The 230686-nt window shown below is 29.5% G+C and carries 176 protein-coding genes, 5 tRNA genes, 1 other RNA gene and 1 pseudogene (1 of these 183 cut by a window edge); 112 read left to right on the forward strand and 71 right to left on the reverse strand.

Annotated features, from left to right (window positions below; all coding sequences use genetic code 11):
• The 4 genes from SHK09_RS08885 to SHK09_RS08900 all read left to right on the forward strand — a co-directional run.
• Positions 1–5739: gliding motility-associated C-terminal domain-containing protein (locus tag SHK09_RS08885; RefSeq protein ID WP_319810425.1), on the forward strand; the 5739-nt coding region annotated here is incomplete at its 5' end.
• A gap of 85 nt (positions 5740–5824) precedes the next feature.
• Positions 5825–6730, forward strand: coding sequence for a type IX secretion system membrane protein PorP/SprF (locus SHK09_RS08890; protein WP_319810426.1), 906 nt, complete (start codon positions 5825–5827; stop codon positions 6728–6730).
• Positions 6731–6744: 14 nt separating this feature from the next.
• A complete protein-coding gene (locus tag SHK09_RS08895; RefSeq protein ID WP_319810427.1) occupies positions 6745–8331 on the forward strand; it encodes an OmpA family protein in 1587 nt (528 codons plus the stop codon).
• 171 nt (positions 8332–8502) lie between these two features.
• Positions 8503–9105, forward strand: coding sequence for an alpha-ketoglutarate-dependent dioxygenase AlkB family protein (locus SHK09_RS08900; protein WP_319810428.1), 603 nt, complete (start codon positions 8503–8505; stop codon positions 9103–9105).
• A gap of 2 nt (positions 9106–9107) precedes the next feature.
• Here the strand turns inward: SHK09_RS08900 and SHK09_RS08905 are convergent, their stop codons facing one another.
• From SHK09_RS08905 to SHK09_RS08915, 3 genes are all read right to left on the reverse strand, one after another.
• A complete protein-coding gene (locus tag SHK09_RS08905; protein ID WP_319810429.1) occupies positions 9108–9815 on the reverse strand; it encodes a LytTR family DNA-binding domain-containing protein in 708 nt (235 codons plus the stop codon).
• Positions 9816–9818: 3 nt separating this feature from the next.
• Positions 9819–10862: a sensor histidine kinase gene (locus SHK09_RS08910; protein WP_319810430.1), complete on the reverse strand. Its 1044-nt coding sequence runs from the start codon at positions 10860–10862 to the stop codon at positions 9819–9821.
• A 158-nt stretch (positions 10863–11020) separates the two neighbouring features.
• Positions 11021–12028: a galactose oxidase gene (locus SHK09_RS08915; RefSeq protein WP_319810431.1), complete on the reverse strand. Its 1008-nt coding sequence runs from the start codon at positions 12026–12028 to the stop codon at positions 11021–11023.
• A 248-nt stretch (positions 12029–12276) separates the two neighbouring features.
• Between SHK09_RS08915 and SHK09_RS08920 the strand changes: the two genes are divergently transcribed.
• The 8 genes from SHK09_RS08920 to SHK09_RS08955 all read left to right on the forward strand — a co-directional run bounded on the left by SHK09_RS08920 (position 12277) and on the right by SHK09_RS08955 (position 20914).
• Positions 12277–13602: a DUF4270 family protein gene (locus SHK09_RS08920; protein ID WP_319810432.1), complete on the forward strand. Its 1326-nt coding sequence runs from the start codon at positions 12277–12279 to the stop codon at positions 13600–13602.
• 1 nt (position 13603) lies between these two features.
• Positions 13604–14848 (forward strand): hypothetical protein, encoded by a 1245-nt coding sequence (locus SHK09_RS08925; RefSeq protein WP_319810433.1) that lies wholly within the window; start codon positions 13604–13606, stop codon positions 14846–14848.
• 45 nt (positions 14849–14893) lie between these two features.
• The gene (gene rluF / locus SHK09_RS08930; protein ID WP_319810434.1) at positions 14894–15784 is read left to right on the forward strand and encodes a 23S rRNA pseudouridine(2604) synthase RluF; all 891 of its coding nucleotides are present in this window, start codon (positions 14894–14896) and stop codon (positions 15782–15784) included.
• Between the two features lie 186 nt (positions 15785–15970).
• Positions 15971–17101 carry a tRNA guanosine(34) transglycosylase Tgt gene (tgt, locus tag SHK09_RS08935; RefSeq protein WP_319810435.1) on the forward strand — a complete coding sequence of 377 codons (1131 nt, stop codon included), beginning with the start codon at positions 15971–15973 and terminating at the stop codon, positions 17099–17101.
• Positions 17102–17168: 67 nt separating this feature from the next.
• Entirely contained in the window at positions 17169–18260 is a 1092-nt protein-coding gene (locus SHK09_RS08940) for an LptF/LptG family permease (protein WP_319810436.1), read from the forward strand.
• Positions 18247–19161, forward strand: a complete 915-nt coding sequence (locus SHK09_RS08945; RefSeq protein ID WP_319810437.1) for a DMT family transporter — start codon at positions 18247–18249, stop codon at positions 19159–19161. The genes SHK09_RS08940 and SHK09_RS08945 overlap by 14 nt, the downstream gene beginning before the upstream one ends.
• 74 nt (positions 19162–19235) lie before the next feature.
• Complete coding sequence (locus tag SHK09_RS08950) at positions 19236–20189, forward strand: acetyl-CoA carboxylase carboxyltransferase subunit alpha (protein ID WP_319810438.1); 954 nt, start codon at positions 19236–19238, stop codon at positions 20187–20189.
• 8 nt (positions 20190–20197) lie between these two features.
• Entirely contained in the window at positions 20198–20914 is a 717-nt protein-coding gene (locus SHK09_RS08955) for a DUF3667 domain-containing protein (protein ID WP_319810439.1), read from the forward strand.
• Positions 20915–20970: 56 nt separating this feature from the next.
• Here the strand turns inward: SHK09_RS08955 and SHK09_RS08960 are convergent, their stop codons facing one another.
• The 5 genes from SHK09_RS08960 to SHK09_RS08980 all read right to left on the reverse strand — a co-directional run bounded on the left by SHK09_RS08960 (position 20971) and on the right by SHK09_RS08980 (position 28158).
• Positions 20971–22026 carry a TlpA disulfide reductase family protein gene (locus SHK09_RS08960; protein ID WP_319810440.1) on the reverse strand — a complete coding sequence of 352 codons (1056 nt, stop codon included), beginning with the start codon at positions 22024–22026 and terminating at the stop codon, positions 20971–20973.
• 200 nt (positions 22027–22226) lie between these two features.
• Entirely contained in the window at positions 22227–23255 is a 1029-nt protein-coding gene (locus SHK09_RS08965; protein WP_319810441.1) for a TlpA disulfide reductase family protein, read from the reverse strand.
• 114 nt (positions 23256–23369) lie between these two features.
• Positions 23370–24092 (reverse strand): NYN domain-containing protein, encoded by a 723-nt coding sequence (locus tag SHK09_RS08970; RefSeq protein ID WP_319810442.1) that lies wholly within the window; start codon positions 24090–24092, stop codon positions 23370–23372.
• Positions 24093–24278: 186 nt separating this feature from the next.
• Positions 24279–25448: a DUF3095 family protein gene (locus tag SHK09_RS08975; RefSeq protein ID WP_319810443.1), complete on the reverse strand. Its 1170-nt coding sequence runs from the start codon at positions 25446–25448 to the stop codon at positions 24279–24281.
• A gap of 133 nt (positions 25449–25581) precedes the next feature.
• The gene (locus SHK09_RS08980; protein WP_319810444.1) at positions 25582–28158 is read right to left on the reverse strand and encodes an ATP-dependent Clp protease ATP-binding subunit; all 2577 of its coding nucleotides are present in this window, start codon (positions 28156–28158) and stop codon (positions 25582–25584) included.
• A gap of 263 nt (positions 28159–28421) precedes the next feature.
• Here SHK09_RS08980 and gyrA point away from each other — a divergent pair, with 263 nt between their 5' ends.
• Together gyrA and SHK09_RS08990 are read left to right on the forward strand one after the other, a co-directional pair.
• Complete coding sequence (gyrA, locus tag SHK09_RS08985) at positions 28422–30944, forward strand: DNA gyrase subunit A (RefSeq protein ID WP_319810445.1); 2523 nt, start codon at positions 28422–28424, stop codon at positions 30942–30944.
• 22 nt (positions 30945–30966) lie between these two features.
• Positions 30967–32211, forward strand: a complete 1245-nt coding sequence (locus SHK09_RS08990) for a tetratricopeptide repeat protein (protein WP_319810446.1) — start codon at positions 30967–30969, stop codon at positions 32209–32211.
• Positions 32212–32263: 52 nt separating this feature from the next.
• On the opposite strand, the gene SHK09_RS08995 is transcribed toward SHK09_RS08990, so the two are convergent.
• Positions 32264–33034 carry a C40 family peptidase gene (locus SHK09_RS08995; RefSeq protein WP_319810447.1) on the reverse strand — a complete coding sequence of 257 codons (771 nt, stop codon included), beginning with the start codon at positions 33032–33034 and terminating at the stop codon, positions 32264–32266.
• Between the two features lie 23 nt (positions 33035–33057).
• Positions 33058–34233: an acetyl-CoA C-acyltransferase gene (locus SHK09_RS09000; RefSeq protein ID WP_319810448.1), complete on the reverse strand. Its 1176-nt coding sequence runs from the start codon at positions 34231–34233 to the stop codon at positions 33058–33060.
• 137 nt (positions 34234–34370) lie between these two features.
• On the opposite strand from SHK09_RS09000, the gene SHK09_RS09005 reads away from it, so the two are divergent.
• From SHK09_RS09005 to SHK09_RS09020, 4 genes are all read left to right on the forward strand, one after another.
• Positions 34371–36434, forward strand: coding sequence for an HDIG domain-containing metalloprotein (locus tag SHK09_RS09005; protein ID WP_319810449.1), 2064 nt, complete (start codon positions 34371–34373; stop codon positions 36432–36434).
• 99 nt (positions 36435–36533) lie between these two features.
• Positions 36534–36617: transfer RNA gene (locus SHK09_RS09010), tRNA-Ser, on the forward strand.
• Between the two features lie 14 nt (positions 36618–36631).
• Positions 36632–36706, forward strand: a tRNA-Pro gene (locus tag SHK09_RS09015).
• A gap of 30 nt (positions 36707–36736) precedes the next feature.
• Positions 36737–36810, forward strand: a tRNA-Arg gene (locus SHK09_RS09020).
• Between the two features lie 338 nt (positions 36811–37148).
• Here the strand turns inward: SHK09_RS09020 and galE are convergent.
• Complete coding sequence (gene galE, locus SHK09_RS09025) at positions 37149–38180, reverse strand: UDP-glucose 4-epimerase GalE (RefSeq protein ID WP_319810450.1); 1032 nt, start codon at positions 38178–38180, stop codon at positions 37149–37151.
• Between the two features lie 101 nt (positions 38181–38281).
• On the opposite strand from galE, the gene SHK09_RS09030 reads away from it, so the two are divergent.
• The 29 genes from SHK09_RS09030 (at position 38282) to SHK09_RS09170 (ending at position 88083) form a co-directional block, all read left to right on the forward strand.
• On the forward strand, positions 38282–39280 hold the full coding sequence (locus SHK09_RS09030; RefSeq protein ID WP_319810451.1) for a GntR family transcriptional regulator: 999 nt from the start codon (positions 38282–38284) through the stop codon (positions 39278–39280).
• Position 39281: 1 nt separating this feature from the next.
• The gene (locus SHK09_RS09035) at positions 39282–40178 is read left to right on the forward strand and encodes an aldose 1-epimerase (protein ID WP_319810452.1); all 897 of its coding nucleotides are present in this window, start codon (positions 39282–39284) and stop codon (positions 40176–40178) included.
• 10 nt (positions 40179–40188) lie between these two features.
• Positions 40189–41337 carry a galactokinase gene (gene galK, locus SHK09_RS09040; RefSeq protein WP_319810453.1) on the forward strand — a complete coding sequence of 383 codons (1149 nt, stop codon included), beginning with the start codon at positions 40189–40191 and terminating at the stop codon, positions 41335–41337.
• Between the two features lie 18 nt (positions 41338–41355).
• Entirely contained in the window at positions 41356–42384 is a 1029-nt protein-coding gene (locus SHK09_RS09045) for a UDP-glucose--hexose-1-phosphate uridylyltransferase (protein WP_319810454.1), read from the forward strand.
• A 76-nt stretch (positions 42385–42460) separates the two neighbouring features.
• On the forward strand, positions 42461–46585 hold the full coding sequence (locus SHK09_RS09050) for a two-component regulator propeller domain-containing protein (protein ID WP_319810455.1): 4125 nt from the start codon (positions 42461–42463) through the stop codon (positions 46583–46585).
• Between the two features lie 112 nt (positions 46586–46697).
• On the forward strand, positions 46698–47441 hold the full coding sequence (locus tag SHK09_RS09055) for a T9SS type A sorting domain-containing protein (protein WP_319810456.1): 744 nt from the start codon (positions 46698–46700) through the stop codon (positions 47439–47441).
• 19 nt (positions 47442–47460) lie between these two features.
• Positions 47461–49503, forward strand: a complete 2043-nt coding sequence (locus tag SHK09_RS09060; protein WP_319810457.1) for a T9SS type A sorting domain-containing protein — start codon at positions 47461–47463, stop codon at positions 49501–49503.
• A 28-nt stretch (positions 49504–49531) separates the two neighbouring features.
• Positions 49532–49711, forward strand: a complete 180-nt coding sequence (locus tag SHK09_RS09065; protein ID WP_319810458.1) for a hypothetical protein — start codon at positions 49532–49534, stop codon at positions 49709–49711.
• A gap of 188 nt (positions 49712–49899) precedes the next feature.
• The gene (locus tag SHK09_RS09070) at positions 49900–50259 is read left to right on the forward strand and encodes a hypothetical protein (protein ID WP_319810459.1); all 360 of its coding nucleotides are present in this window, start codon (positions 49900–49902) and stop codon (positions 50257–50259) included.
• A 12-nt stretch (positions 50260–50271) separates the two neighbouring features.
• Positions 50272–51747, forward strand: a complete 1476-nt coding sequence (locus SHK09_RS09075; RefSeq protein WP_319810460.1) for a sulfatase — start codon at positions 50272–50274, stop codon at positions 51745–51747.
• A gap of 7 nt (positions 51748–51754) precedes the next feature.
• Positions 51755–53569, forward strand: coding sequence for a right-handed parallel beta-helix repeat-containing protein (locus tag SHK09_RS09080; protein WP_319810461.1), 1815 nt, complete (start codon positions 51755–51757; stop codon positions 53567–53569).
• A gap of 14 nt (positions 53570–53583) precedes the next feature.
• The gene (locus tag SHK09_RS09085) at positions 53584–55110 is read left to right on the forward strand and encodes a sulfatase (protein WP_319810462.1); all 1527 of its coding nucleotides are present in this window, start codon (positions 53584–53586) and stop codon (positions 55108–55110) included.
• Positions 55111–55188: 78 nt separating this feature from the next.
• Positions 55189–56748, forward strand: a complete 1560-nt coding sequence (locus tag SHK09_RS09090; protein ID WP_319810463.1) for a T9SS type A sorting domain-containing protein — start codon at positions 55189–55191, stop codon at positions 56746–56748.
• Between the two features lie 8 nt (positions 56749–56756).
• Positions 56757–58136 (forward strand): sulfatase, encoded by a 1380-nt coding sequence (locus SHK09_RS09095; protein ID WP_319810464.1) that lies wholly within the window; start codon positions 56757–56759, stop codon positions 58134–58136.
• Positions 58137–58335: 199 nt separating this feature from the next.
• Positions 58336–59856 carry a sulfatase-like hydrolase/transferase gene (locus SHK09_RS09100; RefSeq protein ID WP_319810465.1) on the forward strand — a complete coding sequence of 507 codons (1521 nt, stop codon included), beginning with the start codon at positions 58336–58338 and terminating at the stop codon, positions 59854–59856.
• 44 nt (positions 59857–59900) lie between these two features.
• Positions 59901–62252, forward strand: a complete 2352-nt coding sequence (locus SHK09_RS09105) for a glycoside hydrolase family 2 TIM barrel-domain containing protein (protein ID WP_319810466.1) — start codon at positions 59901–59903, stop codon at positions 62250–62252.
• Between the two features lie 41 nt (positions 62253–62293).
• Entirely contained in the window at positions 62294–65053 is a 2760-nt protein-coding gene (locus SHK09_RS09110; RefSeq protein WP_319810467.1) for an outer membrane beta-barrel protein, read from the forward strand.
• A 187-nt stretch (positions 65054–65240) separates the two neighbouring features.
• Positions 65241–67079: a right-handed parallel beta-helix repeat-containing protein gene (locus SHK09_RS09115; RefSeq protein ID WP_319810468.1), complete on the forward strand. Its 1839-nt coding sequence runs from the start codon at positions 65241–65243 to the stop codon at positions 67077–67079.
• Positions 67080–67114: 35 nt separating this feature from the next.
• Positions 67115–70180: a TonB-dependent receptor gene (locus SHK09_RS09120; protein WP_319810469.1), complete on the forward strand. Its 3066-nt coding sequence runs from the start codon at positions 67115–67117 to the stop codon at positions 70178–70180.
• A 12-nt stretch (positions 70181–70192) separates the two neighbouring features.
• Entirely contained in the window at positions 70193–71971 is a 1779-nt protein-coding gene (locus SHK09_RS09125) for a RagB/SusD family nutrient uptake outer membrane protein (protein WP_319810470.1), read from the forward strand.
• Positions 71972–71992: 21 nt separating this feature from the next.
• On the forward strand, positions 71993–73648 hold the full coding sequence (locus SHK09_RS09130) for a SwmB domain-containing protein (RefSeq protein ID WP_319810471.1): 1656 nt from the start codon (positions 71993–71995) through the stop codon (positions 73646–73648).
• Between the two features lie 87 nt (positions 73649–73735).
• Positions 73736–75307, forward strand: coding sequence for an arylsulfatase (locus SHK09_RS09135; protein WP_319810472.1), 1572 nt, complete (start codon positions 73736–73738; stop codon positions 75305–75307).
• A gap of 53 nt (positions 75308–75360) precedes the next feature.
• On the forward strand, positions 75361–76983 hold the full coding sequence (locus SHK09_RS09140; RefSeq protein WP_319810473.1) for a solute:sodium symporter family transporter: 1623 nt from the start codon (positions 75361–75363) through the stop codon (positions 76981–76983).
• A 39-nt stretch (positions 76984–77022) separates the two neighbouring features.
• Positions 77023–79863: a hypothetical protein gene (locus SHK09_RS09145; RefSeq protein ID WP_319810474.1), complete on the forward strand. Its 2841-nt coding sequence runs from the start codon at positions 77023–77025 to the stop codon at positions 79861–79863.
• A gap of 1 nt (position 79864) precedes the next feature.
• Positions 79865–80755, forward strand: coding sequence for a sialate O-acetylesterase (locus SHK09_RS09150; RefSeq protein ID WP_319810475.1), 891 nt, complete (start codon positions 79865–79867; stop codon positions 80753–80755).
• Position 80756: 1 nt separating this feature from the next.
• Positions 80757–81599 carry a sialate O-acetylesterase gene (locus SHK09_RS09155; RefSeq protein ID WP_319810476.1) on the forward strand — a complete coding sequence of 281 codons (843 nt, stop codon included), beginning with the start codon at positions 80757–80759 and terminating at the stop codon, positions 81597–81599.
• Between the two features lie 125 nt (positions 81600–81724).
• The gene (locus SHK09_RS09160) at positions 81725–83143 is read left to right on the forward strand and encodes a sulfatase (protein WP_319810477.1); all 1419 of its coding nucleotides are present in this window, start codon (positions 81725–81727) and stop codon (positions 83141–83143) included.
• A 6-nt stretch (positions 83144–83149) separates the two neighbouring features.
• Positions 83150–84658, forward strand: coding sequence for a sulfatase (locus SHK09_RS09165; RefSeq protein WP_319810478.1), 1509 nt, complete (start codon positions 83150–83152; stop codon positions 84656–84658).
• Positions 84659–85098: 440 nt separating this feature from the next.
• Complete coding sequence (locus SHK09_RS09170) at positions 85099–88083, forward strand: DEAD/DEAH box helicase (protein WP_319810479.1); 2985 nt, start codon at positions 85099–85101, stop codon at positions 88081–88083.
• A gap of 139 nt (positions 88084–88222) precedes the next feature.
• Here SHK09_RS09170 and SHK09_RS09175 read toward each other — a convergent pair whose 3' ends face one another.
• The 12 genes from SHK09_RS09175 to dnaN form a co-directional block, all read right to left on the reverse strand.
• Complete coding sequence (locus tag SHK09_RS09175; RefSeq protein WP_319810480.1) at positions 88223–88486, reverse strand: hypothetical protein; 264 nt, start codon at positions 88484–88486, stop codon at positions 88223–88225.
• A 250-nt stretch (positions 88487–88736) separates the two neighbouring features.
• Complete coding sequence (locus SHK09_RS09180; RefSeq protein ID WP_319810481.1) at positions 88737–90275, reverse strand: hypothetical protein; 1539 nt, start codon at positions 90273–90275, stop codon at positions 88737–88739.
• Between the two features lie 34 nt (positions 90276–90309).
• Positions 90310–92601, reverse strand: a complete 2292-nt coding sequence (locus tag SHK09_RS09185; RefSeq protein WP_319810482.1) for an FdhF/YdeP family oxidoreductase — start codon at positions 92599–92601, stop codon at positions 90310–90312.
• A 3-nt stretch (positions 92602–92604) separates the two neighbouring features.
• On the reverse strand, positions 92605–93402 hold the full coding sequence (fdhD, locus tag SHK09_RS09190) for a formate dehydrogenase accessory sulfurtransferase FdhD (RefSeq protein WP_319810483.1): 798 nt from the start codon (positions 93400–93402) through the stop codon (positions 92605–92607).
• A 70-nt stretch (positions 93403–93472) separates the two neighbouring features.
• Complete coding sequence (locus tag SHK09_RS09195) at positions 93473–94648, reverse strand: class I SAM-dependent methyltransferase (RefSeq protein ID WP_319810484.1); 1176 nt, start codon at positions 94646–94648, stop codon at positions 93473–93475.
• Positions 94649–94654: 6 nt separating this feature from the next.
• Positions 94655–95737: an AI-2E family transporter gene (locus SHK09_RS09200; RefSeq protein WP_319810485.1), complete on the reverse strand. Its 1083-nt coding sequence runs from the start codon at positions 95735–95737 to the stop codon at positions 94655–94657.
• A complete protein-coding gene (locus SHK09_RS09205) occupies positions 95737–97014 on the reverse strand; it encodes a hypothetical protein (protein ID WP_319810486.1) in 1278 nt (425 codons plus the stop codon). Before SHK09_RS09205 ends, SHK09_RS09200 begins: the two co-directional genes overlap by 1 nt.
• A gap of 107 nt (positions 97015–97121) precedes the next feature.
• The gene (locus SHK09_RS09210) at positions 97122–97985 is read right to left on the reverse strand and encodes an RluA family pseudouridine synthase (protein WP_319810487.1); all 864 of its coding nucleotides are present in this window, start codon (positions 97983–97985) and stop codon (positions 97122–97124) included.
• The gene (locus SHK09_RS09215) at positions 97985–98407 is read right to left on the reverse strand and encodes a VOC family protein (protein WP_319810488.1); all 423 of its coding nucleotides are present in this window, start codon (positions 98405–98407) and stop codon (positions 97985–97987) included. The genes SHK09_RS09210 and SHK09_RS09215 overlap by 1 nt, the downstream gene beginning before the upstream one ends.
• A 67-nt stretch (positions 98408–98474) precedes the next feature.
• Complete coding sequence (gene ggt, locus SHK09_RS09220; RefSeq protein WP_319810489.1) at positions 98475–100166, reverse strand: gamma-glutamyltransferase; 1692 nt, start codon at positions 100164–100166, stop codon at positions 98475–98477.
• Positions 100163–100711 carry an acyl carrier protein phosphodiesterase gene (locus SHK09_RS09225; RefSeq protein ID WP_319810875.1) on the reverse strand — a complete coding sequence of 183 codons (549 nt, stop codon included), beginning with the start codon at positions 100709–100711 and terminating at the stop codon, positions 100163–100165. Before SHK09_RS09225 ends, ggt begins: the two co-directional genes overlap by 4 nt.
• Positions 100712–100857: 146 nt before the next feature.
• On the reverse strand, positions 100858–101976 hold the full coding sequence (gene dnaN, locus SHK09_RS09230) for a DNA polymerase III subunit beta (protein ID WP_319810490.1): 1119 nt from the start codon (positions 101974–101976) through the stop codon (positions 100858–100860).
• Positions 101977–102154: 178 nt separating this feature from the next.
• Here dnaN and SHK09_RS09235 point away from each other — a divergent pair, with 178 nt between their 5' ends.
• From SHK09_RS09235 to SHK09_RS09255, 5 genes are all read left to right on the forward strand, one after another.
• Positions 102155–104653: a PIG-L family deacetylase gene (locus SHK09_RS09235; RefSeq protein WP_319810491.1), complete on the forward strand. Its 2499-nt coding sequence runs from the start codon at positions 102155–102157 to the stop codon at positions 104651–104653.
• A gap of 245 nt (positions 104654–104898) precedes the next feature.
• Positions 104899–106626: a sodium:solute symporter family transporter gene (locus tag SHK09_RS09240; protein WP_319810492.1), complete on the forward strand. Its 1728-nt coding sequence runs from the start codon at positions 104899–104901 to the stop codon at positions 106624–106626.
• Between the two features lie 3 nt (positions 106627–106629).
• Positions 106630–107607 (forward strand): Gfo/Idh/MocA family oxidoreductase, encoded by a 978-nt coding sequence (locus tag SHK09_RS09245; protein ID WP_319810493.1) that lies wholly within the window; start codon positions 106630–106632, stop codon positions 107605–107607.
• Between the two features lie 180 nt (positions 107608–107787).
• Positions 107788–110241, forward strand: coding sequence for an endopeptidase La (lon, locus tag SHK09_RS09250; RefSeq protein ID WP_319810494.1), 2454 nt, complete (start codon positions 107788–107790; stop codon positions 110239–110241).
• A gap of 349 nt (positions 110242–110590) precedes the next feature.
• Complete coding sequence (locus SHK09_RS09255; RefSeq protein ID WP_319810495.1) at positions 110591–111385, forward strand: phosphocholine cytidylyltransferase family protein; 795 nt, start codon at positions 110591–110593, stop codon at positions 111383–111385.
• Between the two features lie 419 nt (positions 111386–111804).
• On the opposite strand, the gene SHK09_RS09260 is transcribed toward SHK09_RS09255, so the two are convergent.
• Positions 111805–111882 (reverse strand) — tRNA-Leu (locus SHK09_RS09260).
• Positions 111883–112028: 146 nt separating this feature from the next.
• Here SHK09_RS09260 and SHK09_RS09265 point away from each other — a divergent pair.
• The 11 genes and pseudogenes from SHK09_RS09265 to SHK09_RS09315 all read left to right on the forward strand — a co-directional run.
• Positions 112029–112148: pseudogene (locus SHK09_RS09265) on the forward strand (DUF1810 domain-containing protein); the annotation flags it as partial.
• Between the two features lie 252 nt (positions 112149–112400).
• Positions 112401–113474, forward strand: coding sequence for a hypothetical protein (locus tag SHK09_RS09270; RefSeq protein ID WP_319810496.1), 1074 nt, complete (start codon positions 112401–112403; stop codon positions 113472–113474).
• Positions 113475–113483: 9 nt separating this feature from the next.
• On the forward strand, positions 113484–114623 hold the full coding sequence (locus tag SHK09_RS09275; protein ID WP_319810497.1) for a hypothetical protein: 1140 nt from the start codon (positions 113484–113486) through the stop codon (positions 114621–114623).
• A complete protein-coding gene (locus tag SHK09_RS09280) occupies positions 114616–116379 on the forward strand; it encodes a hypothetical protein (protein WP_249989318.1) in 1764 nt (587 codons plus the stop codon). Before SHK09_RS09275 ends, SHK09_RS09280 begins: the two co-directional genes overlap by 8 nt.
• A 9-nt stretch (positions 116380–116388) precedes the next feature.
• Positions 116389–117735 (forward strand): SH3 domain-containing protein, encoded by a 1347-nt coding sequence (locus SHK09_RS09285; RefSeq protein ID WP_249989319.1) that lies wholly within the window; start codon positions 116389–116391, stop codon positions 117733–117735.
• Between the two features lie 19 nt (positions 117736–117754).
• Complete coding sequence (locus SHK09_RS09290; protein ID WP_249989320.1) at positions 117755–120727, forward strand: virulence factor SrfB; 2973 nt, start codon at positions 117755–117757, stop codon at positions 120725–120727.
• Positions 120720–121463 (forward strand): hypothetical protein, encoded by a 744-nt coding sequence (locus SHK09_RS09295; RefSeq protein WP_249989321.1) that lies wholly within the window; start codon positions 120720–120722, stop codon positions 121461–121463. Before SHK09_RS09290 ends, SHK09_RS09295 begins: the two co-directional genes overlap by 8 nt.
• Positions 121464–121465: 2 nt before the next feature.
• Positions 121466–124315, forward strand: coding sequence for a virulence factor SrfC family protein (locus SHK09_RS09300; RefSeq protein ID WP_319810498.1), 2850 nt, complete (start codon positions 121466–121468; stop codon positions 124313–124315).
• 12 nt (positions 124316–124327) lie between these two features.
• A complete protein-coding gene (locus tag SHK09_RS09305; RefSeq protein WP_319810499.1) occupies positions 124328–125749 on the forward strand; it encodes a S8 family peptidase in 1422 nt (473 codons plus the stop codon).
• Positions 125746–127665 (forward strand): hypothetical protein, encoded by a 1920-nt coding sequence (locus SHK09_RS09310; protein WP_319810500.1) that lies wholly within the window; start codon positions 125746–125748, stop codon positions 127663–127665. Before SHK09_RS09305 ends, SHK09_RS09310 begins: the two co-directional genes overlap by 4 nt.
• A 229-nt stretch (positions 127666–127894) precedes the next feature.
• Positions 127895–128827 (forward strand): endonuclease/exonuclease/phosphatase family protein, encoded by a 933-nt coding sequence (locus SHK09_RS09315; protein WP_319810501.1) that lies wholly within the window; start codon positions 127895–127897, stop codon positions 128825–128827.
• A 909-nt stretch (positions 128828–129736) separates the two neighbouring features.
• On the opposite strand, the gene SHK09_RS09320 is transcribed toward SHK09_RS09315, so the two are convergent.
• The 7 genes from SHK09_RS09320 to SHK09_RS09350 form a co-directional block, all read right to left on the reverse strand.
• Positions 129737–130438, reverse strand: a complete 702-nt coding sequence (locus tag SHK09_RS09320) for a DUF6371 domain-containing protein (protein ID WP_319810502.1) — start codon at positions 130436–130438, stop codon at positions 129737–129739.
• A gap of 59 nt (positions 130439–130497) precedes the next feature.
• Positions 130498–130686 carry a hypothetical protein gene (locus SHK09_RS09325; RefSeq protein ID WP_319810503.1) on the reverse strand — a complete coding sequence of 63 codons (189 nt, stop codon included), beginning with the start codon at positions 130684–130686 and terminating at the stop codon, positions 130498–130500.
• Between the two features lie 5 nt (positions 130687–130691).
• Positions 130692–131726 (reverse strand): AAA family ATPase, encoded by a 1035-nt coding sequence (locus tag SHK09_RS09330; RefSeq protein ID WP_319810504.1) that lies wholly within the window; start codon positions 131724–131726, stop codon positions 130692–130694.
• A gap of 11 nt (positions 131727–131737) precedes the next feature.
• A complete protein-coding gene (locus SHK09_RS09335; protein WP_319810505.1) occupies positions 131738–131977 on the reverse strand; it encodes a hypothetical protein in 240 nt (79 codons plus the stop codon).
• A 207-nt stretch (positions 131978–132184) separates the two neighbouring features.
• A complete protein-coding gene (locus tag SHK09_RS09340) occupies positions 132185–133147 on the reverse strand; it encodes a hypothetical protein (RefSeq protein WP_319810506.1) in 963 nt (320 codons plus the stop codon).
• On the reverse strand, positions 133147–134502 hold the full coding sequence (locus SHK09_RS09345) for a tyrosine-type recombinase/integrase (RefSeq protein WP_319810507.1): 1356 nt from the start codon (positions 134500–134502) through the stop codon (positions 133147–133149). Before SHK09_RS09345 ends, SHK09_RS09340 begins: the two co-directional genes overlap by 1 nt.
• A gap of 52 nt (positions 134503–134554) precedes the next feature.
• Positions 134555–134628 (reverse strand) — tRNA-Met (locus tag SHK09_RS09350).
• Between the two features lie 109 nt (positions 134629–134737).
• On the opposite strand from SHK09_RS09350, the gene SHK09_RS09355 reads away from it, so the two are divergent.
• The gene (locus SHK09_RS09355) at positions 134738–135121 is read left to right on the forward strand and encodes an START-like domain-containing protein (RefSeq protein WP_319810508.1); all 384 of its coding nucleotides are present in this window, start codon (positions 134738–134740) and stop codon (positions 135119–135121) included.
• Between the two features lie 100 nt (positions 135122–135221).
• Positions 135222–136055, forward strand: a complete 834-nt coding sequence (locus SHK09_RS09360) for an aminotransferase class IV (RefSeq protein ID WP_319810509.1) — start codon at positions 135222–135224, stop codon at positions 136053–136055.
• On the opposite strand, the gene SHK09_RS09365 is transcribed toward SHK09_RS09360, so the two are convergent.
• The 5 genes from SHK09_RS09365 to SHK09_RS09385 all read right to left on the reverse strand — a co-directional run bounded on the left by SHK09_RS09365 (position 136052) and on the right by SHK09_RS09385 (position 140542).
• Positions 136052–136609: a YqgE/AlgH family protein gene (locus SHK09_RS09365; protein WP_319810510.1), complete on the reverse strand. Its 558-nt coding sequence runs from the start codon at positions 136607–136609 to the stop codon at positions 136052–136054. The genes SHK09_RS09360 and SHK09_RS09365 overlap by 4 nt on opposite strands.
• Before the next feature lie 88 nt (positions 136610–136697).
• Positions 136698–136973: an HU family DNA-binding protein gene (locus tag SHK09_RS09370; RefSeq protein WP_319810511.1), complete on the reverse strand. Its 276-nt coding sequence runs from the start codon at positions 136971–136973 to the stop codon at positions 136698–136700.
• Between the two features lie 190 nt (positions 136974–137163).
• A complete protein-coding gene (gene fmt, locus SHK09_RS09375; protein WP_319810512.1) occupies positions 137164–138108 on the reverse strand; it encodes a methionyl-tRNA formyltransferase in 945 nt (314 codons plus the stop codon).
• 2 nt (positions 138109–138110) lie between these two features.
• Complete coding sequence (locus SHK09_RS09380; RefSeq protein ID WP_319810513.1) at positions 138111–140006, reverse strand: ATP-dependent DNA helicase RecQ; 1896 nt, start codon at positions 140004–140006, stop codon at positions 138111–138113.
• Complete coding sequence (locus tag SHK09_RS09385; protein ID WP_319810514.1) at positions 140003–140542, reverse strand: ATP-binding protein; 540 nt, start codon at positions 140540–140542, stop codon at positions 140003–140005. Before SHK09_RS09385 ends, SHK09_RS09380 begins: the two co-directional genes overlap by 4 nt.
• A 97-nt stretch (positions 140543–140639) precedes the next feature.
• Here SHK09_RS09385 and SHK09_RS09390 point away from each other — a divergent pair, with 97 nt between their 5' ends.
• Genes SHK09_RS09390 through SHK09_RS09410 form a run of 5 tightly spaced genes read left to right on the forward strand, consistent with a single transcriptional unit; the run spans position 140640 to position 145711 of the window.
• Positions 140640–140921, forward strand: a complete 282-nt coding sequence (locus SHK09_RS09390; RefSeq protein ID WP_319810515.1) for a DUF493 family protein — start codon at positions 140640–140642, stop codon at positions 140919–140921.
• A 9-nt stretch (positions 140922–140930) separates the two neighbouring features.
• Positions 140931–142565, forward strand: a complete 1635-nt coding sequence (locus SHK09_RS09395; RefSeq protein ID WP_319810516.1) for a peptidylprolyl isomerase — start codon at positions 140931–140933, stop codon at positions 142563–142565.
• Positions 142565–143410 (forward strand): hypothetical protein, encoded by an 846-nt coding sequence (locus tag SHK09_RS09400; protein ID WP_319810517.1) that lies wholly within the window; start codon positions 142565–142567, stop codon positions 143408–143410. Before SHK09_RS09395 ends, SHK09_RS09400 begins: the two co-directional genes overlap by 1 nt.
• Positions 143376–144758 carry a peptidylprolyl isomerase gene (locus tag SHK09_RS09405; protein ID WP_319810518.1) on the forward strand — a complete coding sequence of 461 codons (1383 nt, stop codon included), beginning with the start codon at positions 143376–143378 and terminating at the stop codon, positions 144756–144758. Before SHK09_RS09400 ends, SHK09_RS09405 begins: the two co-directional genes overlap by 35 nt.
• Positions 144758–145711 (forward strand): MoxR family ATPase, encoded by a 954-nt coding sequence (locus SHK09_RS09410; RefSeq protein WP_319810519.1) that lies wholly within the window; start codon positions 144758–144760, stop codon positions 145709–145711. The genes SHK09_RS09405 and SHK09_RS09410 overlap by 1 nt, the downstream gene beginning before the upstream one ends.
• 118 nt (positions 145712–145829) lie before the next feature.
• On the opposite strand, the gene SHK09_RS09415 is transcribed toward SHK09_RS09410, so the two are convergent.
• From SHK09_RS09415 to SHK09_RS09425, 3 genes are read right to left on the reverse strand one after another with little or no spacing between them, the layout of a single operon-like run.
• A complete protein-coding gene (locus SHK09_RS09415) occupies positions 145830–146396 on the reverse strand; it encodes an RsmD family RNA methyltransferase (protein ID WP_319810520.1) in 567 nt (188 codons plus the stop codon).
• On the reverse strand, positions 146393–147226 hold the full coding sequence (locus SHK09_RS09420; protein WP_319810521.1) for a DUF3822 family protein: 834 nt from the start codon (positions 147224–147226) through the stop codon (positions 146393–146395). Before SHK09_RS09420 ends, SHK09_RS09415 begins: the two co-directional genes overlap by 4 nt.
• Positions 147198–147929 (reverse strand): hypothetical protein, encoded by a 732-nt coding sequence (locus SHK09_RS09425; protein WP_319810522.1) that lies wholly within the window; start codon positions 147927–147929, stop codon positions 147198–147200. The genes SHK09_RS09420 and SHK09_RS09425 overlap by 29 nt, the downstream gene beginning before the upstream one ends.
• A gap of 105 nt (positions 147930–148034) precedes the next feature.
• On the opposite strand from SHK09_RS09425, the gene SHK09_RS09430 reads away from it, so the two are divergent.
• Positions 148035–149459 (forward strand): ATP-dependent RecD-like DNA helicase, encoded by a 1425-nt coding sequence (locus SHK09_RS09430; protein ID WP_319810523.1) that lies wholly within the window; start codon positions 148035–148037, stop codon positions 149457–149459.
• A 32-nt stretch (positions 149460–149491) separates the two neighbouring features.
• On the opposite strand, the gene SHK09_RS09435 is transcribed toward SHK09_RS09430, so the two are convergent.
• Entirely contained in the window at positions 149492–150442 is a 951-nt protein-coding gene (locus tag SHK09_RS09435; protein ID WP_319810524.1) for a lipid A deacylase LpxR family protein, read from the reverse strand.
• Between the two features lie 93 nt (positions 150443–150535).
• Between SHK09_RS09435 and ppk2 (SHK09_RS09440) the strand changes: the two genes are divergently transcribed.
• Entirely contained in the window at positions 150536–151393 is an 858-nt protein-coding gene (ppk2, locus tag SHK09_RS09440) for a polyphosphate kinase 2 (RefSeq protein ID WP_319810525.1), read from the forward strand.
• Between the two features lie 4 nt (positions 151394–151397).
• Positions 151398–152183: a polyphosphate kinase 2 gene (gene ppk2, locus SHK09_RS09445; RefSeq protein ID WP_319810526.1), complete on the forward strand. Its 786-nt coding sequence runs from the start codon at positions 151398–151400 to the stop codon at positions 152181–152183.
• On the opposite strand, the gene SHK09_RS09450 is transcribed toward ppk2 (SHK09_RS09445), so the two are convergent.
• Positions 152180–152812, reverse strand: a complete 633-nt coding sequence (locus tag SHK09_RS09450) for a hypothetical protein (RefSeq protein WP_319810527.1) — start codon at positions 152810–152812, stop codon at positions 152180–152182. The genes ppk2 (SHK09_RS09445) and SHK09_RS09450 overlap by 4 nt on opposite strands.
• A 54-nt stretch (positions 152813–152866) precedes the next feature.
• Between SHK09_RS09450 and SHK09_RS09455 the strand changes: the two genes are divergently transcribed.
• Entirely contained in the window at positions 152867–153424 is a 558-nt protein-coding gene (locus SHK09_RS09455; protein WP_319810528.1) for a Smr/MutS family protein, read from the forward strand.
• Positions 153425–153444: 20 nt separating this feature from the next.
• A complete protein-coding gene (locus SHK09_RS09460; protein ID WP_319810529.1) occupies positions 153445–154578 on the forward strand; it encodes a cysteine desulfurase family protein in 1134 nt (377 codons plus the stop codon).
• 45 nt (positions 154579–154623) lie between these two features.
• Here the strand turns inward: SHK09_RS09460 and SHK09_RS09465 are convergent, their stop codons facing one another.
• The 3 genes from SHK09_RS09465 to SHK09_RS09475 form a co-directional block, all read right to left on the reverse strand.
• Positions 154624–159474 (reverse strand): MBG domain-containing protein, encoded by a 4851-nt coding sequence (locus tag SHK09_RS09465; protein WP_319810530.1) that lies wholly within the window; start codon positions 159472–159474, stop codon positions 154624–154626.
• Positions 159475–159614: 140 nt separating this feature from the next.
• Positions 159615–161501: a membrane protein insertase YidC gene (yidC, locus tag SHK09_RS09470; protein ID WP_319810531.1), complete on the reverse strand. Its 1887-nt coding sequence runs from the start codon at positions 161499–161501 to the stop codon at positions 159615–159617.
• 238 nt (positions 161502–161739) lie between these two features.
• Entirely contained in the window at positions 161740–163353 is a 1614-nt protein-coding gene (locus SHK09_RS09475; RefSeq protein WP_319810532.1) for a CTP synthase, read from the reverse strand.
• 231 nt (positions 163354–163584) lie between these two features.
• Between SHK09_RS09475 and rpmH the strand changes: the two genes are divergently transcribed.
• Entirely contained in the window at positions 163585–163746 is a 162-nt protein-coding gene (gene rpmH, locus SHK09_RS09480) for a 50S ribosomal protein L34 (protein WP_077809647.1), read from the forward strand.
• 114 nt (positions 163747–163860) lie between these two features.
• Complete coding sequence (gene carB, locus SHK09_RS09485) at positions 163861–166716, forward strand: carbamoyl-phosphate synthase large subunit (protein WP_319810533.1); 2856 nt, start codon at positions 163861–163863, stop codon at positions 166714–166716.
• 101 nt (positions 166717–166817) lie between these two features.
• Here the strand turns inward: carB and SHK09_RS09490 are convergent, their stop codons facing one another.
• The 10 genes from SHK09_RS09490 to ruvX all read right to left on the reverse strand — a co-directional run bounded on the left by SHK09_RS09490 (position 166818) and on the right by ruvX (position 173211).
• The gene (locus SHK09_RS09490; RefSeq protein WP_319810534.1) at positions 166818–167504 is read right to left on the reverse strand and encodes a haloacid dehalogenase type II; all 687 of its coding nucleotides are present in this window, start codon (positions 167502–167504) and stop codon (positions 166818–166820) included.
• A gap of 14 nt (positions 167505–167518) precedes the next feature.
• A complete protein-coding gene (locus tag SHK09_RS09495; RefSeq protein ID WP_319810535.1) occupies positions 167519–168181 on the reverse strand; it encodes a peroxiredoxin-like family protein in 663 nt (220 codons plus the stop codon).
• Positions 168182–168323: 142 nt separating this feature from the next.
• Positions 168324–168968, reverse strand: coding sequence for a DsbA family oxidoreductase (locus SHK09_RS09500; RefSeq protein ID WP_319810536.1), 645 nt, complete (start codon positions 168966–168968; stop codon positions 168324–168326).
• 3 nt (positions 168969–168971) lie between these two features.
• A complete protein-coding gene (locus tag SHK09_RS09505; protein WP_319810537.1) occupies positions 168972–169286 on the reverse strand; it encodes an EthD family reductase in 315 nt (104 codons plus the stop codon).
• A gap of 90 nt (positions 169287–169376) precedes the next feature.
• Positions 169377–169925 carry a carboxymuconolactone decarboxylase family protein gene (locus tag SHK09_RS09510; protein ID WP_319810538.1) on the reverse strand — a complete coding sequence of 183 codons (549 nt, stop codon included), beginning with the start codon at positions 169923–169925 and terminating at the stop codon, positions 169377–169379.
• 76 nt (positions 169926–170001) lie between these two features.
• Entirely contained in the window at positions 170002–170565 is a 564-nt protein-coding gene (locus SHK09_RS09515; RefSeq protein ID WP_319810539.1) for a TetR/AcrR family transcriptional regulator, read from the reverse strand.
• A gap of 213 nt (positions 170566–170778) precedes the next feature.
• The gene (gene mazG, locus SHK09_RS09520) at positions 170779–171558 is read right to left on the reverse strand and encodes a nucleoside triphosphate pyrophosphohydrolase (RefSeq protein ID WP_319810540.1); all 780 of its coding nucleotides are present in this window, start codon (positions 171556–171558) and stop codon (positions 170779–170781) included.
• A 70-nt stretch (positions 171559–171628) separates the two neighbouring features.
• Positions 171629–172048, reverse strand: coding sequence for a DUF5606 domain-containing protein (locus tag SHK09_RS09525; RefSeq protein ID WP_319810541.1), 420 nt, complete (start codon positions 172046–172048; stop codon positions 171629–171631).
• Between the two features lie 26 nt (positions 172049–172074).
• Positions 172075–172665 (reverse strand): peptide deformylase, encoded by a 591-nt coding sequence (gene def, locus SHK09_RS09530; protein ID WP_319810542.1) that lies wholly within the window; start codon positions 172663–172665, stop codon positions 172075–172077.
• Between the two features lie 132 nt (positions 172666–172797).
• Positions 172798–173211: a Holliday junction resolvase RuvX gene (gene ruvX / locus SHK09_RS09535; RefSeq protein WP_319810543.1), complete on the reverse strand. Its 414-nt coding sequence runs from the start codon at positions 173209–173211 to the stop codon at positions 172798–172800.
• Positions 173212–173331: 120 nt separating this feature from the next.
• Between ruvX and SHK09_RS09540 the strand changes: the two genes are divergently transcribed.
• Together SHK09_RS09540 and SHK09_RS09545 are read left to right on the forward strand one after the other, a co-directional pair.
• Positions 173332–174147, forward strand: a complete 816-nt coding sequence (locus tag SHK09_RS09540) for a 2,3,4,5-tetrahydropyridine-2,6-dicarboxylate N-succinyltransferase (protein WP_319810544.1) — start codon at positions 173332–173334, stop codon at positions 174145–174147.
• Positions 174148–174161: 14 nt separating this feature from the next.
• A complete protein-coding gene (locus SHK09_RS09545; protein WP_319810545.1) occupies positions 174162–174911 on the forward strand; it encodes a glycosyltransferase family 2 protein in 750 nt (249 codons plus the stop codon).
• A gap of 3 nt (positions 174912–174914) precedes the next feature.
• Here SHK09_RS09545 and SHK09_RS09550 read toward each other — a convergent pair whose 3' ends face one another.
• Both SHK09_RS09550 and SHK09_RS09555 read right to left on the reverse strand, forming a co-directional pair.
• The gene (locus tag SHK09_RS09550) at positions 174915–175661 is read right to left on the reverse strand and encodes a glycosyltransferase family 25 protein (RefSeq protein ID WP_319810546.1); all 747 of its coding nucleotides are present in this window, start codon (positions 175659–175661) and stop codon (positions 174915–174917) included.
• Positions 175658–176461 carry an alpha-1,2-fucosyltransferase gene (locus tag SHK09_RS09555; protein WP_319810547.1) on the reverse strand — a complete coding sequence of 268 codons (804 nt, stop codon included), beginning with the start codon at positions 176459–176461 and terminating at the stop codon, positions 175658–175660. The genes SHK09_RS09550 and SHK09_RS09555 overlap by 4 nt, the downstream gene beginning before the upstream one ends.
• 133 nt (positions 176462–176594) lie before the next feature.
• Here SHK09_RS09555 and SHK09_RS09560 point away from each other — a divergent pair, with 133 nt between their 5' ends.
• Positions 176595–178010: a CCA tRNA nucleotidyltransferase gene (locus tag SHK09_RS09560; RefSeq protein ID WP_319810548.1), complete on the forward strand. Its 1416-nt coding sequence runs from the start codon at positions 176595–176597 to the stop codon at positions 178008–178010.
• A gap of 6 nt (positions 178011–178016) precedes the next feature.
• Positions 178017–178784, forward strand: a complete 768-nt coding sequence (locus SHK09_RS09565) for a DUF1647 domain-containing protein (protein ID WP_319810549.1) — start codon at positions 178017–178019, stop codon at positions 178782–178784.
• A gap of 2 nt (positions 178785–178786) precedes the next feature.
• Here SHK09_RS09565 and SHK09_RS09570 read toward each other — a convergent pair whose 3' ends face one another.
• From SHK09_RS09570 to SHK09_RS09585, 4 genes are all read right to left on the reverse strand, one after another.
• Positions 178787–180616, reverse strand: a complete 1830-nt coding sequence (locus SHK09_RS09570; RefSeq protein WP_319810550.1) for an ABC transporter ATP-binding protein — start codon at positions 180614–180616, stop codon at positions 178787–178789.
• Entirely contained in the window at positions 180616–182331 is a 1716-nt protein-coding gene (locus tag SHK09_RS09575) for a phospho-sugar mutase (RefSeq protein ID WP_319810551.1), read from the reverse strand. The genes SHK09_RS09570 and SHK09_RS09575 overlap by 1 nt, the downstream gene beginning before the upstream one ends.
• A 39-nt stretch (positions 182332–182370) precedes the next feature.
• Positions 182371–183327, reverse strand: a complete 957-nt coding sequence (locus SHK09_RS09580) for a glycosyltransferase family 2 protein (RefSeq protein ID WP_319810552.1) — start codon at positions 183325–183327, stop codon at positions 182371–182373.
• 67 nt (positions 183328–183394) lie between these two features.
• Positions 183395–183916 carry a DUF4199 domain-containing protein gene (locus SHK09_RS09585; RefSeq protein ID WP_319810553.1) on the reverse strand — a complete coding sequence of 174 codons (522 nt, stop codon included), beginning with the start codon at positions 183914–183916 and terminating at the stop codon, positions 183395–183397.
• A gap of 175 nt (positions 183917–184091) precedes the next feature.
• Between SHK09_RS09585 and ffs the strand changes: the two genes are divergently transcribed.
• From ffs to SHK09_RS09610, 5 genes are all read left to right on the forward strand, one after another.
• Positions 184092–184190, forward strand: an RNA gene (gene ffs, locus SHK09_RS09590) — signal recognition particle sRNA small type.
• A 226-nt stretch (positions 184191–184416) separates the two neighbouring features.
• The gene (locus SHK09_RS09595) at positions 184417–185220 is read left to right on the forward strand and encodes an SDR family oxidoreductase (protein WP_319810554.1); all 804 of its coding nucleotides are present in this window, start codon (positions 184417–184419) and stop codon (positions 185218–185220) included.
• 210 nt (positions 185221–185430) lie between these two features.
• On the forward strand, positions 185431–186084 hold the full coding sequence (gene fsa, locus SHK09_RS09600; protein ID WP_319810555.1) for a fructose-6-phosphate aldolase: 654 nt from the start codon (positions 185431–185433) through the stop codon (positions 186082–186084).
• Between the two features lie 150 nt (positions 186085–186234).
• Complete coding sequence (gene menD / locus SHK09_RS09605) at positions 186235–187893, forward strand: 2-succinyl-5-enolpyruvyl-6-hydroxy-3-cyclohexene-1-carboxylic-acid synthase (protein ID WP_319810556.1); 1659 nt, start codon at positions 186235–186237, stop codon at positions 187891–187893.
• Entirely contained in the window at positions 187893–188387 is a 495-nt protein-coding gene (locus SHK09_RS09610) for a DNA-binding protein (protein ID WP_319810557.1), read from the forward strand. The genes menD and SHK09_RS09610 overlap by 1 nt, the downstream gene beginning before the upstream one ends.
• 123 nt (positions 188388–188510) lie before the next feature.
• Here SHK09_RS09610 and SHK09_RS09615 read toward each other — a convergent pair whose 3' ends face one another.
• Complete coding sequence (locus SHK09_RS09615) at positions 188511–189671, reverse strand: alpha/beta hydrolase-fold protein (protein ID WP_319810558.1); 1161 nt, start codon at positions 189669–189671, stop codon at positions 188511–188513.
• A 66-nt stretch (positions 189672–189737) separates the two neighbouring features.
• Here SHK09_RS09615 and SHK09_RS09620 point away from each other — a divergent pair, with 66 nt between their 5' ends.
• From SHK09_RS09620 to ftsY, 14 genes are all read left to right on the forward strand, one after another.
• Entirely contained in the window at positions 189738–190577 is an 840-nt protein-coding gene (locus tag SHK09_RS09620; RefSeq protein ID WP_319810559.1) for a 1,4-dihydroxy-2-naphthoyl-CoA synthase, read from the forward strand.
• A 79-nt stretch (positions 190578–190656) separates the two neighbouring features.
• Entirely contained in the window at positions 190657–191526 is an 870-nt protein-coding gene (gene purU, locus SHK09_RS09625) for a formyltetrahydrofolate deformylase (protein ID WP_319810560.1), read from the forward strand.
• 95 nt (positions 191527–191621) lie between these two features.
• Entirely contained in the window at positions 191622–192230 is a 609-nt protein-coding gene (locus SHK09_RS09630; protein ID WP_319810561.1) for a fumarylacetoacetate hydrolase family protein, read from the forward strand.
• 45 nt (positions 192231–192275) lie between these two features.
• Positions 192276–193964 carry a histidine kinase gene (locus SHK09_RS09635; RefSeq protein ID WP_319810562.1) on the forward strand — a complete coding sequence of 563 codons (1689 nt, stop codon included), beginning with the start codon at positions 192276–192278 and terminating at the stop codon, positions 193962–193964.
• Positions 193961–194695: a LytTR family DNA-binding domain-containing protein gene (locus tag SHK09_RS09640; RefSeq protein WP_319810563.1), complete on the forward strand. Its 735-nt coding sequence runs from the start codon at positions 193961–193963 to the stop codon at positions 194693–194695. Before SHK09_RS09635 ends, SHK09_RS09640 begins: the two co-directional genes overlap by 4 nt.
• A 561-nt stretch (positions 194696–195256) precedes the next feature.
• Positions 195257–196435: a WD40/YVTN/BNR-like repeat-containing protein gene (locus tag SHK09_RS09645; protein ID WP_319810564.1), complete on the forward strand. Its 1179-nt coding sequence runs from the start codon at positions 195257–195259 to the stop codon at positions 196433–196435.
• 86 nt (positions 196436–196521) lie between these two features.
• A complete protein-coding gene (locus SHK09_RS09650; RefSeq protein WP_319810565.1) occupies positions 196522–197124 on the forward strand; it encodes a sterol desaturase family protein in 603 nt (200 codons plus the stop codon).
• Positions 197124–198359, forward strand: a complete 1236-nt coding sequence (locus SHK09_RS09655; protein WP_319810566.1) for a hypothetical protein — start codon at positions 197124–197126, stop codon at positions 198357–198359. Before SHK09_RS09650 ends, SHK09_RS09655 begins: the two co-directional genes overlap by 1 nt.
• A gap of 481 nt (positions 198360–198840) precedes the next feature.
• The gene (locus SHK09_RS09660; protein ID WP_319810567.1) at positions 198841–206073 is read left to right on the forward strand and encodes a BspA family leucine-rich repeat surface protein; all 7233 of its coding nucleotides are present in this window, start codon (positions 198841–198843) and stop codon (positions 206071–206073) included.
• A 198-nt stretch (positions 206074–206271) separates the two neighbouring features.
• Positions 206272–207513 (forward strand): competence/damage-inducible protein A, encoded by a 1242-nt coding sequence (locus SHK09_RS09665; RefSeq protein WP_319810568.1) that lies wholly within the window; start codon positions 206272–206274, stop codon positions 207511–207513.
• Positions 207514–207603: 90 nt separating this feature from the next.
• Positions 207604–207843, forward strand: coding sequence for a 50S ribosomal protein L28 (gene rpmB, locus SHK09_RS09670; protein ID WP_100945862.1), 240 nt, complete (start codon positions 207604–207606; stop codon positions 207841–207843).
• Between the two features lie 27 nt (positions 207844–207870).
• Positions 207871–208053 carry a 50S ribosomal protein L33 gene (gene rpmG / locus SHK09_RS09675; protein WP_077809620.1) on the forward strand — a complete coding sequence of 61 codons (183 nt, stop codon included), beginning with the start codon at positions 207871–207873 and terminating at the stop codon, positions 208051–208053.
• Positions 208054–208105: 52 nt separating this feature from the next.
• Complete coding sequence (locus SHK09_RS09680; protein ID WP_319810569.1) at positions 208106–208258, forward strand: DUF4295 domain-containing protein; 153 nt, start codon at positions 208106–208108, stop codon at positions 208256–208258.
• A 240-nt stretch (positions 208259–208498) separates the two neighbouring features.
• Entirely contained in the window at positions 208499–209452 is a 954-nt protein-coding gene (gene ftsY / locus SHK09_RS09685) for a signal recognition particle-docking protein FtsY (RefSeq protein ID WP_319810570.1), read from the forward strand.
• 93 nt (positions 209453–209545) lie between these two features.
• Here the strand turns inward: ftsY and SHK09_RS09690 are convergent, their stop codons facing one another.
• Entirely contained in the window at positions 209546–209695 is a 150-nt protein-coding gene (locus tag SHK09_RS09690) for a hypothetical protein (RefSeq protein ID WP_319810571.1), read from the reverse strand.
• A 216-nt stretch (positions 209696–209911) separates the two neighbouring features.
• Positions 209912–210034, reverse strand: coding sequence for a hypothetical protein (locus tag SHK09_RS09695; RefSeq protein WP_319810572.1), 123 nt, complete (start codon positions 210032–210034; stop codon positions 209912–209914).
• 106 nt (positions 210035–210140) lie between these two features.
• Here SHK09_RS09695 and SHK09_RS09700 point away from each other — a divergent pair, with 106 nt between their 5' ends.
• From SHK09_RS09700 to SHK09_RS09715, 4 genes are all read left to right on the forward strand, one after another.
• Positions 210141–210335: a hypothetical protein gene (locus SHK09_RS09700; protein WP_319810573.1), complete on the forward strand. Its 195-nt coding sequence runs from the start codon at positions 210141–210143 to the stop codon at positions 210333–210335.
• A gap of 198 nt (positions 210336–210533) precedes the next feature.
• A complete protein-coding gene (locus tag SHK09_RS09705; RefSeq protein ID WP_319810574.1) occupies positions 210534–212174 on the forward strand; it encodes an amidase family protein in 1641 nt (546 codons plus the stop codon).
• Positions 212175–212297: 123 nt separating this feature from the next.
• On the forward strand, positions 212298–213650 hold the full coding sequence (gene rimO, locus SHK09_RS09710) for a 30S ribosomal protein S12 methylthiotransferase RimO (protein ID WP_319810575.1): 1353 nt from the start codon (positions 212298–212300) through the stop codon (positions 213648–213650).
• Positions 213651–213699: 49 nt separating this feature from the next.
• Positions 213700–214431, forward strand: coding sequence for a diphthine--ammonia ligase (locus SHK09_RS09715; protein ID WP_319810576.1), 732 nt, complete (start codon positions 213700–213702; stop codon positions 214429–214431).
• 17 nt (positions 214432–214448) lie between these two features.
• Here the strand turns inward: SHK09_RS09715 and SHK09_RS09720 are convergent, their stop codons facing one another.
• Positions 214449–216044 (reverse strand): hypothetical protein, encoded by a 1596-nt coding sequence (locus SHK09_RS09720; RefSeq protein WP_319810577.1) that lies wholly within the window; start codon positions 216042–216044, stop codon positions 214449–214451.
• A 222-nt stretch (positions 216045–216266) separates the two neighbouring features.
• Between SHK09_RS09720 and SHK09_RS09725 the strand changes: the two genes are divergently transcribed.
• Entirely contained in the window at positions 216267–220283 is a 4017-nt protein-coding gene (locus SHK09_RS09725; RefSeq protein ID WP_319810578.1) for a T9SS type A sorting domain-containing protein, read from the forward strand.
• 19 nt (positions 220284–220302) lie between these two features.
• Positions 220303–220461 carry a hypothetical protein gene (locus tag SHK09_RS09730; protein ID WP_319810579.1) on the forward strand — a complete coding sequence of 53 codons (159 nt, stop codon included), beginning with the start codon at positions 220303–220305 and terminating at the stop codon, positions 220459–220461.
• A 208-nt stretch (positions 220462–220669) separates the two neighbouring features.
• Here SHK09_RS09730 and SHK09_RS09735 read toward each other — a convergent pair whose 3' ends face one another.
• The 4 genes from SHK09_RS09735 to SHK09_RS09750 form a co-directional block, all read right to left on the reverse strand.
• Positions 220670–221563: a hypothetical protein gene (locus tag SHK09_RS09735; protein ID WP_319810580.1), complete on the reverse strand. Its 894-nt coding sequence runs from the start codon at positions 221561–221563 to the stop codon at positions 220670–220672.
• 170 nt (positions 221564–221733) lie between these two features.
• Positions 221734–222144 carry a large conductance mechanosensitive channel protein MscL gene (gene mscL / locus SHK09_RS09740; RefSeq protein WP_319810581.1) on the reverse strand — a complete coding sequence of 137 codons (411 nt, stop codon included), beginning with the start codon at positions 222142–222144 and terminating at the stop codon, positions 221734–221736.
• Positions 222145–222193: 49 nt separating this feature from the next.
• Entirely contained in the window at positions 222194–223294 is a 1101-nt protein-coding gene (gene alr, locus SHK09_RS09745; RefSeq protein ID WP_319810582.1) for an alanine racemase, read from the reverse strand.
• 14 nt (positions 223295–223308) lie between these two features.
• Positions 223309–223944 carry a thymidine kinase gene (locus tag SHK09_RS09750; protein ID WP_319810583.1) on the reverse strand — a complete coding sequence of 212 codons (636 nt, stop codon included), beginning with the start codon at positions 223942–223944 and terminating at the stop codon, positions 223309–223311.
• A gap of 100 nt (positions 223945–224044) precedes the next feature.
• Between SHK09_RS09750 and SHK09_RS09755 the strand changes: the two genes are divergently transcribed.
• The 3 genes from SHK09_RS09755 to SHK09_RS09765 all read left to right on the forward strand — a co-directional run bounded on the left by SHK09_RS09755 (position 224045) and on the right by SHK09_RS09765 (position 226422).
• On the forward strand, positions 224045–224890 hold the full coding sequence (locus tag SHK09_RS09755) for a hypothetical protein (RefSeq protein ID WP_319810584.1): 846 nt from the start codon (positions 224045–224047) through the stop codon (positions 224888–224890).
• Positions 224891–224900: 10 nt separating this feature from the next.
• On the forward strand, positions 224901–225884 hold the full coding sequence (locus tag SHK09_RS09760; RefSeq protein WP_319810585.1) for a glycosyltransferase family 4 protein: 984 nt from the start codon (positions 224901–224903) through the stop codon (positions 225882–225884).
• 61 nt (positions 225885–225945) lie between these two features.
• Positions 225946–226422, forward strand: coding sequence for a DUF4252 domain-containing protein (locus SHK09_RS09765; protein WP_319810586.1), 477 nt, complete (start codon positions 225946–225948; stop codon positions 226420–226422).
• 18 nt (positions 226423–226440) lie between these two features.
• Here the strand turns inward: SHK09_RS09765 and SHK09_RS09770 are convergent, their stop codons facing one another.
• Positions 226441–226788, reverse strand: coding sequence for an arsenate reductase family protein (locus SHK09_RS09770; protein ID WP_319810587.1), 348 nt, complete (start codon positions 226786–226788; stop codon positions 226441–226443).
• Positions 226789–226829: 41 nt separating this feature from the next.
• Between SHK09_RS09770 and SHK09_RS09775 the strand changes: the two genes are divergently transcribed.
• Genes SHK09_RS09775 through SHK09_RS09785 form a run of 3 tightly spaced genes read left to right on the forward strand, consistent with a single transcriptional unit; the run spans position 226830 to position 229719 of the window.
• Positions 226830–227285, forward strand: coding sequence for a DinB family protein (locus tag SHK09_RS09775; RefSeq protein ID WP_319810588.1), 456 nt, complete (start codon positions 226830–226832; stop codon positions 227283–227285).
• Between the two features lie 6 nt (positions 227286–227291).
• Positions 227292–228527, forward strand: coding sequence for a sodium:proton antiporter (locus SHK09_RS09780; RefSeq protein WP_319810589.1), 1236 nt, complete (start codon positions 227292–227294; stop codon positions 228525–228527).
• A 43-nt stretch (positions 228528–228570) separates the two neighbouring features.
• Positions 228571–229719: a cystathionine gamma-synthase gene (locus SHK09_RS09785; protein ID WP_319810590.1), complete on the forward strand. Its 1149-nt coding sequence runs from the start codon at positions 228571–228573 to the stop codon at positions 229717–229719.
• A gap of 68 nt (positions 229720–229787) precedes the next feature.
• Here the strand turns inward: SHK09_RS09785 and SHK09_RS09790 are convergent, their stop codons facing one another.
• The gene (locus tag SHK09_RS09790; protein ID WP_319810591.1) at positions 229788–230402 is read right to left on the reverse strand and encodes a deoxynucleoside kinase; all 615 of its coding nucleotides are present in this window, start codon (positions 230400–230402) and stop codon (positions 229788–229790) included.
• 64 nt (positions 230403–230466) lie between these two features.
• Positions 230467–230686, reverse strand: partial view of a response regulator transcription factor gene (locus SHK09_RS09795; protein WP_319810592.1) — the final stretch only. It continues 458 nt past the right edge of the window; the window shows 220 of its 678 coding nt (coding positions 459–678); its start codon lies beyond the right edge, outside the window — the gene reads right to left on this strand; the stop codon is at positions 230467–230469.

Below are 230686 nucleotides of genomic sequence, written 5' to 3' on the forward strand. Positions count from 1 at the left end.
GGAAGTATTGCAAATGGAGACACTGCAACGTTAAAAATAACAGCAACAGTTAATTCAGGAACCAGTGCAACTACTATCACCAATACAACAACTGCAGCAAGTGGAGATCAAACAGATCCAACGACAGCAGATGATGTCTTAGCTGTTGATATTATTGTAAATAGACCACCAGTAGCATTAGACAATAGTGTAGCGGGAGTTGTAACAGGAACGGATGCAGTATTAACAGATATTTCATCAAATGATACATTGAGTGATGGAAGTACGGTTGATACTACACCAGGAAGTGGAAATGCGGTTATCAGTATCGATCCAAATGATACAGATGGCGATGGAAATCCATTGACCTTAGATGTACCAAATGAAGGAGTTTGGACGTATGATCCAATAACGGATGATTTAACATTCAATCCAGATCCAACATTTACAGCAGATCCAACGGCAATTGTTTACACATTAACAGAAACAATTACAGGATTAAGTGCAACAGCTACTGCAAGTGCAGATTATGTAGCACAAGCACCTTTAGCTAATAATGATAGTGATTTAAACAATGTGCCAGGAACTTTAGTAACAGTAGATGTAATTGGTAATGACCTTGATTCTGATGCTTCTGGTAGTATAGATCCAACTACAGTAAGTTTAATTGTACCAGTTGGTATTGCAACAAATATTAATAAAGATGCAAATGGTGATGTAATTAGTTTTGTAATTCCAGGAGAAGGAACATGGTTTGTTGATGCTATATCAGGATCAATAACATTTACACCTGAAGTTGGTTATACACAAGATCCAACACCAATTTCTTATACAGTAGATGATAATGATGGTAATATTTCTAACGAAGCAACAGTTACAATAGATTATTCACCATTAAATATTGTAGCAAATGATGATGATTTTACAAATAGTCCAGTAAACGGAATAGAGGGAGAATCATTAGTTGGTAATGTTTTAACAAGTGATACAGGAGATGGTTTTGATACTTTAAACGGTGGTGCAGCTTCAAGAAATAACGTTGTTATTTCAATAGCAAATCCTGCAACTCCAGTAAGTCCAGGAGCATTGGTACCAGTTGTAGATATAACTACAGGTAACATATCTGTACCAGCGGGAACACCAGCAGGAACTTATATGATTAACTATTCTATTTGTGATACTCTTGAACCTAATCCACCAGGTAATTGTGATACAGCAGTTGTTACTGTTGTTGTTGAAGCAGCACCAATAGTTGCTGAAGATGATATAATTGCAGGAGGAAATGGTTTAAACGGTAATTCAAATGCAGGAAATGTATTGAATGATAATGGAGATGGAGATGATACGCTTAATGGAGTATCAACAAGTATTTCTGATGTAGCAATTTCAATAATTGCACCTGCAACTCCTAAAACACCAGGAGCATCTGTACCTAGCATAGATATTTCAACAGGAATTGTTAGTATTCCTCCAGGAACACCAGCAGGAGATTATGTGATTAATTATTCAATATGTGAAATATTAAATCCAACTAATTGTGATCCAGCAACAGTTACAATAACTGTTGATTCTGCAAAAATAGATGCTATTAATGATGATTTTACATCAACACCTATTAATGGATTAGATGGAGCAGATACAGCAAGTGTATTATTAAATGATACATTAAATGGTGTATTAGTAGTGCCTACAGATGTTAACTTAACCCCAGGTGTTGCTCCAGTAACAACATCAGGAGGATTAACAATGAATGCAGATGGTACAATTACTGTTGCACCAAACACACCAGCAGGAACTTATGTATATCCATATTCAATTTGCGAGGTTTTAAACCCAACAAATTGTGATACTGCAGAAGCAACGGTTGTTGTAAAAGAAGCAATAATAGATGCTATTGTAGATGATTATTCTACAAGTCCTGTAAATGGTTTAAACGGCGAACCTAATGTAGGTAATGCATTAGATAATGATACTTTAAACGGAAGTTTAGCAGTATTAGCAGATGTTACTATTAGTATTAAGACACCAGCAACATCAATTGCAGGAGCACCAGTACCAGTATTGGATCCAGCAACAGGAATTGTAAGTGTACCAGTAGGTACACCAGGAGGAACTTATACTATAGAATACATTATCTGTGAGAAATTAAACCCAAGTAACTGTGATACCACTACAATTATTGTAGTAGTAGATTCAGCAGAAATAGTTGCAGTAGATAATACACCTTCTGCACCTATTAATGGATTAGAAGGAAAAGTAGGAGTAGTTAATGTGTTTAATAATGATACTTTAAACGGGGTAGCAATTGTGCCTTCTGAAGTTACATTGACATTAATAACTGCAGATCCAGAAAAAGCATTAACATTAAATGGAGATGGAACAGTAGATGTTGCAGCAGGAACACCAGCAGGAGTTTATGTTTTAGAATATCAAATTTGTGAAGTATTAAACCCAACAAATTGTGATATTGCTATTGTAACTGTAGAAGTTTTTGCAGCAGAAATTATTGCTAATAATGACGATTATAGCGCTAACCCAGTAAATAGTTTAGATGGAAGTGCTAACGTAGGAAATGTCTTAGTAAATAATGGAGCAGGAGCAGATACTTTAAATGGAAATCCGGTTGATATAGATGCAGTTAATTTAACAGTAACTACACCAGCAACTCCATTAGTACCAGGAGCAACTGTACCAGTTATAGATCCTTCAACAGGAATTGTAAGTGTACCTTCTGGAACACCAGCAGGAACTTATCAAATTGGTTACAGTATTTGTGAGGAGTTAAACCCAACAAATTGTGATGACGCAGTTGTAACTGTAGTTGTAGGTACAGGACCAATAGTAGCAAAAGACGATTTAATAGGAAACGTTAATGGCTTTAATGGAGATCCTAATGTAGGAAACGTACTTTCAGATAATGGAAGTGGAACAGATACATTAAATGGAGTACCAGTGTTAATTGATGAAGTTACTATTTCAGTAGTTACACCAGCAACACCTTTAGTATCTGGAGCGCCAGTGCCAATGGTAGATCCATCAACAGGAATTATTATTGTACCAGCAGGAACACCTGGAGGATCTTATGAAATTGAATATCAAATTTGTGAAATTTTAAATCCAGTAAACTGTACTACAGCAATAGTAACTGTAGAAGTTAAAGAAAGTGCAGACTTAACTATCTTAAAAGAAGTTGATGTAGCAACACCAAATGTTGGTGATACAGTAAACTTTACTATTACTTTAACTAATAAAGGGTTGAACAACGCAACAGGTGTAAATGTGGTAGATGAATTACCAACAGGTTATACTTTTGTAAGTGCAACAGCATCTGTAGGAACTTATGATGTGTTAACAGGAGCTTGGACTGTAGGATCGATAGCAAGAACGACTAATGAAACGTTAGTTATAGCAGCTATTGTAAATGCAACAGGAAATTATACAAACACTGCAGAAGTTACTTCATCAGATCAAGATGATCCAACATCTACACCAGGAAATGGTAATCCTGCAGAAGATGATTATGATGATGCAACAACTACACCTATAAAAATTACAGATTTAGTTACTAGCAAAACAGTAAATCAATCTGTAGCTAATGTAGGAGATGTAATTGAGTTTACATTAAGTGTTATAAATAATGGACCAAGTAATGCTACAGGAGTAAGTTTAACAGAAAACTTACCAACTGGTTTAACTTATGTTAGTCATACTGCAACAGGTGGATCTGTAAATACGTTTACATCTGGAGTTTGGTCAATTGGAAATCTAGCAATAGGAGGTTCTGCAACAATAACTATAAAAGCTTCAGTAAATGAAGGTCAAGCAGGAAATAGTATTTCAAATGTTGTAACACCAGCTTCTGGAAATGAAGTTGACTTAACAACAGTTGGAGATGATTTAGAAGAAACAGTTTATGTAACAAGTGCAGATTTAGCAGTTACAAAAATTGTTGATGATGCTACTCCTAATATTGGAGATACTATAACTTATGTAATTGAAGTTGTAAACAACGGACCAGATGAAGCAACTGGTGTTAGTCTAGTAGATAATTTACCAGTAGGTGTTACTTATGTAAGTTCAACTGCAACAAATGGTTCATTTAATAATGGATCAGGAGAATGGGTTATTGGAACACTACCATCAGGAACAACTGCAAGTTTAACAATAATGGCAAGCATTAATGCAGGAACAATAGCTAAAACAATTACAAACACAACAAGTGGGTTAACATCAGATCAAGAAGATCCAGATACTACAAACAATGTTGGAACTGTAAGTATTGTACCAGTAGGAGTAATTGATTTAAGGTTAACTAAAACAATTGTAAATAATATTACTAAACCATTAATTGGAGACCAAATTACTTTTGAAATTAGAGTAATTAATGATGGACCAACTTTAGCTACAGGAGTTCAAGTAACAGAGTTAATTCCATCAGGATATAAATATGTAAACTATAGTTCTACTATTGGAACGTATGATCCTTTAACCGGTCTTTGGAATATTGGAAATGTTGAAGTTTCTAACACAGCAGTCTTATTAGTAGACGTTATTGTATTAGAAAGTGGAGTTTATGAAAACTGTGCAGAGATTATAGCAGCAAATGAAAACGATAAGGATTCTACACCTGGTAATGGTCTTGCAACAGAAGATGATTATGACTGTGCAACAACAACACCAATATCTGAATTAGATTTATCAATTGTAAAAACAGTAGTTAATGGAAATACAACACCTACAGTAGGTGAAGTAATTACTTTTGAAATTCAGTTAACAAACAATGGTCCATTAAAAGGAACAGAGGTAACAGTATTAGATAATTTATTACCATTATCATATACTTTTGTTAACTACAGTTCAACAGTAGGAACTTATGATAGAACAACAGGAATTTGGAATGTTGGTGAAATTGAAGCTGATGATATTGAAATTTTATTAATAGATGTTATTGTAGAAGCTGGGGGAGATACAGTAAGTTATACAAACTGTACATCTATAACAAATGTTCGTCAAGTAGATAACGATTCAACAAACGATTCTTCTTGTATCACATTAACACCAATACAAGCAGTAGATATCGAATTAACAAAAGACGTTAGTAATACAAAACCAATTGCTGGTACTAATGTAGACTTTACTATAAATGTAAGTAACGATGGATTAAGTACAGCAAACGGAGTACAAGTTGTAGATTTATTACCATCTGGTTATAATTTTGTAAGTGCAACCACTACTTTAGGAACTTATGATGAAGTTACTGGTTTATGGAATGTTGGTACATTATTAATAGGAGACATACAAACGTTAGTAGTTACGGCTTATGTTAAACCTTATGGTAAATGGTTAAATGTTGCAGAAGTTACAGCGGTAGATGAATTTGATATAGATTCAACACCAAATAATGGAGATATTTACGAAGATGATATGGCAGAAAGAGGTACAGAGCCAGTTATACTATTAAAAATTCCAGAAGGGTTTACACCAGATGGAGATGGTCTTAACGACGTTTTTGCAATTGAACATTTAGAAGTACTGTATCCAAACTTTAGTATGGAAATTGTAAACAGATATGGAAACAAAGTTTACAGTTACAAGCATAACGGAGACGCAGGAAAAACACCACAATGGTGGAATGGTTATTCTGATGGTCGTTGGAACTTAAGTTCAGATAGTTTGCCAGTAGGAACATATTACTATACTATTTACTTTAACAATGACGATCGTAAGCCTCAAACAGGTTGGGTTTATTTAAGAAAATAAAATTAATAAAAGAGTAAAAATAATAGGGAGAAAAGAACTTTTAAACCTCTTTTCTCTCTTTTGAATCATATTTTAAATTAGGTTTATGAAAAAAATGAAAATACTTTTAAGCATTCTAGTTCTTGTATCTGCTAGCGCTGTTTTTGGTCAACAAGATCCACAGTACACACAATACATGTATAATATGAATGTGTTAAACCCAGCCTATGCAGGTTCCATGGGAGTTGGTAGTCTTGGTATATTAGGAAGAACACAGTGGGTAGGAGTAGATGGAGCGCCACAAACATTTACGGTTTCTGCACATTCTCCGTTAGGAAATAATTTAGGAATTGGTATGTCTATTATTCATGATGAAATTGGCCCAGTTAAAGAAGATAATTTATATCTAGATTTATCTTATACAATAAGAACATCAGAAGAAGGTAGATTAGCATTTGGTCTAAAGGGTGGTTTTACTTTTTTAAATGTGAGACAATTACTTTTAGGAGAACCAGAAGATCCATTAAACACTCCTGTTAATGAAATTTCACCAAATTTTGGAGCAGGTTTGTATTATTATACAGATAAGTTTTATTTAGGACTTTCTATACCTAATTTTTTAGAGACTACACATTTAGAAAAAGGAAACGGAATTGTTAGTACTGCTTCAGAAAAGATGCACTACTTTTTAACATCTGGTTTTGTATTTAATATTGCAGACAACTTAAAATTAAAACCATCTGCAATGATAAAAGCAGTTACAGGAGCACCAATTTCTGTAGACCTTTCTGCAAATTTATTGGTAGATGAAAAATTTGAAATAGGATTATCTCATAGATTTGATGATTCAATAAGTGGTATGGTTGGTTTTCAAGTAAGTCAAGATTTTAGAATAGGATATGCTTATGACCATACAATTACTCGTTTTGGTACTTTTAACTCTGGAAGTCACGAGATAATGTTGTTAATTAATTTCAATAGAAGAAATATAAAGAGTCCTAGATTCTTTTAAAAAAATATATAAAGATGAGAAAGATTACCTTTTTATTATTAGTTTTATGTGTTGGATTAACTACAGCACAAGAGTTTAACTATTCGATACATAAAATAGATGTAAACACAAAATATTCAGATTTTGGAGTATCCTACTTTGGTGAAAATGAAGCTGTATTTGCATCAGCAAGAAAACCAAAAACAGTTAGAACTGGTTTGTGGAATTCAAATAGACAACCTTATTTAGAATTATATATAGGAAAAATTTCTGAAAATGGAGAGATTGATAGTATTAGACGTTTTTCAAAAAAAATAAGTACTAAATATCATGAATCTAATGTCGCTTTTACCAAAGATTTACAAACGGTTTATTTTTCAAGAAATAATTACTTAAAAAAGAAATATACCAATGATAATGAAGGAACGAATTTGATTCAAATGTATAAAGCACATGTTGGTGAAGATGGAGAATGGACAGATGTTCAAGCAATGCCTTTTAATGATGATAATTATCAAACAGGACATCCTGTATTAAACAAAGAAGAGAATAAGCTTTATTTTACTTCAGATATGCCAGGTTCTATAGGAGCTACAGATATCTTTTTTGTTGATATAAATGAAGATGGTACATATGGTACTCCTAAAAATTTAGGGCCAAATGTAAATACTGTAAAAAAAGAAATGTTTCCTTTTATAGATGACAATAATGTATTGTATTTTTCATCAGATGGTTATTTTCAAGGTAGAGGAGGATTAGATATTTATGCCATAAATATTTTAGATTTAAATAGTAAAGTAAAACCTAAAAATTTAGGGTTTCCAATAAACTCAAATGAAGACGATTTTAGTTTAGTATTCCGTTCTGGAAAAAGAGAAGGTCATTTTTCTTCGAACCGTAAAGGAGGAAAAGGAGATGATGATATTTATTATTTTAAAGAATTAGTGCCTATTCAATTAGATTGTAACCAAATTGTAAATGGTGTTGTAAGAGAAAGAATAACGAATGCATTATTGCCAGGTGCTAAAGTAGATTTATATAATTCTAAAGGACAAGTTATAGAAAGCGTAATTGCAGATAGTTCTGCAAAATTTACATTTAATGTAAATTGTAATGAATCTTATAAAGTAGTTGGAAGTAAGTTTGATTATAATGAAGATTCAGAGCAGTTTATTACAAACGCAGATCAAAGTTTAGATTTAACTTTAGGGTTAAACTTAAAAGAAAGTGAGTTTGTGAGAATAAGAGGTCTTTTAATGATTGCTATTAACCCTATTTATTTTGATTTAGATAAATCTGTTATTCGTTTTGATGCAGCAATAGAATTAGAGAAAGTAGCTAGAATTATGAGAAAATATCCTATGTTAAAAATTGAACTAGGTTCTCATACAGATAGTAGAGCTCCAGATCAATATAACTGGTCTTTATCAGAAAGAAGAGCAAAAGCATCTTTAGCTTGGTTAATAAAAAGAGGTGTTAATGCATCTAAAATATCTGGTAAAGGTTATGGTGAAACTCAATTGGTAAACAAGTGCTCTAATGATGTTGAATGTTCTGAAGCTGAACATCAATTAAACAGAAGAACAGAGTTTATAATATTAAATCCTGAAGCAATTAAATAACTTTTAAGATAAATTTTAAATAGAAAAGGGTTAAGCTAGAAATAGTTTAACCCTTTTTATTTTAGATAAATGCTTTCTAATTTTCAATATTAAAAAGTAGATTAGAAAAGTATAAATTATTTTTAAACTCTTTAGATATTTAATTTGAAGTTAAAATTGTATTTTTAATTTATGGATTTATTTTCAACAGAAACAATAAAAAATATTCTTCCTTTTGATGGTGTTACAAATTATCACGGTCTTGTTTTAGATAAAAAAAAATGTGAATTCTATTATCAAAAATTAATGGATACCATTCTATTTAAGAATGATGAAGCAATTATTTTTGGTAAAAAAATAATTACTAAAAGAAAAGTTGCGTGGTATGGCGAATCTGAATATTCTTATACATATTCTAAAATAACAAAAACAGCAAATATTTTTACAAAAGAACTATTAGAGTTAAAAGAAATAGTAGAGCAGCAGAGTGGTGAAACCTATAATTCTTGTCTTTTAAATCTATATCCTTCAGGTGAAGAAGGTATGGCATATCATTCCGACGGAGAAAAAATGTTAAAAAAAAATGGTGCAATTGCTTCCTTGTCTTTAGGAGCAGATAGAAAATTTTCTTTTAAGCATAAAGAAAGTAAACAAAGAATAGATATTATTTTAGAAAAAGGAAGTTTATTGGTAATGAGAGAAGGAACACAAACACATTGGTTACATAGATTACCACCAACTAAAAAAGTAAACTCGCCAAGAATTAACCTTACCTTTAGAACCATCGAATTGTAAAATTAATTATCAATTTTTTTAATAAAATCTTCTCTATAGTTTAAACCAATAGGTATCCAGTTATCATCGATAATAATTCTATTTCTTTGAACAGAATAAATGTGTTTTAAAGAAACAATATAAGATTTGTGAACACGAATAAAGTTTAGTTTTCCTAATTTTTCTTCAAAACTCTTAAGGCTACTCAAAGTTAAAATTGGTTTCTCTTTATGTGTGTGAATTTTAATGTAATCTTTTAAGGATTCTATATATTTAATATCACACAGATTTATCTTTAAATTTTCATACTCAGACTTTACAAAAATAAATTCTGAACATGCTTCTTTATTTACAGTAGTTATTTCTTCTTCAATCTTAGATTTTAATAAGTTTTGTGCCCTTGTTGCTGCTTTTAAAAATCGGTGAAAAGGAATTGGTTTTACCAGATAATCGATTGCATTTAAATTAAAACCTTCTACTGCATAATGTGAATATGCTGTTGTAAAAATAAATAGCGGTTTAACGTCTAAAGATTTTATAAAGTCTATTCCAGAAAAATCTGGCATTTCTATATCTGTAAAAATTAAATCTACTTTTTGTTCTTGTAGAATTGTAGTGGCTTCAAAACCATTAGAACAAGAACCTACCAATTCTAAAAACGGAACTTTGGATATAAAATCTTCTAACAATTCTAGTGCTAGTGGTTCATCATCAATAATTATACAGTTCATGGTCTATTTTTTTAATTTTATTCTTAAACGAATTTCAAAGGATTTTTTTAGATTGGTAATTTCTAAAGTATGTGTATTAGGATATAATAAATTTAACCTGTTTTGTATATTTTCTAAACCAATACCAGAGTTTTTGTCGATGGTGTTTTGTAAAGAAGATAGGTTATAAACTTCTAGATACAATTCATTATTATTTGTAGAAATTTTAATTGTAATATCTGTTTTTCCTTTATAATCTGTACCATATTTAAAGGCATTTTCTATAAAAGAAATAAGTAGTAAAGGTTCTATTTTGTAATTTAAATCGCCATGAATATTTATTTTTACTCCACTAGAATCTTTTAATCTTAAGAGTTGTAAAGAGATATAATTTTTTATGTATTCTGTCTCTTTTTCTAAAGAAATAAATTCTTCATTGGCCTCATAGATCATATATCGCATGAGTTCAGAAAGAGTTACAATTGCAACTGTTGTATCGTCAGATTTTTTATTTGCTAGAGAATAAATACTATTTAATGTGTTAAATAAAAAATGAGGATTTAACTGAGCTTTTAAAAAGGACAATTCAGAATTTACTTTTTCATTAGCAACTAAAGATCTTTCTTTTTCAGACTTATACCATTCTGCAACTAGTTTTATACAAGTACTTAAGGCAAAAAATAAAAGTAGTAAAATAGGAGGTCTTAAATTTATGTGATTACCTGTAGGTCTTGGAAAATTAGGGTTAAAATTATTATTTAATAAAGGTGGTTTTATAGCTATTTTTAAAAATGATTCTACTACAAAAAGGATACTTGTAATTATTGTTAAAGAGATTAGTATATATATAATAATTTTTTTATTCAATAAAAATTTAGGAATAAGTACCAAATAGTTTACATAGAAAACAGCAATAAATATGAAGTTTAAAAAGTAAAATTCATTAGGAATTTTACTAAATCTAGTATATGATTGTATGGCTGTAATAGCTAAAAAGAACAACCAAATAACAGCATGAACAATTATTGTTGTGTTCGTTTTTTTTAAAAGTATATTCAATTTTTTCATTATTTAACAATTGCGAAATTAATGAGTCGCATTCTTAAAAGTCTCCCAATAAAATGTTGTTTTTTTCATAAAAAAAAAGGTTGGTTATTGATTTACATGAAATTAGTAACTCAATAACCAACCTTAAAATTTATCTGTGTATAAAAAAAAGGACAAGATTAATCATCTTCATTTTCTAATTCATCGGGTCTAAATTCCCAAACATCATCAAAATAATAACTACCGCTTCTTCCCATTAAAACAAATGCTTTATCTGCAAAAGTAAAAGCAGATGCATTTTGTCTTGCAGATCCTTCAAATGCAGGTAATTCTTCCCAAGTATCTGTTGTTGGATCATAGGACCAACTTTCTGTAGTAATTGCACCAGAAATACCTGTAGTTATGTAGCCTTTTCCGTTTAAAGAAAAACCAACACCACTACTTAAAAGAATTTCGAAATCATCGTCATCATCATCATCGTCATCTAAATCTGTTAATCTTGTCCAATTATTACCATCATAAGAATAAAAATCTTCTTCATAAGCACCATTATGAATCCCTAAACCAATATAAGCAACATTATTAATTGTAAAAACAGAAGCATTTTGACGCTTTTCACCACCAAAACCTACAGATTGTTCCCAAGTATCTGCTGCAACATTATACTTCCAAAAATCTTTTTGTTCACTACCATCATAACCTGTACCAATATATCCATCATTACCAATAGAAAATCCTATTGCACCATACCTTGCAGTTCCACCAAAATCTGCTTTTTGTGTCCAAGTATCTGTTGTTGGGTTATATTCCCAAAAATCTTTTAACTCATTATCACCATCAAAACCTGTACCTAAATACCCTTTTCCGTTTATAGTAAAACCAACGGCACCACTTCTTGCAATTCCTGGGAAACTTGCTCTTTGTACCCAAAAATCACTATCAGAATTATACTCCCAAGTATCTGCCAAATAATCATCGCCATCATAACCAGTTACTAAATATCCTTTTGTACCAATAGTAAAGCTCACTGAGTTTGCTCTAGAATTACCATCAAAGGTTGAACTTTCTACCCAATTACCATAATCATAATCGTCTTCTTCATTACTACTGCAACTTATAAAAAATAAGGCCATTAATGTAGCTAAAAAAAAAGCACTACTCTTTTGTATTAAATTTGTTTTTCTCATTAGATTTATTTTATTCATTTGCTTAATTATTGGGCAAACCTAAAAGCTATTAAATAGATAATAGTATGAAATAGACAAACAAGGTTATTTTATAGATGAACATGTAAACCAAATGTTAATTTTCTTAAAAGGTGTTAATTATTGGGTTTAGAGGTGTTTTTTAATGATAAGTCTATAAAAAAGTGCCGTTTGTATATTTTATGATTTCGTATGAGAACTACCCTAATATTTTTGCTTCAAAAAGTAAAATGAGGTATTTAATTATTGGTCTTATAAGTTTTGTTTTTCTAGCGTCTTGCACTACAGAAGAAGAAACAACAACCTATGAAGTTGGTAGCGATTTTATAGAAAATGATATTCAGGTTAGAGTTATAGACACGTTCTCTATTAAAACAGGAACTTTTAAATTAGACTCTTTAATAACATCTAGTACAAATAGAATTTTATTAGGAAACGTAGTTGATGAAAATTTAGGACGCTTGTCTGCAAAATCTTATTTACAATTAGTAACTAATACTTTTTCTTTAGATACAGATGCCGTTTACGATTCTATTGGTTTCATTTTAAATTATGATACCTACTATTATGGTGATACCACTAAAATACAAACCTATAAATTACATAGAATTACAGAAACTTTCGAGCCAGAAGAAGGCATTGCTTTTTATAATACTTCTTCATTAGATTATGATACAACTACTTTAGGTGAAATTTCATTTACACCAAGACCTAATAGAGTAACAGACTCTCTTTTTATTAAAATGGATGATGTTTTAGGCGAAGAAATTTTTGATAAAATTGTAGACAATGATATTAATACATCAGATGATTTTTTACAATTTTTTAAAGGATTAGTAATTGTGCCAGATACAACAGAAAGCAATCATGTTTTAGGCTTTAATACACAAACTACAACAAATACAGCAGGTAATTCTAGCATGCGTTTGTATTATACTATAAAAGATGACGATAGTGAAGATAATAGTTACTATATAGATTTTCCAATTTCTAGTATTGCAAAACAATTTAATGAAATAACTACAAATTTATCTAATACACTTGTAGATAATTTTGAAGACGGAGAAGAAATTAAATTAAGTACAAACACTAATAATTTAATATTTACACAAGCAGGAACAGGTATTTCCTCTAGAATAGAAATGCCATCTATTAAAAGACTATTAGAACTAACAGAAAATTCGACCACGTTAGGTGCAACGTTAACCTTTAATCCTTTAATAGGAACTTATAGTAATAGTAATTCTTTACCAGAAACATTGTTAGTTTATGTAGTAGATCATAAAAATAGAATTATTAAAGAACTTACAAATATAGACGGAGTTGTTACTTCTGCTCTTTTAAATGAAGAAGATAATGAGTTTAATAGTAACACATATTATACAGTTGATTTAAGCGGATTGGTAGAAGAAATTTTATTCTCTGAAGAAGATTTAAACTATGCGTTAATGATACAATATGCAGATTATAACAAAATAGTAAACACATTGGTTATCGAAAACGATACAGAAACCAATAAAGAAGTAAAATTAACAGTAAAATATTTAAACTATTAAGATGCGAAATAAAATATTATTTATAGTATTAGTAGGATCAATAAACATTTTAGTTGGACAGAATAATACAAATACACCCTATTCTTTATATGGTTTAGGTGTAGAAAATAAGACAGCAACAGGAGGTTTAACTGGTTTAGGAAACACAGGTATAGCGCAATCTAATCCGTTTGAAATAAATTTATTTAACCCAGCAAGTTTAGGTGGTATCTTACAAAATTCATTCTTATACGAATTTGGTGTAAATGGAACTTACTCAACCTTAAAAACGCAAAATATTAGCGAAACAAGTAGTAATGGTAATATATCACATATTGCAATTGCCTTTCCTATAAAAAAAGATTGGGGAATGAGTGTTGGTCTCTTGCCATATACAAAAACAGGTTATAATATAGATGTAGAAAGTTCTATTGAAGGAACTACAGATACATATTTAACAAGAATAACAGGTATTGGTGGTTTAAATAAATTTTATATATCCTCTGGTTTAAAGCTGTTTAATAATTTGTCTTTTGGTGTAGATGTTTCTTTTCTTTTTGGTTCAATAGAACAAGAAAGCCAGTTATATTCAGATTCATTTGTTTCAATTACAGATCAGAATTATTATGGTGGTGTAAAATTAAAAACCGGTTTTCAATACAAATTGCCCTCTTTTGGCAGGTTAGAAACAACACTTGGTGGTACATTAGAATTACCAGCATCTTTAAACGGCTCACAAACAAGAACTTCTTATAAAACTACTTCTGGTGGTAGTTCTGTAACTATAGAAAACGAGGTAGAAAATGATTTAGAGAGTTTCGAGTTGCCATTTTCTTACGGACTAGGAATTACATCAATAATAAATAAAAAATACACAGCAAGTTTAGATTATAGAGCATTATCTTGGCAAGACACCAATCAGCAATTAAATAACGAACGTTATACCAACCAATCTATTTATGCATTTGGTTTGCAATATGCAGCCTCAAAAAATAAATCAGATTACTGGTCTAATATAAAATACAGAGTTGGGTTTAATTACAATACAGGCTTTTTAAAAATATCTAACGAACAAATAGACAGTTATTTTGTTTCATTAGGAGTAGGGCTTCCAATGAAGAAAAATAGTAAAGATAATTTTAATCTTTCTTATTCTTACGGAAGAGAAGGCACTTTAGAAAGCAGTTTAATTCAAGATAATTTTCATAAATTAACCTTAAATTTAAACTTTGTTGGTAAATGGTTTAGTAAAAGAAAAATAGATTAGACAAAATTATAATCTTATACTTACTTTTGCAGAAAATATTTCTCATTGGACAATACAAATCAACAATCTATAAACCTTAATAAATATATAAGTTCTTCTGGCGTTTGCTCTAGAAGAGAAGCAGAAAAATATATAAAAGAAGGTAGAATTACTATTAACGGTAAACGAACTCAATTAGGTAACAGAGTTGGTAAAAAAGATGTTGTAAAGTTCGACGGGCGTCTTGTAACACCAAAAGACGTAACCTTGTACATCGCTTTAAACAAACCAGTAGGTATTGTTTCTACAACAGATGAAAGAGAACCAAACAACATCGTAAAGCACGTAAATTACCCAGAAAGATTATTTCCAATTGGGCGTTTAGACAAACCATCAGAAGGTTTAATTTTCTTAACAAACGATGGCGATATAGTAAATAAAATTTTACGCGCAGGAAACAATCACGAAAAAGAATACTTTGTATCTGTAGACAAACCTATTACAGATGAGTTTATCGAAAAAATGGGAAGTGGAATTCCTATTTTAGGAACCATGACAAAAAAGTGTTTTGTAGAAAAAGTAAGCGCTAAAATTTTTAAAATTGTTTTAACACAAGGCTTAAATCGTCAAATTCGTAGAATGTGCGAATACTTAGATTATGAAGTAACCAAGTTAAAACGTACCAGAATTATGAATGTAGATTTAGGATATCTACAAGCAGGAGATTGGCGAGAATTAACAGAAGAAGAAATGTTAGAAATAAATAAAATGATTTCTACCTCCTCTAAAACAGAAGAAGCTTCACCAATAGAAGAAAAGCCAAAACAAGCAAAACCAAAGAGAAATAAAGCACCTACAAAAAACGATTTTAATAAAAAAAGTGCCTCTTTTAGAAAATCATCACCAAAAACCAAGAGAAACAGTGCAATAGCATCTTCTAAAAAGAAACGTTGGTAATATTTGGGCGTTCCCTTTCAGGTCAGGCTTTACATTGCAATCTTTTTTATTTAAACAAATAAAAAAGGATTTCCATTGCAATCCTTAACACACCTATTTGGTAACAAAACCCAACCAATAACTTTTCGTTTTTTATAACACTTCATTTTATTTATCAATTCTTAAATAATAGTATCTTTGTCAACAATGAAATTTGACCTAAAAATTACCGACCCAAAAAGCAAGGCAAGAGCAGGAGTAATAACTACTGATCATGGAGAGATTGAAACACCAATCTTTATGCCCGTGGGAACTGTTGGAACCGTAAAAGGAGTTCATCAAACAGAATTAAAAAACGAAATAAAACCAGATATTATTTTAGCAAATACCTATCACTTATTCTTACGTCCAGGAATGGAAATTTTAGAAAAAGCTGGTGGATTGCATAAATTTATGAATTGGGATAGCAATATCTTAACAGATTCTGGTGGTTATCAAGTATATTCTTTATCCGGACGAAGAAAAATTAACGAAGAAGGTGTAAAGTTTAAAAGTCATATAGATGGTTCTATGCACTTTTTTACACCAGAAAACGTAATGGAAACACAACGTACCATTGGAGCAGATATTATAATGGCTTTCGATGAATGTACACCTTACCCATGTGACTATAATTATGCGAAAAGATCTATGCATATGACACATAGATGGTTAGATAGATGTATAAATCATTTAGAAAAAACACCATATAAATACGGGTTCGAGCAAACATTTATGCCAATTGTACAAGGAAGTACGTACAAAGATTTACGAAGACAATCTGCAGAATATATAGCAAATTCTGGGCAGCAAGCAAACGCAATTGGTGGTCTTTCTGTTGGGGAACCAGCAGAGGAAATGTATGCAATGACAGAAGTTGTTACAGAAATTTTACCAGAAGACAAGCCACGTTATTTAATGGGAGTTGGTACGCCAATTAATATTTTAGAGAATATAGCTTTGGGTATTGACATGTTCGATTGTGTAATGCCAACAAGAAATGCAAGAAACGGAATGTTGTTTACTGCACATGGTTCTATAAATATTAAAAATAAAAAGTGGGAAGATGATTTTTCTCCAATAGATGATATGGGTATTACTTGGGTAGATACCATGTATTCAAAAGCCTATTTACGTCATCTTTTTGCAGCAAAAGAAATGTTAGGTAAGCAAATTGCTTCTATTCATAATTTAGGTTTTTATGTTTGGTTAACAAGAGAAGCTAGAAAACATATTATTGCAGGAGATTTTAGAGAATGGAAAGATAAAATGGTAAAACAAATGGACAAAAGATTGTAAGATTTTTGTCATTTCTGTTCACTAACTTTAGAGAACAGGATGTTATAATAATAAGATTTATACCCTTTTGAAAATAATAGATTGGTACATATTAAAAAGATTTTTGGTAACATTTATGTTTACCTTATTAATCTTAATTCCAATAGCAATTGCTATCGATGTTTCTGAGAAAATAGATAATTTCTTAGAACATCCTAACCTGGGGTTTAGTGAAATTTTAAACGATTATTATTTAAATTTTATTATTTACTATGCCAATACCTTTATGCCATTGGCATTGTTTATAGCGGTAATTTTATTTACATCTAAGCTTTCTAATAACACAGAGATTATAGCAATTACAAATGCGAAGGTTTCATTTACACGTTTTTTATATCCTTATTTTGTTGGTGCAACTTTAATTACGGTTCTTTCATTAGCAATGAATCATTATGTAGTACCCAATAGTAGTAAAATAAGAAAAGGGTTCGAAAAAAAATATATTAGTAATTCCAAGCAAAAAAATGAACTTAAGTATGTTTCAGATTTTAGCTTGCAACTTACAGATAGTACATACATCTTTATTAGAAGCTTTAATACAGGCAACAATGTAGGATATGATTTTAACTCAGAAACCTATGATGGTTTAGAATTAAAATCTAAACTTTCTGCAGATAATTTAAAGTACAATAAAAAAGACTCTACCTTCACTTTAAACAACTGGAGAAAACGACTAATATATAAAAATAGTGATAGTATTTTTTCTGGTAACAAATTAGATACAGTTTTTAATTTTACACCAAAAGATTTAATCTACAAATCTGCCTTTGCACAAGAAATGCCTTCTGGTGAGTTATTAACGTTTATAAATATATCAAAAAAAAGAGGTGTAAAAAACCTAAATGCGTATTTGGTAGAACTTTATAAACGAACAAGTTTACCAATAGCATCTTATATTCTTACAATTATTGCAGTAGCTTTGGCTTTTAGAAAGAGAAGAGGAGGTACAGGTGTTAACTTAGCGGTTGGTGTTGGTATTATGTTCTTGTATGTTTTCTTTATGAAAGTAGGAGAAGTTTTAGGATCTGTTGCAGGTGTTAATTCTTTAGTTTATGTTTGGATACCTAATATTATGTTTGGTATTATAGCTATCTACCTTTATTTCCATGCAAGAAAGTAAATTAAATAATTACCTATTACTTCACCTTATTGTTTTTATTTGGGGATTTACAGCAATTTTAGGAGCCTTAATTACAATTGATGCAATTCCTTTGGTTTGGTATAGAATGTTATTGGCAGTAATTTTTATTGCAATTTATTTTATTTACAAAAAAAAATCATTTAGAGTTGATAAAAAAGGACTTGTAAAATTTTTGTTTACAGGAATTATTATTGCTTTACATTGGGTTTTCTTCTTTAAAGCAATAAAGGCTTCAAATGTATCGGTGGCTTTGGTAACTATGAGCACTGGTGCTTTTTTTGCAGCACTAATAGAACCTGTTTTTTTTAAAAGGAAAGTAAACACGCTAGAAATATTTTTAGGCTTAATGGTTATTGGTGGTTTGTACATCATTTTTAATTTTGAAAGTCAATATAAATTAGGAATTATTTATGCACTAATAGCTTCTTTCTTAAGTGCGTTATTCTCTGTTTTAAATGGTTTGTTTGTTAAGAAATATACTGCAGATACGATTTCGTTTTATCAATTATTTTTCGGAGTTCTTTTTATAACGGCTTATTTATTAGTAACAAATGGTTTTTCTATAAGCTTTTTTCAAATTAAAACAACAGACTGGTTGTATCTTTTTATTTTAAGTAGCATTTGTACTGCGTACGCATTTATTGCTTCTGTACATGTAATGAAATATTTATCTCCTTACACAGTAATGCTTACCATAAATTTAGAACCTGTTTATGCAATTATTTTGGCTTTACTTATTTTTGGAGATGAAGAACAAATGAGTAGTACGTTTTATTTAGGTGCTTTTATAGTTCTATTTGTTGTTCTATTAAACGGAATTATAAAAAACAGGAAAACATTAAAAGACAAGTTTCAACAAAAGTTGAAGAGAAAAAAGTAAATTTAATTTGCTTGAAAAAGTAAATTTTATAGTATGTTTGTCCTTACAAATAACTAAAATCAAATCACTAGAATATGGAATATTTAGAATTTGAAATGCCTATAAAAGAGCTTCAAGATCAACTACAGAAATGTCAGATTATTGGTGAAGAAAGTGACGTAGATGTTACTGCTACTTGTAAGAAAATAGAGAAAAAACTAGCAGATGCTAGAAAAAATATATATAAGAACTTAACGCCTTGGCAAATAGTTCAATTATCGAGACACCCAAACAGACCTTATACTTTAGATTATATCAAAGCAATTTGTGGAGATACTTTTATGGAACTTCATGGAGATAGAAGTGTTGGTGATGATAAAGCGATGATTGGTGGTTTAGGTAAAATTGGCGATCAATCTTATATGTTTATTGGTCAACAAAAAGGATACAATACCAAAACACGCCAGTACAGAAACTTTGGAATGGCAAATCCTGAAGGATATAGAAAAGCTTTGCGTTTAATGAAAATGGCAGAGAAATTTGGTATACCTGTTGTTACTTTATTAGATACACCTGGTGCTTACCCTGGTTTAGAAGCAGAAGAACGCGGACAAGGAGAGGCAATTGCTAGAAATATTTTCGAAATGACTATTCTTAAAACACCAATTATAACAATTGTTATTGGTGAAGGAGCTTCTGGTGGAGCTGTAGGAATTGGAGTAGGAGATAGAGTTTACATGATGGAAAATACTTGGTATACTGTTATTTCTCCAGAATCTTGTTCTTCTATTTTATGGAGAAGTTGGGAATATAAAGAGCAAGCTGCAGCAGCATTAAAATTAACTGGTGCAGATATGAAAAAAATGAAGCTAATAGATGGTATCATAAAAGAACCAGTTGGAGGTGCTCATTCTGATAGGCAAAGTGCTTTTAAATCTGTTGAAGCTCAAATTGTTAGTGCTTTTAATGAATTAAAAGATTTATCTGAAGAAGACTTGGTTGCTAAAAGAATGGATAAGTACGCAAACATGGGAGTTTACAAAGAATAGAAAACTCTATGTCTTGTATTAATTGTAATATTGAGTTAACGGGAGAATTTTGCCCTACTTGTGGCGAAAAGAAAGATTTTAATAGAATTACATTTTCTTCATTAATAGAAAATGTTTTTTCTGGTTTTGTTAATATGGATAAAGGTTTATTATTCAATATTAAAAACTTAACTCTTCATCCTCAAAAAACTATATTTCAATATATAAAAGGTAAAAGAAAATATGTTTTAAACCCTATAAGTTATGCTATTATAACTATTTCTGTTTATTTAATATTAGTCGCTTTTTTAAAAGAAGATAAACTAGTTGAAACAACAGAAATTTCTAAGAAGGTTAAAAGCCTTAATAAGTTTGAGAAATATGGTTACGATGCAGGAGGTTATATTTTTAGTAAACTTAAATTCTTATGGTTACTAATAATTATTTACTTAAGTCTGTTTACAAAACTAATTTTTAAGAGATTTAACTTTTTTGAGCATATTACAATAAATGCCTTTATAGTTGGTCATTCAACAATAATAGCTTTTTTTGTAAAAATTATTTATCATGATGAAATTTTACTATTTAATTTTTTAGTTTTTATTTATATGATTTACCTTGTTTATAAGGTGTTTCTAAATAAAAAAGAAAAATTTTTCACATTAACAATGGCAGTCTTTAGTGTAGTATTTGCTTACTTAATGTTTTTAATAGTTCCTTTTTTAACTATGATTATTTTAAAATAAAAAAAAGCGAAATTCAAATGAATGAATTTCGCTTTTTTTGTGCTTTTATATTAAGTTTAGATTCCTAAAGAAGTGAAAATTTCTTTTAATCTAGGTTCAGAAGGTCTCGGTGCATTTGCATCTACAATATTTCCTTGCGGACCTATTAAAATAAATCTAGGAATTGCATTTATTTGATATGCTTGTTGAAAACTGTAGTCTTTTCCTGCCCATAATTGATTTCCTGTTAATTGTTTAGCTTTTACAAAATTTCTCCACTTTTTTTCAGCAGCTTCCCAAGAACCACCACTTTTTCTATATTCATCTGTAGAGATACTAATAAATTCTATATTTTTTCCATTGTACTCTTTTTCTAATGATTTTAAAAATGGAATTTGCTGAATACAAGGTGTACACCAAGTAGCCCACATATCTATATAAATATATTTACCAAGATAAGAATCTAAAGATTTTTTTCCTCCTTTGTAGTCTGTGTAGTTTTCGAATTTTGGAGATATTTTTTTTAAAATAGATTTTTCTGCTATTAATCTTTCTTTTACTGCAGAAGGGTGTCTTCTCTCATAATCCATAGAAACACTTTTAAGATATTGCTTGCTAATTTTTAGTGCGCTATTAAGAATAGTAGAATCGACGCCTTTATTAGCATATAAATTATTTGTGCTGTCTATTGTTTTTTCTAATTTATTTAATTTTTCATCAAATAAATCTCTTTCTAAAACGAAGAGGTTGGTAGGGTCACCTAAATCTCTAGATAACGCAAATTGAGTTAAAATAAAATTATTAGTTGCAGATCCTTCTCCTGTATAGCTAAAGCTTTCGAAAAAAGGATTAGACTCTGCTGTTAGAACTAAATTATACCCTTTGTCTAAATATACTACGCCTTTTTTATCGCTTCCAAGGTTTATTGTATAGTGTCCTTTTTTGTTTATTGTAAGAGTATCGCTAAACGTACCATCTTTATTTAGCTTTATTTCTTTAAAAACGGTATCCCCAGAAATAACAATTACAGAATCTTTTGCATTGTTTATTTTTCCAGAAAATACAGTAAAATCATTCTTTTTAGAGCATGAGGTAATTACTAATAAAAAAAGTAGGATGCTTAATTTCTTCATTTTTATTGTTTTTTATTAATTTAAGCAAAGATAGAATTTAATACTTTTAATTAAGTATTAAAAGTTGAATCTAAGCTTTGTAATTGCATTATAAAGTGTTAAAAAAATATGGACTCTTCTTTTTTTTAAACTATTAAATGTATAAAAAAAGCGAAATTCAAATGAATGAATTTCGCTTTTTTTGTGCTTTTATATCAAGTTTAGATTCCTAAAGAAGTGAAAATTTCTTTTAATCTAGGTTCAGAAGGTCTTGGTGCATTTGCATCTACAATATTTCCTTGTGGATCTATTAAAATAAATCTAGGAATTGCATTTATTTGGTATTCTTGCTGAAAAGAGTAGTCTTTTCCTGCCCATAATTGAGTTCCTGTTAATTGTTTAGCTTTTACAAAGTCTCTCCATTTTTTTTCTGCAGCTTCCCAAGAACCACCACTTCTTCTCGATTCATCTGTAGAAAGGCTAATAAATTCTATGTTTTTACCATGATATTCTTTTTCTAAATTCTTTAAAAAAGGAATTTGTTGAATACAAGGTCCACACCATGTTGCCCAAACGTCTATATAAACAAACTTTCCTTTAAAAGAGTCTAAAGATTTTTCACCACCTTTAAAGTCTGTATAATCTGTAAATTTAGGAGAAGGACTTCCTTTAGCAGTTGCTCTATTTTTAGTATATGCTTGGTTAAAACCAACCATCATTTGGGTAGTTTGTTGGTTTGCCATAGCAGCTAAAGAACTATCTATATCATCATAAGAGTTTAAAATACTATCGAATCTCTTTTTAATGCTTTCTAATTTATTTTTAAAATCATTTTCCTCAAGAGCTAAAATTAAAGTTGGATCACCAATTTTTTGGCTTACCGCTATTTGAGCAATCATAAAGTTACTATTATCTGCACCTTTACCAGAAAATTTAAAACTAGACATAAATTCATCGGCATCACCGTTTAATTTAATATCAAAACCATTTTTTAAATAAATAGGAGCTCTTTTGGTTCTACTTGTACCAAAAGTATAAATTGAAGCATTTTCTACTTTTAAGGTATCTTTAAAAGTACCATCTGTGTTTATAGTAATTGTTTTAATTGGGCCTTTTTGGTTAGATATTGTTATAGTAGAATCTTTATTGTTTTCTAATTTACCAGATAACGAAAGATACTCTTTAGAGTGTTCTTTTGTACAAGAAACTATTGCTACAATAGCTAATAATAGAATGCTTAATTTTTTCATTTTTATTTATTATAATTTGAAACAAATATAGAAATTAAATTAGAGTAGAATATGTTAATCAATTGTTAGTTTCAAATAGAGAAAGTTAAAATTTAAAACAAATGTTTATGTCTGCTATTTGTTTTTTACAAAGATTAATTTATGCCTACTCTTAGAGGTTTCTCTTTGTTCTAATTCAAACTTGCCAATAGATTTAATTAACGGAGTTAATTTATCGAATCCATAATTTCTAGAATCAAAATTTGGTTGTTTTTTCTGAAGCAAACTCCCTACATCTCCAAGAAATGCCCAACCATCTTCATCTGATAAATCTTCTATTGTAGAAGAAATTAATTTGGTAACCTTAGGTGTTATTTTATCTACATTATCTTTTGCATTATCTTTCTGGTTAACGTTTTCTTTCTTGCCTGTTTGCTTTCTAATAATTTCTATGTAAATAAATTTATCGCACGCAACTATAAACGGATTTGGCGTTTTCTTCTCGCCAATACCAATTACTTGTTTTCCTGCCTCTCTTAATCTAGTTGCTAGTTTTGTAAAATCACTATCACTAGAAACTAAACAAAAACCATTTACTTTTTCAGAATATAAAATATCCATTGCATCGATAATCATTGCAGAATCTGTTGCGTTTTTACCAGTTGTATATGCGTATTGCTGAATAGGGGTAATAGCATTTTCTAATAAAAGATTTTTCCATTTAGATAAATGCGGACTTGTCCAATCGCCATAAATTCTTTTAATTGTAGGATTGCCATATTTTGCAATCTCTTCCATCATTTCCTTTACGTGAGCAGATGGTATATTGTCTCCGTCTATAAGAACAGCTATATTCATGTTGTTGTATTAATTATGTATTTTGTTATTAAAACAGTAAAACGTTTTAATTTTTTTTGTTTTATAATAGTAGTTAGCTAAGTTAGTTTTTTGAATCATAAAATCAAAAAGAACAAACATTTGTTTTTATCATTAAAGTTTAAATGTTTAATGATGATTTTATTAATTCTTAGATAAATAAAATATTTAATTAGAACCGTGTAATGCTTTCATTTTAACCTTAAACATTTTTGCTGCAGACGTATAACCACCTTCAGTACCATCTACAAAATGTGCGTGTTTGGTTTTTCTATCTAAAACGTAGCAAGACATTACAGATGCGTGTGTTAGATGAATACCATAAATAATTTTATTTTCTTTTTCTAATTGATTTAAGTAGTCTAAAAAAAGATCAATTTTACTTTGTTCTGCTGTAAAAATAGTATTAATCATACCATCTAGCATAAAAGTATGAGATAACTGACTGATTTGATTTAGATATTTTTTTCCGTCTTCAGACATATTAAAATACCATTTTCCTAGTAAAGTCGTTATCCAATTTTTAATTAAATAGATAAAGCTATTATTAGCAAGACTAATCTTCATTTCTTCCCAAATTTTAGAAATACTGAAGTTTAATTCTAAAGAAGCTGTTTTTATAGGTTGTCTGTTGTTAAATGTGCCAAAAATACTATCCATTTTATGTAAAACATCTCTATATATATCTTTTTGCTCGGTTTCTTTTACAGCATCTAGTAATAAACAAACAACTTTTTTTACATTTTGTGTAGGATTAATTTCTTTCCACCTGCACTCCATACCTTCTAAGTTTAAAAGGTCTTTTTTAAAGGCAATAGTATCAATCTCTTTGTAGTTTTTTTTAATAATTTCTTCGGCTTTCTTTAAGCCATTTCCTAGTACAATAGGAATTGCCAATTGATCTGTAAGTTGATGCTTAACTATCTTTAAATAGGCTTTTTTAGCAATTAAATCTTTTACAGAAACATGCCCAACTCTAAGGGTTAAAGCTGTGTTTTTTTTTATATGAAGACTATAGTTTTCTAAAACAAGTGTAACTTTTTTTAGAAGGAAGTTTGGTATGATAAAAGTTGCACCATCACCTCCAAAAAAATAAGGGATTTCGATATTTTTCTTCTCTTTTCTAATGGTATTTAAAACAGATATAATTGCACCTGTTGCGGTTAAGTTTACTTGATGATGTTTGCCTTCGTTAACAGCTTTTGTTGAGTTTTTAATATCTACAACTACAACATGCCAAGTATTCGGAATCTCAGAAAAATCAGATTCATCGGCTAATACATCGACAAGCGTTTTATTAGACTTTTTTAATTGTGTGTAGTATTTTATATTCTCCATCGTTTTAACTACAAATTACATCTTTAATCTGTTGATAGCGAAGTTAGTTTTTTTTAATCAAAAAAATAACCATTGATTGATATCTGTTTTTAAACAAAAAAAATCTCAAACTTTCGTTTGAGATTTTAATATTTTAAGATTCCGTTTCGGTTCTTATTTCAGATTTTTTTTCGCCTTTTTCAATTTTAATGGTGAGCTTGTCTTCTTTCTCATCTAGATCCATCGAAATCGTATCACCTTCAGAAAGTTTAGAATTTACAATTTCTTCTGCCAAGGCATCTTCAATGTATTTCTGTATTGCTCTTTTAAGTGGTCTTGCTCCGTATTTTTTATCGAAACCTTTGTCTGCTATATAATCTTTTGCTTTTTCGCTTAATTGTAATGTATAACCTAAATCAGATATTCTGTTTAATAGTTTATCTAACTCGATATCTATAATTTTATGAATATCTTCTCTTTCTAAAGCATTAAATACAATTACATCATCTATTCTGTTTAGAAATTCTGGTGCAAAAGATTTCTTTAAAGCACCTTCTATAACAGATTTAGCATGTTCGTCTGCTTGTGCATTTTTAGTTGCAGTACCAAAACCTACTCCGCCACCAAAATCTTTTAATTGACGTGCTCCAATATTAGAAGTCATAATGATTATGGTATTTCTAAAATCGATTTTTCTACCTAAACTGTCAGTAATATGTCCGTCATCTAAAATTTGCAATAACATATTAAACACATCTGGATGCGCTTTTTCTATTTCATCTAAAAGAATTACAGAATATGGTTTTCTTCTAACTTTTTCTGTTAATTGACCACCTTCTTCGTAACCAACATAACCAGGAGGAGCACCAATTAAACGAGATATAGCAAATTTCTCCATGTATTCACTCATATCAATTCTAATTAAAGAATCGTCAGAATCGAATAATTCACGTGCTAGAACTTTAGCTAATTGAGTTTTACCAACACCTGTTTGTCCTAAGAAAATAAAAGAACCAATAGGTTTGTTAGGGTCTTTTAAACCAACTCTATTACGTTGAATAGCTTTTACCACTTTGGTAACGGCATTATCTTGTCCAACTACCTTTCCTTTAATTAGTTGCGGTAGTTCGTGTAATTTATGTGTTTCTGCTTCTGCAACTCTATTTACAGGAATTCCTGTCATCATAGAAACTACTTCTGCAACATTGTCTTCTGTAACTACTTCACGATTTAATTTAGAATCATCTTCCCATTGTTTTTGGGCAGAATCTAATGCAGATTCCATGTTCTTTTCATCGTCACGTAATTTGGCAGCCTCTTCGTATTTTTGTCCGTTTACAGCTTTTGTTTTTTGTTCGCGAACAATTTCTAATTGCGCTTCAAGTTCTAAGACTTGTTGAGGAACAACAATATTTGTAATATGAATTCTAGAACCGGCCTCATCTAAAGCATCAATTGCTTTATCTGGCAAATATCTATCTGTCATGTACCTATTCGTTAATTTTACACAGGCTTCAATAGCGTCATCTGTATAATTTACATGATGATGCTCTTCATATTTACCTTTAATATTCTGTAAAATTTGTATTGTTTCTTCTACGGAAGTTGGATCTACAATTACCTTCTGAAAACGACGTTCTAAAGCGCCATCTTTTTCGATATTTGTTCTGTATTCATCTAACGTTGTTGCACCAATACATTGTATTTCTCCTCTTGCTAAAGCAGGTTTTAACATATTAGAAGCATCTAAAGAACCAGTTGCACCACCAGCACCAACAATAGTGTGAATTTCATCAATAAAAAGAATAATATCTTCATTCTTTTCAAGTTCATTCATTAAGGCTTTCATGCGTTCTTCAAACTGACCACGATATTTTGTTCCAGCAACTAAACTAGCTAAATCTAAAGAAACCAAACGCTTATCAAACAAAATTCTAGACACTTTACGTTCTACAATTCTTAACGCTAAACCTTCTGCAATGGCAGATTTACCAACACCGGGTTCTCCAATTAACATTGGATTGTTCTTTTTCCTTCTACTTAAAATTTGCGAAACACGTTCAATTTCTTTTTGTCTACCAACAACTGGGTCTAATTTACCTTGTTCTGCCATAGCAGTTAAATCTCTACCAAAATTATCTAAAACAGGTGTTTTAGATTTTTTTACGTTTTTACCTTTAGGCGCTTGCTCGAAAGGGTTCGATTTTTCTGATGCAAATTCGTCATCATCAGATGGTGTTTCTGCAATTGGGTTGTTAGGTAATTCGTCGTCAATACTTAAATCATTATCTACATGTAATTGTTTGTACAAAGCTTTCGCTTCATCATAATTTACATGATATTTCTGTATTAACTTTGTTGTAGGGTCATTCTCGTTTCTTAGAATACATAACAACAAATGAGCTGTGTCTATAGACTCACTTTGGTATAGCTTAGCTTCTAAAAACGTAGTTTTAAGTGCTTTTTCTGCTTGTCTTGTTAAGTGCAAGCTTTTCTTTTCTGATGCTTCTGCAAACGTTGGGTTTACAGGGTTTAATTGTTCTAGCTTTTTACGCAAAAGAATCGTGTCTACATCAAATGCAGTTAAGATTTCCATTGCTTTTCCTTCTCCTTTTCTAATTAAACCTAATAATAAATGTTCTGTTCCAATAAATTCATGCCCTAATCTTAGTGCTTCTTCTTTACTGAAAGCGATTACATCTCTTACTTTTGGTGAAAAATTATCGTCCATATTTTATTATCTATTGATGTAAATTTAGTCCTTTTTTTTTTTAATAATTACAAAAAAGGTGCCAAGGCTGAAAAACTGACAGTTTGACTAGGAAACCAAGTTAGAAAACTATTGAAAATCAGCCAAATAAAAAGGGAATAAAAATTATTAATAAATGTTGATAACTCTCTTTAATTGAAAAGGCCTAAATCTTTGTAAATATCACTAGAAATAGTATCTTGCCTTGTTTTAAAAAAATGACTAATTATTAATAGAAAATATATATGGCAGACGGAGAAAAGGTAATTCCGATTAACATTGAAGAGCAGATGAAATCTGCGTACATCGATTACTCGATGTCAGTTATTGTTTCAAGAGCATTACCAGATGTAAGAGATGGCTTAAAGCCAGTTCATAGAAGAGTTTTATTTGGTATGCACGAATTGGGAATTAAAGCAACCGGGTCTTACAAGAAATCAGCAAGAATTGTTGGGGAAGTGTTAGGTAAGTTTCACCCACATGGTGATACTTCTGTATACGATTCTATGGTAAGAATGGCGCAAAACTGGAGTGTACGTTACATGATGGTTGATGGGCAAGGGAATTTTGGTTCTGTAGATGGAGATTCTCCGGCAGCAATGCGTTATACAGAGGTTAGAATGCAAAAAATATCAGAAGACATGTTGGCTGATATCGAAAAAGATACCGTAGACCATCGTTTAAATTTTGATGATACTTTACAAGAACCTACAGTTTTACCTACTCGTATACCTAACTTGTTAATAAATGGTGCTTCTGGTATTGCTGTTGGTATGGCAACTAATATGGCGCCACACAACATTACAGAGGTTATTAATGGTACACTTGCTTATATAGATAATAGAGATATAGAAATAGATGAGTTAATGCAACACATCACAGCGCCAGATTTTCCTACAGGAGGAATTATTTATGGTTATGATGGTGTAAGAGATGCTTTTCATACAGGTCGTGGACGTATTGTAATGCGTGCCAAAGCTATTGTAGAGGAAGTTAAAGGACGTGAGTGCATAATTGTTACAGAGATTCCTTACCAAGTGAATAAAGCAGAAATGATTAAAAAAACTGCAGAACTTGTTAATGATAAAAAAATAGAAGGTATTTCTAATATTAGAGATGAATCTGATAGAAATGGAATGCGTATTGTATACATCTTAAAACGTGATGCAATTCCTAATATCGTATTAAATAAATTATTTAAATACACACAATTACAAACTTCTTTTAGTGTAAATAATATTGCATTAGTAAAAGGAAGACCAGAGCAGTTAAACTTAAAACAGCTTATTCATTATTTTGTTGAACACAGACATGAAGTTATTGTTCGTAGAACAGAATTTGATCTTAAAAAAGCAGAAGCTAGAGCACATATTTTAGAAGGATTAATAATAGCATCAGACAATATAGATGAGGTTATTGCTACAATTCGTGCATCTAAGAATGCAGACGAAGCTCGTGAGAAATTAATTGAACGTTTTGAGTTAACAGAAATTCAAGCAAAAGCAATTGTAGAAATGCGTTTGCGTCAATTAACAGGTTTAGAGCAAGACAAATTGCGTGCAGAATATGATGCAATTATGTTAACAATTATCGATTTAAAAGATATTTTAGCAAACGAACCAAGACGTTATCAAATAATTAAAGACGAATTAGCTCATATTAAAGATAAATATGGAGATGAACGTCGCTCTATTATAGAATATGCTGGTGGAGACATGAGAATAGAAGACATGATACCAGATACAAAGGTTGTTGTTACTATTTCTAATGCAGGTTATTTAAAACGTACAAATTTAGAAGAATATAAAGTACAAAATAGAGGAGGTAGAGGTCAAAAAGGAGCAACTACTAGAAATGAAGATTTCTTAGAACATTTATTTGTGGGAACAAACCACCAATATATGATGTTCTTTACTCAGAAAGGAAAAGTATTTTGGATGCGTGTTTATGAAATTCCTGAAGGTGGAAAAAACACTAAAGGTAGAGCAATGCAAAACTTAATCAACATAGAACCAGATGATAAAGTTAAAGCATTCTTAGTAACGCAAGATTTAAAAGACGAAGATTACATTAATAGCCATTATGTAATTATGGCAACCAAGAAAGGTCAAGTTAAAAAGACTTCTTTAGAGCAATATTCTAGACCAAGAACTAATGGTATTAATGCAATTACTATTAAAGAAGGTGATGAGTTATTAGAAGCAAAATTAACAACAGGAGATAGCCAAGTAATGTTAGCATTAGCATCTGGTAAATCTATTCGTTTCGAAGAAGCAAAAACGCGCCCAATGGGTAGAACTGCTTCTGGTGTAAGAGGAATTACTTTACAGCATGAAAATGATGAGGTAATTGGTATGGTTGCTGTAAACGACATGGAAAGTAATATTCTTGTAGTGTCTGAAAAAGGATATGGTAAACGTTCTAAATTAGAAGATTATAGAGTAACAAATAGAGGTGGTAAAGGTGTTAAAACTTTAAATATTTCTGAAAAAACAGGTAACTTAGTAGCTATTAAAAATGTAGATGATTCTAACGATTTAATGATTATTAACAAATCTGGACTTACTATTAGAATGGCAGTTGAAGATTTAAGGGTTATGGGGCGTGCAACACAAGGTGTTCGTTTAATTAACATTAAAGATTCAGATAGTATTGCTGCAGTAGCAAAAGTAGCTCACGAAGAAGAAGTTGAAGAAGATGAAATTGAAGGCGAAACAGAAAATGGCACGGAAATTGAAAATGATTCAAATGAAAATCAAGAACAATAATAAATTAAACAATTTTTTAAAAATGAAAAATCAAATATTAGCGCTTTCTTTAGGATTAGTATCTGTAATGGCTTTTGGTCAAAAGAATGAATTAAAGTCTGCTGAGAAAGCAATTAAAAAAGGACAATTTAAAGAAGCTAAAGTAATCATAGAGTCTCTAGAAGGTATGGAAGCTACTATGGATGCAAAGTATAAAGCAAAATATTATTTCTTAAGAGGTTCTGCATATGGTAAATCTAATGTTGAAAAAGCAGCAGATGCTTACAACAAGCTTTTCGAATATGAAAAACAAATTGGTAAACAAAAGTATACTAAAGAAGCAAAACCTAAATTAAATGATTTAGTACAATTTGTTTCTACTAAAGCAATAGAGCAGTACAATGCTAAAGATTATGCCAATGCTAAAAATAATTTTTATGCAACGTATAAGTTAAGCCCGAAAGACACTAGTTTTTTATATAATGCAGCAATTAGTGCTTCTTTATCTAAAGATTATGATATTTCTTTAAAGTATTATAAGGAGTTGAAAGATGTTGGTTATACTGGTATTACTACTCAGTATTTAGCAGTAAATAAAGCGTCTGGTGAAGTAGAAAATTTAGGTACTTTGTCTAATAGAAATTTAATGGTAAAAGCAGGTCAATATACTACACCTACTGATAAAGTATTAGAATCTAAACAAGCAGAAATTGTAAAGAATATTGGTTACATATTGGTAAACCAAGGTAAAACCGAAGAGGCAATTGTTGCTTTACAAGAAGCTAGAAAAGCAAACCCAAAAGATGTTAACCTAATTTTAAATGAAGCTCAATTATACATTAAGCTTGATAAGATGGATAAGTTTGGTGCTTTAATGGAAGAGGCTGTGAAGTTAGATCCTACAAACCCTACTTTATTTTTTAATTTAGGTGTTGTAAATGCAAACCAAGGTAAAACTGAAGCTGCAGTAAAGTACTACAATAAAGCAATTGAATTAAAACCAGATTATGGTGATGCTTATATGAACTTAGCTGTTGCTATGCTTTCGAAAGAAAAAGAAATTGTAGAAGAAATGAATAAGAACTTATCTAATTTCGATAAGTATGATGAATTACAAAACAAGCAAAAAGAATTGTATAAACAAGCTTTACCTTATTTAGTAAAAGCAGATAATATTAAGAGATCAGAAGGTACTGTTAGAACACTTTTAAATATTTATGATACATTAGAGATGGTAAAAGAAGCGGATGCTTTAAGACCAATCTTTAAAGAATTAAGAGGTCAGTAGGTCTTTTAATTCTCATAAAAAAAATCCGAAACTTTAGAGTTTCGGATTTTTTTTATATTATTTTTTTTATAACTCTTAGTTTATGTGTGTGTTTCTGAAGATCTGCATTAAAAATACCACTGTGATCTAAAGTGTCTATTCTCACTTTGCCATGTGCATGAATAATGTTATAATCATTTAGAATAATACCTACATGAATTATTTCTCCTTCTTCATTGTCGAAAAAAGCTAAATCACCTGGTTCGCTTTCTTCAATAAAACTTAAGACTTCTCCTTGTTTAGCTTGCTCCTTTGCATTTCGAAATAACTTATAACCACAAAGTTTATATACTATTTGAGTAAAACCAGAGCAATCTATACCAAAGGGAGATTTTCCGCCCCATAAAAAAGGAGTATTTAAATAAGTAAAGGCTGTTTTTAAAATATCACTTTTACTAGATATGCCATGGTAAACAGTATTATCATAAGAATAATTAAGGTTTCCTAATTTTAGTCTTCCTTCATTAAAATAAGGCAACTGAGAGCCAATAGCAATTGTTGTTAGTTCGTTTTTTTGGTTGGTAACAAAATCTAAAATTTCACCAGAATAAGTAGGTGTTTCATTACAGATTAAAGTATAAGAATCTTCTGTAATTTCTAGATACTGTTTGTTATCTATAAAACCTTCAAAACTGTCGAAAGGCAAACGAATTTTACTCCAATTCTTTTGCTTCTCAATAATCTGAAAATGTTCACCAAACAAAACCTGACTCACCATTTCTGATTTGTCTGACTCTTCTGCTCTTAAAGGAACAATACTTAAGTTGCAAATGCCAAAAAGCATAAATAGATAAAGGTTTTTAAAATTTAAATTCTTTCTATAACCATTGCACTAGCACCACCACCACCATTACAAATAGCTGCAGCACCAATTTTAGCATTGTTTTGTTTTAATATAGATGTTAGGGCTATAACAATTCTAGCTCCAGAGACACCTAAAGGATGTCCTAAAGAAACAGCACCACCATTAACGTTTACTTTGTTATCTGTAATGTTTAAAAGCTTCATATTAGCTAAACCAACAATCGAGAATGCTTCATTCAATTCAAAGTAATCTACATCATCAATAGAAATATTTGCTTTTGCTAATGCTTTAGGTAATGCTTTTGCGGGTGCAGTTGTAAACCATTTAGGCTCGTGTGCAGCATCTGCATATCCTTTTATTCTAGCAAGAGGAGTAATGTTTAATTCTTTTGCTTTATCAGCAGACATTAAAACTAAGGCAGCACCACCATCATTTATTGTAGAAGCGTTTGCAGCAGTTACGGTTCCTTCTTTAGTAAAAGCAGCTCTTAAAGTAGGAATCCTATCCATCTTTACATTTTTGTATTCTTCATCCTCAGAAAAGATAATAGCATCTCCACGTCTTTGAGGAATTTCTACGGGTACAATTTCATCACTATATTTTCCTTCACTCCAAGCTTTAGCAGAACGATTATAAGATTGTATTGCAAAATTATCTTGGTCTTCTCTAGAAAAATTATATTCAGTAGCGCAATCATCTGCACAAACACCCATAGCTACTTTGTCATATGCATCTACTAAGCCATCTTTCTGCATACCATCTTCCATGGTAATTGGTCCAAATTTAGAACCATTTCTAGCATGTTGGTAATGAGGTATAGAACTCATGTTTTCCATTCCACCAGCTACAACAATATCAGCATCACCCAAAGCAATAGTTTGTGCGGCTAACATTATAGATTTCATACCAGATGCACATACTTTATTAACAGTTGTACAAGGTACGGTGTTGGGAATGCCAGCATAAATAGCTGCTTGTCTTGCAGGTGCTTGTCCTAAGCCAGCAGAAACAACATTACCCATAAAAACTTCTTCTACCATTTCTGGCGCTAAGTTTATTTTATTTAAAGCTCCTTTTATTGCTACAGCACCAAGTCTTGTTGCTGGTATAGAAGATAAACTTCCCATAAAACTTCCAATTGGTGTTCTTGCAACAGATACAATTACTACTTCTTTCATATGTTATTTTGAGTTTATTTTTGATATAAGATTGTCTGCTAAATTAATCTTTTTTAATCAATTTTTATAGGATTGTTCCGCTTGAATTTCTAACCTTAACTTTTTTGCACTAAGTTTGTAGCTACAAGATAATAAACATGAGCAACTTCGTAAATAAACTCTATCAAAATAACACGATCATCTATAAAGTAATTTTATTCTTAATCACAACAGTTGCTATTGTCTATTTGTTTCCAAAAGGAGGTCAATTTAAGTATGATTTTAATAACGGTCAATTATGGAAATACGATAATTTATATGCACCTTTTGATTTTGCAGTTCAGAAATCTGAAGAAGAAATTAAAATAGAGAAAAAACAAATTGATGCAAATGCGAAACTCTATTTTACATATGAAAATACTATTGTAGATGAAGTAAGAAGTACGTTTGAAAGAAGAATTGCAGCAGCAATTTTAAGTGATTCTTTAACTATTGAAGAGAAGAAATCTTTAAGAAGTATTGGTTTAAATACAATAGACAAGATATATAAAGTTGGTTTTTTAGAAGTAATTAGCCAAGATAGAGTTCGAAATAAAGACGAATTAATAGCTATTAGAAAAGAGAATGTAATAAAAGATATTCCTTTTAAGATGCTTTATAATTCTAATGAAGTTTTAAATATTATAAGTAAAAACGTAGAAAATAATTTTAAGAGTTTTGGAAGTAAGCAGGTTTTTAATATACTTTCTGAAATTATAAAACCCAATGTTACTTATGATGCAGATTTTACTAATAAAGTAATAGAAAATGAAACTAAAAATATATCCTACACAAAAGGAAAAGTTTCATCTGGAGGATTAATTATTTTAAAAGGAGATATTGTTGAAGGAAAAAAATTAGCTATTTTAAACTCTTTAAAAAGCGAATCTGAATCTACTGTTTGGACAGAATCTAATTACAATTGGATTATTTTTGGATACACAATTTTAGTAGCCTTAGCTTTGTTGATGTTACTGCTGTTTCTTAAAAAAAATAGAGTTGAGATTTACAACAATAATAATAAAGTAACTTTTATATTTTTCAATGTTTTTTCAATGATCTTTATTCAAACATTGGTTATAAAATATAATTCAGACTATTTATATGTAGTACCTTTAAGTGTTTTGCCAATTATCTTAAAAGCATTCTTCGATGCACGTTTAGGTTTGTTTACTCACGTTCTTACAGTACTTTTATTAGGATATGTAGTTCCTAATAGTTTCGAATTTATTTACCTTCATATTATTGCGGGAATTGTAACCATTTTAACGGTTTCAGAATTATACAAAAGAGCAAACCTGTTTATTTCTGTAGCACAAATTACAGGTATTTATATGGTAACTTATTTTGCTTTTTCTATTATAAAAGAAGGTAATGCGTCGCAAATTAACTTAGATTATTTTATGCTTTTTGCTGCAAATGGGTTGCTTTCTTTTCTAGCAATAATTCTAATATACATCTACGAAAAAGTTTTTGGTTTAGTATCTGATGTAACTTTATTAGAACTCTCTAATACCAATTCTAAATTGCTACGTGAACTAAATGAAAAAGCTCCAGGTACATTTCAACACTCTATGCAAGTTGCAAATTTAGCAGAAGCAGCAGCAAATGAAATAGGAGCAAACTCTATGTTGGTTAGAACAGGAGCCTTATACCATGATGTAGGTAAAATGGCAAACCCAATGTATTTTATAGAAAATCAAACAACAGGCGTAAATCCTCATAACGAGCTATCTCCAAGAGACAGTGCAAAGATAATTACAGATCATGTTATAAAAGGGGTAGAGATTGCTAAAAAATATAATCTACCAGACAGAATTATAGATTTTATTAGAACGCATCACGGTACAAGTACAACTTATTATTTTTTGATGAAAGAAAAAGAAATGAACCCAGATACTGAGGTTGATGTTAAAAAATTTCAATATCAAGGTCCAAATCCTTTTTCTAAAGAAACAGCAATTTTAATGATGTGTGATGCTGCCGAAGCAGCCTCTAAAAGTTTAAAGATACCTACGGCGCAATCTATCAGTGATTTAATAGATAAAATAATAGAAAAACAAATGTCAGACAATCAGTTTTTAAATTCTGATATTACATTTAAAGAAATAGAGACTATTAAAAAAGTGATAAAGAAAAAATTGCTAAACATCTATCACTTAAGGGTTGAGTATCCTGAATAAAAAAAAGATGAAAAAAACTTAAAAACATCTTGTAATAATCGAAATGTAGTAGTATATTTGCACTCGCAATTTTAAACAACTGCGGTAAGTTCATTAATAGGAGAGGTGCCAGAGCGGTAATGGAGCAGATTGCTAATCTGTCGACGGGTAACTGTCGCCAGGGTTCGAGTCCCTGTCTCTCCGCAATTTTATTTACTCGGGGTGTAGCGTAGCCCGGTCATCGCGCCTCGTTTGGGACGAGGAGGTCGCAGGTTCGAATCCTGCCACCCCGACACAGTTGTACGTAGCAACTTTAAAACCACGGGCTCTTAGCTCAGCTGGATAGAGCACCTCCCTTCTAAGGAGGCGGTCGAAGGTTCGAATCCTTCAGGGCTCACTTAAACCTTACTAGAAATAGTAAGGTTTTTTGTTGTTCTAAACTTTTTTTAAGGATAGATATATTAATCTGTTTGGTGAAAAAATATAACTAAGGTTTTAGTAGTATGATGTTCAGATTTTTTTTAATTTAAATAGTTCTTTTTACAAAGTGTTTAATAATAAGATTTGAAGATTTTTATATATTAGAAAAATTTTCTTTGAATCTGAAGTATTCTTTTAAAAGCTATAGTGTTTTGTATAGCTTATTTTTTGTTTAATCATAAAAGGTTAAATAAAAAATAAGCTAATAACATCTTCCTGTTTTAGAGTTGGTCTTATTTTTAAAGAGAAATGAGTTTACTTTGTCTTATTTCTTAGTTTCTGTTCCCAGTTCCAAGAAGAAAGTATCATTTCATTTAAGGTTTTACTTGCAGTCCATCCTAGTTTTTGTTTTGCTAAGTCTGTAGAGGCATATAATTTTGGTACATCTCCGGCTCTTCTTTCTACAATTTCATAATTAAGTTTAGAGTTTGTAACATCTTCAAAAGAATGTATCACATCTAAAACAGAAAAGCCATTTCCTGTTCCTAAATTAAAAATCTCAAGTGCTTTTTCTTGTTCTTTTTTAATTATTCTTTTTACTGCTAAAACATGCGCTTTTGCTAAATCTACTACGTGTATGTAATCTCTTATAGGTGTTCCGTCTTTAGTTGGGTAATCATTACCATAAACCATCAATTTTTCTCTTAAGCCAACTGCAGTTTGTGTAATGTAAGGCATTAAATTATTTGGAATTCCACTTGGTAATTCGCCAATTAAACCAGATTCATGTGCGCCAATAGGATTAAAATAGCGTAATGAAATGGCAGCAAAATTTGGATTTGATTTTATAAGGTCGTCTAAAATTTCTTCTGCTACTTTTTTAGTGTTTCCATAAGGAGAAAAAGGACGTTGTGTTTCATTTTCTTCTGTGATTGGTAAGGTTTCTGGTGTACCGTAAACAGTTGCAGATGAAGAGAAAATAAAGCCATTAATATTATTTTCTACTTGTGCAGAAAGTGTATTTAATAATGAATATAAGTTGTTTTTATAATACATTAAAGGTTTTTGAACAGATTCGCCAACAGCTTTATGAGCAGCAAAATGTATTACTGCTTTTGTGTCTTTATGATTACTAAATACTTCTTTGGTTTTAGTCTCATTTTTCAAATCGATGTTTATAAAAGTGGGTTTTACTCCTGTAATTTTTTCAATTCTACTTAAAGTTTCTTCAGTAGAATTAGATAAGTCATCTAAAATTACAACCTCAAAGTTATTTTCGATCAGTTCTATTACTGTATGAGAACCAATGTAACCACAACCACCCGTAACTATTATTTTATTTTTCATTATTAATGTTTTTATTACACTACAATAATAGTGAAAATTATATTAAAAACTACCAGTACCTACTAGTTGTTTTTTGTGGAAAAAGGTTATACATTTGTAAAATGGAGATTGTGTTACTAAATAAAAATTCTAAAGTACCTAAGTATAAACAAATAGTTACTTCTATTGAAAAAGCTATTACAGATGGCCTTTTGAAGAAAGGAGATAAGTTACCATCGTTAAATACTATTAAAGATAAGAATTCTCTTTCTAGAGATACTGTTTTAACGGCTTTTAATGAACTTAAAAATCGTGGCATTATTAATTCTGTAGTAGGAAAAGGATACTATGTTTATAGTGAAGATGTAGATGTTGCTAAGAAAATATTTTTACTTTTTGATGAATTAAATTCTTTTAAAGAAGACTTGTATAACTCTTTTTTAGAGAATTTAGGAGATGATAATCAGGTAGATATTTTTTTTCATCATTTTAATAATGAGGTTTTTAGTAAGTTGATACATGATAATTTAGGTAATTATAGTCATTATGTAATTATGCCAGCAAATTTAATTGGCACTAAAGATGTTGTTCAGAATTTGCCCAAAGACAAAGTGTATATTTTAGATCAAGTTCCAGAAGAACTTTCTGAATATCCAGCAATTTATCAAAATTTTGAGATAGATATTTATAACGGACTTTTAGACGGTATTAAAGAATTAAAGAATTATAACAAATTAATATTATTATTTTCTGATGAAAAACAACCCAAAGGAATTTTAAAAGGTTTTAAGAAGTTTTGCATAGAAAATAATATTAAAAACGAAATTATTACTTCATTAAATGATAGAATTCCAGAAAAAGGAGAAGTATATTTTGTTTTAGATGATAAAAATTTGATTCGAATTATAAAAAAAATTAAGCAAGAAAATTTAGTTTTAGCAAAAGAAATTGGTTTAATTTCTTTTAATGATACTATCCTAAAAGAAGTTGTTGCAGATGGTATTACAACTATTTCTACAAATTTTAATTTAATGGGAAAAAAATTAGCTCATATGATTTTGAATAATGAAGACCTAAGAATGGCTAATATTAGTAATTTTATTAAAAGAAAATCGTTGTAAAATGTTTAAAGTTGATACAATATTTAATGGAGATTCAAATTTTTTAGAGTTAAAAAATACAGATGAAAGTAGCAAAGCAATAATTTCTCTAAATGAAGGAGGAAGGCTTAAAGGACTTACTTTTAACAACATTAAAGTTGTAAAAGATCTTTCTAATTTTGAGTATAAAAACTCCTTTGCTTCATCAATATTGTTCCCTTTTGCAAATAGGATAGAAAACGGGAAGTATTCTTTTAAAGATGAAAAACATCAATTTAATTGTAATGAAAATGGTAGGGAAAATGCCTTACATGGTTTAATTTTCGATAAGAAATTTCAATTTAAAGAAAAAGATGTTGGTGTAAATAAATGTTCTGTAACACTTTTCTATGATGAAAATAAAAAGGTAAAAGGTTTTCCTTTTACATACACCATTTTCTTAACCTACACTTTAACCGCAAAAGATTTAAGCCTTACTGTAGCCATAAAAAATACAGACAATAATTCCTTTCCTTTTATTTTAGGTTGGCATCCATATTTTTATAGTGATAATTTAAAGACAAGTTCTTTAAATTTTAAAAGTGATAAAAAAGTGATGTTCAATGAAAATTTAATAACTAAAGAAATTATTGAATATAAAAGTGATTCAGAATTTAAAATTGAAGACAAACAATTAGATGATTGTTTTATTTTAAACTCTAATAGAATTGATTTTAATACGCCTAATTACCAATTAGAAATAACATCAAATGCAAAAGATAACTTTTTGCAAATGTATACACCTAAAGATTTACCGTTAATTGCTATTGAGCCAATGACAGGTATTTCTAATAGTTTTAATAATAAGATTGGTTTACAGGTTTTAGAGCCTAATAGTACCTATTCTTTAACTTGGAAAGTAAAAATTAATATCAACTAAACTTACAAATATGAGTGCAGCAATAATAAAAGAAGTAAAAACAGCCTTTATACAAAAATTTAAAAAAGAACCTTTACTTGTTTTTTCTCCTGGAAGAATAAACATAATAGGAGAACATACAGATTATAATGGAGGTTTTGTTTTTCCTGCTGCAGTAGACAAAGGAATTGCAGCTGCTGTTGAAAAAAGTAATACAGGTAGTTGCACTGCGATTGCTTTAAATTTAGATAGTACTGTAGAATTTGAATTAGATAAATTAAGACCGTCTAAAGAAGGAAGTTGGGAAAATTACGTTTTTGGCGTTGTTGCAGAAATTCAGAATAGAAATAAAATTATAGGAGATTTTAATATTATTTTTAAAGGTAATATACCTGGTGGCGCTGGTATGTCGTCATCAGCAGCATTAGAAAATAGTGTAGTTTTTGGCTTAAATGAATTGTTTAATTTAGGTTTAACTAAAACAGAAATGATATTAATTTCACAGAAAGCAGAGCATAATTATGTGGGCGTAAAGTGTGGTATTATGGATCAGTATGCAAGTATGTTTGGTGTTAAAAATAATGCCTTGTTATTAGATTGTAAAACAATAGAAGCAATTCCTTTTGAAATAGATTTTAAAGATCATGAATTAATGTTGATAAACACAAACGTAAAACATAGTTTGTCTGATAGTGCATATAATGATAGAAGATCTGCATGTGAAAGTATTGCAGAATTATTAAATATAGAAACATTAAGGGAAGCTACGGAAGAAGATTTAGAAGGTATAATAGATAAAGTTACACCAGAAAATTATCAGAAAGGGTTATATGTAATTCAAGAAATAGAAAGAACTCAAAAAGCAGCAAAAGCAATTAAAGAGAATGATTTAGAAAAGCTAGGTGCTTTAATTTATAGTTCTCACAATGGCTTACAACATCAATATAAAGTAAGTTGTGATGAGTTAGATTTTTTGGTAGATCAAGCAAAGAAAAACAAGCACGTTTTAGGAGCTAGAATGATGGGTGGTGGTTTTGGTGGTTGTACTATTAATTTAATTGCAAAAAGCGAATCAAAAGCTTTTGCAGATTCTGCATCAAAAGCATATAAAAATAAATTTAATACACCTTGTTCTGTCTATTTTGTAGCACTTTCTGAAGGAACACATTTGGTAAAATAATCAACTAAAAAAAATAAAATGGAAAATAATAATTTACAAGATTACTCACATAAAAGGTTTAATATTTTAACAGGAGAATGGGTTTTAGTTTCTCCTCATAGAGCAAAACGCCCTTGGCAAGGTCAGAATGAAGAAATCTCTAATGAAAAAAGACCAGCTTATGACGAAAGCTGTTATTTATGTGCTACCAATAAAAGAATGAACGGTGAAATAAACCCTGATTATAAAGATGTTTTTGTTTTTACTAATGATTTTGCTGCGCTTCAAAAAGATTCGCCTTCTTTTTCTGTAAATGATGGGTTATTAAAAGCAAAAAGTGAAACAGGTATTTGTAAAGTAATTTGTTTTAGTCCAGATCACTCTAAAAGTTTGGCAGAAATGGAAGTGGAAGACATTAAAAAAGTGGTGCACACTTGGCAAAATGAGTATGCTACTTTAGGAGAAAATGAAGCGATAAATTATGTGCAAATTTTCGAAAATAAAGGTGCAGTAATGGGGTGTAGTAATCCGCATCCTCATGGGCAAATATGGAGTCAATCTACTTTGCCAAATGAAGTTGATAAAAAAGACAAGAATCAAAAAGAATATTTCATTAAAAATAATTCGAGCCTTTTAGGAGATTATTTAAAACAAGAGTTAGAAGCAAAAGAAAGAATTATTTTTGAAAATGATGATTTTGTAGTGTTAATTCCTTTTTGGGCAATTTGGCCTTTTGAAGCTATGATAGCTCCTAAAAAATCTCAAAAGAGTATTTTAGAACTATCAGATACTGAAGCAAAAAATTATGCACAAGCAATTTCTGTAATTACACAAGTGTATGACAAGTTATTTAATACTTCTTTCCCTTATTCTAGTGGAATACATCAAGCACCAACAAATGGAATAGATAACTCTCATTGGCATTGGCATATGAGTTTTTATCCACCATTATTAAGAAGTGCAACGGTAAAGAAATTTATGGTTGGTTATGAAATGTTTGGCTCTCCACAAAGAGATATTACAGCAGAAATTGCAGCGAATAGATTAAAAGAATTAGTTAATGTATAATAAGTAAAAAGCAATTCTGTTAGAGAATACTTTTGTATATTAATTGTTTTTATTAAGTTTTTTATACATTCAAATATTGAAGAAAGTTATTATATTGTTTACGGTTTTGTTTCTAAGTATACTAAAAGTAGATGCTCAGGAATCAAATATAGAATATGTAAAAAAAATAACAATATCAGACGGGTTAGCACATAATGGTGTTTCGTCAATTTTAGAAGATTCTGATGGTTTTTTGTGGATTGCTAGCTACGACGGACTAAATAGGTATGATGGAAAAAACTTAATTACCTATAAGAATACTACAGATATAGATATTCTTACAAGTAACAGAGTTCGAGCTTTAGCAGAAGATAAAAATAAAAATATTTGGATTGGTACTGATGAAGGATTAACAATTTACAATACTAAACAAGAAACTTTTTTTAAGGCATTCACAAACAAGCAATCTAATAAAAAAGGTAGCGGACCAATTATTAGAAAAATTCTCATAACAAGAAAAGGAGACCTAATTTATTGCTTAACAGAAGGAAGTGGTGTTTTGGTTTTTGATGCTAATTATAATCTATTAAAAAACCTGTTTAAAAAAGATGTTTTTTTAAAAGATATAATGTTTTATGATGCGCTAGAGTTAGATAATGGCACTATTGTTTTCGCAAGTTCAAAAGGTCTTAATTTATACACAAAAGAGAAAAATTTAATAACTAATAGAATTCTTCCATTAGAAATTGATGCCGCTAGTTCTATTGTAAAAGTTAATGATTCTACTTTTATAACTACACTTACAGCAGGTATAGCTATTCTTAACTTAAATAAAAAAAATAGATTTGTTTTAAGAAAAAAGTTGCTTACAAAGAATAACTTTAAAAGTATTAAATTCGATACAGAAGGTGATTTGTGGTTAGGTACTATAGATAATGGTATTATTAAATTAGAAAATTTTAAGTCCTTTTTAGATTCAGGTTTTATAACTAATTATAAAGAAAAAGTATTTACAGATAATCTAGATAGGTTAAGAATAAGTAGTATTATTTCTTCTTCTAATAATAATATTTGGGTTGGTACTTTTAATGAAGGTTTGTACCAATTTAATAGTAAAGAAAATGTATTTAAAATACATAGAAAAAATAAAAAAGAAAATCATATAATATCTCCTGTAGGAGTTGGTTTTATCTCAAAATATGATATAGATAAAGTTATTATTGTTAACTTTTCTGGTGAGATAGGTTTATATAATACTTCTACAGAAAGTTTTGAAGCGTTACCTTTTACACTTCCTAAAAACTTTAAACTAAGTGGTGCTTTTGTAGATAGCAAAAAAAACATTTGGTTAAAAGTTAATGAAAAATCTGGTTTATTTCTTGTTAGAAAAGGAAGTGAAAAGATTGAACAAATAAAACATAAAGTTTTAAGAAATATTGAGAAGGCTATCTTTAGATCTTTTAGTGAAGACCAAAATGGAAATATTTGGGCGGGTACTAAAAACAATGTTTTTAAAATAACTTTAAATAGCAAAAGTAATGTTGAAGACATAGAAGAATTAAAATCAAATTCTTTTTTTAAAGCAAACAAATTAGCACCTGTTAGGTATGTTTATGCAGATTATTTTAAAAATTATATTTGGATTGGTTCTAGGCAAGGTTTATTCAGAGTAGAAAATAAAAATAATGTAGCTTTAAAAGATCAAATTATAAGTAAATACACAAAAGATGAAAATAAGAAAAACTCTCTTTTAAGTAATTTTGTTACTTCTATAGTTAGATTGCCTAATGAAGAGCTATGGCTTAGTACAGAAAATGGTGGTATTTGCAAAGTTTTAGAAAACGAAATTTCATTAGAATTTATTTCATATACAGAAAAAGAAGGTTTATCTAACAATGCCGCTAAAAGTATTTTATTTGATGGTGAACATGGTCTTTGGGTTTCTACTAACATTGGTCTTAATAAATTTGATTTAAAAAGTAAAAAGTTTAGAAGGTTTAATTTAGCCGACGGTTTGCCTTTTGAAGATTTCTGGTTTGCATCAGAAAAATTAGATAATGGTATTTTACTATTTTCCGGATTAGATGGTTTTACTTACTTTAATCCACAAAATATTATAAAGGATGAAAAATTACCGAAAATATACTTAAATAATTTTAATATTTTTAACAAACTGATACATCCTGGTGATACGATAAATAAAAGAGTTTTACTTTCTAAAAGAATTTCTGAACAAGAAAAAATAACATTAAAATACAATGAAAATGTCTTTTCATTCGAGTTATTAAGCCTTCACTTTTCAAATCCTAAAAATCATAACATAAGATACAGACTGTCTAATGTAGATAAAGATTGGGTAGAATTACCTTCAAATGAAAATAATATTAGATATAGTGGTCTTCAACCAGGTAAATACGAGTTTAGCTACATGGCCTCGAATTCTTTAAATGAATGGACAGAGCCCAATAAACTGTTAATAATTATTACCTCTCCTTTTTGGAAAACATACTGGGCATATTTATTATATGCTATATTATTGTTTTTACTAATTTATGCAATTATTTATTCAATTACTAAAATTCAATCTTTACAACATAAAGTAGAAATAGAAAAATTAGAAACAGATACTGCAAAAAAATTAAACGAATCTAAATTACGTTTCTTTTCTAATATTTCTCATGAAATTAAAACGCCTATAACTTTAATCTCAAGTCCTATTGAAATTCTTTCAAATAGATATAAAAATAACCTAGATGTTTCTCTAAAGTTAGGCTTAGTACAAAGACAAATTAAGAAAATTCAGCAACTAGTAGATCAAGTTCACGATTTTAGAAGAGCAGATGCTAATCTTTTAAAAATGAATTATTCTAGATTTAATTTTAATGGTTTAGTAGATGATTTAGCAAAAGATTTTAACTTTTTAGCGAAAAAAGATAACAAAGAATTTAGCTGTTCCTCAATAGAGAAAAATATTATTGTTTCTGCAGATAAAGATAAAATTCAAAAAATAATAAATAATTTAATAAGTAATGCTTTTAAATATACTAAACCAAACGACACTATAAAAATTGAATATAGAAGTGATGAAAAAGATTTAATTATAACTGTTACCGATTCTGGTATGGGAATAGAGGAAGAAGATTTATCGCACGTTTTCGAGCGTTTTTATCAATCTCAATCCATACAAAAAGAACACATTTCTGGTTCAGGAATTGGTTTGGCTTTTACTAAAAAATTAGTAGAAATGCATTATGGTTATATAAGTGCAGAAAGTGTAATTAATGAAGGAACAGTAATAACAATTCAACTACCAATAGCAAAAAAACAAATTGAGGAAGATGAAATTGTAGATGAAGTTATAGAGTTACCTGAAGAGAAAGAAGTTACAATTGATAAAAGTTTTATACAAAAAGAAGTTTTGTCAGATATAAAAATAAGCAGCGATTTTTCTAATACATTAATTTTTTATGCTGAAGATAATTTAGAAATGAGAAATTATGTTTCAGATATTCTTTCTAAATATTTTAAAATTAAAGTATTTAGAGACGGTAAAGAATGTTTAGATGCCTTAGAAAATGAGTGGCCAGATATTGTTATTAGCGATGTTCAAATGCCAGTTTTAAATGGGTTAGATTTATGTATAAGTATCAAATCAAATTTAAAAACAAGTCATATTCCTGTTATTTTATTAACCGGGTTATCTAATATAGAAGATCATGTTAGGGGTATAAGAGATGGTGCAGATGCGTATATAAAAAAGCCTTTTAATGTACAGCGTTTAGTAACTAATATCGAAGCATTATTAATTAATAGAAAACAGTTAAGAGAAAGGTTTCAAGTTGGTATTCCTTTAACAAAAGAAAACAATAAAAATAATAGAAATGATAATGCTTTTCTAGAAAAACTATATAGTATTATTGAAGAAAATTTAGATAACCAAGATTTCGACATCAATAGTCTTGCAAGAGAATTGTATTTAAATAGAACACATTTTTATCAAAAAGTAAAAGAACTTACTAATCAAACACCTTTTGAAATTTTAAAAACGTATCGTTTAAAAAAGGCTGCTCAATTATTATCTCAAGAAAGATTGTCTGTAAATGAAGTTTTTGCAATGACAGGTTTTAAAAACAGACATCATTTTTCTAAAACTTTTAAGAAAATGTACAATGTTTCACCAAGTAAGTTTGGTGAAGAAAAAAACGAAGAACATACTTCTTAGGCCCCTAATTACTATTATTTTATACTTATAGACACTTCTTGTTTACTATAAACCTCTTTTTTTATGGTGTTTAGTTGTTGCTTTGAAAGCAAATCAATTAAATATAACAAACATGAAAAAAAGAATACTTAAAAGATTATTACTAGCTATTGTTTTAACAATAAGCTCATTATTTTACGCACAAACACCAAGAGATTTTAATTTTGATACTGATGAAGAAGGATTTTTACTACCAGGTGGCTCTTCTTTTGTGGTTGAAGGAGGTTTTTTAAAAGTGACTCCGTCTGGAGCAAGTAGCAATACTCAAATTAGAAAAAATGCTGTAGATGTTGGTTCTGCTGGTGAATTATCTAGAGTTATAATTACACTTAAAAATGCTACTAATGCAACAACAATGCAGCTAAAAAAAAGTGGGACGTTAATTGTAGGTAATATAACTATTTCGGCAAATGATACATCTGTAAAACAATATGTAATTGATGTGCCTAGTGGAAATACAGATTGGGTTGGTAGTTTACAATTAAGGTTACAATTTGTAGAAGATGGAACCAACTTTATAAGCGGAGTTATAGAGGTAGATAGAATTCAAGTTGGAGATTCGTCTATTTTAAGTGTAGAAAAAAACACATTAGAAGGCGTTCATATATATCCAAATCCTGTTTCAAAGAAATTACAAGTTAATACTTTGGAAGGTGGAGAAATTAGCTTGTATACTATTTTAGGATCAAAAATAATATCAACTACTACAAAATCTGTTAATTATACAGTAGATACTTCAAATATAAAATCTGGTATTTATTTGTTGAAAATAATATCTAAAGGTAAATCTTTTACACAAAAGCTAATCGTAGAATAATTTCAAAAATCAATTTATTATGAAAACAACAAAACAAAAAAGTTTGAAACTTTTTATTTTATGCTTTTTCTTTTTAGGTTTAAGTATTAATGCCCAACATTTTACTTTTGACACCTCTGTAGGTGATGTTAAAGATCAAGCTACATCTGTTACAATGACCTATAAAAAAGCAGCTACAGAAGGACATACAGGTATTCTAGAAATGACTACAGTTGTAGGTAAAGCAGCATCAAGAATAACTCTTTCTCATGCAGGTATGTCTATTAATTCTGTTAATAGCTGGGTTAAAATTGTGTATAAGGCACAAACGGGATTTGAGCCTAAAAAATTTAGAGTGAATAATGGAAATGGTAATATTACATCTCCTGAAGTTATCATCGCAAATGATACTTGGCAAACTTATTGGTTTGATTTAAGTGGAGAAGGAAACTGGACAGGAGTAAGTAATGTGTTTTTCTTTTTAACAGGAGGAGACACTTCTACAGGAACCTTTAAAATGGAAATTGATGAAATTTCTTTTGTAACAAGAACTACAGTAGATGGTGCTATACCAACAACTGCTAATGCTAGTATAAATATAGAGCATGCTGTTACATCTGCTTTAGATATTACTATTGCAGCTAATACAACTTATAGAATTGAACCAAATAAATCTCTAGACATTACAGGTAATTTAACTACAAACAATGGTTTAAGTATAGAGTCTGGTGGAAGTTTAAAAGTTAATGGTACTTCTACAGGAAATATTACTTATAAGAGAAATTTAGGAACAACAAATTGGTATTTAGTTTCTTCACCAGTTGTGGGGCAGAGTATTGTAGATTTTTATACAAATTCAACATTAGCACTTGGTACTGGTGCAGGAAATGCTCAAAACGTAGCAATTGCACCTTATAAAAATAATGAAGCAGATGTTAATGATAGATGGGCGTATTATGTAGAAGGTCTGTTAGATGGAGAAGATGGAGATGATGTTACAGATACATTTGCTTCAGGATCTGGTTATACTGTTAAGTTACAGTCAAGTCAAGATATTTATTTTACAGGAACCATGCAAACATCAAATGTGCCTGTAACTTTACAAATGGGAGGAACTTCTGGCACTAATTTTAATGCACTAGGAAATCCTTTTCCTTCATTTATAAACGGAGCTACTTTTTTAAGTGCAGAAACACTAGATTTAGATTCAGAAACTGCTTGGGTTTTTAATCAATTAACAGGTAATTATGACACGAAGACTTCAATGGGAAACCCTGGTTTTAAAATTGCTCCAGGACAAGGTTTTTTTGTAGAAGCTAGCGCTACAAATGATGTATTATTTACTACAAGTATTCAATCAGTAGAATCTACAGATACTTTTCAAAAAACAGCATCAAGAACAGAAATATTTTTAAATCTAGAAAGTAATAATATATCTAAAAAAGCTAGAATTTTGTATGATAGTAATGCAACCTTAGGTTTTGATAATGGTTACGATGGTAAAATGTTTGAAGGTGTATCTTCAGATTTGGAAATTTACACACATCTATTACAAAACAACAATGGTGTTAAATATGATTTGCAAATAGTACCAAATTCAAACTTAGAAACAACGGTAATACCTGTAGGTTTAAAAGTACAAGCGGGCTTAATTAATTTTTCTGCGGAATCTTTAAACTTACCAATCGATATTAAGGTCTTTTTAGAAGATAGAGTAAAAAAAGTGTTTACACGCTTAGATAAAGCAAACAGCAATTATGAAGTTACTTTATCTGAAGCTTTAAATGGAGTAGGTCGTTTTTATTTACATACTTCAGCAAAAAGTTCTTTATCTGTTGATATTATAGAATTACAAGGGGTAAGTATTTTTAAGTCTAATGCATCCACTTTAAAAATTGAAGGTTTACAACAAGGTAAAGCATCGGTGTCTTTATTTAATATTCAAGGAAAACAAATACTAAGTTCATCTTTTGAAGCTAATGGAGTGAAAGAAATTTCATTACCAAAATTAACTGCAGGTGTTTATTTTGTTCAGTTAACTACTGAAGATGGTAAATTGAATAAGAAAATCATTCTAGAATAATAAACGAGAATTTTAAAGACAAGACATCATGAAAAACCAAATTAAAAATACTCAAAACAAAAAACAAGAGATTTCTCGTAAAGAAGCAATTACAAAGATTGGTAATTATGGTAAATATGCAGCCTTAACTGCATTGGGTACGTATCTAATTTTAAGTCCGCAGAAAGCGCAAGCACAAAGTCCAGAAGTTCCGGGAACTGGTTTTTAGAAAAAGAAAAAATTAAAATTGAAAACCTCTTAAGTCTTAATCTTAAGAGGTTTTTATGTGAAGTAATGTTACTAATTCTAACAAAATTACTCACAACACCCAGAGATGTATCGTTAAACACATGTATGCTATAAGTTAAACATACTTTAGATTTAAATAAAAAACGATACAACATAACTAAAAGAATAATGACAATAACTAAAGTCTGTTTTACATTTCTTATTTTAATTAATTCATTAAATATTTATGCTCAAATAGACAATGAAGCTAATTTTTATAGTGCTATTGGGAATGCAGATTTTAATAAAAATTTAGTTTCAGCTTATCCTGTAGATAAAAATTTTAATATAAATGATAGTGTTTTATTACTAAAAACGATAGATGCTGTTTTTGCTAATGGAAGAGGTTTTTTAACAATTTCTAACGGTAATTATTCTTTTAGAACTATTAATGTAAAATCGAACGCTTATATAAAAATTTATTTGAGAACTTTTAAATCAGTTTTTTATTTTATTAGAGTTCTCTGTAACAAAAGTTCTATTGTTTAAAAAAAAATAAAAATGAAATTTAAAAATAACTTTCCTTTAAAGCTGCTATTCATATTTACTGCAATAATTTTTGTTGGTTGTTCTAAAAAACAAAAAGAAGTAGCTCTAATAGCCAAAAGCAATCAACCAAACATTATATTATTTGTAGCAGACGATCATGGTACAGATGCAATTGGTGCTTACGGAAATCCTATTATAAAAACACCAAATTTAGATAAATTAGCCACAGAAGGTGTAAAGTTTACAAACGCTTACTGTACCAGTGCAAGTTGTGCTGCAAGTAGATCTGTTATTCTATCTGGTAAATTTGGTCATGCAACAGGTTCTTATGGTCATGTGCATGATTATCATCATTTTAGTACTTATGATAGAGAAACGTCTTTACCAGTAATTATGGAATCTGCAGGGTATGAAACTGCACGAATAGGTAAATATCATGTAGCGCCAGAAAAAGTATACCATTTTAATACGGTTTTAGAAGCAGATCCTAGAAATACAGTAGCAATGGCAGAAGCTTGTGCAGATGTTTTAAAATCTGATAAACCATTTTTCTTATATTTTTGTACAGATGATCCTCATAGAGGTCACCCTTTTGAGCCAGAACAATGGGATGTTCCTAACAGTTTTGGAAATAAAAAAGAAGGATATAAAGATGTTGAAACTATTGTTTATGATCCAAAAGATGTTTTAGTACCTTCTTTTTTACCAGACACAAAACAAACGAGAGAGGAAATTGCACAATACTACCAAAGTGTTTCTAGAATAGACCAAGGTTTTGGGAAGTTAATGAAAATGTTAAAGCAAACCGGTAAGGATAAAAATACTATTGTTATTTATATATCAGATAATGGAATGGCTTTTCCTGGAGCAAAAACTACGGTTAATGAACCCGGAATTAAATTACCTTGTATTATAAAAGACCCAACTAAAGATATAAAAAACGCGACAAATGAAGCAATGGTTTCTTGGGTAGATTTAGCGCCAACTATTTTAGATATGGCAAAAATCGATTTTAAAAAGGAACAATTTCATGGTACATCTTTCAATTCAATTTTAGATAAAAGTGAAGTTGAAGGTTGGGATGAAATTTATGCATCTCATACGTTTCATGAAATAACCATGTATTATCCAATGAGAGTTGTAAGAAGTAAGAATTATAAATTAATTTGGAACATAGCATATAGATTAGAATATCCTTTTGCATCAGATTTATGGGCGTCTTCTACTTGGCAAAGTATTTACAAGAATAACATTGAGTATTTCGGTCCAAAAACTGTAAAAGAATTTCTTTTTAGACCAGAATTTGAATTGTATGATTTAGAAAAAGATGCAGCTGAATTAAACAATTTAGCTGTTAAGAAAGAATTCGAAATGGTTTTAGAAGAAATGAAAACTAAAATGAAGAAATTTCAAACAAAAACACAAGATCCTTGGGCAATTATGTGGAGTCATGATGCATCTTTACAAGGTTCTGGTGTTAACTTATAAAAAAAAAATGAATTTAAGAAATAGAATTTTACTTGTCTTTTTAATAGTTCTTAGTACTATCAGTTTTTCTAATGCAACAGAAATAATACATATAAAACATACAACAAAAGACATTACGCCAATAGTAAGAGAAGCTATTAATTGTGCAATTGAAAAAGAAATTAAAATTGTTTTCGAAAAAGGAATTTATACTTTTTTACCAGAATATGCCCACACTAAATTCTCCTTTATAACCAATCATGGTAATGGTTACAAAAGTATTGCTTTTCGTTTCGAAGATTTTTATGCGATAGAAATTCAAGGAAACGGATCTGAATTTATTTTTCACGGAAGAATGGCGCCTTTTCAATTTGAAAACTGTAAAAACATTAAAGTAGAAAATCTTACTATAGATTGGGATATTCCTTTCATTTTTGAAGCTGAAGTTTTAGCAACAAATAAAAAAGAAAGCTATATAGATGTAAAACCATTTACAGATGGTTATTCTTGGAAATTGAAAGAAGAGAAAATTTCTTTTCCGAATATTGATGGTTTTAGTTTTGATGAATTAGGTCACACACATTGTTTCGATCCGAAGACAAAATCAACCTTTTACGGTTCTTTCGGTTTACATTTAAAACCAGATAAAGTAGAAAAACTTAAAAATGGAGTTTATAGATTTTATGAGAAACTACCAAAATACCCACCTGTTGGTGCAATTTTAGCTGCAAAAGGAGGTAAGGAGTTAAATAGATATGCACCTGCTTTTCAGACTCAAAATTGTAAAGATGTTGTATATAATAAAGTAATTATTCATCATGCTTTAGGAATGGGGTTTCTATTCGAAAGAACAGAAAATATTAAAGTTATAAATTCTGGTGTTTATACAAGAGACGGTTCTAATAGGTATATTTCTAGTACTGCAGATGCTACTCATTTTGCAAATTGTAAAGGAGAAGTTTTGGTAGAAAATTGTAGAATAGAAGGGATGCTAGATGATGGTACAAATGTGCATGGAACGTATGTTAAGGTTGATGAAATTCTTAATGAATATACTGTAAGAATAGCATTACATCATTTTGAGCAAATGGGTTTTCAGTTTGCTGGCCAAGGAGATGAAGTTTGGTTTATACAAAAACCAAGTCCTAAAAGAGGTGTTGTAAATACAGTTGTAAAGGCAGAATTTATAAACGAAAAATATACAGAATTAACCTTCAAAAATAAAATACCTTTATCATTATCTAAAGATGATATATTAGAAAATAAAACATGGAACCCTGTGTTTACAATGCGTGGTTGTAGAGTAACAAAACATAGAGCAAGAAATGCAATGATTAAAACACCTTTAAAAGTTGTGATTGAAGGTAATTATTTCTCATCAGATATGTCTTCTATAGGTTTGCGAGGAGAAACTTCTAAATGGTATGAATCTGGTGCTGTTGGCGAAGTAATTATTAGAAATAACCACTTTGTAGATTGTGCACATGGTGGAACAAATCATGCTATTTTATGGGTTTCACCAAAATTGAATAAAAAGTTCAATCAAACAGAAATTTATGATAGAAACATTATTTTCGAAAATAATATTATTGAAGGTTTTAATAGTAGAATTGTTTGGGCAGATCGTTTAGACGGTTTAGTTTTTAGAAATAATACAATTAAACAAACAACAAACTATCCAAATCAATTTCCAAAAGCACCTTTGTTTGATTTTTACAATAGTAAAAATATTGAGTTAACAAATAATAAAGTAGAAGGATTTAAAGATAATATTACTGTAAAATCAGATAAAGTTTCAGAAAAAACGTTAGAAGTAAACAAAAATAAAGGTTTTAAAAAATAGAGGAATAACAAACAATGAAAAATTTAAATTACTTTTTACTAATCGTTCTAATTGTATTTTCTAGTTGCAAGACACAAGAAAAGAAAACTTTAAAAAAGACAAATAAGAAACCAAATATTCTTTTTTTTATTGCAGATGATGCTTCTATGAAAAGCTTTGGTGCTTATGGAGATACATTTATTAATACACCAGAAATAGATAAATTATCTAAACAAGGTTTGGTTTTTAATAATGCGTATAACTGTAATCCTAAATGTGCGCCAGCAAGAGCAAGTTTGGTAACAGGAATGTATAGTTGGCAGTTAAAAGCAGCAGCAAATCATTGGCCGGTTTTTCCGGAAGAATTTAAGTTTTATCCTCATTTATTAATGGAAAAAGGATACGATGTTGGTTTTACAGGCAAAGGTTGGGGACCAGGAGAATATGCAACCAAGTACAATCCTGCAGGGCCAGAGTTTAATAAATTAAAATTAGAACCACCACATAGCGGCATTAGCAATGTAGATTATGCTGCTAATTTTGAGAAATTTTTAGCAGATAAAACAGACAAAACAGGAACTCCTTTTTGTTTTTGGTTCGGTACAAAAGAACCACACAGAAGATACGAATTAGATTCTTGGAAAAAGGAAGGTAAAAATTTAAAAGACGCTACTATTCCGCCTTTTTATCCCGATAACGAAACGATAAGAGGAGATGTTTTAGATTATGCAGTAGAGGTAGAATGGTTTGATACACATATTGGAAAAGCAATTAAATCTTTAGAAAAAAGAGGATTATTAGAAAATACTTTAATTCTAATAAGTTCAGATCATGGAATGCCTTTTCCAAGAGTAAAAGGACAATTGTATGAAGAAGGTTTTCATGTACCTTTAATTGCTTATTGGAAAGGAAAAATAAAAGCAGGAAGAACGGTAGATGATTTTGTAAACTTCCCAGATTTTGCACCTACAATTATGGAGGTTGCTGGCGAAAAACCACACCAACAAATGTCTGGAAAAAGTTTTACAGATATCTTTTTCTCTGATAAATCTGGTCAAATTAATAGCAATAGAGATCATGCGTTATTAGGAAAAGAAAGACATGATATTGGTCGTGCAAATGAAGATGGTATCAATTTAAGTTATCCTGTTCGTGCCATTAGAAATAGTACTTATTTATATGCTCATAATATAAAACCAGAACGTTGGCCAGTTGGTAATCCAGAATTCGGATTTAGAAACGTAGACCCATCACCAACCAAAGATTTATTGGTTAATTTAAAACCCAATAATAAATATTACGAAATGAGCTTCGGTAAAAGACCAGAAGAAGAATTGTATAATATTATTACAGATCCTCATTGTATGAATAACTTGGCATTATTACCAGAATATAAAGAAACTTGTAAAAAATTACGAGCAGAAATGGAAGCAGAATTAATTGCACAAGGAGACCCTAGAACACTTGGTAATGGAGATGTTTTTGACAAATATCCTTATACAGGAAGACAATATGACTATGTGAATCGTAAAAGTATTCCAAGAAAAAAAAGTAAAAAATAAATTGAAATGAAAAATTTAAAAAGCAGTATCACGCTATTATTTTTGCTTTTATCAACTCTATTATTTTCACAAAATCCAATGGATAGAGTACTTCCGTTAGATAGTTATTTCTATAGCCCAACTATTAATACGGGCAATCAAATGAGTTTTCCAAATGGTGTTGCTTCAACTGCAGCATTACAAAACATGATAAATAGTTTATCTAATTCTGGTGGAGGAGTTTTAACTATTAATGCTGGAACTTACACTTTAGAACAAGTTCATATGAAAACCGGGGTTCATATTCGGGTAAACCCAAATGTAGTTTTTAAATCTGTTCCAAGAAATGCATTATTTAGAGCAGGTTATGATAGTGGTTTTGCAAATGTAAATAATTGGAGTTTTCAAAGTACAAACGGACAAAGGTTTACATTCGATTTTTCTAATTTACAACCCACCGAAGACATTAGAGCATTTCAATTAGGGAATGCAAATAATTTTAGAATTGCAGATTTTGTAATTTTAGATAATTATACAAAATTTAATGGTATTTCTTCTGGTGCTGTAGGAAATGATATTTCACAAGGTTCAGCTAAGTTTCCATCATTTGGTATTATTGAAAATCTTGACATAGAAAAAGCACATTATGGTTACGGTTTAATTCAATCTCAAGTTGCTCAAAATATTTTGTTTAGAAACTTATCTGGTGAAGGTGGCGTAACCTTAAGGTTTGAATCTGGTTTTTCTGGTCTTGCAGATAGATATCTTACAGATAAAACACCAATTATAAATAACAATTACGGTCGTAATATTTCATGTAGAAATGGTGCACACGCTGTTATGTTGTCTCCGCATACAATAACACAAGGCATTGTAGATGTAAGAGATGTTTCTGGTGTTAGTTGTGAAGCAGTAGTGTCTATTAATTTTGGTTTTTTATCAAAAAATAAAGGTCAAGAAGATAGTGCTGGTAATCCTCTTTTAGGTCATAGTTCGGGTACTTTTTCAGAAGCATCTGTAATAGCAAATGTATCTGCAACTTATGGTGTAAATGCTCAAGTAAGAGCAGCGCGTTTAAGATTTGTTCCGTGTGCATTAAGAAATCAGTTAGTTTTAGATAAGAAAAACCCAGATGAAGAATCTTATAAATCTCCATCTTTAGCACCAATATATTATTTGGCTTTAGAAGATTATGTTTCTTTAGATAGCCCAGAAGGAAGATATAAAATTGTTTTAGAGAACGTAAGTCATACTGGTTTTTCTTCGGAAGTTAGAGCAGATGGTTTGATAATAAATGGTGGGGAAAATGATTTTGAAGGCTGTGATATTGATGGCACACCAATATGGGTAAATGCAGATGATAGAAATACGCCAAATCCTTTACAAGCTTCTATAATGGCCGAAATTTTAAATGTAAATGATTTTATAAATGATGAAAATATTGTTATTTATCAACAAGGAAATTCTAAAAGACTAACTATTAAAAGTGATTTTAAAGGAACCATTAAAATCTATAATTTATTAGGAAAGTTATTAAAAGAAGCTTCATTTATTGAAAATAATACAAATGTTGATGTTTCAGAAATGAATCAAAAGATATACATTATTCGTATTAAATCTGACAAAAAAATAATAACAAAAAAAATTATTATTAAATAAATTTATTGATGAATTTACTAATAAAGCATAGCATTTTCTGCATTTTAATTTTTAGTAGCTTACTTTCTTGTAAGTCGAAGGAGCAAAAAAATAGTACAGAAAAGAACAGTTCTTACAAAAAACCAAACATTGTTTTATTATTTATTGATGATTATGGTTGGTCGGATATTGAATATCGCAATCCTATTTTTAAAACGCCAAACTTAAATCAATTTAAAAAAGAAAGTTTAGAATTTACACGAGCATATATACCAACACCAACTTGCAGCCCAAGTAGATTGTCTTTGTTAACAGGTATAGAAGCGGTAAGATTAGAAATGTCTAGACACATTTCTGAAGAAAAAGATTTTATAAATGATGATTATAATGTGTGGCCAAAAGACCCAATGCAGAGACCTTCTCGTAATTATTTACCTTTAGAAGAGGTTACGTATGCAGAAAAACTAAAAGAATACGGTTACTACAATATGTTTGTTGGTAAATGGCATTTAGGAAAAGGAAAACATTACCCAGAAAACCAAGGTTTCGATAAAACTTTTGGAACTACAGATAACGGACATCCAAAAAATTATTATTATCCATTTTTTAAAAAAGGAGATCCAAAAGAGTTTCAAAAAAACTATAAAGAAGGAGATTATTTAACAGATGTTTTAACAGACGGAGCTGTAAATTTTATTTCAAATTATGATAAAACACAACCTTTTATGTTATCGTTTTGGTACTATTCTGTGCACGGACCTTCTGTTGGTAGAAAAGATTTATTAAAGAAATATCAAGATGCAGGTTTAAAAGGAAAATATGCGCATCATGCTGCCATGGTAGAAGCTATGGATGCATCTGTTGGACGTGTAAGAAAAGCTATTAAAGAAAAAGGAATAGCAGATAATACAGTAATTATTGTATTATCAGACCAAGGCGGTGCGTACACAAATGCTCCTTTAAGTGGAGGCAAAAAAGGAGGTAATGCTTTAGGAGAAGGTGGGGCAAGAGTGCCACTTTTAATTTCTTATCCTGGAGTTACAAAGTCTAATACTGAAACAAAAATTCCTGTACAATCTATAGATGTTTTTCCAACATTAGTTGAAATTGCATCAGGAGAAAAATATGAGAATTCAGAAATTCAAGGAGTTAGTTTGATGCCAATTTTAAAAGGAAATGATCTTCAAAAAAGAAACCTTTATTTCTTTAGAAGTTATGAAGATCAATATGCAGCGGTAATGTCTGGCGATTTTAAATTGGTGAAATACCATTCAGGAAAATTTCAATTATTTAATATTGAAAAAGATATTAGCGAACAAAATAATTTAATTGGTAAAGGTTTAGAAATAGAATACCTTCTTAAAAAAGATATTTTAAATTGGGAAAAAGAAGCAGTACCTGTTTTTTAGAATAAATCAACCAAAAAAATTACTACCAAATGTATATTTTAGAACTCTCTAAATGAAATAGAATTCTTAATGATTTTGAAAAAAAAATAAAGACGAATTTATTTTAAGACACATTATAATTATCAAATATACCTTCCAAATTAAATAAAAATGTGAATTTTATTTTTATTAATAAAATAGGACTAAATTAAATTTCTTAATGAAACATATAAAATATATACTTCTTAATTTTTGCATCATTTTTACAGTTTTATCTTGTAAAAAAACGTCAGAAAAAGTTGCTCTAAACGAAATAAAAAAAGAGCGTCCGAATATTATTTGGATCATGGCAGAAGACATGAGTACAGATTTAGAAACGTACGGAATGCCAAATGTAAAAACGCCAAATTTAAACAAAATGGCATCAGAAGGAATTCGTTTTGACAATGCTTTTGTAACCAATTCTATTTGTTCGCCAAGTAGATCTGCAATGATGATTGGTACGCATCAAATTAAAACAAATACACACCATCATAGAAGTAATAGAAAAACACCTTTAGATACACAATTTAAACCATTCACAAAATTATTAAGAGATGCAGGTTATACTACAATTTTAGGAAACCAATCTGTTATGAAAAAAGGGAGAAAGATTGATGTGAATTTTAAGCATAAACCTATTGGGAATTGGGATGGGAAAACAGCGTTTGGTTTGTTTGATAAATATGATACGTTTACAAAAGAAGATCAACCATTTTTTGCACAAATTCAATTAGTAGTTACACATAGAGGAGATTGGTGGAATGAAGTTCGAGAAAAATCGAAACATCCTGTAGATCCAAAAACATTGTCTTTGCCACCATACATGGCAGATCATCCTGCAATACGTTTAGATTGGGCTAAATATTTAGATCAAATTGAATACATGGACCATGAAGTTGGAATGATTTTTAAAGAGCTAGAAGATAAAGGAATGGCAGATAATACCATTGTTATTTTTATTGGAGATAATGGACGTTGTAATATTAAAGGAAAAGGATATTTACAAGATCCGGGTTTAAGAATTCCGTTTATAGTGTATTATCCAGAACAATTTAAAGGAGGTCAAGTTAGAAAAGATGTAGTTTCTGCAACAGATATTACAGCTTCTATTGTAGATTTTGCAGGAATTAAAGTGCCAAATTACATGACAGGAAAACCAATTTTTAATAAAAATTTTGATCGAAAGTTTGTTTACGGAGCAAGAGATTTATGGGATGAAATTGAAGAAAAATCAAGAGCAGTAACTTCAGGAGAATGGTCTTATATAAGAAACGATATGCCAAATACACCTTTTGATGCGCAACAAGCCTATTTAGAGTTTTACAGACCAGCAGTACATGTTATGAGAAAAATGTACAAAGAAGGGACGTTAAATGAAGACCAAATACCATTTTTTGAACCTACAAAACCAAAAGAGGAGTTGTATAATTTAAAGAAAGATCCACATCAATTAAAAAATTTAGCAAATAACATAGATTACAAAGATATTTTAGAAAAATTACGTGCTAAAATGTTAGAGTTTGATAAAGAAATTGTTCCTGTAAGTACTATTTATAATCCGATTTCTGTTCCTGGACAACCCTTTATAAAGTGGTTTCAAAAAGAAAAACCAGCAGCTTACCAACAAATGAAAGAAGGTGTAGAAGTTGGGTATAAAAAATATAGTAAAGAATATAAAAAAACGTTGAAAAGTAAGTAAACAGTTTTCTATTGCAGTTAGTGGTAAAAATAAAAATCAAACGAATGATAATCAGTTTTAAAAAATTATTGAAGTATTCCTTTTTATTAATTTTTGCGTTTAATTTAACTTCTTGTAAAGAAGCTAATTATGAAGCAAAAGTAAATTTTAATAAAGATTGGAAATTTACAAAACTAAAGGAAACAACAACTTCAGACGAAGCTTTTAGTAAACCAAATTTTAATGCTTCTTCATGGGAAGCAGTAAGTTTACCTCACACAACAAACATAGAGCCACAAACAGTAAATAATCAATGGCAAGGTGTTGCTTGGTATAGAAAAAGTTTTAATGTTCCTGTAGATCCATCAACCAAAAAAGTGTTTTTAGAATTAGAAGCAGCAATGAATTTTTCTAAAATTTGGATAAACGGAATGTTGGTTTCTGAACATCATGGAGGATATTTACCAGTAAAAGTAGATATTTCTAAATATGTAAATAGAGGTAATAATGTTGTTGCAATAAGGTTAGATAATACAGATAATAAAATTACAGGACCAAAACCATTAAAGCGTTTAGATTTTAATATGTACGGTGGTTTATATAGAAATGCATGGTTACATTTTTCTAATAAAGTTTATATTTCTGATGCTGTTTTAGCTAAAAAAGTTGCTGGTGGAGGAATTTTTATTACTTACCCAAAAGTTTCTAAAGCTGTTTCTGAAGTAGCTACAAAAACGCACATTATTAATGAAGAAAAAGAAGCAAAAGAGGTTAAGGTTGTACAAAGTGTTTTTTATAAAGGACGTCTTGTTAAAGCACAAACATCAACTAAGAAAATAGCAGCAGAAAGTGATATTGAAATTAAAGAACTATTTATTTTAAATGAAGCAAAATTATGGTCGCCAAGAGATCCTAATTTATATCATTTAGAAACGAAGGTCTTTATTGGTGAAAAAGAAATTGATACAAAAACCACTAAATTTGGAATTAGAGTTTTTACGTTTGATAAAGAAAATCAGTTAGAAATTAATGGCGTAAAAACATTTTTAAGAGGTGTAAATCGCCATCAAGATTACCCTTTTATAGGGTATGCCTTGTCTGATAATGCACAATATAGAGATGCAAAAAAGATTAAAGAAGGTGGTTTCGATTATATAAGATTATCACATTACCCACAATCGCCTGCATTTTTAGACGCCTGTGATGAATTAGGTATTGTAGTTGTAGATGCTATTATGGGATGGCAATTTTATAATGATACAGACGCTTTTAGAGAATATTGCTACAGATCTGCTACAGAGTTAATAAGAAGAGATAGAAACAGACCTTCTGTTTTGGCTTGGGAAGTTTCTTTAAATGAAACCAAAGCAATGACAATTCCTTTTATGGAAGAATTAAATAGAATTACACATGCAGAATACCCAGGAGAGAATGTTTATTCTTGTGGTTGGATGGATGATGTTTATGACATTTATTTTCAAGCAAGACAACATAGAATTTTACATCCGCATGCTTTAAAAGACAAACCTTATTCAGTTTCTGAATACGGAGATTGGGAATATCACTCTAAAAACGGAGGATTAAATCAAGATAATTTACCAAATGATTTACGTGCAGAATTAAGTAGTAGACAAGCAAGAGCAAATGGAGAAAAAAGATTGTTAAATATGGCTTATAACCTTCAAGAATCGCATAATGATAATTTACATACTGTGGCGTATTCAGATAGTTATTGGGTAATGTATGATTACAATAGAGGATATCACCCAGATATTGAATATTCTGGAGTGATGGATTTATTTAGATTGCCAAAATTTGGATATTATTTTTATCAAAGTCAGAGAGATACAGAGGTAGTAAATGTTTTAAAATTAGCTACTTTCTGGAATAAAAATTCGCCTTTAGATGTAAAAGTATTTTCAAATGCAGCTGAAGTGAAATTATTTTTAAATGATAAATTAATTGCAAATCAGAAACCAGATCAAAATAAAAATACAGACAAACTAAATCATCCTCCATTTACATTTAAGATTCCTTCTTTTGAAGCAGGAACTTTAAAAGCTATTGGTTTTATCAACGGAAAACAAGTTTCTGAAGATATTGTTAAAACTGCTGAAAAACCAGCTAAATTAAAAATTTGGATTGATGAAAGTGGAAAGAAACCAAAAGCAGACGTTAATGATGTGGTGTTTTGCTACATAGCTGCTGTTGATGAAAACGGGACTATAAATACAGATTATACTGAAGAAATTACTGTTACTTTAAACGGTGATATAGAAATTATGAATCTGGATATAATTAAGGCGGAAGCAGGTATTGCAACTGCATTAATAAGAATTGGTAGTTCTTTAAACGGAACAGTTTCTGCAAAAACTAAAGAATTAAAAGCAGCCGATTTTAATTTTAAATTAAATTAATTTTTTAAATAGATTAAACTTTTATTATTACATTTAGTCTAATGAGCATGTGTTTAAAAAAAAGCTACAAGAGAGAAGTATTAAAAGCAATTTTAATATTTCTCTTTCTCTTTTTCTTTTCTGTTGAAGTGCAAAGTCAGTCAGCAGGAATTAAAGGTCTTGTTGTTGATGAAACAAATACTCCTTTAGAAATAGTTTCTGTAGCATTAATAAGTCCTAAAGACAATATTTTTTTAAGTTATACAACAACAGATGAAAAAGGACTTTTTCTGTTAAAAGATATTCCTAAAGACACTGTTTTAATACAGTTAAATTTATTAGGATTTAAGACGTTTTCAAAAAAACTTATTTATAAAAAACAGTTAATAGACTTAAAAACCATTGTTTTAAAAGAAGACATTAGTGTTTTAGATGAAATTGTAATTTCTGCAGTTATTCCTATTCAAATAAAAAAAGACACGGTTAGTTTTAATGCCAATTCTTTTAAGGTAAATTATGATGACAATATTGAAGGTTTATTAAATAAGCTGCCAGGTATTGAAATTGAAGAAGGAAAAATTGTTGCTCAAGGAACTACTGTTACCAAGATTTTTGTAGATGGAAAAGAATTTTTTGGTGGAGACCCATCTATTGTTTTAAAAAATATTTCTGCAGATGCCATTGCTAAAATTGAAGTAATAGACAAAAAAAGTGATGAAGCAGAATTAACAGGAGTTAATGATGGAAATAAAGAAGTAGTTATTAATTTTACTTTAAAAAAGACAAAAAAGAATAGAGGTTTTGGTAAAGTTGCTGCTGGTTTAGGTTTGGATAACAGGTATTTTAGCAATCTAAATTACAATCAATTTAATTCGAAATCGCAATTATCTGTTATAGGTAAGTTTAATAATATAAATGTAACAGGTTCTAATATTCAAGGTTTTCTCGAAAATGCAGATGGTATTGCAGATGAATCTGATGATAATTCTGAAGATGATTTCATAAAAAATCAAAAGAATTTAAGTGGTTTTTTAAAAACAGCTGTTGCCGGAATTAATTACGGAAAAGAAATAAAAAAGAAAGAATCTTTTAATGTAGATTATTTTTACAATCTTTCAGAAAACAATGGTGTTTCCAACACAAATAGAGTCTTTTTTTCCAATACAAATAACTTCAATTATAAATCTGATAATAAATATTTAAACACATCAGACAATCATAATTTAAACTTTAATTATAAAAATAAATCAAGCAAAACCAATAGTTTACGAATTAGAGGTAAGTTTTATGCAGATAAAAGAGTTTCTAATTTAAATAGAGAAGGCTTGTATTTTAACACAACAGACGAGTTGGTAACAAGAAATACAAACGTATCTTCAAATAAAAACTTAAAAAAATACGGAAATTTGAATTTGAATTATTATCAAAAACTAGCAAAACAAGGTAGAAGTTTTAATACAAGTTTTAATGCGGTTGTTAATAATTATCAAAGAGATAATAATCAGAATACTTTTATTGAAAGAAATATTAACAAAATAAATTCTTCGGATATAAATTATGAAATTTTACGAGATGAGGATATAAATTCTGCTAATATTACAGTGAAATTTAAGTACACAGAGCCTTTAGGAGGAAATCATTATTTTAATACGGAAGCTTCTTCTCAAATTTTATCTGGTAAAGAGCAAACAAATCAATACAGAAAAACGATAAGGACAACTACTACAGAAGATTTTATAGCATTTGATTATAAATATTTAGAAAATAGTTTTAAAACTAAACTTTCTCATAGTTATAATAAGGCAACCTTAAATGTATCTTCTGGTTTAGAATTACAAACCTTACATAGAAGTTTTGGTGAGGTAAATAAAGCGCAACTAAACAGAGAAGAATTGTACTTAAATCCGTATTTATTTTTTCAATATAAACCTAAAAGAGGGAAGATGTTTAGGTTTACTTATAGAAAATATATAAGAGCACCTAGACCAAACCAAACAAACCCTTTCTTTAATGATTTAAATCCGTTTGCAGTTTTTACAGGAAACCCAGATTTAAAAACAGAAAAAACAAACTCATTTTTAGCAATTGCAAACGTGCATGACTTTAATTCGTCTATAAGTTTTAATGGGCGGTTACAGTACCTAAATGCTACCGATGCAATTATTAGAAATGTTACTATAGATGACAATTATATTAGAACTATAAGTTATCAAAACAGCGGAACAAGAACTCGTTTTAATGCTTTAGCAAATGTTAGTAAAAAAATAAATAGTCTAGGTTTAAGGTTCAGTTTAAAAAATAAGTTCTCTTATAATGCAGCGAATTCAATTGTAAATTTCGATTTGAATAAAGTAGTTTCTCAAGATTATTTAGTGAATCTTATTGTAGAAAATAATAAGAAAAGGAGAGTAGATCTAAAAGCAGGAGCAACTTACATTGTAAATAACACTAGCTTTTCTATCGAAAATAATTTAGATAGAAAATTTACAACTCAGAAGTATTTTGGAATGATAGATTTTGATGTTAGCAGAAGATTTAACATAAATACCCAGTTCGATTATATTGTTTATACAGACAATAAGTTTTCAATTAAACAAGAAATTCCTATTTGGAACGCTGCAATTTCTTATGCAGTAACTAAAAAAAATAATATTGTTAAGTTGGTTTTAATAGATCTTTTAGATAAAAATGTAGATGTTTTTAGAAGAAGTACTTTAAATTATTTTGAAGAAACAAACCTACAGAGTTTAGGACGTTACATTGTTTTGAGCTATACTTACAAGTTAAATACAGGTAAAAGTAGAAACAAAAAGAATATTTAATAAATCTATTTTTTGAGCTATAGCAGTGTTTTTAGGAGTAATTTACTAAAAGACACCTAATATTTACCGATGTTATCTTAAAGTTAAGTTAAAAAAATCAAATTTACATAGCAGAAATTGTTATTGTAAATAAATGAAAAACATAAACACGAATCTTCTTAATTTTTTTCTTTTAGCATTTTTTTTAATGTTAACAATTTCTTGTAGATCAGAGACACAAAGAAAAGAAATAATAGTTTTTAAGACAGACATAAAAGAAGATGCTACTTTACCAGTTTTAAAAAGAATATTAGCTGCGGATAAAAATACTTTATCAGAAATAAAATTTGAAAAAGGAACTTATCATTTTTATCCAGACAAAGGATTTGAGCAATTTGCATATATTTCTAATCATTGCGATTTAATGGTAAATACTCCTTTTCCAATAGATGGTTTTAAAAACTTAACAATTAACGGGCAAGGATCAACCTTTATCTTTCATGGTGTAATGATTCCTTTTTTTATTGATAATAGCACAAATATTACTGTAAAAAATATTTCAATAGATTGGCACGAAGCTTTTCATAGTGAAGGGTTAATTGTTGCAAACGATGTAAAGAACAAAACATTTGACATGCAAATTTCTAACGAGTATCCTTATGAAATTAGAAACGGTCAAATTATCTTTATTAAAGAATATTACGAGCACACTTTAGGACAATCTATTTTATACGACCCAAAAAGAAAAGCAGTAGCTTTTAATACAGAAGCGTATACTGGTATTACAACTTCAGTTAGAAATAAAATAAGTAATGGTGTTAAAAGTATCAATTATAAATATGCGTATGATAAAAGAGCACCAGAATTTAAAAATATTGGTAAAGAATCTAGAATTAAGGTTAAAGAGTTAAAACCAGGTTTGGTGCGTGTTTTTGGACATACAAAACAAATGCCTCCTGTAGGAATGATTCTTACTATGAAAGGAGAACAAGGTTTTAATAGAACTTCTCCTGCATTTAGAGTAACTCATACAAAGGGTTTTAAAGGTACAAATGTTACTATACATCATGCAGGTGGAATGGGAATTATTGCTGAAAATTCTTCAGATTTAATATTAGATAATTTTAATATTACACCATCAAAAGGAAGAATGGTTTCTACAACAGCAGATGCTACACATTTTGTAGGTTGTAGTGGAAAAGTAGTTTTAAAAAATTCAACTTTTCAAAATCAATTGGATGATGCTTTAAATGTGCATGGAACTTATCAAAAAATTCAAGATGTTTTAGGTGATGACAAAATAGGTGTAAGAATGATGCACCATCAACAAAAAGGATTTGTTATTGGGCAGCCAAATGAAACGCTTGGTTTGGTAAGATTAGAAGATTCTTTTTTCTCATATGGGAAACTAACTATTAAAAATGTGAAATATATAAATAGCAGGTATCAAATTATTAGTTTTAATGAAAAATTACCATCAACTTTACAAGTAGGTGATTTAATAGAGAACTTAGATGGTTATCCAGATTTATTAGTTAAAAACTGCAAAATTCAGAATAATAGAGCAAGAGGATTATTAATTTCTAATCCCAAAAACACATTAATAGAAGATAATTTTTTTAGTACAGAAATGGAAGCAATTTTAATTCCTGTAGAAAGTGGTCATTGGTTCGAATCTGGTAATGCGGCAAATGTAATTATTAGAAATAATGTTTTTCAAGACAACCAACACAGTGGTTTTAATAGAGGTGTAATTAGATTTGCAACAGATGATGATAATAAAAATATTGCTTTTAAAAATATAGAGATTTCAAACAACACATTTAATCAGTTTGATAATTTAATACTGCAAGTTACAAATACAGATGGCTTAAAATTTATAGGAAACACAATTACAAATTCTGGTACGTTTCCGCAATTACATGTTAACAACGCAGCAATAACTATTAATACATCAAAAAATATCATTTTTAAGAATAATACATATAAAGGTAAAGCAAGTATAATAATTAAAAGTGATAATGAAACGCAGACCAAATTCAACTAATAAAAAAATCAATACAAACAAGTAAAATTCAACCCATGAAATTAAAAAATTTATTTAAAAACAAAATTTCACGTTATAGTGTACTTTGTCTTTTTGCTATTACATTTTGTAGTTTTAGCATATATGCACAAGATGTATCTATAAAGGGAATTGTTACTGATAGTGAAAATAATACTCCTTTACCTGGAGTTTCTGTATTGGTAAAAGGAACTACTAATGGTACTTCTACAGACTTTGACGGAAACTATACTATTAAAGCAGCTATTGGTGAAGTACTAATTTTTTCATATATAGGTATGAAAGGCAAAGAAGTAAAAATAACCAAATTACAACTAAATGTTTCTTTAGATTCTGATACAGAATCTTTAGATGAAATAGTTGTTGTAGGTTATGGATCTGTAAAAAAGATAGAGGTTACTGGTGCTGTTAACCGTATAAAAACAGAAGATTTAGAACAGTTTGTATCTTCAGATGTTGCATCTAGGCTTCAGGGTCAAATAGCAGGAGTTAGTGTGTCTTCTAGTTCTGGTGAACCAGGACAAGCATCTAATATTCAAATTAGAGGTATTACGTCATTATCAGGTAGTAATACGCCACTTTATGTAGTTAATGGTATTCCTCAAATTGGAGATCCAGGTTTAGCTCCTAATGAAATTGAAACTATTGATGTATTAAAGGATGCCGCTTCTACCGCAGTTTATGGATCTAGAGGAGCCGCAGGTGTAATTTTAATTACAACCAAATCTGGAAAAGATGGAGTATTAAAAGTTGATCTTAATTATACGTTTGGTATTCAAACATTAGGGGAAGGAAGTCCTTTAATGAATACAGAAGACCAAGTTTTTTATGAACTTGCTACAGGCCTTAATACAGGAATTGGAATTCCAATTAATAACAATCCAGAATGGATTAATAATGATACTAATTTTGATAGTTATGTATTAAATAAAGCTGCAGAAGTAAAATCGTATAGTCTAAATGTTTCTGGAGGAACTGATAAATTATCTTACAGCGCAGTAGGTAGTTTATTTGACCAAGATGGTGCTTTAGTTAATTCTAGTTTTAAGCGTTATAATGGTCGTATAACTACAACTTATAAAACTGAGAAATGGAAAATTGATGGAAGTATAGCTTCAACAACAGATAAAACACAGAAAGCAACTAATGGGTTAATACAAAGTGCTATTAAATTTAAACCTTACTTTCCTGCATTAGATTTAAACAGTGGTATTGCTTCTACCAATGGAATTGGAGGTGTTACAACACCTGTTGTTGCATTGTTAGATGCATTAGGCAGAAAAGATATTGCTACTAGAGATAGAACTAATATTAATTTAGGTATTAAACGCTCATTAACTAGTAATTTAGATTTTATAACAAATGTAGGTAGTTCAATTACTAATAATGTTAGAAATACCTTTAATCCAGATTATGTAATATTTGATGTAACTGATGCTACTTTTTCTGAAAGTCTTCCTGAAAAAAGTGGAGTTACCGCTACCTCAACAAGAACTACTAAATTTAGTTGGGATGCTGGTTTAAGTTATAATAAACAATTAGGAGATCATAAAATAGGTTTTCAGGCTGTTGTAACATTAGAAGAGGATAATAATGAGACTTTTAGTGCTAGTATTCAGGGAGTTGATGATAATAGTATAACTGTTTTAAACGGTGGTACAATAAATAAAAATGTAAGTAGTGGTTTTAATTATACTACTAAAAGAATTGGTACACTAGCGAGACTTCAATACAATTATAAAAGTAAATATATAATTTCTGCACTAGCTCGTTATGATGGTTCTTCTAGATTTGGAAAAAAATATAGATGGGGAACTTTTCCATCTGTAGCAGCTGCTTGGAATGTTTCTAGTGAACCATTTTGGGAACCTTTAAAAGGAACAATTAATACATTTAAAATAAGATTGAGTCGAGGTGAAGTAGGTAATGATAATTTTGATGATTATGCATTTGCAAGTTTAGTAGAACCATTTGCAGACTATATTTTTGACGCAAATGATGAATCTGTAGATTTTGGTTCTGCAGTTAGAGCCTACGCAAACGCAGATGTAAAATGGGAAACATCAGTATCTAGTAATTTTGGGATGGACTTATCTTTTTTTAGAAGTAAGCTTAACTTAACTATTGATTATTACGATACACAGAAAAAAGATATGTTATTCCCTGTAACCTTACCAGGTTCTGCAGGTGCTTATGATGAGTCTGAAGTAACATTTAACGTAGGTAATATGGTAAATAGAGGACTTGAAATAGGTGCAAATTATAGAATGTCTATTGGAAAAAGTAAAATAACTTTAGGAGGTACATTTACTGCAAATGATAATGAAATAACTAAAGTTGCTAGTAATAATGTAATATTTAATTCAGGGTCTAATATTCAAGGAAGTCCTATAACTGCCATTGCAAAAGGGTTTGAAGCTGGTTCTTTTTTCTTATTTGAAACAAATGGTACCATAAAAAACCAAGAACAATTAGATGCATACAGACTTTTTCCTTCTAGAGCAAGTGCAGAGTTGGGAGATTTAATATATGTAGATACAAATAATGATGGTAGAATATCTAGTGAAGATAGAACGTACCAAGGAAGTGGTTTGGCAGATTATGAGTTTGGTTTTAATTTTAATTGGAAAATGAATGGTTTTGATGCATCAATGAACTGGTTTGGAACTGTTGGGTCAGAAATATATAATGCTAATAAAAATGTAGCTTATGGTTTTCAGCGTCATCAAGATTTAGTTGGTCAATGGACTGCAGAAAACCCTACATCTAATATTCCTTCTTTTAGAGGAAGAAGTGATGCACATCCTAATTATGCACCAGAAACAGATTATTGGATCGAAAAAGGTGATTATTTAAGATTAAAACAAATTACACTTGGTTATACGCTGCCTAAAGATGTTAGTACAAAGATTGGTTTAAATACATTTAGAATGTATGTAACAGCTCAAAACCCAATAACTATAACAAATTATCAAGGTTTTGATCCAGAAATTGGTGGTAATAATGTAGCAACAAGAGGTGTAGATTCATCTAGATACCCTTTAACTTCAATTTATAGTTTAGGCTTAAAAGTATCATTCTAAAAAACATACAAAATGAAAAATATATCAATAAAATTAATAGTAGTTCTTGCAGTTGTTTTTTTGCAATCATGCGAAACGTATTTAGAGGAAGAAAATCCCAATGCTTTATCTAGCAGTACTTATTGGCAAAATTTAGATCAATCTAATAAAAACCTTACGTCTGTTTATGGCGCTATGCTTAACCCATTTATAATAAGTGTAGGAGAAGAATCATTACGATCAGATTTTGCTTTTCCAGGAAATAGAGCAGATGTTAGAACAGGTAATGGTCTTTTGCTTTTTTACAAACAAACAATAAATGAAGATAATTCTGTTATAAATAGTCGATGGGATGCATTGTACAGAGTAATCTTTAGAGCCAACCAAGTTATAGATGGTTTAAATGGGATGACAGAGAGTCTTAAAAATCAAGATCTTTGGGCAGAACAAATGGGACAAGCTCGTTTCTTTAGAGGATTAGCACATTTCTATTTACACTCGGTATATAATAAAGGTGAAATTGTTATTAGAGATTTTGTACCAGCAACTACAGAAGATTTTTCAAAACCTTTAAGTACTTCAGAAGAAGTAAAAGAATTTTTTAGAGCAGACTTATTGTATGCTTATGATAATTTACCAAACTCTTTTCCAGAAAAAACTAGGGTTACAAAAGGTACAGCAGCAACTATTTTAGGAACAAGTTTTTTATATTCTGCATCAGAAGAAGGAATTGCTGCAGATTACCAAATAGCAAAAACATATTTTAATGATGTAATTACTGGGCCTTATGGATATCAATTGGTTCAAGATGCAAGTATTATGTTTACTGCAGCTGGAGATTATAATTCTGAATCTATTTTAGAAATTAATTATTCTACAAATCAACAAATAGAAGATGATAATGGAGACGTAGAAAGTTTTTTTACAGAAAATGCTAGACTTTCTGCTCCTAGAGCAGGTGGTGGTGCAAATCCTTTTAATCAATGGACACCTTCTGCTTGGTTAATTAATGCATATGCAAATGAATCTTTAGATGTAACAGATGCAAGAAATACGGTTATTGACCCAATAACAGGATTGCCAAGAACAAGAACAGTTTCTTTAAGATCTTCTGCAATGATAGCAATGGTTAATGACGAAGATGTTCAATATTATAAAGCATATTCAGCGCCAGTTTTACAAAATTTTGCGCAAGGTGGTAAATATGCAAATTTTAAAAAATACACCAATCATGATATTACGGATAATGAATCTAATTTGGGCGCAACAAATTTTAAATCAGGTAAAAATGTAATTTTAAATAGATTAGCAGATGTATATCTAATGTATGCAGAATGTTTAATTATGGCAGATAATAATGTTTCATCAGCAATTGAAAACTATATTAATCCTGTTAGAAAACGTTGGGGATTAACATTACTAGATCCAAGTGCTAGTTTGGTAGATGCTACACCTTATACTCAAACATCGTTAATGAATCATTTAATGTTTGTAGAACGTCCATTAGAGCTTTCTACAGAAGGTTTTTCTATAAGAAATATAGATTTAAGAAGATGGGGAGTTGCAGCTCAAAGATTTAACGATTTAAGTACTCTAGATTTTTATGTAACAGATTATAATTATTATGACCCAGCTGTAAATGGTACAGCTACTGGTGCAGATTGTTTTGTACAATTTGGTATTAGCCCAGATCCTGTAGCAGATCCTCAAATAGAAAGAGAACATGTAGATGCAGCAAAATTTTATACAGACGGCTATTTCCCATTACCTACTAGCGAAACATTAAATAATTCTGAAGTAACAGGAGGATAAAACAAACTAAAAATGAACAAAATGAAAAAAATACTTATACCTTTTATTTTAGTGTTAACTTTTTTAGTTAGCTGTGAAAATAATGAATATGTAACACCGTTTGGAGATTTTTCAAGTTTTAAATGGTATACATCAACAGACACTCAAGATGCAAATTATGTAATTGCTGTAGATAATTTTATAGCATTTAGTGATGTATCTCAAAATACATTAAGTCACACCTGGAGTATTCCAAGTGGTACAAGTTTATTAAACTCAAAGTTTACAGAAAAAGATTCTATTTATACTTCTTTTATTAGTAAAAACGGAGCTTTAGATACTGAAAATAAACTAATAAACGTTTTATTTAGAGAGCCAGGAATAAAAGAGATAGCGCTTCAGAATGTATTTAAAGATTCTGTAACAAATGCAGTTCTTGAAGCAGGGAAATGGAAAGTAGATCAAGTTTTTACTATCGAAGTTTTCGATAATATTAAACCAGCTTTTAAGGTTCTGAATGGAAGTGTTGAAGTACTTACTATTACTGCAAATGATATAGTAAATGTTGCTAATGCTGCTTCGTGGCAAAAAGTATCTATTGAAGCAGGTAGTGAATTAACATTTGTAGATATGAGTACAGTTGGAAAACCAGACTCTAGAAATTGGAGTTTTAATGGAGGTGATATTGATGCAAGCGGTGCAGAATCTGCTAAAGTATTATACAATTCTTTAGGTAATTTTACAGCAGGAAGTATTGTATCTAAAAGAGACGCTCCAAAAGGAGAAATATCAAAACTAATACCTTTAAATATTGAAGTTATTCCATCTACTAAACCATTTGTTATAACTAATAGTTTAAAAGAAAATACTACTGAAGTAATTTCATTTAATGTATCTGGTGAAATAGCCAACATGTCAGATGAAGAAGATAATTTTACAGTAACTGTAGTTAATTCTGTTTCAGGATTTAACCAAAATATTCCGGTAAAATCTGTAAGTGTTAATAGTACAGATGCTACACAAATTGATTTGGTTTTATCAGCACCAATTTTTAACAGTGATGATATTACAATTAGCTATACAGCAGGAAATATTGAGTCTGTTGATTTTAGAACTTTAGAGAGTTTTGGAGCTAAATCTGTAGAAATGTTTTTTGAAGGCGTTTTAAACCCAGAAACTTTAGGGTATGAAGTTCCTTGGAGTGGTGATGGTAATCAATTTAAATTAGCAAATACAGAAGGATATGTTGCTGTGCATAATGCAGATAATGCAGCAGGACCTTTATATTATTTTAGAGATGAATCTAAAGCATATGATGGAAATAGTTCTATGAAATTTGAAACTCCAGATACTGGTATTCCTAATAATGCAAGATTAAGAGCATTTAGTTTTGTTGATTTAAATAAATCAAGTGTTCCTGCAAATACTTATTTACCTGTAGTTTGGGTGTTTCTGGAAGCTGGTAATACAATGACTACTATACAATACAATTTTCAAAAAGGACCAGTTCTAGATTTTGATTTATCAACAACTACCAGAGGAGAATGGGTTAGAGTAGAACTTCCATTAGAAGTTTCATCAGGAATAGATTCGGGAAGAATAGATATTAACATTAGAAACACAGGTCAAAATGATGCACAAGTTCAAAAAATGTGGATTGATAAATTTGATTTATTAATTGTTGAACCAAGAACATAAACCTCTTTAAAAAAAATAATAATAAAGAGTAAAAAGAATAAAGTAAAATGTTCTTTTTACTCTTTAATAAATTTATATTTATTTAATATGACACAGTCAAAGATCTTTTTTAAAATAATAACATTAATTATAGTAATGTTATGTATCAACTGTAAATCAGAAAAAAAAGAAGAAGTAATTAAAAATGTTACTACTTCTAAAAAACCAAATATTGTTGTTATTTATTTAGATGATTTAGGGTATGGAGATATTAGTTCTTATGGTGCAACAGAATTACAAACACCAAATATAGATGCATTAGCTTCTGGTGGTATTAAATTTACAAACGGTTATGCATCATCAGCAACTTGTACACCAAGTAGATATGCACTATTAACAGGTATGTATCCTTGGCGTAATAAAGATGCTAAAATTTTACCAGGAACAGCACCTTTATTAATTGGTACAGAACAACAAACATTACCAAAAGTATTAAGAAAACAAGGTTATCAAACAGCAATTGTTGGTAAATGGCATTTAGGTTTAGGAACAGGTATTGTAAATTGGAATGAAAAAGTAACTCCAGGGCCAAATGAAGTAGGTTTTGATCAATCATATATTTTAGCAGCAACGCAAGATAGAGTTCCAACGGTTTACATTAAAGATGGTAATGTTGTAGGATTAGACAAAAATGATCCAATTGAAGTTAATTATAAGAAGAATTTTGAAGGAGAACCAACTGCAATTTCTAATCCAGAAAAGGTAAATATGAAATGGCATCATGGTCATAATAACAGTATTGTAAACGGTATTCCAAGAATAGGATATATGAAAGGTGGTGATGCAGCAAAATGGACAGATACAGATATGGCAGACCATTTTTTAGGAAAAGCTCAAAATTATGTAAGAACACATAAAAACAAACCTTTCTTTTTATATTATGCAATGCAACAGCCACATGTACCAAGAACACCACATCCTAGGTTTGTAGGTAAATCTGGTTTAGGTCCGCGAGGAGATGTTATTTTAGAAGCAGATTGGATGATTGGTGAGTTTATGAAAACTTTAAAAGAAGAAGGAATATTAGAAAACACTTTAATTGTTTTTTCTAGTGATAATGGCCCAGTTTTAAACGATGGTTATTATGATGATGCAGTAGAGAAAATAGGAAAACACGATCCTAAAGGAGGTTTAAGAGGAGGTAAGTACAGTATTTTTGAAGCAGGTACTAGAGTTCCTTTTATTACTTACTGGAAAGGAACAATTAAACCAGCAGTTTCAGATGCAATTGTTTGTCAGATGGATTTATTAGCATCATTGGCAACTTTAACAGGAACTACAGATTCTTCTACAGATAGTAAAGATTTATTAAATACTTTTTTAGGAAAGTCTAATAAAGGTAGAGATAATTTGGTAATTGAAGCAACTTCTAGAACAGCTTTAAGAAGTGGAGATTGGGTAATGATTCCTGCTTATAAAGGTGTTAATTTTAGAGAAAAAGTAGGTATTGAAGTAGGAAGTTTTCCAGAATTTCAATTGTACAACTTAAAAGAAGATGCAGGTCAACAAAACAATTTAGCAAAATCGAACCCAACGAAATTAGCTGAAATGCTAGAGACATTTGAAGCTTTAAGAGGAAAAGAATATAGTTTAAATGTTAAGGATATAAAATTTAGATAATTTTTTAATACTTCATAATTAAATTAAATAACTAATTAAAATAAAAGAGAATTATGCAAATAGTAACATTTCTAGGCTTTACAATTCTTGTAGCAGTTATAGCCTATTTAAAAACAAGAAACACAGATGAAAGTTCTTCAGATGGATATTTTCTAGGAGGAAGAAGTTTAACAGGTGTTGTTATTGCAGGTTCTTTGTTATTAACTAATTTATCTACAGAACAAATTGTAGGTTTAAACGGAGCAGCTTTTAAAGAAGGTATTTTAGTAATGGCTTGGGAAACAATAGCTGCTATTGCTATGGTTATTACTGCTGTTTTTTTATTACCAAGATATTTAAAAGGAGGAATTACAACAGTACCTCAATTTTTAGAACGAAGATATGATAAGGCAACTAAAACAATAACCTCTGGGTTATTTTTAAGTGGTTATGTTGTTGTTTTATTACCTATTGTTTTATATTCTGGCGCATTAGCTATAAACACTATGTTTAATGTACCTGAATTATTAGATGTAAGTGAAACAAAAGCACTTTGGATTACCGTTTGGGGAATAGGAATTATAGGATCTATTTATGCCATTTTTGGAGGATTAAAAGCCGTAGCTGTATCAGATTTAATAAATGCAATTGGTTTGTTAATAGGTGGTTTAATGATTCCGTTTTTTGGTTTATATGCAATTGGAGATGGGTCTATAACTGAAGGAATTTCTACATTAATCAATACCAATCCACAAAAATTTAACTCAATTGGTGGGCCAAAAGCATCTGTTCCTTTTGGTACAATTTTTACAGGTATGATGTTGGTAAATCTTTTTTATTGGGGAACGAACCAAGCTATTATTCAGAGAGCGTTAGGTGCTAAAAATCTAAAAGAAGGTCAAAAAGGATTAATATTAGCTTCTTTTATAAAAATACTAGGGCCGTTAATTGTAGTGCTTCCTGGTGTTATTGCATTTCACATGTTTGGGGGTACATTAGAGAACCCAGATGAAGCATATCCTATGCTAGTAACAAAAGTATTACCAAGCTATTTAGTTGGTTTCTTTGCAGCTGTTTTATTTGGTGCTATATTAAGTTCATTTAATTCTGCGTTAAATAGTTCTGTTACTTTATTTGGTATTGATATTTACAAATCTCACATTAAAAAAGACGCAACAGAGAAGCAAACAGTTTTTGCAGGTAAATCTTTTGGTGTTATTTTAGCTATTTTATCTATGTGTATTGCACCTTTAATTGCAAATGCACCAGATGGGTTATTTGGTTATTTACAAGAAGTAAACGGTTGTTATAGCATTCCTATTTTAACAATTATTGTAGTTGGGTATTTAACAAAATACGTACCAGCAATTGCTGCAAAAGTAGCTATAATTGTAGGTGTTGTTTTGTATAGTATTAGTCAATTTATAATTAAGCCAACCTTTAATGTTGTAGAAATAATTGATGGTGTTGAAACCGTTACTGGAAATGAATATCCTCATTTTTTACATGTGATGGCAATTTTATTTGTATTAAATGTAATTATCATGTTAGTTATAGGTAAATTAAAACCAAGGGCAACTGCTTACGAACAAGTATATACAAACCAAGTAGATATTAAACCTTGGAAATATTTAAAAGTTACAGGTATTGCTGTCTGTGCAATTGTTATTGGAATTTATATTTATTTTGCACAATAGTTAAGTTATTAATATAAAACATCACTTAAAATAAAAGGTATGAATCATTTTTTTCAAAAAATTCATGTATTGCTTGCTATATTTTTATTATTCTCTATTAGTTGTTCTTCTAATAAATTAAATAACATAAAATTAGACAGTGCAGTTATTAGTATAGAAACTGGTTTAACCATTTCTAAAGTAAGAACAGCTCAAAGTAAAGGGAAGACTTATATTGTTGCAAGTAGCTATGAAGGAATTGTAATTGGGCTTTCTTACGAAGGAAAAGAATTGTGGAGAAATGAACTTTCTGGATTTATGAATCATGACCTTTGGACTGGTGATATTTCTGGTGATGGAGTAGATGAAATTCTTGCAGCTAATGCAGATGGATCTGTTTATTGTTTAAACAGTAAAGGGAAATTACTTTGGAAATTTAAACAAAATGAAGCACCTATGTATGCTGTTTGCGTAATTAATAAAGACGGTAAAGCATATGTTGTTTGTGGAGGTTATGATAATAGTTATTACTATGTATCACCAGAAGGAAAGCTAATTAGTGAAATTGCTTCTAAAACATACTCTGTAGAAAAACCATTTAGCAAAGCAAAAAAATCATTACCTCCTTCAGGTTTGCACTTAACAAACTTTTTAAGACCCGCAAAACTAAATGGTAAAGAAATATTAGTTGTTCATGGAGTTCAGAATAGTATGAATGGTAATGGAACTATTTATTATTTTAATCCTTTAGAAAAATTACCTTATAAAACTATAAAAATAAAAAAGCGAGGTCCTTATGGAGACTTAAAAGTTGGTGTAGTTGATGAAAAAGGAAATAGTGAAGTATTAATGGGGCGTGTTGGTGCACAAGCAAAAGGAATGCATTTTACTAGAATTAGTATCGAAAATTCAGAAAAACAATCTTTTGTAGATTTTAAATACGCTAAAGACAAAGCGTCTTTAAAAAGAGGAATGTATCGTGTAATTCAAACAGATGTTTTTAAAAATGATGATAAATTTGCTTATGTAACATTATTTGGAAGCAATATTTTAATTCATAATATTGGAGATAAAGATGCAAATGCAGAGGTAGTTCCTACACGATTTTCGTTTAACGATATGTACAAAGACCCAAATGCAAATAAGTTAATTTTAGCGAGTGCGCAGAGTGGTGGTAGTGCAATTCATATTATAAATTTTGATGATAAAAATTGGAGAAAAGAGTTTGAAAAATTAAATCCTCCAGGAAAAATACAAACCATTCTTGCTAATTCTAAAGTGATTAAAAACAATTTAAAAAAGTTTAATAAACCTTCTTATCAAAAAGAATCTGCAATAGTTTACTTTATGTCTGAACGTAGAAAAAAGGCTGGAGTAGGAGTTGCTATAGATAAAATTGAAGCTAAATATGACAATCCAATCTTTTTAAACGGTGGTAATTTTGATAAAGAAAATTGGGATCGTTCTGCTATGCCAAGTGAAGTTTATAAAAACAAGCGCGATGGAAGAATGAAATATAAATTATCGCAAGAAGACGTTTTAGAGATTCTTACAAAAAAGCAAAAACAATCTAACGGAAAAGGAATTTCATATTGGGGCGGCCATGGAAATGACCCTTATATGTATCAAGTAGAAACTACAAAAAAAGGATTTGATATTGCCAATGGAAACAAAACGGTTATCATTTACCCAGAGGTTGAAGATCATTCAGACGAATTTAAATTTGTAATGAATGATTTATTATTGCCGTTAGCAGAGTATGCAAAAACTAGAAATGCCAATTTATATATGCGTAATAAGCATTTGTTTTGGCAATCTAGTGTGTATATGGATAAATGGAAACCTTTAGCATCTGGTAAATATGCGAATGTTTTTGTACCTGCTATGGAAGAAACTACAGATAAATCGATGGAATTAAGTTTTACTTCTAGATTAGGATTATGGACAGCAGGTTCTGTGGATAGTTGGGGAGCGCGTTGTGCAAGAGATAATACGAGTTTCGATCGTTTACGCCAGCACTCAAACCAAACGTTACCAAATCATTTTTTAAGAACTATGGTTTATACGATCTCTAGTGGTGCACAGTTTATAGATAATTTTCCTGTAGATCAAGAGTACATGAGTCTTTTGTGGGATTTAGTTGCACAAGGCGCTATTTATGTACCTAAACGTTCAGATATTTTAAGTTTTTCTCCCGTACATTTAAGTATTACAAATCCAGATCACGATTATTTAGAAGAAGCTAGTAATGTAAAATGGGTAACATTTTTTGATAAAAATAAAAAAGAGAAAGAACCTTTTGCTTTTAGTAGATTAAACGGAACTTGGCCAGGTGCTCCTCTATTAGATTGGGATTTTTCTAAATATGCTGCAGGTGCAAATGAAAGACGTTTAAACTTTATACCAAAATATAACAATGGAATGGTGTTAATTACGCCACCTCAAAAAGGTGTTTTTACAGACAAAGAAGCTGTTAGAAAACCATTGGTTGAAAATATTCATCCGTGGTATAAAAACATCATGAAAGAATATTATTCTGATGGTAAAAATTATTATTCTGCAGATGGAAAAACAACCTATGCACCAAATGAATATTATAAAGTTATCGATGAAGATATTAAAAAAAGTGCTTCTTTAATACCTGTTACTGTTTCTGGTAATGTTGGTTGGGTTGTTGCGCAAATTGGGCCAAAACATTTACGTCTAACAATTGTGGAGAATGGTTATATAAACCCTAATAAAGCAGTTGCAAAAGTAAAAATTAATGCTATTAAAATTTTAAAGATGACGGATATTTTAAACGGAGAGGAATTTAAAGTTGATAAAAATTCTAAAGTTGAAATTGAAATACCTTTAGGTGGTTTTCGATTTATAGATATTGAGTTGGCTGAAAAAATATAGTATGAGAAATTTTATTTTTTTATTTTGTTTGATAGGATTTTATTCTTGCTCAACTTCAAAAATAATAGCACAAGAAGATAAAAATGCAATTCAAGTGGTTTTATTAGCAGGACAATCTAATATGGCTGGTGCAGGTAATTATGATGAATTAGACGATTCTATAAAAGAAAGAGTGGAAAAAGTGGCTAATAGAGTTTTTATTAGTCAATCGAACACAAAACAAAAACCGTTGTCTTACTATAAAAATAAACCAAGTAAAAAATATGATTTTACAAAACGATTTGGACCAGAATTATTAATAGGATTAACCTTGGCAGAAAAATATCCGCAGAAAGAATTTTTGTTGATAAAACATGCAAAAGGAGGTACTGCTTTGTATGGTGCTTGGAACCCTAATTGGAGTTTAGAAAAAGCAAAAGAAATAGAAAAAGGAGATAAAAAACAAAGCTGGAATTTAGTAAAACAACATATCGATTTAATCAACCAAAATTTAAGTATTTTAAAAGAAAAAGGGAAGTCTTTTAAAATTATAGGTTTAACTTGGATGCAAGGTGAAAATGATGCGGTTTTAGAGAAAGCAGCAAATATGTATGCAGAAAATCTCGAAAAATTAATAAAGAAATATAGAACCACTTTTAATGAGATGTATATGCCTTTTGTATTCGGACAAATAAATTCTAGATACGGAGTTAAAAATGGCGCAGAAACAGTTAGGAAACAAATGGAAATTGCTTCAAAAAAAAATAAAAACACTTTTTTGATTAAAACGAACACAGATAAAAGTTGGTCAGATTATCCAAAGCATTTAGACAATGTACATTACAATACAGAAGGTCAAAAAAGATTAGGAATTGCGTTTGCAAACCAATTAATTATTTTTTTAGAACAGTAAAATGAAACAACTATTTTTTGTTTTTAGTCTATTTTTAAGTGTTGCTTTTTTTGCTCAAGAAGATGTGCATATTGTATTATTAGCAGGTCAATCTAATATGGTTGGTAGAGGTGTTTCTAGCGAATTGAGCATCGAGGTTAAAGAGAGAATTAAAAAAGTTTCAGATAGAGTTCGATTAGGTACTTCAGATAATTCTAATGAAAAAGCAAAACCACTTTCTTCTTTTACAAAACAGTTTGGGCCAGAATTAATGGTTGGTTTATTATTAGCAGAAGCAAACCCAAAGCAACATTATTTGCTGATAAAAAAAGCAGTTGGCGGTACTTCTTTATATGGTGCTTGGAATACAGATTGGACACAAGAAAAAGCAGTTTTTGCAGAACGTGGAGAAGTTAGACAAAAGCTAAAACTGTTTACTTTACACCTTAATAATATAAAGAATGAACTTCAAAAATTAAAAAAAGAAGACAAAACTTATAGGGTTTTAGGATTACTTTGGATGCAGGGAGAAAGTGATACTAACAAAGAAGTTACAGCTACAAGTTATCAAAATAATCTTCAAAAATTAATAAAAGGTTATAGAAAAGAATTTGATGAAAAAATGCCCTTTATAATCGGACAAATAAATGTGCTTCCAAGAAAATATAAAATAGGTCCTAGTCAAGTTAGAAATGCAATGTTAACTGTTGCAGATATTGATGATAATGTTGCAATTGTTAAAACGTCTATGGATAATAAATGGTTAGATTATTCTAAACATAAAGATAATTTACATTATAATACAGAAGGTCAACTAAAGTTAGGAACTGCTTTTGCTAAAATGTTATTCCTATTCTTAAATTAAACGATTTTAAACCTAAAACACTCAATAACAAAAAAGTTTTACGCATACTTACATTGTTTGAATCTATAAACACTTCACTTAAAACAATATATTTTAACTTAGTTTAAGTTAAAAAAATAACACATATGAAGCTTCGTTTTAAGTATATAATCTTCTTTTTTACTCTAGTAGTTTCACTACAAATTACAGGTCAAAATTCATCAGAAAAACCAAATGTACTATTCATTATGGTAGATGATTTAAATGATTGGGTTGGTGCTTTTGGTGGTAATTTACAAACAAAAACACCAAATATTGATGCACTTGCAGCTAACAGTACTATTTTTAAGAATGCTTATTGTTCTGCTCCTTTATGCAATCCTTCTAGAACAAGTATTATGACAGGTTATAGACCATCTACAACTAAAGTATATGGTAATTCAGAAGTTTTTAGAAAGCAAAAAGGTTTTGAAAATACAGTAACAATTCCACAGTATTTTGAGAAAAATGGCTACAAGACTGCAGCCGCAGGAAAAATATTTCATAGTCCAAGAGGAAAAGCTAAAGAACCAAAAGAAGGTAGTGACCCAGGCTCTTTTCAACAAGAAAGAAAAGGTGGTTTAGGTGGTGCTTTTCCTGATAAAAAAGACAGACAATCTCATGGGTTAAATCTTAAGAAATATGGAATTAAAGGTTCTTTTAAAAAATCTTTCGATTGGTTTGCCGTAGATGTTCCTTTAGAAGATAATGAGGATTTTAAATCTGCAGATTATGCTGCTAAATTTTTACAAGAAAAACATGAGAAACCTTTCTTTTTAGCTTGTGGAGTTTTTAGACCACACTTGCCTTGGTTTGCACCCAAAAAGTATTTTGATTTATACAAGTTGAATGAAATAGAGATTCCAGAAATAATACAAAATGATTTAGATGATGTTGGTAAAATGGGACAAAATATGGTGAAAAGTGCTGTACATAAATCTGTGTTAGATAATGGGAAATGGAAAGAAGCTGTTAGAGCATACATGGCAAATATTTCTTTTGCAGATGCGTGTGTTGGACATTTGTTAAATGGTTTAAAAGAAAGTAAGTACGCAAAAAACACTATTATTGTTTTAATGGGAGATCATGGCTATCATTTAGGAGAAAAAGAACATTGGTCTAAAAATGTATTGTGGGAACGTTCTGCAAAAACACCTTTGTTAATTTTTGATCCAAGAGATGGTACTGGTAAAGTAAGTACTTCTTTGGTTTCTTTGTTAGATGTGTATCCAACTTTAGTAGAAATGGCTAACCTTCCTAAAAACAAAGAATTAGAAGGGGAAAGTATATATTCTTTAGTAAAAAACCCTAATAAAGAAGTTAAAGAGTTTATACTAACTTCTAAAGCAAAAGGATTACATTCATTAAGAAATAAAAATTACAGATATATAATTTACCCAGGTGGTTTTGAAGAATTGTATGACCATAGAGTAGACCCAAATGAATGGGTAAATATTGCAAGTAAATCATCAAATAAAGAAGTGTTAAAAAGCTTTAGAAATGAATTAAATAAAATTCTTAAATAAGATAATATGAAAATAAAAGCAGCAACCACTTTAACCTTAGTTTTAGTTTTCTTTTTGACAAATTGTTCAAGTCCACAGAAGGCTTCAAATCAAAGTAAAAATAAATCTTCATTAGAAAAAAAGGAAATAGAAAAACCAAATTTAATTATTATTCACACAGATGAACATAATTTTAGAACCATAAGCGCGTATCAAAAATTATTATCTGAAGAGCAAGCTTTTGTTTGGGGAAAAGGGAACAATACCAAAACTCCAAATATCGATAAATTGGCAGATGAAGGTGCTATTGCAACAAGTTATTATTGTGCTTCGCCAGTTTGTACACCTTCGAGAGCTTCTTTGGTTACGGGTCTGTATCCGCAAGCAACTGGTGCACCAAAAAACGGATTACACATTAGTGAAGATGTACCTACTTTTGCAACCATTTTAAAAGACCAAGGCTATGCGACTTCTTATGTTGGTAAATGGCATTTGGCAGGTCATGATAAATATGCTTTTGGTGTTAAATACAAAGCAGGTTTTGAAGATAATAGATATATGATGAAAGGTGGACATGCACCATATTTTTATGTTACCAAGGATAAGTTTAAAGGAGTAAACGAGAAAGTTGCTGCTAAATTACCGCAAGAAAAAGTGATTCATGCAACTGATTTTTTTACAGATAAAACTCTAGAGATTTTAGAACGTGATAAAAGTAAACCTTTTGCAATAATGCTTTCTATTCCAGATCCTCACACACCAGATTTTGCAAAACCACCATATAATACCATGTATGATGGTTTAAAAATTGAAGCTCCCATAACAATGGCATCAAAATACAATGCAATAAAGCCTTCTTGGGGAAAAGGCGGAAATAATGAAGCGCAAGGGAAAAAGGATTTTTCCAAAGAAAAAGACGCACTAAAACAGTATTTTGGAATGGTAAGCCATATTGATGATTCTGTTGGAAGAATTCTTCAATTTTTAGAAGCGAATAATTTAAAAGAAAATACTATTGTAATATTTACATCAGATCATGGAGATATGTTTTTTGAACATAACAGACGTAACAAAGGAGTGCCTTATGAAGGTTCTGCAAGAATTCCGTTTTTAATTCGCTATCCTAATAAAATTCCTAAAGGAAAAGTAATAAATACGGCATATACAAATGTAGATTTTACACCAACTATTTTAAGTTTAATGGATGTAGCAACTGATGCAAAATTTCATGGATTAGATACTTCAGATGATTTTACAAATAATAAGAAAGAAGTAAATAGTGATAGAATTACGTATTTCGCTAAATCTGGTGGATGGTGGGTTTCTGCAGTAAATAATAGGTATAAATTGGTAATTGATAAAAAAGAAAAGCCTTATTTATTCGATTTACAAGAAGATCCAGACGAGTTGATTAACTTTTATTATAATAAAAAATATACAACTATTGCTAAAATGATGCAATCAGAATTATTTAAGCAATTGAATAAATATGATGAACCAGGTTTAAAGATAAAGCAAAAGTATATTACCAAGTAAACAATAATGTTAGAATTTGGTGGTGTTTTTGTCTTATAAATCAACGATAAAAACATACTAATGTTTTTAGATCTCTCTAATTTAAGTAAACTCAAAAAGAAGGTAAGTATTATTTTAATCTACTTTATAGCACTACTAATATAGAAGTTATATCAACCAAAAGTAGAAAAGGTTTTATCGCTAAAGAGTTAACTTAAGTGATTTATTAAATTCATAAAAGCGCAGTTGTACAGAAGTGAAACTCTTCTTAAATAATTATTACAAAAAATGAAATTACAGAACTTTCAAATTAATTGCTTAACTTTCAATAATTAACGATTTTTTCTTATTTCTTCAATTAATAATGGTACATAAAGCAACAAGAATAAGCATCTAAAAGTTATATATTCGCGCTCAATTTTTTTGTTTTAACCTATTAACTACGAATTCTAAAGAAATATATGAGCAACATAAAAAACTGGTTAAATTATTATAAAAATAGTTTAACTGATAGTGAAAATTTAGCTGTAGACATTTCTAGAATTAAAAATTTATTTAATCAAAATTATTGCGATTTAGGTGCAGCAGCCATTAATTCGAAAAATGCAGAAGAACTTCTAGATCTAGAAGAAAGAAGAATTAATAGGCTAAAGGGAGTAACAAAAAAAGAGAGTGCGAATTGGCATAAAGTATTTGACGCAGAAATTATAATAGCACCTTTTCAATTAGATTTTGAGTCTAATGATGCAAACTTTAAACAAAAAACAATTTATCCATTTTGGGTAACTGCTAGAGTAAATCGTTTAGGTCAGTTATCAGTTCCTAGAGAAATTTTTCCATTAATAGTTCGTAATTATTTAGATCCAATAGCAGAGGTTGGAAATGATTTTATTTTCTCTTCAATAGAAACCATTTCAACAGCAAGAGACATAGAGAAACCTATAGGAGAAGGAGAGGAAGAAGAAATACAATGGGGTTCTTATTGGGATTATATTAGTGTTGTTTTTTTAGAAATTACAGGAGGGAATATCGATAGTTATAGAGCAGACGGATATAAAACGAATCATAAAGTTACCTACTTTGCAAGGAGTTCTAAAATATCAGCAGCAAAAAGTATTCTCTTTCTTTATGAAAATTTAATAAATACTACAGATGAACTTCCGTTAATTTCAAAAATAATAAACCCAAGAAATAGAGAGAGAAGAGATCCAATTACAGACAAAGGTTTTCTAGATTATAATCAGTTACATTTAGGCCAAATGTCTAATGAATTCCCTCTTTCTATTAGTCAAAGGAAAACGTTATTATCTTATTTTACTGCAGAAGAAAATGCGATAACTGCAGTAAACGGACCTCCAGGAACAGGGAAAACAACTTTATTACAAAGCCTAGTAGCAACAGAAGTTGTTAGAGCAGCTATTAAAGGAGAAGATGCACCAGTTATTTTAGCATGTTCTACAAACAACCAAGCAGTAACAAATATTATAGATAGTTTTATAAATTCTAAAAGTAATATGGGCAATTTAGCAGAACGTTGGATTCCTGGTTTTAATGGGTACGCGACTTATTTACCTTCTAACTCTAAAAGTGAAAAATCTTTAAAAAATATAAATTACCTAAAAGGGAATATGTTTGGTAATGAAGGTACCTTATGTGATCTAGAAAACGAAGATTATTTGTTAGATGCCAAACATTTTTATTTTAATAAATATGCAGATTATTTTGGTTTTAATGCTGAGTCTTTAGAAGATGCTTGCGAGCATCTTCAAGAAGAAATTACAGTGATAGAAGATAACTTAATTGAAGGGGTTCAGATATCTCAAAACTATTTAATTTCTATTGAAAAAGTGAATAATTTACTGCTTCATGAGAAAAATCATATTAAAAAAAATGCAATCCAAATTTTAAAACTCCAAGAATGGAGAACGATTATAACTAAGATAAAAACATATTCTAAAGAAGAGAAATTTATCAATGAAATTAAACGTTATTTTAAAATTGATTTAGAAGAAAATAGCACAGATTCAGAACACCTTTTTATCGTTAATAAAGAAATGCTTACTAATAATAGTACTGCACTCGTTTTTATAAAAAAATGTATTGCAGATCTTAATTTAGCTTTATCATCAAACTTAAAATTAAAAAACTGGAAACATCAAAATAATATTACGGGCTATCCTTTTATTTCTGAAGAACAAATGTGGGAGTTTGAATATGAAAAAATGGAGTCTGAAGATAAATCACACCGTTTTTTTTATGATGAGATAGATTTAAGTTTACGTCATAAAGCTTTTTTATTAGCTACTCATTATTGGGAAGCAAGATGGATTTTAGAAACAGAAGATGTATTAGAAAACGAAACTGAAAAAGGAACTGGTGAAAAAACAGTAATAGCAAGATGGAAGCGCAGAGCGATGCTAACGCCTTGTTTTGTAGCAACTTTATACACTGCTCCAACACATTTTTTGTTTAGCCAATTTCAAGGTGAAAATGAAGAAGGTAAACCTGTTTTCGAATATTTACCCTTATTTAATTTTTTAGATTTATTAATTATTGATGAAGCAGGCCAAGTAACACCAGAAGTTAGTATACCTATATTTTCATTAGCACAAAAAGCAATTGTTGTTGGAGATTTAAAGCAGATAGAACCTATTTGGTCTATTCCTGCAAAGATTGATTATGGAAATTTAAACGATCAAAATATTATTACAAATCAATCTCAAATAGAATATTTAAATGAAATAGGTTTTTTAGCCTCAAGTGGAAGTATCATGAAAATGGCTCAAAATGCTTGTGAATATGAAACACCATTAGTTACAAAAAAACAAAATGGTTTGCTATTATTAGAACATAGAAGATGTAATGATGAGATTATTGGTTTTTGTAATGAATTAGCCTATGATGGTATTCTAAAACCTATGAAAGGGAAAGCGCATAAAGATCAAATATTTCCTTCTATGATGGCATATAATATAGAGGGTTTTAGTGAACGTAAATTTAATAGTCGCCATAATATAAATGAAGTTAAAGCAATAATTTTATGGCTTAATACGTATAAAGAAAACATAGAAAAAGCGTACAATGTAGATTCTATTGAAAGTATTTTGGGTATAATTACACCATTTGCAAGTCAGAAAACAGAACTTTCTAAAGCTTTAATAGCATCTGGCTTTAAAGTTAATGATATAAAATTAGGAACTGTACATGCGCTTCAAGGAGCAGAACGTAATATTGTTTTATTTAGTTCTGTTTATAGTAATGAGGATGAAGGAGTGTTGTTTTTCGATAGAGATAATAAACCTAACATGCTAAATGTAGCTGTATCTAGAGCAAGAGATAGTTTTATATTATTTGGTGATACTAGAATTTTTGATGAGACAAAACAAACACCCTCAGGAATACTAAAAAAGCACCTAAATATATTTGAAATGCCTAGTACAAATTAGCATTTAAAAATACTAGTAAATAATAAAGAGTAACATAAAAATGTATGTAAAAACTTTTATTTTTTACAATAGATATTATAAAAAAAGAGCAACCAATTAATTTGGTTGCTCTTTTTTATATAATTTATAAGAGTAATATTTATCTTTTTGTTACTTTAGTAAATACGGTTAAAGTATCTTTCTTAATAATTTTAGCGTCATCTAAAGTTACTTTAATTACATGTTCTGGGTTTGAAACTTGAAAAACATAGCTAAATTGTCTAAATGATGTTATATGGTAATTCGGAAATTCTTTTTCAACAACAGATCTGTTAGATTCGTAATGTTCTAATTCTGTTTTTACTGGTTTACAACTAGTAAGTAATATCCCTATAAACGCTAAGACTAATAAACCTTTTTTCATAATAAAATAATTTTTATAAATTCTAATAAAAACTATTATTTAACTTCAGAAGTTAACTTTTTAGAGGGGTAAACTTTAGTTTTCTGAAACTATTAAAATAATAGTACAAAATACATATAAAGTTAGGGTGCTTTAATTGTATTATAATTAACATTGATTGTACAAAAAGTACAAACATTTTTTGATGGTTATTATAATTTTTTAGGGAGACATCAGCTATTTCTAGTTGATAATACAAATGTACGTAAAATTATTTCATATTTAAAAAAGTGAAATTATATTTTATTCCAAAGTTAAGAAATGGGTTGCTTAGAGCACCACCTTTAGCTTTTACATAGCCAATAGCACTTCTTAAACTTAGCGTATTATTTAGTTGATAATCTACACCTACACTTGGTTTAATAATAAGGCCTTCACCTGTACTTATATTTCCACCGCCAGCAGCTCCTGCTAAAATTTGTGTAAAAAGGGACGCATTTGTATTTAAAATGTTATTTGTTCTTACACCTAAACCAACAAGACCTTCAGCATAAGCACCTGCATCTCCAAAATTAGCAAACGAGGTTTGTCCTGCTAAAAAGAGGTGTTTATTTAAGTCTAAATTAACTTGAAGCGATATTTGATGCATGTCTTCAGTTGGGTTCTCCATTCTTTTCGCATTAAAGTACCAGTCTTGTTTTATGATTACTTCAATACCCTTAAATTTTCCTTTGTTAAAAGCAGTTTCATTAGAAAAAGTTCCATTTCTTTCTACGTAATACTTTAATCCCACACCAAAAGTTGAGGTAGAAAAATGTTGATTAGGAGTTAATAAATATCCTTTATTAAGAGAAATGTAAATGTCATCAAAAATTTGTTGTTCAATAGAAATATCTGGGTATAATAAAAAGCCTCCTTTAGAATCTACACCACCACCACCACCAGCACCAATACCAAATTTAGCTAAAATGTTTGTTCTGTTTTTATTGAATGATAAATTGTAACCAGCTCCTAAAAGAACATCCATATAACCAGCTCTAATTCCGCTGTAAGCACCATCAACCTTTAAGAAAGCAAACCAATTTTCAGATAAATAATTAGCAAACTCAAAACCAGCAAGTCTTATTGTTTTTCCTTTTAAGACTTCTCCGGTAGTTGCATTTGCTTCACTTAGAACTTTTAAATTATTTAAATGAACCATAAATGAAGTTCTTTTAGTTGCTTTGTTCCAAGAAGAATTTTTTAATGATTCTAAAGAAAATGTTTTTTCGACGTTTTTATAATTAGCGTAATTAAAGTCTAAAGGAATTTCTAAAGCAACGTTTAATTGATTTCCTCTAATTAGCCCATCATCAAAAAAGTTAACATAACTCCAACCAGTATTTAATGAAAAATGGTTAAAATTATAACCTAAATTTAAATGAGGTAATATAAATGCACCACCACCGTCTGGTGCACCAGCGCCACCACCGCCACCAAAATGGAAACCAGTGTCTATATATAATTTTTTATTTAAATATTTTTTGTATCCTGCATTTACACCTAAAGTAAAAAAACCGCCTCTTTCACCAGATATAGATCCGTAAATACCTACACCGGTATAAAAAGATTCATTTAAAAAAATATTATAATGAATACCAGAGAACCCCATATTAGATTCATTTGGTATTTCTACTTGTGGCATATTAATAGATAAATAATCTACTTTTATAAACCCTTTTTGAGTTTTCATCTCTGGAATACTTCCTGTTTGTGCAACTAAAAAAGAACTGCATAGAATTACTAAAATAAAAAGAAATGAATTTCTCACAAGTATATTTTTTTTAAGATTTTACAAATATAAATTATCTTTTCTCAATACTAATAATAACTGTTTTAGAAGTAGGCGTATTACTAATTTTAGCAACACTTTTAAGAGGAACTAAAACATTTGCTTCAGGAAAGTAAGTGGCTGTACATTGTTTAGGAATGTTATAGCTTATTACTAAAAAACCTTTCGCAACTCTTTTTTCATTATTAAAATGACTTGTTAAATCTACTAAATCTAACTGTTTTAAGTTTTGTTCCTTCATGTCATCTGCATTCATAAAAACAACTCTTCTTTCATTTAAAATGCCTCTATATCTATCATCCAAACCATAAATAGTAGTATTGTATTGGTCGTGAGTTCTAATTGTCATCATTATAAATTGATTCTTTTCTAGCTCTAAATCAGATGGTTTATTTAACGTAAAATTTGCTTTTCCTGTAGCAGTAGGAGAGAAGTTGTTTTCTCTTGCATTATTTGGTAAATAGAAACCACCTTTTATACGAACACGTTTATTATAATTATTAAAACCAGGAATTGTTGCTTCAATTTTATTTCGAATTAGATCGTAATTAGCCGCTAATGCAGTCCAGTTTGTTGTAGTGTTTTTTAAGGTAGCATTTGCTAAACCAGCAACAATTGCCGTTTCACTTAATAGTTTTTTAGAATGAGGTTCTAAATGTCCGTGAGATTGATGTACAACTCCCATAGAATTTTCTACAGTAATAAATTGTTCTCCAGAAGACTGAATATCTTTTTCTGAACGCCCTAAACAAGGTAAAATTAAAGCTTTTTTACCATGAATTAAATGACTTCTATTTAATTTGGTAGAAATTTGAACCGTTAATTTACAGTTTCTTAAAGCATCTGCTGTAAACTCTGTATCTGGTGTTGCAGAAACAAAATTACCACCCATTCCAACAAAAACTTTTGCTTTTTTCTTATGCATTGCTTCTATAGAATCTACAACATCTAAACCATGTTTTCTAGGGGCTTTAAAATTAAATTCTTTATCTAAACTATCTAAAAATGAAGTTGGTGGCTTTTCCCAAATCCCCATTGTTCTATCTCCTTGAACATTAGAATGCCCACGAACAGGGCAAGTTCCAGCTCCTTTTTTACCAATACTTCCTTTTAGTAATAAAATATTTACTAATTCACGAATATTATCTACCGCATTTTTATGTTGTGTTAAACCCATTGCCCAACAAATAATAATTTTTTCATTATTAATGATAAGCGCTGTTGCTTCTCTAATTTTGTCAATTGAAATTCCGGTTTCAGGAAGAAGTTCTTCAATTGAAAAACGATCTAAATCGGCTAACATTTCTTCAAGACCAGAAGTTTTTTCATTAATAAAATTATGATTAAAAACACTTCCAGGACTTTCTAATTCTTTTTCTTTCATTAATTTTAAAATGATTTTTAACAAAGCAACGTCTCCATTAATTTTCACTTGTAAAAATAAATCTGTTAAATCTTGTCCTTTACCAATCCATTTTAATGGGTTTTGAGGATCTTTATAATTCATTAAACCAACTTCTGGTAATGGATTAACGGTAATTATTTTACCACCATTTTTTTTAGTTTCTCCTAAAGCAGTTAACATTCTAGGATGATTTGTTCCTGGATTTTGCCCCATAACAATTACCAAATCTGCATGATCGAAATCTTCTAAAGTAACAGAACCTTTTCCTATTCCTAGAGTTTCAGAAAGTGCACTACCACTAGATTCATGACACATATTAGAACAGTCTGGTAAATTATTTGTACCAAATTGGCGCACAAATAATTGATACAAAAAAGCAGCTTCGTTACTTGTTCTTCCAGAAGTATAAAAAATAGCTTCGTCTGGCGATTCTAAAGTATTTAATTCTTTACCAATAATAGAAAAGGCAGCTTCCCAAGATATTTCTTCGTAATTATCTTTTCCTTCTGGCAAGTACATTGGTTGTGTTATTCGTCCGCTTTTACCAATTTCATAATCAGATAATTTAGAAAGTTCTGCAACAGAATGTGTGGCAAAAAATAAAGAAGAAACTTTATTTTTAGTAGCTTCCTCTGCAACTGCTTTTGCACCATTTTCGCAGTATTCTGCTAAAAAAGCACGTTTTGCATCAGGATCTGGCCACGCACAACCAGGGCAATCAAAACCATCTTTTTGATTTAAGTTTTTTAATAAACGAATTCCATTTATTATACCAACTTCATCTTTAATATGCGTTAAAGCAGAAACGATTGCTTTAACACCAACAGCAGAATGTGGAATTTCTTTTAATTTAATTCCTGTTAATTTTTCTGGTGGTTGTGCATTTATTTTTTGAGACATAGTTTAGTTATTTTTTATGTAAGAAGGATTCGCGTAGATGGTCATTTTATTTTCTCTGGTAAAACCAATTAGACAAATACCAAATTCTTTTGCAAAGTCTACAGCTAAAGAAGAGCAACCAGAAACTGCAATTATTATAGGTATTTTAGCAATAAAAGCTTTAGACACAATTTCGTAAGAAACTCTACCGCTTACCAATAGGTAATTGGCGCTTTTTAATGCATTTTTTTGCAATAAATAGCCTACAGTTTTATCTACTGCATTGTGTCTGCCAATGTCTTCTTTTAAGGTTAGAAGTTCGTTTTTTTTATTAAAAATGGCTGCAGCATGACTACCACCCGTACTTTTAAAAGTTTCTTGATGAGTATACATTTCTATAAACATTTTATGAATTATTGCTGATGATAAAATAGGTTTAGAACTTAATTTGTCTCCAGATAATTCAATATCTTTTAATTCTTTTTTACCACAAATGCCACATGAAGAAACAGAAAGTAATGTTCTCTTATTTAAATACCCTTTTCCTAAAAGTTCTTTAGAAATTGTAATGTTTATAATTGAAGGAATACCGTTGTCTTCTTTATCTATTTCATTTTTAAAATTGATACTATTTTTATAAATATCTTCTGCAAACAATAAACCTCTAATTAGTTCTATATCATTGTCTGGTGTTCTCATAACAACAGTATAAGGCTCTTTATTAATGTTTATTTGTAGTGCAGCTTCTACAACCAAAACGTCTTCTATAGAGGTTTGGTTGTCTTTGTTAATTTTTAAAGCTTCGTATGTTAATGTTTGCATGAATAGAAAGTTAAGCTTTCTCTACAAATTTAATAAAAATGTTACTGCTTAAAGAATCTATTTGCTTCAATTAAATTTTAGAACACAAAATACATATTCGTTTATTTTCTAAATCTGTTGTAAAAAATAAATACAAACTTCCGCCGTCTTTTATTTTTGTTTCTTTTCGAATTTGTTCTACAGTTTTAGGAAAATTTCGAATTGTAATATTTGCTTTATTTTCTGGAATTAATTTCTTTACTTTTTTCTTATCATAATTTAAAACTTCTTCAATTTTAAAGACTCTTCCAGGAAAATTTATTATTTCATTTGAAGTATATAAATGAGAATGTTGATGAAGTTTAAAAATATTTAATTGATGAGAGATTTCATGAAAACCACCAGATTTTAAAATAGCTGCATTTGGTTCGTACAAATAGGTAAGTGGTTTCGAATAGGTAGAAATTACTTCTTCTTTATAATTAAAGTTAAAACTTTGAGTACTATTTTTACCAATATTTATTGTTTTAATTTTTACAGCTTTATCATATTCTTTTTCTAATAAGAATAACAACTCTTTTACTTCATTATTTAGTGCAACAATATGAATCTCTTTAACAAACTTTAGTTCATTAATTGTACTTGTAATATCTAAAATAGGAGAGTTTTTAATTAAAATTTGATTGGTTTTAGAAAATAAGAAATCAATATTTTCTGGTACGTTTGGCAAACAATCATTTAATAAAAAAACTTTTCCTTTTAAGTCGTTTCTTCGAGATGGATCAATATAAATACAATCGAAATTAGCTTTATAATTTTTTATAAACTCAAGTCCATCACCAGAAAAAGTAATAATGTTTTCTTTTTTTAATTGTAGGTAATTGTGTTTTACAATGATTGATAAATCTTCGTTAATTTCACAATGTGTAACATCTTTAAAATGCTTAGAGAAATAAAAACAATCTACACCAAAACCTCCAGTAATATCAATAATAGAAGTTCCTTTTACTAATGTAGATTTGTAATTTGCGGTAACTTCAGAAGAAGTTTGCTCAATACTTATTTTCTCTGGATAATAAATGTTTTGTGTATTAAACCAGGAAGAAAGTTTCTGCTCAGATTTTAGTTTTGCAATAATTTGATTTGCTAATTCTTGTATAGAAATATCATCAAACGGACTCCCTTTTAAAATCAGTTTTGTAATTTTAGATTTTAAATTATCAGTAATAAATTGCTGAATTTCTGGACGTAAAATTGCTAAATTCAAAAGAGATTATAAGTCTTTGGTTAATGATTTTACTATTTTATTATCGGCTAAAAATTCCTTTAAAATTACTTTTAGAGCCGTGTATAAAGGAACTGCAGTAACCATACCCACAACACCAAAAAGTAAACCTCCAATAATAATTGTTAAAAATATTTCTAAGGGATGAGATTTTGTTGTCTTTGAAAATATAATTGGCTGACTCGCAAAATTATCTATTAATTGTGCAATAAAATAACCAACCATTACATAAATAGTAGTTGGTAAAATTTCTGACTGAAAATCTTGTCCAATATTACTTGTCATCGATAAGACAAACATTATTACAGCGCCAATCATTGGCCCAACATATGGTATTAGGTTTAATAAAGCGCATAAAAAAGCAATTACAATAGCGTTATCAATACCAAAAATTAATAAAATAATGGTGTATAATACAAATAGAATTGTAATCTGAAATAACAATCCTATAAAATATCTTGATAATAGATTGTTAATAGTTTCTAGTGATTTAGAAAATCTATTTTCATTTCCTTTAGGAATTAAAGTCATCACTCCTTTTTCTAATAATTGGCTGTCTTTCATAAAAAAGAAAGAGATAAATAATACCGAAAATAAACCAACACTTAAAGTACCAACTGCTCCTAAAACAGAGTTTAAAAAATTAGGAATTTCTTTAAATTGAGAAATGAAATTCACGTTTTTTAACTCACCTAAAACATCAATTCCTTTCGATGAAAAATAAGTTGTTATTTGGTTAAATATTTCTTGAACGTTTGCTTGTAATTTGTTGACGTCTAATAAAGATAAGCTCTTACCTTGCTCTGTAACTAAAGGGATAAACATTAAAATTAAACCCGTTAAAAAGCCTAACATTAAAACCATTGTAGCAACAACAGCAATTGTATTAGGAAACTTTAATTTTCTTCTTAATAAAAGAATGAGTGGTCTTGCTATTAAAGACAAGATTCCTGCAATAATTATATAAACAATTACAGATTGAATTGCATAGAGAAAATAACCCAAAAGGAAGATTCCTAATAAGATTCCTAAAGCTCTTAAAATTCCTGTTGAAATTATTTTAGAATTCATTAATTATATCCTTTTACATTTCCCATGCTTAAACCTCCACCATTACCAAAAGAATGATTTGTTGGTAGTAATGTACCACTTTCTGTTGTAATCCAATCGTCCCAAGTAGCAGAAACTTCTTTCATTTTCATACTTGGTACTGTCATTTTATAGCTTTTTGGAATGTTGTTTTCATCTAAAAGCCATAAATAAGAATCACCAGGAGTAGAGCCACCTGTTGTGTATTTTACTAATAAAGCTTCCTTATCGTTTACTTTATGAATACTTTTAATTGTACCGTTATCAAGTAATTTATGAGGAGCAACTAGCCAAAAAGAATCGTTGTTAAAAATATTCCAAGCTTTTTTTACAATGGTAGTATCTGCAACTTCTTGTTTTTTAGTATTGAAGTAAACAGTACTTTTTTCTCTATTTCTAGGGTCTAAATTTACACGAATTGTATCCCAAGAAACGTCTACTATATGTTTTTCTTTGTCCCATTTAAAAGTTCTCTTTCCAGCAAAACTCCATTCTAGATAGCGTGTTTTTTTATAGGCTTCATGCTTTATTGCCTTTAGAATTTTATTAGCAAGTAAGTTTGCTTTACTATTTTTAGAACTAACGTTTCCCATCGAAATTTCTAAACCAAATAAAGAAAGTTTATGTTTTGTAGGTAGTTTTATTCCGGTTTTAGTAGTTTTCCAATCAGACCAGGTAGCGGAAACGCCACCTAAAGGAATAATGCTTGTCCACATTTTAAAAGAAATAGGTATGTAGTTGTCATCTAAAATCCATAGATAAGAATCTCCAGGAGTAGATCCGCCAGATTTGTAGGTAATTAATAAAGCATCCTTATCATTATAATTAACAATACGTCTCTCTGTACCAACATCAAAAACTTTGTAAGGAGCAATTAACCAAAAAGAGTCGTTGTTAAAAAAGTCTTGTGCCTGTTTAACCAATGCTGCATTGTCGGTAATTGTGCCATCAATATAAACTTCAGATTTTTCTGGTTGATTTGTATGTAAAGTTACTTTGTATTGCGCCCAAGAAATGTGCACAATATTTTCTTGTTTGTTCCAAGTATAAAAATGATCATTTCTAAAACTCCACTCTAAAGTTTCTGTATTTTTATAAGCATCATTATCTAATGCATTTAACATTTTTATAGCTAAAGCATCAGCATCTTTTCCTTGTTTTCCTTCAGGTAAAGGTTCATTATTTACAAAATAATAAATTCCTCCTGCAACAATTAAAAGTAATAATAGAATTCCAATAAATTTAAAAAGCTTCTTCATTTTTATAGATTAAAAAATCAGAAGCTAAATTAATATTTTTTGAAAGAAGAAACTATTAGTAGGCTTTATAATAATCTAAAATGTTATTGATTAATGATGTGCTAAAATTAAAAACCAGGAAATATCTTTACAAACTTTTTAGGCAATTCTTTAGTAATTGAAATTTTCTCTTTTGTAAACGGATGTATAAAATCTAAAGTTGCTGCGTGTAAAAACAATCCTTTTCCGTTTAAAATTTTGTCTTCTAAAAAGTATTCTTTATCACCTAAAATAGGATTTCCAATTGCAAATACATGTTTTCTTAATTGATGTCTTCTTCCGGTTTTTGGAAGTAATTTTACAAAGTTTAAAAACTCGAAACGTTCTGATATTACGGTTTCTAAAACTTCAAAATCTGTATGCGATTTTTTTTCATCAATAAGAAGATCTATTATTCCAGCAGGTTTCATTTTACCAATTGTAATCGCAAAATATGTTTTCTGAATTTCCTTATCTATAAACAGTTTTCCTAATGTTGCAATTGCAGTACTCGTTTTTCCTATTAATAAAAGTCCACTTGTGGGATAATCTAACCGATGAATAGGTTGTGGCTTAACAGCATCATAAAGTGTGCTTTTTTTTAAGTTTTGAGACAATCCGTTTGCAATAGTTACAAACTTATTTCCACTTACTAAAATACCAGCTGGTTTGTAAACAATTGCTAAATAGTCATCTTCGAACAAGACTTCAATATCTAATTCTAATCTTTCAAAAGAAGATGAATTTTCAGACTCAAAAAGTTCTATTTTTTCTCCATCAGCAACATATTTAGAAGTTGTTGCTAAAGTACCATCAATAAAAACAAGTCCTTTTTTAATAGCTTTCTTAATGCCCGATTTTGTTGGAATTGTTTTAAAAATACCCACAGCATATTCTTGAAAACGAATAGGTTTCTCTAATTTTTGAACAAGATGAGTTTCTGATAACTGCATTATTTAGCAAACAATTGACTTATATCTTGAAAAGCTTTAAACTCTAAAGCGTTATTTTCTGGGTCTTTAAAAAACATGGTTGCTTGTTCACCAACTTTTCCTTTAAAACGAATGCAAGGAGCAATTTCGAATTTAGTATTTGCAGTCTTTAAACGGTCTGCTAAAGAATGCCAATCTTCCCAAGTTAGTACAACGCCAAAATGCGGTACAGGAACATCGTGTCCATCAACAGGGTTTGTAACAGATTCTGTAGGTTTATAACCCTCTTTTTGATGAATAACCAATTGATGTCCGAAGAAATTAAAATCTACCCATTGATCTGTACTTCTTCCTTCTTTACAGTTTAAAATATCTCTGTAAAAAGTTCTACATTTTTCTAGATTCTGTACAGGAATTGCTAAGTGAAACGGTTGTACTTTCATTTTATTAATTTTTTGATGTAATCGAATGATACACTTTTATATTCTAATTTTAGTAATGGTAAAAATATTAAAATCCGGCCGCTTTATCATCACCTCTATAATCTGCACCACCTTCTAATTTTCCGTTTGGTAAAACTAAAATACCTTCTACTTTACCAATAACAAGTGCATCTATCTCGTTAATTTTGTAACCTAATTCTTTTAGTTTATCTGTTTTTTCTTTACTAAACTGATTAGGTTCCATCTTAATTACATCTGGCAACCATTGATGATGAAATCTTGCTGCGTTTACAGCCTCTTGCATACCCATTTTAAATTCGTGTACATTTAAAATTGTTTGTAAAACAGATGTAATAATTGTAGAACCACCAGGAGTTCCAACAACCATCCATAGTTTGCCATTTTTCTCTACTATTGTTGGTGTCATAGAACTTAACATTCTTTTTTCCGGAGCAATTTCATTTGCTTTAGCACCAATTAAACCAAACATATTTGGCACACCTGGTTTGCTAGAAAAATCGTCCATTTCGTTATTTAAAAAGAAACCTAAATCCGAACAATATAGTTTAGAGCCATACGCACCATTTAAAGTTGTGGTTACAGAAACAGCATTTCCAAATTGATCTACAATAGAATAATGTGTTGTTTCATCACTTTCTACCATTTCTATTGTTCCGTGAGCAACATCTGCAGATTTGGTAGCTTTATCAAAAGAAAAATCATCCATTCTTCCGTTGGTGTATTCTTTAGAAATTAAAGTTTCTAACGGAATTTTCACAAAATCTGGATCTCCTAAAAAGAAACTTCTATCTGCATACGCACGTCTTTCTGCTTCTGTAATAATTTGAATTGTTTTTACAGAATTATGGCCATAAGTATCTAAATCATAAGGCTCAATTCCGTTCATAATTTGCGCTAAACAAATGCCGCCACTAGAAGGAGGAGACATCGAAATTACTTTTAAATCATCATATTTAAACGTAATTGGCGTTCTCCATTTTGCTTCATATTTTGCCAAATCATCAAGTGTCATTATTCCGCCATTAGCTTGCATAAATTTTACCAAACGTTCTGCTGTTTCTCCTTTGTAAAACTCATCTCTTCCGTTCTTAGAAATTCTTTCTAGTGTTGCTGCTAAAGCAGGATATTTTATAACATTGTTTTCTTTCCAAACACTATCAAAAAGAATTAAAGATTGATTAGCTTCTTTAAATTTAGGCTGATATTTTTTAATTCGATCTTCTTGTTTTTTAGTGACAATTACGCCACGTTTTGCCAACTCAATAACTGGTTTTAATATATCCTGAATAGGAAGTGTTCCAAATTTTCTATGCGCTTCAAAAACACCTGCAATAGTTCCTGGAATTCCAACTGCCATAGCACCCAATCTACTTTTACTGGTAATTACATTTCCTACACTATCTAAATACATGTCTTTTGAGGCTGCTAAAGGTGCTTTTTCTCTATAATCTAAAGCACCAATTTCTCCATCATTTTTACGATACACCATAAAACCACCACCGCCAACATTTCCTGCGTATGGATATGCAACTGCTAAAGCTAATTCTGTTGCAGCCATTGCATCAAAAGCATTTCCACCTTTTTGAAGTATAAGAAGACCAATTTTAGAAGCTTCTTCTCTAGCAGAAACTACCATTGCTTTTTCAGTAATTAAACCTGTAATTTTTTCTTTTTTAGTTGCTGTTTTACAATTAATCAACAATAAAGAAAATACGAATACTAAAATTATTTTTTTCATAGGGCAGTTTTAATTTCTTTAAACTTTTGGTTTGTGTGTGCTATTAAATCTTTAAAGAATAAGGTAAAATCTTCTTCCAATTCAGTTTCTAACAAGTTTAAATCTTCAATAGCTAAATTCATTTGAGATTTCCCTTTTGTTCTTGCGTTCATTCCGTTTAAAACCTTAGTTATTCCTTCTTTATTTTTATAATTGAATAGAATGTTATATTCAATCATGTATTTAATGAAGTTTTGAGATTTTACAGGCAATTCGTCAGATATTTCACCAAACATTTTATTAATACCGTCTGTATAAACATCTAAAGGAATTTCTGAATAATCGTCCCAATTTTTTGCTAAGAAATAATCATAAAAAATATCGATAATTACACCATCGTAATGTCTATATCTTTCGTGCAAACGTCTTTTACTTTTACGCACAATTTCATGTGCATCTGTAAAGGTGTCTATTTCTCTATGTAAGAATATACCTTGCTGAATTTCTTTAGAAAAACCTTCGTAATTATTACCTCTAATATGATCTGCAATAAAATTACCAATCATAATATTGGTCTCGTTCTGTGATAAATATAAATGTGCTAGGAAATTCATTTGATAAATGTAAACAAAAAACCACAACTAAAGAGTTGTGGTTTTTTTATATTATATATTTCTGTTTGTTTAGAAATAATATTTTTTTTTTAAGCTATTTAGTTATTTAACATTACAGGCATAACAAGCATTGTAACTTGTTCCCCTTCATCTGTACCATCTATTGGAGTTAAAATTCCTGCTCTGTTTGGTAAAGACATTTCAATTAAAACTTCGTTAGAACTTAAATTGTTTAACATTTCGCTTAAAAAACGAGAGTTAAAACCAATTTGCATATCATCACCTTGGTAATCACAACTTAAACGTTCATCTGCTTTATTTGCAAAATCTAAATCTTCAGCAGAAATATTTAATTCTGTACCTGCCATTTTTAAACGAATCTGGTGTGTTGTCTTACTAGAAAAAATAGAAACACGTCTTACAGAGTTTAAGAATGAAGCTCTATCTACAGTTAATTTATTAGGATTCTCTTTTGGAATAACAGCTTCGTAATTAGGATATTTTCCATCAATTAAACGACAAACTAAAACGATATTATCAAATGTAAATTTTGCATTTGCATCATTATATTCGATAGTAACATCACTTTCAGAACCACCTAATATTCCTTTTAATAAATTTAAAGGTTTCTTTGGCATAATGAATTCTGCAGTTTCATCTGCAGTAACATCTGTTCTAGAATATTTTACTAATTTATGAGCATCTGTAGCAACAAAAGTTAAACTTTGTGAACTAAATTGAAAAAACACTCCGCTCATTACTGGGCGCAAATCGTCGTTTCCAGCAGCGAAAATTGTTTTAGAAATCGCTGTTCCTAATATACTTGCAGGTACAATTGTTTTACTTGGCGATGGTAAAGAAACCGCTTTCGGAAACTCATCTCCACCAAAATAAGCCATGTCATATTTACCTTGGTCAGAGCTAATTTCAATAGTATTATCACCTTCTGTTTTAAATGTTAAAGGTTGGTTTGGAAACGTTTTTAAAGTATCTAGTAATAAACGAGCAGATACAGCAATAGAACCAGAACTTTCACTTTCTACTTCAACTACAGAACTCATTGTTGTTTCTAAATCTGATGCAGAAACTTTCAATTCATTTTCTGATAATTCAAACAAAAAATTATCTAAAATTGGTAAAGTGTTGTTACTATTTATAACGCCGCCTAAAACTTGTAATTGTTTTAATAATTGCGAACTCGATACAATAAATTTCATGTAATGTGTTTTCTTAATTTGTTTTACAAATATATTCTAAATAAGTGACTTTAAAAATTAATTTATTAACAGGTTATCAGCATTTTTATTGATGAATTTACAAACGTTATAATTATGTTAACAAATCTTAATGAGCCTTATAAAAAACTACATTTGTTTTATTGACCAATTTATAAACATGAAGAAATTTTTACTATCTACATTAGCTTTTTTATTGATTTCAACTTCAGTAATCGCTCAAAAACCACAAAAATTAACTTCAAATCAGATTTATGAAAAAATTCAAAAATTGAATTTTTTAGGAACTGCTTTGTACATCGCTGCACACCCAGATGATGAAAACACACGATTAATTGCTTATTTAGCAAATAACGTAAAAGCAAGAACAGGCTATTTATCTCTAACTAGAGGAGATGGTGGGCAGAATTTAATTGGTTCAGAAATTAGAGAATTGTTAGGTGTTATTAGAACACAAGAATTATTAGCAGCCAGAAGAGTAGATGGCGGCCAACAATTTTTTACTAGAGCAAATGATTTTGGGTATTCTAAACATCCAGATGAAACATTAGAAATCTGGAACAAAGAAGAAGTTTTAAGTGATGTTGTTTGGGCTATTAGAACTTTTAAACCAGATGTAATTATTAATAGATTTAATCATAGAACTCCAGGTACTACACATGGGCATCATACAACTTCTGCAATGTTAAGTGTAGAAGCTTTTGATTTAGTTGGTGATAAAAATAAATATAAAGAGCAATTAAAATATACAGAAACATGGCAACCAAAAAGATTGTTTTTTAATACATCTTCTTGGTTTTATAGAAATCAATCAGATTTTGATAAAGCAACCAAAGGAAAATTAACTTCTTTTAATGTAGGTGTTTATTATCCTTTAAAAGGTTTGTCTAATAACGAGCTAGCATCTATGGCAAGTAGCCAGCATTTGTGCCAAGGTTTTGGAAGAGTTACCACAAGAGGAGAACAAAATGAATATGTGGAGTTTTTAAAAGGAGACAAACCAAAAGATGAAAATGATGTTTTTTCTGGAATAAATACTACTTGGAATCGTCTTAAAAATGGAGGTGATATTGGAGATATTTTATATGATGTAGAAGAAAATTTCGATTTTGTGAATCCGTCTAAATATTTGCCGCAATTAATGGAAGCGTACCAATTAGTGCAGAAGTTAGAAGACACACATTGGCGAACAATTAAAGAAAAGCAACTAAAAGAAATTATTGAAGCATGTGCAGGTTTGTATTTAGAAGCTTCTGCAAATAGTTCTTCTGGAACACCAAATTCTACTATAGAAGTAAATTTTGAAGCATTAAATAGAAGTAGTGTTTCTATGGAACTTATTTCTATAACGTCTACAATTGATAATAAAAAGCTTACTAAAAACATTGATTTAGACGCTAACAAAAAAATAACTTTTAAAGAAAGTATCAATTTAAAAACAAATACTTATTCAGATCCTTATTGGTTAAGAAAAGAAGCTACTTTAGGAATGTATAAAGTTGATGATCAAAAATTAATAGGGAAACCAGAAACACCAAGACCTGCAACAATAGATTTTAATTTATTAATTAATAATGTTGCTATTACAATTACAAAGAATGTACTAAGAAAATACGCAGAAAGAGATAAAGGAGAAATCTATGAGCCGTTTGAAATTTTACCTAAAATTACAACAAAGCTAAAAGATAAAGTACTTATTTTTTCTAATGATGTTGCTAAAAAAGTATTAGTAGAAGTAAGAGCAGGCGCAAATAATATTAAAGGAACTGTAAGTTTAAAAGTACCAACAAGTTGGATGGTTTCGCCAAAAGAAATTGCTTTTAATATTAACCAAAAGAATGATAAAAGAACGGTTACTTTTTTAGTAACTCCACCTAAAAATCAATCTGAAGGAAGTTTAGAAGTAATTGCAAGTTCTGAAGGGAAAATGTACAAAAAAGAATTGATAGAAATTAATTACAACCACATACCTAAACAATCTGTTTTGTCTAATTCTAAAGCGAAAATTGTTCGTTTAAATATAAAAAAAGCAGGTAATTATATTGGTTATATTAAAGGAGCTGGAGATGCTGTCCCAGAAAGTTTACGTCAGATTGGGTATACTGTAGAAAACATTAATCCGTTAGAAATTAACGAGAAGAATTTATTAAAGTACGACGCTATTGTACTTGGAATTAGAGCATATAATGTAGTAAAAGAATTAAAATTTAAACAAAAATTCTTATTAGAATATGTAGAAAAAGGAGGAAACATGATTGTGCAATACAATACCAATAGAGGTGTAGATGTTGCTGCTCCTTTCTCTTTATCTCTTTCTAGAGATAGAGTTACAGATGAATTTGCTGCGGTTAATATTTTAGCAAAAGAACATTCGCTTTTAAATTTTCCAAACAAAATTACAAATGAAGATTTTAACGGTTGGGTACAAGAACGTGGTTTGTATTTTCCTAATTCTTGGAGTAAAGAGTTTACACCAATTTTATCTATGCATGACAAAGGTGAAACTGCAAAAAACGGAAGCCTACTAATTGCAAAGCATGGTAAAGGGAATTATATTTATACAGGACTAAGTTTCTTTAGAGAATTACCTGCAGGAGTTTCTGGGGCGTATAAATTATTTGCGAACATGTTGTCTGTTGGTAAAGAAGTTTCAAAATAGTAAAAGAGAAATGTTAGCAAGTAAGTTTAGCCCTTATTGAAACCGTTCAAATATCTGTTGATATTTTTAACCTTTTTTATTTTTCATAAAAAGATATAGTGGAAAGCGGGAAATAGCTTCAAAAAAACAATAAAATGAAAGGACAAAAATACACCTGGAAAAAAGAATATTCATTGGTTTTAATAGCCAATGTTATTTACATAATTGCGTTTTATTTTATTACTAATTATTTTACAGTTTAATTGATGGAAATAGAAAGTAAATTACACGCTGTAGATTGGGTTATTTTATCTGTAACATTAATCTTTATTGTTGCTTATGGAACATACGTAACCAGAAAAAACAAGAATGTTACCGATTATATAAAAGGTGGAAGTGACTCGAAATGGTGGACGATTGGTTTGTCTGTTATGGCAACTCAAGCAAGTGCAATTACGTTTTTATCTACTCCAGGGCAAGCGTTTCATAGCGGTATGGGTTTTGTACAATTTTACTTCGGATTGCCAATTGCAATGGTAATTATTTGCGTTGTTTTTATACCCATTTATCATAAATTAAAAGTCTATACAGCGTACGAGTTTTTAGAAGGAAGATTCGATTTAAAAACGAGAAGTTTAGCAGCTATTTTATTTTTAATTCAGAGAGGTTTAGCAGCAGGAATAACCATTTTTGCACCTGCAATTATACTTTCTGCAGTTTTAGGATGGGATTTATTAATGCTGAATATTATTATAGGTTTTTTAGTAATTATCTATACGGTTTCTGGAGGAACAAAGGCTGTAAATGTTACACAGAAACAACAAATGATCATCATTTTTATAGGAATGTTAATTGCATTTTTTATGATTATGAGTCAGCTACCAGAAAATATTACGTTTACAAAAGCATTGGAAATTGCCGGTGCAAGTAATAAAATGGAAGTGTTAGATTTTTCTTTTGATTTAAGTAATCGTTATACAGTTTGGACAGGGATTCTTGGTGGAACTTTTTTAATGCTTTCGTATTTTGGAACAGACCAAAGTCAAGTACAACGTTATTTGTCTGGTAAATCTGTTAGAGAAAGTCAGTTGGGTTTAATTTTTAACGGGTTGTTAAAGGTACCAATGCAGTTTTTTATTTTGTTAATTGGTGTAATGGTTTTTGTGTTTTATCAATTTAACCCATCGCCATTAAACTTTAATCCAGGTGCAAATGAAGCTGTTTTAAACTCTAATTATGCACAAGAATATAAACAATTAGAAGCAGAACATATTGCTATCGAAAATAGTAAAAAGGCATTTTTTATTGATGGTTTTCAGGCTTCTGAAAAAGAAGAAATTCAAAATTTAAATACTAGAGATTTAGAAATTAAAGAATCTGCAAAAGCAATTATTAATAAGATTGATGAAGAAAATACCTTAGATAAAATAGAATCGAATGATAAAGATTATGTCTTTATTCATTTTATTTTAAACAATTTACCAAGAGGATTAATAGGGCTTTTATTAGCTGTAATTTTATCGGCTGCAATGTCATCTACAGCTTCAGAATTAAATGCATTGGCAAGTACAACCGCTATCGATTTGTATAAACGTAATGTTGGTGATGAAAAAACAGAGGAACATTATGTAAAAGCGTCTAAATGGTTTACGTTAGTTTGGGGTATTATAGCCATTTCGGTTGCTTGTGTTGCCAATTTATTCGATAATTTAATTCAGCTTGTAAATATTATAGGTTCTATTTTCTACGGAAATGTGTTGGGAATTTTCTTGTTAGCTTTTTTTATTAAATTCGTAAAAGGAAACGCCGTTTTTATAGCAGCTTTAATAACACAAGCATTAATTATTTGGGTTTTTATTTTAGATTGGTTACCGTATTTATGGTTAAACTTACTAGGTTGTGTTTTAGTAATGGCGATTGCAATTATATTACAAACCATTATTCCGTCGAAAGAAAAAAATAACGAAGCCTTTAAAACGGTAGAAATCGAATAAATTATGGAAAAGAAAATTATACGTTGGGGAATTATTGGCCTTGGAAATATAGCCAATAAATTTGCCGCAGATTTAGTTACTATGGCTGATGCTAAATTGGTAGCGGTAGCTTCAAGAAATATCGAAAAAGCAAACGATTTTTCAAAAAAATACAATGCTACAAAAGCTTATAATTCTTATGAAGAATTAGCTAAAGATACAGAAGTAGATGCTGTTTATATTGCTACACCGCATAGTTTTCATAAAGAACATACAATGCTTTGTTTAAAAAATAAAAAGGCAGTTTTATGTGAAAAACCTTTTGCAATGAATTTGCAAGAAGTAGAAGAGATGATCGCTCTAGCTAAAGAAAATAATGTGTTATTAATGGAAGCTTTATGGACTTATTTCTTACCACATTATAAATATGTTTTAGAAGTTATAAAAAATGAGAAATTTGGCAAACTTTTAAATATTGAAGCAGATTTTGGTTTTACTACACCTTTCGATGAAAGTAGTAGATTATTTAAAAAAGAAGTTGGTGGTGGTAGTTTATTAGATATTGGAATTTACCCAATTTTTGTTGCATTATCTACTTTAGGAGTTCCAGAAAATATTGAAGCAAAAGCTACTTTTTTCGAAAACGGAGCAGATTCTAGTTGCGATATGTTTTTTACTTATAAAGAAACAAAAGCAGTTTTAAAAAGCAGCCTATTAAAAAATATGGCAACAGAAGCTATTTTTACATTTGATAAAGGTGTTGTAAGAATAAATACAATGTTTCATATGCCAACAACTGTTACCGTTATTAATAATGGTAAAGAAGAAACAATAGATTTTAATTACAAAACAATAGGTTATAATTTCGAAACCGAACATTTTAATCAACTTATAAGAGAGGATAAAAAAGAAAGTAATATTATGACTTTTGATTTTTCTAGAAACTTAATAAAAACCTTAGACAAGGTTAGAAATACTATTGGTTTAGAATATAAATCTTAACGAATTCCTTTAAATCTTATTTGCCAATAAATTCTTTTGGCACAACAATTGACTTTTATAAGTAGAAAGTCAATTGTTTTTTATTTTAATATTTTGATTTTCAGTTAATTAATAATCATAAAGCAGGTATTGAGTTTTTTAGTTTTAAAGCTCAATGTCAGTATGACAGATATATAGAAGATGAGTAAACCAAAAGTAATGAGATTAGACAACATGTCGCTTCATAATATGTTAAATGAAGATTCTGAGTTAATTCCTTTGATGACGCCAGAAGATGAAGAAATTATAAATAAAGAAAGTGTACCAGAAATATTACCAATTTTACCACTTAGAAATACCGTTTTATTTCCAGGAGTTGTAATTCCTATTACTGCTGGTAGAGATGCATCTATTCAGTTAATAAAAGATGCAAATAAAGGTGATAAAGTAATTGGTGTTGTTGCCCAAAGAAATGAAGATGAAGAAGAACCTGGCTTAAAAGATATTCATACAACAGGTGTGGTAGCGCAAATTTTACGTGTTTTAAAAATGCCAGATGGTAATACAACCGTTATTATTCAGGGTAAAAAACGTTTTGAAATAGATACGATTGTACAAGACAAACCGTATTTAAAAGCAACTGTAAAAGAGGCTATTGAAGACAAGGAAGTTGATGATGAAAAAGAGTTTGAAGCAATTATAGACTCTATTAAAGAACAAGCATTAGAGGTTATTAAGGAAAACCCAATGTTACCTTCTGAAGCATCTTTTGCTATTAAAAATATAAAATCAAATTCGTTTTTGGTGAATTTTATTTCATCAAATATGGATTTAACTGTTGCTCAGAAACAAGTTATTTTAGAGAAAGATAATCTAAAAGAACGTGCTTTGTTGGCTTTAAAAAATCTAAATAAAGAACTTCAGAAGTTACAGTTGCGTAATGATATTCAATCTAAAACCCGTGAAGATTTAGACCAACAACAACGAGAGTATTATTTACACCAACAGTTAAAAACAATTCAAGAAGAATTGGGTGGTACTTCTAATGATGAGGAATTAGAAGAAATGCGCCAGCAAGCCAAATCTAAAAAGTGGAACAAAGAAGTTGCTAAAACTTTCGAAAAAGAGTTAAACCGCTTAAAAAGAATGAATCCGCAAGCTGCTGAATATGGTATTCAGAGAAGTTATTTAGAACTGTTGTTAGAATTACCTTGGGGAATTTATTCTAAAGATAAATTCGATTTAAAACAAGCAACTAAGGTTTTAGATAGAGATCACTTTGGTTTAGAAAAAGTAAAAGAAAGAATTATAGAGCATTTAGCCGTTTTAAAGTTAAGAGGAGATATGAAATCGCCAATTATCTGTTTATACGGTCCTCCAGGAGTTGGTAAAACTTCTTTAGGAAAATCTGTAGCAGAAGCTTTAGGCCGTAAATATGTACGCATGTCTCTAGGAGGTTTGCGTGATGAAGCAGAAATTAGAGGACATAGAAAAACATATATTGGTGCAATGCCAGGGCGTTTAATTCAGAATTTGAAAAAAGCAGGAACTTCAAATCCGGTTTTTGTTTTAGATGAAATAGATAAATTAAGTAATAGCAGTCAAGGCGATCCTTCTTCTGCAATGTTAGAAGTATTAGACCCTGAGCAAAATGAAGCATTTTACGATAATTATTTAGAAGTTGGTTACGACTTATCTAAAATACTTTTTATAGCTACCGCAAATAACTTAGGTCAAATTCCTTGGGCTTTGCGCGATAGAATGGAGATTATAAATGTAACAGGTTATACTATCGAAGAGAAAGTAGAAATTGCCAAAAGACATTTATTACCAAAACAATTAAAAGAACACGGTTTAACTATTAAAGATTTAAAGTTAGGTAAAAAACAATTAGAACAAATTGTAGAAGGCTATACTAGAGAATCTGGTGTACGTGGTTTAGAAAAGAAAATAGCAAAAGTAGTTCGTTTCGCAGCAAAATCTATTGCTTTAGAAGAAGAGTATGATGTTACATTAACATCTGAAAAAGTAGAAGATATTTTAGGTACACCAAGAAATAGAGGGAAATTTGAAAATAACGATGTTGCTGGTGTAGTAACCGGTTTAGCTTGGACACAAGTTGGTGGAGATATTTTATTTATAGAATCTATTCTATCTAAAGGAAAAGGAACACTTTCTATAACAGGTAATTTAGGTACTGTAATGAAAGAATCTGCAACAATTGCGTTGCAATACATAAAATCGAATGCAGAAGAGTTTGGTATTAAACCAGAAATCTTAGAAAAGTACAATGTACACATTCACGTGCCAGAAGGCGCAACACCAAAAGACGGGCCAAGTGCAGGTATTACTATGTTAACATCTTTAGTTTCTTCTTATACACAACGTAAAATTAAAAATAAATTAGCCATGACTGGTGAAATTACTTTACGAGGAAAAGTATTGCCAGTTGGCGGAATTAAAGAAAAAATATTAGCTGCTAAAAGAGCAAATATTAAAGAAATAATTCTGTGTAAAGAAAATGAAAAAGACATTTTAGAAATAAAAGAAAGTTATTTAAAGGGCTTAACTTTTCATTATGTAACAGAAATGAAAGAAGTAATAGAGTTAGCGCTCACAAAGCAAAAAGTACAAAACGCTAAGAAGTTAGTGTAATTAAAAAAAGCCTCTTTAATGGAGGCTTTTTTTATACAATTAGAATCTATAAAAGTTGTTTTTTTTCTTCACTTTTATATTAATGTATTGAGTTTTAAAGTAATAATTATTTAAAATAAAAGTAGATAATTCTATGTTATGGAAGTAACTTTGCAAACTGATTTTTTACTCTTTCATAACAAAAACTGTATCATTTTTTGTTGTAAAATTGCCTATTAATCTACCAGTACATAAATAAATTTCATATATATTCTTTAAACCCTCAAAAAAGTCCTCACATCAATTTGCTATACTTAAAGACTTTTAAAAGAGTGTTTATGTTTCATTTTGATGAAAAAATAATTATTACATGAATATTAATTTAGAAAAAAATAGCGATGGAAATCGCATAACAACTGCATTGTTATTAGCTGCAGGAACTGGTAGTCGTCTTTTTCCTATTACAAAAGATGCTCCTAAATGTTTAACATTAGTTAGTGAAAAGTCTATTTTAGAACGTCTAGTAATCAACTTGCAAAAGCAAGGTTTTAAACGTCTTGTAATTGTAACAGGTTATAAAAAAGAATGCATTGTAGATTTTATAGAAAGTAAAACAGAAGGTTTAACTGTAGAATACGTACATAATCCGTTGTACAAAACAACCAACAATATCTATTCACTTTGGATGGCTAGAAATATTATAAACGAACCTTTTGTACTTTTAGAAAGCGATTTAGTTTTAGAAACTTCTTTACTAAATAAAATGGTGTACCCAGATAGAATGGCAGTTGCGAAGATGCAACCTTGGCTTAATGGAACCACAGTAGCAGTTAATAATCTTAATGTAGTTACTAAGTTTCAAGCAGGCACAACAGAAGAATATACAGATGTTCGTTACAAAACGGTAAACATTTATAGTTTTTCACTTTCAACATGGAATGAGGTTACAAAAAAACTGAATCAATATATTTCTGAAGGAAGTGTAAATTGCTATTATGAGGTTGTTTTCTCTAAAATGGTCGAAGAAAAAAGTTTAATATTAGAAGCCGTTTCTTTCGATGAGAAACCTTGGTATGAAATAGATACAATAAACGATTTAGCAGAAGCTGAAAAATTATTTCCATTAGAAGTATCAAAAGAAATTAAATACGCTGTAACACAATAGTTTCTATTTATAAGAAGCTATTTCCTGCTTTACGCACTCGCTTTTTTTGTTCTAAAAAGAAACAAAAAAGAGCTCAAACAAAGCTTCAATCAGGGCTATATTTATTTGTTAGCTCTAAGAATAATTGAAAACTTTTTCCACAGATAAAAAAAACTCCTCCCAAATATAGGGTAGGAGTTTTTTTTATATATCGTAGTTTACAATCTAACATTTAAAATAGAATAGATTTCTATAAAAAAAAATAGATTTTTAGAGTTAAACCGCCTAATTTTATCTTAAAATTAGATGCTCTTTTAGAGTGAAATAAATAGAATTTAGACTTTATTTCAGTTCTAATAAGTAGTTTTAATCTCAAATTTTAAACAAAAACAACAGCTTAGTGTAAACTAAACTGTTGTTTTAAAACTAATTAAAGCTTGTAGCGAGAACGGGATTTGAACCCGTGACCTCAGGGTTATGAATTTAACAAAAAACCTGATTTTTTACGCTTTTATGCTCTTTTTTAACTAAATCGTGTACCGAAATGTGTACTCTGATTTATAATAAATTTCTACTCAAATATAAGAATATTTTTGAATCAAAAAAGAAAGTTGCAACTTAAGTCGCAATTTAAGTTTTAGTTCAGTTCTTCTTAAAGTTAAAATCTTCCATGACTTTATTTGCTGCAATTCAATCCGAAAACGATCTATTTAATTTAGTTAAAGAAAAATGTTTTGAAGCAAATAGGTGTAGGTGCACATTGAGTAATATAAAGAAAAAATGAAACGACTATATTCGTAATTGTAGAGAATCGTCCTTTGTTTTTTTTATTATATTAAAATTTTAAGTGCCATCTCTTTTTTTAATAAAAGTCGGTGGAAATAAATTTTTAAAGTTGTTACAACAATGATTACGGAAACCCGTAATTATTGTTGCTTATATATAAGTACATTTGATTCTTAAAAAAATGCTTTTTATATAGGTTTTTGTGATTTTATTTGTTGATAAATCAATATATTTGGCTTAAAAAAAAGGCATGGCAATAAACTACAAAACTCGAAATAATCCTGAAAAGACTGACGATAAGCAAGAGGTCGGTTTTAAAATTATCTTTTTTGCATTAAACTTTCTCCTAGTCCCATTCAGTGCTATTGCAACCTATAAAGGTTATAGAGGTTTTCTTGACGAATATTTAGCAATTGTTTTAGCTACCGCAACGGGTTTATTGTTTTTTGGCTTGAATTATATTATAATGGAAAGGCGAAAAAAGGGGGAAAGCCACTTAAAACAATCATTAGGTTTTTTACTACCATTATTAATTAGTTTTTTCGGGAACTTCACTTATTTTTATGGAAATCAAATGGAGGGTAGTCTTTTAAACAAAGATTTAACCGAATATAAAACAACATTTAAGAAAACTTATGAAAGTGCCGTTTCTGGTTTAAATAACTCTACTGGTTTATTTGATCTAGAAACAAGACTTAAAGGTGAGTTAAAGCTTTTAAAGTTTCAAATGGAAACGCCTCCAACAGGATATGGAAAAGAAGCAAAAAAGAAATGGGGAGAAATTGCTCTGTTATTTAGTGATTATAATTTAAAATATAATGCGTCTTCACAATCAAGTATGACTAAAATTCATGTTAAAAAATATATCAATTTTGAAAAGGCGGCAATGAGTTATTTTAATTCGTTAAAAGATTCAAAAGAAAATGAAGTTAATACCAAGTTAAATGAACTAACATCTTTGTATAAACCTGTAAATATAGTTGCAGATTCTCTGTTGAAATCAGCGAATGAGGTACAGTTAAAAAAAGGAGGTGTTGATGTTATTAAGAAAATTAAAAGCGTTAATGATGATATTGGTCAAAAAGCCAAAGGTTTTTTAACAGCTTTTACTTATGAGGAAGTGTCAGATTATGAAGCTGTAAATGCTAAAAATATAAAATCTGTTTTGGATAGTGCATTCGTTAGGAGGGATAATAATTCTGCTACGGTTTTTTCAATAATTATAAGTTTAATAATTGATTTAGCAACATTAGGGTTTGTTTTTTTAGCACTTTCCTACAACAAAGAAAGAAAATACACATCAACAGGTCCAAGAGGTTTGTAAAAAATAATTATGGCGAAGAACATTAAAATTAAAATACCAATAAACCGAAAATCGATTCATGAAATTGATGTAGAGAAAGCGAAAGAAATTATTGAAGATCCTATAATAGAAGCTTCAAACCCTTTTGATTTTAATGAGAACGATTCAGTACGTACTATTGAAGATACCGAATATTCTCAAAATACATATCCTACTGAAGATAATCCTTTTGGAGATAATGAATTTGATGAAGATGATGACTATGTGTTTGAAGAGCAACCGGATATAACAACATCTGATCCCGCGACAAAAGCATCAATGGATTTAGAGATAGATCCCAATATGCCATATTTCTTTGTATTTGGTAATTCAACTGCGGGTAAATCGGCAATGCTATCTGGGCTTTTATATTATATTCAAACCTCTAGAATAGGGCAATTAAGGTCGCTCAGTTTAAATGAACATAATCATCATCGAAAAGGAGATTATATTTTAAGCGAAATGACTAAAAAGGTTAGGAAAGGTGAGTTTATTGCTGGAACTCAAACTTTAGATCCTACCGAGTTTGTGTTTCCAACGGAAATTAATTTAGAGTTTCAACCTAGTGGAAAGCCTAGTATGCCTTTTTGTTTGTTGGAAATGGCAGGAGAAGATCTTAGTGAAATTGAATTAAGAGATGAAGGTCGTTCAGGAGGTGATTTTGATGAGCGTATTAATGCATATATGAAACATCCTGAATGTAACATGATTTTTATATGTGTTGTAGATGTGGATACGCCAGAGAATAGTGAAGACTTAATAAATCAATTTTTAAAGCATGTTCATAAATTAGGTCATACCCATAACCCTGTTTTGATTACTGTTAATAAATGGGATAAAATTGAGGATGAATATGAAAATGTAAAGGATTACTTAGAGGAGAAATTGCCTATTCTTACTAATAATTTATTTGATGATAATAGAGAGATGGCTTATATGAAGTTTTCTATTGGAGATGTAATATCAAATTCTGAAAGAGGTGATACTTATAAGTTTATACCTGAAGACTCAGAAAAACTTTTAAAATGGATGTATTCTACAGCAACGGGTATATCGTTAGATCAAGAGGTTAAAAAATCTACAGTTAGTAATATTATTCAATCACTAAAAAAACTATTTTCAAATGAGTAATATAGGATATGCGGTTTTTGGAAGTCCTAAAGGTATTTCGGTGTTATCCAATGGCTTGTTTAAAGAATTAAATTTAGATAAATCTTTATATTTAAATAGCTCACATGTTGTTCTAGAAAAAGGAGAACAAGTGTTAATGATTAGACGTATTCCATCTAGCTCTCAAAATTTAGATAAAAAAGATGCGTTGCTAATTGTACTTTATGAAAATGCACTTCAATATGGTGAAAATAGATCTGGAGGCTTTGTTGGTAGTGCAATATGTTTTAAGAACAAAATGCAAAATTCCGAGAAAATGGTTTCTGGACTTCTGTATTTATTTTCTAAAATGAAAGAAAATGTAGATGCTGATAATCGTTTTAAAGCTATTGACTCATCTAACTGGAATGTTAAATTACCAGACACCAATAAGGAGTTTGGTATGTTTGAAGAGAGTAAATTAAATTATTCTTCTATTTCTACAACTAGTAAGAACCTAGTGGTAAAGTTACATAGTCTAGAAAAGGATGCTGTTTCTCTACTGACTAATTTTTCTTTAAATAACTCTTATCATTCAGTAGATTTTATTTATGCCAGTATTTCTACTAAGGTTTTAAATAAATTAAAAGCTAATGGTTTTTTACAGATAGATTTTAGCTCTTTATTTAATTACGACAAACACTTAGGTTTTTATAAAGACAGACTAATTAATGCTGAGGAAAAGTTTGGCTCAATTAAAAAAGAAGCAGTTACTCTTAAACGTAAAATTGATGTTGAGACTAATGAAGTAAAACGCTTAGATAGTCAGATAATCTCAAGGAAGACTGAACTTGAAAGGTTAGATAAAGAAATTAATAGAGGTAATGAAGATTTAACTCAAGTTAAAAATAATACTAGAAATGCTTCTAGAGAGCTCAATGAAGCTAAACGTTTAGTGAATAATACTTCTAACAGTAGGAATACATTAAGTGAGAATCAAAACTCTAATAAAGTTAATGAGCTAAATGACATAATTAGTAATGCGGCTAATGTATTAAAACCAAATTCTCTAAAAAGTAATGAAAGTATTGTAAAGAGTTATTTTGAGAAACTACCAGGAAATATAAGGAAGAACACTATTCGTAACATTTCAGTATTTTCCGTATTATTAATATTCTTATCAACTTTTGTAGTCTTATTTATACTTGAAAAAGGAGATTCAAAAGATTTAAGTAAGCAAAATAAAAAACTTAATCAAATAATTTCAAAGACAAATAAAGATATTAAAGAGGAAAAAGAAAAGCTAGAGGAAGAAGAAATAAGGCAATTAAAAAAGATAGATAAAAGTAGTTCTACTTCTGATCCTATTGAGTTTAAAAAACTTGCAAAAAAAATATTAGAAAAACATTTAAAAGGTAAGACGAGTTCTTTAGAAGAAAAATATATAAATAAACATATATGGGAATTTTGGGAGTTTGATTATACTAATAAGGATTTAGTTGGAAAGTTGAAGCCAAGTTCTAAAAATACATTTTTTGTTACGCTTAAAAATGAAATTAAACCACTTAATCCGTCTTTAAAATGGCAGGGAGAAGGGAACTTAGATAATGTTTTAAAACTATATATTGAAGATAGAGATGATAATGATATATATCAAAAAATGGATCCAAAAATTTTCGAAACATTAAAAGGTTCAGAAGTGTTAGAACATTTTAAATGGATGATAGAAAAAGAGAATGGGGAATTAGATAAATTAAAAAAAGGTTCGAAAATAAAACTACCATTTTTCAAAAAATAAAAACAGCATATGAACAATATTGGCTATGCAATATTTAAAAAAACGTCAAACCTTGTTGTAGATTCAAACGGTATGTTTGAAGAATTGCAGTTAGCTAATAATGTTAATTCAATTATTGATAATTTAAACCAATTAAAAGGAGTAGAGGAAAAAGTACTCTGTTTTAAAAGAATAAGTAGTAAGTTAGGGACTGTAGGTTTAAAAGATGCGTATTTAGTAGTTTTACTAGAACGTGTGAATAAAAATAATGAAAGCTTTCTTTTAGGTAGCGCAATCTGTTTTAAAGAATTTCAGATTAATGAGAATAAAATAATTGATGGTGTTAAGTATTTACTAAGTCAGTTGCAACGTAATTTTGAGAGTAACTTTGATGTTGAAGATGAAAATTTGGGAGTAATTTTACCCAGTACTAATAAGGATTTTAAGATATTCAAAAATCAAAAGCTATCTCCTAATAATTTAAAGCCTTCTATAATAGCATTTGATGAGGTTTCAATTTCTAATAAGGGAGTAAATACATGCCTAAATCAATTTTGTAATAACACTTCATTCGGTAAAATAGAATGTTTATTGCTAACTCCTTCCACAGTTTTACTTAAAGAGTTTGGTTACGAAAAGTATCAAAGGATAAACATCCAAACCATATTAAACCCAAGGACATCAATTCAAAAGAAGGAAGTTTTAAGTTCTAGTACTGCTGAAAATCTTAATTTTAAGAATGAATTAATTAAGGTTACTTCGGAAAAAAACAAAATACAGAAAGATAGAAACCTATTTAGAATTTTGACATTTTGTTTTTTTATTGGAGCACTCGTTTTTGCTTTGTTGTTTATTACTAAAAATGGAGGAGAAACGAAAAAGGTAGTTAATAGTTCATTGTTTCCAATTAACGATGTTGTTTATATCAGTCATAGTAATTATAATGTGAATGTTAGAAGTACTCCTGTTTATGATTCTAATATTAATAATTTAAAAACGACATTATCTGATGGTGATAAAGTAGTGTTATTAGGTTTTGATAAAAAAACGCTTTGGGCAAAAATTAGCTACAATAGTGGAAGTGAGACGGGCTATGTTTCAAATCGTCTTATTTCAAAAAACATTGATACCGATAGAGTTAGGGTGATAAATAAAAAAGCGTATATAAATGGTGCTTCATATTCATATATACCATTATACTCTTCCCCAAAAGAAATAGGGAAGTCAACCCCTAATGTTTTGATATATTTAAAAAGCAATGATGAAATTTTTATTAAAAATAAAGATTTAAAACTAAATACTTATAGTGTTAAGGTTGAGGGGAACAATGAAATTTATCACGGCTATTTGGAGAGCCAGAATATTAAATATTACTAAATAGAAAATTCTATAAAATATGATCGAATTAATTCAAAATACAGGAATTCAATTTATAGAAATTCCATTAAATATAGATGAAGACGATAATTTAAGTAGTGAAAAAAGTTTTGCTGAGGAAATTATATATGATGAAGAGGGTAAAGAAGAGTCGGGCTCTATACTTTTTCCCTATAAATGGAACGACCAATACATAGATTTCGACTCCATTAATGCAGAAGCCATTGATAAAAATGGAAATGTAATTCCTGATGAAATTCGAGAAGATTTTATAAAAATTATTGCAAAGAAAAATATTTATAAAATAAGAGGTAGAGAAGCTTTTGACATTTATACAGGTCATTGGATTCCGATTCCATATTTTAGAACAAGAAACGATAAATCTAAACCATTTCATGCAGGACCGCAAGACTGGTGTAGAATGTGGTTTGGTGAAGTAGATTTAGAAACAAAAAAAAAAGAAAACTGTACACATAAAATTGTACTTGCATTCGATACAGAAACGTCTAGCAATGAACAAAAAAAATATTTAAAACCAAATGAATCAGATGCGACTCCTTCTGGTAACATTAGATTTAAATGTGTAATAAAAGAGCGTTTTTTTACTTCTTTTTATAGTAGGGAAGATATTGATACTTGGTTAACGAATATTTATGACTTAAAAGCTTCCAATACTAAAAACTATTTTAGGCACTATGCAAACTACTTTGTACTACTTGATATATTAGATAAGGTAGGTGGTTTTCCAGAAATAGCACTGTTGACAGGAGAAAGAACTATAGATACTAGTCTAATATTAGACATAGGTAACTCTAGAACTTGTGGATTGCTTGTAGAAACAACTTCTCCCAAGGCAAATTCTACATTTGACTTAACATCATCCAAGAAAGTTCAAATACGAGATTTATCGATACCATATAAAACTTATGCAGAACCGTTTGAAATGCAAGTGGCTTTTGCTGAAGAAAAATTCGGAAATGAAGCGAGTGCTTTTTTTAACGATGTTTTTCAATGGCCAAGTCTTCTAAGGGTTGGTAAAGAGGCTGTAAGGTTAACTTCTATTTTTGAGAGTGAAGACTCTCAAGCAACAATGAGTAGTCCTAAGCGCTATTTATGGGATTACAGTGAGTCTAATTTACCATGGATTAAAGTAGATAAGGATGGTTATATTGGGTATAGCCAGACTCAAAATTTAAAAAAAGCGGCATTATTCGGAATCGCTGAATATCTAAATATTGATGGTTCTTTAAATGAAAGTGGGTTTCCAACAACAGAAAGCAACTATTCTAGAGCATCCTTAATGACTTTTGCTTTAGTAGAGATAATATATCAAGCCATTTCCCAAATTAATAATCATAATTTCAGAAAGGATATGGGGAACTCTTCTTTTCGAAGAATTCTAAAAGATATTGTTATTACTTGTCCAACAGCAATGACGTTGAAAGAGCAAACTTATTTAAATAAATCATTAGAGACAGCTGTTTTACTTGTAAAGAAACAGTATCCAAATATTATTCATGAACAATTAAAAATTCATCCAAGTGAAAACGAGGAGTCTTTTGAAGAGGAGCAAAAATATTGGAAATATGATGAAGCAACATGTTCTCAAATCACTTACTTATATAGTGAGTTGGTTGATAAATTTAAAGGTAAACACGAATTATTTTTTAGATATAAGGGGAAAAAACGAAAAAACACGTTACACCCAGATAAGGAATCTGTAACCATTGCAAGTGTAGATATTGGGGGAGGAACTACTGATTTGATGATTTGTAATTATCAAACAGATGCAGATTCTGAAATACCAATTATTAAGCCAATTCCTGTTTTTTGGGAAGGCTTTAATGTTGCTGGAGACGATATTGTTAAACGAATTATAGAATTTGTTGTGCTTCCAAGTATAGAAAAGAGTTTAAAAGAAGATGGAGGTATTAATGTAGATGAAACACTCAATTATCTTTTTGGTCAAAACTTAGGTAATCAGGCTGCTACTCATAGAATTTACAGAAAACAATTTGCAAATCAAATTGCTACTTATTGTGCTTACGAAGCGATAAATCACGTTATGAATAATGCGATAAATCGGAAGAAGAAAATAAGTGATATTTTTAAATCATATCCAAAACCAAAAAATAATTTAATTCCCTACATAGAAGAAGTAATTCAAAAAAAGTGTGCACTTCCTACTTTTAACTTTTTAGATGTTTTAATAGATTTTGACACTAGCTTGATTAATTATGCCATTGCAGATATTATTAAGCCTGTAATAGAACAATTGACGGCCTTAATGGGGGTTTTTGATTGTGATGTTTTATTGTTGTCAGGAAAGTCAAGTAACCTAGGAATTATTAGAGAATTATTTGAAAAAACACTTGTATTAAGCCCAGATAAAATTATAAATTTCGGAAATTATAAATTTGGAGATTGGTATCCTTTTGCAAATTTCGGTGAAGTAAAAGATCCTAAAACAACAGTGAGTGTAGGGGCTTTAATAGCTTTTCTTAGTTCTATAAATAGATTAGATAAGTTTAGAATAGATTTAAGTAGGTTATCTGAAATTCAATCTACAGCAGAATATTTAGGGGTAATGAGTGATGATTTTTCACGAATTAAAGATTCTAAAATCATATTTGAAAAAAATAAATTTGAAGGTGCATTTAAATTTTTTGGAGCACCGATTTCAATAGGAATGCGTCAGTTACCTTCGGAAGATTGGATTGCAACTTCCTTATATGTTTTTGGTTTTAAAGATGATCTTCATAAAGAACTATTAACGAAAGAAGATTTTGAGTATCCTTTTACTATTACCATTAGCAGAGATGAAGAGAATAAGGAAGAGTTATTAATAGATGATATTGCTATCGTAGATAAAAATGGTTATGAGGTTGATGGAGAAAGCTATTTTACACTGCTCTTTAAAACGTTACCTAGTGGTCTAGAATACTGGAAAGACAATGGATCATTCTTACTTAAAAATTACACTGATGAATAAATTAAGAATTAATCCAAGAGGGAATAATAATACACAACAAAATGAAAATTTGAAGAGTGGCAATGATACTTCAAAGGTATCATTGGAAAATGTTAGCGAGACAATCGATTTTTTTTTAAATAAAAATGAAAAGGAGTTTACTAAGGATGATATTCAGACGTTTCAGAATCTAAATCAACAAAATACTGATAAGTATTTAGAGATTTCAAGAAGAGTTATAAATAAGTTATTTGCGATTTCAAAAGTACTTGTAGACAAAAATAATGAAGTTATAAAAAATGTAAAACAAGAAGATTCTTTTGAAATTGTTTCTCGCTTACCTAAAAGCTTTGTAGAATTAAATTCATTAATTGCAGAAATTGTAGAAGATAATTATGAAGAAGGATTATTGTTTTTAACTACATTAATAAATGAATTAGTTATTGTAGACGTAGAACTACAGAAAGAACAAATAAGCATTGAAAACCTATATAATTTACTTAGTGAAATGCTTAGGAAATTACAAGCTTATAGTATTACACAGCAAAAATATATTTATAGATCGATTGCTAATTCAATCAACCTAAAAACTCCAAACTATAGTTTTATTTCTCCTGAAGATGGGAATTTTGTAGATCCAAAATTTCACAAAAACGTTTCAGGTAACGGTCAAAGAATCTTAAGAGGCTTGACTTATATTCTTTTAAGTACAGAAAATGACGAAGTTTTAAAATTTGGAAACGTAAAAACCATCTAATTATGCAAAGTATTAATAACAGATTTAAGGACATAAATTCGAAAACTGAAAAAGTAGTTTCAGCTCTTCAGGATGGGATTAAATGGATAGATGAAAATGGAGATATCGCTACAAAAGAAACTAAAATAAAGTTATTACAAGAAAATAAAAGAAACTTAAATAGAGTAATTCAAGCTACTAATAAAAGACCTTCAGTGGCAGTTTTTGGGCAAAGTCAGGTTGGTAAATCATTTTTGGTTAGAAGTTTAGCTAAATCTCCAAAAACTTCAAAATTAGAAGTTTTAAATTCCATAACTCAAGAACGAATTGATTTTTTACAAAAAATAAATCCTCCAGGAGGAAGGGAGTCAACCGGAGTTATTACTCGTTTTTCAACAAGTAAACCAAACAATGTAAAAAAGGAATATCCATATAAAGTAGAATTATTAAGTCAACTTGATGTGGCTTCAATCATTATCAATGGATATTTAGAAGATATTCAAGATTATATTGATGAATTAGATAAAGAGGAAATTTTAGAGAAAGTAGCCTCTTTTAAAACAGAAAATAATAATGTAAATGTTTCAGATTTACATGAAGATGAAATTTATGATTTTAATGATTATCTTATTAATAATTATAAAGATAATTACCGTATAAAATACTGTGAAAGTATTGATTTTTTTAATGATTTAATTCTACTACTTCCTAAAATAGCCCACAATAGAAGGTGGGAATTGTTACATTTTTTTTGGGGAAAAAATGAATTTCTTACTAGTGTCTTCAATAAATTAAGTGACACTTTAAATGTGGTTGGTTTTTCTAATATTGCTTACGTAAATGATAAAGCAATTATTAACGGTGAAAAAAATCCGCTATTTGGCAACACAACAAATATTTTAGATGTAGAACGTGTAAAAGAAATGTTTCATACAGCTACTTTAGAAGAACTTTCCGTATGTAATGAAAAAGGAGAATTAAATAATGTTGGAGTAAGTGAATTTAGCGCCCTTATTAAAGAATTACATTTTGAAATTCCAAATGACTTTCTTGAGAAAGAGGAGAAAAAGTTTCTATTATATACAGATATATTAGATTTTCCAGGAAGTAAAAGCAGAGATAGGATACCCGAAGTAGTATTCAATTCTAACAAGGAAAATGCAAAACTTTCGATGTTTGTAAGAGGTAAAGTTTCTTATTTATTCTATTTATATAATAGAGATATTGGAATTTCAACCTTGTTATATTGTATGGATAATGAGCCACCGTTAGTTTCTGAATCTCCTGGATTGTTAGATAAATGGATAAAAAGATATATTGGTACTAACCCTGAATCAAGAAAAGAACACCAAGAAAAAGTATTAAGACTGCTTAAATCTGAAAATATTGAATGTGAGGTAAATAATATTTCTCCGCTATTAATTGCAATGACCAAATTTAATGTAGAACTCAATGGAAAAGGCGGTGCAGAGGTATTAAATGATCCAGATTCCCATAACTCAAAATGGTACGCTCGTTTTAAAGAAAACTTCAGTAATTATATGAGTAAACCTGTTCAGGATAAATGGACAGAAAATTGGTCTCATAAAAATGAACATTTCAAATTTATATTTCCAATACGAGACCCAGGTTTTTCAGGAGCTTTCTTTCAAGGATACGAGCCTGTAAATCAAAAAGAAGAAATGCTTAGACCTGAAAAAGTAGGGATTATAAATGATATGGAAACATCATTTATGAATTCAAAAATAGCAAATGATTTTATTTTTGATAAAAAGACATTGTGGAAAGAGTTACTTACACCAAACAAAACAGGTATAGACTATTTATGTAAATATTTGGAGCCGTCTTCTCACCCCATAAATATGTTAGCTCAATTACATAATATTTATGAAGATACTATTCAGAAAACTCTAAATATATTAGAAAGTGAGTATTCATCTGGTAATATGGATGAAGATTTGCGACAAGCTAAAATAAAAGGAGCAATGGCATTTACTTCGATTTTAAGTCTTAATAATAATTTTGATAGTCCATTAAGTAATTATTTAAAACAAATAGCAACTACAGAAAATGAGATTTGGCGATTACTATATGAGTTTAAATTTAATGTTCAAAAGGAAGAGGTAGAGGAGAAAATTGATTATAATAAAGTTAAAGCATTTCTAAATCCCTTAGGTATTGATTTAGATAGTAATACCCCTAAAACCGTTATTAAGCAGGAATTGTTAGGCTTTTTTGAAGTTGGAGAAGAAGATTTAAACGAAATATTAAAAAGTCAAATAGGAGTAACAATTGATGATCTATTATCAACAAAATTAAAAGCAAAAAATACAAGTGAAATGTTTTCTGACCTAGTATTGAATCATTGGTCTAATAAACTAACTTCAATACGTTTTAAAAATGATACAAAACCTAAAAAAGGGAATAATGAAGTTTTTAATACAATCTTTTCAGAAATTTTAAAAAGCAATTCTAAAAAAGATATAAAAAGGGAAATTATTTTAATAATTGAGGAAGAGTTGAAAGATGGTCTTACTAAAGAAAAGTTTAATTTAATATCAAGTTGTATTACAAGTATATTAAATCGTTACGTATTTTCGGCAACATGGTTGTTTAGTAATCAGGAGGATAAACCTATCCAAAGACAAAATAATTTACCTATCTTTTCTAATGAATCGACTTTATATGATGGTAATGTCATAACAAAGCAAATATTGAATGGAGCTTCTAAAAAGTATATTTCAGAATTTTCTCTTGGAGTTAAAGAGTTATTTAAAGAAAATGTAAAAAAAGAATATGGTATAGATAGTGATTTCAATACTGAACTAAATGCTGAATTAGGGGGAGTTATTAATAAAATTCAATCACTTTAAAGTTTTTATACAATGCAAAAAGAAGAATTTGAATTTCAGAAATTTGGGAAAAGTAGATCAATTTTACCATTCGTAATAGCAGCTTTGGTAATTTTGACTACGGTGTTCTTATTAAGAAATTGCAATTCTCCTAATGAGTTTTGGAATGGTACTAATCCCAATTATGCTCATAGAAAACCTGTGTTTCCAGAAAAACCAAATTTATTAATTCCTATTGACACCTTAAAAATAATAGTAAGACCCGACGATCCTTTAAAGAGACCAATAATATCAAACCTATTAAATGTATATGTACAGGATACAACGGATTTAAAGGTCTTTTCTCAAAATGTAATTAGTAATTACATTAATGATTCTTTAAAAGTAACCTATTATGCCGATGCATATAAACGTGTACAGTTTGAGGTTCCACCAAGTAGAAGAATAGGCCTAAAGGCACAAATTAAACAAGATTTTTCATTAGTTAAATTTGTGTGTTATGAATCCATATTAACCTCTAGTCAAACTAAAACAGATCCAGGATTTAACAACCCAAATTATGATTGGTTTTACAGTCAAATTGGACTTTTTAAGGCATGGAATCAAACAATGGGAGACCCTAGCATCAAAATTGCTGTTATAGATGATTCATTTGATCCAAATCATAAAGAGCTTATAAATCAAATAGAAAAACCTTGGAATGTATTTGAATATTCAAACAAAATAAGTTCCTACAACAATAAAATGATTCACGGTACTCATGTTGCAGGTACAGTTGTTGGAGAAATTAATAATGGTATTGGAATTTCAGGAGTTGCGCCTAGGTGTAAATTAATACCAATTCAAATTGCAGATCATAAAGGGATGATGACAACCTCTTCTATATTAGATGGTATTTTTTATGCATTAAAAAATGATGCGGATATCATTAATATGTCATTGGGAATGAATTTATCTTATGCATTTGGAAATTTAACAGAAGAGCAACAAGAAGCGTATGCAAAGACAATTTATATCGATGAAGCTGAAATGTGGAATGAAGTTTATGAAATTGCAGAAAAGGAAGGTACTATTATTGTACAAGCTGCAGGAAACTCTTCTGTAGTTTCAGATTTAGATCCTATGAAGAGGTCAAAAGTCTCCATAATTGTAGGTGCAACCGATAGAAATGAAAAAAAAGCACAATTCTCTAATTATGGAGAAGGAGTTGATATTTATGCGCCAGGTGTTGATATTTATAGTAGCATACCTAATCAGCAATTTAAACTTATGGACGGTACTTCTATGGCATCACCAATTATATCAGGATGTGTGGCTTTAATTAAGTCGATTGATAGAGATATTTCCTTAGAAGAGATTAAGGTGCTAATGAAGGAAACTGGTAAAAAGGTAAATGGTACTAGCAATAAGTTAATTCAAATTAATCAACTTTTATTAAAAATGAAAGCATTATGAATATAGTTAATGAATCCAACTTAGGGAAAATAAAATCGGTATTTAATGATAATGCTTCGAATTCACATTATTATAAGATTATTCATAAAAAAATTCAAGGGGTCCTGCAAAATTTGGAGTTTGCTAAGCCAATTATACAAATTAATAAAGGTACAATTGTATGGCAAGCAGACACTGATGGACCTTATCTTAATTACACTTCGTTAGATCAAGAAGGTAAACAATATATTGATGAGTTAATTCAAGGTGCACTTAATAAATTGGCTACAACCCTAGAAGGTATTTCAGATAAGGGGTTCTTAGAAAATATAATAGAAATACCAGATGAAAACGCTATTTTTTATACAAAAGATTTAAATAATAATATTAGTATTATTCTTACGGAATGGGGGTATACAAAAGATGAACATATAAAAAGAGAAGGTGTTTTAAAAAAGATATTCTCTGCAACTATGAAATCATTTATTATCAAATTTAAATCCAATAAAAATGAATTCTTAGAGGGTATAAATGCTGTCGTTTTATCAGAGAATTTAAACTTCCAAGGAACTTCGAATAAGGAGGGGGTAATTAAGATAAATAACTTAAAAAAAGGAAATACAATAGTAATCAATAGCCCTGAAAAAAGTTTTCAAGAGGTAAAATTAAAATTAAATACAATAGAAGAATATGTTATAGTTGTCCAAAGAAACTATACTTTAACCTTTAAGATAATTAGCTCAAACGGTACAGCTGTAGCAAACGAAAATTTTTCATTTAAATCTGAGTTATTCAAAAACAGAAACTTCAAAACTGATTCAAATGGGGTGTATGAATTGGAACATCCTGAAAAAGATGGAGATTTTCAAATATTCTCAAATGAGGGAGATGAATTATTGTATTCAAATTTACCTAGTGAAAACAAAACTTACACAATTACATACGATTTACCTATTATAGAAGAACCAATCAATATAGAAAAACCATTATTGGAAAGAAATATTGAATTAGAGTTTTTAAATAGGAAACGTAAGCCTATTGTTAATCAGCCAATTGATATTTATGGCTTAAATGGAAAAACAAGTTATACAACTGATAATAATGGCATTGTCTCTATTACTTCTCTAAATAAAGATATTGAGTATGGAGTTTTTATGAATTATAAGAAGACCAGTTGGAAACAAGAGTTTAAACATACAGATAAAAAAAAGTATACTTTTATAGTTAAACAGGAACGAATTTTATGGTGGTGGTTGCCATTCATCTTTTTTTTTTTACTCTTACTACTCATTCCAACTGAAGTCATTCATGAGTTTACAATATTAGATAAATCTACGAAACAACCTATTGGTTTAGTAGATGTTTCAAGTTCTGAGTTAGGTGTTTATCAAGTTCAGAGTAATAATTATAAAACTGATAGTCTTGGTAAATCGTCTATGAAATATGGTAAATACCCTTTGTATAAGCAAATTTTTAATAATCAATCTACTGATGTTTTTGCTCGAAAATCGGGATATGAAAGCTTAAATTCAAAAGTATCTTTAAGTTATTTTAAGACACAGGAGAGTATTATATATCTGAATAAATTATCTCCACCTGTAATCGTTGAACCAATAGCGGAATGTAATTCAGGAGGAGATGCTGGAAATGCAGGTGAAAATTCTATTATAGAATTTGATTTAAAACAAGAAAATGGGGAGTTTGTTTTTTCTTATTATACCGGTGATGTACATGCAGATATTATAAATATCTATAACTGTTCTATGGGAGAAATAAGGACCAAACTGCCTATTTGGAGTTTCAACGACACTACTGGTAGGGATCATGAAATAATTATAATCCCTTTTAGTAAACGTACGGTTACTATTGAAGTAATTGGAGGAGGCAATACCCATTCTGTATGGTCTTATTATGTAAATTGTCCTTCCATACAATAATTCAGAATAAAAAATAATAATGTTTAAAGTTTCATATTTTTTTTTAAATATTAAAAAAGTATTTCATTCACAAGATGGTATAGAGGTTCTTTATTTAACGTTTTAAGAGATTTCTATGAGTAGTTATAAAGTTTTTATTGTTCTTTAGATAAAGGAAAATGTAACAAAGTCAGTGTTTGAGTATAAATGATATTTCAGACCTTGTTATATCTAAATAATAAGTTTGATTATGATACAAAATAAGTTTAAATTAATTGTTGGAGTACTAGTTGTGCTATTATTTTCTTGTACTTCAGGTCATAAAAAAAACTTCTCACCCCAAAAAGAGGAATTAGCAGAAAATGTTATATTTTCAAAGCCCTTACAGGCTAGGTCAAAAAAAAAAATAAGATCATCTAATTCATTAAAGATTGTAACATGGAACATCCAAGATTTAGGAAAAACTAAGAATGCAGAAGAAATTATTGAAATCGCTAAAATTCTAAGAAATTATGATCTTATTGCCATTCAAGAAGTAGTTGCTAAAGATCCTGCAGGAGCACAGGCTGTTGCTAGAATTGCAGATGAATTAAATAGAATGGGTAGTAAATGGGATTATCAATTTAGTAATCCTACAAAAAGTCCATCAGTTTACATGTCAGAACGATATGCTTTTCTTTGGAAAACATCAAAAGTTAGTTTGTTAAAAAAAGCATATTTAGATAAAGACTTAGAAGATAAGTGTTTTAGAGAGCCATTTATTGGTAAGTTTAAACTAAAAAAAGGCACAAAGCCGTTTTATGTAGTCAATTTTCATTCAAGAAAACACAATGATCATCCAGAAGAAGAAATAAAATTTTTCAATGATTATCCAGAAAGGTTAAATACGAACAATATTTTTATTGTTGGAGATTTTAATTTAAATGAACGTCATAAAGTATGGAGTGATCTATATGAATTAGGATTTAAAAGTGCTGTTAAAAATAAAAAAACTACCTTAAAAACGGCATGTAAGAATGGTGTTTATTTAAATCATTCTATTGATAATATTTACTACAATTCATTAGAAGTTAAGTTTGTTAATTCAGATCATTTAGATTTTGTTAAAACATGTGGTAATATAAAAAATGCTAGAATGTTATCTGATCACCTACCAGTATTTTTAGAGTTTACAATGTATTAACTTTTTTAATTAAAATACTAAAATGAAAATAGAAAACATAATAAAAATATTTAACAATTATTAATGAAAATTAAGTTGGTTTTGTAAACATTTTTTAAAGTTTAGTTTTAGGAAGAGGTTTGAAGAAAGAAAAGAAAACCTACCTTAATGGAATATAAAACATTAGTATACCCTGTTAAACAACCCAATCATAAAGCAGTCAAATCATTTGCGAATTTCACAGGTGAAACCTATCTACAAGAATTATCTAACAAAGAAGAGAAGGATTAAGATCTTAATACAATGGAGATATCTTAACGAGAAGAAAGACGAACTGATATAGTTAGTGAGAAATTCTCCTGGGATGGTTTATAGATTGAAGAGGCTTACGGTGCAATGGGGCATTGAGATTAATGGATTTTCTAGATTAGATAATTATGAGATTAATAACCATCAACTTAGTTTAAAAATTAAAATTAGGTAAATTCAAAATAAAAATAATAGTGAATACTTTGTGTTTTAAAGTTGGTAGTTTACTTTTCTTAGTCTTATTTTATCTTTTTCGCAAAAAAAAAGCAATGAAAAGATAATTCATCTACAGAAAATAATAAAGTTATAGAGTCTTGTAATATTGATTTTGTTAAATTTTGTAAAAACTTAACTGAAGCAAGAAAGTTATCGGATCATTTACCTGCTTATATAAAATTTCAATAATTTTTTTAGGTATTAAAATCTAACTTTTATTTTTCTAATTTATGATGTTGAAACAATAAGGGTATTTGTTACATAAAAAGAAAGCGACAACCGAAGTTGCCGATTTAAATGTTTTCATAACCAATAGCTCTTAAAACTATTTCCTGTAAAACTTGTGATTGCTCACGTAAAAATACGGTTAGAAAACCAACAAAAACACCAGTTGCTTATACGTGCTCACTTAAAAAATACAATTTGAAAACCAATAAAGACACCAGTTGCACCAGTTGCTAACCACAAAAAACTAGGTACTATAATACTCATAATAATTGCCGTTTTTTCTGATTCTACGATACAAATTGTACCTTTTTTTGTAATACGGTTTACATTATGTAGCCCAAATAAGCATTGTTGTAATATAAAATTCTTTATTTTTAATTGTTTATGTATCCAACTAACATGATTAAAAGGTTGTTTTACCCTTTTTCCTGTACCACAATTGTATTGCATTATCTTACCGCCTCGTATTACATTTTTTGTGTCTATTTGCCAAAATATTGTTGCACGGTGCCAGTAGTTTGTTGTACCAATGTAATACAGGTCTACTACTCGTGATACAGCTTTAGGTTCGAAATGTTTTAATAAATAGCTTATAAAGTTACTTTGTTGCTTTGTATTACAATAATCTTGCAATACTTTTCTATTGTGATACGAAGGTTGTATTACTTCTGTGATACAGTTATTAATATTTGTAATACAATTTGATGTAGGCTTTTTAAAATAACCACATTTACTTTCTCTATCACATCGTCCATCCGTTGAATTTAAATAATGATTAGTTTCATTGTCTACAAATTTTACTAATGTTTTTTTATTACAATTTGGGCAAACAAATTTTTTACTTGATCTATCTAAACTGTATTTATAATTATGTTTCATTTTTTTGAATTCGTACCATTCGTACTTGTTTTTAAGTACGAATGGTACGATTATGTTTTTTAATTTTTTCTAATATGATTTTCTAATAAATAACGCAAGCCATCCTCTTTTGTGAAATCGGGCAATACACTATTCTTTTTTAATTTTAGGGCACTTTTATTTACATCGCTTCTTAGCATATCAGATAGCTTAATAAACTCTTCTTTAGAAAGAGCTTTTGCTATTTTATATATATCTGAAGCAACCATCTATCTTAGATATTTAGTTTTTTTCTTCTTTTTCTAATTGCTCCTTCAGTTAAGCCTAATCTATCGGCAATCTTAACATTTGGAAGTCCTTCAGAAATAAATAATTTTATTTGTTCGTTTTTTTGATCAGAACTAATAGAATCAAATGATTTAAGATGTGCTGTTTCTGAATCGAAATCTTCAAAATGAAATTCTATAAAATTAGTTTCTTTATCAAGGCTACATACAATAACATTTTCTGTATGATATAAATGCTCTGTGTTACGCTGTTTTATTTGTTTGATGTATCTTAATGATGATTCTTGAGAACTACTACCAATAGCAAAAGAACTGTCACAAAAATTCATTAACATTTTACTGCCTGCTAAATCATTTTTACTAATAGGCTTAGACTCATCTCTTTTAGGTGTATGCGCTAATACGAGTATTGATAAGTTTTCTGACTGTGATAATCTTTTAAGTGTTTTCATTAACACTAAAGCATCTTTTGCTTTCTCATTTTCACTACTCAAAAAAGTAAGATTATCAATAATTAAAACGGAGGTGTCATTTCTTTTAATAATTGCATCTAACGTCTTACATAAGTAGTCTTCAATGCCTTTAAATTCTTTTGGGATATCAACTTCTGTATTAATCTCAGCTCGAAGAAAATTTGAACTAAATTCATAATGATTTTCATAATCTTCTGAACAACGGTTTTCGAATTGTTTGTCTGACAACTCAAAGTCTAAATAGAGTACTTTTTTTGCATTACTCTGCAATTTAAACCCAGGAATCGCAATTCCTCTACTTATACTATCTGCTATTTGCACAGCCAAAATAGACTTACCTAGGTTTGTATCTGCAAAAAGAATACAAACTTCCTTCTCATACCATAATTCACTAAAAAGCATATTAGGTATCGGTCTGTTTTTTGCTTCTTCAACCCAAGTGTTGGCTTTTTTAACAACCAAACAGCTACGCTCTAAAGAATTGTCTTTGAGTAGCTTTTGGTTTTTTTCAATATCATTAATAATCTGATCTATTTTATTATTTTTCATAATAAATAGATTTAATTATCTAGATTATTTCTAGGTTGTGGGATATATAGTGTAATCTCCTTTGGACTTGAAGGGATATGCAGTATTATCTCATTTGACTTTTTATCTGATTTAGTATATTTTAACTCCCATAAATAATCTGAAATTATTTCTCTTATAATTACAGATATTTTCACACATCTTTGGTCTGCTAGAATTTGAAGATCTTCTTTTTGTTCTTCATCAACTCTAAAATTAATTGTTGTTTTCATTTTTAACTTTTTAAAAGATTATTAATAAATGCTCTTAGAAAGTAAAGTGAATTTTCACCATAAAGGTTATCACCTAACTAATAGCATTTAGATAGGTGTAAATAAAGTGATACAATGTTTTTTTTACAAGGGAAGAGAAAGGGTATTCTTAAGGTATTTTAGGGTGAAAAAGTTGAGAGTAGGGTGTTTTAATAAATGACTCTTCTTTCAATCAAATTTAGTCCAAACTTCTTTGATACTTTTTAACCTTTTTAAGTGTTCTAAATTTTTTGAGTCACTTAATTTTATTCCGCCAATTGTAAGATTAAAGTTTTTATTTATTAACTTCTGAAATACTTTAGCTGATGGAACTTTATATTGTAAATCTTTTTTAAAAAAGAAAAAAAGACTCACAATATAACTATGTATTTTATTATTTTCATTGCTTAATAGAAGTTCTATAAATTCAAGCTGTTTTAAAGAATGAAATTCTTTGGAATATTCTTCGTATATATTTTGAGCTATAGTTTTTGGTGTAAAAATAGAATCTTCTTCAAACTTGAATTTAGTATTTAGGCTAATCAGAATAGATAAATTATTTTCAAATTTAAACATGTCAACCAAAAAAGGGGTAGATTCAAAAACTTCTCTATTAAAATAATCTAAGTATCCAAACAGATATGGTAAGACTAAGCTATTATGCCCTTGCAAATGATACTTAAAAGATTCCCTAATTCTAAAGAGTGTTTTAAATCTTTTTTCTGAAACAACTTCTTTTTCAGAGTTATATTCTAAACCTATTTGTATATCTCCTTTTGCTAAATTGAAATATTTATTAAAGTAATCTAAACCTATTCTTCTTTTTTCGATTTTAGATAATCCATATGTTTCATCCTCAAAGTGTCTATTGAATAGTATATTATCTCCACCAACACCAGCCTTATAATGTTCTAAAATAAAATCAAATATCATATTAGCCAATTTAGCGGTGTATTTATATTCTAAGTTTTTTTTAGAAATTCCAATTTTAGCAGTCATTACTCCAAGCTTTTCCGTAGAATAAGAAGGAGCAATATTTTCGCTATAGCTTTCAACCATTAAACCCTTGTCAAATAAAAGTTTGTCCGTTTGATCATATCCCAAACCATATAATTCCAGAGGGTTAAGTGTCCCAAAATATGTTTTCTTCATTATTTTAATAATTTTGAATAATCTTCAGGTAAAACAGCATCAATATCTCTAAGATATAATTCTAAAGCTTCCATCGTTGCATGACCTGTAATTAATTGTAATTTACTTTTAACCTCAAAAGGAGTAGCTGTTTTTGCCATTTCTTTGTATAACTTGGTTATAAAAGTATGCCTAAAACTATATAATCCATAATTTTTATCTAAACCAAAGTGATCTTTTATTTTTTTGAATTGTTTGGTAAAAAAATCTCTTTTATTATTTTCTTTTGTTTCCCATTCTCCTCCAAATTTATCAGGAGTGAAAAGAAAATGATCTTTATCTAGATTAGAAATATTTGGTAACTGGTCAATTAAAATGTCAGGAATTATTTTAATTTTTACAGGTTTGTTTTTAGCTCTTACATAGAGTCTTTTATCCTTTAAATCAAGATCACCTATTTTTAATCTACAAACTTCTATAGGTCTTAAATAATTATATGATACAAATTGTACAAAAAGGTATAGAATTGTATCATGTTCTTTTAAATAGGCGAATATTTCTTTTTCTTGAGTTGAGGTATACGTTTTGTTTCTTTCAGGAATTGCTTTTAAGACATTGATTTTTTTAATAAAGTTGTCGTATATAATCTCATTGTCTTCTAAAGTTTGAAATAAGGAACTTATATCTGTTTTTGTGTTATTTCTATTTCGAGAACTTGTAGTTTGTAATACAGTGTTTAAGTATTGTATTACAAGTTTTTTATTAATGATTGAAATATCACCTTCTAAATCAATACTTTCTTTTTGCAGCCATTTAATAAACCTATTGATTCTACTTCTAAAATTAGCATGAGAATTTTCACTTTGCACTTTAGATTTTATTTGAAAAGCTAAATTAAAAGCTTTTTTTATGGGATAAACAATAGCAATAGGTTCCGTTTCTTCAATAAAGGTTCGTTTTTCAGCAATTGTCTTTGTTTTATTTATTTTCTTTTCATCACTTGAAAGTAATTGTTCAATAAATTCTGCTAATGAACTATTATCTCCATAAGGATTGAAACCTTTTGATAAAACATACTCTAAACTCTCTTTTAATTTCGATAATATATGATAACGACTTTTTTTGTCTTTATAATAATTAGCGCCTGCTTTAATATTTATTTGCCTTTTTAATCTCCCTGTTTTTGGGTTTCTATATGAATAGTAAACATACCAATTTTTAGAAAGAGCATGTTTTCTATCTGTATTAGAGAGTTTTGACCAAGTGTTTATATCTACACCACCAGTAAAGATTTTGGGTTCTGAATAATTCAATTTCATAGCTGAATCGTGTACCTTTTCGTGTACTTGCTGTAAAAGTAAGAAAATAGAAGACATAAAAAAACGAATTGTGAGACACAATTCGTTGATTTAATTAGCATTAAGCTTGTAGCGAGAACGGGATTTGAACCCGTGACCTCAGGGTTATGAATCCTGCGCTCTAACCAACTGAGCTACCTCGCCATGGTTTTGAGGCTGCAAATATAATAGAATTTCATTAACTGGCAATAATTGTTTTTAATTTTTTTTAAATAGAATTAATACCTATCTTGTTCGCTTAAGAAAATAATCAATGGAAAAAGTAAAATTTGAATTAGAAATCCCTATTCATGCATCGCCAAACATGCTGTACCAATATATCTCTTCACCATCAAACTTACAAGAATGGTTTGCCGATAAAGTAAATTCTAGAGGTAAAATATTTAGTTTTGTTTGGGAAGATACAGAGGAATTAGCTGAATTAATTACAAAAAAAGCTGGCGAAAGAATGCGTTGGAAGTGGTTAGAAAGCGAAGATGATGAAAGTTTTTTTGAAATTAAGATAGAAGTAGACGCGTTAACTAAAGACGTTTCTTTAATTGTTACAGATTTTGCAGACGATGAAGACGAAGTAGAAGAGTCTAAACAACTTTGGGAGAATCAAATAGAAGAATTAAGACATACAATTGGTGCTTAAATCAAATTATAAATAATATTAAAACCAGCAGAATTGCTGGTTTTTTTATGTTTAATATCTATTGAATTATATTATTTTTGCAATTCTTAAAAATAAAACAATGATTAATTTTAACGGTGAGTTATTATTCAAGGAAAACATAAAATTAACAACAGACAATAGAGGTTTTAAATACGGAGACGGAATTTTTGAAACAGTTAAAGTAGTTAATAAAAAAGTAGTTTTTTGGGAAGATCATTATTTTAGATTAATGGCTTCTATGAGAATGCTTCGTATGAAAATTCCTATGGAGTTTACTTTAGAGTTTTTAGAAAAAGAAATTTTAAAAACAGTTGCTGTTCTAGAAGAAGTTACTTCTTACAGAGTTCGTTTAAATGTTTTTAGAAAAGACGGTGGTTTGTATACGCCAAAAACAAACGAAATAGATTATTTAATTGAAGCTTCAGAGCTTAATTATAAAACGAAAGAAGTGTATCAAGTAGATGTGTTTAAAGATTTTTATAATTATTCTGGTTTGTTGTCTACTGTAAAAACAAATAATAGAATGATAAATACTTTAGCAAGTATTTATGCTAATGAAAATGATTTAGAAAATTGTGTTTTATTAAACGAACGCAAAGGTGTAGTAGAGGTAACTAACGGAAATATATTTGTAGTTAAAGACAACGTAGTAAAAACACCTGCTTTAACAGAAGGTTGTATTAAAGGTATTGTTAGAAGTAAGGTAATAGAAATTCTATCTAAAAATAAAGATTTTACTATAGAAGAAACAGCTATTTCACCTTTCGAAATTCAGAAGGCAGATGAGGTTTTTATCACAAATGCAATTGTAGGCATTCAAGCAGTTACTAAATATAAAAAGAAGTCTTTTACAACAGAGTTATCTAGTAAGTTACATGCTAACTTAAAAGTATTACAGATAGCTGCTAATTAGTTTAAATTAAAATCATCTGGGGCATTTGCCCAAAGTTTATAATTGCCACCTTTTTGAAGTAATTTGTTTTTCCAAAGGCTTTCTTGATCATTAGAAAAAATATTATCAAAGTCATTTTCTGCAACAAACCAAGATTTTTCATTTAATTCGTCTGTTAATTGGTTTTTATCCCAACCAGAATATCCTAAGAAAAAACGAATATCAGATTCTTCTAAAAGACCTTCGTTTAATAAATTTTTAAGTTGTTTAAAATCTCCGCCCCAAAAAACACCATTGGCAACTTCTACACTTTTATCTAATAATTGGGGTATTCTATGAACAAAGTATAAATTGTCTTGTTCTACTGGTCCGCCTTGATAGATGTTAAAGGAACAATCTATCTCTGGTAATAGATCGTTAATACTGTACTCTAAAGGCTTATTTAAAATAAAACCAACAGAATTACTATCTGTGTGTTCGGTTAGCAATACAATAGCTCTATTAAATGAATTGTCATTTAAAATAGATGGTTCTGCAACCAGCAATCTACCTTTTTTAGGATCTAGTTTAGACATTCATTTTTTTGTTTTAAATGTAAGGAAAATTTTAAATAAAAAAAAAACTCTCTTAAAAAGAGAGTTTTATATTATTAAGAGACTGTAATTATGAGTTTACAGCATCGCTTAATCCAGCTCCAGCTTTAAATTTAGCTACGTTTTTAGCAGCAATTTCAATAGCTTTTCCAGTTTGAGGATTTCTACCTGTTCTTGCAGCTCTGTTAGAAACAGAAAAAGTTCCGAAACCAACTAAAGCAACTTTATCACCTTTCTTTAAAGAAGAAGTTACGTTATCTGTAAAAGACTCTAATGCTGATTTTGCAGCTACTTTAGAAATTCCTGCATCTGCAGCCATTGCATCGATTAAATCTGACTTGTTCATAATAAATTGATTTTTAAAATTATTTAATAATTGTATTTTTCGCTTAAAAGCTTAACAAATATAGACGGATTGTGGGTTTACGCAAATTTGAAGGGCATAAAAATGCTTTTTTGTTAATAAAAGTAGGTCAATTGTTAATAAACCAAGCATTGAAAATCGAAAAACCCTACAAACCGCATTAATAAAGGCTTTAGTACATTTTTGCTTCAGATGAAAAAGAATAGCCATTTAGTAAACTTTTAGCATCCATTTTCTTCTTACCAGAAAGTTTAATTTCATCTATTATTATGTATCCTTTACTAGCAGCTACTTTTAACTCTTTTTTGGTGGCAATAATTTTTCCGAAGTCATAATTATGCTCTTCTACTTCTTTTCTAATCGCATAAATTTTAGCAGAAACTTCTTCTTCATTATTTTTAATAATTGTCCAAGCTGTTGGAAAAGGATTTAAACCACGAATCTTATTATATATATTGTCTAAAGAATCAGACCAATCTATTCTTGTGTTTTCTGGGTTTAGTTTTGGTGCAGACTTTTCTTCTAAATCTGGTTGTTTAGTTGTTTTTACTTCACCTTTACTAATATAGTCTACGGTCTTAGAAACTAAACCAGCACCTAAGAACATTAATTTGTCATGTAAAGTACCTACAGTTTCATTATCAAGAACAGCAATTTCTTCTTGTAGAATAATTTCACCAGTATCAATCTTATCATCAATAAAAAAACTTGTAACACCTGTTTTTGTTTCACCATTAATTATAGCCCAATGTATTGGTGCTGCACCTCTGTATTCTGGTAATAAAGATGCATGTAAATTAAAGGTACCAAATTCTGGCATTTGCCAAACTACTTTTGGTAACATTCTAAAAGCAACTACTATTTGTAAATTAGCGTTTAAAGCTTTTAACTCTTGTAAAAAATCTTCATTTTTTAAGTTAGTTGGTTGTAAGATATTTAGGTCTTGAGACTTTGCATATTTTTTTACAGCAGATTCATTTAATTTTCTTCCTCTTCCTGCTGGTTTGTCTGGCGCAGTAATAACGCCAGCAATTGTATAGTTGTTTTCTACTAAATGTTTTAAAATGGCCACAGCAAAATCTGGAGTTCCCATAAAAACAATGCGCAAATCTCTCATAATTATATTTTTAGTTGAAATTTATTCTGATTATTAATTGTTATTTTTTCTTCAGATAACAATGTCTGCAAATGTATTAAAATGTCTTTTTCAAAAGTATTTAAAAGACTGCTAATTTCGTTAGAGGATAGTTGCTCTTTTTCTTTTAAAAGTAACAGTATTTCTGATGAAAGATTACTTGTATTTCTTTTTTTGTTACCAATACATACATCGCAAATACCACAGGTTGTTGCTGTTTTTTCATCAAAATAAGAAAGTAATTGTATACTTCTACAAACTTTATTATTTGTTATAAAATTAATAAAATTGGTAGCTTTCTCTTTCTTTAAGAATAAAAATTGTTTTATTTCTTTAGAAAACCTATTAATGGTTTTGTCATCTTCTCTTGGTAATAGAAAATTTAAAGCGATATTACTATTTACTTGGTTGTATTCTACTAAATTCTGAGCTTCTAATATCTCTAATTTTTTTATAACTTGTACAGATGTTATACTTGCTTTTTTTGCTAAAAAAAACTCATTTATCTTTACTTCATCTTCAAAAAGACCACCGTATGTTCTTAGAAGTACATTTATAAAATTCTTAAAATTGGTGTCATTCCTAGAAAAATTTAAAATAGAATAATGTGTTCCTATTACTTTTAAGGTCGATTTTTTATTGAAACTATTATTTAATTCAATTACACCATAATTAACTAGTAATTTAAGAATTACATCTGTTTTTAAAACAGGGAAACTATATTTTTTACAAAATTCAAAAAAGTTAAAAGAGAAGGTTTCTTCTAAAAGTTCTCCGTTTGCAACTCTAAAATGTTGATATAATTTTTTATGTACTTCTTTAATTTCTAAAATTGAAGGGATAGAGTTTTCAGTTTGTTTTTTATGTAAATAAATATCATTTTCATTGTATAGTAAAACACCAAAAGATTTTTTCTCATTTCTACCCGCTCTACCAGTCTCTTGTACATAATTTTCGATACTTGTAGGTAGGTTGTAGTGAATTACTAAACCAACATTGGGTTTGTCTATTCCCATGCCAAAAGCATTTGTAGCAACAATAATTGGTTTCTTTTCTGTCATCCAATCATTAAAAGCAGTTTGTTTTTCTACAACAGTTAAACCAGCATGGTAATAGGTGCTGTTAAAATGATTTGCTTTTAAAAAGTTAGAAATTTCTTCTGTCTTTTTTCTTGAATTAACATATATAATTGCTGGTACTTTTGTCTTTTTAAAAATTTGAAGTAATCGTTCTAATTTATCTTCAATTTTAAAAACCTGATAAGCTAAATTTTCTCTGTAAAAAGATTTTTTAAATGTTTTATGATTGGTAAGTTGTAAATTATTAGAAATATCTGCAAGAACTTTTTTATTTGCTGTAGCGGTTAAAGCTATAAAAGTAATGTCTGGTAAAAGTTCTTTTAAAACTTTAATGTTTCTGTAGGAAGGTCTAAAATCATGTCCCCATTCCGAGATACAATGCGCTTCATCTATTGCAACTAAATTTACATTTAATTCTTTTAATTTTTGTTGAATTAAGGAAGATTGTAATCTCTCTGGAGAAATATATAAGAATTTAACTCGACCGAATTTAACTTTATCAAATAAGGTAACAATTTCATCTTGACTGCTGCCAGAAGGAATTGTAACAGCCTTAATGTCTCGCTTTTTAAGGTTTTCTACTTGATCTTGCATTAAGGCTATTAAAGGCGAAATAACTATACAAACTCCTTCTTTTATTAAAGCAGGTACTTGAAAACAGATAGATTTTCCTCCACCAGTTGGTAACAAAGCAATAGCATCTCTGTTTTCTAAAACACAAGTAATAATTTCTTTTTGAGGTTCTCTAAATGAAGAAAATCCCCAATATTGCTCTAAGATTTTTTCTGGTGAAATAATCATTCGCAAGAAAGCGACTTAATAATAAAGTCCGTACGTTCTTTAACAGAACCAAAAGGAACATTAATTAAATTATAACCTAATTCTGTATAAGCATCAATAAGAAAAGTATCAATCTTTACAGACTCTTCAAAAGTTTCATAACGCTCATTGTCTGTTGTATGAATTTCTTCCCAAGGAGAAAAATGAAATATTTTACTGTATTTACATTCGTTACTTTTCTCTAAAAAATAACTAGGGTATTCTGTTTCAAAATAATTCATGTATGCATGTACGTCTGGTATTCCTCTATCGAAAAAAACAATTTTTTCTTTTAGGTTTGCAGACTTAAAATATTGTTCTTCTCTACCTTCTAAAAGCATTTTACTAAACAATAAGGGTTCTGTTAAAAACAATTGATCGATACCTTCTTTCTTCGCTTTTAAAATAACTTCTCTAGAAACTTCTGGCATACAATAGAAGTCTCTTTTTATAAGTTCGTTAATAATAGTTGTTTTCCCTGTTCCGGGTCCTCCAATAAGAACAATTTTTTCCTGCATTTTACAAAAATAAATCATTCTCTTTATAAAACTAATTTTTAATGTAATTTTGTGTCTTGCAATTTTCAAATAGTTTAGAATAAAATTAATAATTGTTATGAGTGATAAAAACGATTTTTACAGCAAATTAAAAGAGCAGTTAGATGCTACCACAGATTTTCCTGCAGAATACTTATATAAATTTATAGTACCAACTACAGAAAACCAAGTAGAAGAAGTAGAAAGTATTTTTGATAATACAGGTGCTGTAATTAATACAAAGAAATCTAAAACAGGTAAATATGTAAGTGTTTCTATAATTTTGAAGCTAAAATCATCTGATGAAGTAATTGCATATTATCATAAAGCAGAGAAAATAAAAGGAATCATATCATTATAATTATTGTTTATGAAGAAGAGAGTTTTATCAATTTGTATTTTATTAACTACAATGGGTGTTTTTTCTCAGAATGAAAAAACCTTAGTTACAATAAATAAAGAAAAAACTACAGTAGCAGATTTTAAACGTATATATGAGAAAAATCTAGATGCAATAGATAGCGAAGAAGCTAAAGATGTTACTAAAAATTTAGAACTTTATATTAACTATATATTAAAGGTAAAAGAAGCTTACCAGATAAAGCTAGATACATTGCCTTCTTACAAAAGAGAAATAGCATCTTATAAAAATCAGCTTTCTGCACCTTATTTACAAGACACTACTTTTATTACCGCTTTGGTAAAAGAGGTTTATTTTAGAACAAAGAATGAGGTTAAAGCAAAACACATTTTAATTAGAACTTCTAAAGATGCGATACCAAAAGATACTTTAATCGCATACCATAAGATTGTAAAAATTAGAAATAGAATAATTAACGGAGAAGATTTTGAAAAAGTAGCTGCAGAAACATCCGAAGATAAATCTGCACAAGATGATCTTAAAACAGGTAGAAAAGGAAATAATGGTAATTTAGGTTATTTTAATGCTTTTAAAATGGTTTCTTCTTTTGAGGATGCAGCTTATACAACAAAGGTTGGGGAAGTTTCTATGCCTTTTAGAAGTCAGTTTGGGTATCATATTCTTAAGGTAGACGATTTTAGAGTAGCCAAAGGAGAACTAGAAGTAGCTCATATTTTAATTGCTGATACAACAAGTATAGGTAAAGATAAAATTGACCAAATTTATGGTAAACTTCAGAAAAAAGAAGTGTTTGATGTATTGGCTAAAGAATATTCAGATGATAAAGGTTCTAAAGCGAATGGCGGTAAATTAAATAAATTTGGAACAGGAAGAATGGTGAAGTCATTTGAAGATGCTGCATATTCTATAGAGAATGTTGGCGATTTTTCTAAACCGTTTAGAAGTCGTTTTGGTTGGCATATTGTAAAGCTTTTAAAAAAACATCCTATAAAATCTTTTGCGGAATTAAAAAACGAGCTTAGAGGAAAAATTAAAAGAAGTTCTAGAATGCAAATGTCTGAAACTGCTGTTATAAATAAATTAAAAGCAACATACTCTATTGTAGATAATGAAGAGGCTAAGAAGATTTTAGAGAGAAATAATATTAGAGCAATGCAAGCAGACTCTCTACAAAATACTCTTTTTAGTATTAATGATAAGAAAATAACACAAGAAACGTTTGTTAAGTATATAAGAAACAGAAGGCATATACCTGTTTATGTTTTGTTTGATATGTTTAAGAATCAAGAAATTTTAAATTATTACAAAGAAAATTTAGTTTATACAGAACCAGAATATGCATATACTTTAAAAGAATATGAAGATGGTTTATTGTTATTTGAGCTAATGCAGCAGAAAATATGGAACAAGTCTTCTAAAGATACTTTAGGTTTAAAAACGTATTATGCTAACAATAAAGAAAAATACAATTCTAAAGAATTAAAAAACATAAAAGGAGAGGTAATGAATGATTACCAAACTTTTTTAGAAAAAAATTGGATTTCAGACTTAAGAAAAAATAATAAAATTAAGGTTAGCAATAAACAATTAAAGAGATTAATTAAATTTTACGAGAAAAAATAATGAGGTTATTAATTGTTTGTCTTTGTGTTTTACTTTTAAATTCTTGTAACTATTTAGGGTTTCTAGAAAAAGAAGAAGATACATCAAAAATTGTAGCAACTGTAAATACAGACAAGTTATTTGAAAACGATTTAAAAGATATTTTACCCAGAAACATTTCTAAAGAAGATAGTTTAATCTTAGTAAAGAGTTTTATACAAGATTGGGCAGTAAAGAAGTTATTTTTAAAGGAAGCTGCAAATAACAACACATTAGAATCATTAGAAAATATTTCTAAACTTGTACAAGATTATAAAGAAAGTCTTCTTATAAATAACTATAAGGAAGAATTGATAAAGCAAAGGTTAGATACTATAGTTTCAGAAGAAGAAATTGAGCTATATTATACGGCTAATAAAGAGAATTTTAAATTAAATGAAGTGTTAGTGAAGTCTAAGTATTTGTTTTTTAACCATATAATGAATGATGAAAAACAAATAATAGACTTATTTAAATCTGATGATATTGAAGATGCAGAAGAGTTAGAAAGACAACAATTAAGTTTTAAAATGTACCAATTAAATGATTCTACTTGGACGGAATTAGATAAGGTTTTGTTAAAACTACCATTTTCTAAAGAAAATCTGTTAAAAAAATCAAAATTCATTCAAAAACAAGATTCATTAGGTTTATATTTGGTGGCTATAAAAGATATTTTAAATAGAAATGATATAGCACCATTAAGCTATATTAAACCAACAATAAAAGAAATGATTTTACACAAACGTAAAATCGAGTTAATAAGAGAGATTGAAAAACTAATAGTAAAAGATGCCACAAAAAACAATAATTTCAAAATATACTAAACTACTTTTTACAGCTGTTCTTTTTACAGCAACAACATTTCAACTGAATGCTCAGCAAATTAAAATTGATGGAGTAGCGGTTGTAATAGGTAAAAACATCGTTTTAGATTCAGATATTGCTAAGTTTAAGCAAGAAGTAGAACAAAGAAGTGAAGGGAAAAGAACAATTTCAGATTGTGAAATGTTAGAACAGTTAATGGAGCAAAAATTACTGTCACACCATGCAGTTGTAGATAGTGTAACAGTATCAGATGCAGAAATTAACTCTAAAGTAGAAAGTAGCATTAAATACTTCGCACAAGAGTACGGTTCTATAGAAAAAGCTGTTTCTGCTTATGGTTTTAATGATTTAGATGATTTAAAAAGCGAGTTATTTAATGTTCAAAAAGAAAATAAACTTATAGAAAAAGAGCAGTTTAAAATCACTGAAAAAGTAGATGTTACTCCAGAAGAAGTTCGTTTATATTTTAACGGATTAAAAGAAAAAAATGAGTTGCCAGAGTTTACAGCAGAAATAGAATTAGCTCAAATTGTACTAAATTCTGAACCAACATTAGAAGAAACAAATAGAGTTGTTGCAGAACTTAATCAAATTAGAAAAGACATTTTAGACGGAGCAAGTTTTAGAATGAAAGCTATTATTAACTCTAAAGATCCTGGAGTTACAAGAGATGGTGGTAAAATACAAGTAACTAAAGAAGCTAACCTTATTAAAGAGTTTAAAGAAGTTTCTTTTTCATTAGAAAAGAATGAGATTTCTAAGCCTTTTAAAACTCTTTTTGGGTACCATATTATTCAATTACATGAAATTAAGGGAAACACAAGAATAGTATCTCACATTTTACTTCAACCAGAAATTCCTGAATCTAGATTAAAGGAAACTCAATTAAAAGTAGAAGAAATTAAAAGAGATATAGAAGCTGGTAAACTTACTTTTGAAGAAGCTGTTAAAAAATATTCTGAAGATAAAGATTCTAAAAATAATGGAGGAGTAATTATTAACGGTTATACTGGAGAGACAAAATTCGATTTAACAAGAATGGATCCTGCAATGTATGCAAGAGTTAATGATTTAAAACAAGGTGGTTTTACGGATGTTTTTTATGATGAAGCTAGAGGAGGAGAGAAGATGTATAAGTTTATTTTAATGAAAGAAAGAACAGATACACATACTGCAGATTTAGTAGAAGATTATGTAAAAATTCAGACTCTTGCTTTAAAGAAGAAGAAAGAAGAAACAATAGAAAAGTGGTCTAAAGATAAAATTAAAGACACTTATATTAAATTAGGAGAAGATTATAAAAAATGTTCTTTTAAGAAAAATTGGAAAAAAGCAACAAGTAAATAATGTCAGACGTTAAAGCGGTAAACAATCTAGTAAGTAAGTTCGAGGTTCTAAAGACGGAAATAGGAAAAGTAATTATTGGTCAAAAAGATGCAGTAAACTTTACGTTGCTGTCTGTTTTTTGTGGAGGGCATTCTTTATTAATAGGAGTTCCTGGTCTTGCAAAAACATTACTTGTAAATACAGTTTCAGATGCTTTAGGTTTAAACTTTAAAAGAATTCAGTTTACGCCAGATTTAATGCCATCTGATATTTTAGGAAGTGAGATTTTAGATGAAAATAGACAGTTTAAATTTATAAAAGGTCCTATTTTTTCTAATATTATTTTAGCTGACGAAATAAATAGAACGCCACCAAAAACACAAGCAGCTTTGTTAGAAGCTATGCAAGAACGCTCTGTAACGGTTTCTGGTAACCATTATAAATTAGAATTGCCATTTTTTGTTTTAGCAACACAAAACCCAATAGAACAAGAAGGAACTTATCCTTTACCAGAAGCGCAATTAGATAGGTTTATGTTTTCTATTAATTTAGAATACCCAACTTTTGAAGAAGAGGTACAAGTTGTAAAAAGTACTACATCTAATATAACTCAAAATGTAAATTCTGTTTTCTCAGGAGAAGAAATTGTTGAAATTCAGAAATTAATTAGAAAAATACCAGTAGCAGATAATGTTATAGAGTATGCTGTAGGTTTAGTAGCTAAAACAAGACCTAAATCTGCGCAAGCAACAGAAATGGTAAAAAGCTATTTAGATTGGGGTGCAGGACCAAGAGCATCTCAAAATTTAATTTTAGGAGCTAAAGCACATGCAGCTGTAAACGGAAAGTATTCGCCAGATATAGAAGATGTAAAAGCAGTAGCAATTCCTATTTTATCTCATAGAATAGTAAAGAATTACAAAGCAGAAGCAGAAGGTATTTCTATTGCAGATATTATTACTTCATTAATGTAATTAGTATTGCATTAATTATTAAGAACTAAATAAACATTTTTATAACATAAATTCTCGATACTACATGCAATTGGCATATTGTATCGAGAATTTATATTTTATATAATAAGTAATTTAGTTATTCTTCTTCTTCAGAATCTTCTTCTAAAGGGTTTTCAAAAAAACTAAAGACATTACCACCATAACGTTTGTCGTATGTGTGTTTAGAATGTTTTGTTAAATCTGTATGTTTAGAGTGCTCTACAATTAAAACACCATCTTCATTTAGTAGTTCTCTATCAAAAACTAAATCTACAATTTTTATAAATTGCTCTTCTGAAAAATCATAAGGAGGATCTGCAAAAATAACATCGCTTTTTAAAGGCGTTTTTTCTAGAAACTTATACACGTCACTCTTAAACGTATTAATGTCTAAATCTAGCTCTTTTGCAGTTGTATTTATATATTTAATACAACCTACATGAGCATCAACTGCATGAATAGTTTTAGTTCCTCTAGAGGCAAATTCATAGCTAATGTTTCCTGTACCAGAAAATAAATCGATTACAGATATAGAATCAAAAAAATAGGTATTGTTTAAGATGTTAAACAAAGATTCTTTTGCCATATCTGTTGTTGGTCTAACAGGTAGGTTTTTAGGCGCAGATAAACGTCTTGATTTTAATTTTCCTGAAATAATTCTCATGAGCCTAATAGTATAAAGTTAGAATGTGATGGGACTTTTAATTCATTAAAAATAGTATTTGTACTTTCTAAGAAGTACACGTTTTTAATGTATTTATATGTTGTTTTGTAAATATCTGAAGTCAATGTTATTTTTCCTGTAAAATATAAAGAAAAGATATTAACGTCTAAGTTTAATTGTTCTGCAACAAAGAGTATATAGTAGATAAAGTCTTCTTTAGAGTTAAATGAAAAAGTGTTTGAAAGTAAAAGTTTGTTATTCTCTAAAACCACAACATCTAGTGTTGTTTTAGAAGTATTTACATACATTGTTTTCTCTTTGTTCTTATTAACTTTTAGAAGTTTTTCTATTAAAACGGTACTGTGATGTTTGTATTCAAACTCGCCAAAGTTCTGAAATAAATAGTTGTTTATATTTACATAAGGAACGTAAATATTTTTTGAATTTAACGCATCTAAATCATCAAAAGTTATAAAATCTGTTATTAAAGTTTTTATGTTGAAATTTAAATAAGAAATTAGTTCTTCTTCTTTAAAAAAAGGATTAGGAACTAAAGTAGATAAATTATTTTGATGAATTACAGTTACAGAGGTAAAGTCGTTCTGTAAGTAGGTATCTGTTTTAAAGATCTCTTCAATTTCTAATAAAAGATTTTCTGGTGTTGCTTGTGAATTTTCAAAGACATATTCACAGAAATAAATATCTTTTTTAGACACAGTATTATAAATACAAAAAGAAAATCCATCCAAATTAAATTGGATGGATACTCTATTATCTTTAATAGTATTCAAAGAAATACTACTAGTCTTTTTTAATGCTTTTCTTGTCATATGAAGGTGGCCAGTTTCCTGCAGTTGTAACTTCGTCTAAAGAACCAACAGAAACGTATTCTCCTCTAATTTGATCTGTTGCTGTAATTTCTAATTCTTGTTTTACTAAAGATTCATTCATCCCTTCTAAAAGAGCTTTCTTAGGTGTCTTAGCCATAAAAGTTGGTACTACTAAACCTTGTACTTTTTCTACTGTACCTACTTCTAATTCATATTGTACTCCTTTTAAACCAGGAACTTTAAACATGTTTTTGTAGTCTCTATCTTTAAAGTATTTTAAAACTGGTTCATAACCAATTGTATCTATTACTCTTTTTTCTACTTCATCTGTAATACCACCACCTTTATTAACAGTCTCAACTATTGTTTTTGTTACTGTTAAAGCAAGTTTTGCAGAATCTACAAATTTAATTAGTAAGTTTTTATCTTTAGTGTAATTACCAGTAGCTTCGTAATACTTTACTTCTGCATCTCTAATAATTTTAAGGTTATCTACTACTTTAGAATATCTTTTAACTTTATCATTATTAAAGTTAATTGGCTCCATAACTCCATTGTAAATCTTAAAGCCTAAGTATACGGCTAAGAATAACAATAAAATAGAGGCGATCCATCTTAATTTTAAAGGTAAATACTTAACTATAACGATAGCTATAAGAACTGCACCTAAAATTGCAGCTAAAATCATTCCTAATAATCCCATTTTTAAAGTTTTTTTTTAATAGTCCTATCGCAAATCTACAATTTTTTTTTAATGATAAAAACTTTTATTTACAAATCGACGTATCTTTGCTACTTTAATTAATTTATGATAGAAATACCAGCAGATTTTAACAAAGAATTGTTAAAGAAATTTCCTCATCAACCTACTGTAAAACAGCGCAAGTTATTAGAATTGCTTAGTAATTTTATTTTTAACGAGGATAAAGATGCCCTGTTCCTTCTAAAGGGATACGCTGGTACAGGTAAAACAACTACCATTGGTACATTTGTAAATTCTTTATGGTTGGCTGGTAGAAAAGCAGTTTTATTAGCACCAACAGGTAGAGCAGCAAAAGTAATTGCTTTGTATTCTAAGAAGCCTGCTTTTACAATTCATAAAAAAATATACTTTCCCAAAAAACAGTCTAATGGTTCTGTAGCATTTGTTTTACAGCCAAATAAGCATACAAATACTGTTTTTATAGTAGATGAAGCTTCTATGATTCCAGATGGTAAACAGAATCAACAATTGTTTGATTCTAGCTCTTTATTAGACGATTTAATTTCTTATGTTTATTCTGGTGTAAACTGTAAATTAATTTTTATTGGTGATACAGCACAACTTCCACCTGTAAAATTAGATGTTTCACCGGCTTTAGAACTAGATACTTTAACCTATGATTTTCATAAGCAAGTAACAGAAATAGAGTTAGATGAAGTAATGCGACAACATGAAGATTCTGGTATTTTAGCAAACGCAACTGCGTTAAGATTGTTGTTAAGAAATGAAGGTGATAATTTTCAGTTTGATGTAGGTTTTGCAGATATTAAAAGATTAGAAGATGGTTATGATATTGAAGATGCAATTGTTACAGCTTATGAAAGTGATGGGGTAGAGGATACTGCATTTATTGTACGTTCTAACAAAAGAGCAAACGAATATAATCAACAAATAAGATACAATATTAGAGGGCAAGAAAATGAAATTTCGGCAGGAGATTACATTATGATTGTAAAAAACAATTATTTTTGGTTACCAGAATCTTCTACTGCAGGGTTTATTGCAAACGGAGATATTTGTGAAGTTTTAAAAATATTTTCTATTAAAGAATTGTATGGTTTTAAGTTTGCAGAAGTAGAAATTAGAATGATCGATTACCCAGAAATGCATCCTTTTGAAACAGTATTGCTATTAGATACTTTAACCAGCGAAAGCCCATCTTTAACCTATGAAGAATCTAATAAATTATACCAAGCAGTAAAGGAAGATTATGCCCATGAAAAATCTAAGTACAAACAATTTATGGCCATTAAGAAGAATAAATTTTTTAATTCTTTACAGGTAAAGTTTTCTTATGCAATGACTTGTCATAAATCTCAAGGAGGACAATGGAAAACCGTCTTCATAGAACAACCGTATTTACCAGATGGTGTTTCTAAAGAATATTATAGGTGGTTATATACTGCAATTACAAGGGCTCAAGAAAAGTTGTATTTAATTGGTTTTAAAGATGATTTTTTTATTGAATAAATTTAAGGTTTAATAAAACTTTAGATCGAAAGCTATTTTAATAAATAATTAAAATTAATAGAACCGTATTTATGTCCGTTATCAAACTTTAAATCTTTAGATTTATTTGTATTATAATTAAAGGTATACCCAAAATTAAATCTATTTACGCTAAATTTTAAACCAATTTCAACGTTAAAAACTAACGGAACCAACTCGTTTGTAATTTCGCTATTAGCACTTAAAAAACTTCCTTGTAAGGTTGCATCATAAAAAGCATATCTTAAAGTTGGTTTTATAAAAAGGAAAGATTCTATCTCTCTAAAGTAAGAAGTGTTTTTATTGTTAATATTTGTTTTAAATGCAATAGAATTCATCATAGATTGTAGCGGTTTAAAACCAATTCTAGCTAAAAAACCAGAAGAAATATTAGTGTAAACAGTACCTATTTTTGCATTGTTAATCCAAGAAATATCAAAATGATTTGTTTTGTCTTTTCCTAAAAAAGTATTGTATTCCGCATTAAAGTTTAAAGCAAGTGCATTTTTTATTTGATGCTTCCAACCTACAGCTTTTGTAAAACCGTACAAATTATGAATGAAGTCTTGTAGTTCTTTCGAAAAAGCATTAGAACCAATTACACCTAATTGCAAGGTTGTTTTAAAAGATTGCTTGTTTTTATAAACTCTATTTATACTGTAACTACCGTATAAATAACCAGCAAAAGGCCTATCATGATTATTTATGTTAAGTGTAACAGCCTTATTAGGTGTGTACATTTCGTGCCCAATTTCCCATTCTAAAATTCTCTTTTCTAAATTTTCATTCTTTTCTTTAGATAGATATTTATAAGAAAAAAACATTCCGTTAGTATAATATCTGTCGTCATAAGTAGAAGTATACAAGTCGTTATCTGTAATAAAGCTAATTTCTCTTGAAAATTTTTCCTGTGAAAAAAGACTTATTGTAAAAAATATAAATAAAATTAATATGTTTTTTTTCATAGAAAACAAATATAAAATAACTTACTTAAAATCATGTTTTTTTAACTTTATTTAGGAAAAAAAGTAATATTTTTAAGTTTCGAAAAAAGACCTATGAGTACAAAGAAAACATTTACTACAGAAGATTTTGAAAACTTAGAAAGTAACAAAGATCTTATCGAACTAATTAAAGGCAAAAGCGATTTATATAATAAAGTTAATAAAACACTTTTATATACTGAAGAGCTACGTTTGCTACAAATAGAATTGGTGAAATTACAACGTTGGATTTCTAAAGAAAACAAACGTGTTGCTGTAATTTTTGAAGGAAGAGATGCAGCAGGAAAAGGTGGGAACATTCGTAGATTTATGGAACATTTAAACCCGCGTTCTAGTAAATTAGTCGCTTTAAATAAACCTACAGAAGTAGAAAAAGGACAATGGTATTTTCAACGTTATATAAAAGAATTACCAAATCCTGGTGAAATTGTTTTTTTTGATAGAAGTTGGTACAACAGAGCAGTGGTAGAACCTGTAATGGATTTTTGTACTCAAAAACAATACAAAGAATTTTTAGTACAAGTGCCAGAGTTTGAACATATGATGTATGAGGATGGTGTAATTATAATTAAATTTTGGCTATCAATCTCTAAAGAAGAACAATTAAAAAGGTTCGAAGAGCGCAAAGAAAACCCCTTAAAACGTTGGAAATTTAGTCCGGTGGATAAAAAAGGACAAACGCTTTGGGACAAATACACACATTATAAATCTGAAATGTTTTCTAAAACACATACTTCATACAGTCCTTGGATGATGATTAAAACCAACGACAAACAAGTAGCAAGATTAGAAGCAATGAGGCATGTAATATCGCAGTTTAATTACGAAGGTAAAGAAGAGGCAAAAACTACATTAACACCAGATCCTAACGTTGTAATGCGTTATTTTAGGTCTAACACTAATATCGATTAATGTTATGGAAAGAAAATTAACTACACAAGAATTAAATAAATTAACTACAAAAAAAGGACTTCTAGCACTTCTGTCTAAAACGCCATTAAATATAGAAAGAAGTTTAAGATATGTCGATTATCAAAGAAAATTAAAAAAATTACAAGTAGAACTTATTCGTTTACAAACTTGGGCAATTAATAATAACGAACGTATAATAATTGTTTTTCAAGGAAGAGATGCAGCAGGAAAAGGTGGTGCAATTAGAAGGTTAACAGAGCGTATAAATCCTCGTCATATGAGAATTGTAGCTTTACCAAAACCAACAGAAGATGAGCAAACTCAATGGTATTTTCAAAGATATGTAGAGCAGTTTCCTAAAGCTGGTGAAATTGTTTTTTTTGATAGGAGTTGGTATAATAGAGCAGTTGTAGAACCTGTTAATGGTTTTTGTACACCAGAAGAATATGATATTTTTATGAACCAAGTAAATGGTTTCGAACAAATGATATTAGAGTCTGGTATTCATTTAGTTAAGATTTATATGTCTATTTCGAAGAAAGAACAAGCCAAACGTTTTGCAGATATAAAAAGTAACCCACTTAAACAGTGGAAAATGACTAAGTTAGATGAGAAAGCACAAATTTTGTGGGATCAATATACAATCTACAAAAATGCAATGTTTAAGAGAACAAACACAAAAATTTCTCCTTGGAAGGTAATACGAGCAAATAGAAAAACGGAAGCTAGAGTAAATGTAATTAATCACGTTTTAAATAGCATTCCTTATGATAAGGATTTAGAAATTTAATCTATTAAATTTTTAATTTTAGAAAAAATATAAAAAATTTCTGCAGCAATTTGTTCATTTGTTTTCAAATAGATTGCTGCTTGTTCTTTTGTTCCGTCCGATGCTTTCGGGTCTGTAAAAGGCAAATGAAACCTTTCGATTGCGGTTGGTATAAAAGGACAATTTTTAGCTGCATTATTACAAGTTGTTATAGCAATAAATGGCTCTTTGTTAATTTTATTATCAAACCTTTTAGAAAAGCCTAAAATAGATTTTCTACTTCCTTTAAAAGAAATTAAATACTTTGGGTTTTGGTGAGAAAAATCTTCAACGTTAAAATCGAAACCAACATATTGTAATGTTTTAACGGTATTTCTATAAAAAGCCGTTATTTCTGTACCACCTGAAAAACAATTTATATTTAAGTCGAAATAAGCTGCAGCAAAAAATGCCCAAACTTGCCCTAATTGACTTCTTCTAGAGTTATGTGTGCAAATAAAATTTAAGTTTACTTCATTGTTTTTAATGTGTTCTTTAGCTATTTTTTCAGCAATTTTAAAGAGTATTTTCTGTCTATCTTCTTCTAAGTGTATTTTTTTTGAAGCTTGTTTAAAGAAGTTTTCTGTAGAAATGATAGAAGTTTTAGACATATGCTTATTTTTGTAGTAAAGTTAGAAGCTTATATTTAAAATTGAATTAAGATAATGTTAAGAAAGAGTTTTAAAATTGGTAATAAGGTAGCTGTTTTAGATGATGTTTTAAAAGGAGAAGTTACGGCTATTGCTAAAGATTTAATTTCGATTAAAACTACAGACGGAATGATTTTTAATTTCAACGAAAATGAATTAGTTGTTATTGAAACAGAACAGCACGAGCTAACAAAATTTTCTGACATTAATAATGGTTTCTTAAAGGAAAAAATTAGCGAATCTAAAACGAAGAAAAATCTCTTTAAAAAACAAAATAAAGAAGTTATAATGGAGGTAGATTTGCATATTAATAAGCTTACTAAATCTGTTAAAGGTTTAGATAATTATGATATGTTAAACCTTCAATTAGATACAGCAAAAAGAAAAGTAGAATTCGCTATTCAGAAAAGAATTTCTAAAATTGTCTTTATTCATGGAGTAGGAGAAGGAGTTTTAAAATCTGAATTACAATCTCTTTTAAATAAATACCCTGTTAAACATTATGATGCTTCTTATAAACAATATGGTTTAGGAGCAACAGAGGTTTATATTTTTCAAAATACAGTCTCGTAAAATAAAATTATTTTCATCTTATGAATGCTATTTATTTAGACAACGCAGCAACTACAAAAATGGACAATGAAGTGATAGAAGTTATGCAAACTTCTATGATTGAAAATTTCGGAAATCCATCATCAACGCATCAATTTGGTAGAAAAGCAAAATCGAGTATTGAAACTGCAAGAAAAAATATTGCAAAACATTTTAATGTTTCTGCACCAGAAATTGTTTTTACTTCAAGTGGTACAGAAGCAGATAATTTAATTTTGAAAAATGCCGTTTTAAATTTAGGTGTTACTCGAATTATAACTTCTAAAATAGAACACCATGCTGTTTTACATACTTCAGAATTTTTACAGAAAAATAACAATATTACTATAGAATATGTAAATGTTAATACATTAGGTACTATAGATCTGCTTCATTTAGAATCTTTATTAAAATCATCTAAAGAAAAAACTTTAGTAAGTTTAATGATGATTAATAATGAAATTGGCACTATTCTGCCAATAGTTAAAGTAGCAGATTTATGTAAGTTATATAATTCTTTATTTCATTCTGATACTGTACAAGCAATTGGGCATTACGCAATAGATTTACAAAAAGTAAATGTAGATTTTATGGTAGCTAGTGCGCATAAATTTCATGGTCCTAAAGGAGTTGGTTTTGCTTTTTTTAGAAAAGGATTTGGTATTTTACCAATGATTCATGGTGGAGATCAAGAAAGAGGAGCAAGGTCTAGTACAGAAAATGTACATGGAATTTTAGGAATGAATGCGGCATTAAATATTGCTTATAATTCTCTTTTAGAAGATGAAAAATATATAGAAAGTTTAAAAGTTTATTTTATTTCTGAATTAAAAAAAATATCAAAAGAGATACAATTTAATGGTGTTTCAGAAGATATAGAGAGAAGTAGCTATACTATTTTAAGCGTACGTTTCCCAGTAAAAAACGACATGCTACTATTTACTTTAGATATGGCAGGAATAGCTGTTTCTGGTGGAAGTGCCTGCCAAAGCGGAAGTAATATAGGTTCTCATGTGTTATCGGAAATTTTATTTAATGGAGAAGAAGATAAAACTTCTGTTCGTTTTTCATTTTCTAAGTTTACAAAGAAAGAAGATATAGCGGTTACAATTTTAAAATTAAAGGAATTATTATAAAAAAAAAAGGAGAATCTTAAAGATTCTCCTTTTCGTAAAAAAATACTAATTAATTAGTATTTTCTTGGAAACATCACCTCTATTTGTTTTTATTTTAATTAAATAAACCGCAGTTGAAAGATTGTTAACTTTCAATTTTTTATCATTTAATTTATCTGAAATAAATTCCCATGTTTTAATTTCTTGACCTAATATTGAATATAATCTCACACTTTCAATTTCTAGATTATCTTTTAAATTAACATTTATTTCTTTTGAGTTTTTATCATAGTATAATGATACGTTGTTAAGAATAATATTGTCTTCTGTACTTAAAACTACACTTTCTTTAAATGTTAAAAAGAATCTATCTTTATACTCTCCTTTTATTAATGCAATTTCTGCTTTTCCTTCTTTAATATTATAGTATTTGTTTTCTAGTTTATCTAAAATGTAAAGTTCTGTATAGTCAAAATTTAATTCATCAATTTCTATACTTATTGTGTCATCTGTAGCTACAATTATTTCTAAAGGAACTTCTAAGTCTTCGGTAATAGTTTGTACACCTGTAATAGCATATTTCTCATCGTTTTCAGAAAATTTCCAATAAAAATCTGTGCTAGATAAATCAAAAGTATAGCTATCGTAACCACTATCGTATTTAAAAGAATTATTTACTTTAAAAGAAATTCCTATCTGTCTATGTAACTTTATACCTTCATTACCTGTGTAGTTCATACCAAGTTTTAATATTGGTAAAACTTTTCTAGCGTCAGCTTTTTTCTTATGCTTAATGTTAGATTTAAAGAATGTAGATTTTGCACCTTCAGCAATGTTTTCTCTTTGGCTGTTGTTAAATGTAATTGGTCCTCCATCTGCATCTCCACTAATAAAGAATCCTTGTCCTACAGCAATATAGTCTAAGGGTGCTGTGTATGTAGGTGCTGCGGCTGAACCAGCACTTGGTTCACACGATACTTGTCCGTCATCATCTTTAAGATTAATACTAGATATGTATAAATTTAATAAATTTAAAGATTCGATAGTAAAATTACTATTAACCTCTATACATTTTGTAAACACATATGTTGTGTACACGCCAGATGCTGGTAAAGTATATTGACCTATTGTAATATCATTAACCTTTAAATTAACGATAGCTGGCGTTATAGATTTGTAACTTATTGTTAATGCTTCTACTGCTCTTGGAGCTCTAGAGAATTCTACATATTCACCAATTGCATTTAATAAAACAACATCATTACCTCCATCATTTGTGTTTGTTCCTGTAGTTGTGCCGTTTATTGCCTCCATATTAATATCAAAAGCACCAGATAATGAAGGAGAATTTGCTGCAACGCCCATAGAAATATTCCTTGTAGCATAACCACCTATATAACCATTAAATGAATGACCAGCTTCTGCACTTGAAGTATCTTCTTCACCTGCGTGTTGCCAAAAGTATAAAGTACTTGTTGTAGAATCTTTGTTGTCTTCTATAAACTTTTTAGCACTTATTGCAGACGGAAATGGATTTCCTACTAAATAAGATTGATCTCCACCAACCGCAGTATTTAAATTACCATCATTAGGTGTACCTACAAATGTATAGTTTTGAGATCTTCCTGGTCCTTTTAATGTAAAACCATCTGTAGCAGGAATAGTACCTGTACTTTTCTTTTGTTCCCAATTAGAACGCTGTCCGTTTCCGCTTGCATATGTATAAATCCAATAGTCAGAAATTTTAATAGGGCTAGAAGTAGCACCATCATAACCACTAACAAAATCAATATTTAGAGGTGTAGAAGTTGCTGATGTAACTGTAGTACCGTCTTTTAATACATTCTGTAGCGTGTAACCACTAGCGCCACCAACAGGAGAACTCATATAGTTATATCTATATGTACTAGGTGTTGGAGAATTCTGATCTATATATAATTTACCTAATCCAGAAATTTTAGAAGCTGTTGTATGTGTTTGTATTAATTGAGAACCATTGGCTAATCTAATTTCACTAGTTGCACTTCCAAACGTTATTTCTTCAGAAACTACTAGTAAGTTATTTGTAATTGTTAATTTATTCCCAGAGTTTATAGTAAGTTCTTTTGCTTTTAATATTGATGAGCTAACAAAATCTTGATCAATAATAACTCTTCTACTTCTATCTGGATAACCATTAGACCATGCAGAACCTATTCTTACTGTAGGGCTTGTTCTATGTACACCTAATTTTAAGTTAGATTCTGGGTCTGTAGTATTTATTTCAGATATTAATGGTGCATGAGGATGTCTTTCTGGTCCACCCAAATCTACATCTCTATAAGGGTCTAAACCTTCATTTACAAATACAATCCATTCATCTGAATTAAAATCTTTGTTAGTTGTTAGGATAGCGTCATTTCTAACGTAAATTTTATCATTTTCTAGATTTATTGCGCTTTCATACCTGTTTTTCCAGTCATTTATTCCTGTTATAACACTTTTTGGATGCGAAAGGACTAAAATATCATTTGCACCTAGTATTGTAGTAATTCCATCATTTGATGTTCCTGTAAATGCAGAAGCACTATTGGTAATTAATAATGATTCTCCTGGAGCTAATGCTACCGGAATTGTAAATAAATTATTTGGAGTTATAGAGGTTTGAGGACCTGCTTTATTTTCAAATAATGATAATTCTATAGTATTGGCCAAAATACTATTTGTAGGGTGAATATTTGTTATTTCTATAACTCTGCTTGTACCTGCTAAATAGAATTGTGTAATCATTGGTGTACCAGAAGCGTGTGTATCTCTGTAGTCTACATCTCCAATAGTTAAAGCATCGTTATCTAAATCTGGTAAATCTGTATTAGGATTATTAATACTAGCATTTACATCATCATAATCATCTGCAAGATATAGCGTATTGTCTAATCCGTTTATTCCAACTGTTCCGTTTGTTTTACCATCACCATCTGTGTCTATACTAGCATAACCAGCTTCCACAAGATCAAATAAAGTATCATTATCAGAATCTAAATCTGTAAAATCGGCAGTATCAATACCATCTGTGTTTACAGGTTGTAAACCTGTTCCATAGGCAGTATCTAATCCGTTTAAAGTATAAATATAATTAGGAGCTATATAATCTATAGTTGTTTGTGCTTCTATATTATCTGGTATTCCATCATTATCCGAATCTAAATCTTTTTCGTTAGGTATACCATCTCCATCAAAATCTAAACTATCTGATAAACAAGAAATATCTTCTGTACTGTATACAAAATTATCCATACCATGTAAATCAACAAAAGTCCCAGAAACAGTACCATTTAATACTTTATGAACAATTGAAACTTCGTTAACTTTTGTAGAAGAAACAAAACCAATGGTAGATTCTGTATTTTGTCCCACAACCATTGTACCTCTACTAATATCATTACCATCAAAAATATTTACTGTTGCAATAGCATTATCACCAATAAAACCACTTTCAAAGTATGCTATAAGTTTAGAATCTGCATAAACTTCATACCTAACTAGTAAATCTGCTGGGTTTTGGGTGGTGTCTAAGATATCTACTAAATCGAAACTAAAAGCATGTACAGCTGTGTTAAAATCGATATCTATTGAGTAAACTTCACCTACAGTTAATTTAATTGAAGGTTTAATATATAAAGCGTCACCCGATGTTCCAGATCTAAATTCTCCTCCGGTTGTCTCTCTAAATTCATTTCTACGACCAGCTGTATTAGCATTTGTAGTATATGATAAAGATCCATTAGCAAATGTACCAGCACTAGAAGCTGCATTATCTTGACCACCAACAACAGAAAAACTAAAATCATCAGTTCCATTTAATACTGTTAAGTTTAAACCTTTAGCATATGCACCTTTTTCGAAACCAGATTCCTTATATCCGTTACCATTATTTGTATTACCACCAATAACGTAAATATCATAACCTGCATCTGAATATTTAATTCTATCTATTTCTGGTTCTGCAGCTCCTGGTATAATACAACTTTCATCTTCATTTAATATTCCATCGTTATCAATATCAACATCAACGTCATCAGGATAAGAATCGCCATCTGTATCTTTAGAGCTAATAGAAAAAATAGCGGGTATAAATGTAATATCATATTTAGGGTTGTTTACGTTTAATAAACTTCCTTGGTTTATATTATAATTATTTACAGCTTCACCTGCATCTCTTGTTAATCCTCCAACTAAAGTGTCTCCACTATCTAAACTTCCTGAAGTAATTATGTAGGTTAAAGTAGGGTCTGCATCCCCAAACTCTTTAGACTTAGCATCTGCAGTGATTGTAATTGGTATTCTTGTAGGAGCAACACTAGAAGTTCCTTCTACTTTTACGTTATCTATTGCCCACCAAAATCCCCATGCACCAATATATGTAAAACGAACTCTTGCATTTGTAGCCCCATTTGTTGCTGCTAAAATATTATAGGTTCTAACTGCTGAAGTAGGGTAATCTGTATTAGCAGTGTAGGTATCTATTGTTGTCCAAGTAGAACCATTAAATACTTCTATTCTAGCACTTTCACCAGTGGCATAAAACCTAAATTGGTTACTGAAACTAAGATCTAGACTTGTAAAAGTACTAGTGTCGAAAGTAGGAGAAGTAAGTGTTGCGTTTTGGGAAGCTCCATTTCCATAACCATCACTATTTAATATAGCATAGTTTCCACTAAATCCACCATCTACCGTTACTGGTTGCGTTGTATCTGAGAAGTTCCATATTTGTCCTGAAGTTCCAGAATTTAGTATGTTATTCCAACCAGAAGGAGGTGTAGTACCAGATCCTGTTGAAAAATCTTCATTTAAAATTACTGTTTGCGAGAAGCTATTTAAAGTTATAAATAGCAGTATAAATGGCATAAGCCATTTACTTTTAGATTTAGGGATCATAAAGTATTGTTTTAGGGGAAGTAAAGGATTTTAGAGTTCTTTACCGTATAGCTAAGATATACTTTTTTTCGTAAATATACGTTTCAAGCAAAAAAAAACCGAAACTTTTATGTTTCGGCTTTTAATATTTTTAAAGAAAATTACTTTTTCTTTTGTTGTGCTTGTTGTTCTTGCGCTTGTTTCATTGCAGAATCTATTCTTTCTCTAAATTTGCTTTTTTTCTTCTCAGGACGCTTTTTATTTTCTTCTATTTTAGCATGAATTTTATCTTCATCGATTACAAAATTCTTAATTACCAACATAATAGCAATCGTTAATAAGTTAGAAATAAAGTAATATAAACTTAAACTACTTGCGTAGTTATTAAAGAAAAACAGCATCATAATAGGAGAGAAGTATATCATATACTTCATCATCTTACTCATGTCTGGCATACCTTCTTGCGTTGGTGCTTGCATGTTTGCTTGCTGACTCTGGTTCATTTTCATGTAAAAGAAAATAGCAACAGACGCTAAAATTGGAAATAAACTTACGTGATCTCCATAAAAAGGAATTTTAAAAGGAAGTTTAAAAATTGTATCATAAGAAGATAAATCATTTGCCCATAAAAAACTTTCTTGTCTTAAAGATAAATTTGTTGGAAAAAACTTAAATAAAGCAAAAAATACTGGCATCTGTAATAATGCAGGTATACAACCAGACATCATACTAACACCTGCTTTTCTTTGAATAGCCATGGTTTCTTGCTGGCGTTTCATAGCATTTTCTTTACCAGGATATTTTTCATTTAATGCAGTTAATTCTGGTCTAATTACCTTCATTTTTGCACTAGATAGGTAAGATTTATAAACCAAAGGAGACATAATTAATCTTACAACAATTGTCATTAAAATAATTATTAATCCGTAGTTAGATAAAAATCCTTTAAGGAAATTAAATACAGGATAAAATACAGTTCTGTTTAAGAAACCAAAAATTCCCCAACCTAAATCTGCCGTTTGGTCTAAATCTGTTCCTGCAAATTGTTCGCTACTTAATAAATTATAATCACTTGGGCCGTAAAACCATTTCATGTTATAATTTAATTCTCCATTAGATAATTCTAAAGGAGTTTTTAGTTGATATTTTTTAGTGTAAACAGTATCTATTTCTTCGTTTAAAACTAAGTCTGTAGAAGTTATTGTTGCGTTGTTAAACGGTTTTTCACTTAATAAATTAGAAGTAAAAAAGTGTTGTTTATAAGCAACCCAATCTAATTGGTTTACAATTTCAGACTCATTAGGACTTAAATCGTCAACTTCACTTTCAGATTTAAAATAAAGTTTAGAATACATTGTATTCTCTGTTTTTAAACTTTTCTCGTGTCTGTATCCGTTTAAAGACCAGTCTAAGTTAATAGGGTTAGAAGAGTTTAATACGTTACTAAGACCTTGAGAACGAATAGAAAAATTTACCAAATATTTTTTAGGCATCATTTCATATCTGTACTCTAAAAACTGATTTTCAGAAACCTTTAACCTCATAGAAACAATTTGGTTGTCTCCGTTTGTAGTAATTGTTGGTTCAAAAAATAAATCTTTAGTATTTAAAATTCTATTGTCTGTTGTACCAAAATTAATGTTAAAAGATGCATTATTATCTTTTATCATATATAAAGGAAGAGAGTCGTAGGTTTTAAAGTTTTTAATTAAAGCTTCCTTAATTTGTCCACCTTTATTATCAATTGTTAATTTTACAACTTCATTTTCTAGAATTGAAACTCCTTGAGAAGCACTAATAGCACTTTGGGCAAAGGCACCTAATTTATTCTTAAGGGCAATTTGTTTTATAGAATCATTTTCAAATGCAGTTTCATTAACAACAGCTGTATTAGCATTGTTTGTTGTTTTTGAAGCATCTACTATTTCTGTATTAGTAGTTTTAGTTTCATCTATTTCTGGTTCTTGTGTGCTCATCCACCAGAAAATGATTCCTCCTAATAAGATCAATCCAATAAAAGAATTTAAGTCGAATTTTTTTTGTTCCATTATGTTTTTTTAAATGTCAATTTGTCATTTTTCTACTTCTTGTAAAAAGCAAAAGGCGACAAATGTAGCAAAACTGTATGTATTTTAGTTTATTTTACTACTGTTATTGTTACTATGTTTAGTAGTTCAAATAGTGTTCCTAATTTAAAAATGTCACATTGAGTGCTTTCGATATTTTATTTTGAAAGAATTATTGTTTTTTCAATAAGAAATATCGAGAGCGCTTAACGCAATAAATTTATTTTTTAGACTGTTTTAAAGAAGCTTTAATAAAATCTACAAATAAAGGATGTGGTTTTAACACCGTACTTTTATATTCTGGATGATATTGCACACCAACAAACCAAGGATGAGAAGGTATTTCTACCACTTCTACTAAACCAGTTTTAGGATTCATACCTGTAGCCTTCATTCCTGCAGCTTCAATTTGTGCTAAATAATCGTTATTAAATTCGAAACGGTGTCTATGGCGTTCGCTAATTAATTTAGATTTATAGGCTTTAAATATTTTAGAATCTTCTTTCAATTCACAATCCCAAGCACCCAAACGCATGGTTCCACCTTTTTCTGTAACATCTTTTTGGCTTTCCATTAAGTTAATAACAGGGTATTTGGTGCTTTTGTTCATTTCTGTAGAACTCGCATTTTCTAAACCTAATACGTTTCTAGAATACTCTATAACTGCCATTTGCATTCCTAAACATATTCCGAAGAAAGGAATATTGTTTTCTCTTGCATATCTTACAGCTCTAATTTTTCCTTCAATACCTCTATCTCCAAAACCAGGGGCAACTAAAATACCATTAACACCTTCTAATTTTTTTCCTGCATTTTTTGGAGTTAAGCCTTCTGAATGTACCCAACGTACTTTTACTTTAGTCTCATTAGAAGAACCTGCATGAATAAAAGCTTCTGTAATAGACTTGTAAGAATCGTGTAATTCTACATATTTACCAATTAAAGCAATTTCTACTTCGTGTTTTGGGTTTTTATGTTTCTGTAAGAACTGATTCCACACTTTTAATTCTGGTTCACCTTTAGAAGAAAGTTTTAATTTATTTAAAACAACAGTATCTAAACCTTGTTCTAACATTAAATTTGGTACATCATAAATGGTTTCTGCATCTATAGACTGTATAACATCTTCTTTCTTAACGTTGCAGAATAAAGCAAGTTTACGTTTAATGTCGTCAGAAATTTCATGTTCTGTTCTACATACTAATATATCTGGGCTTACACCACTTTGCATTAGCATCTTTACAGAATGCTGTGTAGGCTTTGTTTTTAACTCACCAGCAGCAGCTAAATAAGGTACTAATGTTAAATGTATAACAATTGCATTTTCAGAACCTTTTTCCCATAATAATTGTCTAACAGACTCTACATAAGGTAAAGATTCGATATCACCAACGGTTCCACCAATCTCTGTAATTACAATGTCATAATCGCCCGTTTCACCTAAAAGCTGAATTCTGCGTTTTATTTCATCTGTAATATGAGGAATAACTTGTACCGTTTTTCCTAGAAACTCTCCTTTACGCTCTTTGTTTATTACAGATTGATAAATTCTACCTGTAGTTACATTATTTGCTTGAGAAGTTGGAATATTTAAATAACGCTCGTAATGACCAAGATCTAAATCGGTTTCTGCACCATCATCAGTTACATAACATTCGCCATGTTCATAAGGGTTTAGTGTACCTGGATCTATATTAATGTACGGGTCTAATTTTTGAATGGTTACAGAAAAGCCTCTTTCTTGCAATAGTTTGGCTAAAGATGCTGCAATTATTCCTTTTCCAAGGGATGAAGTTACGCCTCCTGTGACAAAAACGTATTTAGTATTACTCATGGTGTTCTTAGGTTTGCGCAAAAGTACTAACTCTAAAAATTCTGTCAAATAAAAAAGGAGAAAACATTTATAAAAAATGTAAATTTGTGAGGGGTGAAAATATTTTTCATTTTTTTTTCAAATTGTGTTTGCCAAAAATAAAAACAGTTGTATATTTGCCCACGCTTAAAAAGAAGTAAAATTCTAGAAGCAATCGTAAAGTAATCAAGAAGATATTTAAAAATACATACAATGCCGAAAAGAACTTACCAGCCATCGAAAAGAAAGAGAAGAAACAAACACGGTTTCAGAGAAAGAATGGCTTCAGCTAATGGAAGAAAAGTTTTAGCTAGAAGAAGAGCTAAAGGAAGAAAGAAAATTTCTGTGTCTTCAGAATTTAGACCAAAAAGATAATATAATGATTAACGTTTGTTAATGATTTCAAGGTGTTACTATTTTTTAGTAACACCTTTTTTTATACCCAAGCATTAACTATTTTTGTATAACTAAACAACACAACAACTTACAATGCCAAAAAGAAAAGACCTCAAATCTGTATTAATTATTGGATCTGGACCAATTGTTATTGGACAAGCATGTGAATTCGATTACTCTGGTTCACAATCTTTACGTTCTTTAAGAGAAGATGGAATAGAAACTATTTTAATTAATTCTAATCCTGCAACAATTATGACTGACCCTTCTATGGCAGATCATATCTATTTGTTGCCTCTTAATACAAAATCTATTATTCAAATTTTAAAAGAACATCCGCAAATTGATGCTGTTTTACCAACAATGGGTGGGCAAACTGCATTAAATCTTTGTATTGAAGCAGATGCAAAAGGAATTTGGGAAGATTTTAATGTGAAATTAATAGGTGTAGATATAGATGCTATTAATGTTACAGAAGATAGAGAACAGTTTAGAGAATTAATGATTAAGATTGGTGTGCCAATGGCACCTCAAGCAACAGCTACATCATTTTTAAAAGGGAAAGAAATTGCACAAGAATTTGGTTTTCCTTTAGTAATTCGTTCTTCTTATACTTTAGGTGGGGCAGGAGCTTCTATTGTTTACAAAGCAGAAGATTTCGATAACCTGTTAAGTTTTGGTTTAGAAGCATCACCAATACATGAGGTGATGATTGATAAAGCGATGATGGGGTGGAAAGAATACGAATTAGAGTTATTAAGAGATAAAAATGACAATGTTGTAATTATATGTTCTATCGAAAATATGGATCCTATGGGAATTCATACAGGAGATTCTATTACAGTTGCACCAGCAATGACACTTTCTGACAAAACATATCAGAAAATGCGTGACATGGCAATTCATATGATGCGTTCTATTGGAGATTTTGAAGGAGGATGTAACGTACAGTTTGCAGTTTCACCAGACGAAAAAGAAGATATTATTGCAATTGAAATTAACCCACGTGTTTCTCGTTCTTCTGCATTAGCTTCTAAAGCAACAGGTTATCCTATTGCAAAAGTTGCTACAAAATTAGCAATTGGTTATACATTAGATGAATTAGAAAACGGAATTACAAAATCTACATCTGCTTTATTTGAGCCAACTTTAGATTATGTAATTGTAAAAATACCACGTTGGAATTTTGATAAATTTGAAGGATCTGACAGAACTTTAGGTTTACAAATGAAATCTGTTGGAGAAGTAATGGGAATTGGACGTTCGTTCCAAGAAGCATTGCACAAAGCAACACAGTCTTTAGAAATTAAAAGAAATGGTTTAGGTGCAGATGGAAAAGGCTACACAAATTATGACCAGATTATAGAAAAATTAACCAATGCAAGTTGGGATCGTGTTTTTGCTATTTATGATGCAATCGCTATCGGAATTCCACTAAGTCAGATTCATGATATCACAAGAATAGACATGTGGTATTTAAAGCAATATGAAGAGTTATTTCAACTTCAAAAAGAAATTTCTACATATACTATAGAAACTATTCAAAGAGATTTGTTATTAGAAGCAAAGCAAAAAGGATACGGAGATAGACAAATAGCACACATGCTAGATTGTTTAGAAAGTGAAGTTTATACGAAGAGAGAAGAATTAAAAGTACAACGTGTTTTTAAATTAGTAGATACTTGTGCTGCAGAATTTAAGGCAAAAACGCCTTATTATTATTCAACTTTCGAAAACGAAATTGAAACTGCAGATGGCGAAATTATAATAGCTAATGAAAGTGTCGTTTCAGATAAAAAGAAAATAATTGTTTTAGGTTCTGGACCAAATAGAATTGGTCAAGGAATTGAGTTCGATTACTGTTGTGTACATGGTGTTTTAGCAGCTGCAGAATGTGGTTATGAAACGATTATGATTAACTGTAACCCAGAAACGGTTTCTACAGATTTTGATACCGCAGACAAATTATACTTCGAGCCTGTTTTTTGGGAACATATTTATGACATTATCCGTCATGAAAAACCAGAAGGAGTTATTGTACAATTAGGTGGGCAAACTGCTTTAAAGTTAGCTGAAAAGTTAACAAAATACGGAATTAAAATTATTGGAACTTCTTTTGAAGCTTTAGATATAGCAGAAGATAGAGGAAGATTTTCTGCAATGTTAAAAGAAAATAAAATTCCTTTTCCAGAATATGGTATTGCAGAAACTGCAGACGAAGCTTTGGTTTTAGCAGATGAATTAGATTTTCCTATTTTAGTAAGACCTTCTTACGTTTTAGGGGGACAAGGAATGAAAATTGTAATCAATAAAGAAGAATTGGTAAAACATGTAGTTGATTTATTAGGTAGAATGCCTGGTAATAAATTATTGTTAGATCATTATTTAGATGGCGCAATAGAAGCAGAAGCAGATGCAATTTGCGATGCAGATGGTAATGTGTATATTATTGGTATTATGGAGCATATAGAACCTTGTGGAATTCACTCTGGAGATTCTAACGCAACTTTACCAGCCTTTAATATTGGTGAATTTGTAATGCAACAAATTAAAGATCATACACGTACAATTGCAACAGAATTAAAAACTGTTGGATTGATAAATATTCAGTTTGCAATTAAAGATGATATTGTTTATATTATTGAAGCAAACCCTAGAGCATCTAGAACGGTACCTTTTATAGCAAAAGCCTACAAAGAACCATATGTAAATTATGCAACAAAAGTAATGTTAGGTCATAATAAAGTAACAGATTTTAATTTTAATCCTCAATTAGAAGGTTATGCAATTAAACAACCTGTTTTCTCATTTAATAAATTTCCTAATGTTGATAAGAAGTTAGGACCAGAAATGAAATCTACAGGAGAAAGTATTTTATTTATTGATAGTTTAAAAGATGATCAATTTTATGATTTATACGCTCGTAGAAAAATGTACTTAAGTAAATAAAAAGTAATATTTTATATCATAAAAAAAGCATCCAATTTTGGGTGCTTTTTTTTATGATAATCTATATTTAAAAATAGAATAGGAAGCATTTTTAATTCTTTCTATTCGTAGGTTAAAAGTATCTCTGTAACTTTTTCTAAATCAGAAGCTACAATTTCAGTTTTAGGAGCTAAAGGGAAAATTTGTTGTCCAGGTCTACTTATAAAAGCAGCTCTCCAACCTGCCCAAAGTGCACCTGCAACATCCCAACCATGAGCCGCAACTAACATGCATTCTTCTAATTTTACGTCCATTTTATTAGCTCCCCAAATATAAGTATCTGTAAAAGGTTTGAATTTTCCAGAATCTTCTACACTTAAGCTTTCATCAAAATAAGCTGTTAAACCAGCGCTTATAAATTGATTCTTTAAACCTTCATTTGAAGAATTTGTAAATGCAACCAACTTGTAACCAGCTTTTTTTAAACTCACTAATGCTTTTTTAACTTCAGGGTGAGCTGGTAAATTTTGCATAGAATTAGTAATAAATTCACGCGCTTTTTCTTCTGAGATTGTAATGTTATTATTGGCAGCAACCATTTGTAAAGCAGCAGCACCAATATGTGTAAATGGTTTATATTGCTTACTTGCAGAAGTAACTAAAGAATAATGTAGCATTGTAGTAAACCATAAAGAAAGTAAGTCTTCTCTATCTCCTAAAACTTTACCAATTTGTTTTTTTACTGGAGATAAATCTAAGAGAGTTTCGTTAACATCGAAGAATAATACTTTTGGTTTTACTTTTCTCATGAGAATACTTTTAATTATAATTTCTTTAAAGCATTTATAATATCTGTTGCTTCAGCTCTTTTTGTATAATCTGCATCTAAGAAAGCAAATTTAATAATTCCATTTTTATCAATAACATAAGTGGCAGCTAAAGGTAATTGGTTACTATCATTTCCATTTTTTTTACTTAAACCAAATCCTGCTTCATATATTTCTGCAACTTTATCTGTTAATTTAAAAACAACACCATATTCTTTTCCAATAGTGTTACCAATATCACTAAGAACGTTAAATTCTAAATTATTTTTTTCTGAAGTACTTAAAGAGTTATCTGGTAATTCTGGCGTTAAAGCGATAAGTGTTGCTCCTTGATCTTTAAATTGAGGTAACTTTTGCTGTAAATAATGTAACGTTATATTACAATAAGGACACCAACCACCTCTGTACCATGTTAAAACTACAGGTCCGTTTTTTAGTTCGTTATATAAAGAAATAGAAGTGTTCGAAGCATTTTTTAACGTAAAGTCTGGTGCTTTATCTCCTATGTTAAAAGCACTTTCTAGTATTCCAGAATTTGCTACACTAGTAATTCCATCAGCATAAATTTCACTTTTTTCTTTAGTAAACTTTGCAGGACCTTCTTTTCTTTTTACCTCTAATAATGTATCTAATTCTCCTTTACTTTTATTTATTGCCATTTTTTTATTCTTTGTGTAGTATTTATCTTTTTATAAATTTTCTTATTGATGCATATATACTAGTGGTTTGTTCATCAATAATTAAAATATTCTATTTTGTAGATAAAATAACTTACTGTAATAGTAGTTTTTAGTTTATGCTTTATTCAGCAATTAATTCTGAAAGTACTTGTTTAAAAGTATCGATAGGTTGCGCACCAGTAACGGCACTTTTTCTATTAAAAACAATAGTTGGTACAGAATTTACTCCTAAACTTTTCCAATAATTTTGTTTGGTTCTTACCTCATTTCTTGCTTCTTCATTCTTTAGTTTTAATAATGCGTCATCAGCATTTAAACCAACAGATATTAGTGTTTCTTTTAAAATTTCTACTTTAGAAACATCTTTTCTATCACTAAAAAAAGCTTTTGTAAATGCCATTTTTAATTCGGTTTGTTTTCCGAAGTCTTTGGCGTATTCTAGTAAAATGTGTGCATCGAAAGTGTTTACCATTCGCATTTCATTAAAATAATCGAATTTAAAACCTAATTCTGCACCAGCTTCTGTCATCATTTCTTTCGATTGATTTTGTTGCTCTGTTGTTGAACCATATTTTTCTGTAATATGTTCATTTACATTTTGTCCTTCTGGTGGCATATTCGGATTTAACTCAAATGGTTGCCATTCTATTTCTACTTGATCCTGAATACCAAGTTCTGTAATCGCTTTTTCTAAACGTTTGTAACCAATAGTACACCAAGGGCAAACAACGTCTGAAACAATATCTATTTTTAATTTTTCTTTCATTTCTTAAAATGTTATTAATTCACTAATTTGAAGTTCTCCTTTTACATTACTATAGTTTTTTATGTCTGCAGCAAATATTTCTGCATGCGGACCAAATGAAGCTTGAAAAGAAGCTACATCATCAAACAATAAATGTGCAATTGCCACATAAGGAGCAGGCTCACCAGGAACTCTACTTGCAATTCCTAAATCTAATTCTAAACCTTTTAGTGCATTTCCAAGCGCTTTAGAAATCATTGGTAAGTGGCTTTTTTTATAATAATCAACATCAAACTTTACATCTTTAGAGTTTGGGTACATTACAGATACTTTTATCATAACCTTGTTTTTAGTAATAATTATAAATACACCTCTCGTGTTTATACGAAAGGTGCAAAGTATTAAATTATATGCTTTTATTGCTATAATTTATTTTTTCCAAGCAAATGGTTTAAAAGGAGCATCTACAGGAGTATTAGCAATATGATTTGTATAATTACTAATTACTTTCTGAGATAAACCTAAAATAATTTCTAAAACTTGTTGCTCACCATAACCTGCAGCATAAAAAGCATTTAATTCTTCTTGAGAAACATGCCCTCTGTTACGTGTAATTATTAAAGCTAAAGTACGTAAAGCTTCTAATTTAGGGTTTTCTAGTGGAGTTTCATTTCGTAAAGATTCTGTTATTGCATCATCTACTTTCATCATTTTTGCAATACCAGTATGTGCAGGTACACAATAATGACATGCATGTTCTACGTTTATTGCTTGCCATACTACTGTTAATTCTTCTTCATTAAATGATGTTTTTGTAAATAAATCATGCAATGTTTGGTAAGCCTCAAAAGTTTGAGGAGATGCAGCTAAAACACCATGTAAGCCAGGTATCATACCATATGCTTTTTGAGAGTTAGCTAATAATACTTTACTTTCTTCTGGTGCTGTTTCGTTGTTGTGAATTTTTAAAGTTGTCATAATTTTTTGTTTTTATTTTATTTTTTATGTTAATTTTAACTAAACAATCGTTTAGTTATGTTGCAAAAAAAAGGACTTAAATGTTCATAAAAGTCATTTCTATGTAATCTTTAATCTCTTTAGAACTGTTTACTCTAGAAGCAGCAGCTAAACCATGTTTTGCTAATAATAAAAAGTTAGCTTGTTTTATAACTGTAGCTTCGTCTTTAGAGGTGTCTTTTTGTAATTTTTCGATAAATAATTCTTTTAGGTTTCCCATAAAAGAAGCCATCTGTTCCTTTATTAATAAATCTTCACTTTCCGAAAATTCATTATACGTGTTTGTTAATAAACATCCCTTTTGTAAGCTTCCTTTAAAATCGATATCTACAGAATCATAAAAAAATTGTTTAATATCTTCAACACCGTTTGGTGCATTTTTAAATTTGTCTAAAATTTTACTTACTTTTAATTTGTAACATTTTAAACTTTCTATAAATAAACCATGTTTGTTACCAAAACTAGAATATATAGAAAACTTGTTAATACCCATTTCTTTTTCGAGCATTTGCATAGAAGTAGTTTCGTAGCCTTTTCGCCAAAATAGGTTCATTGCTTTTTCAACAACTTCTTCTTCTTTATATTCTTTCTTTCTTGCCATTATTTCTAATTACGATACAAAACTAAACAATCGGTTAGTAATAAAAAAGTATTTGAACTCTTTTTTGTTTTTTTTAACGTTTTACTGTTATAACGAAAAAGTATAATTATGCCGTTTAAGGTCTTGTTTATTGTACTTATGGTAGTTTGTTTCTGATTTATTTTAGGGGAAATAGAAAATAAAAAGATACATATTAAGTGAGTCTTTTAAAGTTTATTTAAAGAATTCTTTAGATTTCTCCCAATATACATCCATTTCTGTTAGAGACATTTCAGATATATCTTTACCTTCTTTTTTTGCTTCTTCTTCTAAATATTGAAATCTATTTATAAATTTCTTATTTGTTTTTTCTAAAGCATTTTCAGGATTTACACCAATAAAACGAGCGTAATTTATCATAGAAAATAATACATCTCCAAATTCTTTTTCTGTATTTTCTTTATGACCTGCTTTAATTTCTTCGTTTAGTTCAGAAAGTTCTTCTTGTACTTTTTCCCAAACTTGTTCTGGTTTTTCCCAATCGAAACCAACGCCAGCAACTTTTTCTTGAATTCTACTTGCTTTTACAACAGCAGGCAAGCTTTTAGGCACACCTTCTAAAACAGATGTGTTACCTTCTTTTAGTTTTAATTGTTCCCAATTACGTTTTACTTCTTCTTCTGTATTAGCAACAACATCTCCGTAGATATGTGGGTGTCTGCTAATTAATTTGTCACAAATAGAGTTTGCAACATCACCAATATCAAATGCTTTTTTCTCGCTTCCAATTTTGGCATAAAAAACGATGTGCAAAAGCACATCGCCTAATTCCTTTTTTATCTCTGGTAAATCGTTTTCTAGAATAGCATCTGCAAGTTCGTACGTTTCTTCAATTGTTAAATGACGTAGACTTTCTAAGGTTTGTTTTTTATCCCAAGGACATTTCTCACGAAGATCATCCATGATATCTAACAAACGATTAAAAGCAGTTAACTGTTCTTTTCTAGAATTCATTGTTTTATTTCAATGTATCAATATTTAAAGATAATAGTATAAATACTAAAAATTTAAAGTTGTTTACGAATTACTCTTTTTCAGTTTCTTGAGTAGGAGTTTCAATTTTAGAAAAATCCATTCCAGATTTTACTAACAAATTAAACCACTGTATTACTTTTTTTATATTAGAAGTATATACTCTTTCTGCATCATAATCTGGTAAAACTTCTGCGAAAAAAGCTTCTAATTTTTTACTGTTTTCTTTATGAGATATAGCTTCTTTACCTTCTGTTTTTTCAAACATAGCTTTAAAGACTTTTAATAAAGGAACATCTTCTTCATAAGTATAAATAGCAATATTTTCTAATAAACTTACGTTTTGTGCTGCGTTAATAGCTACTCTTTTATTGTCTGTTAAAGAAGAAACTATAATTGCATTTTTAGATTGAGAAACTACTTGGTGTAAACCTGGTTTACCAGTAACGGCGATAATTTTGTTAAATTCCATATGATATATTTTTGTGTCTTTTAAGACTATTTACCTTTTTTTTGATTTGGAAAACGCATTCTGTAATCTGCGCTAATTTTTCCTTTAGAAATGTTTTCTAATTTCTTTTTTATAATTCTTTTTTTAAGAGATGAAAGCTTGTCTGTAAATAAGATTCCTTCTATATGGTCATATTCATGCTGAAAAACTCTAGCAGCCAAACCATCTAAAGTTTCTGTATGCTTTACAAATTCTTCATCTTGATATTCAATTGTAACTTGAGGTTGACGAAAAACGTCTTCTCTAACATCAGGAATACTTAAACAACCTTCGTTAAAAACCCATTCTTCACCTTCTTCTTCTATGATTTTTGCGTTTATAAAGACTCTATTAAAGTTTTTTAAAGCTTCTCTATCTTTATCAGATAATTCTTCGTCATCTGCAAAAGGTGAAGCATCAATTGTAAACAAACGAATTGCTTTTCCAATCTGTGGAGCTGCTAAACCAACGCCAGAAGCATTGTACATAGTCTCTTTCATGTTGGCAATCAATTTTTCTAGACCAGGATAATCTGCATCTATTTCTACAGCAACTTTTCTTAAAACAGGATCTCCGTAAGCAACAATTGGTAAAATCATTTATTTTTATTTAAAACGATTGCAAAAGTACAATTTAGAATTACGAATTACGAATTTTGAATTGCGAATTTTAAGGCTTCTTTGTTTTTAAATTAAATTTAACCATAGAACACTATATGAAGTTTATATAATTTAATGTTGGCTATATAAATAAGACTGTAAAATGATGGTAGCACTAATTTCATCTACCATTGCCTTATTTCTGCGTTGTTTTTTTTTCATTCCACTATCAATCATCGTTTGAAAAGCCATTTTAGACGTAAAACGTTCGTCTATTCTTTTCATTGGAATTTGAGGAAATAATTTTTCTATTTTTTTTAAAAAAGGTAGAATTAGTGCTTCACTTTCGCTATCAGAATTATCCATTTGTTTAGGTTGCCCCATTAAGAATAATTCAACTTTTTCTTTAGACGTATATTCTTTAAGAAAAGTTAATAACTCTGCTGTGTTTACAGTTGTTAAGCCAGATGCAATTATTTGCAACTCGTCTGTAACTGCAATTCCTGTTCTTTTTTTTCCGAAATCTATTGCTAAAATTCTAGCCATTTACAATTGTTTTTGCAAAAATACGTTTTTTAAACAAAGCAGAAATATCTGTTTAAAAAATGTATCTTCGCTTTCAGTTTTTACGGATAGATTTATATTTGCAGAAATTATACAATTAAAATGAAAGAAATTAGAGATATTATAGAAACAGCTTGGGAAAATCGTGAGTTATTAAAAGAACAAAATACGATTGATACTATTAGAAAAGTTATAGATTTATTAGATAAAGGACAATTAAGAGTTGCAGAACCAACAGCTGATGGTTGGCAAGTAAATGAATGGATTAAAAAAGCTGTAGTTTTATATTTTCCAATTCAGAAAATGGAAACTTTAGAAGCTGGTATTTTCGAATATCATGATAAAATGCCTTTAAAGACGGATTATGCAGGACAAGGAGTTCGTGTAGTTCCAGGAGCATCTGCTCGTAAAGGATCTTATCTTTCTCCTGGTACTATTTTAATGCCAAGTTATGTAAATATTGGTGCGTATGTAGATGAAGGAACAATGGTTGATACTTGGGCAACAGTAGGTTCTTGTGCACAAATTGGTAAAAATGTACACCTTTCTGGTGGAGTAGGTATTGGTGGTGTTTTAGAACCATTACAAGCGGCTCCAGTAATTATAGAAGATGGCGTTTTTGTTGGTTCTAGATGTATTGTTGTAGAAGGTGTTAGAGTAGAAAAAGAGGCGGTTTTAGGAGCAAACGTTGTGTTAACAATGAGTACTAAAATTATAGATGTAACGGGTGATGAACCTGTAGAAATGAAAGGTATAGTTCCTGCAAGATCTGTAGTAATTCCTGGGAGTTATACAAAGAAATTTGCTGCAGGAGAATTCAATGTACCTTGTGCATTAATTATTGGAAAAAGAAAAGAAAGTACCAACAAGAAAACATCTTTAAACGATGCTTTACGTGAGTACGACGTAGCTGTTTAAGGTTTAAAAATGCTATGACAAAAATATCGGCAATTATACCAACACTAAATGAAGAAATTCATATAGCGGAAGCAATAAAATCTGTAAGTTTTGCGGATGAAATTATTGTTATAGATTCTTTTAGTACAGATAAAACAATAGAAATAGCTGAGAAGTTAAATGTAAAAATCATCAAACGAAAGTTTGATGATTTTTCTTCTCAAAAGAACTTCGCAATTGATCAAGCAAAGCATAAATGGATCTATATTTTAGATGCTGACGAAAGAGTAACAGTTAAAGTTGAAAAAGAAATTTTAGAAGCTGTTAGAAATCCCAAAAAAAATATAGGTTTTTATGTGAGGAGAACCTTTTATTTTTGCGGTAAAAAAATAAACTATGGTGGTTGCCAAAGAGATAAAGTTGTTCGTTTATTTTTAAAAGAACATTGTAAATATGCAGGTGTAGTTCATGAAACTATTGTTGCAGACGGTAAATTGGGGTTCTTAAAAAATAAAGTAGACCATTATTCTTATAAAAGTTACGACCATTATATCTCTAAAATGAATCATTATGGAGAGTTAAGAGGAAAACAGTTTTTTAAAGAAGGAAAAAAAGTAAATTTATTTCACATTTTAATTAAACCACCTGCAAGATTTTTTATCCATTATTTTATTAGATTAGGTTTTTTAGATGGTTTTCCTGGTTTTGTTTTTGCAAAAACGCAAGCATACGGAGTTTTAACTAAATATATTAAATTGTGGTTGCTAAATAATGGAGTTAAATAAAAATTAACTCTTTTTATAAAAAATATAATTTCTTAAACATCTTTGAAGCTTATAGGTGAATAAAGCAATGAGCTGCCATAAAGGTCTAAAGATTTCTCTAAGAGCCTTCTTCCAAACAATCATGTTGTTTTGCTGAATCGTACTACCGCCTATTTTTTTATCAATACTAAATACATATTGTTTATTTGTAGAATACAACTTCACTTTATGTTTGTAAACATCTTGCTTCATTACATCGATAGGAGCATAGTAATCACTTAAATTATTAGATAATTTTTTAGCAGCACCTCTACCAATAATTTGTCCAATCATTAAAACGGGAGGCATTAAAAAGGTGTTAAGTAAATCATTTTTTTCTAAGGAATAGAACCCTTTTTTTCCTGAGATATCTATGAAATCATCCATAGTTATTTTTTCTAGTAATAGTTCTAAATCTTTAAAAAAATCATTATTAATTTGAGCATCATCTTCTAAAACAATCGAAAAATCTTCTGGTTGCTTAGAAAGAAAGTCCCAAAGTTTAAAATGTGTTAAGCAAATTCCAATTTCACCATCATTAGGAAAAGGGTAATGTGCTAAAATATTGTGTTTACTTTTTTCTTTTTTAAGAAGATTAGGGTCTAATTCCTTACCATAAACAGCAGATATTCTTGTAATAGGAATGTTCAATTCTTTAAATTGATTTTCCATAAAACTCTTACGATCTGTACTTTTATCTAAATTTATGTAGTATACTTTGTATGACTTCATATTTTTATCCAGTTTAGGCAAGCAATTTCATTTTTTTTATCAACAAACCATTGCTTAGGAGAAATTACTGTTTTGTCTTCATTAGTGTTTAACCACGCTCCCCACCAAGAAAAACTACTATTTGCAGTAATATTATTTTTACATAAACTCATTAAATAAATATCTTCATGAGGTAAACATTTATGGTCTATATAAATAGCGTTTTTAAGAATTAAGTTTTCTTTTGTCCAAGGAATATCATCAGAAAAAACAAAAAAAGCAACATTTTTATACTTCTCTTCAATTATTTTTATTCCCTCTTTATAATAGTCTAAACTACAAGTTCCATGAATAGTGTTAGATTTAGAATTAGAAACATAATCGCCTCTTCTTATATGCACAGAACAACTATTTGCTGCCTGTATAATCTCTTTTTTATATTGCTTCGTAGAATTTGCTGTTTCTCTATTTACTATAAATTGTTGTAATAATGTACTTCTAATTTCTGAAAAATATTTTTCTGTTTGAAAGTATCCTTTTACATATTCACTACCTTTTAATGAAAGTAATTTGTTATTGTAGAGTAAATCTTCTTCTTTTAAGGTTTTAAAAGGATTAATTTTAGAAAATAAGACACTAGATTTTTTTGCACTTTCTAAATTTATATGATATTTATCTAATTGGTAACCACCATGTAATTTGTACTTTTTAAAACCAGTAATATCTAATTTCACATCAAACCCTTTCATTTCTAGCGCCTTTGCATACGCATATTGAAACATTTGATTTCCTAAACCACCAAGTATTCTAACAATAACCATACTTATTTTAACTTCAGAAAGGCGTTATTTTTGTGCCACAAACAAAAGTACAAATGTTATTGCAATTTTCTTTTATGAATTTGATGTTTAAAAGCTTAGAAAATAATAAATTTGCAAACACTTTTTAAGAAATATGAAGCATACAGAAGCCATCTCATTAGAAATTTTTACAATTATTTCAGAAGCATCAAAACAGTTACAGGTAGAAAGCTATGTAATTGGTGGTTTTGTGCGAGACTTTTTTCTAAAAAGAGGTACCGCAAAAGATATTGATGTTGTTGCTATTGGAAGCGGAATTGAGCTGGCTAAGAAAGTATCTAGTTTATTGCCAAACAAACCTAAAGTACAAGTTTTTAAAACGTATGGTACAGCAATGTTGCGTTATAAAGATGTAGAAATTGAATTTGTTGGTGCAAGAAAAGAATCCTACTCAGAAGAAAGTAGAAATCCAGAGGTTACTGAAGGCAGTTTACAAGACGATCAAAATAGAAGAGATTTTACTATAAATGCATTGGCTTTAAGTTTAAATGAAGATAATTTTGGTGAGTTATTAGATCCATTTAATGGAATGGAAGACTTGGCTAATGGAATTATTAGAACGCCTTTAGATCCAGATATTACTTATTCAGACGATCCTTTAAGAATGATGAGAGCAATAAGATTTGCTTCTCAATTAAATTTTACAATTGAAGAATATTCTCTTTCTGCAATTACTAAAAATTCTAAAAGGTTACATATTATAACAAGAGAACGTATTGTTGATGAGTTAAATAAAATAATGTCATCTGTAAAACCATCGATAGGATTTTTATTGTTGGAAGAAACAACGTTATTACCGCAAATTTTACCGGAATTAATTGATTTAAAAGGAGTAGAAGAGGTAGAAGGGCAAAAACATAAAGATAATTTTTACCATACATTAGAGGTTGTAGATAATATTTCTGAACATACACAAGACGTTTGGTTACGTTGGGCAGCATTATTACATGATATTGGTAAAGCACCTACGAAGAAATTTAGCCAGAAAGTAGGTTGGACTTTCCATTCTCATGAGTTTGTAGGCTCTAAAATGGTTTATAAAATATTTAAAAGGTTAAAAATGCCTTTGAACAATAAAATGAAATTTGTTCAAAAGATGGTAATGTTAAGTTCGCGCCCTATTGTTTTAGCAAGTGACGTTACAGATTCTGCTGTTAGACGTTTGGTTTTTGATGCTGGTGATGATATTAATTCTTTAATGACACTTTGTGAAGCAGATATTACAACTAAAAATCCTAGGAAATTTAAAAGATATCATGCCAACTTCGAAGTTGTTAGATCTAAAATTAAAGAAGTAGAAGAAAGAGATCGTGTACGTAATTTTCAACCACCAATTTCTGGTGAAGAAATAATAAAAGCTTTTAATTTACAACCTTGTAGAGAAATAGGGCAAATAAAAGAAGCTATAAAAGAAGCTATTTTAGATGGTAAAATACCTAATGAGCATAAAGCTTGTTACGATTTTATGATTCTTAAAGGAAAGGAATTAGGTTTAACAATTACTGAATAACTGCTTATGAAAATCTTAACAGAACTTAGAACTTCTTTATTAGAATTGCGTCTTTTGTTTTTTAAAAGTACACAAGATTTAGTAATTGTTACAGGTTCTGATAGTTCTCATTTTAAGAGTTTACTACAACTTTTAAAAAGTTTAACTATTCATGAAAGTAACACTAAAGTTATTATTTTTGATTTAGGTATTACGGTAAAAGAAATAGAAATAATCAAAAATGATTTTCCTTCTTTTGAATTAAGAAAATTCGATTACTCTTTATATCCGTCGTACTTTAATATTAAAAAAAATGCTGGTGAATATGCATGGAAACCAGTAATAATTAATAATATTTTAAATGAATTTAAAACATCTGTTTGTTGGTTAGATGGTGGTAATAAGGTTGTTAAACCATTAACTTCTATTAGAAAATTAATAGAGTTTTATGGGTTTTATTCCCCTTTTTCTAAAGGAATTATTTCTGATTGGACACATCCTAAAACCTTAGATTATATAGGTGTTTCTAGTGATGTAGCGTTGCTTAAAAAACGCAGTTTAAATGGTGCATGCGTTTCTGCAAACTATAATAATATAGAGGTTAGAAACGTTATTGAAAAATGGAGTGATTGCGCTAAATCGAAAGATTGTATCGCTCCTGAAGGCAGTAGTAGAGAAAACCATAGACAAGATCAAGCGGTTTTATCTACTTTAGTTTATAAGCATATTCCTGAAATAGGAAATAAAATGATGTATCGAAAATTTGGTTTTAAGACACATCAAGATATTGATTAATTTCAACTTAGACTCTGCATAGTAACTAATTTAAAGTACTCACCTTTTTTAGCAAGTAGTTCTTCGTGTTTACCTTGCTCTACAATTTTCCCTTTTTTCATTACAACAATCTTATCTGCTTTTTGAATGGTAGATAATCTGTGCGCAATTACTAAAGAAGTTCTGTTTTGCATCATCTTTTCTAATGCAACTTGCACCAATTGTTCAGATTCTGTATCTAAAGCAGATGTTGCTTCATCTAAAATCATAATTGGTGGATTCTTTAAAACTGCTCTCGCAATAGACAAACGTTGTTTTTGTCCACCAGAAAGTGTGTTTCCACTGTCACCAATATTTGTATTGTATTTTTCTGGTAAATTCTGAATAAATTCATCTGCATTTGCAATTTTAGCCGCTTCTAATATTGCTGCATCCGTTGCATTTTGTGCGCCTAATTTAATGTTGTTTGCAATCGTATCATTAAATAGAATAGAATCTTGAGAAACAATTCCCATTAAATCTCTTAAAGACTTTTTAGTAACCTCTTTTATGTTGTTGCCATCAATAAAGACATCACCTTTATTAACGTCATAGAAACGAGTAATAAGGTTTGCTAGTGTAGATTTACCACTACCAGATTGCCCAACAAGAGCTACCGTTTCTCCTTTATTAATAGTTAAAGAGAAGTCTTTTAAAACATAAGCATCTTTATATTTAAATGAAATGTTTTTAAACTCAATTTTACTCGAGAAATTTTCTTTGACAGTAGCGTTTGCAATATCTTTAATACTGTTTTCTGTATTTAAAACAGTCATAATTCTTTCTGCAGAAGCTTCTCCTTTTTGTATATTATAATACGTTGTTGTAATTAATTTTATTGGGTTTAAAACCGTATAAAACAATACAATGTAACCAAAAAACTCGTCTGGTTGTAGAGGGCTTGTTTTAGATAAAACTTCTGTACCACCATACCAAAGAATTGCAATAATAGTAGCAGAACCTAAAAACTCACTCATTGGAGACGCTAACGTTTGCCTGTGAAAAACACTAGTCATTAGTTTTTGAAAACTAAACGTAGAGTTGTTAAATTTAGTTTCTATTACTTTTTCTGCATTAAAACCTTTTATAATTCTTAGGCCAGTTAATGTCTCTTCTATAAACGATAAAAAATTACCTGTTTCTTTTTGTGCTTTAGCCGAATTTGCTTTTAATTTCTTACTAATAGAAGAAATAATAAAACCAGAAACTGGTAATAAAACAAAGACAAAAAGAGTAAGTTTTACGCTCATAAAAAGCATAATTGTTATAGAGATAATAACAGTTAGAGGCTCTCTTACAATAACTTCTACAGAGGTTAGAATAGAGTTTTCTACTTCTTGTACATCAGAAGTCATACGTGCAATAATATCTCCTTTTCTTTTTTCTGAAAAATAAGAAATTGGTAGCTCTACTATCTTGTGATATAATTTATCACGCAAATCTTTAACGATACCTGTTCTTAAAAATGTGATTACATATGAAGCTAAATATCTAAAGAAATTTTTAAAAAAGAAAAGAGATAACGCTAATAAACAAATGAAAAGAAGCGTATTTATTTCTCCGTTATTTTCTATTTTTTGAGAGATAAATAGATAAAAACTATCTTTTAAGTAATTACCAATACTTAAAATGCCATTATAAGTTGGTTCTTGTAAAACTTTTTTATCTGTACCAAATAGAATTCCTAAAACAGGAATAAAAGCTAAAACAGATAATACATTAAAAATTGCATAAAGTATGTTGAATATAATATTTAGAATAGTAAATTTTCGATACTTTTTCTCATATTTTAAAATGTCTTTAAAATAGCCCATTAATTCAGTTTCATTTCTTTAATAATTCTTTGAATCTTAGTGTCTAACTCAGTTTCAACTTTTTCTGCATTTACTTTAGAATCTAAAGAAGTATTTACGCTAAAGTAAAATTTTATTTTAGGCTCTGTACCACTTGGTCTTGCAGCTATTCTTGTTCCGTTTGCCGTTTGATAAATTAAAACATTAGATTTTGGTAAATCGATGTTTGTTACTTCACCAGTAATTAAATTTTTTCTTGTAGACGCTTCGTAATCAGAAAGAGATTCTACTTTTTCTCCATCAATTTCTGTTAATGGGTTGTTACGCATGTCGCTTAACATTTGTTTAATTTCTGCAGCACCATCCATTCCTTTTTTAGTAATAGAAATTAAATGCTCTTTATAGAAATTATTTCTTATGTAAATAGCTAATAATTCTTCATAAAAAGAACCTCCGTTTTGTTTAGCATATGCAGCAACTTCACAAGCTAATAAAGTAGCAGTAACTGCATCTTTATCTCTTACAAACTCACCAACCATATAACCAAAGCTTTCTTCACCACCACCAATAAAATCTAGTTCTGGAAAATCTCTTACCATTTTAGCAATCCATTTAAAACCAGTTAAACCAACTTTAGTTTCAACTTTATAACTATTTGCTACCTCATTTACTAATTCTGTAGAAACAATTGTAGATCCTACAAATTGTTTGCCATTCATTTTACCTTCTTCTTTCCATTTTTTCAACAAGAACTCTGTCATAACAACCATTGTCTGGTTCCCATTCATTAGTTTCATGTTTCCATCAAGATCTCTAATAGCAACACCTAATCTATCACAATCTGGGTCTGTACCAATAACAATATCTGCTCCAATTTTGTTTGCTAAATCAGTAGCCATTTTTAAAGCTTCTGGTTCTTCTGGGTTTGGTGATTTTACCGTAGGGAAATCTCCATTAGGTACTCTTTGTTCTTCAACAATGTGTACATCTGTATAACCTGCTTTTGCCAATGCATCTGGCACAGAAACAATAGAAGTTCCGTGTAAAGAAGTAAAGACAATTTTTAAATTTTTTCTATCTATTTTATCAGATAAAGAACCGTTTTTTACAGAAGCATCAATAAATACATCATCAACTTCTTTTCCTATAGTTTCAATTAAACTTTCGTTTGCATCAAACTTAATTTCAGAGAAATCTAAAGCATTTACGTTTCCTATAATTCCACCATCATGAGGAGGAACAATTTGACCACCATCTGCCCAATATACTTTATAACCATTGTATTCTGGCGGATTGTGAGAAGCTGTTAAAACAATACCAGCGTCACAACCTAAATGACGAACAGCAAAAGATAATTCTGGTGTTGCACGTAAATCTTCAAAAAGAAATACTTTTATATTATTAGCAGAGAAAACATCTGAAACAATTTTAGCAAATTTCTTGCTATTGTGTCTACAGTCGTAAGCAATTACAACACTTAGCTGTTCTTTTTTTACGTTTTCTATTAAATAGTTAGACAAACCTTGTGTAGCTCTACCAAGAGTATATTTATTAATTCTATTAGTTCCTGCGCCCATAACACCACGCATTCCACCAGTACCAAATTCCATGTTTTTATAGAATCTATCTGCTAAATCTGGAGAATTAGAAGTTATTAATTGTTGAATTTCTTGTTGAGTTTCAGCGTCAAAAGTAGAAGATAACCACTGTTTTGCTTTGTCTAATATTTCGCTCATTTTTTTATTTTTTATGCTTCTTAGATGCAAATATACATTTTAGAAGTTGAGTTTTTCTTTTATTGAATAGTGTTTTTCGTTGCTTTTAGTCTTAATAATAAGTTCTCCTATAAAACCAGCTAAGAATAAAATAGTTCCTAGAATCATAGAAGTTAGCGCAATAAAAAACCACGGATTATCGGTTACTAAGATAGTTTTAATTCCGTTAAAAACTTTATAGAGCTTGTAAGCACCTATATAAAATGCAGATGTTGTTCCAAAAAGAAACATAATTGTACCCCAAAGGCCAAAAAAGTGCATTGGTCTTTTACCAAATTTAGATAAAAAAGAAATGGTAATTAGGTCTAAAAAACCATTTACAAAACGATCTATACCAAATTTTGTAACGCCATATTTTCTAGCTTGGTGTTGTACTACTTTTTCACCAATTTTATTAAAGCCTTCATTTTTAGCTAACACAGGGATGTATCTGTGCATTTCTCCGCTAAGTTTTACAGTTTTAATAACAATGTTCTTGTAGGCTTTTAACCCACAATTAAAATCGTGTAATTTTAAGCCAGAAGTTTTTCTAGCTGCAGCATTAAATAATTTTGAAGGAATGTTTTTGGTGATAACATTATCATAACGTTTCTTTTTCCAACCAGAAATAAGGTCGAAGTCTTCTTTTATTATTAAGTTGTATAACTCTGGTATTTCATCTGGGTTGTCTTGCAAATCTGCATCCATAGTTATTACTACGTTACCTTTTGCCATTTCGAAACCAGCGTCTAAAGCTTGCGACTTACCAAAGTTTTTTTGAAAACGAATACCTTTTACAGCGTTGTTTTCTTTAGATAATCTTTCGATAACATGCCATGAAGTATCTGTACTTCCATCATCAATAAAAATTATTTCATATAAATAACGATTGGATTGCATAACTTTTGCAATCCAATCGTGTAATTCATTTAAAGATTCTTCTTCATTAAGAAGTGGTATTACTACCGAAATATCCATAATTTGATATTAAGTTTAAGATATAAGTTTAAAAAAATAAAACTTATAAGACAAAGAATTATTATACTTAGTAAGCTTCTTCTTCAGATTTTTTCATTATTGCAGCAGCAATTGCAGCAACTATAAAACCACCAATAGCATACCCAATTATACCTAAAGCAGCAATAATTGTTGGCCCTTGAAAAGCTTTCCCCATTTCATTAGCAGCTTCAATTTGTTCTTCTGTCATTCCTTGATCTAAAAATGCTTGATTTTGAACTTCCATCATTTGGTTCATAAATTCAGGCTCAATAAAATTCATGAAGAAATAGTTATAAATAACTAATATTAAACCTCCTAAAATAGCAACACCAACACCAATTTTAACACCTTGTCCCCAAGATAAAAAACCACCATTAGCTGCTTTGTATTGTTTAATTCCAAATACAATTGCTCCAATAAAAATAATCGCATTTATAATAGAAGTAGACCAGTGAGGTTTTAAGTGATTTCCTGTAGCATATATAACTAGAGATAAAATAACAGTTGCAACACCTAATATTACTCCGTTATTTACAATAAAACCTTTACTATTTACTTGATTTTCCATTTTTTTAATTTTAGTTAGTTATACAAATATATTCATTTCATCGAGATAGTTTTATTTTTTATATTTTTTTGATAAACTTACTCAACAATAGATTAGTATTCAGTGTCTTAAAAATGTTACAAAAAAAACTGTAATTTTTTAATTGCCATAAGAAAAATCTGTTGTAAATTTGCCTCGGCAAGTCCTACACAACTAGCTCCCTTTGAATCCTCCAGGGCGGGAACGCAGCAAAGGTATTAGGTTGTAGCGGTGTGATGTAGGTAGCTTGCCATTTTTTATTTCTCTAATTAATTCTGAATCTCTTCAGAATTTTTCTTTTTTAGAGCTGTTATTAACTTTCTCCTTTTTAGTTTCCTTCATTTACTTTTAAGATATTTGCGTTATTATTGAAGAATTTGAAAATTAAATAATTAAATAATTAAATAATTCAAAAATTCTATTTTTAGTACTTTAATCATTCAATTCTTTAATGTTATAATCTTTCAATCATATAATATCTTATGTCTAAAGTTGTATTAATTACCGGAGCTTCCTCTGGAATAGGAAAATCTATTGCTACGTTTTTATCTAAAAAAGGATATAAAGTTTATGGTACAAGTAGAAAACCTAAAAATACCGAGAATTTTTCTTTTGAACTAATTGCCTTAGATGTATTAAAAGTTGATACGATTAATGTAGCTATCGATTTTATTATTAAAAAGGAAGGAAGGTTAGATGTTTTGGTAAATAATGCTGGAATGGGAATTACGGGGCCAATAGAAGATACGCCAACAGATGAAATGCGTGCTGTTTTTAACACCAATTTATTTGGAGCAATAGATGTAATGAAGGCTGTTTTGCCACAAATGCGCAAGCAAAAGTTAGGTACTATTATTAATGTAACTTCTATTGCTGGTTATATGGGATTGCCTTTTAGAGGTTTGTATTCTGCCACAAAAGGAGCTTTAGAAACGATTACTGAAGCGACAAGTATGGAAGTAAAACCCTTCGGAATTAATGTAACGTGTGTTGCGCCTGGAGATTTTGCAACCAATATTGCTGCTGGAAGATATCATACGCCTGTTTTTGAAAACTCTGCTTACAAAGAAAATTATAGTGCAAATTTAAATTTAATGGATGCACATGTAAGTGGTGGTATGGATCCTATAGAAATGGCAAAAGCTGTACATAATATTATAGAAACTAAAAATCCGAAGATTCATTATAAAGTAGGTGGTTTTATGGAAAAATTCTCTATTGTTTTAAAACGAATTTTGCCAGACAGAATGTATGAGAAAATCTTAATGAAGCATTATAAATTATAGTTTCTTATTTAGAACCAACAGTTTTTTAATACTTGGTAGGTCTGAAAATACTTTTATTTAACTTCTAAGAATTGTTATGAACTAACTATCTTTGCGTTAGGGATTGAAGCAATTGTTTGAGCTCTTTTTTGTTTTTTAACAAAAAAAGCGAGTGCGTAAAGCCCGCTCGAACGCCCAAAAAAAAGAACAATTACAACTAAATATATACAAATGAAATTTTTTATTGACACAGCAAATTTAGAGCAAATTAAAGAAGCGCAAGCTTTAGGTATTTTAGACGGTGTAACAACAAACCCATCTTTAATGGCTAAAGAAGGAATTACTGGTGAAGCTAATATTATTAACCATTACAAAGAAATTTGTGAGTTGGTAGATGGTGATGTTTCTGCAGAGGTAATTTCTACAGATTTTGACGGAATGGTGAGAGAAGGTGAAGCTTTGGCTGCTTTAAACCCTCAAATTGTGGTAAAATTACCAATGATAAAAGATGGTGTAAAAGCTTGTAAATACTTTTCTTCTAAAGGTATTAAAACAAACGTAACATTAGTGTTTTCTGTTGGGCAAGCTTTATTGGCAGCAAAAGCAGGAGCAACGTATGTTTCTCCATTTTTAGGTCGTTTAGACGATATTTCTACAGACGGAATGAACTTAATTTCTGAAATGAGACTTGTTTTTGATAACTATAAATTCGAAACTCAAATTTTAGCAGCATCAGTTAGAAATACAATGCATATTGTAAATTGTGCAAAATTAGGATCTGACGTTATGACTGGACCTTTAAGCGCAATTGAAGGTTTGTTAAAACACCCTTTAACAGATAGTGGTTTGGCTCAGTTTTTAGCAGATTACCAAAAAGGAAACTAACCAACGCAGTTGGTTCTTATATAATAAAGTCAGAAAGTAAAAGGTTGATCCTTTAAAACTTTCTGACTTTTTTCTTCTTTAAGAATTGCCTTAATTATAAAACATTTTAGCTTTGTAACTTGCAAACTTTGTACCTTTGTAACATAAGATATGTATCCAAAAAAAGAACTCGCACAAATTGTAATTTCAGCATGTAGTCAATTTAATATTGCTACGGTTGTTATTTCTCCTGGTTCACGTAATGCTCCTTTAACGGTTGGTTTTTCTAATCACCCAGAAATTGAAACATTAAGTGTGGTAGATGAGCGTTGTGCTGCTTTTTTTGCATTAGGTATTGCACAGCAAACACAAAAACCGGTTGCAATTGTTTGTACTTCTGGTTCTGCTTTGTTAAATTATTATCCTGCAATAGCAGAAGCTTTTTACAGTAACATTCCGTTAGTTGTAATTTCTGCAGACAGACCAAAACATTTAATAGATATTGGCGACGGACAAACGATTCGCCAAGAAAACGTGTTTGAAAATCATATTTTATTCTCTGCAAATTTAATTGAAAACGAAAAATATAAAACGCGTAATTCTCAATTAATAGGAGAAGCGCTACAAATAGCAGTTTCACAAAAAGGACCTGTACATATAAATGTTCCGTTTGATGAGCCTTTGTATGAAACGGTTTCAGAATTGTCTCACTTCAATTTTCCGCATATTTCTTTAAGTTCTTTAGATAATTCTCATATAGATTATGGTAATTTATCTAAAATATGGAATGCAGCCGAAAAGAAAATTATTCTTGTTGGTGTTAATTACCCAAATGAAGCATTGCATAAATTAATGGATGCGTATGCAGATGACGCGTCTGTTTTAATTTTAATAGAAACAACGTCTAATTTACATCAACATAAAGCAATAGACTCTATAGATCAGTTAATTTTTTCTTTGAATGAGGAACAATTTGAAGACTTAAAACCAGAAGTGTTAATTACTTTTGGAGGCATGATTGTTTCTAAAAAAGTAAAACAATTTTTAAGAAAACAGCAGCCAAAACATCATTGGAATATAGATGAAAAGAAAGCGGTAAATACGTTTTTTTGTTTATCAGAATTTATACAAATAAAACCGTTAGATTTCTTTTTGAAGTTTAATGAAACAATAATAAAAAGAGAAAGTAAATATCAGCAAAAATGGTTGCAGTTTCGAGATGAAAAACGACTAAAACACGCTGCATATTTATTAGAAACAAGACATTCAGATTTTAAAGTTTTCGAACAAATAATAGACAGTATTCCTAGTAATAGCCAGTTGCAAATAAGTAACAGTTCTATTATTAGATATGCACAATTGTTTTCTATTGATAAAACAAATAATGTATTTTGTAATAGAGGAACAAGCGGAATAGATGGAAGCACAAGTACTGCTATTGGTGCTGCTTTTGCAACAAGAAATCAAACCGTTTTTATAACAGGAGATTTAAGTTTTTTCTATGATAGTAATGCCTTGTGGAATGCTAATATTTCTAATAACTTTAGAATTATTTTAATAAATAATTCTGGTGGTGGAATATTTAAAATTATTCCAGGACCAGGAACAACGAACGCTGCTAAATATTTTGAAACTCCGCATAATTTAACTGCAGAGCATTTGTGTAAAATGTATAATTTCGATTATTTAAAAGCAGATTCAACAACAACAGTAACAAAAGAGTTAGAAGGTTTTTACGAAAAATCTGAAAAGCCAAAAATATTAGAAATCTTTACGCCAAGTGAAGAAAATGATTTAATTTTAAAAGAATATTTTAAATATATACAATAATGGATTCACAAGAAGATTTATACGACGAAGAAGAGAACTTACAAGGTGACGAAAACAATTCTGATGAGGAAGAAATGTACTTGAAAGAAGGAGACAAAGTCAACTTAGTAATTGAAACAGAATCTAATTTAGGTTACACTGTTTTAATTAATGAAGAGTTTGATGGTTTACTTTTTAAAAGTGAAGTTTTTCAGGAATTAGAAGAAAATATGGAAGTTGTTGGTTACGTAAAAAATATTCGTGAAGATGGGAAAATAGATGTTTCTCTTCGTCCACAAGGTTTTAGAAACGTAATAGGTTCTGATGTTGATAAAGTATTAGCTAGATTAAAAGATAGTAGAGAAGGTTTTATTTTAATTACAGATAAAAGTTCGCCAGATTCTATTCGTTTTCATATGAAAATGAGTAAAAAAGCGTTTAAAAAAGCAGTTGGTAATTTGTATAAACAAAAACTAATTGTAATTAAAGAAGACAGAATAGAGTTGGTTAAATAAGTTTTCTTTAGAAATAAATAATTCTTTAATTTGTTTTTTTGATTAAAGAAGAAAAATAAAAAGACCCATTTATATTTGTATAAATGGGCCTTTTTTATTTGTTGTAAAATCTATTTAGGGCTATTATCTACCACCTAATCTTATAACATTCTCATAGAATGCATCAGAATTTGGGTCTGCAGGATCCATTTTTCCGTAACCAATCTTATAGTGATACAAAGCTTTTTTAATATTTTTACCACTTTCATAATAACGACCAATATAGTAATTACCTAAAGGTGAAGTAGGAAAGAGTTTTAAAATCATTCTACCAAAATTTAATAATTCATCTCCGTTTTCTTTTTCTATAATAATCTTTTCGATAGCGTAAATATCGTTTTCGCGAATACCTAAGTTACTTCCAAATAAAAATTCGATATCTAAATATTTGTTTTCTAAATAAGAAATGGCGTCTGTAGGAGATAAATCTTTTACGTTTTTATCAAATTCTTCTTTAGAGATGGCAGAGTATACTTGAAAAATTTGATTTAAAGCTCTTGGAATGGCTTCTCCAATAGCAGAAACACTGCTTTTTGTGTTTATGGTGTCGTTAATAACGTTAAAGGTTTTAATTTCTAAGCCAGAAAGTCCTTTTTGTAATTCGCTAATTCTTAACTGTTTCTCTTCGGAAAAAGCATTAGAATTATTGGTGTAAAAATAAAAAGTATTGTCCACTTTCTCGAACCTAGATAAATTATAATCTTGCATTTGACGACCAATAAAATCTGAAAAAGTGGGGTTTATGCAGATATAAGAGTTTATAAAAGGAGTTTGTTCTTTTAAGAAATTAGTAATTAAGTTCGCCGAAGTTCCTTCACCAACAATAGATATAAAAGGTGATGTTTTGTAATTACTTTCAATATTAAAAATAACTTCATTTTTTAAAAATTGATAAAACTTTTCATTATCAGTTGTAAAACGACCATCGGTTATATTAAAATAAGTGTCTTTTTTTCTGGTTTTTGCCATTTGAACACCAATAATAATTTGCTTTGGTGCTTTGTCTTTTGCAGCAAATAAGACAGCGTTACCTACATAGGTATCAAATAGGTATTCTGCGTCTAAAACAATTGCTAACGGATAGTTTTTTTCTTCCTTTTCATCATAACCTTCAGGAAGATATATTTTTATTTCTCTTTTATCATCTACATAATCCGATACAATAGTTTTTTTTATAATTTTTTGTGAAAAACCACAAAGTGAAAAAAATAAGAATAATAATGGAAGCGATTTCTTAATCATCATTTAGAATGTTTATTTTTGTAAACAAGAATGTTTTGTTCTCTTTTAGAACGTCTAAAATACAAAAATATGATACAACCCGAGTGGAAAACTGTTAAAGAGTACGAAGACATTACATATAAGAAATGTAATGGAGTCGCAAGAATAGCATTTAACAGGCCTAATGTTAGAAATGCTTTTCGACCAAAAACAACAAAAGAATTATATGATGCTTTTTATGATGCAGGTGAAGATGTAAATATTGGAGTTGTACTTCTTTCTGCGGAAGGACCAAGTACAAAAGATGGTGTTTATTCTTTTTGTTCTGGTGGAGATCAAAAAGCACGTGGACACCAAGGTTATGTTGGTGAAGACGGTTATCACAGATTAAATATTTTAGAGGTTCAGCGTTTAATTCGTTTTATGCCAAAAGCAGTTATTTGCGTTGTTCCTGGTTGGGCAGTTGGTGGCGGACATAGTTTACATGTTGTTTGCGATTTAACTTTAGCTTCAAAAGAACACGCTATTTTTAAACAAACAGATGCAGATGTAACTTCTTTTGATGGTGGTTATGGTTCTGCGTATTTGGCAAAAATGGTTGGACAAAAAAGAGCTAGAGAAATTTTCTTCTTAGGAAGAAATTATTCTGCGCAAGAAGCTTACGATATGGGAATGGTAAATGCTGTTATTCCGCATGATGAGTTAGAGGATACTGCTTATGAATGGGCGCAAGAAATATTAGAGAAAAGTCCTACTTCTATAAAAATGTTAAAGTTTGCAATGAACTTAACAGATGATGGAATGGTTGGACAACAAGTTTTTGCAGGTGAAGCAACTCGTTTGGCTTATATGACAGATGAGGCTAAAGAAGGAAGAGATGCTTTTCTTGAAAAAAGAAAACCAAACTTTCCTAAAAAATGGATACCATAGATAATTGGAAAACTAGAAATTAAGAATTGTGGGTTATTAGAATTCGTAATTTAAAATTAGTAATTCATAATTAAGTACAATGAAATCACAAATAGTATCTTTTTTAATAAAATGTCCAGATCAAAAAGGCTTGGTAGCTAAAATTACTAGTTTTTTTTACGAAAAAGGATTCAATATTTTAAGTTCTCAGCAGTATGTAAATGCAATTGAAGACACTTATTTTATGAGAGTTCGTTTAAATGCAGATGGAACCAATGTTTCTAAGGAAGTTTTAGAAAAGGAATTTTTAGAATTAGCAACACCTTTACATATAGATTGGTCTGTATGTTATGGAGATAAAAAACAAAATGTTGCTATTATGGTCTCACATACAAGTCATAATTTATATGATTTGTTAGAGCGATCTAAAGAGGGACGTTTAGATTGTAATGTAAAAATGATTATTAGTAATCATGACAAGTTAAGATATGTTGCAGAGATGTTTCATATTCCTTTTTATTATTTGCCAATTACAAAGGAAACCAAATTAGAACAAGAAACACAGGTTAAAGAATTGTTAGATTCTAACGAAATTGATTTGGTAATTATGGCAAGATATATGCAAATTTTATCTCCAGGTTTTATCAACCATTATCCAGGAAAAATCATTAATATTCATCATTCTTTTTTACCTGCTTTTCAAGGAGCAAATCCTTATAAAAAAGCATATGAAAGAGGAGTAAAGTTAATTGGAGCTACAGCACATTATGCAACGGTAGATTTAGATGAAGGGCCAATTATAGAGCAAGATGTGCAACCTGTAACACATGAAAGTACACCAGTAACTTTAAAAAGAATTGGTGCAGATATCGAAAAATTGGTATTGGCTAGAGCTGTAAAAAATCATTTGAATCATCAAATAATTATTTCAGGAAACAGAGCAATCGTTTTTCCAGAAGCAGGAGAATAATATAGCAGCTAGTAATTCTGTTACAGTTTGTAATTAATAATTAATTAGGCTACAACTTTAGTTTTTTGAATCATTTAATTTTCAACAAATAAAAAATGAAAATAATATGTATTGGGCGCAATTACGCAAAACACATAGAAGAATTAGCAAATGAAAGACCAGAGAATCCTGTTGTTTTTCTAAAGCCAGATTCTGCTATTTTACCACGAAAAAACCCGTTTTTTATTCCACCTTTTTCTAATGATGTACATTATGAAGTAGAGGTTTTAGTGAAAATAAATAAAGTTGGTAAACATATCGATGCGAAATTTGCTCATAAATATTATGATGAAATTGGTTTAGGAATCGATTTTACAGCGAGAGATATACAAGCTAAATGTAAAGAAAAAGGTTTACCTTGGGAAAAAGCAAAAGCATTTGATGGTAGTGCTGTTGTGGGAGAATTTTATCCGAAGGAAGACTTTGATTTAGAGAATTTAAAATTTCAATTATATAAAAATGATGAAATTGTTCAGGACGGAAACACCAATGCAATGTTATGGACAACCGATGAATTAATTTCTTATGTTTCTCAGTACTTCACCTTAAAAAAAGGAGATATTATTTTTACCGGAACACCAGCAGGAGTTGGTAAAGTTGTAGAAAATGACAATTTAAAAGGTATTATTGAAGGTAAAGAAGCTTTTAATATTAGAGTGAAATAAGATTAATTAAATTTACTATGAGTTGTGTATAAATCATCTTCCTTCTTGATAAAAATAACAACTTATTTTATATGTATTTTAAGTGTTTTATGCAACATTGGCTGCTCTGTTAAAGGAACTCCAAAAGAATTGTCTGATAAAGAGTTGTTAATCTCCGTTTCTAAAGATAATCTTAGAACTGCTCTTAAAAAAATAGATAGTTTAATTAAATTTGCTGAATACTCTAACCATCAAAGAGCTGTTCTTTTTAATAAAAAAGGAAGGTTATTAGCTAGTTTAGATAAAGATATTGAGGCTATTGGAAGTTTAAAAGAAGCGTTATTTCTTTTTAAAAAAGAAGAGAATACACAGCTTCTTGCAGAAACACAAATGCTTCTAGGAGATTCTTATGCGCTGTTGTATAAACAAGATACCGCATTTTATTATACCAATGAAGCACTTACTTTATATACAGAAATAGAAGATGAAAAAGGGGAGGCGAAAGCCTTAAATTCACTGAGTCATTTGTCTTTTTTAAAAGGAGATTTTTTAACTTCTGCTGCTATTATAAAAAAAGCAATTGCCTTACAAGAAGCTTTAAATATTAAGAAACCTTTATCTGCTTCTTATAATAATCTAGGTTTTATTTTAGAACAAACCGAAAATTATGAAGAAGCAATGTTATATTATAGAAAAGCAATTGCTATTAATAAAGAGGTTGATAGGCAAAATACTAGTGCTTTAAGAAATTTAGGATATGTTCATTTAATTAGAAATGAATTAGAAGATTGTAAGAAATTATATCTTGAGGCGCTAATTATAGAAGAAGAAACCGAACAATACTTATTGCAAAAAGAAATTTATGATGTTTTAATAGAAGCTTCTTTAGCAGATAAAGACTTCTCTAGTGTGCCATTATTTATTCGAAAAAAAGATTCTATTAGTCAATTACTTAATTCTTATGAAGACAAAGAAAAAACAAAACTTATAAATACAAAATATGAGCAATTTGTAACGCAAGAAAACTTAAAACAAGAACTTGAGTTAAACAAAAAAAATAAAATTATTTTAGGTTCGTTGTTAGGTTTGTTACTGGTATTTGGGTTGTTTATATTTCAAAAAAACAGAAATTCGAGTTTAAAATTAGCGCAACAAAAATTAGAATTAGAACAGAAAGTATTAAGAATACAGATGAATCCTCATTTTATCTTTAATACATTAACGGCCATCCAAAAGAAAGTTTTTGACGATGAGCCTTTACAATTAATGACCTACATATCTAAGTTTGCAAAATTAATTCGTCAAAATTTTGATTTTGTTAACCAGAAAGAAATTACTTTGGCAGAAGATATCGATGCCTTAACCAATTATATAGAAACGCAACAATTTAGATTTAATAATAAATTTAAGTACACCATAGATATAGATGAGCATATAGATGCAAGTGTTGTTAAAATTCCGCCGATGTTGCTTCAAATATTTGTAGAAAATGCTATTGAACACGGATTAAAACCAAAAAAAGAATTAGGACAATTAACCATAAATATTAGTAAAGAAAAGCAGTTTATAAAGTTCGAAATTATTGATGATGGTATTGGTTATAAAGCCAAAGTAAGAGAAGAAGAACACGCAATAGATATTTTTAAAAAACGTTTAAAATTAAGAAATTTACAAGAAGAAAAACTGTTTTTAATACAACAAGTTAAACCTAATTTAGGAACCAGAGTAACCTTTTTACTAAATTTAGGAGCATGATAAAAATTGTTATTATAGACGACGAGTTTAATGTAAGAGAATTACTAAAAAAGTTATTGCTATTATTTTATAAGGATGTTAAAATAGTTGGAGAGGCAGCGTCTATTATGGATGCAAAAGAAATGCTGACTAAAAGCAATCCAGACATTGTTTTATTAGATATTGAATTAGAAGATGGCACTGGATTTAATTTATTGGATCAACTAAAAGATGTTAATTTTAAACTTATTTTTATAACCGCATTTAATCAACATGCTATAAAAGCATTTAAATATAATGCTGTAGATTATATTTTAAAACCAATATCTCCAGAAGAGTTTAAAAGCACGTTAGACAAAGTAATTTCTCTTGTTGTTAAAGAAAATGAAACTCAATATTTGCTAACGCAGTTAAAGGACGGAAAAGATTTTGAATCAGAAAAAATAGTTATTAATACCATAAAAGAAAAACACATTATAAATATTGATGATATTTTGTATTGTGAATCTGAAGGAGCCTACACAAAAATTATAACGAAGCAACTAAATGTTCTGGCTTCTAAAAATTTAAAACATTACCAAGACTTACTTCCTAAAACTAGTTTTGTAAGACCACATCAATCTTTTTTAGTAAACAAAAATGCCATTGTTAGTATTAAAAATAACATATTGTTGTTAAATAATAAGGTTGAAATACCAATCTCTTCAAGAAGAAAGTCAGAAATTAACGACATTCTATTAAGAAAAGATTAATTATTTTTTTCGAATATAAAGTATACCACAACGGTTGTCAATCCTTTCTTATATTTTAAATTAAACTGTTTATATTTATCGTGTAATGGTAATATTTAAAACTTTTTTTGATTAAAATATTAACATTATATGTTCTATTGAGAAAGATTCTATGCATATACAAAACAAGTTTTTACGCCTTATAGTAAGTGTTTTTTTACCGATAATAATATACACTTCGCTAGCATTAGTTATGGTAGAAGGAGACCTTGATGAAACATTAGAATACATGATTTTATTTGCAATTTATGGTTTTTTAATTGTTATACCCACGCTGTTTTTTATCGCTTGTATAAGCTATTATTTATTAACAGAAAAAAAGGATAGGTCTAAAGTAAGTTTCATGGTGTTAATAGGATTGCTAATACTACTTATTATAATAGTAGTGTTATATCTTACTCCATTTATTACAGATTTACTCGATAGTTTGTTTTAAAGATAAACAATACTATTTTTGGGCTTTATTTTTATGGTATTTATCCTAAGAAAAAAAGATTACTATAATAAAAACATTAAAATATTATGAAAATAAACTATTTAATAGTTTCAATTTTTACGAGTTGTTTTTTGTTATCCTGTACAAAAACGGAGCAAAAATCTGCAAAATTAGCAACAAATTATATAAGTGTACATGAAGTTTTAGATACAGAATATATTACAAGTGATACAATTACTCAAAATAATATTTCTTTTATTAATTCGTCTTCAAATAAGGAAGTATCAATTTTAAACCATTTAGAAAAAACAAGTTTTCATTTCTTTAATGATATAGAATTTAAAAATAAAGATATTGGTATACTCGTTGGTGGTGCTGGCCTTATAACTAGAATAACAAAAAACGGAGGTAAAACTTGGTTAGAAAATAGGTTCTCTAGATTTGGTAATCCATTCTATGCTGCTGCATTTTTAGAAAATTCAATCTTTGTGGTGGGAGATAGTGAATATATCTTTAAGACGGTAGATTATGGCGAAAACTGGAGCGTATTTAATACAAAACAACTTTTTGAGAAAAGAGGATACTTCTCTCCTAAATATTATAAAACACATTTCATTACAAAGCAAATAGGCTTTATTGTTGGGTCTGGTTACATTAGTGGAGAAGAAAATAGTTTTTCTGTTATATTAAAAACAGTTGATGGAGGAAAAAACTGGGTAAATATAGAACACAAGGGTTTGTCTGAAAGTGCGGAAGGAATATCTGATTTTGTGGCTTTTTCTGAACAAGAAATAATGATCGTTACTTTTTCTGGAAGGTGCTACAAAAGTATAGATGGTGGTATTAATTGGAAACTACTTTATGAAAATAAAGATGAGTTTGTCAACTTAAACTCTATAGCCTTTTTAACTCCAGAAATAGGCTTAATTGGTGGTTTAGGCGGATATTTATTGTACACAAAAAATGCGGGTAAAGATTGGTTAAAAATAGAGTTACCAAAATTAGGCAATGGTTATAAATCTAATATTTCTGATATTGTATTTACTAACAATGCTGCACTTATTACTACTGCTATAAGCTATTCTGATTATAGAGAAAACTTTGTTTATAAAATAGATAAAGACGGAACTAATGTTCGTCCTTTTTTAACAACAGAATCCGAAGAGGTTCTTTTAATGGGAGATTCTTACGGTGTAGAAGTTTTAAATAATGATGTGTATATTTTGGATAGAAACAACTTATATAAAACATCTATTATTGACTAAAGAATAAAATAACCGCGTAGAAATAAATGCAACTACTTAATAATACTTTCCTTTTTTGGCTCTTCTTAATAAGTATCAATATACTAATGTATCTCTGTGCAATTTTAATTAGTTATACTTGGTCAAAAAAAAAGAAACACAAAACGTTAGCAGTAACAAAGCATGATATTTATAACAGTATTGTAGTTGTTGTTATCAATATTTTAGTGGCTATTCCTGGGTATTATTTATTTAAAAGTGAACACATTTTTTTTACAACAAACGCTCATTTTATAAGAGATTTTCTGCTTTTATTTTTTCTTTTCGATTTAGTAATGTACCTCTTACATTTAATTTCTCATTACGTTTGGCCTTTTAAAAAGTTTCATCAAAAACATCATTCACACAAGTATTTTAAAGCAATTAGTTTATATGTAATGGCACCTGTAGAATCTTTGTTATTCGGTTTATTATTAACTATATGTGCCTTTTTTGTGCAACTAAATATATATAGTTTTCTCTTTTTTATCTTTTTAAATTGGGCTTTAGGTGTTTTAGGTCATTTAAATACCACATCAACAAAGCAGCCGGTTTTATTTGGAAACCATGTTTTTCATAAGAAACATCATCAACAAGCAAATAAAAATTTTGGTTTTTATACGGTAATTTGGGATCGAATTTTCGGAACTTTTTACAAAAACAGTAACTAATGTTATCAACTACAGATCAATTAATATTTGGCGTTTTTATAGTACTCGTTATTATAGTAATTATAGTTTTAATTTTAAGGATAAAAAAATACAAACGCATTGCTCGTATTTTAACTCCAATTAGGTATTTAAATAAAGAAGATTTAGAGGCAATTAATTTTTTAGAAATAGACGGTAATTTATCTATTAATCTTCTTATTTTTAAAAGGCTTCCAAAAAAGAAAATTTACAAAAGCGTCTGGCAGTTTTCTAATGTTAGTTTTAAAATAACTACCGTTTATAGACATAAAAGAATTACGCATCATTTTTTTCTAGATACTAATGGTGAAATAATTGAAATTATAATTCCAAAAATTTTCTTATCATACTTAACCGAAGAAACAGTTTACCTTAATAAAAATATTGAAGTATTATTTAGACTAGATCACTTTGTATTGTATGCTATAGACGGTGTAATTGGATACCCAAGTTTGTATGAGAAATTTAAAATAGAACAGAACTCTATAGAGACATCATCTTTAAGAAGAGAACCAACAAAAAAAGAACTAGCAGCTTTTTCTTTTTCTAAATGGAGTAACACTTGGGGGTTAATATTTCCTATTTTATTCTCTATGTCTTTTTTAGGTGTTTTAGAAGAAGGTCTAGGGATTTCTATCGTTTTTACCCCTTTTTTAATCTTGGTTTGCATCCCATTTTTTAAAGCTTATAAAAAGCGAAAAAAATATATTGATTCTAGAATAATTCATAAACTAAACGGAACTATTTGGTTTGATGAAAAAAAATATGTTTATCGAATAAATGACGATGAATTAAGACTGCATAGAAAATGGAGAAAAGTTCTTAAAAAGAAACTTCCTCTCGAGAATGTTAAAATGGAAGCTTTGCTCCATACTTATGATAATTTAGATTTAGAAGTCTGTAGAAAGTTTCAACCAATAGCTTTAAAAAGTAATTATTTAAATATTAATGAAACTAATTTAAAAAGTACTCGTAGCTGGGGAGTTGCATTTTTATACGCTATTTCCTTCGGAGCTGTTGCGTACCTTTCGCCAAACTTTGCGTATAAAGGGAATATAATTATGGATCCAAAAGAACTATTAAACATCACCGATAATTATGTCTTTATACTAATAATGACATTAATTTGGTGGGCATCTATAATTATTACTTTATATCTTACTTACTTGATAATAAGCAGAGTTTCTGAGTTTTATTTTATAAGAAAAAAACATTAACTTACTACTAGTTCTTCTTCTAATAACAACTTCCATTTTAACGAATATAAACTGAATAGGAGCACTTATAAACTGATATCTTGTTTTTGTGCCTTTCCGTAGTATTTTTATATCATATATGGTTTTAACACCCAAAAACTACGAACTTAGTCCATTAAAAATCCCTATTTACATTTCAAATTATTAGAAGTGTGTTTTTTGATTTACAGGATTTTACTTTGTTGAAAGGTATTGGTAGTATTCTTTATTTATTGGGGGATAAATTAAAGAGGAAAAATATCATTAAAGAGACAAAGTAATTCCTGTATTTATAAACGATTAAACACGTTAAAAAAAAAGAGATTAAATGGCTAACAAAACATTACTTAATAATCAATCTATTTAAACTGGTAAAGCACTTGTTTTTTTAAAAATTACTCTCGTTACTATTAACGGGTTTATATAAACGGACTTTAGTTTTAAGATTCGTAAAACCACTATTATGTTTAAATTATTTTCATATTTATTAGCCTACAAAACCAATTTGAAACCACTGTTTAGTTTGTTTTTTATATTGATTTCCGTTACAATATTTGGGCAATTAACTGCTATTCCAGATGCTAGTTTTGAGCAAGCATTAATTGACAATGGTAATGATATCGGCCCTGTAGATGGTTTTGTGCCTACTGTAAACATTAATAGTATTACAACTCTAAATGTTCCTTCGGCTACCATAGGTGATTTAACAGGTATTGAAGATTTTATAGCTTTACAAGCTTTGTACTGCCAATACAATAACCTAACAACGCTTGATTTATCAAATAATACACAACTAAAAACTATAAACTGCTATGGCAATAGCTTAACATCTCTTGATTTTAGTAGTAATACCTTCCTTGAAATGCTAAATTGTTACAACAACCAACTTACAAGCATAAACGTAACTAACAGCCCAGATTTAACTGTATTAAAAGCCTTTGGAAATGGTTCGCTACAATCGATAGACGTAACAAATAACAGAAAATTAATAGAATTAGAAGTACAAAATTGCAATATTACCGCTATTGATGTAACTCAATGTCCACTACTTGAAGAATTAGGATGTGGAGGTAATCCTTTATTAACAAGTCTCAATTTAGAGTACAACCCAGTACTAGATTATCTTAGTTGTTCATATACAGGTATCACAAATTTAGATGTTACCTATAATCCCATTTTAACAACAATTGACGTACAATCAAATGCAATTACTGCGATGGATTTTACACAAAATACCCTGCTAAAAAAATTATATGTTAGAAATTGTAATTTTTCATCACTAGATCTTTCTGCCAATACTGCTTTAGAAACTTTAGATTGTCAGGTAAACAACCTAACCAGTTTAGACTTGCAAACCAATGTTGCTTTAAAAACTTTAAATTGCCATGTAAATAATATTGCAGATATAGATGTAAGCTTAAACACCGAACTCAAATATTTAAGTTGTCATCAGAATAACATGAATACCTTAAAGGTTGCATCTGGTAATTCATTGGAAACCGTCTTATGTTACGAAAACAACTATACAAGCTTAGACTTTTCTCAAAATACAAGCTTAGGTCGATTACGAATTCAAAACAGCCCGCTAATTGAAAGTGTAAATCTTAGAAATGGTAATAACACTGCGATGGACCGCGTAGATTTTTATGCAGACAATTGCCCTAAACTTAGTTGCGCAATTGTAGATAACAAGACCTATAGCACTAATGAATGGACCCGTGTTGATGATACTTTAACCTTTATAGAAAATCAAACCGAGTGTGATGCTTTAACAGAATCATTCATTACCACTTGGCAAACCACAGCTCCTAACGAGAGTATTACCATACCAACCTTTCCTTCAGAAACTTATAATTACACTGTCGATTGGGGAGATGGATATACAACTACAGAAACCGGAGATGCTACTCATATTTACACAACCGCAGGGAACCAAACCGTGAGTATTAGTGGTGTTTTTCCTCGTATATATTTTAATAATACAGGCGATAAAGAAAAAATAATCTCAATTGACCAATGGGGAATTCAAGTATGGACTTCTATGGCGCAAGCATTTAGAGGTTGTACTAATTTGGTAGGACTAACAATTCCTGCTGATAAACCGATACTTTCTAGTGTTACTGATGCAACTAGGATGTTTTATGGTTGTACTTCTTTTAATCAAAATATTGGTAATTGGGATGTTAGTACTCTACAAAACATGAATTCTATGTTCGCTTTTACTTCTGCTTTTAATCAAGATATTGGTGGATGGAATGTAGGTGCAGTTAAAAACATGGCTTCTATGTTTCAAGATGCAACTGCTTTTAATAAAGATATAAGTAATTGGAATGTATCTGAGGTTACTACAATGTATTCTATGTTTAGTCGCGCTACTGCCTTTAATAATGATAACACAGCACTAACTTGGGCTAACGTTACTAGTACATCAAAAGTAACTACTATGGAATTGATGTTTAGAGGTGCTGCTGCATTTAACCAAAACATAAGTAGTTGGAATGTTTCTTCTGTAGAGAATATGAGTAACATGTTTGATAGAGCAACGATTTTTAATAATGATGGTGTTGCATTAACTTGGATTAGTGGTACGGGTACTTCAAAAGTTACCAATATGTCTACAATGTTTGAAAGAGCAGTGGCATTTAATCAAGATATAAGTAGTTGGAATGTGTCTGAGGTTGCTAATATGAACTACATGTTCAATCGTGCTACAGCATTTAATAACGGAGGTACAGCCTTAACTTGGACTAATGGAACTGGTACATCAAAGGTTAGGGAAATGAATGCTATGTTTAGTGATGCAACTGTATTTAATCAAAATATTAGTAGTTGGAATGTGTCTGAGGTTGTTGTAATGAATAATATGTTTACAGATGCCACATCTTTTAATCAAGATATTAGTAGTTGGAATGTGTCTAAAGTTACAAACATGAATTCAATGTTTTATGGTACTACTGATTATAATAATGACGGGCAACCATTAACTTGGACGAATGGTACTGGTACAATGAATGTTACCAGAATGAACTTTATGTTTCGTAATGCTGAAGCCTTTAACCAAGATATTAGCACTTGGAATGTTTCTCAGGTTGAAGGAATGGCAAATATGTTTGAGAGCTCAATAAAGTTTGATCAAAATTTAGAAAATTGGACTATTAGTAGCTTAACAAATGCGAATCTAATGTTTAAAGACGCGAAACTTTCAACAGAAAATTATGATAAATTACTAATAAGCTGGAGTTCACAAACATTAAATGCGGGCGTAGTATTTAGCGGTGGTAATAGTAATTATTGTGCCGGAGAAGCTGCAAGATTAAGTATGCAATCTGTTCCTTCAAATTGGACAATTAGTGATGCTAGTTTAGATTGCCCAACGCCTAGTCTAGACGATTTTGTTACCACTTGGAAAACTACAAGTCCAAACGAAACGATTACCATACCAACGTTTACTGGAGAAACATATAATTATAGTGTTGATTGGGGAGATGGTTTTACAAACACTTACAATACAGCAATTGCTCCAATACACACCTATGCAACAGCAGGTAACCAGACAATACGAATTAGCGGAAATTTTCCGCGTATTTATTTTAATAATGGTTTATCTAACGGAGTAGACAAAGACAAAATACTATCAGTAGACCAATGGGGAAGCCAAGTTTGGACTTCTATGGAAAAGGCTTTCTATGGTTGTAGTAATTTAGAAGGGCTAACAATTCCTTCTGATAAACCAAACCTGTCTAGTGTTACAGATATGTCTTCAATGTTTTCTGCAGCAACTAACTTTAACCAAAACATCAGCGATTGGGATACGTCTACAGTAGATAATATGCAATCTATGTTTTGGGGAGCCAATAAGTTTAATCAAGATATTTCTACCAAATTATCTGGGGCTTGGAATACATCTGCTGTTAAAAATATGAACAAGATGTTTCGATCTGCATCAGACTTTAATGGCAATATTGGTAATTGGGATACTTCTAATGTAAAAGATATGGAAGAGATGTTCAGCGCGGCAGTGGCTTTTAATCAAGATATTGGTAGTTGGGATACTTCTAGTGTTGTGTCTATGTCAGATATGTTTTCCGCTGCAAAATCCTTTAATGCTGATATAGGTAATTGGAATACTACTGCTGTTAGAAATATGGAATATATGTTTTTTGGTGCCTTAGCATTTAATCAAAATATTTCTACTAAAGCATCTGGTGGTTGGAATGTTTCTGCAGTAACTAATATGAAAGAAATGTTCCGTAATGCAATCTTATTTAATGAAAATATTGGCAATTGGAATACTTCTGCTGTTCAAACTATGCATAGAATGTTTATGGGAGCTACTGTTTTTAATCAAAATCTCGGTACTTGGACTATTGTTAGTTTAACAGATGCCCATTTTATGTTTCTTGGTTCTGCACTTTCTATAGAAAATTACGATCCATTACTTATAGGTTGGCAAACTCAACCACATAACAATAACGTTAAATTTAGCGGCGGAAGTAGTAAATATTGTGCTGGAGAATCTAACAGAGATCTTTTAACAGGAACAGATGGTTGGGATATTTCTGATGGAGGAAAAGATTGCTCTACTATATGCGTAAAGCCCACAGAACCAACAGGAATTGAATGTTGGGAAACCAATACTTGGGACGTTGCAACATGTAAATGGATTACAAGTGGAACGCAACCTATAGAACCAACATCAATTGAATGTTGGGAAATCAATACTTGGGATGTTGCCACTTGTCAATGGATTACAAGCGGAAACCAACCAGTAGCACCAACAGGAATTGAATGTTGGGAAATCAATACTTGGGATGTTGCCACTTGTCAATGGATTACAAACGGAAATCAACCAATAGCACCAACATCAATTGAATGTTGGGAAACCAATACTTGGGATGTTGCCACTTGTCAATGGATTACAAGTGGAAACCAACCAGTAGCACCAACAGGAATTGAATGTTGGGAAATCAACACTTGGGATGTTGCCACTTGTAAATGGATTACAAGTGGAAATCAACCTATAGAACCAACAGGGATTGAATGTTGGGAAATCAATACTTGGGATGTTGCCACTTGTCAATGGATTACAAGCGGAAACCAACCAGTAGCACCAACATCAATTGAATGTTGGGAAATCAATACTTGGGATGTTGCCACTTGTCAATGGATTACAAGCGGAAACCAACCAGTAGCACCAACAGGAATTGAATGTTGGGAAACTAATACTTGGGACGTTGCAACTTGTCAATGGATTACAAGCGGAAACCAAACAGTAGTACCAACAGGAATTGAATGTTGGGAAACCAATACTTGGGATGTTGCAACTTGTAAATGGATTACAAGTGGAAACCAACCAGTAGCACCAACAGGAATTGAATGTTGGGAAATCAACACTTGGGATGTTGCCACTTGTAAATGGATTACAATTGGAAATCAACCTATAGAACCAACAGGGATTGAATGTTGGGAAATCAATACTTGGGATGTTGCAACATGTAAATGGATTACAAGTGGAAACCAACCAGTAGCACCAACAGGAATTGAATGTTGGGAAATCAATACTTGGGATGTTGCCACTTGTCAATGGATTACAAGCGGAAATCAACCAATAGCACCAACATCAATTGAATGTTGGGAAATCAATACTTGGGATTTTGCAACTTGTAAATGGATTACAAGTGGAACGCAACCTATAGAACCAACAGGAATTGAATGTTGGGAAACCAACACTTGGGATGTAGCCACTTGTAAATGGATTACAAGTGGAAATCAACCTACAGCACCAACAGGGATTGAATGTTGGGAAATTAACACTTGGGATGTTGCCACTTGTAAATGGATTACAAGTGGAACGCAACCTACAGCACCAACAGGGATTGAATGTTGGGAAATAAATACTTGGGATGTTGCAACATGTAAATGGATTACAAGCGGAAATCAACCAATAGAACCAACATCAATTGAATGTTGGGAAACCAACACTTGGGATGTTGCAACATGTAAATGGATTACAAGTGGAACGCAACCTACAGCACCAACATCAATTGAATGTTGGGAAATCAATACTTGGGATGTTGCCACTTGTAAATGGATTACAAGCGGAAATCAACCAATAGAACCAACATCAATTGAATGTTGGGAAACCAACACTTGGGATGTTGTCACTTGTAAATGGATTACAAGTGGAAATCAACCTACAGCACCAACAGGGATTGAATGTTGGGAAATCAACACTTGGGATGTTGCAACATGTAAATGGATTACAAGTGGAACGCAACCTACAGCACCAACAGGAATTGAATGTTGGGAAATCAATACTTGGGATGTTGCCACTTGTAAATGGATTACAAGCGGAAATCAACCTATAGCACCAACATCAATTGAATGTTGGGAAATCAATACTTGGGATGTTGCCACTTGTAAATGGATTACAAGCGGAAATCAACCAATAGAACCAACATCAATTGAATGTTGGGAAACCAATACTTGGGATGTTGTCACTTGTAAATGGATTACAAGCGGAAATCAACCTATAGAACCAACATCAATTGAATGTTGGGAAACCAACACTTGGGATGTTGTAACTTGTAAATGGATTACAAGCGGAACGCAACCTACAGCACCAACAGGAATTGAATGTTGGGAAATCAACACTTGGGATGTTGCAACATGTAAATGGATTACAAGTGGAACGCAACCTACAGCACCAACAGGAATTGAATGTTGGGAAATCAACACTTGGGATGTTGCAACTTGTAAATGGATTACAAGCGGAAATCAACCAATAGAACCAACATCAATTGAATGTTGGGAAACCAATACTTGGGATGTTGCAACTTGTAAATGGATTACAAGCGGAAATCAACCTACAGCACCAACAGGAATTGAATGTTGGGAAACCAATACTTGGGATGTTGCAACTTGTAAATGGATTACAAACGGAAATCAACCAATAGCACCAACATCAATTGAATGTTGGGAAATCAACACTTGGGATGTTGCAACATGTAAATGGATTACAAGTGGAACGCAACCTACAGCACCAACAGGAATTGAATGTTGGGAAACCAATACTTGGGATGTTGCCACTTGTCAATGGATTACAACAGGAAATCAACCCATAAAACCAGCAAAAGTAAATTGTTGGGATGATTATCAATTCAATACAACCACTTGTCTATGGGAAAATAAAGGAATTGAACTATCATTATCAATAGAAGCTACAATTACTACCGAAGATTTTAGTGCAACAAATAACTCAATTATCATCAATATAGATAATCCGATAAATAACTATATATATTCTATTGATGGTGGAATCAATTTTGAAACATCTAATAAATTTTATAATTTGGATGCTGGAATTTATAACTTAGTAATTAAAAGCGATACACCTTGCGAGTCTAGTTTTTTTGAAACAGTTTCAATTTTAGATTTCCCTAAATTTTTCACGCCAAATGGAGATGGAATAAATGACACTTGGCAATTAAAAGGTGTAATACCTGAAAATTTTAAAGAAGTGCAAATTTTTAATCGATACGGAAATGTTTTAGCCGTTTTAAAAACAAGTAGTCAAACATGGAACGGGATTTTTAATGGTAAAAAACTTCCGCCTTCATCTTATTGGTTTGTTGCTATTTTAATTAAAGATGGTAAAGAATATCAAATTGCAAAGTATTTTTCATTGGTACGATAAATAGTCTGTGAAAATTATTTAGATGAGGTTCTGTAAAACAATACTTTAAAAAGAATGTTAGGAGACGAAATTTATTTTATTATTAGTCTAAAATAAGATGACAAAGTAGTAAATTTATAGTGTTGCAAAAGAGACTAATTTTAGTGAGAAATTTTGTAACTATTTTTAAATATTGTTACTTTAGAATCAAATTAAACAATGAACGCAGAAATTATAACCATAGGAGATGAAATTCTAATCGGACAAATTGTAGATACGAATTCACAATTTATTGGACAGGAGTTAAATAAGATAGGAGTTTCAGTATATCAAGTAACTTCTATTCAAGATGATGAGCAGCATATTCTAAACGCATTAAAAGAAGCACAAGAAAGAGTAGATATTGTTATTATAACAGGAGGTTTAGGTCCTACAAAAGATGATATTACGAAGAAAACAATTGCTAAGTTTTTTAATGATACTAAATTAATAGAATACCCAGAAGTTATAGAACATATTAAAGGAATGTTCAAGAAGATAAATCATCCCTTTAAAGAAATTCAAAGATACCAAGCACAATTACCATCTAAAGCAACTTTGTTAATGAATAATTTAGGTACGGCACCAGGAATGTGGTTTTATGAGAATAATACTGTCTTTGTGTCATTACCAGGGGTTCCTTATGAAATGAAAGGTTTAATTACCAATAAGGTTTTACCAAGAATTCAGAAGCAATTTAAACTGCCATTTATTATGCATAAAACAATTATGACATATGGTGCAGGAGAAAGCATGATTGCAGAAATAATAGAAGATTTCGAAAACAATTTACCACCTTATATTAAGTTGGCGTATTTACCTTCTTTTGGTAAAGTTAGATTGCGTTTATCTGCTAAAGGAGAAAACAAAGAAACATTAGAAAAAGAATTAGATGATAAGGTAGCTGCAATTTATCAGCTAATACCAGAAATTATTACAGGTATAGATGATGATAGTTCTTTAGAGAAAAAAGTAGGAGAGTTGCTAAAGAAAAGTAACAAAACAATAGCTACAGCAGAAAGTATTACAGGAGGTCAAATAGCCGCAAATTTGGTTTCTGTAGCTGGTGCATCTGCCTATTATAAAGGAAGCATAATAGCCTATTCTGCAGAAACTAAAGTAAGTTTATTAAATGTTTCTTTAGAAACAATAAAAACCCATACAGTTGTAAGTGAGCAAGTAGCGTTAGAAATGGCAAGAGGAGCCAGAGAAAAACTACAAACTAATTATGCAATTGCTGTAACAGGAAATGCTGGCCCAACAACAGACAAAACAGATAAAAGTATAGGCGTGGTTTTTATAGCTTTTGTTTCTAAAGAAAAAGAAATTGTACAAGAATTTAATTTTGGTCAACCAAGAGAAAAGGTAATAAATAGAACCGTAAGTAAGGCCTTAGAGATTTTACAAAAAGAAATTATTTAAAAATATGTGTAAAATTATTTTGTTCAGAATTAGATTTAGTTGTACATTTGCACCTCGTTTAGAGATAACACTATAAATACTGTCGAAAAGATGTCTAGAGTTTGTGAATTAACAGGTAAAAAAGCAATGGTTGGGAACAATGTATCTCACGCTTTAAATAGAACAAAGAGAAAGTTTGACGCTAATCTAATGACCAAGCGTTTTTTCATTCCAGAAGAAGATAAATGGATTACTTTAAAAGTATCTGCGTCTGCTTTAAAAAACATTAACAAGAAAGGAATTTCTGCAGTTATAAAAGAAGCGAGAGCTAACGGATTTTTAACTAAGTAAGTTCAAGCAGATTAAAATTATACAGAGATGGCAAAAAAAGGTAACAGAGTTCAAGTAATATTAGAATGTACAGAGCACAAAGCAACTGGTAAACCAGGTACTTCTAGATACATTACAACTAAGAACAAGAAAAACAGTCCTGATAGAATGGAGATTAAGAAATTTAACTCTATCTTAAACAAAATGACTGTTCACAAAGAAATTAAATAATTAATATATCTAGAACTCAGAAAAGAGCACATAGATTAAAAACATTTAGACAATGGCAAAAAAAACAGTAGCATCGTTACAAACATCTTCAAAAAGATTAAGTAAAGCGATCAAAATGGTAAAGTCTCCAAAAACAGGAGCTTATACATTTGTAGAATCGATTATGCAACCAGAAAAAGTAAGTGACTTTTTAGCTAAAAAGTAATATTTACTACATAAAATATTAAAAAACTACTTTCTAATTTTAGAAAGTAGTTTTTTTGTGTCTTAATATTACGTATTTTTGGGCGTTACCTAAAGGTCGCGCTTTCGGCAGTCGCTCTTTACAAGGAGCTTCAACAAAGCCTCTATCGCTAACGCAAAATGCATTTTAAGTGACAATTTGACCAAACCCAACAAATGGCACGTTTTTTAACGTATTCTTTGTATCGTATAAAATATAAAAATGAGTTTTTTTAAAAAAATATTTTCAAAAGAAAAAAAAGAAACATTAGACAAAGGTTTAGAGAAAACAAAAACTAACTTTTTTGACAAACTCTCTAAAGCTGTTGCAGGAAAATCTAAAGTAGATGATGATGTTCTAGATAATTTAGAAGAAATTTTAGTAGCTTCAGATGTTGGTGTAAAAACTACATTAAAAATTATTACAAGAATAGAAGCAAGAGTTGCTAGAGATAAATACGTTGGTACAGACGAATTAAATAAAATTCTTAGAGAAGAAATAGCAAGCTTATTGTCTGAAACAAATCTTGGTAATGAAACAGAATTTACAATACCAGAAGACAAGAAGCCATATGTAATAATGGTTGTAGGTGTTAATGGAGTTGGTAAAACAACTACTATTGGTAAGCTAGCGAGTCAATTTAAAAAACAAGGTTTAAAAGTAGTTCTAGGAGCAGCAGATACATTTAGAGCCGCAGCAATAGACCAGTTACAGGTTTGGGCAGATAGAACAGATGTACCTATTATTCGTCAAGAAATGGGTTCTGATCCTGCTTCTGTAGCATTCGACACGTTAACATCTGCAGTAAAACAAAATGCAGACGTTGTAATTATAGATACTGCTGGTAGATTGCACAATAAAGTTAATTTAATGAATGAATTGACAAAGATTAAACGTGTAATGCAAAAAGTAATAGTAGATGCACCACATGAAGTTTTGTTAGTTTTAGATGGCTCTACAGGACAAAATGCATTTGAGCAAGCAAAACAGTTTACGTTAGCAACAGAAGTTACTTCTTTAGCAGTTACTAAATTAGATGGTACTGCAAAAGGTGGTGTTGTAATTGGTATTTCAGATCAATTTAAAATACCTGTTAAATATATTGGAGTAGGAGAAGGTATAGATGATTTACAAGTTTTTAATAAACATGAGTTTGTAGATTCTTTTTTTAAATAGAGATACAAAATTATTTATATAAAAAAGACTCCTTTTACATTTGTGTAAAAGGAGTCTTTTTATTAATTACGGTTAGTGAATTATAATAGAGTTTTACTCTAAAATCCAATTTATTAAATCTTTTTCATCTACAATAGACCAAGAATGTGGATGCCTTTCTCCGTTTGCTCTATAACCTCTATTTTTTGTATTTATCAATTTAATATTATCACCTCCAAATTCAAGTGCTAATTTTTTAGACAATTTCTGAATATAATAAGCATTTAAATCATCTATATTATTTCTTCTTTCTTTGTTCCACCATTCTAAATCTGGTTCTGTATAAAGTCTTATTTTTAAGTTTTTTAAGTCTTCTAAATTATTTATATTTTCACTTTCAAAAGTATAAGGTGAATTTTCTTCATAATTTGAAATTCCGTCTCTAGGGTTTCCAAATTCATTTTCTAACAGCTTTATAATTCATTTCGATTCTTGAATAGAAACTTCTGAGAAATTTCGTTTTAAATTCTTTGTAGATGTTTTATGAAGGCCTAAAAGATCTATTGGAGAATCTACTATAAAAACACCTTTTGGCTTAATCAAACTTTTGGTTGTAATTAGATAGTTACTAATTAATAAGCTAACATTACCGCCACTAGAAAAACCACCGATAAATACATTTTCTACGAGTAAATTATTTTTTGATATTATGTTTGATAATTTTTCTGATAGTTTTTGTTTCTGGAATTTGTCTAAAAATAACGTCTTATTAAGATTCATTGCAAGAACAGAAATACTATTCTTTATACTAATTTCTTTAATTTTAAATTCTGAAAAAGTATTATCTGCATCACAAGGAAAACAAGGGAATAAAATTAATAACCTTTTTGGTTCTCAGCCTTAACTAAAGTGTAGTCTGCAGTTTGTATGATTTTAGATTTAAGTTTATTATTCTTGTTAAACTTTTCTTTACAAGAGATTAAAGTTAAAATTACAATAAGACTTAATAAAGTGAAATTTACTTTCATTTTGCTTTAGAATAAAATGGTTTTAATCTTAAAAGGTTAAAAACCTTATATTTGGTATAATTAAATACAATGTAATGAAAAAACTACTTTTATTAGGTCTTAGTCTCCTTATTTTATCTGCTTGTAGTGAAAAACAAGAAATTATATACTTTAAAAAATATAATGAAACAGCTAGTTTAGAGAAACAACAAAAGCACACTAACAAAAGAATGCAGTTTAAACTATTTCAATCTAAATATTTAGATATGAATACTGTTTTTAAACCTTTTAAGAACGATTTAGCTTCTTTTTCAGAAGAAAACTATTCTGCATTAAAACCTTTTATTTTAGAACAAGATATTCCTACGATTCAGAATAATATTAAAGAAGGAAAACTGACTTACGAAAAACTAACATTATTTTATTTATACAGAATTAGAAAATTTGAAAGTGATTCTACTAAATCTTTAAATAGTATTATTAGTTTAAATTCAAATGTTTTAAAAGAAGCAAGAGCAAGAGATAAAAATAGGCAAGAAAACTCTGAATATTCGATATACGGAATGCCTATTTTACTAAAAGATAATATTAATACGAATAACTTGCCAACAACTGCAGGTGCAATTGTATTGGCTGAAAATAAAAATATAGAAGATGCTTTTATAGTGGAAAAGTTGAAGGAAAATGGCGCATTAATTTTAGGAAAAGTAAATTTAAGTGAATGGGCTTATTTTTTCTGTTCTGGTTGTCCGTTAGGATATTCTGCAATTGGCGGACAAACTTTAAATCCGTATGGAAGAGGAATATTTGAAACAGGAGGAAGCTCTGCAGGAAGTGGTGTTACAGTTGCAGCAAATTTTGCAGTTGCAGCCGTAGGAACAGAAACTGCGGGTTCTATTACTTCTCCATCTAGTTTAAATTCTGTAGTAGGTTTAAAACCAACAATTGGTGTTCTAAGTAGAACAGGAATTGTACCCATTTCATCTACGTTAGATACACCAGGCCCCATGACAAAGAATGTTATAGACAATGCCATTTTTATGAATGCTATGCGTGGTTTTGACAAAAAAGATACTGCTTCAAAGAAAATAGCAGAAGATTATTTTCAGAATGGTTTTAAGCAAAAATTTGAAGGTAGAAAATTAGGTGTTCTAGTTCCTCTTTTGGCAGATTCTATTTATGCATCAACTATTAATAAATTAAGAAAAGTAGGAGTAGAGATTGTAGAAATTACGCCTCCAGAAATTTCTTTTAAGGGTTTTACAACTTTGCTTAATATAGATATGAAGCATGATTTACCCAAGTATTTATCTGAATTTGCAGATGAAAAATTAGAAGTAACATCTGTAAAAGACATTACACTATTTAATTTAAAAGATTCTGTTCTAAGAGCACCTTATGGGCAACAGTTATTTAACGGAATTATAGAGGATAAAACTACTTTAAAAGAATTAGCAATTATAAAAGAACAACTACATACAGAAGCAAAAAAATATTTTCAAATGTTAAAAGATGAGAATTTAGATGCTATTTTATCTATTAATAATTATCATTCTGGTTTTGCAGCGGTTGCTAAATACCCAACACTTACAATACCAATGGGCTATAAAAAGTCTGGAGAGCCAATTAGTTTAACATTTATTGGAGCTCCTTTTTCCGAAAGAAAATTATTAGAAATAGGGTATGCTTTCGAACAATTAACAAAAGTTAGAAAAATGCCTAAAAACTATCAATAGAAAGAATACCAATCATTTAAAAAGCACTATTTTTGCACTCGTTTTAATATTTGATAGATTTAAGACAATAAATAAAAGAATATACTGCTGAAAGCGAATAGCCAAAGGCAAAAAGATACAAATATGCGTACAAAAACCATCAAAAAAAATAAGATTAACGTTGTTACTTTAGGTTGTTCTAAGAACATTTACGATTCTGAAGTATTAATGGGACAGTTAAAAGCTAATGGAAAAGATGTTGTTCATGAAGATCCAGAAGATGATGGAAATATTGTTGTAATAAATACTTGTGGGTTTATTGGTAAAGCAAAAGAAGAATCTATAGATACTATTTTGCATTATGCTAAAAGAAAAGAAGCAGGAGAAATTGATAAAGTATTTGTTTCTGGTTGTTTAAGTGAACGTTATAAGCCAGATTTAGAAGCAGAAATAACAAATGTAGATCAATATTTTGGTACGCACGATTTACCAAATCTTTTACAAGCGTTAGAAGCAGATTATAAGCATGAGTTAATTGGAGAGCGTTTAACTACAACACCAAAGCATTATGCATATTTAAAAATTGCAGAAGGTTGTGATAGACCTTGTTCTTTTTGTGCAATTCCTTTAATGAGAGGAAAACACGTTTCTACACCTATTGAAGATATTGTTACAGAAGCAACAAAATTAGCAGCAAAAGGTATTAAAGAAGTAATGTTAATTGCACAAGATTTAACATACTACGGATTAGATATTTACAAGAAAAGAGCATTAGCAGATTTATTAGAAGCGTTGGCTAAAGTAGAAGGAATTGAATGGATTAGAATGCATTATGCTTTTCCTACAGGTTTTCCTATGGATGTTTTAGAAGTGATGAAACGTGAGCCTAAAGTATGTAATTACTTAGATATTCCTCTACAACATATTAATACAGAGTTGTTAAAGTCTATGAAACGTGGTACAACACATGAGAAAACTACTGCGTTAATTCATAAGTTTAGAGAAACGGTGCCAAAAATGGCTATTAGAACTACGCTAATTGTTGGGTATCCTGGTGAAACAGAAGAAATGTTTCAAGAGTTAAAAGATTGGATTGAAGAAATGCGTTTTGAGCGTATGGGAGCTTTCGAATATTCTCACGAAGAAAATACCGGAGCTTATGTTTTAGAAGATGATGTACCTGCAGAAGTTAAGTTTAGAAGAGTAAATGAGATTATGGAGATTCAGTCTCAAATTTCTTGGGAATTGAATCAAGAAAAAATAGGAAAAACATTTAGATGTTTATTCGACAGAAAAGATGGCGAGTTTTTCTACGGAAGAACAGAATCTGATTCGCCAGACGTAGATAATGATGTTATAGTAGATGCTAAAGAACATTATATTAAAGTTGGTGAGTTTATAGATATTAAAATTCACGAAGCTGGAGATTACGATTTATACGGAACACCGGTAACAAAAGTTGAAAAGCCTGTTTCTTTAAATCAAAAAAGAAAATAAATAATAAAAATCCTACTTTAAGTAGGATTTTTTTATACAAATTGTTCCCATGAAAAAAACCTATTTTAATTGGAGTTCTGGTAAAGACTCTGCTTTGGCACTTTATAAAGTTTTACAAGATCCAACGTACAATTTAGATTTATTAGTTACTACTGTAAATAAAGATTTTAATAGAGTTTCTATGCATGGTCTTAGAAATGAACTATTGTTAAAGCAAGCAGAAGCTTTAGAAATCGATTTAAAAACAATAGCATTTCCTGCGGATGTTACTATGGATTTGTATTCGGAAATAATGAAAAAAGCGATGGACTCTTTATTAAAAAAAGGATATTCGCATACTATTTTTGGTGATATTTTTCTAGAAGATTTAAAAGCTTATAGAGATACAAAATTAGCTGAAGTGAATATAAAAGGAGTGTATCCGCTTTGGAAAAAAGACACAAAAGAAGTATTACAAGAATTTTTAGATTTAGGTTTTAAAGCAATTACTGTTTGTGTAAATGCAAAGTTATTGGGTGAAGAATTTGTTGGTAGAGTTATAGATGAACAGTTTATAAAAGACTTACCACAAAATGTAGATGTTTGTGGAGAAAATGGAGAGTTTCATACTTTCGTTTTTGATGGACCTATCTTTAAAAATCCGATTGATTTCTCTATAGGAGAAAAAATATTACGCTCTTACACGCTGCATGATAATGAAGATGACAACTGCCATCAAGCAAAGAAAGAAGAGTCTAACCACGACACTAGTTTTTGGTATTGCGATTTACTTCCGAAGTAAAAAAAAATGACTAAAAATTAATTGGTAGTAAGCGTTTGCTTAAAAGCATCTTGTAAATAGTCTACCAACTTAATACCTTTTTCTTTAAGTTTTAATTTATTTGTAATTCGGTATCTTTTACTTTCTACAGATCTTAAAGATGTATTTATAAATGCACCAATTTCTTTACTTTTAAAACCCATAAATAAATAATAACAAATTATAGTTTCAGAAGAATTTAATGTTGGGTGCTTCATAGAAATTTGATTAAAAAAATCTACATTAAGATCGTTTATTAAATCTAAATGATCTTCACCTTTTACTAATAAAATAGCGGTACTGTGATGAATTTCTTTATGAAGTTCTTTAATTTTACTCCTTTGGTCATCTATATCTGTAATAGAAGAAATAGTTTTTATTTCCTTTTTTAAATCAACAATATAGTTCTCTAATCCAACTACTTTAACCTTTAATTTCTCATGATTATTTTGAAGGAAAGAGTATTCGTTTGTTCGTTTCGTAAACTCTAATAGCATTTTTTTAATACTCTTATAGCGTACAATAACAAAAATTATTAGCACGATTAATAGTGTTGTTAAAAAGGCAATCCAATTTCTATTAAATTTTTTTTTATTAGTTTCAACTTCTAAAATTTCAGAATTTTCTATAAAAGATTCGTTTATACTATAACTGGCATCAATATTTTTTTTAATAAGACTTTCGTTAAGGTATTTTAAAGAATCGATATAATTATTTTTCCCTTCAACGTTTTTTAATTCATTATAATACGCTACATAATTTTTAAAATGATTTTCCTTGTCAGAATTATTCATATACTTAATCAACTCATCAGATTTTTTTAAGTAATGTAATGTTGAATCTGTTTTTTTCTTTTTTAAAAACATTTCTGTTGAAGCAATATGAATTGTAACGTCATGTATTTTATACAATAATGTCGAAATAGTAGTGTCTTTTTCTAATTGCTTAAATTCTTTATAATATTTAATACGATTTGTATTATCATTTAAGTAGGCGTAGTTAGAAGTAAGCATAAACAAAGCATACATGTAATAAAAGGAATCTTCTTTAATAGATTTGTAATAGTTTAACTTAGGAAGTATTAAGTTGTTACTTTTTTTAAACTCATCATTATATTGTGCTATATAAGCTTTCATTTGCATTACATCTATAAGCCCAAGTTTATCATTGGCTAAAGTGTAAAATTCCTCTGCTTTTTTTAAATAATTTAAAGCACTAGTATCTTTTTTTATGATGTATAAATTATAGAATAATTCGATGCTAGCTGCACCTGCAATTTCATATTTTTTTTCCTTTTCGGCATATTTAAGAGACAAAATATTATACAAGTATATTTTTGCTTGATCATTAAGATGGCTACTTATTACTGCTTTTAGATGATAATATTCTGCTATGCGCCCTTTAATATTATTTTCTAAAGGTTTGGGTATCGAATCTAGAAATTTATTTGCGATCCTCGGAAAATTATCTACTCTGTTACTTGCAGAATCTATATGAGTTAAAAAAACATTTTTGTCTTTCTCTTGCCCTTTTAGAGTTGTATTAACAATTAGAAAAGAGAGGCTAAAAAATATATATAAGATTTTTGATTTCAAAAAGGTATTGTTTAATGTTTTTAAAATAAGTATCAATATTACAAAAATACTAAAGGTTAGATATAAAATTGCTTTTATAAAATTAAAGTTTTGTTTAAATAATCTTTAACCAAAGAAAGTACTGCTATTATTAGGGTTGCGTAGTTTGTGCGTAGTTGTTTTTAAGGTTTATAACATGTTTTTTTTCACTTTTGTAGTACACATTTAAATATAAAATAAAACATGAAAAGAGCAGTACCCAAAGTTTATTTTATTTTATTTTTTATTGTTTGTTTTCAAGTAAACGCACAAACAGTAAATTATAAAAAAGAAGCCTCTAAAGAGAATAGTAATTTTTTTCAGATTGTAAAAGAAACAAGAAAACAGTTTTCTGAAAAAAGTAAATATTCTAAAAAAACAGAATCTAGATTAGATAAAAAAGAAAAGAAACAATTTGAACGTTGGGTTTGGATTTGGAAAGATAGAGTAAATGCAGATGGTACTTTTCCCAAAAATATAGTTAATAAAAAAGAGTATTTAGATCTTTTATTAAATAAATCTAATAATCAGTCTAAAAGTGTAGCGACTTCTTCTACAGAAAATTGGACACAAATAGGGCCAACAGCAATAGTAAATAAGAATGAAAATTTTGATTATCCAGGACCTGGTAGAGTAGACGTTGTAGCTGTAGACCCAAATGATGATATGATTATGTATGTTGGTACGCCTGCAGGTGGTTTATGGAAAACTACTAATGGTGGTGTAAACTGGGCTCCGAAAACAGATAATATTGCAGGTATGGGAGTTACAGATATAATAATACATCCTACAAGTACCAATATTTTATATATGGCAACAGGAGATAGAGATAGTTCTCATATTAGCTCTATTGGTTTATTTAAATCTACAGATTCTGGAGAAACTTGGAATCTTTTATCTGGCTTATCTTTTACTTTAAGTGAAAACGAATACATAAGAGATATTGCATTTGCACCTGAAAATCCATCTACTATATTTGCTCTTACAAATACAGAAATAAGAAGATCTATTGATAATGGAGTAACTTGGACGAATAGAAATGTTACTTCAGATGGTTCTTCTCCAATTACGTATGAAGAAAAATTTCAATCGATGGTTTTTGATCCTAATGATCCAACCAAAATTGTAGTTTCAGATTTTTATGATGGTATTTATTATTCTACAGATAGTGGAGATAATTTTATTTTACATTCTTTTTATACAGGTGGAGATAATCAAAAAATATTAAGAATTACAGCTTCTCCTGCAGATAACGACCATTTTTATGGTATTAATGGAGATGGTGTTTTTAGGAAATATCGTTTTTCTTTTAATGATACTGCAGCAGATTTAATTTCATCTACACCTGTTGCTGCTTTTATTAATGGTACTAATACTCCTTTTAATTCTCAGCAAGGTTATATACAATGTATTGCTGTTTCACCAACAAATGCTAATAATTTAATGGTTGGTGGTGTACAAGGTTGGAAATCTACAGATAACGGTACTACATTTTCTCCTGTACTAAATGCATATACAAACCCATTACCAGCAGGACAAATTCATGTACATGCAGATCATCATTTTTTATTATTTAAAGATAATACAACAATTATTAATGGAAATGACGCAGGACTTAGAATGGGATCTTTTTCACCAAGTTCAGATGCAGATTTTCCAGATATTTCTAGCGGTTTAATTATTACACAATCTTACAATATTGCTATTACACATGGTTTAAATAGTGATGATTATATGATGGCTAACCAAGATAACGATGGTTTTTCTAAAGTTTTTAAAGATGGCCAACAACAATGGGTAGCAGCAGTAGCAGGTGATGGTACAGGTACAGCTATAGATATTGCGGATTCTGCAATTAGATATTTAGGAGGAACTAATGGCCAACTAAATAGAACAGATGATGGTTATTCACTTCATTATGAAAATGCAACAGCTGTTTTGCCTTCTAATAAAACAGATGGGGCTTTTATTTCTCCCTTAGCATTGCACCCAACTATTGCAACAACTATTTATGCAGGTCATGGTGATGTAAAAAAATCTACAAATAGAGGGGGAAATGGTATTAGCGATTGGTCTGCTCTTAACTCTGGTTTAGTACAAACTTCTTTTTTAGATGTTTCTCTTAATAACTCGTCTGTTAGAATATTTGCAATAGGCGAAATTTCTGAAGTTTCAACACTTAGAAGAAGTATAGATGATGGTCTTACTTGGTCTACAATTACAAGTCCTGTTGGTGTAAAAATAAATAGTGTTTACGGTGTACCAAATACAAATACTGTCTATGCAACAGTTTCTAGTTATAGCGAGGGAAATAAAGTTTATAAGAGTATAAATAATGGAACTACCTGGACTAATATTAGTGGAGATTTACCTAATATAATAATGTTTAAAGTTCTTTTAGATCCTAATAAAAGTAATGAAACAATTTATGTAGGTACAGAGTTAGGTCTTTATTTTACAGACAATTCTACAACTAATTGGGTTAAATTAGGAACAGGATTACCAAACGTAAGAATAAGCGATATTAAAATAAGTAAAAATAACGGTAATATTTACGTGGGTACTTTTGGTAGAGGAATGTGGGTTTATAATGATCAGAAATATTTTGATGATATAACTGATAATAATTGGTCTACAATAGAAAATTGGGAAGGTAATAGCTTACCAACAGCTGTAGATAATATTTTTCTTAAAAATACAGAAGATGTTATATTAGATACAGATGCTGCAATAATTAAATCTTTAGAAATTGAAGATGGAGCATTTTTAACGATAGAAAAATCTAGAGATTTAACCATAGAAAATAACTTTACATCTACTGCTAATAATAGTGTTTTACAAATAAATTCTGACGCTACTGATAGCGGTGTTTTAATAGTAAAAGGAAATAGTACAGGTAAAGTTACTTATGTAAGAGGTGGTTTATTAGCTGCAAAATGGAGTCTTGTAACTTCTCCAGTAACCAATCAAAAAGTAAAAGATTTTACTTTAGATACAGCAAATGATATAAGAAAAAACACAAGTACAGGCACAGACCCAAATAGATTTGCAATTGCTAAGTATAATGATGCAAATGTAGCGAATGAAAAATGGGAGTATTTTGATGTGAATGTGGGAGCAGAGGTTGTCTTTGAAAACGGAATTGGATACACAATGTCTAAAGATTCTAATGGCGATGTAGCTTTTACAGGAACTATAGAAACCAATACTTTAAATGTAACAGCAATGCATAATAAATGGGTTGCTATTGGTAATCCTTTTACAGCATATTATCCTGCAAATAAAGGCGCTTTAGGAGATTTTGTACAAGAAAACACAACAAGGTTAGCAGAACAAGCAATTTATGTTTGGGAAGATAACCAAGAAAAATATGTTGCTTATGCAGCTCTTACTTCTTCAGGTCAAAAAGTAATAGCTCCAGGACAAGGGTTTTTTATAAAAATGAAAGCTACCGGAACAGATGAAATGGTTGTTTTTAATAATGAAAATTTAGGTACAAAAACGTCGCTTACAGGAAATTATACTTTTAGTAAAAGTACAGCTACTGTGCCTTTCATAAAAATATTTATTGCTAAAGGAAGCGTAAAAGTAAATACAGATGTTATTTTTTCTGAAAAAGCAACTACTGGTTTTGATGACGGACAAGATGTTATAAATTTTAGTAATTCTGAGTTTGATTTAACTACAAAATTATTAGACAATTCCAACGATAAAGAATACACAATTCAGTCTATTCCTAATGATAATTATAAGAATCAAGTAGTTTCTTTAAACTTAAAAGGTAAAGCAAAAGAAGAGATTATCTTTTCATCATTATTACAAGATTTACCAGAAGGAATAAAGGTTTTCTTAGAAGATAAAGAAACCAAAAAGTCTTATGAATTAAGTGAAACGAAGACTCATAAGCTAATCTTAGATAAAGATACAAATGGTTTTGGTCGTTTTTATGTTCATTTTTCGAAACAAGTATTAAGTTTAAATGAAGATGTTGTTACAAGAATTCAGGTTTATAATAACAATAACTTCTTACAAATTAAAGGAGTTACTGCTGGCTTTATAAAAATTGATTTATTTGATATTAATGGAAAAACTATATTTAATCAAACTAGAAAAGCAGACAAAATTAACCCTATAGATTTAAATAGTTTTTCTAAGGGAATTTATCTTGTAAAAGTTACTTCTGAAGGAAAATCAATTTCGAAAAAAATAATTATAAATTAAAAATCCTAATAGCCAATTTATGAGCATTAAAAATAACAAAATAGACAGAAAAGAAGCTTTAAAGCAAATAGGAAAATATGGTAAATACGCAAGTTTAACAGCATTAGGAACGTATTTAATTTTAAGTCCGCAAAAAGCGCAAGCCCAAAGTCCAGAACAACCAGGAATAGGGTTTTAATATATAATTAGATACTCATTTAATTTTATAAATTAAAAGTATTTTAAAATTGATAAATTGTTGGGGGGCAATTTATTATAGTGATTAATTTCACCAAAAAAAGGCTGTCTTATAAGACAGCCTTTTTGATTTTTCTTTTTTATTTAGAAAGCTTTATACTAATTCATAATACTTTAGCATTAAAATATTTAAAATAAGGATATTTTTCTTAATTATTTAAATTGTACGTTAAACCAACAGAGTAGTTTGTAGAATTTCCTAAGTTTCTACCATCAACTACTTTACCAAAACCTAAGCTTACACCTAATTCTGGAATAACATTTTTGTAAATTGTAGCACCAACTCTTGTATACTCTACTTTAGTCTCAGGAAAGTTTCCTGTAAAATTAGAAGCTCCAATATCTACTCCGTCAGAAGAAGATAAATAATCTACCCAACCTTCTACATAGAATAAAGAACTAGCATACCCAACTTTACCAGAAGAGTAATATGCATTTGGTACATCAAATTTATCTCCACCACCATTATTATCAGCTTTTCCTCTAATATGGTATGTGTTTAAAAATGAAGTAAAAAAACCAGAGTTTGTTTGTAAATGTAAGCCAGCAGTTAAATTAGTTGACACAGCGCCACTACCTAAAGATAAAATTCCGTTTGGTTCATAACCAGTTGGTATATCTACACCTAAAGCTGTAATTAAGTCTAAATTTCCTTTTTCAAAATTAACACTATATGCTTTATACTTTAATGCAATAGAAATATCTTGTAAATCATTTTGCTCAGTCGTTCCGTTTACAGGATCTGCTACTCCGTTACCTTCTGCAGAAATATAAGGAATACTTGCAATTACAGATAATTTGTTAGAGATACCATATTTAGCATATAAACTAAAAATGTTTTGTGTAATTTTTCCGTGAGCAGGAACTGCATCTAATTTTGTTTTACCTGCATAAAATTCTTCAAAATTACTAGATGTATAAGAAGCTGTTACAGAAAGAGCTCCTTTTTTTGGAGTAAAACCATCTATTAAACCTTGTGCATTTGTTTGAATTGTTACTAGTAAACCAAATACTAATCCTAAGAATAAATTATTTTTTTTCATTTTGTTATTTTATTAATTAGGCTCTTTTGTCGCAGTCGAAAAGTAATGATTACAAAGTTTTTTGCTTTTTTTTTAGAGAAATAAAGTACTAGGTAAGTATTGTTTTTTTAATAAAAAAAGACCAATCAAATAAATGATTGGTCTTTAATATCTTATAAGAATAAGTCTTCTTATTTCTTAGCTAATAAATCTCTTATTTCTGCTAATAAATCTTCTTGACTTGGTCCTTTTGGAGCTTCTGGAGCTGCTTCTTCTTTCTTTTTAGACTTGTTGTATGCCTTTACAATCATAAACATTACAAAACCAACAATAATTAAATTGATAATAGTATCAATCCAAGCACCATAAGTAATTGCATTTTCTGGAGTTGTAACTTTACCTGCTGCATCTAAAACTGCTTCAGATAAAACATGTTTTTGATCTGCTAAACTTACACCACCTGTAAATAAACCTACAATTGGCATAACAATATTACTTACAAATCCTTTTACAACTGCACCAATTGCACCTGCCATAATTACTGCTACTGCAAACTCAATTACATTACCACCAGTAATAAATTCTTTAAATTCTTTTAACATTTTAATCGATTTTAATTAGTTAATTAGATTGCAAAAGTAGTAAAAAAAACTAACCTTTTAACATTTTGTTAACACGTTGAGAAATTGCAGTTAAAGTTTCGTAAACAATTGTCTCTGAGATTTCTGCAATATTTTGTATCATTTCTTGATTATTGAATATAATAACTTCATCACCTTCCTTACAATCTATCTTAGTAATATTTACCATAATCATGTCCATACAAACATTACCAATAATTGGCGCTTTCTGATTATTAATCATTACAAAACCTTTATTATTACCTAGCTTTCTAGATAAACCATCTGCATGACCAACAGGAATTGTAGCTGTCTTAGTAGCTCTTTTTGCAACAAAAGCTCTATTATAACCAACACTTTCTCCTAATTTAATGATATGAATTTGAGAAATAATCGATTTTAAATTGTGGGTATTTTTTAATTGAGCTGTTTCTTTTACATCATTTCCAAAACCATATAAACCAATACCAACTCTAACCATGTCGAATTGTGCTTTCGAGTAATTTACAACACCAGAAGTATTTAAAATATGCAACATTGGTTCATAGTTTAAATGTTTAAAGAATTGTTGAACTATATATGCAAAATTATTAATTTGGTTAATGCTAAAATCTTGTTCTTCTAAATCTTCACTTGCTGCCAAATGAGAAAAAATAGACTGTACCTTTACGTGGTTTGTCTCTTTTAAACTAGATAAAATCTTAGGAATATCTGTATGCCAAAAACCTAATCTATTTAAACCAGTGTTAAATTTTAAGTGAATTGGGTAGTTCATTAAAGGCGCTTCATCTGCTAATTTTAAAAAAGCAGTAAAGATTTTAAAGTTGTATAGGTTTGGTTCTAATCTATACGTTACAATATCCTTTAAATTAGGTATTTGTGGGTGTAGAACTAAAATAGGCGTTTTTACACCGGCGTTTCGCAAAGCAATACCTTCATGCGAATATGCAACAGCAAAGTAATCTACTTTATCTTCTAGAAACTTGGCCACTTGTACACCATCGCTTCCATAGCCAAAAGCTTTAACAACTGCTAATATTTTTGTTTCTGGTTTTAATTTTTGTTTGAAATAATTTAGGTTATGTGTTAACGCATTTCCATCAATTTCTAAAACAGTAACGTGATTATTCATTTCTAGACTAAGTTTTATTTCGTATCGTTTAAGTCAGATTTAGTATTTTTAGAAGTTAAATCTGCTTCTTTTTGTTTTTGCATTGCTTTGTAATATGCAGCTCTACTTAAAGGCTCATATTCTTGCATTTCCCCTAGCATTACAATTTTATCACTTTTAGCTTTTCTAAAACTATAATGAGCTAAGTTTCCTGTATGCGTACAAACAGCATGTACTTTTGTAACATATTCTGCCGTTGCCATTAAAGCAGGCATTGGGCCAAATGGGTTTCCTTTAAAATCCATATCTAAACCAGCTACAATTACTCGAATACCTCTATTTGCTAAATCATTACAAACAGAAATAATTTCATCATCAAAAAACTGGGCTTCATCTATACCAACCACTTGTACATTGTTTGCCAAAAGGCGAATGTTTGCAGCTGCAGGAACCGGTGTAGAACGAATTCTATTATCATTATGAGAAACAACTTCCTCATCATCATAACGTGTATCTACAGATGGTTTAAAAATCTCTACCGTTTGTTTTGCAAATTGTGCACGTTTTAAACGTCTAATAAGTTCTTCTGTTTTACCAGAAAACATAGAGCCGCAGATTACTTCTATCCAACCAAATTGTTCTGTGTGATTTACTGTATTTTCAAGAAACATTTTGTAATTTTAGGCTTTAGAAATTTAAATTTTGTGTTACTTTGGGATTCCACAAATTTATGAATATTTACGATTAAAAATTAACTTCAACTTACAACTTATGCACAAAAAACTAGAAGCCGATTTAATAAGTTTAGCACACAGCATCTTACAGATGAAAAATAAAGAAAATGTGTTCTTATTAAAGCAAAAATCGAAGGAAATATATGAGAAATTATCTGTTTTAGCATTTGTTGAAGAGTATGTAAACTCAACTCCTAACCTAAAAGAAACTAAAGAAGAATTAATTTCTAAAGTAGAAATGGGTTTCGATCTTAAAGATGAAAATACACAAGAAACCGAAGAAGTAACAGACGTTTTAATAGAAGAAGCAGTTGCTATTAGTATAGAAGAAGATTTCTTTGAAGAAGAGAATGAGAAATTGGCAGCAGAAATTGGCGATGGTTTTTCTGAAGAAGAAATTGAAGTAGAAGAAACAATAGAAGAAGTTAACGAATATTTAGAAGTAGAAAAGGAAGATGAAATAGAACAACCTTTTGACGATTTAGAAGGTTTAATCTTTGGAGAAGTAAAACCTACAAACTTTAAAGATGACCCAAAAGACATTGGAGATCGAAAAGCATTAACTTTAGAAGAAGAGTTAAAAGATACAATTCCTGTAGATGTTATTGCTAATTTATTTGAGCCAATAAAACCGGCTTCTTTAAATGATAAATTACATACTAATATTCAAATTGGTTTAAATGATAGAATTATTTTTGTTAAGAATTTGTTTGAAGGAAGTCAGGAAGATTTTAATAGAGTAATTTCTCAATTAAATACATTAAAAACAGAAAAAGAAGCAAAAAAGTTTATTAATAAGATGGTAAAACCAGATTATGATTGGTCTAAACAAGAAGAGTTAGAAAACCGATTAATAGATATTATTGAACGTAAATTTGCTTAAAAATTAGCTTTTGAAACCAATATTAATACAAACTCATTTTCATAAACGTAGAACTGGCGTTACTAGAAGTATAGAAAATGTATTGCCTTTTTTTAACGAGAAATATGAAACCTATTTATATGGTTATGGTGCAAAAGGGAAACATATTTCTACATCAGAATTAAGAAAAATATTATTTTCTAATAGAGAAGTTGTTGTGCATTGCCATAGAAATAATGAAATAATGCGCATGTTATTCTTTCGTTTTTTAGGAGCCAAGTTTAAGTTAATAGCAACTCGACATGCAGAAACTGTACCTTCTGGTTTAACAATGAAGTTACTTAAAAAAGCAGATAAAGTTGTTACGCTTATAGAAAGCATGAGTAATAAGTTAGGTATTCATAATACAATTGTTGGGCATGGAGTAGATGTTAATTTTTTTAAGCCTAAAGAAAATGTAAACTTAAAAAATATTAACCAAAATAATATTATTTTATGTGCTGGTAGAGTTAGAAAAGCAAAAGGACATTTAGTATTGTTAGAGGCTGCAAAAGTATTAAAAGAGCATAGAAGTTGGGCTTTAGTAATTGTTGGTAAGGTAGATAAACCTGCATTTTTAGAAGAGTTAAAAGGGCTTTCAAAAAAATATTCTATAGAAAAACAAGTTTATTTTGTTGACGAAACTACAGATATTGTTGCTTATTATCAAGCATCAAAAATTGCAATTGTACCTAGTTTTTCTGAAGGATTTTCTTTAGTAACAGCAGAAGCAATGTCTTGTGGTTGTGCTGTTATTGCTACAAAAAATGTAGGTGTTCATTCTTCTTTAATAAATAACTCTAAAAATGGTTATTTGTTTGAAGCAGGAAATAGTACTGAATTAGAACGTTTGATAGTGAAAACAATAACAAATCAAATTCCGCTTTTAGGAAGTGAAGCAAGAGCAGAAATTCTTAAAAACTGGAGTGCAAAAAAAGAGGCACAAAATTTAATAAAAGTGTATCAATCAAATTAATTAGAAAAGAAGTAGTTGTAACAAAAAATGTTGGTAGTCGTCTAAATTAAAACCTATTACCATGAAACAATTAGCAACAATTTTCTTAGCCTTATTTATTACAGCAATTTCTGCACAAGAAGTAGCATTTCAAAAATTTTACAAGCTTAATAAAGAGAAATCAACATTTTCTATTAATGTATCTGCATCTTTAGCAGGTTCTTTTTTAGATGATGAAAACGACAGCGACTTAATGAATATCATTAAAAAATCGAGTGATTTTAAATTAATGGTTTTTAATAATGAAGATACTGTTATTGCTAAAAACTTTAAGAAATTTAAAAGGAAAAACAATTTAAAAACTCTTGCTCGTATAAAAGAAAACGGAAGTAAAGCAGCGTTGTTTTTTATTGAAAAGAATAATTACATTAGAGAAATTATTATAAAAACAAATAGCAATACAGATAAACTTGTTTTGTTTGGTCTAAAAACTAAAATTACAAAAGAAGAATTAGCTGCTATGATTGCTTCTTCAGATATAGAAGTTTCATCAAAATAAAAAATTAAAAGAGAAGGTTTAACCAATCTTCTCTTTTAATTCTGCAACAACTTTTTTACTATTTCCTATAAATATTTCTTCATCAACAATAAAAACGGGGCGTTTTAAAAATGTATATTCATCTAGAATATATTGTCTGTAATCCGCTTCCGAAATTTCTTGATTTTTCAAATCCATTGCTTTATACAGTTTAGCACGTTTATTAAATAATGCCTCATAACTTCCAGAAAGTTTATGCATTTCTTCTAATTGTTCTGCTTTTACAGGACTTCCTTTTATTTCTTGTCTTTCAAAACCATCTGTATTTACTTCTTTTAAAATGCGTTTACAAGTATCACAAGTTTGTAAAAAATAGACTTTCTTCATATTAATCAATTATATTTGTTCCTTCAAAAATAAACATAAAAATGAAGACACAATTCGATGTTTTAAGAAAATCGCGAGATTTAGTTATAAAAGAATTAGAAGGTTTAACTTTAGATCAAATTCATGTAATTCCAACAGGTTTTAAAAACAATATTGCTTGGAATGTAGCACACTTAGTAGTTACTCAACAAGTTTTACTTTATAAATTCTCGGGTTTAAATTGTCTGTGTCCAGATGAATTAATCGAAGCGTATAAAAAAGGAACAGTTCCTACAAAGAACTTTACAGAAGAAGAATTTGAGGAAGTAAAAGAACTGTTGTTAGGACTACCAGATACTTTACAAGAAGATTTCGAAGCAGGAATTTTTGAGGAATATGCAGAATACCCAACAAGTACAGGTTTGGTATTAGATTCTATAGAAACTGCTATTGCTTTTAATAACTTTCATGAAGGTATTCATTATGGAATTATTAGATCTATTAAGAAATTTGTATAATTACATATGGATTATTTTCTAATTGCAACCGTTTTAATAGTATTATCAGCAGCTTTTGGTTATATAAATACTAGGTTTTTAAAATTGCCAAATTCTATTGGTTTAATGCTAATAACCATACTATTTACATTAGCCGTTTTTGTATTAAGTTATTTTGATGATACCTTGCTACTAAAAGAAAGAGAGCTTATAACAAGCATCGATTTTAAGACAGTATTATTAGATGTAATGTTAAGTTTCTTGCTTTTTGCAGGAGCATTACATACAAATTTTCAGCAATTAAAAATTCAACGGAAACCTGTTTTAATTTTTGCAACATTAGGTACTTTAATTTCAACTTTTTTAGTTGGTGTATTTGCTTTTTACGCACTTAAAATAGTAAACCTTAATGTAGATTTTATTTACTGTTTACTTTTTGGAGCATTAATATCGCCAACAGATCCTATTGCTGTGTTGGGTATTATGAAAAAAGTTGGAGCTCCAAAAAAATTAGAAACAAAAATTGTTGGAGAATCTTTATTTAATGATGGAGTAGGAGTTGTAATTTTTCTTACAATCTACCAAATTGCAAGCGGAGGAACAGAAATCTCTTTTGGTAACATAGCCGAGTTATTTTTAGTTGAGGTTGTTGGTGGTTTGGTTCTTGGTCTTATTATTGGTTGGGTAACTTATAGACTGTTAAAGAGTATTGACGATTATGATACTGAAGTTATTATTACACTAGCAGCAGTTATGGGAGGAACGTTATTTGCACAAGAATTTCATTTATCTGCACCTTTAGCAATGGTTACAGCAGGTTTAATTGTAGGAACAGATACTGTAAGAAAATCTTCTATGAGTGAGATAACAGAGGTATATGTAGATAAATTTTGGGAACTAATAGATGTGCTTTTAAATACGATTCTTTTTGTAATGATAGGAATGGAAATCTTGGTTTTAACTTTTGACGCAACTTATGTTTTAGCAGGTTTTATAATCATTCCGTTATTATTAATAGCTAGGTATATTTCTTTATTATTACCAATAAAAATTTATGCTAAGAAGTTAGAATTTGTACCTAAAACAAATTTAATTATGACTTGGGGTGGTTTACGTGGAGGAATTTCTATAGCCTTGGCTTTGAGTTTAACCCAAGACATGGAACGTGATTTGTTTTTAGTAATTACCTATATAGTAGTTGTTTTTTCTATACTTGTACAAGGATTAACGGTTGGTAAATTGATTAAAAGGTTTACCAAATAATCTACAAGTTATTTTATAGTATTATAAATAATTCTGAAGAAAAATGAAATTTAATACCAAAACAATTCACGGAGGTCAAAAACCAGAAAAGGCAACTGGCGCTATTGTACCACCTATATTTCAAACATCTACATATGCGCAATCTAGCATTGGTGCAGACCAAGAATATAATTATTCTAGAGGAGCAAACCCTACAAGAACAGCCTTAGAAGATAGTTTAGCATCTATAGAAAACGGAACGCATGGTTTTGCGTTTTCTTCTGGTTTGGCTGCAATAGATTGTGTTTTAAGAACCTTAAAGCCGGGTGATGAGATTATTGCAGGAAACGATTTGTACGGTGGAACTTATAGAATGTTTACTAGATTATTTGAAAAATACGGATTAGAATTTACGTACGTAAATACAAATTCTGTAGAAAATATTTCTAAAGCAATAACAGAAAAAACGAAGTTAGTTTGGTTAGAAACACCAACAAACCCATTAATGAAAATTGCAGATATTAAAGCAATCTGTAATACTGTAAAAGATGTGAATTCTACTATTTTAATAGCTGTAGATAATACATTTGCAACACCTTATTTACAGAAGCCTTTAGATTTAGGAGCAGATATTGTAATGCATTCTGTGTCAAAATATTTAGGAGGTCATTCAGATGTTTTAATGGGAGCTTTAATTGTAAAAGACGCAAAATTAGCAGAAGAATTACATTTTATTCAGTTTGCTGCTGGTGCAATTGCAGGTCCAATGGATTCTTTTTTAGCATTAAGGGGTATAAAAACATTACATATTAGAATGCAACGCCATTGTGAAAACGCAAGAGCAGTTGCTCGTTTCTTAAATGCGCATTCAAAAGTTGGTACTGTTTTTTATCCAGGTTTAGAAGATCACCCAGGTTATGAAATTGCCAAAAAACAAATGAAACATTTTGGAGGCGTAGTTTCTTTTAGTTTAAAAGATGAAAGCAAAGAAGCTGCTTTTAATTTTTTAGAAAATATTAAGCTTTTTACTTTAGCAGAATCTTTAGGTGGTGTAGAAAGTATGGTTAACCATTCTGCAACAATGTCTCATGCATCTATGCCAGAAGAAGAACGTTTAAAAGCAGGAATTACAGATGCTATAATTCGTTTAAGTGTTGGTATAGAAGATGAAGAAGATTTAATAGCAGATTTAGAGCGCACTTTAAATTTATAGAATATATATTAAATATAAAAAAAGGGTTGAAATTTTAAATTTCAACCCTTTTTTTTGTTTTATCTTAGTTAGAATAACCCATTTATTTGAGAATCTATTCTATCTATAATATGTCCTAAATCTTCTTGGTTATCTACAAAATCTAAATTATCTACATCAATTATTAATAATTTTCCTTTTGTATAAGTAGATATAAAAGCTTCATAACGCTCATTTAATCGACTTAAGTAATCGATAGAAATAGAGTTTTCATATTCTCTACCACGTTTGTGAATTTGCCCAACTAAAGTAGAAATGTCTGCACGTAAATAAATTAATAAATCTGGCGGTTTTACTAAGTTTTCCATTAATTCAAATAAAGAAGAATAATTACTATAATCTCTATTTGTCATTAAACCCATTGCATGTAAATTAGGTGCAAAAATATGTGCATCTTCATAAATGGTTCTATCTTGTATAATGTTTTTACCAGTTTCTCTTAATTCTAAAATCTGTCTAAATCGACTATTTAAAAAGTATACTTGTAAATTGAAAGACCAACGCTCCATTTCTGTATAAAAATCATCTAAATACGGATTCTCATCTACAGACTCATAATGAGGTTCCCATTTGTAATGTTTAGATAAAAGTTTGGTTAGCGTAGTTTTACCAGCGCCAATGTTTCCTGCTATTGCAACGTGCATATATAAAATGTATAAAATTTAAACGGTGCATAAAGGTACACAAAATTTATAATTAGAAAAGTAATTAACATATCAATTTATAACCAAAACCTCGCACGTTTAAAATTTGAATGTTTTCATCTTTTTTTAATTTTTTTCTTAATTTAGATATAAAAACATCCATACTTCTTGCGTTAAAAAAATCGTCATTGCCCCAAAGTTTATTCAAAATAAAAGCTCTGTCTAATACTTTGTTTTTTTGCTCGTAAAGATAAAAGAGTAATTCTGCTTCTCTGTGTGTTAAT

The organism is Polaribacter sp. PL03, assembly GCF_033875165.1.
In the GTDB taxonomy this organism is placed as follows: Bacteria; Bacteroidota; Bacteroidia; order Flavobacteriales; family Flavobacteriaceae; genus Polaribacter.

What these genes read in the sequence shown, in the direction of transcription:
- SHK09_RS09030 (WP_319810451.1), top strand. Translation starts at nt 38,282, where the DNA reads ATGGAGATTGTGTTACTAAATAAAAATTCTAAAGTACCTAAGTATAAA.
- rpmH (WP_077809647.1), top strand. Translation starts at nt 163,585, where the DNA reads ATGCCGAAAAGAACTTACCAGCCATCGAAAAGAAAGAGAAGAAACAAA.
- SHK09_RS09340 (WP_319810506.1), bottom strand. Translation starts at nt 133,147, where the DNA reads ATGAAGAAAACATATTTTGGGACACTTAACCCTCTGGAATTATATGGT.
- SHK09_RS09680 (WP_319810569.1), top strand. Translation starts at nt 208,106, where the DNA reads ATGGCAAAAAAAACAGTAGCATCGTTACAAACATCTTCAAAAAGATTA.
- SHK09_RS09330 (WP_319810504.1), bottom strand. Translation starts at nt 131,726, where the DNA reads ATGAAAAATAATAAAATAGATCAGATTATTAATGATATTGAAAAAAAC.
- SHK09_RS09035 (WP_319810452.1), top strand. Translation starts at nt 39,282, where the DNA reads ATGTTTAAAGTTGATACAATATTTAATGGAGATTCAAATTTTTTAGAG.
- SHK09_RS09430 (WP_319810523.1), top strand. Translation starts at nt 148,035, where the DNA reads ATGATAGAAATACCAGCAGATTTTAACAAAGAATTGTTAAAGAAATTT.
- SHK09_RS09000 (WP_319810448.1), bottom strand. Translation starts at nt 34,233, where the DNA reads ATGAAAGAAGTAGTAATTGTATCTGTTGCAAGAACACCAATTGGAAGT.
- SHK09_RS09540 (WP_319810544.1), top strand. Translation starts at nt 173,332, where the DNA reads ATGAAAGAAATTAGAGATATTATAGAAACAGCTTGGGAAAATCGTGAG.
- SHK09_RS09495 (WP_319810535.1), bottom strand. Translation starts at nt 168,181, where the DNA reads ATGGCAATAAATAAAAGTAAAGGAGAATTAGATACATTATTAGAGGTA.
- SHK09_RS09280 (WP_249989318.1), top strand. Translation starts at nt 114,616, where the DNA reads ATGAGTAATATAGGATATGCGGTTTTTGGAAGTCCTAAAGGTATTTCG.
- SHK09_RS09405 (WP_319810518.1), top strand. Translation starts at nt 143,376, where the DNA reads ATGCCACAAAAAACAATAATTTCAAAATATACTAAACTACTTTTTACA.
- mazG (WP_319810540.1), bottom strand. Translation starts at nt 171,558, where the DNA reads ATGAATTCTAGAAAAGAACAGTTAACTGCTTTTAATCGTTTGTTAGAT.
- SHK09_RS09085 (WP_319810462.1), top strand. Translation starts at nt 53,584, where the DNA reads ATGAAAAATTTAAATTACTTTTTACTAATCGTTCTAATTGTATTTTCT.
- SHK09_RS08970 (WP_319810442.1), bottom strand. Translation starts at nt 24,092, where the DNA reads ATGAATATAGCTGTTCTTATAGACGGAGACAATATACCATCTGCTCAC.
- SHK09_RS09715 (WP_319810576.1), top strand. Translation starts at nt 213,700, where the DNA reads ATGAAAAAAACCTATTTTAATTGGAGTTCTGGTAAAGACTCTGCTTTG.
- SHK09_RS09560 (WP_319810548.1), top strand. Translation starts at nt 176,595, where the DNA reads ATGAAGCATACAGAAGCCATCTCATTAGAAATTTTTACAATTATTTCA.
- SHK09_RS09585 (WP_319810553.1), bottom strand. Translation starts at nt 183,916, where the DNA reads ATGGAAAATCAAGTAAATAGTAAAGGTTTTATTGTAAATAACGGAGTA.
- SHK09_RS09435 (WP_319810524.1), bottom strand. Translation starts at nt 150,442, where the DNA reads ATGAAAAAAAACATATTAATTTTATTTATATTTTTTACAATAAGTCTT.
- SHK09_RS09095 (WP_319810464.1), top strand. Translation starts at nt 56,757, where the DNA reads ATGAATTTACTAATAAAGCATAGCATTTTCTGCATTTTAATTTTTAGT.
- SHK09_RS08910 (WP_319810430.1), bottom strand. Translation starts at nt 10,862, where the DNA reads ATGAAAAAATTGAATATACTTTTAAAAAAAACGAACACAACAATAATT.
- SHK09_RS08995 (WP_319810447.1), bottom strand. Translation starts at nt 33,034, where the DNA reads ATGCTTTTTGGCATTTGCAACTTAAGTATTGTTCCTTTAAGAGCAGAA.
- SHK09_RS09475 (WP_319810532.1), bottom strand. Translation starts at nt 163,353, where the DNA reads ATGAGTAATACTAAATACGTTTTTGTCACAGGAGGCGTAACTTCATCC.
- SHK09_RS08965 (WP_319810441.1), bottom strand. Translation starts at nt 23,255, where the DNA reads ATGAAAAAATTAAGCATTCTATTATTAGCTATTGTAGCAATAGTTTCT.
- SHK09_RS09285 (WP_249989319.1), top strand. Translation starts at nt 116,389, where the DNA reads ATGAACAATATTGGCTATGCAATATTTAAAAAAACGTCAAACCTTGTT.
- SHK09_RS09700 (WP_319810573.1), top strand. Translation starts at nt 210,141, where the DNA reads ATGTTTGATAATTTTTCTGATAGTTTTTGTTTCTGGAATTTGTCTAAA.
- SHK09_RS09080 (WP_319810461.1), top strand. Translation starts at nt 51,755, where the DNA reads ATGAATTTAAGAAATAGAATTTTACTTGTCTTTTTAATAGTTCTTAGT.
- SHK09_RS09300 (WP_319810498.1), top strand. Translation starts at nt 121,466, where the DNA reads ATGCAAAGTATTAATAACAGATTTAAGGACATAAATTCGAAAACTGAA.
- SHK09_RS09785 (WP_319810590.1), top strand. Translation starts at nt 228,571, where the DNA reads ATGAAATTTAATACCAAAACAATTCACGGAGGTCAAAAACCAGAAAAG.
- SHK09_RS09005 (WP_319810449.1), top strand. Translation starts at nt 34,371, where the DNA reads ATGAGCAACTTCGTAAATAAACTCTATCAAAATAACACGATCATCTAT.
- SHK09_RS09160 (WP_319810477.1), top strand. Translation starts at nt 81,725, where the DNA reads ATGAAGCTTCGTTTTAAGTATATAATCTTCTTTTTTACTCTAGTAGTT.
- SHK09_RS09175 (WP_319810480.1), bottom strand. Translation starts at nt 88,486, where the DNA reads ATGAAAAAAGGTTTATTAGTCTTAGCGTTTATAGGGATATTACTTACT.
- SHK09_RS09270 (WP_319810496.1), top strand. Translation starts at nt 112,401, where the DNA reads ATGGCAATAAACTACAAAACTCGAAATAATCCTGAAAAGACTGACGAT.
- SHK09_RS09450 (WP_319810527.1), bottom strand. Translation starts at nt 152,812, where the DNA reads ATGTCTAAAACTTCTATCATTTCTACAGAAAACTTCTTTAAACAAGCT.
- SHK09_RS09395 (WP_319810516.1), top strand. Translation starts at nt 140,931, where the DNA reads ATGAAGAAGAGAGTTTTATCAATTTGTATTTTATTAACTACAATGGGT.
- SHK09_RS09610 (WP_319810557.1), top strand. Translation starts at nt 187,893, where the DNA reads ATGGATTCACAAGAAGATTTATACGACGAAGAAGAGAACTTACAAGGT.
- SHK09_RS09500 (WP_319810536.1), bottom strand. Translation starts at nt 168,968, where the DNA reads ATGAAAGAAAAATTAAAAATAGATATTGTTTCAGACGTTGTTTGCCCT.
- SHK09_RS09245 (WP_319810493.1), top strand. Translation starts at nt 106,630, where the DNA reads ATGGAAAAGAAAATTATACGTTGGGGAATTATTGGCCTTGGAAATATA.
- SHK09_RS09210 (WP_319810487.1), bottom strand. Translation starts at nt 97,985, where the DNA reads ATGCAGTTATCAGAAACTCATCTTGTTCAAAAATTAGAGAAACCTATT.
- SHK09_RS09235 (WP_319810491.1), top strand. Translation starts at nt 102,155, where the DNA reads ATGAAGAAATTTTTACTATCTACATTAGCTTTTTTATTGATTTCAACT.
- SHK09_RS08950 (WP_319810438.1), top strand. Translation starts at nt 19,236, where the DNA reads ATGGAATATTTAGAATTTGAAATGCCTATAAAAGAGCTTCAAGATCAA.
- SHK09_RS09165 (WP_319810478.1), top strand. Translation starts at nt 83,150, where the DNA reads ATGAAAATAAAAGCAGCAACCACTTTAACCTTAGTTTTAGTTTTCTTT.
- SHK09_RS09275 (WP_319810497.1), top strand. Translation starts at nt 113,484, where the DNA reads ATGGCGAAGAACATTAAAATTAAAATACCAATAAACCGAAAATCGATT.
- SHK09_RS08920 (WP_319810432.1), top strand. Translation starts at nt 12,277, where the DNA reads ATGAGGTATTTAATTATTGGTCTTATAAGTTTTGTTTTTCTAGCGTCT.
- SHK09_RS09455 (WP_319810528.1), top strand. Translation starts at nt 152,867, where the DNA reads ATGTTAAGAAAGAGTTTTAAAATTGGTAATAAGGTAGCTGTTTTAGAT.
- SHK09_RS09325 (WP_319810503.1), bottom strand. Translation starts at nt 130,686, where the DNA reads ATGGTTGCTTCAGATATATATAAAATAGCAAAAGCTCTTTCTAAAGAA.
- SHK09_RS09125 (WP_319810470.1), top strand. Translation starts at nt 70,193, where the DNA reads ATGAAAAATATATCAATAAAATTAATAGTAGTTCTTGCAGTTGTTTTT.
- SHK09_RS09065 (WP_319810458.1), top strand. Translation starts at nt 49,532, where the DNA reads ATGAAAAACCAAATTAAAAATACTCAAAACAAAAAACAAGAGATTTCT.
- SHK09_RS09385 (WP_319810514.1), bottom strand. Translation starts at nt 140,542, where the DNA reads ATGCAGGAAAAAATTGTTCTTATTGGAGGACCCGGAACAGGGAAAACA.
- fdhD (WP_319810483.1), bottom strand. Translation starts at nt 93,402, where the DNA reads ATGCAAACATTAACATACGAAGCTTTAAAAATTAACAAAGACAACCAA.
- SHK09_RS09505 (WP_319810537.1), bottom strand. Translation starts at nt 169,286, where the DNA reads ATGATAAAAGTATCTGTAATGTACCCAAACTCTAAAGATGTAAAGTTT.
- SHK09_RS09310 (WP_319810500.1), top strand. Translation starts at nt 125,746, where the DNA reads ATGAATATAGTTAATGAATCCAACTTAGGGAAAATAAAATCGGTATTT.
- SHK09_RS09730 (WP_319810579.1), top strand. Translation starts at nt 220,303, where the DNA reads ATGAGCATTAAAAATAACAAAATAGACAGAAAAGAAGCTTTAAAGCAA.
- SHK09_RS09640 (WP_319810563.1), top strand. Translation starts at nt 193,961, where the DNA reads ATGATAAAAATTGTTATTATAGACGACGAGTTTAATGTAAGAGAATTA.
- rimO (WP_319810575.1), top strand. Translation starts at nt 212,298, where the DNA reads ATGCGTACAAAAACCATCAAAAAAAATAAGATTAACGTTGTTACTTTA.
- gyrA (WP_319810445.1), top strand. Translation starts at nt 28,422, where the DNA reads ATGGCAGACGGAGAAAAGGTAATTCCGATTAACATTGAAGAGCAGATG.
- SHK09_RS09380 (WP_319810513.1), bottom strand. Translation starts at nt 140,006, where the DNA reads ATGATTATTTCACCAGAAAAAATCTTAGAGCAATATTGGGGATTTTCT.
- SHK09_RS09725 (WP_319810578.1), top strand. Translation starts at nt 216,267, where the DNA reads ATGAAAAGAGCAGTACCCAAAGTTTATTTTATTTTATTTTTTATTGTT.
- SHK09_RS09365 (WP_319810510.1), bottom strand. Translation starts at nt 136,609, where the DNA reads ATGTCTAAACTAGATCCTAAAAAAGGTAGATTGCTGGTTGCAGAACCA.
- ruvX (WP_319810543.1), bottom strand. Translation starts at nt 173,211, where the DNA reads ATGGCTAGAATTTTAGCAATAGATTTCGGAAAAAAAAGAACAGGAATT.
- rpmB (WP_100945862.1), top strand. Translation starts at nt 207,604, where the DNA reads ATGTCTAGAGTTTGTGAATTAACAGGTAAAAAAGCAATGGTTGGGAAC.
- SHK09_RS09425 (WP_319810522.1), bottom strand. Translation starts at nt 147,929, where the DNA reads ATGGGATTATTAGGAATGATTTTAGCTGCAATTTTAGGTGCAGTTCTT.
- SHK09_RS09410 (WP_319810519.1), top strand. Translation starts at nt 144,758, where the DNA reads ATGTCAGACGTTAAAGCGGTAAACAATCTAGTAAGTAAGTTCGAGGTT.
- SHK09_RS09390 (WP_319810515.1), top strand. Translation starts at nt 140,640, where the DNA reads ATGAGTGATAAAAACGATTTTTACAGCAAATTAAAAGAGCAGTTAGAT.
- SHK09_RS09465 (WP_319810530.1), bottom strand. Translation starts at nt 159,474, where the DNA reads ATGATCCCTAAATCTAAAAGTAAATGGCTTATGCCATTTATACTGCTA.
- SHK09_RS09075 (WP_319810460.1), top strand. Translation starts at nt 50,272, where the DNA reads ATGAAATTTAAAAATAACTTTCCTTTAAAGCTGCTATTCATATTTACT.
- SHK09_RS09415 (WP_319810520.1), bottom strand. Translation starts at nt 146,396, where the DNA reads ATGAGAATTATTTCAGGAAAATTAAAATCAAGACGTTTATCTGCGCCT.
- SHK09_RS09135 (WP_319810472.1), top strand. Translation starts at nt 73,736, where the DNA reads ATGACACAGTCAAAGATCTTTTTTAAAATAATAACATTAATTATAGTA.
- SHK09_RS09345 (WP_319810507.1), bottom strand. Translation starts at nt 134,502, where the DNA reads ATGTCTTCTATTTTCTTACTTTTACAGCAAGTACACGAAAAGGTACAC.
- SHK09_RS09570 (WP_319810550.1), bottom strand. Translation starts at nt 180,616, where the DNA reads ATGGGCTATTTTAAAGACATTTTAAAATATGAGAAAAAGTATCGAAAA.
- SHK09_RS09120 (WP_319810469.1), top strand. Translation starts at nt 67,115, where the DNA reads ATGAAATTAAAAAATTTATTTAAAAACAAAATTTCACGTTATAGTGTA.
- def (WP_319810542.1), bottom strand. Translation starts at nt 172,665, where the DNA reads ATGATTTTACCAATTGTTGCTTACGGAGATCCTGTTTTAAGAAAAGTT.
- SHK09_RS09105 (WP_319810466.1), top strand. Translation starts at nt 59,901, where the DNA reads ATGATAATCAGTTTTAAAAAATTATTGAAGTATTCCTTTTTATTAATT.
- SHK09_RS09790 (WP_319810591.1), bottom strand. Translation starts at nt 230,402, where the DNA reads ATGCACGTTGCAATAGCAGGAAACATTGGCGCTGGTAAAACTACGCTA.
- SHK09_RS09510 (WP_319810538.1), bottom strand. Translation starts at nt 169,925, where the DNA reads ATGACAACTTTAAAAATTCACAACAACGAAACAGCACCAGAAGAAAGT.
- SHK09_RS09755 (WP_319810584.1), top strand. Translation starts at nt 224,045, where the DNA reads ATGCACAAAAAACTAGAAGCCGATTTAATAAGTTTAGCACACAGCATC.
- SHK09_RS08925 (WP_319810433.1), top strand. Translation starts at nt 13,604, where the DNA reads ATGCGAAATAAAATATTATTTATAGTATTAGTAGGATCAATAAACATT.
- galE (WP_319810450.1), bottom strand. Translation starts at nt 38,180, where the DNA reads ATGAAAAATAAAATAATAGTTACGGGTGGTTGTGGTTACATTGGTTCT.
- SHK09_RS08900 (WP_319810428.1), top strand. Translation starts at nt 8,503, where the DNA reads ATGGATTTATTTTCAACAGAAACAATAAAAAATATTCTTCCTTTTGAT.
- SHK09_RS08915 (WP_319810431.1), bottom strand. Translation starts at nt 12,028, where the DNA reads ATGAGAAAAACAAATTTAATACAAAAGAGTAGTGCTTTTTTTTTAGCT.
- SHK09_RS08895 (WP_319810427.1), top strand. Translation starts at nt 6,745, where the DNA reads ATGAGAAAGATTACCTTTTTATTATTAGTTTTATGTGTTGGATTAACT.
- SHK09_RS08975 (WP_319810443.1), bottom strand. Translation starts at nt 25,448, where the DNA reads ATGGAGAATATAAAATACTACACACAATTAAAAAAGTCTAATAAAACG.
- SHK09_RS09150 (WP_319810475.1), top strand. Translation starts at nt 79,865, where the DNA reads ATGAGAAATTTTATTTTTTTATTTTGTTTGATAGGATTTTATTCTTGC.
- SHK09_RS09555 (WP_319810547.1), bottom strand. Translation starts at nt 176,461, where the DNA reads ATGGTTATTGTTAGAATACTTGGTGGTTTAGGAAATCAAATGTTTCAA.
- SHK09_RS09305 (WP_319810499.1), top strand. Translation starts at nt 124,328, where the DNA reads ATGCAAAAAGAAGAATTTGAATTTCAGAAATTTGGGAAAAGTAGATCA.
- SHK09_RS08955 (WP_319810439.1), top strand. Translation starts at nt 20,198, where the DNA reads ATGTCTTGTATTAATTGTAATATTGAGTTAACGGGAGAATTTTGCCCT.
- SHK09_RS09400 (WP_319810517.1), top strand. Translation starts at nt 142,565, where the DNA reads ATGAGGTTATTAATTGTTTGTCTTTGTGTTTTACTTTTAAATTCTTGT.
- SHK09_RS09660 (WP_319810567.1), top strand. Translation starts at nt 198,841, where the DNA reads ATGTTTAAATTATTTTCATATTTATTAGCCTACAAAACCAATTTGAAA.
- SHK09_RS09575 (WP_319810551.1), bottom strand. Translation starts at nt 182,331, where the DNA reads ATGAGCGAAATATTAGACAAAGCAAAACAGTGGTTATCTTCTACTTTT.
- SHK09_RS09780 (WP_319810589.1), top strand. Translation starts at nt 227,292, where the DNA reads ATGGATTATTTTCTAATTGCAACCGTTTTAATAGTATTATCAGCAGCT.
- mscL (WP_319810581.1), bottom strand. Translation starts at nt 222,144, where the DNA reads ATGTTAAAAGAATTTAAAGAATTTATTACTGGTGGTAATGTAATTGAG.
- SHK09_RS09370 (WP_319810511.1), bottom strand. Translation starts at nt 136,973, where the DNA reads ATGAACAAGTCAGATTTAATCGATGCAATGGCTGCAGATGCAGGAATT.
- ggt (WP_319810489.1), bottom strand. Translation starts at nt 100,166, where the DNA reads ATGAAAAAAATAATTTTAGTATTCGTATTTTCTTTATTGTTGATTAAT.
- SHK09_RS08945 (WP_319810437.1), top strand. Translation starts at nt 18,247, where the DNA reads ATGCAAGAAAGTAAATTAAATAATTACCTATTACTTCACCTTATTGTT.
- SHK09_RS09295 (WP_249989321.1), top strand. Translation starts at nt 120,720, where the DNA reads ATGAATAAATTAAGAATTAATCCAAGAGGGAATAATAATACACAACAA.
- SHK09_RS09060 (WP_319810457.1), top strand. Translation starts at nt 47,461, where the DNA reads ATGAAAACAACAAAACAAAAAAGTTTGAAACTTTTTATTTTATGCTTT.
- SHK09_RS09055 (WP_319810456.1), top strand. Translation starts at nt 46,698, where the DNA reads ATGAAAAAAAGAATACTTAAAAGATTATTACTAGCTATTGTTTTAACA.
- SHK09_RS09200 (WP_319810485.1), bottom strand. Translation starts at nt 95,737, where the DNA reads ATGAATTCTAAAATAATTTCAACAGGAATTTTAAGAGCTTTAGGAATC.
- SHK09_RS09205 (WP_319810486.1), bottom strand. Translation starts at nt 97,014, where the DNA reads ATGAAGAAGCTTTTTAAATTTATTGGAATTCTATTATTACTTTTAATT.
- tgt (WP_319810435.1), top strand. Translation starts at nt 15,971, where the DNA reads ATGAAATTTGACCTAAAAATTACCGACCCAAAAAGCAAGGCAAGAGCA.
- SHK09_RS09145 (WP_319810474.1), top strand. Translation starts at nt 77,023, where the DNA reads ATGAATCATTTTTTTCAAAAAATTCATGTATTGCTTGCTATATTTTTA.
- menD (WP_319810556.1), top strand. Translation starts at nt 186,235, where the DNA reads ATGTATCCAAAAAAAGAACTCGCACAAATTGTAATTTCAGCATGTAGT.
- SHK09_RS09655 (WP_319810566.1), top strand. Translation starts at nt 197,124, where the DNA reads ATGTTATCAACTACAGATCAATTAATATTTGGCGTTTTTATAGTACTC.
- SHK09_RS09290 (WP_249989320.1), top strand. Translation starts at nt 117,755, where the DNA reads ATGATCGAATTAATTCAAAATACAGGAATTCAATTTATAGAAATTCCA.
- SHK09_RS09650 (WP_319810565.1), top strand. Translation starts at nt 196,522, where the DNA reads ATGTATCTCTGTGCAATTTTAATTAGTTATACTTGGTCAAAAAAAAAG.
- SHK09_RS09115 (WP_319810468.1), top strand. Translation starts at nt 65,241, where the DNA reads ATGTTAACAATTTCTTGTAGATCAGAGACACAAAGAAAAGAAATAATA.
- SHK09_RS09580 (WP_319810552.1), bottom strand. Translation starts at nt 183,327, where the DNA reads ATGGATATTTCGGTAGTAATACCACTTCTTAATGAAGAAGAATCTTTA.
- fsa (WP_319810555.1), top strand. Translation starts at nt 185,431, where the DNA reads ATGAAATTTTTTATTGACACAGCAAATTTAGAGCAAATTAAAGAAGCG.
- SHK09_RS09565 (WP_319810549.1), top strand. Translation starts at nt 178,017, where the DNA reads ATGAAAATCTTAACAGAACTTAGAACTTCTTTATTAGAATTGCGTCTT.
- carB (WP_319810533.1), top strand. Translation starts at nt 163,861, where the DNA reads ATGCCAAAAAGAAAAGACCTCAAATCTGTATTAATTATTGGATCTGGA.
- SHK09_RS09735 (WP_319810580.1), bottom strand. Translation starts at nt 221,563, where the DNA reads ATGAAAAAAAATAATTTATTCTTAGGATTAGTATTTGGTTTACTAGTA.
- SHK09_RS09490 (WP_319810534.1), bottom strand. Translation starts at nt 167,504, where the DNA reads ATGAGAAAAGTAAAACCAAAAGTATTATTCTTCGATGTTAACGAAACT.
- SHK09_RS09770 (WP_319810587.1), bottom strand. Translation starts at nt 226,788, where the DNA reads ATGAAGAAAGTCTATTTTTTACAAACTTGTGATACTTGTAAACGCATT.
- SHK09_RS09255 (WP_319810495.1), top strand. Translation starts at nt 110,591, where the DNA reads ATGAATATTAATTTAGAAAAAAATAGCGATGGAAATCGCATAACAACT.
- SHK09_RS09750 (WP_319810583.1), bottom strand. Translation starts at nt 223,944, where the DNA reads ATGTTTCTTGAAAATACAGTAAATCACACAGAACAATTTGGTTGGATA.
- SHK09_RS09765 (WP_319810586.1), top strand. Translation starts at nt 225,946, where the DNA reads ATGAAACAATTAGCAACAATTTTCTTAGCCTTATTTATTACAGCAATT.
- SHK09_RS09335 (WP_319810505.1), bottom strand. Translation starts at nt 131,977, where the DNA reads ATGAAAACAACAATTAATTTTAGAGTTGATGAAGAACAAAAAGAAGAT.
- SHK09_RS09705 (WP_319810574.1), top strand. Translation starts at nt 210,534, where the DNA reads ATGAAAAAACTACTTTTATTAGGTCTTAGTCTCCTTATTTTATCTGCT.
- SHK09_RS09225 (WP_319810875.1), bottom strand. Translation starts at nt 100,711, where the DNA reads ATGATTGGTAATTTTATTGCAGATCATATTAGAGGTAATAATTACGAA.
- SHK09_RS09630 (WP_319810561.1), top strand. Translation starts at nt 191,622, where the DNA reads ATGAAAATAATATGTATTGGGCGCAATTACGCAAAACACATAGAAGAA.
- SHK09_RS09550 (WP_319810546.1), bottom strand. Translation starts at nt 175,661, where the DNA reads ATGAAGTCATACAAAGTATACTACATAAATTTAGATAAAAGTACAGAT.
- SHK09_RS09315 (WP_319810501.1), top strand. Translation starts at nt 127,895, where the DNA reads ATGATACAAAATAAGTTTAAATTAATTGTTGGAGTACTAGTTGTGCTA.
- SHK09_RS09045 (WP_319810454.1), top strand. Translation starts at nt 41,356, where the DNA reads ATGGAAAATAATAATTTACAAGATTACTCACATAAAAGGTTTAATATT.
- SHK09_RS09525 (WP_319810541.1), bottom strand. Translation starts at nt 172,048, where the DNA reads ATGGAATTTAACAAAATTATCGCCGTTACTGGTAAACCAGGTTTACAC.
- ppk2 (WP_319810525.1), top strand. Translation starts at nt 150,536, where the DNA reads ATGAGTACAAAGAAAACATTTACTACAGAAGATTTTGAAAACTTAGAA.
- SHK09_RS09355 (WP_319810508.1), top strand. Translation starts at nt 134,738, where the DNA reads ATGGAAAAAGTAAAATTTGAATTAGAAATCCCTATTCATGCATCGCCA.
- purU (WP_319810560.1), top strand. Translation starts at nt 190,657, where the DNA reads ATGAAATCACAAATAGTATCTTTTTTAATAAAATGTCCAGATCAAAAA.
- SHK09_RS09090 (WP_319810463.1), top strand. Translation starts at nt 55,189, where the DNA reads ATGGATAGAGTACTTCCGTTAGATAGTTATTTCTATAGCCCAACTATT.
- SHK09_RS09360 (WP_319810509.1), top strand. Translation starts at nt 135,222, where the DNA reads ATGATTAATTTTAACGGTGAGTTATTATTCAAGGAAAACATAAAATTA.
- SHK09_RS09620 (WP_319810559.1), top strand. Translation starts at nt 189,738, where the DNA reads ATGATACAACCCGAGTGGAAAACTGTTAAAGAGTACGAAGACATTACA.
- SHK09_RS08980 (WP_319810444.1), bottom strand. Translation starts at nt 28,158, where the DNA reads ATGGACGATAATTTTTCACCAAAAGTAAGAGATGTAATCGCTTTCAGT.
- SHK09_RS09615 (WP_319810558.1), bottom strand. Translation starts at nt 189,671, where the DNA reads ATGATGATTAAGAAATCGCTTCCATTATTATTCTTATTTTTTTCACTT.
- SHK09_RS09420 (WP_319810521.1), bottom strand. Translation starts at nt 147,226, where the DNA reads ATGACAAGAAAAGCATTAAAAAAGACTAGTAGTATTTCTTTGAATACT.
- SHK09_RS09110 (WP_319810467.1), top strand. Translation starts at nt 62,294, where the DNA reads ATGAGCATGTGTTTAAAAAAAAGCTACAAGAGAGAAGTATTAAAAGCA.
- SHK09_RS09460 (WP_319810529.1), top strand. Translation starts at nt 153,445, where the DNA reads ATGAATGCTATTTATTTAGACAACGCAGCAACTACAAAAATGGACAAT.
- SHK09_RS09185 (WP_319810482.1), bottom strand. Translation starts at nt 92,601, where the DNA reads ATGTCTCAAAAAATAAATGCACAACCACCAGAAAAATTAACAGGAATT.
- SHK09_RS08990 (WP_319810446.1), top strand. Translation starts at nt 30,967, where the DNA reads ATGAAAAATCAAATATTAGCGCTTTCTTTAGGATTAGTATCTGTAATG.
- SHK09_RS09645 (WP_319810564.1), top strand. Translation starts at nt 195,257, where the DNA reads ATGAAAATAAACTATTTAATAGTTTCAATTTTTACGAGTTGTTTTTTG.
- SHK09_RS09515 (WP_319810539.1), bottom strand. Translation starts at nt 170,565, where the DNA reads ATGGCAAGAAAGAAAGAATATAAAGAAGAAGAAGTTGTTGAAAAAGCA.
- SHK09_RS09665 (WP_319810568.1), top strand. Translation starts at nt 206,272, where the DNA reads ATGAACGCAGAAATTATAACCATAGGAGATGAAATTCTAATCGGACAA.
- SHK09_RS09595 (WP_319810554.1), top strand. Translation starts at nt 184,417, where the DNA reads ATGTCTAAAGTTGTATTAATTACCGGAGCTTCCTCTGGAATAGGAAAA.
- SHK09_RS09155 (WP_319810476.1), top strand. Translation starts at nt 80,757, where the DNA reads ATGAAACAACTATTTTTTGTTTTTAGTCTATTTTTAAGTGTTGCTTTT.
- SHK09_RS09140 (WP_319810473.1), top strand. Translation starts at nt 75,361, where the DNA reads ATGCAAATAGTAACATTTCTAGGCTTTACAATTCTTGTAGCAGTTATA.
- SHK09_RS09130 (WP_319810471.1), top strand. Translation starts at nt 71,993, where the DNA reads ATGAAAAAAATACTTATACCTTTTATTTTAGTGTTAACTTTTTTAGTT.
- rpmG (WP_077809620.1), top strand. Translation starts at nt 207,871, where the DNA reads ATGGCAAAAAAAGGTAACAGAGTTCAAGTAATATTAGAATGTACAGAG.
- SHK09_RS08890 (WP_319810426.1), top strand. Translation starts at nt 5,825, where the DNA reads ATGAAAAAAATGAAAATACTTTTAAGCATTCTAGTTCTTGTATCTGCT.
- alr (WP_319810582.1), bottom strand. Translation starts at nt 223,294, where the DNA reads ATGAATAATCACGTTACTGTTTTAGAAATTGATGGAAATGCGTTAACA.
- yidC (WP_319810531.1), bottom strand. Translation starts at nt 161,501, where the DNA reads ATGGAACAAAAAAAATTCGACTTAAATTCTTTTATTGGATTGATCTTA.
- SHK09_RS09775 (WP_319810588.1), top strand. Translation starts at nt 226,830, where the DNA reads ATGAAGACACAATTCGATGTTTTAAGAAAATCGCGAGATTTAGTTATA.
- lon (WP_319810494.1), top strand. Translation starts at nt 107,788, where the DNA reads ATGAGTAAACCAAAAGTAATGAGATTAGACAACATGTCGCTTCATAAT.
- SHK09_RS09215 (WP_319810488.1), bottom strand. Translation starts at nt 98,407, where the DNA reads ATGAAAGTACAACCGTTTCACTTAGCAATTCCTGTACAGAATCTAGAA.
- SHK09_RS09070 (WP_319810459.1), top strand. Translation starts at nt 49,900, where the DNA reads ATGACAATAACTAAAGTCTGTTTTACATTTCTTATTTTAATTAATTCA.
- ftsY (WP_319810570.1), top strand. Translation starts at nt 208,499, where the DNA reads ATGAGTTTTTTTAAAAAAATATTTTCAAAAGAAAAAAAAGAAACATTA.
- SHK09_RS09240 (WP_319810492.1), top strand. Translation starts at nt 104,899, where the DNA reads ATGGAAATAGAAAGTAAATTACACGCTGTAGATTGGGTTATTTTATCT.
- SHK09_RS09320 (WP_319810502.1), bottom strand. Translation starts at nt 130,438, where the DNA reads ATGAAACATAATTATAAATACAGTTTAGATAGATCAAGTAAAAAATTT.
- ppk2 (WP_319810526.1), top strand. Translation starts at nt 151,398, where the DNA reads ATGGAAAGAAAATTAACTACACAAGAATTAAATAAATTAACTACAAAA.
- SHK09_RS09170 (WP_319810479.1), top strand. Translation starts at nt 85,099, where the DNA reads ATGAGCAACATAAAAAACTGGTTAAATTATTATAAAAATAGTTTAACT.
- SHK09_RS09100 (WP_319810465.1), top strand. Translation starts at nt 58,336, where the DNA reads ATGAAACATATAAAATATATACTTCTTAATTTTTGCATCATTTTTACA.
- dnaN (WP_319810490.1), bottom strand. Translation starts at nt 101,976, where the DNA reads ATGAAATTTATTGTATCGAGTTCGCAATTATTAAAACAATTACAAGTT.
- SHK09_RS08905 (WP_319810429.1), bottom strand. Translation starts at nt 9,815, where the DNA reads ATGAACTGTATAATTATTGATGATGAACCACTAGCACTAGAATTGTTA.
- fmt (WP_319810512.1), bottom strand. Translation starts at nt 138,108, where the DNA reads ATGAGAGATTTGCGCATTGTTTTTATGGGAACTCCAGATTTTGCTGTG.
- SHK09_RS08960 (WP_319810440.1), bottom strand. Translation starts at nt 22,026, where the DNA reads ATGAAGAAATTAAGCATCCTACTTTTTTTATTAGTAATTACCTCATGC.
- galK (WP_319810453.1), top strand. Translation starts at nt 40,189, where the DNA reads ATGAGTGCAGCAATAATAAAAGAAGTAAAAACAGCCTTTATACAAAAA.
- SHK09_RS09545 (WP_319810545.1), top strand. Translation starts at nt 174,162, where the DNA reads ATGACAAAAATATCGGCAATTATACCAACACTAAATGAAGAAATTCAT.